This window comes from Enterococcus sp. DIV0574 (assembly GCF_051711125.1).
GTDB classification, from domain to species: Bacteria; Bacillota; Bacilli; order Lactobacillales; family Enterococcaceae; genus Enterococcus_D; species Enterococcus_D gallinarum.
Genome location: NZ_JBIOMA010000001.1, coordinates 1,412,649 through 1,590,000, shown reverse-complemented (window position 1 = coordinate 1,590,000; position 177,352 = coordinate 1,412,649). Strand labels below are relative to the sequence as shown.

Genomic DNA, 177,352 nt, shown 5'->3' with positions numbered 1-177,352 from the left:
TCAGGATCCTCCTAGGTGTGAGCCAGATTTCATCTACGGGGTTTTTACCCTCTTTGACATACTTTTCCAAGTATTTCGACTATCTGTTTCAACTACCATATCGGAGTCCTACAACCCCAACAAGCAAGCTTGTTGGTTTGGGCTTTTCCCGTTTCGCTCGCCGCTACTCAGGGAATCGAATTTTCTTTCTCTTCCTGCAGGTACTTAGATGTTTCAGTTCTCTGCGTCTACCTCACAGCTGCTATGTATTCACAACTGTGTAACATCCTATAAAAGATGCTGGGTTCCCCCATTCGGAAATCTCTGGATCATAGCTTACTTACAGCTCCCCAAAGCATATCGGTGTTAGTCCCGTCCTTCATCGGCTCCTAGTGCCAAGGCATCCACCGTGCGCCCTTATTCACTTAACCTTTGACCTTACGGTCGGTGAGTACTTCTTCTAGCGATAGAAGGTTGCTCAAGAAAATAAGCGTTGAACTTATTAAAAAACTCTTTAACTTGTCAACTCGGTGTGTGTTACTTGTTTTGATTTTCTTCGATATCCAGTTTTCAATGAACAAACTATTTTGAGAGTAAACCTCTCAAAACTGAACAAAGGCAAACGATGTGTAGTCTTCCGTACTATTCCTTAGAAAGGAGGTGATCCAGCCGCACCTTCCGATACGGCTACCTTGTTACGACTTCACCCCAATCATCTATCCCACCTTAGGCGGCTGGCTCCAAAAAGGTTACCTCACCGACTTCGGGTGTTACAAACTCTCGTGGTGTGACGGGCGGTGTGTACAAGGCCCGGGAACGTATTCACCGCGGCGTGCTGATCCGCGATTACTAGCGATTCCGGCTTCATGTAGGCGAGTTGCAGCCTACAATCCGAACTGAGAGAAGCTTTAAGAGATTAGCTTAGCCTCGCGACTTCGCAACTCGTTGTACTTCCCATTGTAGCACGTGTGTAGCCCAGGTCATAAGGGGCATGATGATTTGACGTCATCCCCACCTTCCTCCGGTTTGTCACCGGCAGTCTCGCTAGAGTGCCCAACTAAATGATGGCAACTAACAATAAGGGTTGCGCTCGTTGCGGGACTTAACCCAACATCTCACGACACGAGCTGACGACAACCATGCACCACCTGTCACTTTGCCCCCGAAGGGGAAGCTCTATCTCTAGAGTGGTCAAAGGATGTCAAGACCTGGTAAGGTTCTTCGCGTTGCTTCGAATTAAACCACATGCTCCACCGCTTGTGCGGGCCCCCGTCAATTCCTTTGAGTTTCAACCTTGCGGTCGTACTCCCCAGGCGGAGTGCTTAATGCGTTTGCTGCAGCACTGAAGGGCGGAAACCCTCCAACACTTAGCACTCATCGTTTACGGCGTGGACTACCAGGGTATCTAATCCTGTTCGCTCCCCACGCTTTCGAGCCTCAGCGTCAGTTACAGACCAGAGAGCCGCCTTCGCCACTGGTGTTCCTCCATATATCTACGCATTTCACCGCTACACATGGAATTCCACTCTCCTCTTCTGCACTCAAGTCTCCCAGTTTCCAATGACCCTCCCCGGTTGAGCCGGGGGCTTTCACATCAGACTTAAGAAACCGCCTGCGCTCGCTTTACGCCCAATAAATCCGGACAACGCTTGCCACCTACGTATTACCGCGGCTGCTGGCACGTAGTTAGCCGTGGCTTTCTGGTTAGATACCGTCAAGGGATGAACGTTCTACTCTCATCCTTGTTCTTCTCTAACAACAGAGTTTTACGATCCGAAAACCTTCTTCACTCACGCGGCGTTGCTCGGTCAGACTTTCGTCCATTGCCGAAGATTCCCTACTGCTGCCTCCCGTAGGAGTCTGGGCCGTGTCTCAGTCCCAGTGTGGCCGATCACCCTCTCAGGTCGGCTATGCATCGTGGCCTTGGTGAGCCGTTACCTCACCAACTAGCTAATGCACCGCGGGTCCATCCATCAGTGACGCAAAAGCGCCTTTTAACTTTCTCCCATGCGGAAAATAGTGTTATACGGTATTAGCACCTGTTTCCAAGTGTTATCCCCTTCTGATGGGCAGGTTACCCACGTGTTACTCACCCGTTCGCCACTCTTTTTCTTTCGGTGGAGCAAGCTCCGGTGAAAGAAAAAGCGTTCGACTTGCATGTATTAGGCACGCCGCCAGCGTTCGTCCTGAGCCAGGATCAAACTCTCATAATGATTTGTTTGAACGATCCATAGGATCGTTAAGCTCAAATAAAATTAACTTTGCTAGCTATTGCTTGCATGTATTTTGCTTCATATAATGAAGCGCCCTACACATTGGTTCGTTTGCTTGCTTTGTTCAGTTTTCAAAGGTCTACTGCGCTGCGTTAGCAACTTTTAAATCATATCAGATCAACAAGTGAATGTCAACTCTTTTTTTAAAAGTTTTTTTCGAAAGTGTTTATTCAACAACTTCCTGTGCGTCATCAGCGACTCCATTAGAATAACAAATGAATTGTTATTTGTCAACAACTTTTTTCAATCTTTTTTGTTGCTGCATCAGCATCAAATCGATTTCTTGAATTTGCGACTTCGTTATAATATCATCTGTTTCTGTTTTGGTCAAGCCCTTTTTTCAAAAAGTTTTTTTGAAAGGTTTTGACTGTCGGCGTGTTTTGCCAACGTTCACTACTTTATCATTAAGCGTATGAAAGAGCAAGTGTTTTTCTGAAATACTTTCAATTATTTTTGAAAAAGAAAAACTGCCTAAAATAGGCAGTTTAATCAATGTCCCGAGTCCGAAAACGAATCTGATCGTTTTCATCACGTCTCAAGACTGTTTCTTCTTTCAAATAACTAAAGGATCTCTCCTTGAGCTCAGGATTTTCCAACATTTCTTCATATCCTGTGAATATGTCTTGGATATACTTTTTATAGGCTTTTTTCTTTTTGATACGTTTTTTCATTCGGCACCGTCCTTTACGTGCTCTATCTTAGCAATTGTGGCAGAAGTTGACAACCGAATTTTTACGATTCGCTAGAGTTTTTGGTCGAAATTTTATTTTGGGGCAATATAACTGACACTTTGCGAATAAGCAAGCTCATTGGGAATGATTCGATAAGAAATCGTTTTGCCATCAATAACGTTGCCCTCTGATATTAAAATGCCATCTTTGCCAACCGCTTCCACAAAGGCGACATGTCCATATTGTGTGCTAGAGCCAGCAGTGCCTGGGCTAAAACTGATCAGATAGCCTGCTTTTGGAGTAGCCGCCGTTTTATAGCCTAAACGTTTTGCGGTTGCTCCCCATTCTCCACCATTCCCCATGTATTCATCCACACTGCCGCCCAATTGCTTGACCCGATTGTAAGCATACCAAGTACATTGTCCGACTGGATAAGAACCTGAGGTATTATAATTTACACCGTTATAATCAGGAAACACCAACAGCTGCCGATACTCTTTGGGAATCGCTTCTTTTGATTGCAGGACAACGCCGCTGCCAGCTTTGGCTTCATCATATTTCGTTAATTCATAGACTGCAATCAATGAATTCAGTTTATTGTTGTAGCTCGTATCCGTTGCATAACGCCCCGTTAAATATTCAGTCGCTTGCAGGTAGTTTTTTGCTTCAGAACGCCAAACCTTTTTGTAAAAATCAGCATTCCCACTAATTCCTGTCCGCAGTAAATGAACGTAATCCTTTAACGACTCCTTGTATCCTGTATAGGCACGAAAAGCAGCTTGGATCGTATAAAATTCTCCGGTCCCATTATCCTCAGCTGTCATCATAGAAACGGAACGACTACCGGAAGTTCCTTTGATTCCAAACAAATTATAATACGGGGGAGAAGCAAGGCCACTCTGACCAGATCCGCTTTCCAAAATTGCCTGTGCAATCATAACCGACGCATACACACCATAAGTTAAGCCTAGTTCCCGAGCATCTTCTGCAATTGCCGCAACAAATGCTTCTGTTTGCGGATTCTTGCGAAAATCATAGCTAGCCGCATACTTAGCGATTAGTGATTGTCCATGAGGTGTTACTTTTTGCGAGTCAGAAAAATGAACTACTACATCTGGTTTGTTTACCTGATCTTCTTGGATCAATTGTTTTGTTTCCGCAGTACTATTCTGTTTATCAGTAATAGTATAAATGCGTACGCCATTGTTTTCTGTCGCCGCTTTTTCTTCCTTGACTATTTGTTCTGCTTGGGGTTGATCTGCCATGATCAGTTTATCCTGTCCAAGGTAAATTGCTGCTTTGACTAATTGCTGACCGTCTTTCCAAAACAAAAGATCTCCAGGTACGGCTTTTTCAAGTGATGTTTGCTTCCCTACCCGGCTGAGCTGATCATAAGTTTCGATCCCTTTTATATCAAAAACGCCACGATAAACAGCAATAGGCAACGAAAGATTATTAAATCCAGTACCCTGCGCATCTTTTTCATATGGTTTGCCTAGTTGATTCAGCGCTTCTGAAATCAGCGCTGCGGATCGTTCATTTGCTAACTGATTCAACAACGGCAAGATATAGCCATTCAAATTAGAATCAGTTGGGGTGGTAACCAATTTATCTGATAAATCAACTGTCTGGGAAGAATCTGCTATAGGCTGATTGGATGGCGGCAATTGGCTGACTGAAGAACCTGTGTCGAATGTCTTTGGTTCCGAAGAACTTTGGGTGGAATTTGCTGTCGTATCATTTGGCTTTGATGAATGACTGGTTCCTGATGGCCTTTCGGTAGTAGAAGACATACTAGGCGTTGTAGAATCCTTAGTTGAATCCGTTGTCGACGCACTGCTACTTGAGGAAGATGTCTCACTTTCAGACGTACTTGTACTTTCACTTGTTTCCTCAGTCGTTTCACTAGAAGACGATGGTTCAGTAGAATGACTTTCATCAATGGATTCTTCTGTTTCCATACTTTGACTGCTTGATGCCGTTTCGAAAGAATCGGCTGTTCGGTCTTCAGATGGTTCTGAGGATTCATTTGATTCGGCTGAGATTGATGAGCCTGAATCGACTATTGCTGATTCTGCGTTATTCTCTAAGACAGTCAATGCTTCAACCGCAGGCACCCCTTGTCCAAGGGTGATCAATAGAGCCGCTAGCATTGCCAACGCCTTACGCATACTTTTTCTTTTTTTCATTGGATTCTCCTCCATTGTTTACTCAAATCAACTTTACCATATGCACAATATTAAAATAAAGTGATAACTCTCTATTTTTATACATTTAATTAATTTCGTCTATTCGGAATAAAAATAAACAAAAAGATAGCAAGCCCTGCATAATAAAGCTACGCAAAACTTGCTATCTTTCTTTCCGTCATGATCAATCTTTCAAAAAACATCTTATTTATGAGCTAAACACGCTGCCCAAATTCGACCTGAACCCGCTAAGGGAATTAAGGAATTAGTATGGCTCAGCCATTCCGCTTATGGTCTGGCAATTACAGCAGATATTACTATATTCACCCAATCAATTAGATTAATTTCTGATAGGCCAGTCGTTCACCGTGTGGAATAGGGAAAACAACTTGCCCACGATATTGATAACCACAGGTTTCGATCACTTTCTGCATTCCAATATTTGCTTGATAGGTATCAATCCGTAAATCATGGATCCCTTTTGCTACCGCTTCTTCCTCTAGCGCTTTTAGTAAATGTGCACTCAATTGTTTGCCTCTAAAATGGTCACTGACTACGACACGATGGATTGATGCATAAGGCCCATCCCCTGACCAACTACCTTCGATTATCGCAGTATAAACGGGATCGACCCCTTTGACTAAAGCGGCAGAAGCAGCAATTTGATCGTCATATAACAAGAGATAACTTTCTTGTTTATTGATATCTTCTTTGATTTTTTCACGAGTGGGACCATAGCCATTTTGCCATTGAGGTGAGCCTTGTTTTTTTAAGGATTGTATGCCTATCTCAAAGAGAGCCATCATTTCCGGCAAATCAGAGAGCGTCGCTTTTCTAAACTGGATCATGCCATTCCTCCTTCAGCAGCAATTTGCTAATCGGCTACAATGAGCGAAGTTTACCGCGGAATTCATCGATCGATGTGTAGCCTTTGGCAGTCATAATTTCTGTCAATTCTTTTTTCAGACGGGCAAAAATCGCTGGTCCCTCTTTTTGTAATTCCGTTCCGATTTGTAACATCGTCGCTCCGCATAACAAATGCTCAAATGCATCTTGTCCAGAACGAATGCCGCCAGTTCCGATTACATTGATTTCTGGTTTTAGTCGGGTCGCGAAAGCCCGAACATTGGCGAGTGCTGTTGGTTTGACATACTCGCCACCGATACCGCCAAAGCCTTCTTTAGGCTTGATCACTACTGCTTCTGTTTCTGGGTCTATATATAGACCATTACCAATACTATTGATAGAATTGATGTATGTTAAAGGGAATTTATTCAAAATTTCAGCCATTTGATCAAAGTGCGCCAGGTCAAAATAAGGCGGTAATTTCACGCCTAAAGGCTTCGTGAAGAAACTAAAAACTTGCTCTAAAATTTGTTCTGTCAATGGAAAATCATAAGCAACTTGTGGCTTTCCTGGGACATTCGGGCAAGAAAGATTCAACTCTGTGATACCACGAAAGTTGCTAGCTTCAATCTTTCTTAGAAGTTCAATATTTTCTTTAACACTCATGCCTGCAACAGAAAAGAAGAAAGGTGCTTCAGGAACGATTGCTTCTTGTTTCTCTAAAGCAAAATTCAAATAATAGTCTAAGCCTTTATTTGGTAATCCCATTGAATTGATACTTCCTAAAGCGAGATCCACATATCTCGGTTCGGGATTTCCTTCTCGCGGTGCTAAAGTGGCACTTTTTGTAACAAAAGAACCGGCTTCTGATGCTGCAAGTTCCTCCAAATCCGTAGTGGTCATACAGTGAACGCCGGAAGCATTCATAAAGGGATTGTCGTAGGTGAATTCACCAAATTTAGTCGTTAACATTGTTCGTCTCCTTTCTTCATTGAAAATAGTTTACCTTTCTAGTTTGCAAAATGCAATTGCCGTTTTAGGTTTCGTCATTATTTTTAGCAATTCTCTATTCGCTGAGATCCTTGAAAAAAAGACAATCAGTCTTCATCAAATTACCGCTCGAAATTCTTTTACAATTTAGGTACGTACCCTCTTTTAGAGCCGCTCGATCAATTCTCTTTGCATTTTTCCTAGTGTGACTATTTTCTTTAGTATGCGAAAACGCCATTTTTTATTTTGGACTGTAAAACGCCAAACAACGTCTAACCCATTGAACCCTTGACTTAATTGCTCATTGACTAGATCTTTTCTGGCGTAAGCCATGTGATCAATGACTTTTGTTTGAAAAAAGTTCAAAAATAAAATGATTACTTGGCGATCATTCACAAGTAAAATCGTTTTGCTGCTTATACTTTCTATACTTTGTGATTCGGCAAAACCAATACTCATATCTCCTTCATTATAGGGAGCCGCTAGGCGAGAGAGTTTTTTCTTTGTTAATAGCATAGGCCGGATTCCTTTTCTTTAGTTATCGATCATTATTTTATCATTTTTTACAAAAATGGTCTCTGAAACGACAAGCAGTCGTCGCACGAAAATCGTTCATTTCGCTAAATTCAGTCTCTCTTTTCTTTTACTATAAAGCTTCCTGTTTAACAGGGGTATGGGGTCGCGTTTCCTTATTGAAAATGCAACAGATACTAATAAAAAATTGTTTAACTAAAAAACTCCTTTACTAACTTATCTTAAAAGTTAATAAAAGAGTTCCAAAATTTCTACGGATTATTTAGAGAATGAAATGTACTTATACATCCATACTATTTCAAACGACTTACGAAACTAACAGCCGCTGCATTGGAATCAGCAAATCCCCTAGCGAATCCCCAACGCGATCCGTGCATAACGGCTCATTTTATCGGTCGTCCAAGCGGGATACCAGACTAATTTTACTTCTGGATTTTTGACTTCTGGAATGTCGCTTAATGCTTCATGAATTTGTTCGGTCAAAACGTCGGCTAATGGGCAACCCATAGTGGTCAATGTCATTTTAATAACTGTATCGCCTGTTTCCCCGTCAAATTCGATTTCATATATTAAACCAAGATTGACAATGTCAATCCCTAATTCTGGGTCAATAACTGTTTCTAACGCTGCTAAGACACGTTCTTTGATTGCTTCGCTTTCTGCTTCAGTATAAGGCATAGTCGAAACCTCCTTTGATGATCTGTTCAAATCATAACTTGTTTTAATCCCTTTGTAAATGACACTTTCGCTTTCGTTTTCCTTAGGGACGATTCTTTTTGTTAACTTTCAATTCTGGAAAGACTCCGGTTGTTTTGAATGTACGCTGTTCATCGTCTGTTGCAAAACGTCCTGTGATCGATTGAGTCGGAACAAAGTTGATAAATGCATTCTCATCCGCTTCTAAAACAGCTTGTTCCAAATCATAGATTTCATAACGAGTAACTACCATCATAATCATATTTCCAGGAACACCAGAATACCCTCCTACAGATGGCAACAATGTCATACCGCGAAACACATGTTTTGAAATATTCTTGCCGACAGATTCCGCTTTGGTGGTGATGATCAATGCCGTAACTTTTTGATGGCTTGTATGAAGCATATCCACCACATAACTCATAGCAAAAATGGAAATGATCGTGTACAAGGCGCTCTCCCATGAGAAAATAAACCCTGACAGCATAACAATGATGCCATTAAGCATAAACATATATTTGCCGACAGTCTTACCTGTCGTTTTTGATAAGATCAATGAGAGGATGTCCATTCCTCCCGTTGTGAAACCCATTTTTAACGAATAAGCGACTCCAACACCAAGTAATACGCCGCCAATCAACGAATTCACGAGGATATTGTTTGTGATTTCTCCTTGAGGCAAAATCATCGTTATTAAAGAGACCACTACAACGTTAATAAAACTCATCCAAGTGGAAGCTTTACCTAGTTTGATAAAGCCTAAAATAAAGATTGGCACATTCAAAAGCAAAATAAAGAGACCGGTACTAAGATGCAAGCCGAATTGTTCCCACCCGACTGCTACGATCAACTGGGCAACACCATTCATCCCTGCAGAAAGTACTTTTGCAGGAATCAAAAAGAAATTCAACGCGATCGCTGCGGTCAATCCTGACAACAAAATAACCCCGATTTTTTTCAGTCTTTCCGACTGCTGATGTTTCGTCCATAATTTACTCACAATGCCATTTCTCCTTCACAAAAAATCTCCTTCCAAAGAATAGCAGTTTGTGTCTAAAATTGAAACTATTATTTGCAAAAATTTAGTTTCTCTCCCCTCTTTTTTCTGACTCATGGTAAAATCAAAGAAAAATAGAAAGGATGATCTTTGTGGCAAAAGAAGCAAGTTTCGATGTTGTATCTGAAATCAATACAGAAGAAGTAAAAAATGCCATCCAACTAGCAGAAAAAGAATTAAAAAATCGATTTGACTTTAAAGGTTCGACAGTTGAAATTAAAATGGATGGCAATAAATTAACAATCGTGGGAGACGATGAATTCAAACTTGAACAAATCAAAGATGTGTTAAGCAGCAAACTCATCAAACGAAGTGTTCCGACAAAAAATATCCAATTCTCACAGACTGAACATGCACTTGGCGCCAAAGCCCGTCAGACTGCAGAATTGATCAACGGCATTGATAAAGAACAGGCGAAAAAAATTACGACCGCCATCAAAAATGCAAAATTGAAAGTTAAAACGCAGATTCAAGACAATCAGATTCGTGTCACTGGTAAAAGCCGTGACGATTTACAAGAAGTTATCCAGCTGCTGCGCAAGCTTGAATTACCGATCGATTTACAATTCACAAATTATCGTTGACTTCTCTCTGTACCGATCGCAAACCGCATGTACGGTCTACGATCGGTGCTGAGAGTCTTTTTGTTTTTGCCAGAAATGGTCCATTGCTTTGCTAAGCTGCTCTGGTCGAAAGCAGGTTTGGGCGTGTTGCCAATGCAATGGAAACAGTTGCTGGTAAGCCGTTGTATGAAAACGCTGATCCAGCAACAGGATCACGCCTTGATCCGTAGAATCACGAATGACACGTCCCGCTGCTTGCAGAACTTTGTTCATTCCAGGCAGCCGATAGGCATAGGCAAAACCAGCATGTTTTTTTTCTTCATAATAGTCCCGAATCAGTTCTTGTTCGTGATTGATTTGCGGCAATCCGACACCAACAATCGCCGTTCCGATCAGACGAGTTCCCTTCAAGTCGATGCCTTCCGAAAAAATTCCGCCCAATACGCAAAATCCTATCAACGAAGTTTTTTCTTCAGCGTCCGCCGTGTCGTATTTGAATTCCGCTAAAAAATTTTCTCGTTCCGTTTCATTCATAGCTGTATCCTGTACGAGCATCTTAATAGTCGGATACGCGTGATGAAATGCTTCTGCTACTTCGTCCAAATACTGGTAAGAAGGAAAGAAAACCATATAATTGCCTGACTTTGCGTGAACCATTCGATAAAGGGCATCTACGATCGTTGGCAGACTGGCTGTCCGTTGCCGGTAAGTCGTCTGGATGTAATTTGCGATCAGGATTTTTTGATTTGCAGGATCAAATGGACTTGGCAGTCGATAGCGTAATGCTTTTTCTCCGCCTCCCAGCACTTCCTGGTAATAATCAAGAGGCGTGAAACTGGCTGAAAACAACAAGCTGGCTTTTCCTTTGTCTAACACTTGCTGTAGAAAAGGAGCCGGTTCAATGCAAAATTGACGAAGAGTCAGCTCATATCGAGTGACCTCTACTGTTGTTTCATAATGATCGTCATAGAATTCAGCAATTTTCAAAAAGTGATTCACTTCAAAATAACTTTGCAGCACCGCTTCCTGAGCCGTATGTTCAGGGTTAGCTGGCAGCCATTCTTTCATAAGCTCAGCTAGCTTTGCTAATTGCTTGTTCATCGTTTCATGGGGTTCTTTTTGATGATGGTACTCCCAATGATCCGTCTCAGCGATTTTTTCAATCGCAGAGAATTCTTTCTCCACTTTATTCAATGCTCGACGAAGTTTTTGTTGATCCATTGGCAGTTGTTTTCTAAGATCTTTAAACGTGCTGCGACGAATCTCTGCTGAATACATCTCTTTTGAACGATTGACGAGATTATGGGCTTCATCGATCAAGAAAAAGTAATCTTCTTCTGGTTCCTCAAAAAAGCGTCGGAGATAAACAGTCGGGTCAAACAGATAGTTATAATCACCAATAATGACATCACAAAACACACTGACATCCAGCGAAAGTTCGAAGGGACAGACGGTATGCTTTTTTCCATACGTTTCAATCACTTCTCGTGTGATTTGATTTTCATGATGAAGCAGATCCCATAGCGCTTCATTGATTCGGTTATAATAGCCATTCGCATATGGGCAATGTTCCGGCGTACAATTCCGTTCATCTAAAAAGCAAATCTTATCCTTGGCAGTGAGGGTCACACTTTTTGTTTCACTGCCGTTATCCGCCAACTTGCTTAAAGCATCTTCAGCTACTTGGCGAGTGATCGTTTTTGCCGTCAAATAAAACAAACGATCGCCATCCCCTTCTCCTAATACTTTTAGTGCAGGAAAAAGAGTCGATATGGTTTTTCCAGTACCTGTTGGCGCTTCAGCAAACAATCGCTTGCCGTTTTTTAACGTCTTATAAGCGGCAGCAGCCAATTCCCGTTGCCCTTTTCGATACGTTTCGAAAGGAAATTTTAACAGTTGTAGTGAAGTATTTCTAACACGGCGCCAATTTTCCTGAAAAACCAGCCATTTATGATATTCATTGATCAAGTGGGTATAAAATTCAGTAAGTTCTCCCACTGTAAAATGGCGACGGACGCGGGTGATCAGCTGCTCCGTCGTCTGGTAATAGGTTAGTTGGACTTCAATTTCCGTCAACTTTTCTTCTTGAAGGTAAATATAAGCATAAACCATCCCTTGAGCAAAAAATAAATCGATTTGATCCTCAGGAAGATCTTCAAAGTAGGGTTCTGACGTCTTGATCTCATCGATTACCCAACATTGTTTCTCTTCGTCATAGAATAAGCCGTCTGCACGTCCTTCGATAGTCAACTTATCCTTTTCGATCTCGCTTTCTATTTTGAAGAAGACTTCCTTTTGATAAGCATCGCCGGCTTCTTTTTGCAATCGTCGATGGATACGAGCGCCTTCTTGAGCAGTATGGTTACTGACTTTGCGACTATCGATATCGCCACGGCGCAAAATAAATTCAACGATTTTTCGGACAGCAATTTTTCCTTTATACACGTGATCACCTTCTCGGAGCTATTATATCGGAAGCTTCACTGATTTTAAAGCGAACAAAAAAAGCCTGCAGGATTTGCAGTCTTTTTCACATTTTCTTAAAAAATGCCTACAATGGTTACAGCATATCAAAAACAACCTCTCTTCTTGCCTAATGATGTGTTTTAATTCTTGGCATCATCGCAATCGAAAGTTGTCTCAATCGACTTGTCACTTTCTTGTGGCATCTATTTCTCTTAAACTTCTTATACTGTTCTGATTTTCAGGCATTTCTCATTAGTATCCGTCACTGATCCACTTGAACTTCATAGCGCACATTGTTCTCATCGTAGGCACGATTGGTTGCTTCATCATACTGAAATTTTAATTCCAACCCATGGGCTCGTAAAAATAAATATTTTCCATCGATGGAAAACGAAGCCCCATGTAAGGTCGTCTCGTAGATTTCAAAAGGATCATCTTTTAAGCGAAGATTCGCGGAAGCAAAATTTTTTTCAAAGTCTGCTTGGATCGTTTCATTTCTTTTTTTGAGTGCCGAACCACTCAACGTTTCATCACTGCTACTTTCTGTCATAGGCATGTATTGTTTGACGATGGTCAATTCTTCTCCTTGCAGATCATAGACACCTTGGCTTTGCGGAAATTGACTGCTTTCTTCTTGAATCAGCATCAAGTCGACATTCTCGGCATTTGTGGAGCTGAGCTTGGTCGCAGTAGCTGTCGTAGGTTCGCTCGTTTTGATTGCTTGATTTTCTTGCCCACAGCTTGCGAGTAACAAGCTGCAAAAGAATGAGCATAAAACTAGACATACTTTCTTATTCATGTTACCGCCTCCACTATTTCCATAATTAAGGTTTTTTAAATTAATTACAGTATAACAGTGTATTTTTTTTACGGAGGTTTCTTAGAAAATTTTTCGGGATAGTTTTTTAAAAACGACCCTATTTTTAATCAAACTGCCGTTTTTTGCAGATTTTTTTAATCTCATTTTCTCTTTGGTTTCTTCCACCAGCGCAAGAAGAGCCATTTTACGCTCTCTTGCTTTTTCCTAAATAAAGAGCAAAACTGTGAATCTTTAAAAAGCTTTTTTTGTTTCCTTGAATACTTTAGGCTATACTAAAAGAAGAAACAGAGGAGGTTAAAATATGAAAATCATTGGCTTAGTCACCGGCCCTGTTCAAGAGAATTGTTACTTGGTTTGGCAAGATGGGCATTTATTAATCATTGATCCGGGAGCAGAGGCTGAACGAATCATTGCTGAAATCGAAAAAACAGAAGCAAAGCCTAGTGCAATCTTATTGACCCATACTCATTATGACCATATCGGTGCAGTGGATCACTTAAGAGACTATTACAGTATCCCAGTTTATGTCAGTCCATTAGAACAAGATTGGTTAGGAGATCCTCTAAAAAATCTTTCTGGTCGCCATCCTGACTTAGGCGGTATTACTGCACGTCCTGCAGAGCATGAATTGGCGTTAAAAGATTATCAAATTGACGGCATCTCTTTTCGCGTTGTGGCAACTCCGGGACATTCCATTGGGAGTGTCAGCTTTATTTTTGATGATTTTGTCGTTTCAGGAGATGCCCTTTTTAAAGGCAGTATTGGACGTACGGATCTACCAACTGGTAATTTGGAACAATTATTAACGAGTATCCAATCTGAGTTGTTTATTCTGCCCAACCAATTAACTGTTTATCCAGGGCATGGTGAGCCAACGACGATTGAAAACGAAAAACGGACAAATCCATTTTTTAGATAAATGTAAAAGGAGGAAACGATATGGCAAGAACAGAATTATATGTCGTGCGACACGGTAAGACAATGTTCAATACATTACAGCGCGTTCAGGGATGGTGTGATACTCCATTGACCCGCACAGGTGAACAAGGAATCCATTATCTTGGGCTTGGTCTCCGGGAGATCGATTTTGTGGAAGCAGTATCCAGTGATAGTGGTCGTGCTATCGAAACCATGCGCTTGATCTTGGGCGAGCATTTACGTGGGCCTCAGATTCCTTATCATATTGATAAACGAATCAGAGAATGGTGTTTTGGGTCTTTAGAAGGGGCTTATGATGCAGAAATGTGGGGCGTCATTCCTCGTGTGTTGGATTTCCCTGATTATGATAATATGATTGCTAGCCATGTCAGCTTTGAGGCTGTTGCCAATGCGATTCATCGTGCGGACACAGCGAATTGGGCCGAATCCTTTGATGAATTGACTGAACGGGTCAAAACCGGCTTTGAAGACATCGCGTATCGGGTTGAGAAAAAAGGCGGCGGCAATGCGTTAGTTGTGTCCCATGGTCTAACGATCGCCTTCTTGCTGCATTTGATCAATAACGAAAACAACGTGCGTATGGACATCGATAATGGTTCGGTTACCCGACTGATTTATGAAAATGGTGAATTCACAATTGCGGAAGTGGGCAACACTGAATATATCAAGAAAGGACTTGCCCTTTCACAAGATCTCCTCGCTTGATTTTCTTGCAATAATGAATCAACAAAAGTAAGAGTAGTTTTTTGCTGAAAAGATCCTCGGCTTGACGATTTTTTCAGCAAGAAAAACTGCTCTTTTTTAGGAAGTGTTTGGTATTTTTTCCTAGAACAGGTATACTATGTAATGTATTTCACCATACAAGAAAGGACTGAACAAATGTTTTTTGCGAATTTTATTAAAGCCATCCTTTTCGGGATCATTGAAGGCATTACCGAATGGCTTCCCATCAGTAGTACCGGTCACTTGATCCTTGCTGATGAATTTATTGGGTTGAAAGTAAGCCCGGAATTTATGGCGATGTTCAACGTCGTGATCCAGTTAGGAGCGATTCTGGCGGTTGTTTACCTCTATTTCCATAAATTAAACCCATTTTCACCCACCAAAAATGCATTGGAAAAGAGAGACACTTGGACACTCTGGTCGAAAGTGATCATTGCTGTCTTACCATCTGTCATCATTGGTTTGCCACTGGACGATTGGTTAGACGCTCACTTCTATAATTTCCTCTCTGTTTCGATCGTTCTGATCATCTACGGGATCGGCTTCATCGTCGTTGAGAAAAGAAACAAAAACAAAGAACCAAAATGTACCGATTTGAACAAGTTCACTTATAAAGCAGCACTAATTGTCGGGATGTTTCAAGTATTAGCATTGATTCCCGGAACATCACGCTCTGGCGCTACGATTCTTGGAGGAATCATGATTGGTGCCTCCCGCTTTGTCGCAACAGAATTTTCATTCTTCTTAGGTATCCCTACCATGTTCGGTGCAAGTGCCTTAAAAATATTTAAATTTCTGAAAGATGGAAATGCTTTTGACTTGCAAGGAACAGTTATCTTATTAACTGGAACGATCGTTTCCTTTATCGTTTCCGTGTTAGCCATCCGCTTCTTGATGAATTATATCAAACGAAACGATTTCACTTTCTTTGGTTGGTATCGTATCGTACTTGGTGCGGTTTTGATCGTTTATTGGTTAGTATCTTTATAATAAAAACACTGCGATGTCCTTTTGGACATCGCAGTGTTTTTAGCTAAATTAGGTATTTTTGATGACCATGCCGTCAATAATATCGACAGCACCTTCTGTGTCGTTGATGATTGTTTCAAAGCGGTCATAAATGTCTTTCCATTTAATGATTTCTAAGACATCTTTTTCATCAGTGAAAAGGGCCTTTTTCAATTTAGAGTACAAAAGGTCCGCTTCAGACTCGATACGATTGACATCATTGATCATTTGTCGTAGCGTCTTTGAATTTTTGAACTTAGGAAACTCTTTTAATGCCGTCTGCACACCTTGTGTGGCCTGTTCGATCATGACAGCGAAATCAGCTGTTTCCGGACGTAATGACTTGATCACAAGATTTTCAAATAAATAAGTCAATCCCATGATGCCATCTAAAATATCGTCCAAGCGTTCAGAAATGATCAAAATATCTTCTCGATCGATCGGTGTGATAAAAGAATCATATAATTCATTGGTCAATTCTGCGATCACTTGATCGCCTTCTTTTTCTAATGCGTGAATTTCTGCTGCTGCTTCAGTTAACGCTGCTTCTGAATAATCATTTATCAGAACTGAAAAACGTTTTGCCGCTAAATGACCATTGGTTGCCAGCTGCTCCATCGCTGCAAAATAATCAAAACTTTTTTTTCGTGCCATTCTTCTCTCTCCTTACAAAATCACAAGTAATACTTTTACCATTACATAGGCAATCAAGCCACAGCCTGGGAAAGTCAAGATCCAAGCATAAATCATTTCTTTCACGATGCGCCAGTCAACGCTGGAAAAGCGACGTGATGCGCCAACACCCATGATGGCAGTTGTTTTTGTATGTGTCGTCGAAACGGGAATCCCAAACACGGAAGATAAGAACAAGCAGATTGCCGCTGTTAAGTCAGCCGAAAAACCTTGATATTTATCCAGTTTGACCATGTCCATGCCGACAGATTTAATGATTTTCATCCCACCGACAGAGGTTCCGATTCCCATAGTAAGAGAACATAACGCCATTACCCACAAAGGGATCGTAAAGCCGTTGCCGCTTTTTTCTACAAGGTTATTGTAGTAAAGACCTAGCATAAAGACCCCCATAAACTTTTGACCGTCTTGTGCGCCATGCAAAAAAGCGTTTGCTCCAGCTGCGACCGCTTGCCCGATCGTAAAAACTTTATTTGCTTTACGACGAGAAGTTCCCCGGAAGAGCCAAACGATCAATTTGGTGATGATAAACCCACCAATGAACCCCATCAATGTTGAGACCACCAGCCCTATCAGTACTTTGACCCATTCTTGTCCGTTTACTGCATGTAATCCGCCCAGTGCCATTGCTGCTCCTGTAAGTCCAGCAATCAATGCATGGGATTCACTAGTTGGAATACCGAAGTACCAAGCCGCAACCGTCCAGACGACGATTGAAAAAAGTGCAGCAGCTAAAGCGATTTGTGCAACATGAAAGCCGCCAGCAGTATCAAAGCTGACAATGTTACTGATGGTTTCAGCAACTTGCGCATTGAAATACGTCATCACTAAGACCCCAAGGAAATTCATCACTACCGCCATTCCAATAGCGACATTTGGACGTAGGACCCTCGTAGAGACTGCGGTGGCAATTGCATTTGGAGCATCCGTCCACCCATTGACGAAAATAACGCCTAACGAGAGCACGATGGTTATAACTAAAGCCATATTCACATTTATACACCTCATTTAAAAATTCCGAAGTAATCATAGCATAGAAAGTGAACAAAGTGTAAACTTTTTGTAAGTATTCATTAAAAAATATGTAAAGGATTAAAATAATAATATAGAACAAGAAAAAATAGCTGGCAAAAGCACCTTTTTTTGTGTTAAGTAAAATTTCTTTACAACTTTTATTGCAAATGAAACTTGCATTAGGTATAATGACTAGTGTTGATTTATACGTTTCAAACGTATAAGAACTTATTTTTGGAGGTGAAATACATGCCAAACATTGAATCTGCAATCAAACGTGTTCGCACAAGCGAAGCGGCTAATGCTAAGAATTCATCTCAAGTAAGCACAATGCGCACAGCAATCAAAAAATTTGATCTAGCTGTTGAAGCTGGTGCTGATAACGTAGATGCGTTATATAAAGATGCTGTTAAAGCAATCGATATGGCTGAGACTAAAGGATTGATCCACAAGAACAAAGCTAGTCGTGACAAATCTCGTTTAAGTAAAAAAATTGCGAAATAAGCAAATTAAAGCCGAAGCAATCAAATGATTGCTTCGGCTTTCTTTTACCCTTGTCTTTTACCATGCTTTAAAACGAACAATTGAAACAGAAATTCTTTATCGATTTGACCACTTTTCACCAAATAATCATTCTCAATCAATTCATGATAAAGGGCTGCTAATTGCTTTTCATTGAACTTTCTTGCCTGCTGCATCGCTAACTTGACCCGATAGGGATGGATTTTTAGTGTCTCAGCAATATTTGCCTGTTGATAGCCGACCTTCATCAGAATCGACGCTTGTAAAAGCAAGCGTACTTGTCCAATCAAAATTGCATTGATTTTAATGGTCTCTTCCCCTTGTAACAACAAGTCATCATACAACCGCCAGGCATCCGCTACTTTTCCTTGTAACACATCATTAGTCAATTCAAAAACATTGTGTTCTAAGGTTTTAGGAATCAATTGCTGAACGATTTCTTTTGTGATCTTCGCATCTTTTCCTGCATACAAGCGTAATTTTTGCAGCTCCTGCATCGCTTTTGATAAATGGAGATCAGTCAACCGCAGGAACAGTTCAAAAGCTTCTCTAGTCATTTCAATACCATCGTTTGTCAATGTCTGTTGCAAGTACCGACGAACATCCGCTTCTTTCATTGGTGCCACATCGATGATGATCCCTGCTTTTTTCAACTGCTTCGTGATTTTCTTTCGTTCATCCAGCTTATCATATTCGGCAAAAATCACCAAAACAGCCGTGTCCATTGGATTTTTTAAATACAGCAAAAAATCATCAAGGTCATGTTCTGGAACATTGGCTTTTTTTTCTGCTGTTAGAAAAAAAGGCCGCTCCACAAAGATCAATCGCTGATCACCGAAAAACGGCAACGATTGCGCTTCTTGAATCACCAAATCCAAAGGCTCTCTTTCCATATCAAAAGAAGCAAAATTCAAGTCATCTTTTGAAACTTCAAAACGCGTCAAAAATGCTTGACGTACTTGTTCTTGTAAAAATTTTTCTGTGCCTGTCACTAAATAGATAGGTTGCAGAGATTTCGTCCGAATCTCTTGCAACGCTTTTTGCAGTTCCATAGATTCCCCCGCTTTCTTTTCCATCCTATCATCATTCTAATCGATAGTCTAGCCATGTTTCTAGCTGTTGGACACGATGCCAATTTGACCAGCTGAAGCGGATCATCCCCTGCTGATCTGTTCTCAAGATGCTTCTTCCTTCCATCACTTCCAAAACTTCAGAATGTGGATGTCCATAGCGATTGTCTTTGCCACAAGAGATGATGCCGATTTTGGGTGAAAGGCTCTCGATAAAACGAGCAGAAGTGGAGGTACGACTGCCATGATGCCCTAGCTTTACCACTTCTGCCTGGAGATGAGGGTACAGTTGAATCAACTTTTCTTCCCCTTTTTGATCTAAATCACCGGTAAATAAAAAGCGCCATTTCTCAATTTCAGCCTTCAAAACTAAAGAATCTTCATTTTCACCTTGCCCAGACTCAGGAGCTAAAACAGTGATAGCAAGGTCGCGACCAATGGTTTCACCCACATTTGTCCAGTGAACAGTTCCTTGCGGAAGCTGCTTGATTAACGCGGCAATCTGAGGATGGTGTTCACTTCCAGGAACTAGGTATATTTTTTTGACAGGGATTGCTGTCATTAATGCCAGTGCATCACCTAGATGGTCCGTGTCTCCATGAGTCAAAAAAAGCCCATCGATTTGCCTGACTCCCTCGCCTTTTAAAAATGGAATCAATGAGGCGTGTGCATTTTCTTGATACGCGCGTTGCTGCCACGCCTCTTTAGGAAAAGATAAACTGCCGCCGGTATCAATCACATACACTTCCCGGTTAAAGGCTGTTTGTAAGACAATACTATCACCTTGCCCAACATCGACAAATGTAACGGCAGCAGGAACAAAAAGACGCTGTAAAAGTAGCGGTAAAAACAAACTGACTAAGAAACAAAAAAAGAACTGATGTCGCTGATACAAAAATAAACCAAGAAGACTACAGAAAATAGCAAGTTCTATGGGAATCCTTCCAGTCGTGAGGGCAAATCTTCCAAGAAAAAAGACGATTTCCTCTATTCCATGCAAAAGTGTTTCACTCCAACTATCCAGATAGGGTATTTTTGGTATCAAAAGACTTACGGCAAAAAGAGCAAAACAGCTAGGTAAGATAAAACGTTGAAACAACGGAAGCAAAAGAAGAGTAAAAATCCCACCCAACAAAGGAAATTCATAGAATAAGTGCATCAGCAGCGACGCTGCCAATAACGGCAAAAACTGAGAACGGATCACTGAGGAAACCTGTACGTTTCTTTGCATGAGCAATAAAAAAGTCATCAAAAAACATAGCTGCCCGGACGTTTGCAGAAAAACTTTTGGGTCGATCATAAGTGTTAGAAAAAGCACGATACCGTAACGATCACAGGCTGAAAGGTGACAGGAAAACAGTCGCAAAAGAACGGTCATCCCATAAGCGAGAACAGCTCGAATCACGCTGATAGAACCACCAAATAAAATGGCGGCTATCAGGATAATTGGCAAAAGAGGAAGCAGCATCTCCTCTCTGGTGAGCTTTCCTCGTCTCAGACCTCGTTCTAACCAGTAGAAAAAGAAAGACACATGCAGTCCGGACACAGTAAAAAAGTGCAGCAAGCCACTGCTACTGAATAATTGACGGATCTCTTGAAACTCATGATCTTTATATCCAAATAACAATGCGTTTATATAAGATGCCAGTTTCTCAGGGAAAAACTGCTTCACGTGAGTCACTGCTGCTGCTCGCCACCTGTGGATCGAAGAAATCCCGGCAGTTTGTTTGCTTGCGAGAATCTCAGTAATCGTCAATGTGCCTAAGAAGTTCCTGCTAGCCAAATAAAATGAGTAATCAAAGGCATGTTTGTTTCGGATTGGCTCTGCTATCTTGAAATTTCCATGTACTCTTAGTGATTTCTGCCAATTTTGTCGGCTGAGCCATTGGTCTTTTTCGGAAAGAGAAGAAACTTGATAACGCCCCATCACTTTACCTTCAGGCAGTTTCCCTTCAAATGTCACTAAATCACCATTGACTTTGATCGTATCAGAATAGATAAGAACCTCAGCAGTTAGCGATCCTTCTTCCAACTGAGGATTTTGAAAACTGACCATACGTCCCCCTATCAATACACTGCCAAGACAACAAAGTGCCAATAAAGCAACTTGTTTTTTTATCAGTAGTCCCAGAAGAAGATAACTTGCGATAATAAATAAAAGAACAGATTTCAAATAGAAACCTGTTACCCAGCAACCAATGATCACTCCAACAAAAAGGAAATGGTCACGGCATGTTTGTATGTGTAGCCCCATTCAAGGCACCAAAAGATAATTTTTCAAAATATGCTGGATCAAGTTCAACTTGGTGGACGGTAGCACCAACTTGTTGAATCAAATCTAGAGCATATTGATTATTGCGGTAGTCATTCAGATAATGAATTTTCTTGACGCCTGCCTGCAAAATCGCCTTCGTACAAGGCAAACATGGAAAGTGTGTCACATAAATCTCGGCATTGTCGGTTGAAACACCTAGCTTGGCGCATTGCAGTAATGCGTTCATTTCTGCATGGATCGTGCGGATACAATGTCCGTCAACCACATAGCAGCCTTCATCAATACAATGAACGTCTCCACTAACTGAGCCATTGTAGCCGCCGGCAATAATCCGTCGGTCCTTGACTAGTGTCGCCCCCACCTCTAACCGAGAGCATGTACTTCTAAGAGAAAGTAAAACAGCTTGAGCCATAAAATACTGGTCCCAAGGGATTCGTTTATTTCCTTCTATCGATCGGTTTTGAGAATTAACCCATTGATTCTTTTTATTCAGATCGCTTGTCATCTGCGTACCTCCTTTTTCTATTTTTCCGATTGCGAAATAATAGTACACAATTTTTATAATATACTATACCCCCACTGATTAATCTAGGGACTAATGAATTTTAGTGTCTTTTTCTCCATTCACTTCTGCTTGTTTTTCCTACTGCTACCGTCAGTCAAACAGTTCTCAAAATGACTCCACTACCTGCTGGGTATTGTTGTTGATTAAGGGACTGGGAATAAAACTGCTTGTTATTTTCTTTGATGCTACTAATATTTGATGCTACTAACGAATGGAACGAAAGATCCTCACTTTACTCTTCCCAGGTATAATAGTTTTTTCGCCTTTTCTCTCTTTCTTCTTCCGATTCCTCCCATTCATTGAAACACTTGCCTAACGCAAATTTTTCATAAAACCTTTGTAGCAACACCATCTGTCTATTTCTAGTTTTTCAGGGGTACATAAAATAATACGCCTTTCGAGTGCTCTTGCTTTTTTTTAACAGCAAAATACACGCTTCTTTTTTATTTCCAGCTTTTTTTCTTTTTCACTTTTGTTTTCAGAAAAAACTTGGAAATTTTCTCACCCAAAAAGTTTTATACTTCGTTTTGTAAGAAAAGAGGTGGACACACAATGAACAGAAGCATACATCAGCTTTCTCCTCCGAGATAACAGCGCCAAAATGATATTAGACTTAGAAAGAAGCGATTTGATGAACGAGAAAAAATTATCTTTATTTGGTTTTTTCGCACTAACAGCCTCGATGGTCCTGACTGTGTACGAGTACCCAACTTTTGCCACGTCACAACTTCATTTGGTTTTCTTCTTATTATTAGGAGGTATCCTCTGGTTTTTGCCTGTTGCACTCTGCGCGGCAGAAATGTCGACGGTAAAAGGCTGGCAGAACGGTGGGATATTTAGTTGGGTCAGTGAAACATTAGGCGAACGGTTTGGCTTTGCAGCGATCTTCTTTCAGTGGTTTCAGATTACTGTCGGGTTTGTTACGATGATTTACTTCATCTTAGGGGCACTTTCTTATGTGTTGAATTTTCCCGCCCTCAACAATGATCCATTGATGAAGTACATCGGTTTGCTGATTATTTTTTGGCTCTTAACGTTTTCTCAGTTAGGTGGAACCAAAAGAACAGCAAAAATTGCAAAAGCAGGATTTGTTATCGGGATCGTCATTCCCTCTATCCTCTTATTTGTGCTAGCAGCAGCTTATTTCATCGGTGGAAATCCTATTCAAATACCCCTGAGTGAAAAAGCATTTATCCCTGACTTTTCAAAAGTTTCTACTCTCGTGGTTTTTGTTTCTTTTATTTTGGCTTATATGGGTGTGGAGGCCTCTGCTTCCCACATTAATGAACTAAAAAATCCGCAAAAAAATTATCCACTAGCAATGATTTTGCTAGTCATTCTTGCCATTGCATTAGACGCTATTGGCGGCTTCTCTGTTGCTGCGGTCATTCCGCAAAAAGAATTATCTCTCAGTGCCGGAGTGATTCAAACCTTTGAATCGTTGTTGCTTCACTTCAATCCGCATCTTGGTTGGCTAGTGAAGTTAATCGCACTAATGATTGCCTTTGGTGTCATGGGTGAGGTCAGCTCATGGGTCGTTGGCCCATCAAGAGGTATGTTTGCAGCGGCACAACGAGGATTACTGCCGACTTTTTTGCGAAAGCACAATAAACATGGCGTCCCTGTTCCGCTAATCATGATTCAAGGAATCATCGTTTCAATATGGGGTGCTGTTCTAACGTTTGGCGGCGGTGGAAACAACTTATCTTTCTTGGTAGCTATTTCGCTGACAGTAGTGATTTATTTGATTGGTTATTTGCTGTTTTTCTTGGGCTATTTTGTTCTGCTTTTTAAGAAAAAAGATCTTCCTCGTACCTATAATGTTCCAGGAAAAACAATCGGAAAAACAATAATCGCAGGATTAGGGCTCATCATGTCGCTGCTCGCATTATTCGTTTCGTTCTTCCCACCTTCTTCGATTCCTGCCAGTGAAGACAGAACTTACCAAGTCATCTTGTTGATTAGTTTCATCGTTACTTTATTGTTACCATTCATTCTCTATGAACTTCATGACAAACGTGGCAAAGAAGCTCAAATCGACGAACCGGTTCATATGAAAACAGGAGATGTGAACCCTGCCACTTATCCAAGCGCTCGAGGAGAACACCACATCGTTCAAAACGAGAAGTATACAATCAAACATTAACCGTATTTTTTATCTATTAGGAGGAATTATCATGTTATATGGAAAAGAAAACCGCGAAGAAGCAGACTATTTGGAACCAATTTTTGGAGCTGTTTGTGAAGGAGAAGATTTACCGAAATACAAACTAAATCCGCAATCTGTTGAACCTAGAATGGCCTATCAGCTCGTACAAGATCAGCTACTTGATGAAGGAAATGCCCGTTTGAATTTAGCTACATTCTGTCAAACCTATATGGAACCGGAAGCAGTTAAGCTGATGACACAAACTCTAGAAAAAAATGCCATCGACAAATCCGAGTATCCACGAACAGCAGAAATTGAAAATCGCTGTGTGAATATCATTGCAGATTTGTGGCATGCAAGCAAAGAAGAAAAATTCATGGGCACTTCTACCATTGGTTCTTCAGAAGCCTGTATGTTAGGTGGGATGGCAATGAAATTTGCTTGGCGTAATCGGGCGGAAAAACTCGGTCTCGATCTAAATGCTCATAAACCTAATTTAGTGATTTCAAGCGGTTATCAAGTTTGTTGGGAAAAATTCTGTGTCTACTGGGATATCGAAATGAGAGAAGTCCCTATGGATGAAAACCATTTGTCGATCAATCTTGATAAAGTGATGGACTATGTTGATGAATATACGATCGGCATCGTTGGCATTCTAGGAATCACCTATACAGGACGCTATGACGACATTAAAGGATTGAATGAACTTGTTGAACAATACAACCAAACAACGGACTATAAAGTCTACATTCATGTGGATGCTGCTTCTGGTGGTCTCTATACCCCTTTTACTGAACCGGATCTCGTCTGGGACTTTCAATTACCAAATGTCATATCAATCAACACATCCGGTCATAAATACGGTCTCGTTTATCCGGGTGTGGGCTGGGTACTTTGGCGCGATCAATCTTACTTGCCTCAAGAACTTGTATTTAAAGTCAGCTATTTAGGCGGTGAGTTACCAACCATGGCCATCAACTTCTCCCATAGTGCTGCTCAGTTGATCGGACAATACTATAATTTTGTGCGTTATGGTTTTGATGGTTACAAAGCGATTCATGACAAGACCCATAAAGTTGCTCTTTATTTGGCAAAAGAAATCGAAAAAACCGGTCTATTCGAAATGATCAATGATGGCGCTCAACTTCCGATCGTCTGCTACAAGTTGAAAGACGATCCAAAACGGGAATGGACGTTGTATGACTTAGCAGACCGTTTACTCATGAAAGGTTGGCAAGTTCCAGCTTATCCATTACCAGCCAATTTAGACGACCAAATCATCCAACGATTGGTCATTCGTGCAGACTTTGGTATGAATATGGCTCACGATTATATTCAAGACATGAAAGAAGCTCTGCTGGCACTTGATCAGGCTCATCTGGTTTATCATAAAAAACAAGAAATCAAAACCTACGGCTTTACTCATTAAAAAGGCCAACACGTTCTAGCAAGAAACTTCCCCAAAATCATTAGAACTCTCAACGTTACTTCTATTGCGGAACTGTCCCAAGTAGTGCCATTCGCTTGCACTACTTTAGTTCAAAGAGAGGGATTGCGCACGGCTGTGCGCAATCCCTCTCTTTGTATCAATAATTATCTTTTTCAGTCTTTTCAATTACTCTTTGTTGCAAAGATTTCCTCGACTCGTTGATATAGTGTCTGATTGATAGCTAAGATAACAGAGGAAACAGTGCTGAAAGTCACCGGATAAATTTTAGTATTTTTCGTTTGAAGTGTTTCTTGGTAAAGAGAAGCATCACACAAAATCATTCGTTTGGTACAAAAAAAGACATCATCCACCACATCAGTTAATTGGTGATAGATCATATTGCTTATGGTAAAATGCTCATCTAACATTTCTTCTAACTGTTGGCGATAATACAAGTATTTAAAATCAGAAGGTGCAACAATATACACTTCCAAATGTTCAGTTTTTTCAGCATCAGGAAGCAAACTTAGTAAAATCGTCAATTTACGAACCAGATTGTCATTCCATCGAATCATCTGCTGGTTTTGGTTTGCCCATAACCCAAGGCTCTCCATTATTTGATCAAACATTTCCCTCTCACTTGGATAGAGAAAGAATAGACGATCCGTTTGAAAGATCTGCATGTCCCCCCAAGCGGAACGAAGAAACGGTAGTAACGTTTTTTCGAACAACAAATGATTTTTCTCGGAGATTCCTAGTCGGTTTTGTAATAAATGCGTGAGTTCCAACATCTCCGGACAGCGATGAATGTGATTACGATAAACGACTTCAAAATCTCTTTGCAACAGCTCCAGATTATTGCACTGATACTTGCGTGAATTAAAAAGTGAATAGATATAAAATTCTTCGTCCTCATTGCTACACAAAGAAACTACAAGTTCTTTAAGACCTTGCTGTAATAATTGAAATAGCGGTGTCTGTCGTGCCATCTCCTTGTCCCTTGATGCAAAACAAATAGGAGCTCTTCGGCTTCTTGCTAATCCGATGCGGATCCCTAAATGAATGATTTGACGTTCGTCTTCAGGATAAGAACGCAGAAAAAAACGTTGTTCCACGAATTGGATCAGTTCTTCACAAGCCTGCTCGATAAAAGACTGATTTTTTTCAGGTCGTTTTCCTAAATAGTTCATTACAGCCAATAGAAGATAGCGGAAGTCTTTCTCAGGGATCTCGACCTCCTCTTGCTCTTCATTTAAATAGCCCATTTCCTCAAAAAATCTCCATAAGTCTGTCCGAATGGTATAAACCTTGCTTAATGAAATAAACACCTCTTCCGATATTTTTTGCCAACTTCTCTCTCCAATCAAAAATTGATAGAGAACTTGTAAAAAATAGGATCCTTGATAAATGGTTTGAGTAAGCTCTGATAAGGAAGATCCGGCAGTAAAAACCACTTGATATGTATGCTTCTCGTGAGTGGCGGTAGCAATGCGTTCTTTCAGTAAAAGCAGAATTTTATCAATGTCATTGATAATGGTCGCAGGACAGACATCCAGCTGTTCGGCTAAACGGTCAATAAGCATGCTTTCCTTCTCATACAACTGCTCGCAAAGATAGACTTGACGAATCACACATTTTTCTATATACCTTTCCAGCATAGGCTCGCTCCTTTCCCGAATTTATTACGTCCGTTATTATAAACTATCAGGAAATAGGAAGAAATGAAATTGATAGCATTCTGAGGAAAAGTTTAGGTAAAAAAATTGTTTTCAAAATTATTTTTAATTTTCTCTTGGGAAAAATGAAGAATTTTTCATGTAATCGGTATAGCTTACCTTTAGCAAATCTTTTCCTGCTGAAATAAACAAATGGATTACACAGTGAGAAAAGGTCTACTTTGTATTCACACGATAAATTCCTTAGATCCCCTAGCATTCGATACAACATATAGTTGTATCGATTGACTCTTTTTGAGCAAAAGATTAATTTTTACAACCACCGGCCGCCTGCGACAGAGTGTGTTTTTGTTAGCATAATACGTCGCGATACTGACTTGTTTCACCCGATCGCTCTACTAAATAAAAACGACTTCTCAACTTACCTTATACCCCTTATACCCCTTATACCTTATACCCCCTGTACTCCCTATACCCCCTACAACGAAACAGAAAAGCCACTGAATCGCGAGCTTATTCTCTTATTCTTTCTCTTATTTTTCATCGCACCTTGATCAACCCTTCCAAAGCCTCATAAGTTTTAGTGCCAATACCAGAAACTTCTTTCACTTCTTCCACGGTTTTAAAAAAACCCTTTTCTTCACGGTAAGCGATGATTGCCTCTGCCTTTTTCGCGCCAATGCCTGGAAGCTCTTGTAACTGGCTGCTATCTGCTGTATTTAAATCGATCTGGTTCTGAGCAAGTGTTTCTTCTGTTCTATTGTCAGCGTAATCTACCGGATCATCTAAATGAGGAACGATTACTAATTGTTGATCTGACAATTCTTGGGCAAAATTCATGACTTCTTCATTTCCTTCATCAGTGACCCCGCCCGCTAATTGGATCAGCTCATACAGTCGAGCTCCACTAGGTAAGGTGTAAATACCCGGATTTCGGATTTCTCCTTTGATATCTACAACGATCTGATCCAATGACTCTTTCCTACTCTCTGATTCGAAAATTGGTGAAGACTCTTCTGCTTCGGGCCATTCTGGCTCATTCGGGGTAAAAAACAAACCAAATAGAAAAAGAATGACCAACAGCGCGCTCAAGGATAAATGCCAATATTTTTTCCCAAAATCCAACCACTTGTCCATAATGAATCACCTCAAAAAGAAGTACGCAAAAAAAGTCTTGATTGCTCAAGACTTGATAATTTCTTCGATTTCTTTCATGGAATGAACGACATGGTCTGCATCCAAATCAGTTAGCAATCCTTCAATATCATAGAACATCGTTTGCACCCCTGCCCCTCGTCCAGCCAGCACATCCATCGCACGATCACCGATCATTACAGTCGTTGTTTTGTCCAATTGATATTTTTCCACTAAATAATTCAAAGACGTTGGGTCCGGCTTGCGGGGAAAATTATTCTCCGGTCCCACGATCTCTACGATCAAATGGTCAAGATTTTCTTTCATTAAAAGTTCTTTCGTTGAAACAACGTCACGATGGGTCAAAATATAATTCTTGCCGCCATGGTCTACTACTGCTTGTAAAGCTTCTTTCGTTCCCGGAAATGAAACGGGTAGCCGCTCGTCTAGTGCTTCATATGCTTTAAAACGAGCGCTAAAATCAATGAAATCCAATTGATATTTCTCAGCTACTTGTTTTGATGACGAAGCTTTCAAGATGCGATAAATTTCTCTCGGATCGGGATCAAATCCAGCGTCTTTCAATGTTTTAAGAAACGCCTCTAACATGATTGGGTAACTGTCAAACAATGTGCCGTCAAAGTCCCAAATATACGAATGATACATGTACAACCCTCATTTTCTAAAAATAAGCTGAAATGTTTCCGTGAAAAGAATTTTTTTTCAGCAACTTTACAAAGTTTATCACAAAAGTCCGCCTTTGTCTTTAGATCAAAAGGCAAAGTGGTTGAGACAGAAGTGATTAGTTGCAAGAAATTACGGCTTATTACTGCAAAAGCGACCGCTTACCGTGCGTTCGAAAAAAGAGCTATGACAACCTTTTGTCACAGCCCTTAAAAATTACCAGCTTCCGGAAATTCCGCCCCCACTACTGGACCCACCGCCAAAGCCACCGAAATCACTATCCGAGCTTTTACTCTCTGCGATGACCTGTTCTTGTCGCGTGACATGATTGATGAGTAACAAATAAACCAAAGATTGATCCATAGTGGTTGGATTGTATTCACGACGAGCATTATTCAATAGTTCTGAACGATCTTCCCCCGAAAAATCACCTACTTGTTTTTGTAGATCTGGATGATTTTTATATACTTCATGGAGATCGATAGTAAACAAAGCATCCGTTTTAACAGAATCAATCAAGCTAGCTATTTCCTGAGAACTCGTCTGCACCATTTCAGGATACGTCTTTTCCTTCGTAAGCAGCATAGCCAAATAATCGTTGTTGCGACTACGCCGCTGAATTTCTTCTTCCGCCAACTGCTGAATCTCTTTTTTATACTGTGGAATCAAATAAGCATTTTCTGCAAGAATATCTCCAGTTAAATCATAATCTCGTAATTGTTCCTTGAGTTGCCGCTGCAATTGTGTTTCATAGGTTCGCAATGTGTCATGGCCTTGGGCTAACTCTTGCCCAAAGATCTTCAAATTTTTATGATCTTTCATATATTCTTGCACGAATTGATCGGCCAACTGCGGATTTTTCAATGCTTGTTGAATCATTTGGTTTCTAGCTGGTTGCGGACTGATTCTTTCAAACTCAGCTAATTGCCTCGGAATAACTTCACTAAGCAGGTACATTTTTAACGCCTTCAAACACTCTCCAGCAACAATATAGTGATTGAAGGTCTGATAATTCCTTCTTTTACTTGCCCATCTGTAAAAAGCCTTTTCATCAAACGCTGGATCCGAATGAATATGAGGAGGAATCACATTGGCTGCTTGAAAGCTTTTCTTCGTTTGGCGCTTGCGCCAGCCTATCACTCCGCTAATAGCTGCAATAACCAATGCACTAACTGAACTAATAAGTTGCCAAAACAGCAACCAGAATTTCTTTGACTCTGCGGCTTCTCGGGCCTTTTTTTCTGCCAGTAGCTGTTGCCCATCCGCATAAATTTTGTTCAGACCAACCGTTTCGTCCGCTGTTTTCATTTCCTCATAGACGCGATCAGAAGCATTTAAAACAGCTTGATCATAGTCTTCATCACGCAAAAGATCTTTTGTATCTTCATCGATCAGGTCATCATCTGACAAATCAGAAAAAATATACGTTAAGCCATCCCCATAGCCTAAACGAAATTCCCGGTCCTCGATGGCAAACACGAAGACTAAGCCATTGTTATACGCGGATTGACCAAAACTGTATTCATCAAATAACTGATTGGTTACTGTCTCAATCGATTGGCCGTCTAAGTTTTTAAGCGTGACAACAGCGTATTCTGGACTTCCTGGCAACGTTTGGAACCTCTCTTGGTTTAATTGATTGATTTTTGCGATTGTCTCTGCTGAGAGGACCCCTGCATTATCCTTCACAAAACTTTGACCAAATACTTTTTGGGGAACAAGTAGCACGAACATGACGATCACTACCAGTATGGAGCTGCCCACTACCCTCTTTTTCATTCTTGACACCCCTATCTGTATAAAATTACGTTAATTGTATATTATTTCCAGATGATCAGCATAGGGCTAAAGCCTTAGATCACAAAGAAGAAACTGCGAACTAAGTGCTACACTAAACAAAATGTCCGATTTTTTTACTAGCATCCCCTCCAAAATACCATTAGGTCTTTATGAGCGAATGTTCGAAAAGTAATCACCTTTTCGTCCAATCGAGAGCATTTGATTTGTGTGTTCCTTATATCGCAGTTTCAGAAGATGATCAGTTTTTGAAAGAATGAATCGGCGCAGGAATTCGGCCGCCTCGCTGAATAAAGTCAGCAGATTTAGCTGGATTAACTTTCATAACAGGTGCTGTGCCTAGTAAACCACCAAATTCGATGCGGTCTCCTACTTGTTTTTCTTTAGCCGGAATGATACGTACCGCCGTTGTTTTATGGTTGATGACGCCGATTGCTGCTTCATCAGCAATCATCGCAGCAATCGTTTCTGCAGTAGTATCTCCAGGAATTGCGATCATGTCTAAGCCCACCGAGCAAATTGCTGTCATCGCTTCTAACTTTTCTAGATTCAACAAACCACTTTCAACTGCTTTGATCATGCCTGCATCTTCTGAAACCGGGATGAAAGCACCCGATAAACCACCAACATGATTGCAGGCCATGACGCCGCCTTTTTTGACGGCGTCGTTCAACAACGCCAATGCAGCCGTCGTCCCGTGAGTTCCAACGGATTCCAGACCCATTTCCTCCAAGATGAGCGCCACACTATCCCCTACAGCCGGAGTAGGTGCTAAAGAAAGATCGACGATCCCAAAAGGAACCCCTAAACGCTCGGAAGCTACCCGTCCGACGAGTTGCCCCATACGGGTTATTTTGAAAGCCGTTTTTTTGACTGTTTCTGCAACGACGTCAAAAGATTCTCCTTTGACTTTCTCAAGCGCACGCTTGACCACTCCAGGACCGCTGACGCCTACATTAATCTCGACATCTGCTTCTCCGACACCGTGAAAAGCACCGGCCATAAACGGGTTGTCTTCCACTGCGTTAGCAAAAACAACTAATTTTGCACACCCCATGTCTGAGGCTTCAGCCGTTTGTTTGACTGTTTCCCCCATTAACCGAACAGCATCCATATTGATTCCAGCTTTGGTTGATCCAATATTGACCGAAGAACAGACAAAGTTCGTTGCTGCCAGCGCTTCTGGAATCGATTGGATTAATGCTAAATCACCGCCTTGATACCCTTTTTCAACCAGAGCACTGTAGCCACCGATGAAATTGACCCCTACTGTCTCAGCTGCCCGATCCAATGTTTTAGCTACCTTCACACAGTCTTGTGGCGTCGGTTGACTGGCTGCCACAACAATGGCAATCGGGGTAACAGAGATTCGCTTGTTGATGATTGGAATACCATATTCTGTTTCGATTTGTTCGCCAACTCGCACCAAGTTCTTGGCTTTTGTCGTAATTTTTTGATAGATTTTTTCGCACATCTGATCGATATCGGCATCGATACAGTCTAAAAGAGAGATTCCCATTGTAATGGTACGAATATCAAGATTTTCTTCTTCAACCATGCGAATGGTTTCTAGTATTTGATTGATTTCCATAGAAGCCCTCCTATAATTTATGCATGGTATCAAAAATTTCTTGGTTTTGAATACTGATTTTAACACCTAGTGTTTCGCCTTTGGTATGCAATTGCTCACGAATCGTTTCAAAATCTGCATTTGCCTCCATCGATAATAACATCATCATAGTAAAGTATTCTTCCATGATGGTTTGTGAAACATCGAGGATATTGATGTCTAATTCTGCCAATAGTTGGCTGACACCTGCGATGATCCCTACCTTGTCTTTTCCAATAACGGTCAATACTGCTTTCATAAGAGCCCGCCTTTCATAAAATTTTTCTTATTATAGCATAAGAAAACCGCACTTTCGATGAAACTTCATACGAAAGCGCGGTTTTTAGCAATAATGTTCGTCTTTATCCCAGCCGTTCTTGTAAAACAGCTTGTGAATCAAAGGTATAAATGATTGGCTCTGCATTGGGGACATCGATTTTGTCGACTTCTTCTTCAGGTACATTCTCCAAATACTTCACTAAAGCCCGCAAACTATTGCCATGGCCTGTGATCAAGACATTTTTTCCTGATCGAATGAAGGGAACAACATCATCCGACCAAAAAGGGGTGATCCTTTCAACGACCATTCCTAGGTTTTCTCCTTTAGGAATCAAGCGTGGATCTAAGTCGTCATAACGACGATCAAAATGATTTTCTGAAACATACAGCGGCGGTTCATTATACCCTCGTCGCCACTTTTGGACTTGACCTTTTCCATAACGAGCAACCATTTCATCTTTATTGACACCGACTAACTGTCCGTAGTGTCGTTCATTCAACCGCCATGTCTTATAGGTAGGTACCCACAATTGAGCGCTTGCTTCCAAAACAGTGTTGCAGGTGATGATGGTTCGCTGAAGATAAGAAGTAAATGCTACATCAAAAGAAATACCCAATTCTTTGATTTTTTCTCCCGCTTGCCAAGCTTGTTCCCGACCCTTTGCTGTCAAGGCCACATCCAGCCAGCCCGTCCAATAGTTTTCAAAATTTGCTTCGCTTTCGCCATGCCGTATCAATACTACCTTCACTTGAACGCCTCCTCTTTGATTCATTATCTCAAGAAAAAAGCAAAATGTCTTGGGCAAAGTTCACAGAGGTATCCTTTTTTTATCTGAGTATACAAAAAGTCTAGGCATAAGTTGAGCCAGACCCGATCTTTAAGGAACAACTGTCCTCTCGAGAATCTTTCTGACTGTTTTTACTTATGTCCTAGCCTCATACGTGCATGGGTCTGTTCTTAAAATTTGGAGAAATTAATCAAGAATCGTTACTTGAACGGTCCGACGGCCCCATTGTTCGCATTGTGCATTTGTTGGGAAATGCACGTCGATGATATTTCCCTTGATCGCACCACCGGTATCGCTGGCGATGGCTTCTCCATAACCTTCAACATAAAGTCTTGTGCCTAGAGGGATCACAGATGGGTCCACCGCAACTGCCATCGGATTTTCCAACAAGTTTTGGCCGGTAGCTGTCACAGTTCCGCCGCCTAAAACATCTGCTGGATCAGAACTATATGCTGTTGCTTCCATCGTCATCGTTGTTCCAGAATAGCTGCTTGCTGCAGATTCAGATTGGTTTTCGTTGGCAGATTGGTCTTCTGCTTGTGTGGTTTCTTTTGCAGGTTGTTCACTTGCTTGGTTATCTGATGATACTTTTTTGTCGGTGTCAATAATCAGAGTTGTACCATCGTAGATGATGTTAGGATCTTTCAGTTTGTTGTCTTTTGCAATTTGATCAATATGATCTAAATTACCAAAGTATTTTAAAGAAAGACCAGATAATGTGTCATCAGATTTCACCACGTGTTTGATTTCGTCTGCGTTAGCAGTTGTACTTAATGCAGCAAAACCAGCAATTGTGGCTGTAGTTAATACGAATGTTTTAATTGATTTCATAAATTTTATTTCCCTCGCTCTATGTAAGTTTTCGTCGTAACGACTTGATAAATAATAGCAAGATACGTTAAGTCCTTGGTAACAGTTCGATGACGAAATATTTCACTTTGATAAAAGAAATTAAATAACGTACCAAATAAAAAATAGAAATACTTAAAACCTTGCTAAATAAGGCTTTAATAGTAAACAGAAGATCGATTAACTGTTACAAGTTCCTTTTAAGCTAATCAAAAAAGCCGAATGAATCTTAAATATTTTCATAATTTCCGGAAATTTTCTGAAACAAATTTTCTTATATTACAAATTTGTAAAAAACAATTCAACCTGTAAACTTATAGAAAACACTGTTTTTTCTGAAAACTCAAATATATTTCGTGATTTTTCCAAGAAAGGGATTGACTTCCCACAAAGGTATGATACGATATTTCTAACGTTTGTTGTATTTTTATACATATTTCAAGCTATTATTGTATTTTAAAACAAAAAAGGAGTAATTGAATGAAAAAGATGTGTAAATGGTTCGCTTCAACAATGATACTGATCGTCCTGTTCTTTTGTGTTACCACAAAACTGGTACACGCTGAAACAACAGATCCCGTCTATGAAAAAATAAAACAAAATGGCGCATTGATCGTTGGCTTATCTGCGGACTATGCCCCCTATGAATTTCATACCACGATTGATGGCAAAGACGAAATTGTCGGCTTTGATCTATCAATTGCCAAAAAAATCGCTGATGATCTAGGTGTCGATCTTAAAATTGAAGAATTAGGTTTCGATGCGCTGTTAGGAGCATTAAAAACTGGAAAAATCGATCTTGTCATTTCGGGGATGGCTGCTACCGATGAACGTAAAAAGGAAGTCAACTTTTCTGACACTTATATGGAAGTCCAACAAAAAGTGATTGTTCGAAAAGAAGATCAGAACCGGTTTCAATCAACAGCAAATTTCAACGGTGTAGCTGTCGGTGCTCAAAAACAAACCACACAAGAAGAATTAGCTAAAAATGAGTTGTCCGGCTCACTTGTAACCTCTTTGCAAAAAGTTCCGGATCTGATCACAAATTTAAACTCAAAAAAAGTGGATGCTGTTGTGATGGAAGGTCCTGTGGCGGAAGCCTATGTTCAATCAAATGATAACTTAGCAATTGCCGACGATGTGGTCTTTGAGAAAGGTACGAAAGAAACAGCAATTGCTATTTCAAAAGAGGCGCCGCTGCTCCTGGAAAAAATCAATGCTTCCATCAAGACGATTGTCGATAACGATCTATTGAGTCAATATCAAGATGAAGCCTATGCTCTAATGTTCAATGAAGAAACAGGAGCACCTGAAGAAGGCTTCTTTAGCAAATATCTGCCCTTTTATCTCTCAGGAGCCGGTTATACTATTTTTTTAGCCTTTGTCGGTGTACTCTTTGGCTCGATTGCTGGTAGTCTACTGGCATTTATGAAACTTTCTACGTCAAAAATTTTGCGTTGGATTGCGATTGTTTATATTGAATACGTGAGAGGTACCCCGCTCTTAGTACAGATCTTTATCGTTTATTTTGGGACTGGCGTACTAGGTCTGGATTTATCCAAATTAACGGCAGGTTGTATCGCTCTTGCACTTAATAGTGCCGCCTATGTGGCTGAAATCATTCGTGCGGGGATCAATGCGGTCAACAAAGGTCAGTTGGAGGCAGCCCGTTCATTAGGAATGAATCAAGTTCAAGCGATGCGCTTCATTATTTTTCCGCAAGCCATCAAGAACATTTTACCTGCTCTCGGCAATGAATTTGTGACAGTCATCAAAGAGTCTTCTGTTGTCTCTGTCATTGGTGTCTCCGAATTGATCTTCCAAACAGGGGTCGTCCAAGGTGCCAGTTTCAAACCTTTCCTACCATACGTGATTGTTTCCTTGATTTATTTTGTCTTGACTTTTGCTCTTTCACGATTACTAGGAGTTGCAGAAAGGAGAATGAAAACAAGTGATTAGCGTAAAAAAACTTTTAAAAAATTTTGGTGCGACAGAAGTTCTGAAAGAGATCGATCTTGAAATCTCCACGGGTGAAGTCGTTGTGATCATTGGACCTTCTGGAAGCGGCAAAAGTACTTTTCTGCGTTGTTTGAATCTTTTAGAACAACCTACCAGTGGTCAAATCGAATTTGAAGGAAACGATCTTTTGGCTAAAGAGATTGTGATCGATCAAATTCGTCAAAAAATGGGTATGGTATTCCAAAACTTTAATCTGTTTCCTCATAAAACAGTTTTGGAGAACATCACCATCAGCCCCATAAAAGTAAAAAAACAAGATCAAGAGACCGCTGAGAAAAAAGCCTACGCACTTTTGGAACAAGTTGGATTAGCAGACAAAGCGACTAGCTATCCTGCAAGTTTATCTGGTGGGCAACAACAGCGAGTAGCTATTGCTCGTGCGTTGGCTATGGATCCAGATGTGATGCTTTTTGATGAACCGACTTCTGCACTTGATCCGGAGATGGTTGGTGAAGTATTAGCGGTGATGCAGGCACTTGCCGAGAAAGGCATGACGATGGTCGTTGTGACTCATGAGATGGGCTTTGCCAAGCAAGTAGCGGATCGCGTGATCTTTATGGCTGACGGTGTCATTCAAGAACAAGGAACACCTGAAGCGATCTTTGACCATCCGCAAAATAGCCGCACACAAGATTTTTTAAGAAAAGTACTATAAAAAATGGAGATGAACCTATGAAACAGTCGATGATTGCACAACGATTTCAAACACCCGAAGAAAATCTACTAATGGACATTGCAACGATTGCCAAGAAAACACCAAATTTGATAGATCTGTCCATCGGCGATCCTGATTTGATTACTGATCAGTCGATCATTGCTGCCGCTTTTACGGACGTCAAAAATGGACATACAAAATACACGGCTTCTGATGGCAGTGCCGATTTTATTCAAGCTGTTGTCGATTTTTATCAGAACCATTATGGATTGACTTTCTCCAACGATCAAGTACGGGCCTCAGTTGGTGCGTTACATGGCATGTATCTTGCTTTGTGCGCGATCTTGGATCCTGGAGATGAAGTAATTATCCATGAGCCTTACTTTTCTCCTTATAAGCAGCAAGTTGAAATGGCTGGCGGAAGCCCAGTTTTCATCCCTACCTTTGAAAAAGATGGTTTTCAGATCGCTATTGATGTATTAAAAGCAGCGATTACCGACAAAACAAAAGCCATTATCATTAATTCTCCCAACAATCCCACTGGTGCTGTCTTTTCGCCGACAACTTTTAAAGCAATTGCTGAAGTTGCCGAAGAAAATGATTTGTTGATCTTGTCAGATGAAGTGTACGAAGCCTTTTGTTTTATGGAAGAGTTTGTTCCTATGGCCACTTTTGCGCCTGAACGGACGATTACTTTTAGCAGTTTTTCAAAAGCTTTTGCTATGACTGGCTGGCGGATTGGTTACATGATCGCTCCTTTATCCATCAATCAGACAGCCAAGTTGATTAATGAAAGTATTGCTTATTCTGCTCCTACCCCCTCACAACGAGCGGGAATCTATGCGTTGAATCACTACGACGAACTTGTTCCAGCAGTCGTGGAAACCTTCAAAAAACGGCTAAGTTACATTCAGCAACGAGTCGCTACTATTCCTTTTCTTTCTTTGTCTCCTGTCAAAGGAAGTATGTATGCCTTCATCAACATAGAAAAAACTGGCTTGGATTCTGTTACTTTCGTTGAAAAACTTTTAAAAGATACCAGCGTGCTAATGATTCCCGGTAAAGCTTTTGGTGAGACGACTGGTGATCATTATGTCCGTTTAGCTGCTACGCAATCAATGCCAATGCTAAGAGAAGCCTTTGATCGCATTGAGCAGTTCACTTTTTAATCAACAAAAAATCCCTCTGCAACTAGAGTGATTGAACCATTCGCCAATAGCCATAAAAGCTAACTTTTGGGAGTGATTCACTCTCTTGGAGCAGAGGGATTTTTTTATTCTTTTTTCGCTTCTTGAATCAGTTTTGCTATTGCTTCTTTTTGATATTCTGCAGTGAATTGACTGATTTTTGCTTTTTGTTCCGCCGCATCCATTGTTGGGTCAGCCATCAAAGCGGCTTGCATCTTCTCTTGAACAAAAGTTTGTGCTTCTGTTTTCATCGCTTCTTGTTGGTTTTCAACAAGACTGGCTAGTTTTTTCGCTTGATCAACAGTTAAGAGAGTCCAAGAATCTGGAAGAGAGAACGTATTCTTTTCACGAATAAACTCTTCATCATTCCCAGCTATTCCAAACAAGAAACGATAAAAATCATTTTTATACGTCCAACGGGTCGTTTTCGTTTCTTTTTGTGCCGATTTGGCATCTTCGACGACATGATTCGTCACATGGTCCATTCTTGTTTGTTTTGGTTTCTTTTGCGACTCATCTGTGCGGTACAAATAGATTTTCTCAGTTCCATCACCCAAAGGTTGATACAACAGCATTGGCAACTGATCATTGTCACTGCTTGAAACTAACGGCTGTGTAGTCGTTGTGGTGGTTTTTTCCATCCCAAAATGTGCGGATAGATTGGCCATCATTGCTGTTAAACTTAAGACAAAAACCAAACCAAAGAGAAGTGAAATAACAGTTTGGTCCTTATTTTTGGCAAAAACATTTAATAACGCAAAGGCAATTACACTGATGACGACAATCACTAACATCATTTGCCGTCACCTCCTTTAAGAACAGTCAACTGAGGCTCTTTTTTCTTCAATGCAAAGGCAATCAAAAAGCCTAAAAAGCCAAAAACAACAGCGACATAAAAAGCAGCATGATAACCAGAAAGCGTTGCTTCGATCGCTTTTTCTTTGTAAGCAAGCGGTGTTGCCTTCAACAAGCCATCACTTGGAAGATTTCCTTTGGTTACATTTGATAAGACACTGATCAAAATCGCCGTTCCAATTGAGCTGGCAACTTGACGGAAAGTATTATTAACTGCTGTACCATGACTGATCAAGTTTCCTGGCAAAGCATTCATACCAGAAGTAGTAACTGGCATCATAACCATGGAAATCCCAAACATACGAATCGCATAAAGAATGACGATATGCAAGATCGGTGTGTCTTTTGTTAAAAAGGCAAAAGGCAATGTTGCAGCAGTCAAAATGAACATACCGGTAATAGCTAAACGCTTTGCCCCATACTTATCAAAAATTGCCCCAGTGATCGGCATCATCGCCCCCATTACCAATGCCCCAGGTAAAAGCATCAAACCAGAATGAAAGGCAGATTCTCCCCGAATATTTTGGATATATAAAGGCAAGACCATTTCTGCGCCCACCATGGCCATATTGGTCACACCTGAAAGAATGGCCGCTAATGTGAATGTTTTCGATGAAAAGACGCGTAATTCCAAAAATGGATGCTCGATGTGCAATTGTCGCCAAGCAAAAAAGGCGATAAACAAGACCCCAACTACTAAGAAACTAATGACCTCCACGCTTCCCCAGCCCTTGTCTCCGACACTGGAAAAACCATACAACAATGTTCCGAAACCGATGGTTGAAAGAATGGCAGAAAAAATATCAATTTTCGGATGAGACAGCTCGATAACACTCTTCATCAAGAAGACAGCTAAGATCAATACTAAAATAACGATTGGAATGACCATTCCAAACAAATAGCGCCAAGTATAGTGGTCAATGATCCAGCCGGATAGTGTTGGGCCTAAAGCTGGTGCCAACCCAATAACGATCCCCGACATTCCCATTGCAGAACCGCGTTTTTCTGGCGGAAAGATCGATAACATGATATTTTGCAACAACGGCATGGAGATACCAACACCGGCAGCTTGAATCAAACGACCTAATAGTAAGATCGAAAAATTAGGTGCTGCAAAACAAGCAATTGTACCAATCAAGAAAATCGTCATGGCAGTTAAATACAAATTTTTCGAATTGAATTTATTAATCAGCCAAGCGGTAATTGGAATCATGATCCCATTAACAAGCAAGAATCCGGTCGTCAACCATTGAACATCAGAAGCCGTAATATCGAAGGCATTCATCAAGGTTGGAAAGGCAGTCGTCAGTAATGTTTGATTCAATACTGTACAAAACGTACCGATCAGCAAAACGACAACCAATAAAGAACGATTGTACGGTTTACCGTATATATCTAAAGGACGATTATTTGTCATATTTCACACTCTTTTCACAAAATTTTTCAACAGCACTATACACTTTAAAACTTTCTCACTTATTTGTCAACCTACTTGACACAAAAGTAAAACAAGTTACAATATAAACAAATACCTTTACAAGAATGGAGAAAGCATGTCTCAAACCTTTCGTAAATTATTAGAAAATGACAATTTGCTGGTAGGGATCAGCGAGCTTAGCCGAATGTGTGAAATCTCTCCGCGTCAATTGCGTTACTGGGAACAAAAAGGCCTTATCCAATCCGTTCCTCAAGAAGAAAATGCGCCACGTAAATATCGACTGCCCACGGTGATCAAAGTTGAGTTGATCAAACGTTTCCTTGATGAAGGCTTTACTTTAACAAAAGCGGTAGAAAAAGCAGAGGAAAAAATAAAAACTGCGCACCATATACGTAAAGTTTTTACAGGGGCACTCCAGAATTTGGAAGTAATCAATGACCGATTTACTATTATCAGCCTAGGACCCATCAAGGAATCAAACCAATTGCTGCACATTATCCATGATGATGAATCGAATCAGCTTGACTACGAATTATTACCGGAAAACCAGCCATTGGACATTGATAAATATCGTAATCTCTGAGAAAACAAACAATAGTTAAAAAAGGACTGCTGCACGCCCTTCGTCTTTCGGGAATGCAGCAATCCTTACTCTTGCCATTGCTCGTCATAGTACTTGATTTTGTTATCTAAACGATTCAAGGTCCCTTTTAGTTCCTCAAAACGTTGCCGCAAATTTTCTCATTCTTCGACTAGTAAATGTTTGCGGGCCCCTTTCGTTCTTTGGCTAAAAAAATATCATGTATCAGTGCCACAGCTAGCGATTCGCTATTGCCTCCAATTAGATCTCCTTCCTTTACCGAAAACAGCATCCATTGAACATATGAAGAACAACGCTGATGTGTCTTTTGCAATTTCAGAAGAAGATATGACTCACTTAAAAGGAATCACTATGAATGATTATGGCTCGAACAATGAGATTCCTGTGTTCAAACGGGCCGCTACAAAATAATTGCAACGAAAGATCGCTTTTCCAGAAACATTTCTGTCTCAGTGCAGAATCTGAATTCTGGGAAAGCTTTTTTGATGAGAAAAAGCCCTAAACTTATTTTGTTTCTTGCTTGAAGTGTTCCTTTTGAGATTGAGCGGCGGTTTTCAGTAAAACGAGAAGGATCTTCACAGCCCTCGCAGTCATTGTCCATTTGACTGCTTCCGAGAGAAATCATTTACAAAAGCCATTTTTCCATGCTATAGTCCCTTTGAAGAAGTCAAAGGTAGAAGCCGCTTTGAATAGCTGACTTAATTGAAAAATTGACAAAATCAACTTAGTAGCATTCGTAGCGCTAGCTACCAAATCGAGAAAAGGAGTCTGTATCCATGAACAAAACAGAATTTTTACAAGCAATATCTGGTGGCTTGATCGTTTCTTGTCAAGCTCTGCCAGGGGAACCCTTTTATACCGAAGAAGGTGGCGTGATCCCTCTTTTTGCGGTGGCAGCTCAAGAAGCAGGTGCGGTCGGAATTCGTGCCAACTCTGTACGAGACATCCAGCAAATCAAAGAAAAAGTGTCCTTGCCAATCATCGGTATCATAAAAAGAGACTACCTACCTGAAGAACCGTTCATCACTGCTACGATGCGCGAAGTAGATGAATTAGTTGCAACCGGTGTCGAAGTCATTGCGCTGGATTGTACTTTGCGAAAAAGGCACGATGGTCTAACCATCAATGCATTTATCAAAAAAATCAAAGAAAAGTATCCTGACCAGCTGCTGATGGCAGATATTGCGACTTTTGAAGAAGGCCGCAATGCTTACCAAGCTGGGGTCGATTTTGTTGGCACAACATTAGCGGGTTATACCAAAGACCGTGAGCCAACAGATGGACCCGACCTCGAACTGATCCAACAACTTGTCGCTGAACAGTTGCCCGTCATCGCTGAAGGAAGAATTCATTCTCCTGAACAAGCCAAACAAGTTCAGCGTCTAGGGGTTGCAGGTATCGTTGTAGGCGGTGCGATTACCCGCCCCAAAGAAATCGCGGCTCGCTTTATCGCAGAATTATCCAACTAGTTTCATAAAGAATCGCATACTTCTAGGGCTTTTAGCGAACAAGCCTCTGATGACTGAATAAGGGTACCCTGATTTTAGATGCATCTGACACAGGTGCATCTTTTTTTGCAGGTTTTCTATTCTTTGTACTATTTTTCCTCTGTTGAATTTGATTGCTGATAACCGGGAGTTTCCCTTGTGAGTCGAGTCACATTTTTTGTTGTCTTTTTTAGAATACTTTATACTGAAAGAAAGAGGAGAAAGTGAGTGAAGAAAATGACAAAAATCAATGCAGGTGTCGCCATGGTAAAAGTCTTTGAGGCTTGGGGGATCGATCACATTTATGGCATTCCCGGCGGTTCATTTAATTCCACAATGGATGCACTATACCAAGAACGCGAATCCGTTCGCTATATCCAAGTTCGCCATGAAGAAGCAGGTGCTCTCGCCGCCGCTGCTGATGCCAAACTAACTGGTAAAGTCGGAGCTGTCTTTGGTTCAGCAGGCCCTGGAGCTACCCACCTAATCAATGGATTGTATGATGCTCAAATGGATAATGTGCCCGTAGTAGCATTACTCGGTCAAGTGGCATCAAGTTCAATGAATTACAATGATTTCCAAGAAATGAATGAAAATCCGATGTTTGCGGATGTCAGCATCTACAATCGAACGGTCATGTCCCCTGAAAGTCTACCACACGTGGTAGATGAAGCTATCAAGGCTGCCTATAAATTTCGGGGCGTCGCTGTCGTGACGATTCCCGTTGATTTTGGCTTTAAAGAGATTGAAGCCCAAGAGATCGCCACAGCCAAAAACCATAAAACTGGGGTGATCCTACCTAATGAAGCAGACTTAAAAGCTGCCCTCCCCTATTTTGAACAAGCAAAAAAACCCGTTCTTTATATTGGACAAGGGGTATTCGGCGGATTTCCAGCGATCAAAGAATTTTCCGAGTTCTTTTCAATGCCAGTTGCGGCTTCTGTTTTGGCGAAAGGAATCGTTCCTGATATGTATAAGAATTTTCTTGGCTTTGCCGGAAGAGTTGCCACAAAACCTGCGAACGAAGCACTAGCCGAAGCGGATCTGATTGTCTTCGTGGGGAGCGATTTTCCATTTGGTCGTCGTTTCTTTAATCCGAAAGCCAATTTTGTTCAAGTTGACATTGACTCCTCGAAATTTGGACGTCGGCACAACACAGATGTCTCGGTGTTAGGCGATGGGATCACTGCGTTGAATCAATGGGTCACCCTAGGAACCGAGCGACCAGCAGACCAATGGCTGGCAGCAAATCAAGAAAACATTGTTCGCTGGCATGCTTGGCGCCATCACTTTGACACCAATCAACAAGCTCCTCTTCGTCCAGAACCGATCTTCAAAGAAATTAACCGCATTGCCGAGCCGAATGCGATTTTCGTCAGTGATGTCGGAAATGTGACGATCAACAGTATTCGACATTTAGAAATGACAGGAGAACAGCGTTTTACCACTTCTGGCTGGTTCGCTACGATGGGGAACGGTGTTCCAGGAGGAATTGCCGGCCAATTGAGTTTCCCCGATCGCCAAGTCTTTACATTGAGTGGGGATGGCGGTTTCGCCATGCAAATGCAGGATATTTTGACCCAAGTCAAATACCAATTACCAATCATCAATATCGTCTTCTCTAATGATTCTTTTGGATTTATTGAAGCAGAACAAGAGGATACCGAACAAAAGAAATTTGGAGTCTTTCTAGAAGGCGCAGACTTTGGGAAAGTTGGGGAAGCACTTGGTGCAAAAGGATATACTATTACTCGTTACGAAGACCTAACACCTGCTTTTGATGCAGCAAAAACCAGCAACGGCCCTGTAGTTATTGATATCAAGATCGAAAATGCTCGTCCACTTCCTGTAGAGGAATTGAAATTGGATCCAGAAAAATTTTCGGCAGCTGAAATCGCCGCCTTTAAAGAAAAATACCAAGTCCAAGAAATGCCTACTTTGAGAGAACTGCTTAAAGGTAATTAGCATAAAGCTATGCCCTAAAAAACAAAAAAGACCGAACAATCAATCAGACACTTCCAATGTTTTTCACGGAAGTTGTCAGGCATTGTTTGGTCCTTCTTTTTTGTGTTTTAGATCACAAATCTGATTGGTTTGACTCCCTTTGCAAATCAATCAAGAAACAGTCTGGAAAAACGTTCGCAATTCTTGCTTACTTGCAGCTGAAATCTGCGTTTTAGGAATTCCTTGTATTGCTCCCTCAATCCCATAGAGCATGTGTAGACAAGCCCCGGGATCCCGTTGGGTACGAATACGCATAAAAATGGTTTCTGCTGTTGCAGACTTCATTTTCTCCACCGAATCGATGCCAATCGCATGCAAGTGTTCGGCAAGAACCTTTCCTACATTCGGTATTTTTTGTAATTCTTCCATGATACGCCTCCTCTCAACGATGTTTCTGCAGTTTTATATTTATTGCACAAATCTTGTTTGATTGTTACCCTATATTCCTTCACAAATCTGCATTAATTTGATGGGCAGAAAAAGGAAGCTTCATCAGAAACAATAAGACTTTTTTCATTTTATCCCTCCTCTTCATTTTAGCGAATTGTCCCCTAAAATGTAACCCTACCGTTTACTTCTTTAGCAACATCGCAATTGTTTCACTCTCTTTCGTATAGCTTTCGCCACAAACGTTGCTATAAAGCTGATACTCTTTAAATCCAACCCCAGCCAGTTCGGCAGCCAATGAGTGCTCTGTAAAACAACTAGTCCACACATTGTAAGTTATCTGATCCTCTTGAGTGATCACCATTGTTTGATCTAGCCAGACAAAGTTGGGATATTTACTGGTCTTATTCAATGCAAGATAGGAGTTCTCGCTCCAAAAGCCAGCTCCTTCTGAGTAGTCCCATGATTGCTGCACTACAGTCTGATCATATTTCGTTGCACTAAAGACATCTAGCAAGAATTTTCCGCCAGGCTTCAACCAGCGATAAATGTTTGCTGCCAGCAGATGTCGATCGTTTGCAGATAATGCACCAAAGTCGCAATAGATCATCACGATCAAATCAAAAGTTTCTGTCAATTCCATCTCAAGGTAGTCTTGTTTTAGGTAGGAAATAGGCAACTGTTTTTTTCGTGCAGACTCTTTTGCATAGTCGATCGACCGCTTTGAGAAATCTACCCCTGTTACTTGATAGCCAGATTCAGCAAACAATTCTGAATAGAGCCCTGGTCCACACCCTAGATCAAGAAGGGTTGGATAATCTGCTGGTGGAACTTTTTGACAGATCCAGCTAGCAGATTTTTTGATAAAGGACCGATTTCGACTGGCCCCATCTATACTCGGATCCAAATGATTTTCTAGCATTTTCTGAGAAATATAGTCATCTGTCCAGAATGGGGTATCGGTTTGTTGATAGATTTTTGGCTGTTTAATGAAGTCTTTCATTTTGTTTCGCATTTTTCTGCTCCTTTGATTGATTATTTGTGTAACTGAATAGTTTTCTTTAGTCCTCCTTTTGCGTGATTACTATAAAAGAATAAAAAAAAGCGATGGTTACCCATCGCTTCCTTGAAAAGAGAAGTTAGAGTAAGATAAAATCAATAGCTAGGCAACTTAAATAAACTTACAAAAGCGGTTATTTTTAGCCTGTTCAATTGATTTTATTTACTCTTTTCCAGTCATACCTATAGCACTGATTGTGTACTATCAGCTATGCCGAACTTCATCACCTGTTCATTCAATTATGACTATACTTTACCACATTAAAGCAGTTGCAGCAAACCTTTTCACGATTTTGCGTTCAACGTTACGAGCATATGCGATTAAGAAAATGGCCATACGTTTAAGTGATTTTTTTAAGTTTTTGATCAACGACTTGATAGACCTCATTAGCAACTTGATCAACAAATAATTGATCATGAGAAGTAAATATAACTGTTCCAAGATAATCCCTCATTAGTTTTTCCAGGGCTTCAATCGTAGGAAGATCAATAAAATTAGTTGGTTCATCCAAAATGAGAACATTTGCTGGTTTAACAAAAAGCAGCGCAATTTGAACTCGTGTCGCTTCTCCTCCGCTCAAATTTTTTACGGGCTTTAAAATTTCTGTTTGACAAAAACCAAGGTTATGCAAAATACTTCTGACAAATGATTCAGAATAATCGGTTTGTTTCATTAAATAAACAAGAATTGATTCCGATTCAGTCATTTTATAGGACAATTGTTGGTAACTAGCAAAAACTACCTTAGGAGATAAGACAATTCCTTTACCACCATTTAAAATATGATTCAATAAAGTCGTTTTTCCACAACCATTTGCACCTACAATCGCGATACGCTTTCCTAATCCAAATTGAAAATCACAATCATCAAACAAAACTCTCTTTTCATATTGAATTGAAACGTTGTCTCCTTTTATCGGATAAGGATTATGAATTTCTATGCCTTTTGGTGCTGGAAAAATAATTTGTCTCGGCTCAGTCAATGAATGATGCTCACCTAAATGATCCAAACGGCTTTTCATTGCCTTTGCTGTTTTATGAAGATTCTTTTGAATTGTATCCTTTTGTTTGGATGATGCCAATCGATCAGGACGACTATTTTTCTGCTGCATTTTTTTAGAGACTTTACTAATCTTTTCAGCTTGCTGAAGTTTACTTTCAATCGCCGCTTCCAAGCGCTTCTTTTCTTTCAAGTGACTTTCAAGCGCATGTTTTTGATGCAGTAATTCCATTTCCTTTTGCTGTTTATACGCATCAAAGTTTCCGTGATATTCCCGTACACACCCCTGATCAATTTCCCAAATTTTCGTTGCTAATTGGTTCAAGAAAAACCGATCATGACTGACAAAAAGCAATGTACCATAGTAATGCCTCAACTCCTCAATAAGCAATGAAATACTTTTCTGATCCAGATGGGTGGTAGGTTCATCCAACAAAAGACCCATTTCATAGTTCGATAGTGTTCGAACCAATCGTGACTTTGCGGCTTCCCCACCGCTCCAGCTATCCATTGAATGTTTTGGTAACGAAAAGCGGCTCATGATTTCCCAGTCAACGGATGAAAAATCGTAAGAATCCTCGATCCCTCCAATTTGGGCAAAATAATTAAAGGTCGTGGTTGTCTGAATCGTGCCACTATCAGGCTGGATTTCTCCAGTAATTAATTTTAACAGTGTTGACTTTCCTTCACCATTTCTACCAATGATCCCGATTCGTTCTCCATGATAGGCGGATAACGCCTCAATTGACAAGACTTCTTTAGCGCCATATTGTTTTTTGATCTGTTTGAATTGGACTGTTAATGTTTCCATGAATGATCTCCCTCTCTCATCTAGGAAAAAGGAAAACACAAAAAAGGCATAGCCTGGCGCTATCCCTTCATAAATAATTGGAAAAGTAGACACTCATCCCTTGAAATCGCGATCACCTAGACTTTTGAATAGTATTAAATTAACGATTCAAAAGATCGATCCACAATTTCATTGCCGCTGTCATGACTTTTCCTCCTTCAGTAAATGATTTCCTTAAGTATAGCAGATCCGAAAATACTTGTACAGAAAGGTTCGCATGAGTTCGCTGGAAGTCCCTTACACCAGTGTGTCCTATAATTTCAGCGGAAGATCTATCATCCTGCGAGCTCATGGGATCGTCTGCTAATCAAATCATTCCTTCGTAATCACTTGATACATTTTCGCGATATCCTCGGCTGCCATCGTGACTTTAGATTTTTCGATCAATACATTCTTCCCTGTCATAATATAAGAAGGCAATAAGCGGATCTTTCCATAGTAGATTTCAGTCTGGCGTATTTTATAAGTTGCAACGGAGGGAATCGCATTCTTTTTTTGCTGCTTTTTGGCGATTTGATTGAAGGCTTTTTTGGCGACATCCCCCATTAGCATAATCACTTCAATATTTGGAAATAACGACAACTCTTTTTCTAATAGCGGTAGATTTTCAGTGATAGTTTGTGTTTCAATTGTCGTCGTGTGTTTTGGCGTTTTGATCGCATTGGTCAAATAAATCCCTAAATCCAATAAGTCATGGGCAGAATCTACATAGATCCCAGCTTGTTGAAACAACGGCAACGTCGTAGAAAGATAAGCGCCATCTGTTGCCCCATAAAAATCATCTGTTGGATCTAGGGGAACGACTTCATTGATCAATACTGCTTTAATGGTTTTCGGATCGACTTCAATATCATTCAAAAAAATACTTTTTTCTGCTCCAGCCATCAATGCCTCTTTCACATTCATTTTCTCACTCCGTTCCTATTCTCTTTTCCTTAATCATACAAAAGGAAAGCGGCGAAGTCGAGGAGTACTTTGTGTTGAGAAAATCAGTCGGTACCCCTCTCTAAAAGAGACAAAAAACTGCGTAAGGAGGATTTCCTTACGCAGTTATACTCAATGAGTCGCGCTCATTTATTACTTATTGAAAATCTTTGGTCCTTTACGCATATTCTTGCGATCATTTTTTGGTGTGTCCATTTGTTTCGAACGGCCACCACCTTGTTTCTTTTTGATCAGTTCAAGCATTTTTTCTTTTTGGTTCACTATTTCCACCTCATTTTCCCCAGACCCTCTCTTATCTGATAAAACAAATCACTTTGATAAAAGAATTTAGCATCCTGATTAAATCTACTTGGATTTTGACCGTTTGTCAATCGTTGATTGCACAATCTACTGAAATTCAGAAGGTTTGCACTGATTTATTGGCAGATGTGAGGTCCCCTTCGCGGGAAACGGATGGTAAAGCTGCTTTTGAATAAATGTCTCTTTCTTTAAAGATCTGCTAACTGATCTTGGTCAAGCAGCCACACCGTTCGCTTATTGCGGCGGATCCATTGTTTCTCTTCAAAGCGTTTTAATTTTCTTGAAAGAGTTTCGGGTGTGGTTCCTAAAAACAACGCCAGCTCCTTCATTTTCATAGGCAGCACAACTTGATCTGATTCGGCAACTTTTGCTAGATCTAGTAGATAAGTTGCTAATCGTTCATCAACTTTTTCCATCATCAGAAAGCGTGCTTGCTGCTCGACTTTTAGCATTTTTTGCGCATTTATTTCTAATAATTTCAAACTTAGCTGAGGGTAATCCAGCAACAGCTGCGTAAAATCTCGCTGTTTGAGAACACAAACTTCTGTTTTCTCCAACGCTTCTCCAAACAATAGTTCGTTTCGAACACCAAATAGTTGTTTCTCTCCCTCATAGCCACCGGGTTCAATGACACGCAGGACTTGCTCTTTGCCATTAGCGGAAAGCTGATAGACCTTCAAGCTTCCACGAGCAACGATCACTAACTGATCAGCACTGGTTGGGGTAAATATCAGTTCCCCTTTTTCCTTAATGTGATGTGTGACCAGCATGTGAATCACTCGTTGATCCGTTTCATCTAAATGATTGAACAATGGCACTAATGAAACACACATATGATCCTTTGCCATGGAAATCCTCTCCTATTCGTTACCAGTTTCCCCGCAAAATTGTCCTATCCAAGGAATCAATGGCCTTGCAATCACGCAGAAACTTCTTTAGAAAACTCAAAAACTCAGTCCTGCCGAACTTCTTTTATGGAATGTCTCAAACAGCAACAACAGCTGCGATTGCTCAACAGCCATGCATGTTAACACGCGACGTTTCTTTTTTAATGTACCACTTTTTTTGAGCATCGTACACCCACCAATTAGCACTAGTGTTGACATAAATTTCTGGAAGTTTACTACTTGATGCACCCATTCAAGGATTCCTTCTTCATCAATACTGTTGAGACTAAATCTCCTTGTTGAAGCCTACCCGACTGCTTTGAAATAAGCCATTAATCCCGTGATCGTCTAACGGCTAAATCTATACACGAAAAAATAATTAACGATAGTAATAGAAAAGATCCATTATCCCTTTCCTATTAACTTCCTTCGGCTTCATTCCTTTGTTTCAAGTAATATCAAGCCAACTCTTTTAGTTGAATCCCTTCAACGACATAACCTAGCGTTTCGATCACTTGTTGGATTTCTTGCGGAGTGATGATTTCTGGTTGAAATTCTACTTTTACTTTACTGGCATTGAACAGAACATTCACTTTTGTTACACCAGACTGGCGACTCAACCCTTGTTCGATTTTTTGCATACAAGATGGACAAGTTAAGGTTTGTAATTGAATAATTGATTTCATGACTATTCCTCCTTTATTGATAGTCTTATTTTAATTCTTCTTGTGTCACTAATAATTGATTTGTATCAAGTTTTGACTTATTTGGTTTCGCCAGCAAGCGCATCGCGTTCAAGACAACAAGCAAAATACTTAACTCATGGAAAAACATCCCGCTGGCCATATAGATGAAGCCAAAGACCAAACCTACTAACAAGAATAAAACAGTTCCTAACGCAATCAGAATGTTTTCTTTCATCTTTCTGACGGTTCTTTTCGTTAGTTGATAGGCATAATTTAGTTGCTCGATCCGTGATTGAATCAATACAATATCAGAGGTTTCGACTGCCACATCTGTCCCATTGCCCATCGCAATCCCAATATCAGCAAGTGCAATTGAAGGACTATCATTGATGCCATCTCCCACAAAAGCAACTATCTCCCCTTTTTTCTGTAAATGTCGAATAAAGTCCGCTTTTTCTTCAGGTAAAAGCTCACCATGAATCTCTGTTAACCCTAACGTGTGACCAATCAAATTTGCGGTGTGTTGATGGTCTCCCGTCAGCATGATCAGCCGTTTTATGCCGCTTTTTCTCAGTGCATGAATCGTTTCTGATGCCTTTGAACGAATCGCATCTTTGATACCAAATAATTGAGTCAATTGCTGATCACACGCTACTAAAACGATTGAATGACCCTGTCCTCGTAATTCATCTTCCTGCCGTTGTACCTCCATCGATAGCTCGATCCCTTGTTCAATCATAAATTGTCTGTTACCGATCAACACATCATGGCCATTTGCAACCGCCTGTACACCGCGTCCCTTATGGATCTTCGTCTGCTCCACATGGACTGCTTCCCAACTTTCCCCGACAGTTCTTGCATACTGAAGAATCGCTTGACCTAATGGATGATCGGATTCTGCTTCTACGGCTGCCGTTAAGGCTAAATCGTCTTTATCGGTAAAAATCTTTGCGGCAGTCACACTTGGCTTGCCTTCAGTCAATGTCCCTGTTTTATCAAAAACAATCGTATCGACACGGCTGAAAGTAGCCATGACTTCGCTGCCTTTAATCAGTACTCCATTCTTGGCACCATTCCCGATCCCCGCAACATTGGCGACCGGAACACCGATAATAAGCGCTCCGGGGCATCCTAGCACCAGTAGCGTGATCGCTAGACGAATCTCTTTAGTAATCAAGCCTATGAGAACAGCCAGCACCAAAATCAGAGGTGTATAATAGGTGGCAAAACGGTCAATCAAACGTTCGGCAGCTGATTTGCTATCTTGTGCCTCTTCAACGAGTTCAATGATTTTACCAAATGTCGTCTCTTCTCCAACTTTTTGAGCTTGGATTTTTAATGTACCGTTTTCGAGAATCGTTCCTGCAAAAACCATTGCGCCTACTGCTTTTCTAACAAGTTCAGCTTCTCCCGTCACTGCTGCTTCTTTTAAGTAGCCCGATCCTTCAACAATCATGCCATCCACTGGCACTTGAGCACCTGCTTTCACCAGCAAGCGATCCCCCACTTTGACTTCTTCAATTGCTACTTCTGCCGTCTTTTCAACGGCGTCTTCATTCGCTGAGGGGATATATTTCCAGGCTTTTGCCGGCGACATATTGATGAGAGATTGAATTGCTGATCGCGTATGGGCTAACGTTTTTTGTTCAAGAACATGACCAAACAAAAAAAGAAAGGTCACAATAGCTGATTCATTGTATTCCCCAATAAAAAGGGCGCCCAGCACTGCCACAGTCACTAATAAGTCAATACTAAGGACTTTCACTTTTGCCGCTTGATAAGCTTGGATAGCAATGGGAAGACCACCAATAACAGAAGCAATAAACAAGCAACTCTCATAGAGTACCTGCTGCTGCAATAAATATTTCCCACCAAATGCAGTGACGATCAGACAACCGCTGATTATTGTCAGCAACACTTGGTTTGCTTGTATCTTTTTTTGGATCTTCAATGTCTCCACTCCTTTTTTGTTTGTAGGGATGATTCAGCGCTAGTTTAACGAAAAGGAGCGAAAAACAAATTGATTTGTATCAAGAAAAAAAGAGCTGCAACATAAGTAGCAACTCGAGGATACTGAAAGGCACGATACATCGTGCAAGCCAAAGAGACCTGCTGGATCCTAGTCCTTATTGGGGGGCCTCGGTTGAAAACATATGTTACACCTCTTAAAGGGTGAGTTAGAATGCTTGTAAAATAAAAGTGATCGTATCAGCTTTTTTCAAAAACAGCTCTTGGGCACCTTTATCACTCATTTCATTATTGACTGTATAGACCCAAAATACATTGTTCTGTTGATCTTGACTCATTCCATCGATCGAAGTGATAAAGCCATCTTTTTCTTCAATCGTAAAGTTTTCTTTCATTACTTTCAGTAGTGATTTATTTTCTTGAAAAGCAACTTCTTTTGAGGTGACTTCCTCACCTTTATTCGTGATAACAATCGTAGCTGTTAATTGTTTCTGATCAAAAGAACGTTCTGTGCTTTCTACACTTTGTGCATTTTGGGTATTTTCTGAAGTTGTACGCGTGTTTCCTTGACAGCCACTAGTGACAAATAATCCGCCTAACAACACGATTACGACTAACAATTTTTTCATTTATTTATTCCTTCCCGACATACGTCATTAAAATCTACTCTTTTATCCATCGAAAAACATACTAAATATTTACTGAAACACAGGTATATCCCTTATCTCTTCAATCACTAATGATCTATTTTTACAGACCACATTTCAATTGAATTTTACAATTGGTACATGTACTACAACCGCCAATTTCTTCTATTGTTCCTTCATGACAGATGGGACAAATGTCACCAGAAATCACTGGTTCATTCGTTTGGGTGGTAAATTGATCTTCTGCTGGGTCTACTTGAGTGTTCATTTCATTGTCGATTGCTTCCAAAGTCAATACTTGTGAGTCACGACTGCCATCCACGTATACAGTACCGCCTTTGGCACCACCATCGTAGAGATCCATATAGACTTTCGCCACCTGACTTACAGAATACCCTTTCGGTGCATTGACAGTTTTTGAAATCGAACTATCCACCCAGCGTTGAATCGTACATTGAACACCAACATGTTCTTCTGGGGACAGTTCCATTGCTGAAATGAAGAAGTCTGGCAGCTGATCTTTGTCTTGTTCCGGATGATTCGCAAGATATTCTTCAACGATTGCTGCATTGATCTCAATAAATTTGCCTAATCTGCCACTTCTAAAATAGGAGAAGGAGTAGTAAGGCTCTAATCCTGTTGACACACCGGTCATCGTTCCCGTCGATCCTGTTGGTGCGACAGTCAAAAGATGTGAGTTGCGAATCCCAAATTGCATCACCCCTTCACGAATATGGGCTGGCATTTTTTTCATATACCCTGTGTCAATAAACTTCTCTCGTAATGCTTGTGTCTCTTGATCATCTTTCCCAATCAAAAATGGAAAACTGCCCTTTTCTTTTGCTAAATCAATGGAGGCTTCATAGGCGGTGATAGCAATCGTCTCAAAAATCTGATCGACTAATTGATTGCCTTCTGCTGAACCATAAGTTTTCTCACAATAGATCAGTAGATCGGCTAAGCCCATGATGCCAAGTCCAACACGTCTTTCACCTTTCGCTTGGCGCTCATTTTTATCAAAGAAGTAAGGGGTCGCATCAATGACATTATCTTGAAAACGAACCGCGGTTTTAACCGTTTCTCTTAATTTAGCAAAATCAACTGTCCCCGTTTGATGATCGGCCATGTTTGCCAAATTGACTGCTGCTAGATTACATACAGCATAAGGTGTTAACGGCTGTTCACCACAAGGATTCGTCGCAACCACTTTTTGCCCATAGGCTGTAGCATTGGTCATTTTATTGGCATTATCGATAAAGAAGATACCGGGTTCAGCTGAGTACGTGGCACAAAAAGTGATCAAATTCCACAATTCACGAGCCCTGATCCTTTGATAGGTTTTTACTTTATGACCGGCGGCTTCCCATTCTCGTACATCTCCGACTTCTGCCCACTTTGCATCGTATTCCGCCATTTCTTCTTCGGAATAATTATCGATATCTGGGAAACGCAGCGCATACCAATCGTCTTTCTTTACTGCATCCATGAATTCTTCTGTCAAACAAACAGAAATATTCGCTCCAGTCAAGAAGTCGCTGTTTTTAACCGTATAACTTCCTCCATGCCGTAGCTTTTCTTTTGCTGTCTTGATCATTTCATTTTGCTCGGTATCTGATGATTCTGGAAGCTGAGCAATATGGGTATACATTTTTTCTTCCATTTTTGACAAAGGATCAAAATGAAGTTTTTCATTGATTAACTGTTTGATGGTGTCATTTTTCAATGTTTTGTTTAACTGCAGCAATACTGCAGGATTCTGGATTTTAGAAATAATGAACGCCAAAATGTCTGGATGCCAGTCAGCCATCATGATCATCTGTGCGCCGCGACGACTTCCCCCTTGCTCGACCAGATTCGTCAAATTGGCTAAGTCATTCAACCAAGAGACGGCACCAGAGGATCGCCCGCTGACACCATGGACCACACAAGCTTTTGGCCGTAAAGTTGAACCATTAGTACCAACTCCTCCGCCCCGACTCATAATCTCCATCACTTCTTGTCTGTGTACAGCGATTCCTTTACGAGAGTCGTGAATGAAAGGCATCACAAAGCAATTGAAATAGGTAACTTGAGACTTAGTACCAGCGCCATAAAGGACTCGACCTGCCGGAATCAGATTTTGTTCGGCAATCTGCTGATAAAACTGCTCAAGAAACAACTCCTGCTCTAACTCTTTATCGGAAATCCCTCTAGCGACTCGGCGAGCGATTTGTTCGAAATAAAGTTCCAGTGGTTTTTCGATCTCATTTTTCCGTCGTTTGACAAGACCACTAACTTGTTCAGCAGTATTTTCTATAGCTGAGCGATACTCTTCTTCAACCTCTATGGAGACCATGTCGTCATCAATAGACTTTACCCATCCGATGCCTCGAGCAGGATATTGAGGATCTTCTTTTGTGGTTAAAATAACCAAATCACCCTTATCTAATGTTTGGTGGTTTTGATCCTTGAAAGAATAGCGATCGAGCATGATCAAGCGAGAAATTCCTTCAAATGTGTTCGTCATCTCAGTAGTGATTGCTGAGACTTCTGGGAACATATGAATGTCCTCGTTTAGCTTGCTTATCGTTTGTTTACTGTAATTCATTTTTTGTGCCACCTTCCCATACTCAACATATTGTGTCCGGAATTCATTATCACACTACATAATGTGTTTTTCAATCTTGAAATTTATTTTTTTTCATGTATAATGAGAACAATTATCAATTAGAAAGACGGCGATTTCGATGTTCCAGCCTCATAGCCATATATTTTCCGTTCAAAAAATTTCTCTATTAGCACTCCTTACTGCGTCTTGTATCGTTGGACGCTTATTTTTTGTCTGGATCCCCAACGTTCAGCCCATGAGTGCTATTTTATTTTTATTAGCCCTGGCAGGCAGTTTGTCTGATGCTTTGATCGTTGCTTTATTGAGTTTGCTTGGTACAAATATCTACTTAGGGATGGGGCCTTGGACGATCAGCCAATTTGTAGCACTGGCTGCTATGATTACTTTTTTTCATCTGGGAGGAAAAATATCTCTCATAAAGCAAAGCCGCTTAACCCAAGCACTTCTAGCGTTCATTTGTGGTATTCTATACGGTTTGATCGTTTCTATGATGGAAGTTTGGCTTTATCAGTTTCCTTCTTTTACAGCCTATTATCTTCAAGGCTTCGTATTTGATTTGTTTCATGCTAGCGGAAACTTCCTGTTTTATTTGATCTTATTCCCCGTATTTGAGCGAATGATGCCCGCATTAAATAAATGGAGAAAATAGAAAAGCGTAATCTTTGCTCGAACCATCACCAAATTAGGAGCACTTACCAACTCTTTTGTCAAAGAAACGTGAAGCGGATTCGTCAAAAAAAATCTTTTTACCAAGTTAGCCTAGGCTTCTTAACAAGGTAAAAAGATTTTTATTGTTTGAAGAGAACTTTCTGATTCACTGTTCCTGTTTTATCCTATTTTTCTGTTGTGGGTAGTCAAGGCGATGCAACTGATAGAGTGCGTCTTCTTCCGTTTTGACTAACGAAAAATTCAGTTTTTCTAAAAGTTTTATCGAAGCTAGATTTCCAGGCGCTACCTCTGCTTTTACTGATTGAACACCTTGATCAAACAGCCACTGTATCGTCGCTTGAATCACTTCTGAGCCGTATCCTTTTTGAGACTCATGAGGATGGATCGTGTAACCGATCCAGAAAAAATCTGCTTCATTTTTTAAATAGATATCACCGATCAGCCGTTCATCTAAAGTGTGCACAACTGCTAAATTTTTGCCTTCAGAAAAACTTTTTGTATGCAGCAATTCTTTGATATACGCAGCTTTTTCCATGTTTTTGAAACCTTGGTACTTCATCCACTCTAAATCATTTCTATAGGTCATAACTGTTGGGATATCTTCGATCCTAAAATCACGGATAAAACAACGTGGTGTGCAAAAATACATGATACCCCTCCTCATTGCATCTTGACCCTTATCTCAAGTAGAGAGTCAACTGACGTTTTGCTTATTGAAAATAGACTCGCTAGTTCCTTGATCTTGGGTGAACAAAAATTTTTTCGTAAGAAAGAACCTTGACTTTCTTTTGATTCATTTGAGCAATGGTTTCTTTAGTGGGCCGAAAACCTAACGATCGCCAAAATTTACCCGCTGGTTGATTATTCAATAAAACGGCCAAGGCTAGTTTCGTCATCCCTTCAGAAAGAAGAATTTCTTCTAATTTATGAACGATTGCTTTCCCGTGTCCTTGCCTCTTTTCATTGATCAGCAATAATCCAATATAAGCGGTTTGCTCTTCTGGATAGTCAACTAAGTAGTCAAGGATCGCCACCGGCTTTGTATCCTTTCTAACTAAAAAAAAGCGTTTATTTTCTTTCTTTACTGATTCAGGCTTATCTACCATATCTTGTTTTAATAACTGCAAGGAAGCCACATCATCCGTTAAAGAAAAATACGGCTGATTATTTAAATAGATGGAAACAGCTTCCTGTTCATTTGCGTCAGTCACTCTCTCGAAAGTAAACATTGGTCAACTCCTTTAAAACTTTTTCTTTTGTGATTGTCTCAAGTCATTTTCTTGTCTGTTCTATGCTTGATGTGATGCAGTCTGCTGCGGTTGGCAGCCAGCAACGAAATACATTTCAATGGGATTTTTCCGTAACTTCTTTCTCTCTTTTTAGGATCGCTGTCAAATCTGCGAGATATTTCTCCTGTTGCTTCTTCAAATATCTTTTAGCAAATGGTTTCAAATAAAACTTCTTCAGCGTTACCTCTTCCGTAAAGATCATATCTGTCTGAGCACCTGATTTGGTGAATTTTCCTTGCCAACGCCCTCGCATATTTGTGTTTTCCATCGTAAATGAATACAACGTGAAAGGCTCTTTGTCGATAATCGTAAATGTTGTGGGATACCCGCTTTTTGTGTATTCGATAAACTGCCTTTCTTTGATCACCTCAATTTTACTTAAATCACTTCGCCAGGAATAGTCCTGAAGATTGGTGACAATTTGCCAGATCTTTTGGATATCCTGATCAATACTGGCACGAATCGTTGCCTTGACCATAGAGTTCCTCCGTTATCATTAATTTGTGTTGGTATCTGTCCAAGAAATGCTCATTCGTTCAACGTTCTTTTAAGAAGATTCTCATGGAACGCAGTCGCCGCTCCTTTCCATTCGTCCCTTCAATAAGTGAAGGGCTCAGACTATTTCTGACAGGACAAATGGCTTCACATACGTTTCTACAAAGTCGACCCGATCAAGGACCGTAGGTTTGAAATAGGCGGTTACAGCAATAACCAGTTTGTTTTTCGAATCAACGTAAATGACATTGCCGCTATTGCCAATAGCTGAATAGACATTCTGCTTTGGGTCTAGTATCCACCATAAATACCCATAGTGCATCTGCTGAAATTGGATTAGAGCTGGCTGCGTTGGTGTACTCATTTCTGCGATCCATTCAGCAGAGACAATTTGTTTTCCTTTGTGTCGGCCTTGGTTCAAGCAGAGTTCGCCAATTTTCGCCATATCGCTGGCTGACAAGCACAAACCATAACCAGCTGTACCAACACCCAATGGATCACAAAACCAAACCGGCTCCTTTGGCTCTTTTCCGATAGTGAACTGCTTGTGTTCTGCTGCTGTTTCGGCATGGTAATTGTGATGTCGACTAACGCCGATGGGTTCAAATAAATAGCTGTTTGCAAAATCAACCGTGGTCATTTTTGTTGCTTGGCATAATAAACCAGTCAAAATATGCAGACAAACTGTTCGATAATCAAATTGATTCGTCAACCCTTTTCTTCCACCCAAAAAGTCTAAAGAAGCTTTCGTCCAATCTTGGCTAGTACAGACTTTTGTCCAAGGATCTCCTTTTCCTTTATAAGGTGCCTGCATGGTGAGTAAGTGTTTGATGGTCACGTCATAGATCGTTTTTTCTCCTCGTTTCACGCTATAATCAGGAAAATAATCAAGGACTTTATCTTCAATACTATAAATTTTTCCCTGATCGATGGCGATTCCGATCAACAACGATACTACGCTTTTTGTCGCCGACATCACATGGCAAGTATCATTTCTCTGATAATGATTCCATTCATCTGAATAGACTTCTTCGTGGTTCTTGTAAGCAACAATTTGACAAATATTTGGCTGGGTACTCGTAATCAACTCATGCAATTCTGCTTTTTTCATCATCATTCTCCTTTCAAGAATAAGCATAAATCCATTAAAAATAGATTACAAGGCTCCTTCTTCGGAGAATTAAAATTTTCAGAATAGTTTTGCATTCAATTGATTTCTTCCATGCTTTGAAAAAAGCGACACTCAAAGTCAATTTATGACCAATGAAACCCAGTAATTAGAGAACACTACCTAAACCTTTCACAATGAGTTTAAGAGCGGAATCAGCCAATAATTGACAGGACTTTCTTTGATCACATGTCAACAATTTTTCTTACAGTATTGGCTGTTCGGATGGTCAGTTGATCCTTTACCTTTGGCTTTGCGGTCTTTGCCCACCAATTTGTTTTTTGATGTTCTTTGCGAATAAAGGACCAAAAGACAATGTCTTTATAAGGATACACTCTTTCAAAGTCCGCTTTTGGTTCACCAATCTCAGTCAGTAAAACTTCAAAAGACAATGGCTTCATCATAAATATGACGTTGTCATAAATTTCTTTGTTCTCATCTCCCCACCATTCAGGAGCATTTGCTAATAATTCTTTTAGTTCGGCTTGTAAAACCACATGAATGGGAATGTCTAACTCAAAGCCGAGCTTGATCCTTGTTCTCATTTTATTGGCTAAAATCTGTGGGTCCTCTCTGTTACTGGAAAAGATAACATTGCCGCTGTTTAGATAAGTGACAACATCTGTAAATTCGTCTTTCTTTAATTCTTCTTTTAATTCAGACATACTCAACTTATTTTTCCCGCCGACATTGATTCCCCTTAATAAAGCAACATATCGATCCATTCTTCTGACTCCTTTACCAGGTTCACTTTCGTTTCTGCACCAAGAACACTTTTAAAGAAAAGTTCTTTTCGTCTCTAGTCCACTTCAACACACCTATTTACTTCTAGATAAAAAGCATAGTTTTCGTAACTGCCTTGCTTTTCAACATTCATTCTGAAAGATCTTTGAAATAAAGCCCAGTTCCTTCATCCAATTCAAAGCCGTTTTTTTCCAACACAGCGATTGAAACTTGATTTTCTGGCACTGGATCTGCAATGATTCGACGAGCCTGTTCATGGCTCATGATATGGATGACGAGTGCTTTGATCAGCATATTTCCAAATCCTTTTTTGAGATACGTCTCTTCCCCAATGAAATAATCAATGCCAAATGTTCCAGCCGGCTCATGTTCCCATGGGTACCCTTTAACGGTCTTTTCACACACGTAATATTGGCAGAATCCGATGGGCTTATCATCAAGAAGGACGATAAAATGATGGATATAATCAAATTCTCCTGTTTCATTTCTGATTTCCGTCAACCAATCTTCTGCCGAACCAAGCCATTTCTTGATATACTCTTTTCTTAACCAGCGATCGACTAGTTCGATCTCATTGGTCAATGGACGAAGTGTCAAACAAGTTTCTGTCATTTTCTTGCCTCCTGTTCTGCTGAATTGCCAAAAATGCTATGCTAAGTTGGTTAATATTTCTTGATAACGTTTCGTTGCTAATTGACTGGCCTGTCCCTTTTTACAAAAATTCATCTTTCCTAACTTCGGCACAACACGTTCTACAATGACTTTGCCCTCTACTAATTTTGTTTCAAATTGGTGTAACGCTTCCAAAAAGCGCTCATCTCGTTTCGCATAAGGGTAAAAGGACAAAACATACAGATAATAAAAGAGATTATATCCCCTAAAAGGATATTCCGTCTGCATAAACAGCGTGCCAATGCCATAATGACAAGGACTGATTGGCTTTTTCAGTCTCCAATGCGTCAACAGAAACTCGATCGCAGGATGGATAACCGCTTGATTCTTTGCGAATGGACTATAGCGAAAAGCATCTAATACCGTTAAAGTCGTCATCGGTGTAGAATACTCCGTTTCAGGTCCTCGACCAAAGCTATACTTGTTGCATTTCCAACCCCCATCTTCTTGCTGTGTGGAAATAAAATAGTCGAAGGTCTTAAGAAGCCGTTGATCTTCCGCATAACCGAGAACACAAAGGTTCCTTAGGGCTAACGCCGTATGGCAAGGATACAGCCCACCAGATGGGGAAGTTTTGAAACGACCATCTTCTCTCCAAGTGCTGAAAATCAGCTCCGCTGTTTCTGTTAGGATCGCATCCTGGGGAGACACTCCCAGTTCAAGTAAGTACATCGGACTTTCTAACGTGGTAAACGGAGCCCCTTTCAATAATTTTCGGTCCTCAGTCGTCCAGTAATCGGCGCCATTGTCGTATCGATGTGCGATAATCTCTTCTATGTCTTCCAAATAAAGTTTATCCATAGACTTCTCCTCTGCCTAAATTAGACTGCAAGCAAATATAAACTGGATTTCCTGTAAAAAAACTTAGTAGCACGTCTCTAGCAACTCTCCTTGTTTCTCTGGTCAATCCTGTTCGAATAAAACCCGATAAGCATTCGTTTTGCAGGATTTTTGTCATTTTTTCAACCGAATGTCTTGAACGGTGAGTGAAAAACTATCGCATTGATTTTCCTCAAGTTTACTATTTCCCTGTTTGAAAGTAAAATGGAGAATGAATCAATCATCTACTTCAGAAGTTACCAATTTTGATTAAATTGGTTTGCCTTTGAAAACAAAAAGACGACTCTTTTGCAGAGACGTCTTTAACAATCCATTCAATCCACATGTAAGATGAATCATCCACCTCATTAAGTGTATGACTTTATCGGTTTAACTTTCCTTCTCAACTAACTTTCTTACATAAGTTACCAACGGTTCAATAGCGGTTCTATCACTAAAATCGACCGTCTGTCCATATGTTTCGATCAATGCTTTGTTTTCCGAAGTAAGTTCAGCATCAGGTACTTTTTTTAACGAGTTTATTATCACTTTTAACAGCAGTTTATTTGCCATGCTTAATTGTGTATAATCGATTCCGCCTCGAAAATGAAAAATACCTTCGGGAATGCTTTTTAATTTTTGAAGACTCTTATCTAAATCAGCATAATCCGTACCGACGGGATCGCTCAGACCAACTGTAAATACAACCAGATGATCGAAAAGGTTTCGTTTCAGTAAATCAACACCAGTGATTTTCCCAGCATAAATAGGACCGCCAAAAATGACAAATGAATATTTACGCAATTCTACGTCTTTGACTTTTTTCCCGTCGATAAGTGCTGCGTTCAACTCTTCTGCAATCCATCTGGCATATTTTTCTGTCATCCCATGTTTAGAAAAGTATACAACCGCTAAGTTATCCTTCATCATGATCCATCTCCTTGATTATGCGTTCCAGATTCTCTATCATCTTTAGTGTGACTTGAGAAGCAATTGCCAATTCATTGTCTGTTATTCCTGTAAAAACTTTATCTCGAAAATCTTGACTTTCTTTTTCACTTTGTTTTGCCAACTGTTGTCCTTTTTTTGTCACGAAAACTTCTTTGACCCGCTTATCCTGGGCACTTTGATTAACTGATACAAGTCCTTCTTTTTCCATTGTGTCGAGCATCTTGGCAATATTTTGTCTTGTTGTATTCATCGTACTCGCTAATTCATTGACGCTAGGTACACTCACTTTAGAAAGTTCTCTAAGATTCATTAGTAAAAACCATTGTTTCGTGGTTAATCCAGTGACAGATTTGTCTCCTGCAAATTGGAGCTTGTTCGCTAGGATAAATGTTCCGCCAAATAATAGATGTCTAGGATTTTCTGGGGCCTTCATCAGCATTTCCCTTTCTTAATAGGTAATAGGTTACCTATACTATACGCAACCTATTGCTTATTATCAAGATTAAGTTGTTGCTTTTAGGACATTTCGGTACAAGGAAAGAATGAAATAATCAGCAATGATTTCACCTATTATTTGAAAGAACTGAGTGTTCAAAAAAAGCGGTAATTACTGTAATCGATACAGTTATTTGATAATTTTATTGATCTAGTTTTTCAAAAAAAACCTTGCCTAGAAAATAGGTCAAGGTTGGAAAAATTGGGAGGCATGTTTCAACAATTCATTTTTTATATCTTCAAAAGTTTGATTCAAGTCCAGTGTCACTACACTAATCGGATAGCCATTTAATTCATAGTGATGGTTTGGCTGATGTTCCTCTATCGTTTTAGCATAGAGGAGCATGCCTCCTACTACTTCACCATCTTTTGAAATCCAGTTATTAACGTAAGTGAAAATTTGATAAAGATTAGCAGTCTTTTGCTTTGCATCGCTCCCAATAAATCTGGTCGCCATATTCTCAGAATAAAACTTTGTATCCACAATTAAGGTCTTAGCACCATCACTCAAAACAATGTCAGTTTGCATATTCGGCAAAGCTTCAATGAAACCATCCCCTACTATCCATGGAATTTGTGGGTGTGTCACTTTGTAGCAGGTATCACGTTTATAGAAAGCAAATACAAATTTTTCGTAGAGTGACGATAATCGCTGTTCATCTTTCATTTCTCTTATCCATTGCTCTTCATTCGACTCATCCAAGAGTAACTCTTCATACAAATATCTACAGACATCAATAAGAAACTGATAACGTATATTTTGTCGATTATATTCAACTTTCTTCCAAAGTCTAAGTGATAGCTCAATGTCTGTTACATCGGAAAAATATGGTAATAACCCAAAGAAAAATCTCTTATCTGGCTTTGAAATATCTGGTAATTTATAGAGATATTGAATTGTTGCCTTTAAAATCTGATTTAGAAGCACATCCTCAGAGAACACATCGTATAGAACTACTAATTTTTTATCCACCAGGGCATTTTGCTTGATGGAAGAACCAATATCAATTTTCCCCTTGATGACTGTTGTCCTATCAGTTTCTTGAACGTAATCTTTAATTAGACCACCTCGAATTAAAACAGGAAGACCGATTTTCAAAATCTCAATGTATAAACCTTTCACGTTATCAAACTGCTCAACATTCATTCGTTGATATTCTGATAGTCCAATTGTTTGGTAAGCATAAGACAGCATGTAATAGATATTTCGAATCGGTATCTTAGAGTTTTTTTTCATCATAAGCATTCCTTAACTTATTCGCCCAGCTCTCAGCTTTATCTTCATCATCAAACCAATACTCATAGAGTTGAGGAATAATTTCATATTCTACTACTTCAATAAGTCTTGATTCTGCGTCTATGGAAAATGCATCACCAACAAAATAGCTATGACCGATTTGGAAACCTTTACCAAGCTCAGCTATAATGGTTTTATTTAGAGATATGATTATTTCTATTACTTTGATCATCTTAATCGGTGAACCAATATTATTGATATATTCAGTGAACGTTGAATTTTCAAAAGCTGGTGCTATATCATAAAAAGAAAATCTACGTCTCAATGCATAATCCAGCAATGCTAGACTTCTGTCGGCTGTATTCATCATACCAATAATATAAAGATTGGCCGGTACTGAAAATTTTTCATTTGAATAGAGCAGATTGACTGATTTGCCGCGTTTGTCAGTCTCAATTAACATCATGAGTTCTCCTAGAATCTTACTCATGTTCCCACGGTTTATTTCATCAATGATGAAAAAGTAGTCTCTTTCAGGATCACGAGAAGCTTTACGTGCAAATTTAACAAATGGTCCTTGTTTCAATTCAAAACCATCACTATCCACTTTGGGGCGATATCCTTCAATAAAATCTTCGTAACTATAGCTCTGATGGAATTGAATCATTTGAATCCGCGAATCATCTTTCTCTTCCATCATTAGATATGCCAATCTGTCAGCGATAAAAGTTTTTCCTACTCCGGGAGCACCTTTCAAAATCAAATTTTTCTTATTTTGTAAAACTGATTGAAGCTTTCCAAGAGCATGTTCATCAATGTATACTTCTGAAAGAAAATCTTCTCTGGAATATGATTCATTCTCTCTAGCTGATGGTCTTGATTCCACATATCGAATATAATAGTCAATAGAACTTCCTGATACACCCTTGTATCTGTCGTAGGTTTCATCATTAAGAACCGTTTCCTTGATATTCTTTAACGCTTCGGTATCAGTTTCACCGAAAATAATCACTGTAAACGTAACTTCAATACTTTTGAGAGAAGAAATCTTTTGACTGATAGTTTTATCATTTAATAATTCTCCATTTTGCTGTACCTGTTGCGAAAGCCAAACTTTGAATTCATTAATTAAATGTAACTTTTCATCAATTGGCTCTCCATTGATGTGCTGATCCAAGTAAACAATAAAATCAGGATAATTATTGAGGTTAGTCAGCATTTTTTGTGAAACTTGGTCGCTTAAGTTCCATGACCCCTTATTCGTCCAGTCTATATTGTGACGATGCTTATATTTTGAAACATTGCTATCAAAGTAGTAATCTCCATTAACAACACCTTTTCCAACAATATGGTTACCATTTGTTTTTGCATAAACAATGTCACCAGGCTTAATTTCTCTGTAGAAGTCCCAAATCTCTTTTGCTTCATTTAATGAATTTTTTTTATCTTTCCGATGTTCTGAGATAGCCTTCTGGATGTCAAGTCTATTCTCATATTGATTTAAATCTTCAAGAAAGTCCCAATCAAACCCTATGATTTCCGATTGAAAAAGTTCTTGCCAAAGATTAGCGTCATCGCCTGGAACATAGAGCCAGTAATTCACACTGTCATCAACTTGACCATCTAAGCTCGAAGACTTTTGTTCTCTCTTCGGGTAAATCTTTTCTGGATTTTCAGTATAGTACAAAAACTTTAGATATGATCTCAAGATTGTTCCTAACTGCGCTATACCACCATAATTAGTCGGTTGGCTTCGATTCCCATTGTCATAATCCATTTGTGCATAATGACGTTTAAAGGATTCGTTGATCTTTACAAATTCCTTAGTGTATTTTTTCCTTTTCCCTTTCATCAGTTCTAATAATGAACTGTCCTTATCTCCAGTAATCTTCTGATATACTTCTTTAAACTCATCATATGTCTCGTAGTAAAAAAAATTTTCAAAATAGCTGTTACTTAATTCAAATTTGCTCAACAATAACCCAAGTTTTTCAAGATACGGTGTGTACCAGATCCCAGTTTTCTCACCTAGGTTATCTTTTGCCCAGTCCCTAAAAAGTTGTTTACGTATTTCCATTGAATTGCCCATCTAATCCACCTCACCAGAACAAATAAAAGTATCTTCAATTATATCACGGAAAATTTTTTTGTTGTATATCATCCAAAACTGTTATGAATACTAAAAATTTTGTTCACGCACCCAGCTATACCATTCTCCAACTTATTTCCTAATCTATATCTTTTCACCTTATCAATCTGTTTCTCCAAACTAAAACAAAGAGCCAGAACCAAAATGTCCCAACTCTCAGTATATCATATCTCACTCTATCTATTTTCAAGACGTGTCAACAAGACCACACATTCCACGTGAGTGGTTTGTGGGAATAGATCAACTGGCTGGACTTGTTTTGTCACATAGCCTTCTTCTGCAAATAGCGCTAGATCACGTGCTAGTGTGGCTGGGTTGCAAGAAATATAGACAATGCGCTCTGGCTTAACCGCAGCTGTTGTCTCGATAAAGCTAGCTTCTAGACCTTTTCTTGGCGGATCGACAAAGACAACAGTTGGCTGAATGCCTTCACGTAACCATTGAGGCATAATCTTCTCCGCTTTGCCTACAAAGTAATGAACATTTTCTAAGCCATTTCTCGCAGCATTTGCTTTGGCATCTTCGACCGCTTCAGCAACAACTTCCATTCCGAGAACTTCTTGGACACGATCAGCTAAACTGATTCCGATGGTTCCGATTCCGGCATATGCATCCACGACAATGTCATCCGGCTGTAGATCTGCTAATTCAAACGCTTTTTGATACAGCACTTCTGTTTGGGCCGTATTGACTTGGTAGAAAGATTTGGCAGAGATTTGGAACGTCTTATCGAACAATTGGTCATCAATCGAAGCTTTTCCATAAAGGACTTTCTCTACATCACCCATGATGACATTGGTTTTTTCTTCATTGATATTTTGGATCACCGATACTACTTCAGGAAGCTCTTCATGAATGACTTCAGCAATCTCTTCTCCTTTGAAAAACTTCGCTTTTCGTGTGACTAAAACGACCATCATTTCACCTGAGTGGTGTCCGCGACGGATCACAACGTGTCGTAAAAAGCCTTCGTGAGCTTCTTCGTTGTAGGCTTTGACGTTAAAACGCTGCAAAATGTTCCGCACGGTTACGATCGCTTGATCGATCGCCGGATCTTGGATATAGAAATCTTCGATTGGCACCAAGGTATGACTATTTTTGCGGTAAAAACCAGTAGTCAACTGCCCTTTGATTTTTTGAACGGGAATTTGCGCTTTGTTACGGTAGCCAAAAGGTTGTTCCATTCCGATCGTAGGCAATACCTCAACTTGCGGCATTTTCGCGACTTTTGCTAAAACATTCTCTACTTGTTGTTGTTTGAATGCCAATTGCTTTTCGTACTTCAAATGACTCAAAGGTGCGATACCGGTTCGCAACAAATCTTCATTAGGCAACTCTTGACGATCTGGACTCGTTTGTAACAGTTTCATCACTTTGGCAAAACCGAATTTGTTGCCAACTTTCAACACTTTGACTAACGCACGTTCGCCGGGTAATGTGTTTTCAATAAAAAGTAAATAGCCATCGACTTTGGCGATGCCGTTTCCTTCATGGGAAAGATCTAAAATATCGACCTCAAGTTCCTGATTCTTCTTAACAGGATAATTTTTCATAGGTTTCTCCTTTGTACTTGCTTTTCTCATTTTAAAAAGGAATCACTGAAATTGCAAGCGCTGTTTATTTCGATGATGGCTCTTCGCCAACATTTTGAACAAAAAACATCCGAAGGATAGAATCGGCTGATTGCTTTTAGGCTCTGCGGCGAAGAGCCGCTGCACCACAAGAGCAATTCCTTTTCCATCCTTCGGAAAATCATCTACACGAGAAGTCTTAGACTTCCTTAGGTGTTTTATTTATCAGCTGTTTTTCTTTTTCTGTGATTTTTCCCGTTCGCTCTTGTTCAAGATTTGTTTTCTCAAACGAATGCTTTCTGGGGTTACTTCACAGTATTCATCATCGTTCAAGAATTCCAATGATTCTTCCAAAGAAAGAATGCGAGGTTTCTTGATAACGGATGTTTGGTCTTTGTTTGCTGAACGAACGTTAGTCATTTGTTTTGCTTTCGTGATATTAACGGTTAAGTCTTTGTCACGAGAGTTTTCACCAATGATCATTCCTTCGTATACTTCGGTACCTGGTTCAACAAAAACAGTTCCCCGTTCTTCAATACTCATGATCGAGTAAGTCGTTGCTTTACCTGTATCGATAGAAACCAGTGCGCCTTGATGACGACCACCGATTTGACCTTGGATCATTGGCAAATATTGATCGAAGGTGTGGTGCATGATGCCGTAACCACGAGTCATAGATAAGAATTCTGTCGTATAACCGATCAATCCTCGAGCAGGTGCCAAGAAAATGATGCGCACTTGTCCATTTCCTGTATTGATCATGTCTTGCATTTCTGCTTTACGCATGCCCAATGATTCGATGACTGATCCCATGTATTCTTCCGGTGTATCGATTTGAACACGTTCAAATGGTTCACATTTCACGCCATCAATTTCACGTTCAATGACTTCTGGACGAGAAACTTGCAATTCAAAGCCTTCACGACGCATATTTTCGATCAAGATCGACAAATGAAGTTCTCCACGGCCAGAAACGATCCATGAGTCAGGTCCAATTGGATCAACACGCAATGACACGTCTGTTTGCAATTGAGCCATCAAGCGCTCTTCGATTTTACGTGCTGTAACGAATTTTCCTTCACGACCAGCAAAAGGAGAATTGTTCACGATGAATGTCATTTGCAATGTTGGTTCATCAATATGCAGCACAGGTAATGAATCTTGGTGATCAATTGGTGTCACTGTTTCACCAACGAAGATATCTTCCATTCCGGAAACCGCGATCAAATCACCGGCTTTGGCTTCTTGGATCTCTAAACGTTTCAAACCAAAGAAACCGAAAAGTTTCGTTACACGGAATTTTTTGACTTCTCCATTTAATTTCATCAATGCAACTTGGTCGCCGACTTTGATTGATCCGCGGAAGACACGGCCAATTCCGATACGTCCAACATAATCATTATAATCAAGCAATGATACTTGGAATTGCAAAGGTTCGTCACTGTTGTCGATTGGTGCTGGAATGTGTTCAATGATCGTATCGAACAATGGCGCCATCGTTTTTTGCTGATCAGCTGGATCGTCTGATGCACTAGATGTACCGTTGATTGCAGAAGCGTAAATGACTGGGAAATCTAATTGGTCGTCATCTGCCCCTAATTCAATAAATAATTCCAACACTTCATCGACAACGTGTTCTGGACGAGCAGATGGTTTATCAATTTTGTTTACAACAACGATTGGCACTAAATGTTGTTCCAACGCTTTTTTCAAAACAAAACGTGTTTGCGGCATCGTTCCTTCATACGCATCAACAACTAAGACAACACCGTCGACCATTTTCATGATTCGTTCCACTTCTCCACCGAAGTCCGCGTGTCCTGGGGTATCCATGATGTTGATTTTTGTGCCATTGTATTCAACGGCCGTATTTTTTGCTAAGATCGTGATACCACGTTCTTTCTCGATCGCATTTGAATCCATCGCCCGTTCTTGTAATTGGGTATGGCTATCTAACGTTTGGGATTGTTTCAATAATTCATCAACTAATGTAGTTTTTCCGTGGTCAACGTGGGCAATAATAGCGACGTTGCGGATATCATTTCTAATATTCAATTTATAAACTCCTTTTTTGGTGACATTGCACTCGACAAGCCATTATACCAGAATTTCTTTCTGAAATATAGTGCAAAGTTTTCATTTTTACAGAAAAAAACAGATACCCGTAGATATCTGCTCGTCATTTATTGATTTGCGATCGTCAATAATTCTTGAAATGCTGTTGGTGTGCCACCAATAAACAATTCCCGACCATCTAGAGCAAGTTCCTCTCCGGTGATATTCGCCATCTTCAAACCTAATGTTTCCATTAAGATACCGCCAGGGGCATAGTCCCATGGCGCTAGGTTGGAAATATAGCCTGCGCGCTGACCTAAGACCAGCGCAATCAATTCGATGCCCGCACAACCGGTCATCCGTACACCTAGTGCCCGTTCACTCATTTCGACTTCATGATGACGATTATGCATCAACATGGGCGCATTTAATCCGATCAATCCTTCCTCTAAAGCGATATCTTTCGGCGGATCGATTTTTTTTCCGTTGCAAAAGACCCCAATTTCCGGACCACCCCAAAGAAATTCATTTTTCATGACATTATAAACAAAGCCAAAACGTCCTTGGCCTTCTTCATATACAGCAATCATGATACAGAAATTCTCTTTTTCCAACACGAAATTCATGGTTCCGTCAATAGGATCAATGATAAATACTCGTCCACTAAAATCTGAAAGTCGATCTAAACCATTTTCTTCCCCTAGAATTTTTGCTTCTGGGTCAAAGGCTTGAATCTTCTCAATTAGAAAATCCTGCGTCGCCTTATCCAGTTCAGTCACCAAATCTTTCCGACCTGATTTTGTTTCAACGATCAGAGACTCTTTATTTAGGTTTTCTTTGATTTTTTCCCCTGCTGCAATCATCCAGCTATGGATTTCACTAACGATTTCTTGCATGGTTGCTTTCTACTCCTTCATTTTCAGTTTACCGCTTGTCGTCTTGACCGCTTGAACCGTTCGATACAATGAGTATCCGCTCAAGTCTTCGAAATCTCTGCCTAAACGGCGCTCTTCCCCAATACTTGGCACAACTTTCTTAAACTGCTGATAAGCTTCTAAAAACTCCGCTGCCGGGATCCCTTTCTCGTAGGCTTGTTCTAAGCGATCCCATAGATTCATTACAATAACCATTTCATCTGTTGACCAGTCCAGATCTAAAGGATATTGATAATCACGCATTTTAATCACCCCTATTCGTCCTATTCAGTGTACCATAAAAATACAAATTGGTCAGAGACTCTGTCGCAAAATAAAAGAGGACAGCTCTCAATGAGAGATGCACCCCCTATTTAAAAAAATGAACGAATGTTTTGAAGAAGACCCCATGATGCCTAGGCTATATCGCCTTTTACAGACTTAATCGAGCTTAGTCCTAGCTCTAACTAAAATACGAGATACCTTAACTCATTCCACGTTGGTTCATTTAGATAGTTGTGCTAGAACTTCAGTAAAGTCTTTAACATAATAGCGTAGGTTTTTTCTTCCCTTAATAAGGATCGTATGTCCCTCGTTTTCCAAAGCGCTTTTTTGTTTCTCGATTCCGCCTGGATACTTAGGGTTTAACTCCCCATTCGCTTTTAATGTCCGCCAGAAAGGAATTTTATCTGTTTTTCTTTGTTCACTAGCCCATGCTGCGATGGAAACAAAAATACCCGCGGTGATTGGATCTGTGAAATCGGCGCCATACCTTTCTGCCAGATACTCGCGAATCTTACTAATCGTCATCACTTGGCCTAATGGGATACGCCCCATGATTTGATTGTAATCCACTGGAGGAGCCAAAAGCATTCTCTTTCCCCCATATTTCTCAATACTCTTTTCATCTATGATTTGCTTGATTTTCGGCATTCCTTTCGTCTCATGGAGCATCTTATTGAAATCTTTCTTTTTTTCATCGACCATACTAGTCCCTCCTTTACTTTCAAAGTACCGCCTTCTAAATCAAACTGCAATGAGAAGCTTCAAATTATTTTGAAAAAGCATGCAAAAATAAAAAGTTCTTGATGATCTGAACGGATTTCCACCAATTCACGCTGATATAAAACTTTGTATATTCTGTGCCCCATTGCCATGGAATAGGGAAAGAACCATCTTCTAGCTGGTTCTCTGAGATTTTAGCGGCTTCTTGCTGACAAAGTTCTTTATCAAAAATGGTGAGCATTTGTTCTTTCGAGAAAAAAAGTCCGATGGTTTGCTGGTGTAAGAAGTAAACCATTCTTCTGGGGCTTTCGAGACGGTTTGACGAATTTGTTGGCACAACACTTCTTGAAAATTTATGTTCTCCAAAAGAGGTTGATCATGTGTTTTTTTACAATAGTTTAGCATTTCCAAATAAACGACTAACGTATGCCTATCATCGTTGTCTCATTGAGAAAGCTATCAATGGCGGTTTGAAGGATTCCCTCCGCTTGTTGAGATAAACCAGTATCTTCCACACGGATGATCATACCAGCAAAACTCACGGTGGGATTATTAGCCGGCACACCTACAGGACTCTCCTATCAGATGGCATGGGAGTAAAAAGCAGTCGAAGGTACTTGGTTCCGCCATTTCCCTTCAGAAAAATCTTTCCCACTGGACAAGCACCTCAAGATCCCCTGTATTATAGGATTTTTAGCATCAAGGCAATTGATCTCTCGTAAAATACTGCAGGCAGCTCACGCCGCAATCGGGGTGCTGTTGGGTTTCCAATTGTCTGGCTCTAAGCCGTGACCAAAGCCGCCATCCTCGTTTTGATAGACCTCTAACATCTGTATAACATTCTCCCGGCTACCGTCTTCAAAATGAATCTGCCAGCGTGCAAGTTCCAATGGACGTGCATTTTGATAAATAGATTGTCTAGCTTTTTCAAAAGGTTCCCTATTTTCACGCTCTTATTCAGTCTTGTTCAGATCTGTTCAGACTTGTTAAGGCTTGCTAAGACTTGCTAAGACTTATTGGTTACTTTGATTATGACCTAATTTATTATTCGTTACAACGCTGACACTACTAGAACTATCCCTTCATTGATCTTCTATTTTCTTTAACGACTGCTTTTTTACTCTTGCGGCTACACTTTACAGATAAATGCTAGTCGTCTTTCTTGAAAAGCATTCTTTTGGTGTTTCCTTTTCCTTGATGTTACAGTAAGAATAGCAAGAATAAAGGAGGATTTCATTTGCGCTTAGAAAATAAAAAAATCATCGCGTTAGTCGACAATGATTTCGAGGATTTAGAGCTTTGGTACCCTGTTCACCGTTTGCGAGAAGAAGGCGCTCAAGTGGATTTAGTTGGCGAAGAAGCCCATAAAAGCTATAAAGGAAAATACGGAGTTCCTGCAGAATCCGCGTTTGCTTTTGACGACATCCATGTGGCTGATTATGATGCCATCTTAGTCCCTGGCGGTTGGGCACCGGATAAACTGCGCCGATTCCCACAAGTCATTTCTTTTGTTCAAGCAATGGACAAAGAAGAAAAAGTCATTGGTCAAATATGTCATGCCGGCTGGGTCTTGATTTCCGCGAATATATTGCAAGGAAGAAAAGTGACTAGCACCCCTGGCATAAAAGACGATATGACAAACGCCGGAGCTACTTGGGTGGATACACCAGTTATCACCGACGGTCACATCGTTTCTAGCCGTAGACCACCTGACCTGCCCGATTATATGCGGGAATTCATCGCTGTTTTAGAAAAGAAATAACCCGGCTAGGCTGATTCACTTTAACGAAAAAGAGTGGCGATGATTGTTCGCCACTCTTTTTCGTTATCATTTTTGAACATTGCTCTAGCTATTTTTGTCATTCCTTGTCTGCTATTCGGAAAGATCGGAAATAGCAGAGGCCTTTGGCAGCTTACGGATCCCCCATAGCGTCAATAACGCTCCAATCAAAGCAAAGCACGTGCCGCACAATAACATCTGCCAGACACCGAAGTTCTGTAAAAGGCTGCCGCCTAAGATATTCCCCAGCACACCGCCTAATGTCGTCGCAATAATGATCAGCGTTTGTCCAAATACCCGATCTTCATCTGCCAATACGTGATTGAAGAGATAAGCAGACGCTGGGATAAATAAAGCAAAACTAAAGCCCTGCAATAGGTGTGTCATTTCCATCATAACAATCGTGCTGGTAAGCAACATCATTACTCCTCTGACTGCAAATGCGATACTAGAAAACAAAAGCCAAAACTTGCTGGACTTTCTTTTGACCAAACGTTCGAAGAATATCATTCCTGGCAACTCGCATAATGCAGCAATCATTAATGAAATTCCTACTTCTTTGCTGCCGCCTCCGATCGAAGCAAAAATCTGTGCCAAGAAGCTATTGATCATTGTGTGAAAGCTGAACAGAAAGCTGAATCCTATGAATAACAAAAGTAAAAAAGGATATTTTTTTCCTAACCCACCCGAATGCTTCTCTTCTATCTTCAACGGCAGAACCCTTGTCTTCACTGTGGGCAGCAAAAGTAAGAGGACAAAAAACAGTCCTGCTTCTACTAATGCCATTATTGGGAGAAGCGCAGCCGAATAGCTCGCCAACAACTGCCCTAATAAGAAAGAGGTTGCGGCATATCCTAGTGAACCGCCTGCTCTCGAAAAACCAAAATTAATCCCATAGCCGGTGTTCACATACTCAAATGCAAGAGCATTGATAAATGACTGCATGGAAACTAGCACGATTGCACCAATGATAAAACTGATAATCGTCAGTGCTGGCAGTAATAACCCTACTAGAAGAGCGATAATCAGGCTCAGTGTCATCCCTTTTAGGACAGCAATCAAGGGAATCCTTTTTCTTTTAATGATCACTTGACTGATGAAAGGCTGAAGCGCGGCTGAAAAAATATTGATAAGTGCTAAGATCCCACCGATTTTTGCTGGATCGATCTTAAAATAAATCAGAAATAATGTGGCAAATCCATAAATTGAACAAAACATCATCCAATAAAGAAATTGCAGACTTGTATAATAGAGACGAATCGTTTTCCCACCCAATTGTTTACGCATACAATCCCCGCCTTCATCCGTTTTAGATAGCAACTTAATATAGCATAATTCAGACAGATTTGCTACAGCAATCAAGTAGGCAATCGCCAGTATTTTATGCCATTCACTGATACTTGATCCCATAAAAAAACTCGCTCATCGAAAGGATGAACGAGTCTTCTATCATTAAATATGGATTGGTAAGCCTAATGCCAACTCAGCAGCATCCATGGTGATCTCACCTAAAGATGGATGTGGGTGGATCGTTAACGCGATATCTTCTGCGTTCATACCTGATTCGATTGCAAGAGCCAATTCTGAAACCATGTCACTTGCACCTAAACCAGCGATTTGCGCACCGATGATCACATTGTCTTCTACTGTTGTTACTAAGCGGATAAATCCTTCGGTTTTACCAAGAGACAATGCACGACCATTTCCAGAGAATGGGAATTTGTAAGCTTTCGCTTCAATTCCAGCATCTTTTGCATCTTTGATCGTCATACCGACAGAAGCTAATTCTGGATCAGTAAAGGCAACCGCTGGCATTGCTTTATAATCAACAGCAACTTTTTTACCAGAAATGGCTTCAGCAGCAATTTTTGCTTCATAACTTGCTTTATGAGCAAGTGCTGCACCAGGTACGATATCTCCGATTGCAAAGATGTTTGATACGTTCGTACGGCCTTGTTTGTCAACTGTGATCAATCCACGTTCGCCAACTTCAACACCGGCTTGCTCTAAGCCCATGTCATCTGTATTCGGACGTCGACCAACTGTAACCATCACATAGTCAGCTGTCACTGATTCTTCTTTGCCATCAACAGCGTATTTAACCGTTACACTATCGCCATTATCAACAGCTTCTTTAGCCATTGCATTAGTAACGATCGTTACGCCTTTTTTAGCGAAGTCTTCTTCAACTAATTTAACCATATCTTTTTCATAAGTTGGCAAAATTTGAGGAGAACCTTCAAGAATCGTTACTTCTGCTCCAAGGTTTGCATAAGCAGCACCAAGTTCAGAACCGATGACACCGCCACCGATAACAACGAATTTTTTAGGCACTTCTTTCAATGCCAATCCGCCAGTAGAATCAAGCACACGTCCACCGAATTTGAAACCAGGGATTTCAATTGGGCGAGAACCTGTCGCGATGATTGCATTGTTGAAAGAATAAGTTTGAGCTGAATCAGGATGAATCACACGTAATGTGTGATCATCAACAAAGAAAGCTTCCCCTTCAATTGTTTCAACTTTGTGTTTTTTCAATAGGAAGCCAACACCTGAAGTCAATGTTTTCACAACTTTGTTGTCTTTCCATTCTTGTGTTTTAGCAAAATCAAGTGATACGTTTTCGCTTGTTACACCAAACATTGTCGAATCTAGTGATTCTTGGTAATGATGTCCTGCTGCAATCAATGCTTTTGAAGGGATACAACCAACGTTCAAACAAACACCGCCAATGTATTCTCTTTCAATGATCGCAACTTTTTGTCCCATTTCCGCTGCGCGGATGGCAGCTACATAGCCGCCAGGTCCCGCACCGATTACAACTGTATCTAATTCAACAGCAAAATCTCCAACTACCATTTGTTAATCATCCTTCCATCATTAATAGCTCTGGATCAGCTAATAGACGTTTGATATTATTCATTGCTTGTTGCGCTGTTGCACCATCAACGATTCGGTGGTCAAAGCTCAATGAAAGTTTCATTACGCGGCCGACAACGATTTCGCCCTCAGCATTGACGATTGGTTGTTGCGCGATTGTACCAACACCCAAGATAGCTACTTCAGGGTAGTTGATTACTGGTGTGAACCAGCCACCGCCTACAGAACCAATGTTACTGATAGTGATCGTTCCGTTGCGCATGTCATCTGCAGAAAGTTTGCCGTCATGAGCAAGTTTAGCTTTTTCGTTGATTTCATCAGCGATAGCAAACATTCCTTTGCGGTCTGCATCTTTGACATTTGGTACATATAACCCATGATCCGTATCCGTAGCAATACCGATATTGTAGTAGTTTTTGTACACAATTTCTTGTTTTGCATCATCGATTGAAGCATTCAAGATAGGGAATTTTTTGACTGTAGCAGTCAATGCTTTTACAACATATGGCAAGAAAGTAAGTTTTGTGCCATTGGCAGCAGCAACTTCTTTAAATTTCTTACGATTATCCCAAAGATTTGTTACTTCTACTTCATCATGCAGTGTTACATGAGGTGCTGTATGTTTGCTGTTGACCATTGCTTTCGCAATTGCTTTACGTGTCGGAGTTAATGCTACACGTTCTTCTAAATCACCCAAGTTAGACTTGAAGGCTTTAGCTGGTGCTGCTGGTTTGCTTTCAGCTGCTGGTGCTTGCGCTTCTTCTTTTGCTGGAGCTGCTGCTTCTGCAGTTGCTGAAGCTCCGCCACCAGATAGGAAGTTCTCGATGTCTTCTTTTGTCACGCGGCCACCTTTGCCAGTTGCAGTTACTTGTGTGATGTCGACATCTTTTTCACGAGCAAATTGACGGACAGAAGGCATTGCTAATACACGTTTGTTTGGATCAGCAGCTTCAACGACACTTGCTGAGCCAGAAGTTTCAACTTTTTCTGGCGCTGCAGTTGGCGCTGCAGAACTAGCAGCTGGTGCACTGTTGTGTCCTGGAGCATCGATTTCTACTAATACATCACCAACATTGGCAACTGTTCCTTCTGATACAAGGATATTTTTTACAGTACCTGTGACTGGAGATGGGATTTCTTCAACTGATTTGTCGTTTTGAACTTCCAATAAAGTATCATCTTCATTGATGGTGTCGCCAGCTTTAACGAACCATTTTACGATTTCGCCTTCTGCAATTCCTTCACCGATATCTGGTAATTTGAATTGGAATACGCCTTCGCCTTCTGAAGAACCAGCAGATGCAGCTTCCGTTGTTGGAACAGCAGCTGGTTGTGCAGGAGTTTGGGCTTGCGCTGCCACACCTGCATCTCCTTCATTGTCTTCATGGCCAGGTGCATCGATTTCTACTAATACATCACCAACATTGGCAACTGTTCCTTCTGATACAAGGATATTTTTTACAGTACCTGTGACTGGAGATGGGATTTCTTCAACTGATTTGTCATTTTGAACTTCCAATAAAGTGTCATCTTCATTGATGGTATCGCCGGGTTTAACGAACCATTTTACGATTTCGCCTTCTGCGATCCCTTCACCGATATCCGGTAATTTAAATTGAAATGCCATTTTCTATTCTTCCCTTCTTCAACTATTAAAAGTTCACGATTTCTTTCACTTTGTCTTCGATATCTTTAGCATTTGGCAACCAGATATTTTCTGCTTGACCGAATGGGAAGATTGTATCTGGAGCAGATACACGTCCAATTGGTGCTTCTAATGAAAGAACCGCACGTTCAGAAATTTCAGAAACGACTTGAGCGCCTACGCCTGCTTGTTTTTGAGCTTCTTGAACAACAACCACACGACCTGTTTTTTCAACAGATTTAATGATTGTTTCCACATCAAGAGGAGCAACTGTACGCAAATCGATAATTTCAGCATTGATGTTTTCTTTTGCTAAGTTATCCGCTGCTTTGATTGCTTCACGAACCATTGCACCATAAGTGATGATCGATACGTCTGTTCCTTCACGAGTCACCGCTGCTTTATCCAATGGAACTTCATACGCTTCTTCTGGCACTTCTTCACGGAATGAACGGTAAAGTTTCATATGTTCTAAGAAAACAACAGGATCATTGCTGCGAATAGAAGCAATTAACAATCCTTTTGCATCGTATGGGTTTGATGGAATCACGACACGGATACCTGGTGATTGAGCAATCAATCCTTCCAAGTTATCTGAGTGCAATTCTGGTGTATGCACACCACCACCAAATGGTGAACGAATCGTAATTGGCAAGTTGCGTGTGCCGCCCATACGGTAGCGAGTACGTGCCATTTGTCCAACGATTTCATCAAATGTTTCAAAAACGAATCCGAAGAATTGAATTTCTGGAACTGGACGGAAACCTTCTAGTGCTAAACCAAAAGCTAAACCGCCGATACCAGATTCAGCAAGAGGGGTATCGAAAACACGATCTTCACCGAATTTTTCTTGTAAACCTTCTGTTGCCCGGAAAACCCCGCCGTTTTTACCGACGTCTTCACCAAAGACTAAAATTTCTTTGTCGTTTTCCATTTCAACAGCTAAGGCATCTGTAATTGCTTGAATCATTGTTTTTTGTGCCATGACTATTTCGACTCCTTCGCTTCGTAAGTTGCAATTTGTTCTTTAATGTTTTGAGGTTGTACTTCAAACATATTTTTCAAGAAATCTGAAACTTTTTGTTTAGGTACACGGTCAGCTTCAGCGATTGCAGCTTTGATTTCTTCTTTAGTTTGTTCAATGATTTGTTCTTCTTTTTCTTCAGACCATAGTCCTTTTTCAGTCAAGTACGTACGGAAGCGAACCAATGGGTCTTTTTGTTGCCATTCGCTGTCCATATCTTTTGAACGGTAACGCGTTGGGTCATCCCCTGATAATGTGTGTGGACCATAACGGTAAGTCAATGTTTCAATCAAAACTGGTCCATTGCCGTTTGCTGCCCATTCACGAGCTGCTTTTGAGACAGTGTAAACTGCTAATGGATCCATACCATCCACTTGGATTCCTGGGATACCAGCTGCAGCTGCTTTTTGAGCTAATGTTGGCGCAGCACTTTGAACTTCACGAGGTGTTGAAATCGCAAAACCGTTGTTTTGGATGTAGAATACAGCGTTTGCATGGTAAGCACCAGCAAAGTTGATTGCTTCATAGAAGTCCCCTTGTGAAGAACCGCCATCACCTGTATAAGTGAAGACAACATTTTTCTTGTTGCGCTTTTTCAGACCAAGAGCTACACCAGCAGCTTGCACGTATTGCGCACCGATAATGATTTGTGGTGGTAAAGCTTGCAAGTCTTCTGGATAAAGGTTTCCAGCTACGTGTCCGCGAGACCATAAGAACGCTTCTTTCAATGGAAGGCCGTGTTGGATCAATTGAGGGACATCACGGTAACCAGGTAAAAGCACATCTTCTTTTTCAAATGCAAAATGACTTGCTAATTGACTTGCTTCTTGACCAGCTGTTGGCGCGAAGAAACCTAGACGACCTTGACGGTTTAACGCAGTAGAGCGTTGGTCTAATACACGGGACCATACCATGCGAGTCATCAACTCGACTAATTCGTCGTCACTTAGATCAGGTACTAAATCTGGATTTACGATTTTTCCGTCTTTATCTAATGCTTGATAAGTTGGAAAATCTGCATTGACTTGCTCCAAAATTGCTTGGAAATCAAGTGCTTTTTGTTTTTTTGCCATCTTGACACACTTTCCTCTCTGATATAAAAATTCACTTTCGAATGTAACAGGGATAAAATCTGTATCATCGAAAAATCATTTACTACTATAAATTATCATTTAAACGAGAATAAGACAAGTGAAAAGGTATTTTTTTTTAATAAAACGATTCCCATTAGACCAACTCTTAAGAAACGATTAGTGAAAACAATCACATTTAAGCAATCGCTTTCTTGCTTTGCTCCTTATTAAATTCTTTTTTTCTTTTAAGAATAGTACAGACTTCGCCTTTTAACTAAACAGAAACGTAACACCTCGAGGACTTTCCCTTGTGAATGTTCCGACTTAGTAAAATTAGTTTTTTTTGATAATGAGAAAAAAATAATACAGAATAGAATAAAAAAGAAACAGATAGCATAAAAGTTAAAATCTTTTATGACTATCCGTTTCTTTTCTCAGATCCACTCTTTTGTATAATGGATATAGATTCTCTTAGCTACTTCTACGCTTACCAGGTAGGCAAGAATAATGCCGACAAACCATGGCCAGTAAGAAGATGGTAGCGCTGCAAAATCAAAGACTGTGTGCAGCGGCGACAAGATAATACCGAAACCTACCAAAATCGCAAGAACGCTTGACAGTAAGACTGCTGGCGATGCGATACTTTGGAAAAATGGCAGTTTACGCGTCCGGACCATATGCACGACTAATGTTTGCGTCACAAGACCGATCATGAACCAGCCGGCTTGGAACAGCGCTTGTTCTTGAATGGTATTTGCTTGGAACACATGCCACATCACGAAGAATGTCAAGATATCAAAAATACTGCTGACTGGTCCAATGCTTACGGTGAATTTCAATAAGCCTCTGACTTGCCACTTGACTGGTTTTTCTAGTTCTTCCACATCTACATTATCCCAAGGAATGGTCAACTGTGCCATATCATAGACTAGATTTTGCACCAGCAATTGAATAGAAAGCATTGGCAAGAAAGGCAAGAATGCACTAGCGACAAGAATCGAAAAAACATTCCCAAAGTTTGAACTCAATGTCATCTTGATGTATTTCATCATGTTTGTGAAAACTTTACGGCCTTCAATGACCCCTTTATCTAACACATTCAAGCTTTTTTCTAATAAAATGATCGAACTTGCGTCTTTGGTAATGTCTGCGGCCGTATCTACAGAAATACCGACATCAGCAGCCCGTAGTGCAGGCGCATCATTGATTCCATCCCCCATAAATCCGACAGTATGACCATCGGCTTGCAGCGACTGAATGATGCGTGACTTTTGCATAGGATTCAACTTAGCAAATAGATTGACCGCTTCTGCTTTTTCAGCCAATTCTTCATCAGAGAGACGATCAACGTCTATCCCTAGAAGATAGTCGTTCACTTCGATCCCCACATCTTTACACACCTTTTGCGCCACGATCGCATTGTCACCAGTCAAAACTTTCACGTTGACACCATGACCATGTAATGAAGCAATAGCTGTTTTTGCGGACTCTTTCGCTGGGTCTAAAAAGCCCATGAATCCGATCATGATCATATCTTGTTCATCTTCAACTGTGTAGACGGCTTCTGCGTGAGCATCTCGCTTGATTGCTACTGTTAGGACACGCATGCCCTGTTTGTTCAAGCGGTGATTTACCTCACGAAGTTTTTCTCTTAATTCATCTGTCAATTCCAGAACTTGTCCGTTGACTTCCACGTATTTGCAGACTTTCTCCATTTCCTCAGCAGCACCTTTTGTGACCATGATCTGGTGCCCATCTGCTTTGACAACCACTGTTAAACGCCGGCGGGAAAAGTCAAAGGGGATTTCATCCACTTTGATGACTTCTTGATAAGGCGCTTGGCGCTCTGTATCTTCGAAGTAGTTCAATACCGCAATATCCATCAAATTTTTCCAACCTGTTTGATAGTAGGAATTCAAATAGGTCATATCCAACACTTGTTGGTCTTCTTTACCAAACGGATTCAGATGCTGCACTAATACGACGCGATCTTCAGTGATCGTGCCGGTTTTATCCGTACATAAAACGTCCATACTGCCCAAGTTTTGAATCGAAGGCAATTCTTTGACGATCACTTTTTCTTTAGCTAACGACATGGCACCTTTTGCTAAATTACTTGTGACGATCATTGGCAACATTTCCGGAGTCAAGCCAACAGCTACAGCGATTGCGAAGAAAAGGGCTTCTCCCCAGTCGCCTTTTGTCAATCCATTGATCAAAAAGACGATGGGAAACAAAACCATTACCATTCGCAGCAACAATTTACTGACTTTCGTCAAACCATCCTCAAAAGTAGTCTTTCCTCGTTTTGACGTTGCATTTTTGGCAATATCACCAAAAAAAGTACTTTGACCGGTTTTTAAAATAATTGCTTTACCTTGTCCACTAAGGACATCCGTTCCCATGAAAACCAAATCTTGCATATCTAATGCGGAAATCGTTTCTTTAGAATCTTTGATCCCAGCATCGACAAATTTTTCCACCGGCATAGATTCTCCGGTCAGAGAAGATTGATTGATAAATAAATCTTTTGTCCAAATCAAAATAGCATCTGCCGGAATCATATCCCCGGTTGCCAATGTCACGATGTCTCCTGGTACGACTTCATCCATCGGAATCTCGATCGTTTCGCCGTCTCGAGTGACAGAACATGTATTTTCAATTAATTCTTTTAAGGCCAAACTTGCTTTTTGCGAACGATATTCTTGCACGAATGTGATCGTAACACTTGCTAAGATCATGATTCCCATCACGACCACTGCTTCATAATCACCTGTGAAAAAAGAAATGACCATCAGCAAAGCCAAAACTAATACAAAAGGATCTTTGAAAGCACTTAAAAACATCAGCCAAGCAGGTGTTGGTTTTTGTGCATCTACTTGGTTTGGTCCATATTCTTCCAGACGTTCTGCTGCATCCTCTTTTGATAGTCCATTAAACGAAGTCCGCATTTCCATCAGCAACTCTCTTTCCGAAAGTTGTGCAAGTAATTTTAATTCTTGATCTTTAGATAATTTTTTTAACATCTTCTTTTCCTCCTATAACTAGGAGTTGCATTTGCTACCCCTAGCATTCTTTTTATTGTTCATCTGGGGACTGGGGTATTCCATGTTCATCTTCCTCTCTGTTTATCAAGCAAGAAACTCTGGATCATGCAGAAGTGTTGGTCAAAAATAAAGGCAGTCAGCAATTGTCTTGCAGCACCTCATAAAGGTCTGTATGTATCAGCTAAAATAAAGGCATCAGTGACCATTAACACAAAAAAACGCATGCTCCCAATAAGCATGCGTAAAAAACTCATGATCATTGTAGAGCTTTAGCACTATAGGGCGTAGATAACTTGACGTTATCAGCTGCTTTGGGTTTAACCTTCACGATTAGACCTGTCCTACCAACTAAGCATCTCTCGATACTTTTGCGGCAGCAGCTTGTGTCCATATAGGAGCCTCACCTAACAATTATTTATTTCTATCCTCACTATAGTCTATCTAATTATATAGGTCAACCATTATGTGAAAATACTTTTGTTATTTTTTCAATTCCATTTTCAGTTTTTGGATCATTGGATCGAAGGATCTGCCATTCCGGACAGACGGTAATATTGAGCCAATACTTCTTTGATTCGCTGACTTGCTTTACCATCACCATAAGGATTTTCAGCATGCGCCATTGCGGTATATGCAGCGTGATCCTGCAACAACTGCTTCGTTGCTTGATACACATCCTCTTCCCCTGTACCGACCAATTTCAACGTTCCTGCCGCAATGCCTTCTGGACGTTCAGTTGTGTCCCGCAACACCAATACAGGAACACCGAGAGAAGGGGCTTCTTCCTGGACACCGCCGGAATCAGTTAGAATCAATGTGCTTTGGTTGGCAAAATTGTGAAAATCGATGACATCTAAAGGTTCAATCAATGTAACATTCTCTAAAGCACCCAGAGTTTCTTGAGCAATTTCTCGAACTTTGGGATTTTTATGCATCGGAAAAACGACTGAGACTTCTGGAAACTCGCCTGCGATTCGAGCCAATGCCTGAAAAACATTCTTCATCGGCTGACCTAAATTCTCTCTGCGGTGCATCGTCAACAAAATCTTTCGCTGTTTTCTGTCTGTTAGTGTAGGATGCTGATAGTCTTGAGAAACAGTGTAGCGCATGGCATCAATCGCGGTATTGCCAGTGACAAAGATGGCTTCTGGATCATGATTTTCCGCAAGTAGATTTTCTTTACTTTGAAGCGTTGGAGCAAAGTAAAGATCCGCTAGCACATCGATGAGTTGCCGGTTGGCTTCTTCCGGATAGGGTGATCGTTTATTCCACGTCCGCAAACCAGCTTCAACATGACCGATCGGGATCTGAGCGTAAAAAGCTGCGGTTGCTGCGGCATATGCCGTTGTTGTGTCACCATGAACAAGCACAATTGACGGTTTTTCTTGGTGGAGAATCGGTTCTAATTCCAGCAAGACTTTTGTAGTGATGCCGGTCAACGTCTGTCCCAATGTCATGATATCCAAGTCGTAATCAGGTTCGATCGCAAAAACCTCTAATACTTGATCTAACATCTCGCGATGTTGGGCTGTCACCACGACAATTGATTGAAATCGAGGATCAGCCTCTAATTCTTTTACCAAAGGCGCCATCTTGATGGCTTCCGGTCTTGTCCCAAAAACGGACATTACTTTGATAGTCAAACACTCACCTGCTTCTTTCTGCATGTTTACTTTATTGTTATTGCTCTTACTCACTTAGTCAACTGAATATCCGCTTTTAGCTCAGAATATTTTTTTAGTTTTTTTTCATCATTTCTTCTATTATAACGAAAGATTAAGAAAAACCAAATAGTCGATAGAGATGATTCCACAAAAAGCAGAAGGTCAGCGCTGAAAATAAAAAAACCAAAAGACTTGTTGCCCTCAGCAGCAAGTGATAAGAATGTTTTCCTATCGCTTGCTGCAAGACCAAGAAATCTTTTGGATCGAACTTTTATTCATGCCACTGTCAATTCTACAGCCGAAGCAACTTAAATTGTATCGCCATTGAAAATCGAGTTTTTCACGATCACATAATCAACTTTTCGAATCGATTCGAGGTCTTTGCCACCGGCATAGGAGATCGATGATTGTAGATCTTGCTGCATCTCAACCAAAGTATCTTTCAAAGAACCTTTGTAAGGGATCCAGATTTTTTTCCCTTCGACGTTTTTCTTTTCCCCTTTTTGGAATTCAGAAGCAGAGCCAAAGTATTCTTTTAAAACGACACCATTTTCGACTTTTGTTTCCCCGGGAGATTCTTCATGTCCAGCAAACAATGAACCAATCATAACCATCGTTGCCCCAAAACGAACAGATTTTGCGATATCTCCATGGGTGCGGATTCCCCCATCGGCGATAATCGGCTTGCGAGCTGCTTTTGCACACCAGCGTAATGCAGCTAATTGCCACCCGCCAGTTCCAAAACCAGTTTTGATTTTAGTGATACAAACTTTCCCTGGTCCGATCCCGACTTTCGTTGCATCCGCGCCGGCATTTTCCAATTCTCGGACCGCTTCAGGTGTACCAACGTTCCCTGCGATCACAAAAGCATCTGGTAAATGTTTTTTGATATGTTGGATCATATTGATGACAGCATTGGAATGTCCATGGGCAATATCGATCGTAATATAATCAGGCACCAGTCCTTCAGCAGCCAATGTTTCGACAAAAGTATACTCATAATCTTTGACACCGACACTGATCGAAGAGATCAGGCCTTTTTCCTTCATTTTTTTGATAAAAGGAATGCGGGCTGCTTCGTCAAAGCGATGCATAATATAAAAATAGCCATTTTCAGCTAAAAATTCTGCGATTGATTCATCAATGATCGTTTGCATATTTGCAGGAACGACCGGCATTTTAAATGAATGTTTGCCTAAAGTAACCGTCGTATCACATTCTGAACGGCTATTCACGATACATTTATTAGGGATCAATTGTATATCTTCGTAATCAAAAACTTTCATGTCAAACATAAAAATATCCTCCAAATCTTGATAAGAGTGAAGCAAGCATCAAATGGCTGTCGCCTATTTTTAATGCCCACAACAATTTAAACCAGCTCACTCATAAATACAAGTGTTTTAGAATCTTTTTTTTAAAAAGCAACAGGAATGTTCGTCTTTTACGAACATTCCTGAGATAGTTTCCATTAAATAAAGGGTTTTTTCTTTTTTTAAGGTAAAATATTGCCAGCTGCCAAATATACTTCATACCATTCTTGGCGTGTCAACACAATCGTAGATGCCTTAGCGATCTCTTCGATACGATGCGGCGTCATCGTGCCTGCGATCACCTGCATATTTGCTGGGTGCCGTAGAATCCAAGCAGATGCGATTCCTGTCGCAGTCGTTTGATACTTCTCAGCCAATTCTTCTAGTTTTGCATTCAGTTCTGGGAATTTCTCATTTCCGATGAAGACACCTTCAAAGAATCCATATTGGTATGGCGACCACGCTTGGATCGTCATATCATTCAGCCGAGAATACTCAAGAATGCCGCCATCATGATCGACACTGCCGCTATCCGTCATATTGACATGGATGCCTCGATCGATCATTCCAGTATGCATGATGCCAAATTGCAATTGATTGGCCAGCAATGGTTGAGAGACATATTTTTTCAACAATTCGATTTGACCAGGATTTTGATTGCTGACTCCAAAATACTTAACTTTTCCCGCTTTTTCCAGCTCGTCGAAAGCAGCAGCGACTTCTTCGGGCTCCACTAACGTATCCGGGCGATGCAACAGCAACGCGTCAAGATAATCCATTTTCAAGCGTTTCAAACTGCCTTCAACGGATTTAATAATGTGTTCTTTCGAAAAATCGAACATTTTCCCTGGGACGATACCACATTTCGATTGAATGAAAAGATCTTCCCTTTTATATTCGGTTTGTGCAAGGGCATCTGCAAAAATACTTTCGCATTCGCCACCGCCATAGATATCTGCATGATCAAAGAAAGTAATACCATTCTCGATTGCTGTCGTCAGTACAGCTACAGGATCTTTTGCATTATTGATTCGCATCAATCCCAAAATGACACTTGAAACTTCTAAATCGGTTGAACCAAATTTAATTTTTTTCACGTATTTTTCCTCCCCTGTTTGCTCTTCTATTTTAGCATATCCGTTTGAAAACGCTACCTCTTTTTAAGAAAAAAAGATCGCTGTTCTCTCATCAGCGATCTTTTGTTTAAACGATGGAACCAAAGAGAAGTTGCGGTTACTTTAATGCTTTGGCACCAATATCTTTTCGATAAAACATCTTGTTCAAAGGCATTTTTGCTAGCGCTTGGTAAACTTTCTTTTGCGCTTCCTCCAAAGAAGCACCTTGCCCTTCCGCTAAAAATACTCGCCCGCCTGCTGCCACCAATTCTCCTGCTCTTTCAGCAACCCCTGCATAAAACAGTTGAACATCTTCAGCCGCTTTTCGCGGAATGATCATTCCCTGTTGATAGGTTTCTGGATACCCTTCAGCCGCCACGACCACACCAACAGAAAACTGCTGATCCCAAGTAATCTCCGGCTGTCTTCCATTGAGCAATGCATCAATAATCTGAGCTAACCCACTCGTTAGCCGACTCAAAACGACTTGCGTCTCTGGATCTCCAAAACGAGCATTGAATTCAATCACTTTAGGTCCTTCAACTGTGGCAATCAGCCCCGCATATAAAATACCCGTAAAGGGTGTTCCTTGATCAATCATTCCTGTAGCAGCCGGGATCAAAACCGTCTCGATTGCTTGATCGATCATTGACTGAGGAATTTGCGGAACAGGAGAGTAAGCTCCCATTCCACCAGTATTCGGTCCTTCATCCCCATCAAACGCTCGTTTATGATCTTGCGCAATCACCATGGGATAAACTTGCTCTTCATGAACAAAAGCCAGCAGCGAAAACTCTTCTCCTTCCAGAAAATCTTCGATCACAACTTTGGCACCACTTTGACCAAATTTTTGTTCTTCCAACATTTCTTCTACCGCAGCCAGTGCCTGATCCACTGTTGCTGCGACAACGACCCCTTTTCCAGCAGCTAAACCGTCTGCTTTGATTACGATTGGGGCACCTTTTTCTTGGATATACGCTTTCGCTTTTTCACTATCTACAAAAGACTGGTATTCAGCGGTTGGAATCTGATATTTTGCCATCAATTCTTTGGCAAATTCCTTCGAACCTTCAATCATCGCCGCTGCTTTATTTGGGCCAAAAATGTTCAATCCTGCAGCTTGGAAATCATCAACGATGCCATTAAGCAAAGGAACTTCAGGGCCTACAAAGGTCCAATCGATGGCCATCTCTTTTGCAAACGCGATCAAGCTTTGATGGTCTGTTTCTGGGATAGCAACTACCTGAATACCATCGCTGACCATGCCCGGATTCCCTTTCGCGCAGTAGACTGTTTCTACGATCGGATCTGCGAGTAATTTCTTGGCGATTGCATGTTCCCTACCACCACTACCAATAACTAAAAGCTTCATCTGCTCCTCCTGAATTTAATGTCTTTTAATGTCTAAAATGCCGAACGCCAGTAAAGATCATCGCTACTCCGTATTGATCTGCCATTTCGATAGACGCTTGGTCTTTAATACTGCCTCCAGGTTGAATGATTGCCTTGATTCCCCGTTTTGCAGCATATTCCACGCTATCATCCATTGGGAAGAACGCATCGCTAGCTAAAACTGCATCCGTTAATTTTCCAGCTTCAGCAGCTTGTTCAATGGCGATTTTTACAGAAGCCACGCGATTCATTTGGCCAGCACCAATTCCAACTGTTTGATATTGGTTCGCTAAAACGATGGCATTTGATTTGACATGTTTTACCGCTTTCCAAGCAAAAGCCATTGCTTCCAACTCATTCTTGCTAGGCTGACGTTTCGTTACGACCGTCCAATCCTTAGGAGATTCTGCTAATGTATCTTGTTCTTGAACTAATAAACCACCTAATACAGAGACCATTTCTGTTTCGACAGGATTTGCTACAAAATCTAACGTCATCAAGCGAATGTTTTTCTTCTTCGTCAAAATATCCAGCGCCGCTGGTTCAAAAGCAGGCGCAATCACGATCTCAAGAAATATTTGATGCAGTGCCGCAGCTGTTGCTTCATCAACGGGGCGATTCAATACGATGATTCCTCCAAAAATCGAAACTGGATCTGCTTCGTATGCCCGTTCAAAAGCGTCAAAAATCGTCGTCGCTGTTCCGATACCACAAGGATTCATATGTTTAAGAGCGACTGCAGTGGGTTCCGTAAATTCTTTTGCGATTCGCAAAGCGGCATCCGCATCTTTGATGTTGTTGTAGGACAATTCTTTGCCGTGAAGTTGTTTTGCACTAGCGATCGAATAAGGAACTGGCAATGCATCTTGATAAAAAGCAGCAGTTTGATGGCTATTTTCTCCGTAGCGCAACGTTTGTTTCAATTCATACGTCAGTGTCAACTTCTCCGGTTCAGATTCTTCAACTGCTTTTGTCAAATAATCGGCGATCAAGGCGTCATAAGCTGCTGTATGGCGAAATACTTTAGCCGCTAAGCGTTTGCGCGTGGCAAGCTGCGTCTGACCGGTTTCCGTCAATTCATCTAGAATGAGGGGATAATCTTTAGGATCAACGATCACTGTCACTGCAGCAAAGTTTTTTGCAGCGGAGCGCAGCATGCTTGGTCCACCGATATCGATATTCTCAATGGCTTGCTCTTCTGTCACATCCGCTTGGGCAATCGTTTCCTTAAAAGGATAAAGGTTGACAACAACCAGATCGATCGGCGCAATGTCATGTTTTTCCATTGCTGCTAAATGTTCAGGCAGGTCCCGGCGACCCAGCAAACCACCGTGGATCTTTGGATGCAATGTTTTGACACGTCCGTCCATCATTTCGGGAAATCCTGTGACCGTTTCTATCGCAATCGGTTCAAGACCAGCCGCTTCCAAAGCAGATTTTGTCCCTCCTGTCGAAATGATTTCGTAGCCGTTTTGTACTAAATTTTTGGCAAAAGATACGATCCCTTGTTTATCTGACACACTGATCAACGCTCTTTTTTTCACGATTGATGGTCTCCTTTATGAATGATTTCAGCTATGACCGCTGGATAGACTCGATGCTCTAATTGATGGATCTTTGCTTCTAAGCTTTCTAATGTATCTTCCGATTCGATACGTACCACTTCTTGCGCAATGATCGGCCCCGTATCGATACCACTGTCAACGTAATGAATGGTGATCCCAGTCACCTTCACTCCATAATGAAAGGCATCGGCAATACCGGATTTTCCAGGAAAACTAGGCAGCAATGAGGGATGCAGATTGATGATTCTATTGGGAAAAGCGGCTAGCAACGTAGGTCCAACGATCCGCATATAGCCTGCCAAAACGATCAGCTCAATCGAATGTTCCGCCAACTCGTTCAACAGTGCGGCTTCGAACGCTGCTTTCGAAGGAAATTTCTGCGGGGATAACTGCAATGTCGCTACCCCCGCGTCTTTAGCCCGTTCCAAGACAAATGCGGCGGCATTATCTGAGAACAGCAGCGCTAATGTAGCCCCTTTGAGTTCTTCTTCTCTAATCGCATCGGCAATTGCGGTAAAATTACTGCCGTTTCCTGATGCAAAAACAGCGATCCTCATAGCGGATCTCCTTGTAAAAGAACCGCATGTTCTTGAGCCTCCGTTACTTTACCAATAACGTAAGCTGCTTCATTCTGCTCGTTTAACAAAGCTAGCACTTGTTCTTTCTTCTCTGGTGCAACAGCAAGAACCATCCCAATCCCCATATTGAAGATCTCATACATTTCATGGGCCGGGATTTTTCCATAAGAAGCTAGAGCCTCAAAAATCGGCAGTTGCGGCCACGTTCCCAGTGTGATTTCTGCTGTTGTCTGCGGCGGCAACATCCGGGGAATATTCTCGATAAAGCCGCCACCCGTGATATGCGAGATACCGTCAATTAATTGTTTTTCAAGTAACGGCAGTACAGCGGATACGTAGATTCTCGTTGGTGTTAACAATTCTTCTCCGAGAGTTTTTCCGCCTAATTCCGGCAACTTCTCTGCCATTTGAAAACCTTGCTGTTCAAAAAAGATCTTGCGAACCAATGAATACCCGTTTGAATGGATACCAGAAGCAGGCAGCCCGATCAGAAAATGTCCCGGTTCAATCGATGCTCCCGTGATCAGACGAGATTTTTCAACAATTCCCACCGCAAAACCAGCCAAGTCATAGTCCTCTTCCGAGTACATCCCTGGCATTTCTGCTGTCTCACCGCCTATCAGAGCCGCTCCCGACTGAACGCAGCCCTCTGCAACCCCGGCGATAATTTGTTCGATTTTTTCGGGATCATTCTTGCCCACTGCGACATAATCCAAAAAATAGATCGGTTCTGCTCCTTGAGCGACAATATCATTGACACACATCGCAACACAATCGATTCCAATCGTTTGGTGTTGATTTTGTTGGATCGCTACTAATAATTTCGTTCCTACACCATCAGTACCGGATACCAGCACTGGTTCTTTCAGCGGATAGTTTGACAAGTCAAAACAGCCGCCAAAGCCACCGATGGCACCCATTACACCTAACCGTTCTGTTCTTTTGACATGTTTTTTGATTCGATCAACGACTTCATACCCGGCGTTCACATCAACACCAGCCTTTGCATAAGCATTTGCCACTTTGAGTTCCTCCTGTACCATTTATTCGAGCGACGCTAAATAGCTTTCTTCATAATCATAAAGCGGTGTAGGATAATCACCATTGAAATAGGCCATGCACAATCCAGAATAGGGGGCATCTAAATCTAACCCGATTGCTTCGATCAAGCCAGTCTCACTGAGAAAAGCCAACGAATCGGCACCGATCGTTTGGCGAATTTCTTCGACACTTTGCCGAGCAGCGATCAGTTCTTTCCGCGTCTGAATATCGATTCCGTAAAAACAAGGATATCTTAATGGCGGTGAAGCAATCCGAACGTGAACTTCTTTGGCACCGGCTTCTTTTAACAATTGAACGATTCGTCGGCTAGTAGTGCCGCGAACGATCGAGTCATCCACCATGATCACTTTTTTTCCTTCAACCACACCGCGGACGGCAGAAAGCTTCATCCGAACGCCTTGTTCCCGTAATTCTTGAGTGGGCTGGATAAATGTTCGTGCAATGTATTGATTTTTGACTAATCCTAATTCGTAAGGAATGCCAGATTCTTCTGCAAACCCGCTGGCGGCCGATAAGGATGAGTTCGGTACACCGATTACCATATCTGCTTCGATCGGTGCTTCTTGGGCAAGATTACGTCCCATATTTTTTCGTGCAGTATGGACATTGACGCCGGCAATATTCGAATCTGGTCGTGCAAAATAAATGAATTCCATTGAGCAAATCGCTGGTTGGACTTCTTCCGTATATGTTTCAACACGGTAGCCCGCTTGATCCACAATGACAACTTCCCCAGGACAGATATCTCGAACAAATTCAGCTCCGATCACTTCTAAAGCACAAGTCTCTGAAGCAATCACATAAGCACCATTGACCATTTTTCCTAACGAGAGTGGCCGAAATCCATTTGGATCAAGAGCAGCGATCATCGCATCTTCTGTCAGCAAAAGATAGGCAAATCCACCTTTCACTTGATTCAGCGCTTCTTTGATGCGATCCAGCAAATTCGCTTGACCACTGCGGCGAATCAGATGCATTAAAATTTCGGTATCTGAATTTGAATGAAAAATGGCTCCTTCAGACTCAAGTGATTTCCGCAAACTCTTGGCATTGGTTAAGTTCCCGTTGTGCGCCAACCCAATCTGCTGATCAAAAAACTTAAAAAGAAAAGGTTGGATATTATCGACGCTGCCATTGCCTGCAGTAGCATAGCGAACATGTCCGATTGCTGCTTCACCTGTCAATCGTTGAAGAAGTCGTTCATCGGAAAAAACTTCTGCTAATAAGCCAAGATCCCGATGTCCGGCAAGTTTGCCTTGCTGATTTGCGACGATCCCAGCGCCTTCTTGTCCCCGATGCTGTAAACTGTGCAAGCCAAAATAAGTAACTCGGGCAGCATCTGGGTGACCCCAGACACCAAAAACCCCGCATTCTTCATTCAAGCTTCTTACTTCAATAGACATGGAATTGCTTCCTCCCATTTCTTACGTGCTAAGGCTGTTTCCACTACGATCATTCCATCGCTACCTTGGATTTTTAGTTGTGGTTCTGCTGTAACTTTTCCGATGAGACAAGCGCTATCACCTGCCAAAGCTTCAAAAGCGGTTTGATTTTCTGGAGCAATGGACAGCACAAATCGCGATTGTGTTTCCGAAAAAAGCCAAGATTGCGGCAAATCTAGTTGAACAGATATACCGACATTCTTCTTAAACGCAGATTCAGCTAATGCAACAGCTAATCCGCCTTCTGCACAGTCATGGGCACTTTTTACAAGTCCAGCCTGGATCGCAGATAAGACGATTGCCTGATTCTGTTTTTCTTCTAATAGATCAAATGCCATCAAACGGCCATTGATCGACCCATTTTGTAATTTTTGGAGTTCACTGCCGTTAAAGTCGGCCTTCGTTTCTCCAATCAAATAAATCAAATCCTCCGGTGTCTGGAAATGTTGTGTGGTGATATGTTCGACCTTTTCAATCAGCCCTACCATACCAATCACTGGTGTTGGATAGATTGCCTGCCCGTTGGTTTCATTGTACAGCGAAACATTACCTGAAATAACAGGAGTTTCTAGAATTTCACAAGCTTTGGCAATCCCTTCTGCCGATGTCCATAACTCCCAAAAGCCTTCTGGTTTATCCGGCGAGCCATAGTTGAGACAGTCTGTGATCGCTAGTGGTCGTCCCCCAGAAGCAACAATATTGCGAGCTGCTTCTGCTACAGCAATCTGTCCGCCTCGTTCAGGATCAAGGTACAAGTAGCGAGCATTACAGTCCGTGGTCATAGCTAAAGCTTTGTTGGTCCCTTTGATCCGCAGGACTGCAGCGTCACTTCCTGGGCCAACAACGGTATTGGTTCTCACTTGAGAATCATAGGTTTCAAAAATCGATTTTTTTGAAGCAATCGTGGGTTGCTGCAACAATTGTAAAAAGACTGCTGTTGCATCATCAATGACTGGTTCAAAATCAGGCTGTTGACGAAATGCTTGGATTCTAGCAGGTTCTGCTTTTTCTTTATGATAAGTTGGCGCATCTTCTGCCAAAGCATCAACAGGTAAATTGGCAACTTCTTTACCCTGATGGTACAAGCGATACGCACCATCATCGGTTACTTCACCAATCACTACCGCTTCCAATCCGTATTTTTGAAACAACGCTTCAACTTCTGCTTCATGTCCTTGTTTCATACAGATCAGCATCCGCTCCTGGGATTCTGATAGCATCATTTCATAAGGTGTCATACCAGTTTCTCGTTGCGGTACATCATCTAAATAAAGTTTTAATCCTGAACCAGCTTTTGAAGCCATTTCAGAACTGGAAGAAACGAGACCGGCTGCCCCCATGTCCTGAATACCGATCAAACTGTCTGAATGTTCAAGGATCAGCTCAAGACAAGCTTCTAATAACAATTTTTCCATGAAGGGGTCTCCTACTTGGACAGCCGAGCGCTGCTGTTCTTCTCCCTCCACGAACTCCTCGGAAGCAAATGTTGCACCATGGATCCCATCTCTACCTGTTTTTGCTCCCACATACATGATTATGTTACCAACGCCTTTGGCCTGTCCTTTTTGAATATCTTTGTGGTCGATCAAACCGACACACATCGCATTGACCAATGGATTCCCTTCGTAACAGGCATCGAAGGCAACTTCACCACCGACTGTAGGGATTCCGATACAATTTCCATAGCCGCTGATTCCTGCCACGACTTCTTCTAAAAGGTATTTGGTCCGCTCATTCGTCAATTCGCCAAAACGCAACGAATCTAGGATCGCGATGGGCCGCGCCCCCATACTGAAAATATCACGAATAATCCCACCGACGCCGGTTGCGGCGCCTTCATAAGGCTCCACGGCCGAAGGATGGTTATGACTTTCTGCTTTAAAGACAACTGCTTGGCCATCACCAATATCGACGATTCCCGCTCCTTCGCCTGGTCCTTGTAAAACTTGCGGGCCTTCGGTTGGAAATTTGCGCAAGACCGGCTTGGAATTTTTATAGGAACAATGTTCGCTCCACATTACTGAAAAGAGACCCGTTTCTGTATAATTAGGTAGTCGACCTAACATTTCTTCTGAAATCATTTGGTATTCTTCATCAGTGAGCCCCCATTGTTGATAAAGCTTGGTTTCTTTGATTTCCTGTGGTGTTGGCTCTGCTATGATTGCTTTATTCATGTACTGGCACCTTCCCGAAATTTTTCAATAAAGACGCAAAGAACTTCTTGCCATCCTTTGAGCCAAGCAACTCTTCCATTGCCCGCTCAGGATGGGGCATCATCCCTAAAACATTGCCTGCCTTGTTGCAAATGCCGGCAATACTATGTAAACTCCCGTTAACGTTATCCACATAACGGAAGACAATCTGGTTATTGGCTTCCAGTTCCTGGTAGGTTTGATCGTCGCAATAGTAATTTCCTTCTCCATGAGCGACAGGGATCGTGATCCGTTCATCTTGCTGGTATTCAGAGGTAAAAGGCGTCTGGTTATTGACTTGCAACTGTACCGGCTTGCAAATAAAGTGCAGCGATTCATTTCTGCGTAAAACCCCTGGCAGCAAGCCAGCTTCTGTCAAGATCTGGAAGCCATTGCACGTACCAAAGACCGGTTTTCCTTCTTCTGCAAAACGAATGACTTCTGCCATAATATTCGAGAAACGTGCGATGGCTCCGCAGCGAAGGTAATCCCCGTAGGAGAAACCTCCTGGAAGCAATACACCATCAAAGCCAGCTAACGAGGTCTCGTCATGCCACACATATTCGGCTTCTGCGCCCATCACATCTTTGATGGCATACATTAAATCGACATCACAATTCGAACCAGGAAAAACGATTACTGCAAATTTCATTGTTCCTTGTCCTCCATCTCAATGATTTCATAACGATAAGTCTCCATATTGACATTTGCCAGTAACTTGTCACAAACTTCTTCAATTTCTGCCGCTACTGATTCTTTGTTGCTGTCTGTAACTTTGATCTCAAAATATTTCCCAATACGTATTTCAGAGACATTTTGATACCCCAAACGATGAACCGCTCCTTTGACTGCTTCTCCTTGAGGATCCAAGACCGACTCTTTATAAGTGACATAAACTTTGACTAAATACATGAACTATACTCCTTTTCTAAGCGATTTAATACTTCTTGATAAACAGGGATCAGATCCCCGATTTCACGACGATAGACATCTTTATCCAAATGTTCTTTCGTTGTCAGATCCCATAAGCGACAAGTATCCGGCGAAATCTCATCCGCTAAAAGAATTTTCCCATCACTTTTTCCGACTTCAATTTTAAAGTCGACCAAGTGGATCTTAATTTTCTCAAAAAGTTGGCACAATGCGGTGTTGATTTGTCGAGCAAGCATTTTGATTTGAGCAACTTCCTCAGGGGTGGCGATTCCCAAATAACGAATGTGATCTTCATTGATGAAAGGATCGTCTAAGCGGTCTTCTTTGTAATAAAATTCAATGATCGGAAAAGGCAGCTGCTCCCCTTCAGCAATTCCCAGGCGCTTAGAAAAGCTGCCGGCAGCCGTATTACGGACGACGATTTCCAACGGGATCATTTCAACTTCACAAACTAATTGTTCGTGTTTAGACAATATTTTGATAAAATGACTTGGAATACCCTGCTTTTCTAATTCTTGAAAAATAAGACTGGTAATCTGATTATTCAGTGCTCCTTTTCCTGAAACTGCATCTTTCTTCAATCCATTCAACGCGGTAGCCTGATCGAGATACTCCACACGGAGCTCTTTATCTTTGCTAGTCTTGAAGAGTTTCTTTGCTTTCCCTTCGTAAATCAATTGTTCTTGCACCACCGGACACCTCACAAAAGTTAGTTTTTTCACATAGATTTTTAGTCTCTTCTTGTTGTTTTCTATTCTAACAACGCAAAGAATAAGGGTCAACAAAATAATGTACATTAACAACTAAGTTTTCTTTAAACGTTCGTGTTTAACTCAAAATCATTTTTTGTTCTGCTGATTTCCGACTTGTTCACACGTTATAAAGCGTTTACATTTATTTTTTTTCATGTTATATTGATTTTGTGAATACTGGTATCTCCAAGGAGGAATTGATTCATGTGGTCACTGAAAAATCAAGCGCAACGATTTATCGCTCATTTATCGGACACCGACAGAAAACAGCTACATAATGAACTACTTGCCGTTCAACAAGTGTTGACCGCAAATCAAATGACATCTTTTTATTTATTCAGTCCATTCAAAAAACATGCCCGGCCTCATTATTCCGAACATCGAAAACGGGTACTCCAATATAAAAACGGATTAAACGAAGAATTGATTATCCATCAAATCCATCAGCAGACTTTCTTTAAACACACCTATTGTTTCCGTATTTATTTCAATATGGAAGAAATGCAAACTGCCTTTTTGGATGTCTTGCTAAACTTACTCAATGAGGAAAAGACTTTCACTCCTTTAAAACCTAATTTTATAAATAGTTAAACACACTCTTAAAAAACGCCTAAATTGCGATTTTAAGGGTGTTTTTTTGCTATACTATCTCTTAGAATACAAGAAAGGAATTCTACTCTATGTTATTTACTAATAAAAGCTTTCACGTCTTCCAAGCTTCGAGCTTGGAAGAACGAATGCAGGAAATTCGTAAAGAGATCCAACCGATTTTTCAGCAAATTGGTGAAAAAGTCTGCCCTTTTTTCACAGAAAAGCTAGACACTCCTTTTTATCTGCATATCGCACAGCACCGACGGCGAAGTGTCTATCCTCCAGAAGAAACTTGGGCAGCTTTTGGACCAAACAAGCGAGGTTATAAGATGGATGCCCACTTCCAGATCGGTATTACTCGTGAGTATGCTTTTGTCTGGTTAAGTGTGATTGATCAGCCGAAAAACCAACAGCAAATCGCTCGCTGCTGGTCAGAGAAACCGGCACTGTTTGAAACTCTACCTCAAGATTTTGTCCTCTCTCTGGATCATACGCAATATGGCTATCAGCCGATCCGAGAATGGCCCGCTGCTCTAGAGCGGCTGACTACTGTAAAAAAAAGCGAATTACAGATTGGCAAAGTCTATCTCAAAGATCAGATTTCTACGCTCACTATGGAGCAACTGTTAGCAGATTATCGCTTGCTGCTGCCGCTTTATCGGAATCGCGAAGAGTTACCGATACTTAACCAAGAAGGGAATTAAGAAAAATGGAACGACAAAATCGCCGCTCTCAAAATCAACCACCAAAAAAACGGAAGACTTTACTGATTGTTCTTCCTCTGCTCTTATTGCTTGTAGTAGGTGGCTTTTTCGGCTATCGCTATTATGAAAAACAGCAACGACAAAATCAGGCAGAGAAAGTCGTCCACTCATTCATTGAGAACCTTTCAAAAAACAAATTCGACAAATTACCATCCTTGATTCTTTCTGATAGCGCAGAAAGAAATGGTTATACCAATGATCAAGTAGCAGAAAAATATCAAACAATTTTCAGCGGAATTGATGCTGCCAACATCAAGGGTTCCAAAATCACTTTAAGCGATGATGTCAAAGATGCAGATTATCAGTTTACGTATCAGTTATCTCTCACTACTAGCTTGGGGGAAATCAAAGATCTGAATTATTCCGGAACCATCAAATTTGAAAAAGATCAGCCAAAAATCGATTGGGCTCCAAACCTGATTTTCCCTGACATGGCTGGACAAGATAAAGTAAGTATTTCTGTTGATGAGGCTGTTCGAGGTGAAATAGTGGATCGCAACAAAACACCACTGGCTGCTAATGGCACCTTGTACCAGCTTGGGGTGATTCCCGGACAATTAGGAGATGGAGAGGATAAAGAGTCAAGAATCAAAGCGATCGCTAAGCAGTTTGACCTGACTGAGAAAGCGATCCAGCAAGCATTGGATCAATCTTGGGTGCAAGACGATTACTTTGTTCCTTTGAAAATCGTGGAACCCACAGCTGATCTCCCAACCGGTGCAAGCATTCAAGAAACCGCGGGCAGAACCTATCCATTAGGTGAAGCCGCTGCACAATTGATTGGTTATGTAGGAGACATTACGGCTGAAGATGTTGAAAAAGATGATACATTAGCCAGCAATGGAAAAATTGGCCGCTCTGGTCTCGAGGCAGCTTTTGACAAAGAACTTCGAGGAAAAAACGGTGGTAAGATAGCGATCACCGATGAAAAAGGCACAGAGCGAAAAGCATTGATCGAAACGAAAAAAACTGACGGCAAAACGATTCAACTCACGATCGATGCCAAAGCACAGAAAATCGCTTTTGATTCCCTTAAGGATCAGGCTGGTTCTACCGTGGTCACTGAACCAACCACAGGGGATCTGCTCGTTCTAGCTAGTTCTCCAAGTTTTGATCCCAATAAAATGACCAACGGAATTTCACAAGAGGACTATGATGCTTACCAAAACAACAAAGATCTACCATTTATCAGCCGCTTTGCAACTGGTTATGCTCCAGGTTCAACCTTCAAAACAATCACAGCAGCCATCGGTTTAGACAATGGAACGATCAATCCAGAAACCGTCCTTTCAATCAACGGATTGAAATGGCAAAAAGATAGCTCTTGGGGAGATTACTTCGTGACTCGGGTCAGCGATGTCGCATCCGTTAACTTGCGTAACGCTCTCGTCTATTCGGATAATATCTATATGGCTCAACAAACATTGGCGATGGGTGAAGACAAATTCCGTGCTGGTTTGGAGAAATTTATTTTCGGTGAAGAATTGGACTTGCCGATTGCCATGAACCCTGCACAAATCAGCAATGACAAATCCTTCAATTCTGAGATTTTGCTGGCAGACACTGGCTATGGCCAGGGAGAATTGTTGATCAATCCAATTCAACAAGCAGCGATGTACTCTGTTTTCGCCAATCAAGGATCTCTGGTTTATCCACGATTAGTGATGGGTGCAGAAACAAAGACGAAAAAAGAGTTGATTTCACCAGAGACGATTTCACTGATCAATGAGGATTTGAAAGCTGTCGTTACCGATGAGAATGGGACAGCCCATTCCCTAGCAGCTCTCGGTTTGCCTCTTGCTGCCAAAACTGGAACAGCTGAGATCAAGGAGAAACAAGATGAGAAAGGACAGGAAAATAGCTTCTTATTTGCTTTCGATGCCCAGAATCAAAAGTATTTGATGGTGTCCATGCTAGAAGATCGGCAAGAAAACTCTTCTGCTACAGCATTAGCCCCAGATCTTTTGTCTTATCTTTCCGAAAACTATAACTAAATAATAAAACTACCCCAAAAGGCACGCTGCTTACTGAAGCAGCGTGCCTTTTGTTTTTTTCGGGGTTTATTCCCTATTCACCTAAACCTACGCGCGCAAAAATCGTATCCACTTGCTTTAAATGATGATGATAATCAAATGCATCATCCAAGTCTTTTTCACTTAACGTAGACATAATGGTTTGGTCAGCTTCTAACAATGGTCGAAAATCCCGCTGTTCGTCCCAAGCTTGTGCCGTCTTCGGCTGAACAAGATCATATGCCTGTTCTCGAGTCATGCCATGATCGATCAATTTCAACATAACACGTTGACTATAGATCAAGCCAAAAGTCGCATTCATATTACGTTTCATATTTTCTGGGAAAACAGTCAGATTTTTGACGATCGTTCCAAAACGATTGAGCATATAATCAATCAAAATCGTTGTATCCGGGATAATAATCCGTTCAGCAGAAGAGTGAGAGATATCTCGTTCATGCCAAAGAGAAACATTTTCATACGCCGTCACCATATGGCCGCGGATCACTCGTGCTAATCCCGCCATATTTTCTGAACCAATAGGATTGCGTTTGTGCGGCATTGCGGAAGACCCTTTTTGCCCTTTAGCAAAAAACTCTTCAACTTCTCTTGTTTCTGATTTTTGCAATCCACGGATTTCTGTCGCAAATTTTTCAATGCTTGTTGCAATCAGTGCCATGGAAGCAAAATATTCTGCATGGAGATCTCGCGGCAACACTTGCGTAGAGATTTCTTGAGGACGAATCCCCAACTTGTTACATACATATTCTTCAACAAATGGCGGAATGTTGGCAAATGTTCCTACTGCACCGCTGATTTTCCCAGCTTCAACTCCAGCCGCCGCTCGTTCGAAACGTTCAATATTGCGTTTCATTTCAGAATACCACAAGGCAAGCTTCAACCCAAATGTCGTCGGTTCGGCATGCACCCCATGGGTCCGTCCCATCATGACAGTATATTTGTGTTCTTTTGCTTTTTCACCAATGATAGCTGTGAATGTTTCTAGATCTTTACGGATTAAGTCATTCGCTTGCTTCATCAAGTAACCATAAGCCGTATCTACCACATCAGTAGAAGTCAGCCCATAGTGGACCCACTTACTTTCGTCACCAAGCGATTCAGAGACAGCCCGGGTGAATGCGACCACATCATGGCGCGTCTGTGCTTCGATCTCTAAGATACGGTCGATATCGAAAGTTGCCTTCTCTCTAATTTTTTCCACATCTTCTTTGGGAATCTCACCAAGCTCGGCCCACGCCTCATCAGCTAAGATTTCGACTTCTAGCCATGCTTGGTATCGATTTTGATCTGTCCAAATTTTGCCCATCTCAGGTCTTGTATAACGTTCTAACATGCGTTACTCTCCTTTAATCCCAAATATTCGTTTGATAGATTTCTTCCAATGAAGCAGTAATGTCTTCGGTCAACAACGTAATGTGTCCCATTTTCCGACCGCTCTTTGCTTCTTCTTTGCCATAATAATGGAATTGCCAATCTGGCTTATGAGCAATCAGGTCATATGTTTCAATGAGTTCATCACCTAAGATGTTCACCATGACCGCATCACTCAACAGTTTAACCTCTGCAAGCGGCCAACCGCAGATCCCACGTACATGGGCATCAAACTGGCTCATAGAACAAGCTTCAATCGAGTAATGACCTGAATTATGTGGGCGTGGTGCCAACTCATTCACATATAGTCCGCCGCTTTTCGTTAAGAACAGCTCGATCGCTAAAACACCGCGTAAATCAAGGGCTTGCGCAATCACACGCGCGATCCGTTCTGCTTCCTCCGCTACCTCAACATCGATTCGAGCAGGTGCAATCGTTTGATGCAAGATATTGTTGCGGTGGATATTTTCAACCACTGGGAAAGTGGTGATTTCACGACCATTCCCAGCCACCATGATCGAGAGTTCTTTTTCGTAAGGGATCCATGCTTCTAATTCACAAGTTCCTTCCCGCAAAAGATTCATCGAAGGCGCTAAATCAGCTGTGCTGTATAAAACATATTGCCCTTTGCCATCATAGCCTCCTCGAGTCGTTTTCAATACACAAGGATAGCCGATACTCTCGATGGCATCTTGAATATCGGTAGGACTGATGATTGTCGCATAAGGTGCAATAACAATATTATTGGCTTCTAAAAAAGATTTTTCTAACAAGCGATCTTGGGTGATTGCCAATAGATCAGTTCCCTGAGGAATATTTGCATAGGGCAAAATCGAATTCAAAGCCTCTACGCTGACATTCTCAAATTCATAAGTAATCACATCAGAACGCCGCGCCATTTCTTCCAGTGCAAAGACATCGTCATAAGCAGCAACAATATGCCAGTCAGCTACTTGTGCTGTCGGACAATTGGCTGTTGGATCCAGCACGCCGACACGGAAACCCATTTCTTTGGCACTCATTGCCATCATACGCCCCAATTGTCCGCCGCCAACGATTCCGATCGTCGCATTGGGCATCAAAGGTTTAATCAAGTTGATCACTACTTTCCACTACTTTTTCTTTCAACGTCTTTCTTCGTTGATCCAACTTTTCCGCTATTCCTAAATCATACATGGAAAGCATCTGAGCTGCAAGTAGTCCCGCGTTGATTGCACCAGCTTTTCCAATCGCTGTCGTTGCCACAGGAACGCCTCCCGGCATCTGTACGATGGAAAGCAACGAATCCAATCCATTTAATGTTCGTGATTGGACGGGTACGCCAATCACGGGTAATGTTGTTTTTGCAGCGACCATACCTGGCAGATGAGCGGCACCGCCAGCACCAGCAATGATTACTTTCAGCCCTTTTTCTCTTGCATTTTCGGCAAAGGAAAACATCAAGTCCGGTGTCCGATGAGCCGAAACAACCTTTTTGATATAGGGAATCCCAAGCTCCTCTAAAATCTCACAACTGTGTTTCATCGTCTCCCAATCCGACGTACTGCCCATAATGACTGCTACTTGTTCCATAAGACAACTCCCTTCGATTATTCACTTAAATACTAGCAAGTGACATCCATAAAGTCAAAAGAAAATCGAACTATAGAAAAAATACGAGATATATTGTTCGTCTTTTAACAAAAGATCATTTCTTCTCTCTAAAACAAAAAAAGCATCCTGTTGACCAGAATGCTTTCGTAAATCAAACTTCGTTAAATTCTCCTGATTCGACCGCTTCTTTTTTTGGTAAGCCATTGAATAAAAGATTCAAGATAATCGCAGTCATGCTGCTCATAACAATTCCGTTACCAGTAAACATTTGCAAGGTTTCAGGTAAGCGGCTAAATAAAGTTGGCATAATGTTGAACCCTAAGCCGAATCCCAGTGAAACAGCGATAATCAGCAAATTTTTGTCATTTGAATAGTCGACTTTCGACAACATTCTCATCCCTTGGACAGCCACCATGCCGAACATGACTAACATCCCGCCACCCAATACAGCTTCAGGAATGATTTGCGCCAAAGCACCAACTTTCGGAAACAAACCTAATATAATCAAAAAGACCGCAGAGAAATAAATCGGTTTACGGGTTTTGATACCAGATAACTGTACGAGCCCTACATTTTGTGAGAAGCCCGTATAAGGGAATGTGTTGAAGATTCCGCCCAGAATCACTGCTAACCCTTCAGCCCGATAACCTTTTTTCAATGATTCTGATGAAACAGGTTGTCCTGTAATATCTCCCAGTGCAAAATAGACTCCCGTAGACTCCACCATACTAACGATTGAAATAATGATCATCAATAAAATCGACCAAATATCAAAGGTTGGTAACCCAAAGTAAAACGGCTGCGGCAAATGAAAGACTGGCGCGTGAGAAATCGCGGATAAATCAACTAACCCTAAGACAGCTGCTAGCAAAGTTCCGCCGATCAAACCGATCAAAACAGCAATCGAACGAAGAAATCCTTTGGCAAAAATCTGAATACCAATAATTAATGCAATCGTGACAAAACCTAAGAGTAAATTGTCTGGTGCGCCAAAGGAAGCTGCGGCAGCATCCCCACCACCGATTTTGGTAATGGCAACGGGGATCAACGTCAAACCAATCACTGTAATGACAGTTCCCGTAACCAATGGCGGAAACAAGACTTTGATTTTTGAGAAGACACCGGAGATCAAAACAACAAAAATACCAGAAGCAATAATGGCTCCATAAATGGCACCGATCCCTGACTTAGTTCCGATCAAAATCAATGGTGAAACAGCTTGGATGGCACAGCCCAAGACAACCGGCAATCCGATCCCGAAGAAACGGGTGACGGTCAATTGCAGCAATGTTGCTACCCCGCACATAAAAATATCAATGGAAATCAAATAAGTCATTTGGGCTTCATTAAATCCTAACCCGGTTCCAATCAATAGTGGTACTGCGACAGCACCTGCATACATCGCGAGCAAGTGCTGCAACCCTAAGACAGCAGAGCGTCCATTTTGTTCGTTCATTAAGCGTCACCCTCCAAGAAAGTTGCTTTACCCTCGGATAAGGAAGCGATCCGCGCGAGAGAAACAACAGGAATCGACATTTCTTCAAGCAATGCTCGTCCAGATTGGAAGGATTTTTCAATGACGATTCCGATACCAGCAACCGTTGCACCGGCTTGCTGGCACAATTCGATCAATCCTTTTGCTGCTTGGCCATTTGCTAAAAAGTCATCGATGATCAATACATTGTCTTCCGCAGACAAAAATTTCCGAGAAATCGATACTTGACTCGTGACTTGCTTGGTAAAGGAATAAACCGAGGCTGTCAATAATTCTTCGTCCATTGTCAGACTTTTGGCTTTACGGGCAAAAATCATTGGCACACCTAATGTTTGTGCCGTAAATAAAGCTGGTGCAATCCCTGAAGCTTCGATAGTCACTACTTTAGTAATCTGCTCTGCTTGAAATCGTTTGGCAAATGTCGTGCCGATTTCCTGCATTAATTCCGGATCCACTTGGTGCGTTAAAAAACTATCAACTTTCAGAACGCCATCACCTAAAACATTTCCGTCTTTTTCGATCCGTTCGATCAACTTTTTCATCCTATACCTCTTTCCTTTCCATTTAGGCCTATCAACAAAAAAACACCTTTTTTGCTAAAGCAAAAAAGGTGCATCAATGGCACTTTTTTTACTTATAGTCCGATATTTACGGTATCGGGTAGAGACTGTCGACCTTATTACGACGATATACAAGTTAAATTTTATGAATGATAGGTTCGATTATGCCGAAGATTGATTAAAAAGGCAAGTTTAGAAAACTCTTCCAAAATAAGAATGTTCTCATTTTATTTCTCAACGCTCACTAATCAGGTTTTTCCATTTCCCGATAGTGCTGCATTTTTTTGCTGAATAACTCTCCATTGGAAGGTGGTGTATAGGTGATTGCATTGGCGCCTGCTTCGATCGTTTCTAAAATACTTTCATCTGTAGGGCCTCCAGTAGCGATGATTGGCAATTCAGGATACCGCTCGCGAAAATAACGAACAGTCTCAGCGGTTTTTTTTCCAGCACTGATATTGATCACTTTGACACCTAACTTCAATTTTTCATCAATTTTGGTATATTTACTAGTTACGGTACTGATCACAGGAATATCAATGACCTTACAGACCTGCTCCACAGTTTTCAGTGGTGTCGGACCATTTAGCACCACACCAATGGAACCTTGCGCTTCTGCAAACATGCTCATATAAGAAGAACGAAATCCTTGAGTCAAACCTCCTCCGACCCCCGAAAATACGGGAATATCAGCTGCCTCGATAATCGCTTTGGTAATCGCAGGGTGCGGGGTAAAGGGATAGACGGCAATCACCGCATCTGCATTGGTATTGCGGATGATTGCAATATCTGTAGTAAAAATGATCGAGCGGATCTGTTTGCCAAAAATTTGAATCCCGCTTGCTTGTCTGATAACTTTAGGAACTTTCACGATATCTTTTCGCAGTTCCGTTGTGATCTTTGGCATGTATTTTTCTTCCATGGGCACCCACTTCTTTCCGTCTATTGGTCGTATTGATTTAAATGATAGGTTTCAATTACACGAATGATTTTCTCTGCATAATCCGGATCTGTGGCATAACCAGCTTCTTGCAATGCTTTGGCAGCTGTTTTGTAGTCTGTTGCCGACAAAACATTTACATAGAGCGCTGGATTCCAGTCTACGCCATTGACAAAGAGCATCGTGTGGTCATCCATGGACTCTTCCCACGAATCATAGACTCGAAAATCGCCTTGGATCGTTACCCACTGCTCATTATAAAACTCTTGGGTATCTAATGTCACTTTTTTACTATGTCCAAATGCTTTGATTCCAAAAAGATTATTGTATTCACTAGCTAGTGTACTTTTGCCCCAATCAGACTCCAAGATGGCTTGCCCTAAAATAATGCTCGGTAAAATACCGTACCCCTTTTGCAATTCCTGTGCATGAGGTGCAATGCGATCAATAAATTCTTGCTGAGTCATTTCTTCATTATCCTCTTGTTTCGGCAAGGGATCGGCTAAACTGTTCATTGAAAAAATAAAAGCAAGTCCAATCAAGAGGATACCTAAAAAGACAAACGGCAGTCGAGTCTTCGTTGTTTTGCGTCGTTTACTCATTTTCTTCCTCCTGTTCTTTTACTTGCTCTAGAAATTCTTCCAGAGTCAGTTGATGTTTTTCAATATATGTAGCAGTTTCTACACCAACATAGCGTAAATGCCAAGGTTCATAATCGATCTGAGTAATGGCCTGCTTTCCTTCTGGGTAACGAATGATAAAGCCGTATTCCCGGGCATGCGCTTGCAGCCACTTGCCGCCATCTGTCTCACCAAATCGGTGGTCCAATACGGTTTCTGGATAAGAATCATACCACTGTCGATCAACTACGTCTACGGCTAAACCCGTATGGTGTTCACTGTAACCTGGTTCTGTCATCGTTCGTTTGGTTGTTTCGATTGCCTTCTCTTTGTTTTGTCCTTGACTCATCAGCATCGTGACATTCTGATCAAAAACAGCCTTTTGCGAGGCGATGGAGCGAAAGGCGGAGATCATCACTAAAGGATGACCAGCTTTTTCTGCGGCAGCTTTTAATTTTTCATAGTCAGAAACGATTCGTTTGTCCACGAGATAGCCATTGGTTAATTTTGCTAATCCCCCCGTATCGATTTCAGTTCCTTTATTCAGGGGCCCCACTAAAGCAAGCGCCCAATCATTTAAAGATACTTTAGGAAAATCTTTACTCTTCTGAGAGACTCTTGCTTGTTCTTTTTCACTGCTAGACGCCACTGTCTGACTACTTGCGATTGTTTCGCTGCTCGCTGAATGTTCCTGCTGCAGACTAGCTACCAAACTAATTAATAGAAAGCCAGCAGCAGCTAAGATACCTATATATTTTTTCAAAAAAACCCTACCTTTAATTATATGTCTCTTCTAAATTCTCTTTGACCCATGCCAACAACTCAATTTTCTCATTCTTGATTTGTTGTTGGACAAAAGCAGGCAGACGGAAGTTCAAAATGTCGTCATAGCCCCATTCATCATACGTAATACTGACTCTTAAATCAAGGTATTGGGTACTTTCTTCAGATTGTGTTAATAATTCCACTTTTGCCAAATCATTTGAAAGCCACGTGCGTGCAATCTGTGTCTTCATTTTCTTGAATTCAGCTACCGCACTTGTTCTCTTTTCGGGATAGATCACCGTTTGACGAACAATTTTTTGAATCAGCATCCATTCATAATCAGAGAACAGCAATTTGATTTTCTGATTTTCAGCAGGTGTCAAACTCGCTGTCCCATTTTTCCAGGCCTCCCATTGTTCTCGATCGATTCCAAGCTGCGTTTCATAGAAACGAGCTTCCGTAGAATATTGTTCAATAACTGTACTTAAAATAATTGCAATAGACACGTTATGCATCATACATCCCTCCTGTATCTATTTTACTGAAAGCTGGACATAAATGGAACTTTTAACTTTGGCTTTGCAATATTTTTAAGATTCACTAAGTTTTGTTATACTAAAAACGAAGGAGCTGATAGAAAATGAAAAAATATCGTTGGGGCATAATTGGCCTTGGAGACATCGCCACACAATTTGCCGCTGGATTTGCAAGCGATGCTAGCGATTTGTACGGTGTCTGTGCCCGCCGTTACTCAAAAGTCCAAGCATTTGCGGAACGTTTCTCGATTCCTCAGGCTTATGAATCTGCTGAAGCAATGTTGGCTGATCCATCGATCGATATCGTCTATATTGCGGTACCAAATGATATCCACCATCACTACATCATGGCAGCACTGGCAGCAGGGAAACACGTTCTTTGCGAAAAAGCGATCACTACAAGTGGCGATGAACTTGCTGAAGAACTGGCCTTAGCCAAAGAAAAAGGATTGGTTTTAGAAGAGGCGATGACCATCTACAACATGCCGCTTTATCACCGTCTAAAAGAAATCGTAGCCTCTGGCAAACTAGGAAAATTAAAAATGATTCAAGCACCTTTTGGCAGTTACAAGGATCCTGATCCTCAAAATCGTTTTTTCAATCCTGATTTAGGCGGCGGTGCACTGCTTGACATTGGTACTTATGCCGTCTCTTTTGCCCGCTTTTTCATGAGTGAGTCACCAAAGGTAGAATTCAGCAGCATGAAGCCTTTTGAAACCGGCGTTGATGAACAATCCGTGACGATTTTGCGTAACCCAGCTGATGAAATGGCCAGTGTGACCCTAACTTTCCAAGCTAAAATGCCAAAAACAGGAATCGTTGCTTTTGAAGAAGGCTATATCACAGTCGAAGAATATCCGCGGGCTGATAAAGCAACCATCCACTATCGTGATGGCTCCAATGAGTTTATTGAAACAGGCGATACGACCCAAGCACTAAATTACGAAATCGCCAATATGATTAAAACTATTGAAGGGACTTCTAAAGGATCGATCCATCTAACAAGCGACGTCATTGCCGTCTTAGACCAGATGCAACAATTTTGGAAGCAAACAAAATAAAACAATTGACTGCCCAGCGAATCAAATCGCTGGGCAGTCGTATTCTTTCCTTTTCTTAATGATCCCGTTCAGCAAATTCGGCTTTGATTTCAATAAAACGTTTAAACGACTGCAAAAATTGAAACAATTGCGCGCGATTTTCAAACTCCTCGCGATTTCTAGGCAGCGGTTTTTGTCGATAATCTTGATACAACTCTTCGATCCTTAGCAAAAGGTCTTCGCCGTCGTTAGCTTCATCAAATGTTTCTGCGGTATACAGCAGCAAGGCACGAAATTTCTCTGTATAAACTTCTTCTACCCAAATGGATCGCAAGAGACCAATCATTTCTGTCAACAAACGAACTTGCGCACGCCGCATCGCAAAATACGCTTCATAGTAACTATTCTTTTGGCTCCATTGGTTTTCTTGATGAACCTGTGCTTTTTCTTGTCCTTGTCGAATCTTTGCCAATAATGATTGACATTGCCCTTGCAAGGTCAATCGAGAAGGTTGATTTAAGTGTTCAGACATATCTTTTAAAAGTCTTTTAAACGTCTTTTCTGTTTCTTGCTGCAATTCTTTCAGTTCTTTTTCTCCATCTGGCATATAAAGATTAAATACTAATGCAAAGCCAACTCCGAGAATCATGAGCAAGAATTCATTGACGATCAAGCGCCAAGCAAAGGATTCTTCCAGTAAATAGTGCGTTACTAAGACTGAATTGACCACGATGCCATCTGTCAATGAAAAACGGACAGCCATTGGGATGAACAAAAACAAAAAGAGCACAAACCCTAATGGATTATATCCGAGAAGCGAAAAACTGCAAAATGCCAGAATTGTCGCCAGTGCCAGTGAGATCAAGCGTCCAATGCCCGTATAAAGCGATGTTTTCTTTGTGTTTCCTACGCTCAAAATCGCAATGATCCCTGCGGCTGGCGCATATAATAACCCAATCGCTTGAGCCACTGCCATCGATAAACCCGAAGCAATCGCTGTCTTGACTGTTCTCATTCCAATTTTCATTCTGCACCTCCTTTCAAAGTATACTAAACAAAAAAGGATTTCACTAGAATTTATCGGTTATTTTGGTTATGATTAAAGAAAAGGAGGAAATCGATCATGCAATTTGGCCGCTTTCGTCTAGGGATGCGAACGATAAAAACCGCAATTGCTGTCATGTTGTGTATCTTGCTGTTTCGATTTTTGAATCGCGGACAGCCTTTGATCGCTGCCCTTTCCGCTGTCTTCTCACTACGTCAAGATTTAACAACGACCCTTTCTTTTGGGAAATCACGAGTTTTAGGAAATTCGATTGGTGGGGCTACTGCCATCATCTACTTCTTCATGAAACAATATTTCCACAATGATTTTTTGATCGAGTTATTGGTGCTCCCTGCTTTAGTGGCCTTCATTATCGTTCTTTCGGATGGGATCAATAATAATTCCGGTATTATTTCTGGGATTGCTACGATGTTATTGATCACTCTTAGTGTTCCACAAGGAGAGTCTTTTATTTTTGCATTAGATCGCGTGTTAGACACTTTTATTGGTACGCTGATTGCGATCTTCATCAATTTTGTCTTGAGGCCTCCCGAAAAAGAAAAACGAGCAGAAATCAAAGAAGACTTGGTTGTATTGAAGGAAAGAGAAACGGAATTGAAAACTATGCTGGAAGATGTTCAAGAAGAAATCTCCAAGCAGCAAGAACAAAAATAAACGCCCTCTCACTACTTAGCTTTTTGCGTATCAAGACAGCTTGTGAGGAAGGCGTTTTTGCTGTTTTCTTTTGTTGGGCAAGAAAAATTTGATCTACCTTCCAGCTATTGATGAAAATCGATAAAACAATTAAACGTTTTTACAAAAAAAGCACAGATCACCAATTGGCGATCTGTGTCTTTTTTCTGCTTAAGCTTCGTACCGGCAAACACCATCTAAAAATGTCGCTTGCAGATTCATTTGAGGGTCCAACACGATAAAGTCAGCTGCCCGACCTTTCTTGATCATGCCGCATTTGTCGTCGATTTTACAACTGATTGCTGGCACTAGACTTGCCATCATGATTGCTTCTTGCGGGGTAGCAATCTCCCACTCAACAACATTTTTGATGGCTTCTTTTAATTTCAAAATACTTCCGGCCAAGTTTCCTTCTTTTAGACGAGCTGTTCCATCTTTTACGACAACAGGGAATTCTCCAAGAATATAATCTCCATCCGGCATACCTCCTGCCATCATACAGTCGGTGATCAAAGCAACATGGTCATGCCCGGCTTTTTCCATCAAGATCTCAGCCGCTTGCGGATGAACATGATGTCCATCACAGATCAATTCAGAGAATACTTCTTTTAATGATAGCAATGCTCCTACCATCCCTGGTTCACGGTGATTTAGTCCTCTCATTCCGTTATAGGCATGAACAAAAACACTGGCTCCTGCTTCAACAGCAGCTTCAGCTTCCTGTAAAGTCCCATTACTATGACCTAAGGCAACCACAACACCTTCTTCTGTCACTTGAGACACAAAATCGGTAACGCCTTTACGTTCAGGAGCTAAGGCAATTTTTTTGATAATCCCACCAGAAGCTTCCTGCCATTCGTGGAATGTATCGATGTCTGGATCACCAAAATAGATTGGATTTTGAGCACCTTTGTGTTCTTCAGTAAAGAAAGGTCCTTCAAAATAAATCCCTTGGATTTTCGCACCGGTAACAGAATCTTTCACTTGTCCGACAGTTTCTGCTACATCTCTTAGACGTTCTTTGCTGGAAGTCAATGTCGTCGGCAAGAAAGAAGTTACACCACAAGACAATAAGCCTTCTGACATAGCTTTGATCCCTTCTGCATCGTTGTCCATGACATCGTGGTTCATGAACCCATGGATATGGGTATCTACGAGTCCTGGAGCTATCCATTGCCCAGAATAATCAGTTACTTCCGCATCTTCCGGTACTTCATTGACGATATCGCCAAATTTGCCGTCAATGATCTCCAGATAACCTGCCCCATGAACAGCTGACTTCAAAAAGAATTTGTCCGCATAAATATATGTTTTCATCTTGATCGCTCCTTATTTCTTTTCTTCCTTAAAATTACTCTTATTTGAGTAAGAAGTCAAGAAAGGTCTACACCATTTCTCGATGAATTTCGAATATCGACGACCGCTTGATAAAGAGCAAAACTTTCATCGGCTGCTTGCTGATTGTCAAGAGCGACAAAGACATGGCCTTTCAGTTCAAATAATTCTTCTAAAAAATAGAAACTGTTCTTTTCTCTGGCAAGATCGATACCTTCTTCTAGAATTTGTAAAGCAGTGGTGAATTCTTCTTGTTTCGCTAAAAAAACTGCATAGTTGTAGAATACTTTGGTCAAGGTTGTGGTCATCCGTTCTGCCGGCAGCACTTGCACCCCATGGTAACTTTTTTCTAGATGAAAACGTGCTTCTTCTAATTGCTGCATATCATTATACACTCGCCCCATACAACTTAAGAGTCGAATCTCCATCACAGAGATATTGATTTTATCTTGCTGATAAGAGTAGGATAAGCCTTTTTTAAGGCTTTCAATCGCTGCTTCATAATCTTGGAACAAGAAATATTCGCAACTCCCTAAAAAGTAATAGTACATTTGCATGTCTGCGTCCAAATATAGATAGTCCATGATCGTTTTATCCTGCAGTTTGGTCAATAACTCTTGGTACTCTTTATGAACAAAATGGCTTTCCATTTGAGCGAACACTTGATTCGTTCGATTGATCTCTTCAGCATGGAGCATCATTACTTGATCTAAGGTAACGCCTAATCGTTGACAGATTTGATGCATGACCAATACATTCGGTAATTCTTCATTATTTTCGATCCGGCTCAAAACACTTTGTGAACAGATATCTTCTGCCAACATCTTTTGTGTCATCTTGCGCTTTTTGCGGAACGTGCGAATGATTTGGCCAAAGGATTCTTGTGAATTTGCCATGACTCTCCTCCAACTTTTTCAACATTAAAAAAAATGCGAATTCGCATTTTTAATTTTCTTCATTTTAGCACATAATAGCAAAAAGGAAAGCAATTCCAACAATATCTTGGTATTTTTTAACAATTTAAAACGAGGTGTTTCTATGACGATTAACAGCACCATTACCTTCACTTGGGAAGGCAAGGTCTATGCAGGAAAAGTCGAAAGAGAATATGAAAATTCGGTTCTTGTGCAAGTGACAGACCCTAGCGAAGAAATGCTGGAAAAATTCAATGATCGAATGATCATCAGTAAAAAAAAATGTCAGCAGACTGCTGACTAAGCATATGCAATAAGCGCTATGATTTTAAGATATTCGATCAATCAAAAAAAAGAGCAGTTGGATCTGGTCCGATGCCTTGCTACAAGGTACAGGATAAGGAGCCAACTGTTCGTTTTTTTTACTATTGTTCATTCCTACTTTTGCTTACTTATTTTTGCTGATAAGTGGCTAAAAACTCCCGCATCTTTTCGGTCGTTGCTTTCAAATCATCCATATTCGGTAAATAAACGATTCGGAAATGATCTGGTTCTTGCCAATTAAATCCGCCCCCGTGCACTAATAGCACATGGTGCTCATGCAGAAAATCCAACACAAACTGTTCATCATTCTTAATATTGAAGCGTTTGACATCGATCTTAGGGAAAATATAAAATGCCGCTTTAGGTTTAACAGCTGATAAACCAGGAATGTCATTCAATGCTTGATAAATATACTCTCTTTGCTCATAGATCCTTCCTCCTGGAAGCAGCAGTTCATCCGAACTTTGATAGCCACCTAACGCCGTCTGAATGATCTGCTGAGAAAGAACATTTGAACAAAGCCTCATAGAGGAAAGCATATTCAAGCCCTCAATATAATCTTTAACGTTTCTCTTATCCCCGCTAAGGACCATCCAGCCAACCCGGAATCCGGCTACACGATGTGATTTAGACAATCCACCAAGAGTCACAACAAAGCGATCCGGAGCTAATGTAGCGATTGGGACGTGAACATAATCATCCATCACTAACCGATCATAGATTTCGTCAGAAAAAATAATCAAGTCATGGTCGCGAGCCACATCAACAATTTGCTGCAATACTTCTTTTGGATAGACAGCACCTGTAGGATTATTAGGGTTGATGATCACGATGGCTTTCGTTTTACTTGTGATTTTTGAACGAATATCTTCAATATCTGGGTTCCAGTCAGATTGTTCATCGCAAATGTAGTGTACAGGTTTTCCACCAGCTAAAGAGATCGATGCCGTCCATAAAGGATAATCAGGCATCGGCACCAACACTTCATCGCCATTATTGCATAGCCCTTGCATACACATGGTGATCAGTTCTGATACACCATTTCCGGTATAAATATCATTGATCGTCACATTTGGAAACTTTTGTAATTGATAATATTGCTCGATGGCTTTGCGGGCTGAAAAAATCCCTTTAGAATCAGAGTAGCCTTCAGACTCCCGCACATTCATAATCAAGTCACGGACGATCTCATTTGGCGCTTCAAAACCAAATGGTGCCGGATTACCTGTATTCAATTTCAAGATGCTGATGCCTTCTTCTTGCATCCGTTCTGCTTCTTCTAGGACTGGTCCCCGGACATCATAACTTACGCCTTCTAGTTTTGATGACTTTTCAAATTTTCTCATTCGAATTCTCCTTTGACAGTAGAATCAATGCAAATTACCTTGGTTCTAGTGATATTCTTTTTTAAAAGATTGCATTTATTATAGCAAAAAGTTTAGAAAAAAAACGGTCAAATTGACAGAACTTTACGACTTTTAAATAAATTCTTTTCTAAAAGAAACGAATGAACGCTCTTTTATTGCCTAGCCGTTCATTCGTTTTTGTTCAGTCATTCTCTGGAAAGAATTTTAAATAGCGTTCAGCTAATGCGAGATGGCCAATTGAAAATTCTGTAAAACCAGCTTCAATAAAGCGTTGCGGCAGCTGAGGATCACTGATTTCGATTAAATAGACCTGTTCTTGAAGATCGATTGTCAATGTTGTTAATTCGGGAAATGAAACCAAAAACTCTGGATCTTTTGCTTTTAAATAAATTGGTTCATCTATTAAAGAATTCTTTCCCAGGTATTCATGGATAATCTTGCCATCTTTCAAAAACAAAACGCGATCTGCATAACTATCCAAATTGGTCAAAATATGGGAAGCAATCAGGATCGATTTCTTTTTCTCCCGCAACCCTTTTAAAACGTTAGAAATCAATTCCACATTGGTCGGATCCAACCCATTCATGACTTCGTCCATCAACATATAGGGCGTGTCTGTCACGATCTGCATCGCAAAACACAGTCTTTGACGCATCCCCAACGAATAGGTTCCAACCGGCCGCTTGATATAGTCAGTCATTCTTAATTGATTCACGGTTTGATCAATCAGCGCTTCCTCTGATCGCCACATTCGTTGATAAAGTTTTAAATGTTCTAATCCGCTGAGATCATTATATAGATCGTTCTGATCAGGGAAAAAAGAGATTTTCTGGTGAGCTGCCATTTCTGACTTCTTGGACGTGTAAAGCTGTGTTTGATCGAGAAAGATCTCCCCACTAGTCGGCTGAACAAAATTCATCAATACATTGAGTAGTGTTGATTTTCCAGTACCGTTCGGCGCCACTAAGCCGACGATTTCTCCAGGATGAAAGGCCAACGTTAAATCATCCAAAACATTTCGTTTAAATGTCACAGTTACGTTTTTCATTGCTAACATTTCCAAACCTCCTAAACAAGCTTAAATTGCTTCTGCTGTACACGAACAAAAAGACCGATCTCGATCAGCAGCCACACTACACCAAAAAGCAGCAGTCCTTTCGCAAGGACAAACTCAGAGGACCCAAAATAAAAACGGCTGAATCCTGAAAGGATCTGACCATAATTTTGATACAAATAGGCATCATTTGATTTATCCAAGAATGCACTAAACCAGCGTCTCTGAAAAATAAGTGGACTAATCAAGCCAAAACCAGCAAGAAAGAGATTGGCTAATTCTGAGCGCCAAAGTGTGCTCAGCAAAAGAATGCCTCGGATATAGATCAATTGCAGCACGATTCCTACCCCCATACACTGAAGTAAGAAAACTCCAACAGGGCGTGTATAAAAAACATCGGCAGAAGAAATAGGATAACGGGCATCAAAGGATGAAGACAAGATACTGACGGGTAGGTCCAATGAGCCAAAGCCGAATTGGCAGCCGACACCGATCCAAATCAAAACGAGTGTACTGATCATCATCAGTGTTGACACAATAAACAGTGCCGCTGTCTTCGCCCAAAGAATCTCATCTACCGTCACCGGCAAAGATAAGAATAAGCTTTTGTGTCGACGATCCTTGGTCAGACTATCGATTGCCAAAAAGATCGTCACGCCAAGAAAGAGAAACGGCAAGTAATTCGTAAATGCCCGCTGAACAGATTGGATACCCGTTTTTTGTTCCAACACATACTTGGAAAGCTTTTTGTTTGGTAATTGGCTGGCACTTTCCATCCATTTTGCAGTGGAGGCATAGCCGTATTTCCCATCATAAGCCGCATAATAGTTCTGATAAGTATAATAGTCAGGCGTGAAGAAAATTGTTTCATCATCGGTATATTGGAGACTCAGCTGATACCATTGGCTCGTTGCTTTGGCATACTTTTGCCAATCATTGGCAGCTAGGGAAGTTAATCGTAAGCTATCTGCTTGATTCCATGGCTCGAACATCGCTACTGCCATGGCGGCGGACCAATGATCTGAGGGATTTTCTGCTTGTTCATCCAAAAAGGATTGTCTAGTCAAATACCGCTGTTCAATTTCATTTTTGTCTATTCGCTCAATTGGCCGATAGGTGCGATCACGAAAACTGTATACGCCAGCAACGATTACTAACAAGCACCATAGCCCGATCGTTTTTTTACTTTTGATTAATTGCTGTAGTTCAAAGAGAAAATAATTTTTCATTATATGACTCCTTTCGCTAGCCAGTTTTTCTTATCTGCGATCAACAAGAAGGCGACCGCTCCCACCCCCCATAAGAAAAGAAGGATGAAAGCTGTCCCTAACCCGACTGTCGATTGCGATCTGACTGCAAACTCACCTGTGAGGATCTTTTGCAAATCAAAAACAGCAAAAGGGGAATATTTACTGAATGGTGTACTAGCGATTGTACCGAGACCATAGCAAAGACAAAGGAGAAAAAAAGAAACATAGCGATTTGGAATCAAAACATTGGCCACAAAGCCCAGTAACTCTGTCACAATAATCAAACTTGTCAAAAGCACGAGTACCAATAGAAAGTATTGCCAGAAAGGTACGGCATGCCAAGTATGATGATAATAGACAGCCGTTGGATAGTGCCAATCCCCCCATCGTCCGATCACCGACATGGCCGCAGTGATTCCTAGAAGCAACAGGCTGATCGTTGCCAGATGACCAATCATCTTTACCCCGACTTTACTGATCATCCTTATAGGGAAGACTTGTGGATAGGAATGGATCAGAGAAAAATGGCGCTTTTCTTCCAGCAAATTATCGCTAGCAAAAAATGCCAGGAATAAAAAGCCAAATCCCAATAACACTTGAATAGTCAACGCAACAGCAGTCTGCGCATTGTCAACAGTAAGAAAAGGAGCTTTTTCCTGTTCTTCTAATTGCGCTGCTACCACTTTATTTTGCTGCAATTGCCAGATCGATGGTAAAAAGGCTTTATCTGGTAAAGCGGTTTCCCATAATTGCAGCTGAATTGTTGCAATCTCTTCACTGGTCCGATTGAAACGAGGAAATTCTTCCATGATTAGATTCGAGGCTTGCCGATTAGATAATGTGTTGTTTGCCAGCAGCAGTTGATAGGTTTCTTGCTTGTCCTGAGATTCATTTGGATAATTCTGATAATTGTCTACAAGCCGTAATGCTTGCGCTTTTTGCATAGTGATTTCTGCCTGTACATTCACTGGTTCCATGAATGTAAGATAAAAAGCGAGCCCCACACCAATCAAGAACGCTGCCATCATCGTAAACAAAAAACGGCGCTGCCGAATCGATTTAGCCAGCAGATTTTTAAAGTAGTTCATTTATCAATCTCCTTAAAGCTCCAAAGTTATTTTCTCATTATACCAGATTCTGCCACTTAAATATTTTTTTTCAATAAAAAGCAAGAAAAATGTCCTTTTATAAATCCCTAAAATAGCATTGACAAACGTGAAGATAATCGGTAACATGTTTTTTAGACGTGATGGCTGCAATCAGCTGTCAGTCTACAAAAACAATAAGCAGACGTGGTGGAACGGCAGACACGCACGCTTGAGGGGCGTGTGAGCTTAGCTCGTGTGGGTTCAAATCCCATCGTCTGCATCGTACCGGCAAATTACTTCGGTAATTTGCTTTTTTGTATTTCCAGTTCAATTAGTTGTATGCAATTGTTATTTATAAATCTATGACAAAAACACAATTAGGACGAAATTGCCGTCCTAGTTATGTGATTTTGTCATTTTCGGTTATACTGTTTCTAAGTATTTCTTCTATTTGTCTATACGTTGAGTCAAACACATAGAAGATTGCATGGAAATTCTATCTTGATCAAAGGAGCGAGAACATGTCTGATGAACGATGGCTGCAATTGAGGAGACGCCGAAAAATCGAATTGTATCTTTGCTTGATCGTGGTTATGCCGATGGTCTACGGATTATGGTTCAATCTAATTTTTCTTATCAGATATACGACTTTACTTTTTTGCATTGCAGTACTCACGGCTCTCTATGAGTTGCTCAAACTTCTCTATGATAAAAGAAACCAAAAAAAAGAAACTAGAGTCAGCAAATAATTGCTTTTCATTTAGACCGTCGTTAGTCAGATCTCACTAATTAACAGCACTCGATTGACCAGTAAAAAAGAATGAACTTGTCTATAAAAAGACACAGACAACCGAGCTGTTTTGGTTTAAACATTGTTTGGTAAATACGTGCAGGACACTTTCTTGATCCTTTAGTATTTTTACACCATTCTCATCGATCTCCCCCTTAACATATACGTACGAATAAAATCATAAAAAAGGAGAAATAAGATGAAAAAAATCTGTTTCGTTTTGACTGCAAGTAATGGGCTCAGTTATACCACATTGTCACCAGCGTTCTTTTTTGCAGATTATTCTGAGCTTAAGAATTATTTCGCCAATGATTATGATGTCTCAATCAATTATTTCCGCGATAAAGACCAAGTGGATTATTTGGTTGTACCTGATCCATTTGTCCCGTTTGACAACGAAAATGATCTGCCGATCATCAATGTCCCTGCCAACTATTTTGTTACAAAAGACTATAAACAAATAAAAAAAACACTAGCTGCGTTTTTTATTAACAATCCCTAACTATACCAGAACAATAGCTACGTTTTTGAGCCAATCAATCGATTACAGGAGTTCATATTGAAAAATCAAATAAAGCTACATTATTACCCAAAAGTTTGGGCATCTTTACTCTATTTACTACTGATTTTTTTGGCACTATTTGCCTATTTATCAAAATATCTAGATATAACCTTTTTTACAGCGATTTACCCCGACTTTTATTTACACATTTCCAATTTCTCTATTAGCTTGATCATTGGTCTGCTAGGGTATTTTTGGTTATTGATGGGCGTCAAATTCACCTATACTCTCGGATTGACTATTTTCTTGCTGATTGCCAATTTATTAAGCGAAACGGTATTAGGCGTTATGAATACCCCCGATCCCCTAGACATGTTTTTTGGATTTGTTGGTACCCTGATTGCTGCTGTTCTACTGTGGGTGATCTCTAAATTTGGTCTCAAACTTGCAGCCGAAGAATCTCAGTAACTTTCTGCTTATGAATCTTTGGAAAAATAATTTGGTAACGAGACGCTTACTTGCTCTTTATCAAGCAAAAGGGGTTATTTTGACAACTAATGGCAGAATCAGCCTGTAAAAAGCAGCTTCTGCTCACTGACAGACGCTCGATCCATGCGCATGACGAAAGCTCTTTGCTCCTCAATTCTTTATGAGAAATTTTTTCAGATCTGTTTTCAGATTTCGATCACTAAAGTTAACGACCTAACGACCTACACTAGCAGCTACGCTGCTTTTTTGTTACTCTCTCTATCTTTCATGCGATTGAATAGGCATTTTAAAACTTATACTTATGATATAGTAATAAAAAAGAGACTAGGAGTTGATCGTATTGGATCCTTTTGAATCTGTTGCTGCAAGACTGACCGACTTGAACATTTCCTTTGAAGTGATCGAACACCCGCCTGCAAGTACAACTGCGGAAGCAGACAGCTTTATTGCTGGAATTGATGGGGTTCGAACAAAATCGATGTTTTTAACCAATAAAAAAAAGACCGCCTATTATCTCCTAATAATGGACGATCAAAAACGGCTTGATCTAAATCTGCTCAAAGAAATCACTGGTGAATCACGAGTCAAATTAGCTTCTCCTGATCTTTTGTGGAAAAAAATGCACTTGCCACCTGGCGTTGTCTCCATATTTGGGCTCTTAAACAATCCAGAGCGAGATATTCAGATTTTCTTTGAGCGCGAAATCACTAAAAAACCACGAATGAGTTTCCATCCTAATACAAATACCAAGACGATCTTCCTTGCTACCAAGGATGTATTCAACTTTTTAACGGTCAATGGCTTTTCTTATCAGATCATAGATATCTCCTGATTTTCATGGGGTTGTGCTGGAATCAGTCCGCACAGCCCTGATACTTTTTACTGGCATCTATTTTGTCAAACCCGCCAGTCACCCCTCATCAATGTGCACAAAACTTGCTGCCCGGCAAACTATCATCTAAAAGGTATTTTTTGCTTCACATCCGCAACTGACTTTCAAAAACAAAAAAGGACCCGCTGACGGGTCCCCGCTTATTTTTTTGTCATTGATACTTTCATTAATTGATGTTTCCAGACGGATTGGACGCCATATAATCCAATCGCAAGAATACCAATCAATGCCAAGTAAGCAAATTTCGCCATTGGATCGATGCCATAATTAGTCATAAATGGGTCTTGAACAAATAGTACCAGCAAACTAGTTAAAATCAATGAAACCCATAGCGTATTCATCAGATGCCACCATTTCATGTTCCTGCACTCCTTTTTTGATATGCCAAGTATCTCATAAAGCCGATCTTTCCCCATCCGTCTTTAGACTGAAACTGCTATCAAGGATTCAAAAACATCAAAAGCTATCATTTTTACCTAGTATTCCATTTTGACTTGGATGCCATTTGGATCCAATAAAGCCAAACGCCTACTTGATTCAAGAGTAAGGGATACATTTTCCTTCTCAAGATGCGTGAGCAATGACTCAAAGGCTTCTTTGTCTGGGAGCACAAAGGTATAATAAGCCAATCCTAGATCATTGTCTGCCATAGGAGTCACACCTTTGCCCATCCAAGTATTCGAGCCAATATGGTGATGATAATCTCCTGCCGCAAAAAATTTTGCTTGGTTCCCAAAATTATTTTTTAAGCTCAGTCCTACGACTTGGGTATAAAAAGTTTCTGTCTGGGCTAAATCAGCAACTTTTAAATGAACATGTCCCACAATAGTGCCTGTGGGGAAACTTGATTGTTGGCTGTCTGCTGCTGCGACAACCCCCTCTGCATCCATTTCTTTTGTGATTCCAACAATTTCGCCATCTTCTCGAATATCCCATTCAGATTTTGGTTTATCACGATACACTTCAATCCCATTCCCCTCGGGATCTGTTAAGTACAATGCTTCGCTGTAGCCATGATCACTGGCGCCATCGATCGGTGCATTGCTTTGCAAATAATGGATCAGTGTATTGCCTAAATCTTTGCGAGTCGGCAAAAGGAAAGCGATATGAAACAGTCCTGTTTTCCTTGTGAGAGGCAATGGATTTTCGACTTTGATCAGTTCAAGCAGTATTTTCTCTGTCGTACCTAAGCGAGCTGTCTGCTGATTTTTTTCGATCAATGATAGTCCGATCACTTGAGTATAAAAAGCAATCATTTTTTCTAAGTTGGCTACTTTTAAGACAACTTTCCCAATTTGAGTCTGTTCATGAAGTTGAAATTCTGGAATAATCACCGTCATTGTTTCTGCTCCTTTTCTCATCTCGAATGGATGACTTGTTACTTTAATAATAACACTAACTTAAAGTAAGTAAAGAGATTTGCTTGACTAGCAGAATTCTTCATTTTTTGCCAAAACACGCATCCTTCTCCCGAAGCGATCGGTGGCTGTCTCAATTTTTTGATAGCCCAATTTTTCATACAAACCTGTCAGCTGAGTGACAATATAGATCGTATCAAAACCGATCTGATGCAAGCGCCGTTCTGCAGCAGATACCAATTGCTGACTAAGATGATTGCCGCGATAGCTGGGAGCAACATACACGGTCGCAATAAAAGGAGCGACTTGAAGAGGGACAATATCCTCTTTGACGATCGTACAAAATCCAGCTAATTGATTGTGGGCAACAGCCACAAAAACGCCTTCCCAGTCGTTATAGCTTCTCTGACGCATCTTATTTGCTACAAATGCAGCAGCTTTCCAATCGACGCTGGCAATTTGATCCGCATAAGCCAACCAGTTTGGTTGATCTTTTTGCAAAAATTTAATTTCCATTTCAAAAATCCTTCCTTATTGAAATTAAGCAGCATTCGCATTATTTTACCACTTTCGGCTTGATAATTGTTTTTTCGGAAACCCTTTTGGCGTAGTTGACTTCTCTAATATAATAAGTTCTTATAAAACACAGACGATATAAAACGGCTGGCAAGCCCCCTCTAGGCTGCCAGCCGTTTTTATATCTGATTTACTTTCTGATCCATCAATACGCATTATTGTAGATTCAAAACTGTTGATTGTTGTTGAGTATGGTGGTCCAGAGTGGTTTGTCCTATGAACTAAAATTTTAAAACACCGTACTTTCACCATGTTTTCTCTCACCAAATTCCCAAATATCGATTGCTCCAACTGCATAGCCCTCAGCGATCAATGTTTCTAGAAAACTTTCTGGCTACAAATAGTGACTGCTACTGCGTAATTCTTCTTTGCCAATAGAAAAACTGCCTCCATGAGAGTGGTTGAAAAGAACAAAAGGCACTAGCTTTTTCTCATAAGGATAGGCAAAAATAAGCCGACACTGGTTCTTGTTAATTGAGTTCTAACAAAAACTTTTCGAGACAATCGTTTTCTCATAAAAGAACTTTCTTACAAGAACTATTGGTTCCTTTCTATGAAATGATCCAAACCTTTGCAACGTTTGCCGCTGTTTCACGAAAAATCACCATGAAGCACGAGAGGCTTGCCATTTTCTTGGGAACGGTCAACTTCAATCCCCTGGCTATTCTCGATATGGAAGGCATGTTCAACATCGACTAATTCTAAACGGTCAAAATGAACATTTTTAGCACAGCCAATATAGAATCCTTGACTGGTCATCTCTTCCATTCCAGTCATCATAGCTGGTTTTCCGGGTATGGGCTCTTTTGCCATGGAAATTGCTACTTCATGAAACGAGATATCTGAAATGAATTGTTCAGATAAACCATAAATAAAACCAGCAGCAGCATGAACATTTCGCGCGGAGATATTGGCAAAATGAATTCTCCTAAACTGAGGAGTCTCCTCAGAGATTGGGTAAGGATTTTTATCCCAAACATACTTTTCTTTTCCTTTGGGACCACAAAAATAATACAAATTCAGCGTAAATGGGCAAATCACATTGTCCATAATTAGGTTGTTCACTCGAATATCCTCAATAACCCCGCCGCGTCCTCTACGAGATTTCAAACGAATGCCGCGATCGGTGTCTTGGAATATACAATTTGAGATGGTCACATTGCGAATATCTCCGCTCATTTCGCTTCCTAAAACGACCCCACCATGACCATGGAGCATTTGACAGTTGCTGATCGTGATATTTTCACAGGAAACGCGTTCTTTTGTCTCTTCTGTTCCTGATTTAATGGCAATACAATCATCCCCTACATCGATCAAACAATTGCTGATACGAACATTTTTGCAAGACTCCGGATCAATGCCATCAGTATTTGGCGAGTCTGCAGGATTTTTGATCTTAATATTATCCACAGTGATGTCTTGGCATAAGATTGGATTGACTGTCCAGCTAGGAGAATTAACCAAACTAACATCTCGCAATGTGATTTGCTGACAGGAATCAAAACTGATCAGTTTTGGTCGCGGATATTCTAACTGCTCTGGATGATTGCGAAAGACATCCCACCATTTCTGACCTTGACCATCTATCGTGCCAAAACCTGTGATTGCAATATTTTCGGCACCGTCGGCATAGATACAAGAAGCATAGACTTCCCGTTTCACCCCTTCCCAACGCGAAACCACCACTGGATACTCTTTGGGATCATCCGAGAATCGAAGAACAGCTCCCGGTTGTAGATGGAGTTCAACATTACTTTTTAACATCAGTGAACCTGTTGGATACACCCCCGAGGCAAACATCAGCCTCCCTCCTCCTGCCTGATGAAGCTGATCGATATACCCTTGGATTGTTGCTGTCACTGACTTTCCATTTAAATAATCGTTGATGTCAATACTAATTTCCATTCTTTTCCCCTTCCTTCTTTAAAGGTTCTATTAAAAGGCTAGTTTGCACAGCTGTGCAAATCCTTTAAAGCGATCTGAATTTTTTGATCGAGATTTCCTTTGACTTGCTGAACGAAATTTTGCTGATTTTGGACCAATGTTTTCTGAATATCCTTATATGTGCGATGATAAATGAAACTTCCAAACCCTATTATTAAAACGTTTCCAATTATAGAAAATGGAAGGAAAATGTTATAAAAAAAGGTTGAATGTTTCTGAATAGCCCCTACCCTTTTCATGGGATTCCTCCTGTAATTACTGACAGAATCATTTCTTAAGATATGTCCATTCTAGCATAAAAAATTTCTTGTGAATACAGGTTCAAAGAAAAAAGTTAACGTGTGCATTATTGATATATTGACATTCCTCTCTTTAGGATATATGCTAAAACCAATGAGAAAGTCGAGGGATACATATGGTCACTATCAAAGATATTGCAAAAATCGCAGGCGTCTCCCATACCACGGTTTCAAGAGCGTTAAATGACAGTCCACTAATCAAGCCAGCCACAAAAAAGAAAATTGGTGACATTGCGCGTTCTTTAAATTATACGCCGAATGTCAATGCCAAAAGTCTAGTCAATCAGAAGTCGTATATTATTGGCCTTTACTTTTCTAATTTGTCGGCAGGTACATCGGATCGCTTTTTGGTTGAAGTGATCAAGGGAATCAATACCACCCTACCGCCAGAGTATCGCTTAGCGGTCCACGATATGACGACCCTCACCAGTCCAGTTGAGGACTTGCCAAGGATGGATGGCATCATCGTTATGAGTCAAAGCGATCAAGATGACACTTTCATCGAAGAAATCAGTCACTTAGATTTGCCGGTGGTCGTTCTCAATCGGCAAATGGATAGACCATCATTTTTAAATGTCACAAGCAATGATGCGCAAGGCGTTTATCAAGCCATTGACTACGCGATTCAGTTAGGCTATAAAAAAGTTGCGATCATTGAAGGCAAGCCAACTTTTCGTTCCAGTATAGAGCGTAAGAAAGGTTTCATGCGGGCTCTTACTGAGCACGGGCTAGCGTTTCCAACAGAATACGCTGTCACTGGAGACTATTCTATCGAGAGCGGTCGAAAATGTGCCAAACAATTACTGGAACTTGCAGAGCCGCCAGAAGTGATTTTCTGTTCCAACGATGACATGGCCATTGGCGCAATCAACACTTGTCTTGAATATGGCCTTGCAATCCCTGCCGATATCGCCATTATTGGATTTGACAATGTCCCGTTTTCAAAATATACGAATCCCCCGTTGACAACCATTAGCAAGCCCGTTTTTGAAATGAGTCAGCTTGGGGCACAACTGCTTCTAGATTCAATCAACGGTTCTGTTTCACAAAAACAATACCTTTTAGATACAGAACTAACAATCAGAGATTCCCTCTAGCATTCGCTTCTTGAATGCTTTTGGCTGTTGCCAAAAATGTTAACGTGTGCAAAATGGCAGACGTTCATTATAAATCAATGAATATTGGAGGTTACAATGAAAAAAATAACTGAAATGACTCATCCTACTCGCAAGTCGGAAAAAGTGATTCAATTCGGCGAAGGAAACTTTATGCGAGGCTTTTTTAACTGGCAGCTACAGCAGATGAATAAGCAAGGTCTCTTCAATGGCAGCGCTGTAGTAGTCCAACCAATTCAACAAGGTCTAGGATCTCTATTGGCGGAGCAGAACCATTTGTATACGGTAATTTTAGAAGGATTAGCAGACGGCCGTCCTGTCCAAACCTCTGAGATCATCACGACGATTAGCCGCGTATTGAATCCCTATGAACAATGGCAGGATTATTTAGCTCTAGCTGAAATTGATGACTTGGACATCATTGTTTCCAATACGACTGAAGCAGGAATTGCCTTTGATCCTCAAGATAAACGGACAGATATGCCGCCAAAAAGTTTTCCGGCTAAATTAACTGCGCTGCTCTATCAACGGTACCAAGCGAATAAATCAGGTTACACGATCATTCCCTGTGAGTTGATCGATCGAAATGGAGAAAAATTAAAAGCGTGTATCCAACAATATTGCTCACTGTGGCAACTAGAGGACAGCTTTCATACCTGGTTAGAAAATGAAAACACTTTCTGCTGTAGTTTAGTCGATCGAATCGTTCCTGGCTACCCCCAATCAAAAGCAGAGGAGTTGAATCAATTACACGGGTATGAGGACCGTTTGATGGTCACTGCCGAACCATTCATGTTGTGGGTGATCGAAGACCCATCGCATACCGTATCTCAGAAACTTCCATTGCCAGCTGCGAGTTTGAATGTAATCTTTACTGAAGACCTGACCCCCTATCGTGAACGGAAGGTGCATCTTTTGAATGGCCCTCATACAGCCATGGTCCCTCTGGCCCTTCTAGCTGGTTTGGCAACGGTTGAAGAGGTGATGCTTGATCCTGATTTTACATGCTTCATTGATGAGCTATTCAATGAAGAACTGATTCCTATGCTAGACCTGCCGCAAGAAGAATTGATCCAGTATGCGGAACAGATCAAAGAACGGTTTAAAAATCCTTATGTTCATCATCAACTGCAGTCGATCGCCTTGAATAGCGTCTCAAAATTTAAAGCACGTCTCTTGCCGTTGTTGCTCCGTCATCATCAGCAACAGTTACTGCCGCCAAGAATCCTTGCATCATTAGCCGGACTGATTTACTTGTATTTAACGACCGATTGTCAAGACGATGAAGCTGTGCTAGCTCTCTTTGAAAAGGCACGCGCCCTCGACTCTTCTGAACAAGTCAGTTTTATTCTAGGACAAGAAAAGTTATGGGGAGTGGACTTGAGCGTGTTCAACAAAGAAGTTTCACAAATGGTAGTGCTACTTTCAAACAAGGGTTCTCGATACCTCGTTGACTCATTAAAAAATGAGCCGACTCAAAAAAAGGCGGAATGATTATGACAGAAATAAAAAACAAGACCGATTTTCTCAAATTGCATCCAAAAGACAATGTTGCGGTTGCTTTGCATGCAATCACGAAAGAGACACAGCTTACATTTGAAGGGCGATCCTATAGTTTTACAGAGGAGATTCCTCAAGGTCACAAGATCGCACTTATTGATTTGAATAAAGGCGATCACGTCATCAAGTATGGTTACCCTATTGGTCATCTTTTGTCCGATGTAAAAGCTGGACAGTGGCTACATACCCACAATGTCAAGACCAATCTTTCAGGAACGCTGGCTTATACCTATGAGCCGAACCTACATCCAGTAGTGTATCCAAAAAGTCAATTGACTTTTAAAGGCTACCGGAGAAAAAATGGCAAAGTCGGGATTCGTAATGATTTGTATGTCGTACCCACAGTGGGCTGTATCAATGGAATCGCTGAGATCATCGTCGAAAATTTCAAACAAAGTCATCCCGACTTAGGAACTTTTGACTCGATCACGATTCTCAAACATCCTTACGGGTGTTCGCAATTAGGGCAAGATCACCAAAACACCCGGCAAATTTTGATCGATGCTGTGCAACACCCAAATGCTGGTGGGGTGCTCGTTTTTGGTCTCGGTTGTGAGAATAATACGGTCGCTGAATTTAAAGAAAAGCTAGGCGATTACGACACAGAACGTGTCAAATTCTTAGTCGCTCAAGAAAGCCAAGATGAAATCGAAGCGGGTGAAGCATTATTGCACGAATTGCTGCAAGCTACCAAAGACGACCGGCGGGAAGATGTGCCTTTAAGTGAATTAAAAGTTGGCTTAAAATGCGGCGGCTCAGATGGATTTTCTGGTATCACTGCCAACCCGTTATTAGGAGCATTTTCAGATTTCTTGGTTTCTCAAGGTGGCAGCACTGTGTTGACGGAAGTACCGGAAATGTTTGGTGCCGAGCAAGTATTGATGTCTCGTGCCAAAGACCAAGCAACTTTTGAAAAGATTCTTCATCTGATCAATGACTTTAAAGATTATTTTCTTTCGTATGGCGAACCTGTTTATGAGAATCCTTCTCCAGGCAATAAAGCGGGTGGAATCACCACATTGGAAGATAAGTCTTTAGGCTGCACGCAAAAATCCGGCACCTCTGCGGTCGTCGACGTCTTGAAATACGGAGATAAAATCCGCGAAAGCGGTCTCAGTCTTCTTGAAGGACCTGGTAATGACCTAGTGGCTGCTTCTGCTCTCGTTTCGGCTGATTGTCAGTTGGTCTTATTTACGACAGGACGAGGAACCCCCTTTGGTGCGTTTGTCCCTACGATGAAAGTTGCCACCAACCAAGAATTATTCGAGAAGAAACCCCATTGGATGGATTTCAATGCAGGTCGGTTATTATATGAACCAATGGAAGACGTTCTCGCTGATTTTATTCAAGCGATCATTGCGGTCGCTAGTGGGACCAAAACCCGTAATGAAGCAAATAACGTTCGAGAAATCGCCATCTTCAAGAATGGTGTCACTTTATAAACGAAGAAAAGAGGAAGCCAATGTTTTTAAATGATGATTTTTTACTAACGAATGACTTTGCCAAAGATTTGTATCATCAATACGCCAAGAAAATGCCGATCATTGACTACCACTGCCATTTAGATCCCCAAGAGATTTATGATGATCATCCTTTCCGAAATATCACCGAAGCTTGGTTGGCCGGTGACCACTACAAATGGCGGTTGATGCGGGCATGCGGAGTAGATGAATCGTTGATTACTGGCGAAGCAGCGGATTATGACAAATTTATTGCTTGGTGCCAGACAGTTCCTAAAATTATCGGCAACCCCCTTTACGTCTGGACCCACTTGGAGTTAAAACGTTTCTTTGGTGTCGATCTGATGATTAATGAAGAAAACGCGCCAGAAATCTGGCAAATCGTCAACCAAAAATTGCAATCAAAGACCTTTAGCAGAAGAGAAATCATCGCCAACAGCAATGTGCAACTCATTTGTACCACCGATGATCCGACAGATTCACTAGCATTTCATCGCAAATTGGCTAACGAAGAAAGCCGCTTTCGGGTATTACCAACCTTTCGTCCTGATAAAGCCTTAAATATCCAACAAAGTGGATTTAACGACTATATCGATCAATTAGCAACAGTTGTTGGCCACAGGATCGATAGCTATGAAGACTTGTTAACAGCACTTGACTGCCGAATTACTTTTTTTCACCAAATGAATTGTCGCTTATCCGATCACGCATTGGATCACTTGAATTTCCTAGAAAACAGCGTGTCTCCTCAAGCTATCTTTGAAAAAGCGAGAAATCAGGAAATCATTACAGAAGCAGAAGCAGCAGTCTATCGCTCTGCCCTCTTGCTTCATTTATTTGAACAATATCACAACCATGGCTGGACAATGCAACTGCATCTTCATGCTTATAGAAACTGCAACACGAATATGCTCAATCAATTGGGACCTGACACAGGTTATGACGGCATCAACGATCAGCCGATCACTGGCTCACTTCAAGCATTACTGGATGCTGCGGAGAGGAAAGAGACTCTTCCGCAAACGATTTTGTATTCATTGAATCCAAATGATTATGATGTGCTGGTAGCGCTGATGGGCTGTTATCAAAAAGAAGGCAACAACAAACTTCAACTCGGTTCTGGCTGGTGGTACAACGATACCCGTGCCGGCATGCGTCGGCAATTGACGAAGTTTGCAGATGGTAGCGTGTTAGCAAATTTTGTTGGTATGCTGACTGATTCCCGTAGTTTTCTTTCGTATACCAGACATGAATATTTCCGAAGAGTTTTTTGTGAATGGTTGGGAGAACTCATTCTTCGCGGCGAAGCACCAAGTGATACCAGACAGTTAAAAGAATTTGTTGAAGGTATCTGTTACCAAAATGCAGCGGATTATTTTGATTTTTAGAGGTGGATGATGGTTAAACTAATTATTGCCGGTGATTCAACTGCTGCAACTAAAATGACTGACAAGCGTCCGGAAACTGGCTGGGGAGAAAAATATCAACCTTCCTCTCCCCAGAGGTTACGGTCATTCATTTAGCTATGAATGGACGTTCAACCAAAAGCTTCATTCAAGAAAAACGCCTCTTAGCAGCCGACGAGCAGCTTATACCCGGAGACTATTTCTTGATTCGGTTTGGCCACAACGACCAGAAAACAGATCCTGAACGAGTAACGACGCCAAAAGAACATCACGAAAATTTAGCACAGTTTATTGCTGTTGCACAAAAAAGCAAGCAAATCCAGTTTTACTGACTTCTATCACTCGCTTGAAGTTCCATCAGCATAATAACTTGAATCCCCTAGCCATGGGACCTTATCCAGAAGCTATGAGAGATTTTACTGCTGCCTTTGAGATTCCTTGTCTGGATATATTCACGATGACGCAAAACTATTTTTCCACATTTGCAACTAGGCAAGCTCGCCAGTTTTTTTTGCATCTTTCAAAAAACGAATATCCGAATTATCCCGAAGGTATCAGTGACAATACTCACTTGAATGATCAAGGGGCTTTAATCGTTGCTCGCTTGATTTGTCAAGCAATCAAAGAAGCGAATCTTTCTCTCAGCAGTGAGATATTGCTGTAATTCGGTTAGAATTCTTTGTTTACCAATCAACAACAAGCAACGTGTTTCCACAGGGAGAAAAACACGTTGCTTGTTTATTTCAGCTATGTGAATGTCGCAGCCTTAGTGAATGAAGGGCTTGTTTCTTACTTTGTTTTATTATGAAAAAAGGTTGAACTTTACGGATAGAAAATTTTTTTACTGAGGCGCATCTTCAAACATCCAAACCAGCGAGCCGTGATACTCCCCGACATGATCCGTTGGTCGCAATAACAGCTTCAATCGATTCTCAGCTAATGTGGCGGATCCACTGCCTTCCCAGACCGGCTGTGCTTTGTCCGACAAGAGAATATCCCCTGTTTTATCAACAAAAATCAGCGCATCTCGCAGCTCTTGTTGCTGACTGTTTTTAAGCGGCGTATCGATTTTTACTTTCACTGTCCATTTGCTTTTTTCTAAGCGACTGTTATCTTCCACTTTGATTGGCTGACTTTCAGCAAAAAGAAACTGATTAAAAGCTGGAATAGGGTGTGTTCCAAAATATAAGACTGCCGGCACTTGCAGCCTTGGTCCTGACTCAGGAACAAACACGCGAGTTTCTGCTGCTGATTGATCCCCCTCTTTATTCTCTAGATATAATTTACCTCTTTATTAAGCCATTCTTCTGGTACTTCGAAAACGACCGAGTCTTCCGTTTGTGTATTTCCCACATCATAGTTTCTTAGCACCTGTTTTTTCTCTCCATATTGGGCAACAACTTGGACGCTTTGATGGCTGTCATGGGAAAGGTCATAAGATAACTTGACTTCTTTAGAAAAGCGTGGAATCACGATTCTTTGTTGTCGGTCTTTTAATGTAAAGAGTAGTGGGACACCTTTTTTGTAATGATGGAAAACTTCTTGAGAACCTGGCATGACAATGATGTGGTCTTTTTCTTCTCGGATCGGATAGTACCCAGTAATGGTGGGATAGAACGAAGATAAATCAACAGAATGGGTGATCAGCCCTCTGATTTCCCCCGAATCTAAGAGCGGTTGATTGTTTTCATCAACAAAATTGATCTTCACTTCGTTATAGTAGTAAATGGACGCAGAAAGTTTTCCGATTAACTGTTCACCATCACCAATATCTTCATAAAGAATTGGTTGAAGTTGAAAACAGTCATTCTCGATCAGTGCAGGATCGACCGGTTGTTCTGCACTTCCAGTGAAGGTGTGGTGAATGATAAACTGATAACTATTGTCATAAAAGGCCCGGTTTTTTAGTGTAGAAGCTTTTGCATGAACAAGCAAATTCCCCTCATCATCGATGGTCTGGTCAAACCAATTTGTTCGATCCGTTCCAGAAAAATCTTTGATCTCGACTCCTTTTAATTGAAACTGATTTTGATCTGGATTTTCGATTCTGTAAGATAAAGTTGTTCGAGAATTGTTTGTTTCAGTGTAAGGAACTGTTTGTTGGAAACGAGTGATCACTTCATTGTTTTCAATGTTCTGAGTGGCTAGTGTTTGTGGATAGGCATAAGGAAATTCAACTGCTGGGAAAAAAACGGATAAATACTTTAATTCAGATTTATATGTTTCCCCTCGTCTCGTATCATTGTTTTTGACAGTAAATTGAAACTTTGAGATAGGTTTTGTTGTGATAGCAAGTTTGCAAGCATCGTCTGCCCAATTACCGGCTCCGCCTTTCCCTTTTAAAGTCAATATTCCTTGATCATCTTCGCTGTATGTGATAGTAGAAAAAGAAGCGGCAAAAATATGATCTATAACCTCAGCTGCTTGATGAATTCGAATGTCTTTCCATTTATTTAACCCCATTTCATTAAAAGTCGTTTTTAGTGTAACTGGTTCCAGCTTTTCGTTGAGAAATTCATAAGTGACTTCTGCGATTCCGCTTGGCCATATTTGTAATCTTAAAAAATCGCTGTCTGTAAGCAACATATCTGTACCAGAAGGCTGCAGCATCTTCACTGTTACTCTAATGTTTATCCGTTGACCATGATAATACCCAACATTTCGTATCAAGGCAGAACTTTCTTTTACAGAATCAAGTCCAGTGACAATTCTTTCATTTGTCACTACGCCAGATAGCTTGTCGATAGTGGTAGCATCCCCTTTTCTCATAATAAAAGCATTATCTGCAGGAATCTTCTCGGTTAAAGCGTTGCGATAATAAGAGGAATCTGTGATCGAGCCCTCCGTTTGGGCAGCTGCCTTTTGCGTACTAACAAAGACACTACAAATAAATAGCATTGCTACTAGAAACCATTTTTTCATCTTAATCCTCCTAATTTATTTTGTTCTTTCTATCAATTGATTTAGTGGAAAATCGATAGAACCCCTAATTTATTTACTCATATCCACTGACAATTGAATAGTCTAAAAAATTTATCAAATAAAGAAAAAAATAGAGCAAAGCTGCAAGAAAACTAACTGTTGGTTCTTTAGTAAGCGGCTCCCCCCTTCTTCTTGATCGAACTTGGCTAGAACCACGATCCGCCTTCTCAGAGAAGAGGTTCTTCCATTCATTTTTTTATCGGAAAATTCGACAAAGAAAACCCCTACTCTTTGCAAAATCCATTGAGGATGTGCGAAGAATAGGAGCTTTTTTGATTGCTAAGTTCGCCTGTTTTAGAAATCAGGAACTTAGGAGGATTACTCAGGCTGTTTGCCAATATAAGCCAAAATACCACCGTCCACATAGAGAACATGTCCGTTGACAAAATTAGAAGCGTCAGAAGCCAAGAAGACAGCAGGACCGGCTAAGTCTACGGGCTCTCCCCAACGCGCTGCTGGCGTTTTTGCCACAATGAACTGATCAAAGGGATGACGAGATCCGTCTGGTTGGATCTCTCTTAATGGTGCAGTTTGCGGTGTCGCGATATAACCAGGGCCAATGCCGTTACACTGAATGTTTGCTTCACCAAACTCAGAACAAATGTTTTTGGTTAGCATTTTAAGCCCACCTTTAGCAGCTGCATAACCAGCAACGGTTTCGCGGCCAAGTTCACTCATCATAGAACAAATATTGATAATTTTGCCATGTCCTTTTTTGATCATGGAAGGCAAAACGGCTTTAGAAACGATGAATGGCGCATTCAAATCAACATCAACTACCTGACGGAAATCAGCGGCTGACATCTCCAACATTGGAATCCGTTTGATGATCCCTGCATTGTTGACTAAGATATCAATGACACCTACTTCTTCCTCTATGGTTTTGACCATTTCATTGACTGCTGCTTCATCGGTGACATCACAGACATAGCCATGGGCTTTGATGCCGGCTGCTTGATAATTTTTTAAGCCTTCATCGACTGATTCTTGTGTTAAATTATTAAAGACGATCGTTGCACCAGCTGCTGCCAAAGATTGGGCGATCGTAAAGCCAATCCCATAAACTGCGCCGGTAACTAATGCAATCTTGCCATCTAAACGAAAGTGATCCATTGAAAAATCCATCTTCATCCTTCTTTCTTTTATTATTTCAACTCATCCATGGGAACCATGTCCATATCTGTGTATGTGATGTTCTCCCCGCACATTGCCCAAATAAAGGAATAGTTGCTTGTTCCGACTCCAGAATGGATCGACCAACTTGGGGAAATGACTGCTTGCTCTTCTGCGACTACTAAATGTTTGGTTTCATCTGGTTTACCCATCATATGGAAAACTTTTGTGTCCTCATTGGCGAAATCAAAATAAACATAGGCTTCCATACGGCGTTCATGGGTATGACAAGGCATCGTATTCCAAGCGCTACCTGGTTCTAAGATCGTATACCCCATTTGCAGCTGGCAACTTTCACACACATTCGGATGAATATACTGATAAATCTTCCGTTCATTCAGCGTCAAGCCTTCACCTGTTTCCATTGGTTTGACCTGATCGATACTGATTTTTACATTCGGGTATTTATGATGTGCCGGTACACTGGATACATAGAATTTCGCCGGATCATTTGGATCTTTTGAAGAAAAGACTACATGTTTCGTTTCTTTTCCGATATAGTATCCGTCTTGCTTTTTCATGTCTTCTTTGGTGCCGTCAATTTCAATGGTTCCTGCACCGCCAATATTGATCACACCTAGTTCACGGCGTTCCAAAAAGTATTCTACGCCTAACTCTTTGCTCAATTGAATCTCTAATGGTTGATCCGTAGGCGTTACTCCGCCAAAGATCATGCGATCATCATGGGTATAAGTCAACTGGATCGTTCCGGGTACAAAAATTTTCTCTACCAAAAATTCATTGCGTAATTGTTCGGTACTATAGTGTCGAATATCTTCTGGGCTGTGTGTATAACGGGTTTCCATTTCTTGCATGCTGGTTCCTCCTAGCGAATGATTTTTCCAGATCCGGCTGCTAAAAATTCAGCTACTTCCGCTTCTGTAAATTGATTACAATCTCCATGAATCGTGTGCTTTAATGCAGATGCTGCGGTAGCAAAGTCAATGGTTTCCTGAGAGGAATACCCACTTAGAATGCCATGCAGGACGCCTGCACAAAAAGCATCCCCTCCGCCTACTCGATCAACAATAGGATCTATGCGGTGTTCTTGAGAAGCTGCATATTGGCCGTTATGCCAAAGAGTACCCATCAATGTATTAGCACTGGCGGAAAGCACTTCTCGTTTTGTCGAATAAAACAGTTCAATATTCGGATAACGCTGGTTCATTTGTTGGTAATAATACAGCAACTCATTTCCTTGCCCTGTATAGGCTGGAATCTCCATAAAAACTTGTGCATCCAACTTGCCCGCCGAACAATAATCGACCAAAGGAAGGATTTCCTTTAGAAAGGCGGCGGCTTCATTTGTCGTCCACAGTTTGCCACGATAATTGATATCGAAACTGATTTTGCAACCTGCTTTTTTCGCACGCTTAACAAGTGAAAGGGTCAAATCCCGCCACGTCTCGGATAACGCTGGTGTAATTCCGGATACATGGAAAAGTGCGACATCTTTAAAGATCGCTTCTGACCATTCATTGGTCTTGATTTCCGCAAAACTTGACCCTGCACGGTCATAAATGACTTTTGCTGCACGTTCTCCTACACCAGATTCCATATAGTAAGTACCCAGCCGGGGACCACCGCTTAGAAGCAGACTGCAATCCACTCCGTAATTGCGTAAATGATGGGTAACAGCTTTTCCGAGATCATTTGCCGGGACTTTACTTGCAAAAGAGACGTCGTGCCCATAGTTAGCTAAAGAGATAGCAACATTTGCTTCACCACCGCCATAGTGTGCAGCAAAATGTCCGCTTTGCTCCAAGCGTACACCAGAACTAGTCGATAAGCGCAACATAATCTCGCCTAAGGTAATAATTCTAGTCATCTCAGTTACCTCGAATGTCATTTAACTTGGCCACATATTGTGAAGCAACCGCTGTCACTTTCTCGAAATCACCACTAGCAGCTGGCGCTAACAAATTACCACCGACACCAACAGCGACCACTCCGGCATTGAACCACTCAGACATATTTTCCAAGCTGACTCCGCCAGTAGGCATAAGATTCAATTGGGGCAATGGTGCTTTGAAAGCGGAAATGATACTAGGACCATAGGCACTTCCTGGAAACAGCTTGATGATGTCTGCGCCTGATTTCAAGGCTTCTTTCATTTCAGTGATCGTCATACAGCCAGGCAAATAAGGTACTTGATACAAATTACAAATCTCAGCTGTATCGCGATCAAATGTCGGACTGACGATATACTCTGCGCCAGCCATAATCGCTAAGCGGGCAGTCACTGCGTCAAGTACCGTGCCAGCTCCTATGATCACTTCTTGGTCCTCTTGATAGTCATTGACTAACTCTGCAATCACTTCAGCAGCTTGCGGAACCGTGAAGGTCAATTCAATTCCTTTAATACCGCCTCGGACGATGGCACGACTAGCTTCCAGCGCTTCTTGCCTTGTAGTGCCTCGAACCACTGCAACGATTCCACAGGCTTTTAACTTTGATAATCGCTCTACTTTTTTCATAAACCCCTCCGTTCTTAATTTCCTATTTGGAAATTAAGTTTTATTATAAAGAAATCTTATCTTTATTATACCTGGTCTTTTTTCTTTTGCAAGGGGTTTCCAAAAGTATTTCAAATAGCTGCTTCGATTTTATCTTTTGTGGCACGTATTTCTTGAAGCAATGTTTGTTTATAGCTCTCGGTCAACCGGTATTTTGGCAGACTGACTGAGAAAGCACCGACAATTTCCTCATCTTTCAAAAGAGCCGCGCCGATACAAAAAATCTCTTTCTCCATTTCTTCATCATCAAAAGCGATCTTCAGCTGACGCACTTCTCTTAACTCTTGATTTAATTTAAGAACATTCGTGATGGTGTTCTCAGTATAAGGTTGTAAAGGTGTTTCATCTAAATAAGCTTCATAGCTTGTCTCATCGAATTCTGCCAATACAGCTTTCCCCATCGCTGAGCTATATAAAGGTCTTGAAATTCCCACCTTCGACGACATGCGAATAGTTTGATTTTGAGGTTCCAGTTTATTGACATACAAGATTTCATTCGCTGTCAAAACCCCCAAATGGATGGTCTCATCGGCTTTTTCCTGCAATTCTTCCAAAAATGGCAGACTGATCTCTACCAAGTCAAGTTCTTGAATATTTTTATTGGCATATTTGACGAGTTTAGATCCTAAGCGGTATTCTTTTTGCTTGTCCTTTGCAACATAGCCGATCAGCTGTAATGTTTCGAGAATCTTTAACGCGGTTGAATTGGTTAAGTCTGTAGCAGCTGCGATCTCTTGCAACGATTTGTTGGGTTCTTCCGCAAGATAATCCATGATTTTCGCGGCTTTAATCAAAACAGTCCCATAGGGTTTCGTCATTTGTATTCCACCTTTGTTTTTTCTATATAAGAAATTATAATCTCTTATAATGAAATAAACAACCAAACTTATCCATCTTCTCTTGCGAAGACGGTGTAAGAAGGTTGTTTAAAAAAAGGATAAAGAAAAAAGTTTTACTTTCTGTTTCTCTTCATTGTATGATGATGTTACTACGAAAAGGAGCAATAGCATGGACTTAAATGTATTGACCAAAGGAAAAAAAATTTCCGAAAGCGAGCAGCACATCCTCACTTATTTGGTGTCTCATACGGACAAAATCGAAGGCGTCCCTTTGCGAAAAATCGCGCAAGAGCTTTATACTTCTCCAGCAACACTGGTGCGATTAGCACAAAAATTAGGTTTTTCCGGCTATTTGGAATTACTTTATTTCTTAAAAAATCGGCTGAATCGTCAAATGACCACTGAAGCAGCCATTGACTATCAGATCAACACAGAAGGCATTGCAGCCTCTATTGATGCGATCAAAGAAATTTATGCTCAAAACAATGATAAATTCATTACCATTTATGCCACTGGCTTTTCTGGTATCATAGCAGAATACCTTCATAAAAAAATGTTGGTTAATGGTATTAAAACTTTACTGGTGAGTGCTTCTGATTCCGGCGGTATCATTAGTAATAATATCGACAACATCAGTATGCTGATCACGATTTCTAAATCGGGGGAGACACAGAAAGTGCTAGAAAAAATGCAACTAGCGAATGACCATCAAATCCCCACTGTCCTTTTTTGCGGCAATGGTGAACACCGAGCCCATCAACTAGCAAATTTTTCTTTTGGTGTCACTGATGAACGACCATATGATACGCAGAACATCCAATATACGAGTTTTTACGGAAAGCTTTTACTGCTAATGGAGTACCTCGTAGAGGCATTTACTGCCGAAATCAACTAAAAGAGTCCGGGGCTTCAACATATGGAGTAGCCAAAAAATTCTAGGATCACCCCTGCTATCTGGCTGGCCCGCTTCGCATCTAATCGATAAATGAAGCCATTCAGTTGCTTTCAGGTCGTTCAATCTTGTTGTTCAATCTTGTTGTTCAATCTCGCTGATACTTCAGCCGCAACCTTTTCTGCTAGTCAAAATAATGTTCAGCGAGCGACGCGTAGGCTGCGCTCGTTTTTTGATTCGGCGTAATGGTCTGCAAGTGGTCTCTTGCTGCCAAACGATGACCAAAATAAAGATCATAAAGACCAAAAATTGGTTCGTTTGCCGGTGACAAATAACATGTCACGCCCAAGATATCAGCTGTTAATTGTGCAATGGCTTTCGATTGGAAAACGCCACCGCTGATCGTCACTTCATCGGTAATTGCTGCCATTTCTTTTAAAACACCAATATTCAACAACATCCCCTCAATTGCTCCACGAATCATATCTGTCCGAGTATGTTGAATCGTCAAACCATGATAAGACGCCTTGATATCAGATGTCCAATAAGGAGCCCGTTCCCCATTGATAAACGGAAAAAAGCGCAGACCATGGCTGCCGATTATGGTTTCTTCAATGATTCTTGGGAGGCTTTCATAGAAAGTGTCAGGATCTTGTGCCAATGTTTCTTTGATCCAAGCAAGGACGCACCCCCCATTATTCGACGGAGCACCAATGACATATTGACCTTCTTTAAGGTAATAACAAAAATTTTGCCGCTGATCGAACACCGGTTGATCCGTCACCTTTCGAACAGCAGCACTAGTGCCGATCGTCAGACTATTTTTGATTCCAGTCGATACATACCCTGCATAAGCCGCCAAACAGCCATCACTGGCGCCGCACATGATCTCTACTGTTTCATTCAATCCATAGCGAGCGGCAGCGGACGCAGCAATAGGAAAACGATCGGTCGTGTCACAGATTGGCGCAAACTGTTCAATGGAGAGGTCCAAATAGTGAAGAATCTCTTGACTCCAATTTTTTTCTTCAAGGGAGTAGAGGCCTGTTGCCGATGCAGTACTTCGGTCGATCCAAGGAGCTCCGGTAAATAAAAGCATCACCAATTCTTTCAGCCCATACCATTTTGTCTTGCCATCAAAACCGCCAGCGGATTTGAAGTGAAGCAACTTAGCAAATGGCGACATCGCATGGATCGGTGTCCCAGTCTGCCGATAAAACGATTCTGACAATGAGGATTGACGAAACTCTGCAATCACTTGGCTAGCCTGATTATCTGACCAAATATAGATTTCTTCAAATTTCTCATTTATCACTGGCATTAGACTATGCATCGCTGTACTGAACCCAATCACTGTTATTTGCTCTCGTAAAGAGGAGGGAATCTCCGTGATCCCTTTCAAAAGTACAGCTATAATTTCTGACGCAGACTGTGTGCGACCTTTTTCTGTTTTGGTATAAATAGGAAAAGAACGTTGATAAATGATTTTCCGTTCTTCCAACAAACCGATTTTTATTGCCGTCGTTCCAATATCAATCCCTAAAAACATTCCTCTCGCTCCCTTATCTCTGCTAATTCATTTCTATTTTAGCATACTTAAAAAAGATCCCCGCAAAAAGACCATTGCTCATCTCCCTTTGAATTCTTGATAAACATTTAGAATGTCAGTGATTCCAGCAAAAAAATCCGAATGATTGACAAGAGGGTTGGCAAACATCCAGCTTGCAGCCATCAACTACTGCACCACAGATGCACTCCCTCTCGTTTATCATTCAGATCCTCTATCTCCTCTGTCATCCTCAGACTTTTTAGCGAACACTAATTGTTGTAAGGTTTTTCAAAGTGAAATCTTTTGATCAGAAATGTTTCTCAGCATGTGAAACATTTTAGTGGAGTCCCGGCCAATAATCACCATTTTCTGAGACCAGATCATCTAAGAGATCTTTGGCTACTTTTGCGCTAGGAATGGTTTTGGAAAGGGTTAACGCCTGCCACATTTTTTGGTAACTCTTTTCCACATATGCCTCCACCACTAATTTTTCCACAGTGACTTGTTGGAACATCAAGGCTTGTTGGAAAGATGGTATCTTGCCTTGTGCCAAAGCTTCTGGTCCATCAGAGCCAACAATACAAGGAACTTCCACCATGGCATCATCAGGAAAGTTAGCGATTGCCCCGTTATTCTCAACAATCATGACCATTCGTTCATGCGTATTGAACGCAATTGCTCGTGCCAGATCCACAATAAAGGTTGCATGAGCATCGATTTCAAATGCGATACCCTCTGCCGATCCTTGTTCGATGATTTTTTTCGCATGGTCGAAGACTCGCTTTTCTCTTCCTTCCATGACCTCATTCGAACGCGTATATTCGGGATGCTCTTTCATATGATCATAAACGTAATCTGGGTATAAGTAATATTTTAAATACGTATTTGGCAAATACTCTGGTGTCAGAGCCAAAAGATCTTTGGCTTTTTTGTGGGTTTCTTGCCAACTAGGATCTGTATGTTGAGTGTCCACTTCAACTTGAGTGAGATAGCCATTCTGTGCAACATATTCCCTGATTTGTTGGATGTATTCGTTGCCTTCTTTGTCCTTGATGCTGGTCCACCAGCCAAAATGATTCAAGCCAAAATAACGAACTTCTAAGTCTGCTGGATTTTTATCAATAATTTGCGACATCCGTCGCAAGGTGCCCACTGGCATATCGCAAATATTCAACACTTTTGCGTCAGGTCGCAACACACGACAGGCTTCTGCTACAATCGCTGCCGGATTCGAATAATTTAACATCCAGCAATCTGGCGAATACGTTTCCATATAATCAATGATTTCCAACATTCCGGTGATACTGCGCATACCATAAGCGATACCGCCAGGTCCGCAAGTCTCTTGACCGAACACACCATGGCGTAAAGGAACCTTCTCGTCTTTTTCCCGCATGTCATATTTGCCTACTCGAATATGAGCCATACAAAAGTCAGCACCAGTAAAAGCTGCTTGCGGATCCGTCGTATAAGAAAATTCGATCTGTGGTGCCTGTTCTTTTAATAAGATCGTCAATGCTTCACCTAAAGTTCTTTGTCGCGCTTCATCATTATCATAAAGTGTCAGCTTTCTCAATGGGAAGCGGTTTTGATTATCTAACAGCATCATCACGATCCCTGGTGTGAAGGTACTTCCTCCACCGGCAATCACTACTGAAAAATTCTTCATCATTCAATCTCTCCTTCTCGTCCAAGAAACTTTTCTAATTCTTCTCGTACTTTTGGTACAGTCAATCCATAAACAACATGGACATTCTCACCATTCTTGATAACGCCTTTGGCTTGGGTTTCTTCTTTTAGCAATGTCTCATCCACTAGTTCTGGATTTTTTAGTTTCAAACGCAATCGTGTGTAACAGTTGTCAATCGTTTTAATATTACTGTCTCCACCTAAACCTTTTGTGATCAATGCTGAAATCGAGTCCGTTGGTACAGATGAAGGGATTACTTCTGCCGTCACTCCAACACCAGCTCCTGCTAACCGTTTCTCTTTGTACTCTTTTTTTGAATACAATTTTGTTTCATTCCCTTCATCTTCCCGACCGACTGTTTTCAAATTCATTTTAGTAATCAAAAAGCGGAAAAGAGCATAATAGAGAAAGAAAAATACTACGCCAACGGCGATATAGATGGGCCAGCGAGTCTTTTCAATCCCTAACGGCAAGTTATACAAAAGGAAATCAATAAAGCCATTCGGACCAATCGCTCTTGAGCCAAAAATATTCAATGCAACCATACTCAGTCCACTTAATGCGGAATGGATCACGAACAAAACTGGCGCAACGAACATAAACGAAAATTCGATCGGTTCCGTTACCCCAGCAATAAAGGAAGTCACCACTGCTGGGATCAAAATAGCTTTGACCTTGACTCTATTCTCTGGTTTTGCGGTCTGATACATAGCTAGACAGGCACCAAGCAAGCCAAACATTTTTGAAATTCCTCGTGCATCCCAGATGACACTTTGCGAGAGAACCTTTACTGCCGGATCCGCAATTTCTGCAAAGTAAATGTTACGGGCTCCTTCAAAGACTTGACCACCGACTTCAGCGACTCCTCCAAGTGATGTATAGAGAAATGGCGTATAGATCAGATGATGGAGTCCAGTTGGAATCAATAATCTTTCTAGCGTCCCATACAAGAAGATGCCGAAGTTTCCTGTTTCTTGAATGATTCCACCTAAGCCATCAATACCTGTTTGAATCACTGGCCATACGATCGAAGACAGAATGGCCAACAAAACGACGACTGGAATCAAAATGATAAACACAAAACGAGCACCACCATATACCTGAAAGGCGTTATTGAATGTGGTGTCGATGAAACGATTATGAATCAATGCAACAATAATTCCTAAAATGATTCCTAAAAAAACACCCATGTCTAAAACTTGAATCCCTAAGACCAGTGCTTGTCCTGATCCTTGAAGTGCATCTGCCGCTACTAGCATCCCCCGAAGTTCCAAGAATTTATTCATGGCATATAAGAATACCAGATAGCCTAATAACGCTGTAAAACCGGCTTCTGCCTTTTTCTTTTTGGCAAGACCAAGAGCGATCCCTACACAAAATATGATGCCGAGATTCGTCAAAATCGGTAGGAGCGAAGCAGATAATATACTCCCAAAACCAGTTGTGATCGGATTATCCAAAAATGGGAAACGCTCAATCAAACGAACGTTTGTGAAAACATTACCAATTGCGATCAAGATTCCGGCAATCGGCAATATCAGTACCGGAACAAACATGGCTTTCGAAAACTTCTGCATCGCATCCATCACTTTTTCTTTCATTGATGAGACTCCTTTACTTTTTTATCGGTAGGTTTATTATAGGGAAGTTTGGCGTCCATTGGAACAGGAACCGCTTTCAAATCAACCTGTTGCAAAGATTGGAATGCGTTTCAGCATTCTAACAAACTCCGCACAAGAAAAATAAAAAAGCGAACCTCGAATTGGCTCGCTTGAGATAACGTGATAGACGATTTTTTGATCATAACGGCTTCACAAAAAACAATTCCAACGGCTGTTCAAAACCTGGTACGTCCATAAGCAACCCACCGGCATCTTTGTAGCCACATTTTCGATAGAAATGCTGACCGCTCTCATCAGACTGAGTAGAGGTCATACACATCCCATACCCTTGTTTCCGCATTTCTGCTTCCCAAAGGCGGAGGAAGTGCCTTCCTCTCCCCTTTCTCTGCTGGGATTCGTTGACCACCAGCAGGGTACAAAAGGGAATGGTATCCCAAAACAATTGGTAGCGAAGAATCCCCACAGGTTCTTCCTCATCGGTCAAGATCAACGCCTGTTGATCTTGAAACTTTTTTGCTAATCCTGCTTTTGACAAATGATTATCTAGCTCTAACCAGAATGTCGTATCCCTTTTTTGCGCATAACGAATCTTCAGCATCTTGGTTTCTCCTTGTTTTTTCCTGAATCGTAAAGCAGCACTATTTTTCTGTTGTTTCTCGGTATTCTTTCAACACAGCCAGAAACGCATCACCGTATTTATCTAACTTGTTTTGACCAACACCTTTGATCTGTAGAAATTCGATAGGGGTTTTAGGCTGCTGCTCCGCAAGTTCCCGCAATGTCTTGTCCGAAAAGACGACATACGGCGGCAAGTTTTGTTCTTGTGCGAGCGTCAATCGCAGGGAACGTAATTGGTCAAACAGTTCGTCATCGACGACCAATTGACGTACTTTGGCTTGTTTCCGGTAAACCTTTGCCTTGCCTAAAAGAACCTCTACACCGGCAGCTGACACACTGAGCAGGGGGTATTGTCCTTCCGAAGGGACTAAATAGCCTGATGCGGTTAAGTAGTCAATGAGTTGATTGACTTCTTTTTGTGACCAATCTTTCAACAAACCATAGGTTGGCAATTTTTCAAATCCCCATTGGGTGACTTTCTGATCTGCTGATCCGGTCAACACTTTCCCCACTAACGCTTTGCCAAAACGTTCACCCATTCGTTTCACACAGGACAACACTTTTTGCGTCTCAACGGTGATATCTACCTGTTCTCGTTCATCTAAGCAATTGCTGCAGCGGCCACAATCGGGACCGTCTTCCCCAAAATACCGCAATATGTAACGTTGAAGACACATTTGTGTATGCCCATATTGACTCATTTCTCTCAACTTGAGGTATTCATTTTGACGATACTGAATATCGGACTCAGATTGATCGATAAAAAACTGCTGAATCTGTAAATCCTGCGGAGCGTATAATAAAATGGCTTCGCTAGGTTCACCATCTCGTCCGGCACGTCCGGCTTCTTGATAATAAGATTCTAAATTACCGGGGATTTGGGCGTGGATCACAAAGCGCACATTGCTTTTGTTGATTCCCATACCAAAAGCATTGGTTGCTACCATCACTTGAAGACGATCAAAAAGAAAATCTTCTTGGTTTTGCGTACGTTCTTCTTCAGTTAATCCGCCATGATAGCGTCCAGCATTGATAGATTGTTGTTTCAATAAACGATAGATTCGTTCGACTTCTTTGCGTGTGCTGGCATAAATAATCCCTGATTGCCCTTTGTTCATCTTTAAATAGGTCAGCAAATAAGTATCTTTCTGCTCTTTGATAACTTCAAAAGATAGATTTTCGCGAGCAAAACCCGTTTTCACTTGGTTCTCTGGTGGAATCAGCAACAGTCGTTCAATATCTTGGGCAACTTTTGGCGTTGCTGTAGCTGTCAATGCCACCACCGTTGGCCGCTGATCAAAACTATGGATCGTTTCCGCTAAGCGTAAATAGCTAGGACGAAAATCATGTCCCCATTGTGAAATACAGTGGGCTTCATCAACAGCGAGTAGGGATATAGGAACATAGCGCAGCAATTCGCGAAAATGATCTGATTCCAAACGCTCTGGAGCGACATACAGGAGTTTGATCTCTCCTTTCGATGCTTGCCTTAACCGTTGGTTGATTTCCGGAGCTGATAAGGTACTATTGATATAAGCAGCCGGGATACCCATGTCATTCAATGCATCTACTTGATCTTTCATCAATGAAATCAATGGTGAAATAACTAATGTCAGACCGTCTAACAATAAAGCCGGGAGCTGATAACATACAGATTTTCCTCCGCCAGTCGGCATGATGCCTAAAACATTTTGATGAGAAAGAATGGCATTGATGATTGATTCTTGACCTTCCCGAAAGCTGGTATAACCGAATTTATCTCTTAAAACTTGATTGATTGATTGCATAATATCCTCTTTTCCATGTCCATTATACGAGAAAATCCAGTCATTTGAAATGGGAACAGTTTGGGAATCACTTTCGACAGGAACTTTCAGTCTTTGATTTTTTGAGAAGAATATGGAACAATGATTGAAACAAAAAAGGAGTTTGCAGTTTTATGGAAAAAATCGTAATTATCGGTGGCGGCATCATTGGGATGACCTTAGCAAATTATCTAGATACGACGAAGTACCAAGTGACCGTGGTTGACGACCCTACGGGACAAGCTACTAAAGCGAGTGCCGGGATCATTTCCCCCTGGCTTTCGAAACGGCGAAACAAACGATGGTATCAATTAGCTAAAGATGGGGCTGCTTTTTTCGAAAAATTGGCACAAGATTTCTCACTGACCACAGATATTTATCAACGCTCAGGTACATTGATCATTCGCCCAGAAAATCAGTTGGCAGCATTAGCGGAACTGGCGGAGGAACGGCGTAAAGAGGCACCGGAAATCGGTCAAATCACCTGTCTTTCTCCTGCTGAAACGCAGCAAGCTTTACCTTTGCTCAAACCACTACCGGCTTTGAAAATTTCCGGAGGAGGTCGACTAGATGGCGCTGCTTATCTAGCGTTCCTAGAAGAACGGGCCCGTACCAATGGGGTCGTTTTCGTCCAAGGGAAGGCTAGACTTTATAAAGAAAAAAATTGGGTCGTTTCTAATACATACGCAGAAATCCCAGCGGATCATGTTTGTTTAACCGCCGGACCAGGATTAGGCCAACTGTTAGAACACTTGAACTACCACGTCGATGTTCGTCCCCAAAAAGGACAGCTGCTCTCCTTCGAAACGACAGCGTCAGCAAAAGATTGGCCAGTGGCGATGTTAGAAGGCGAAGGCGATTTGATTCCTTTTGCGAATGGGAAGATCCTTTTAGGAGCGACTCACGAAAATGATGGCGGTTGGGATCTGACTCCCACTGAAGCAGCAAAGCAACAATTGCTGACTGGCATCGGTTCATTTTTGGCAGCTCCCGAGAAATTGTTTGCTGCGCCAATGACAGTTCGCGTAGGAACACGGGCCTATACTTCTGACTTTGCGCCATTTTTTGGACTGCTTCCCAGTGAGCCAGGATTAGTGGTCGCCAGCGGACTGGGGTCTTCTGGATTAACCACAGGTCCCTATATCGGTTATTTACTGGCTGAATATTTTAATCAAGGTCAGAACCCTTCTGAAAAGCAAAAACTTTTTGAGAAATATAGTAAACCTATAGCTGCCTATATTACTCAACGTCACTGATGGTAAAAAAAAGGAGCTGTGACAAAAGTCTTGTCGCAGCTCTTTCTTTCGAACAATTGGACAGAATATGCCGCAGCTGTTTTTGCCAGGTGCATCTCCCCTCTTGTTAAACCTCTTTTTTTCTTGAATTTAAGCGTTTAAAATTACCTTTTCTAATAGGGCACCGGCTTGATGATTTCCTTCAAGACCGATCGTTCCTGAAAATTGTTGGACACGTTCCATGTTCGTGATTAGGACGATGACCATCGTTTCTTTGCCTTGTTGTTCGATATAAGACAAGTCCATCGCTGCTAGTTTCGATTGTGGGGTTACTTGCTCTCCTACTTTTACGAATACTTCAAAGCCTTTGCCATCAAGAGAAACTGTATCGATTCCCATATGGACTAGAACTTCCACACCATTCGATGTGGTGATTCCCACCGCATGTTTGGAAGGGAAAACCGAAGTGACTTCACCACTGACTGGCGAATAGATTTGGCCGTCTTTAGAGTGAATGGCATACCCTTCACCCATCATTTTTGTTGAAAACACTTCGTCGGGTACATCTTCCAATGGAATGTATTCTCCTTGCGTTACAGCATGCAAATCAAGTTCGTTGGTGAAGGTTTCTGTTTCTGCTTGATTAGGGACTAGGAAATAAGTCAGAGCAAAAGAGGAACCGATCGCCAAGACAATGCCTAGGACCGCATAGATAAAGTATTCACCAATATAAGCCGGCAAACTAAAGATACTGGATAAAATATAGCCATAGATCCTTACGCCAAAAAAGCTGATGAACGCTGATGCAATCGAACTACCGATGGTAGCTGCTAAAAATGCTTTTTTATATTTTGATAAAATCCCAAACAATGCTGGCTCAGTGATGCCCAGCAATCCTGACACAGCTGAGGACAAAATGATTGATTTTTCTTCTTTTGATCTTACTTTAAAGTAGATCGCTGCGGTTGCGCCGGTGATCGCCATATTTGCCATGAACATCATTGGCATCAACATATCATACCCTTGATTGGCAAAGTTTTGTAATGCGATTGGCGTCATTGCATGGTGTAATCCGGTAAAGATCGCAATTGGACGAATAGCACCTACAACAATTCCTGCCAATACAGGAGAAATCGTAAACAAGCCAGCTACACCATCTGCAAGCAAATTGCCTAAATGAATACTGATTGGACCAATAACTGTCAGTGTAATCAGTCCAGCCACAAACAAGGAAATCGTCGGTGTAAAGACGGTCCGCAGAACTTGCGGCAATACCTTGTCTACCCAGCGATAAATGTAGCTTAATGCTAAAACAGCAAAAATGATTGGAATAACGGTACCCGCATAATTGAAAACGGGAACTGGTAAAACCCCAAACAGTCGAAAGGCCGAAATATTGCCTTCAGCAACTGCATTCGTCATCGTTGGAAATTGTAATGTTGCAGCAATGGCGATCGCCAAGTATTGATTCGTTTTAAAGATGCGCGCAGCAGAAGCAGCAACAAAAAATGGCAAGAAGGTAAATACGCCGCTGGCGATCATATCAATGACTAAATACGTATCTGTTTGATTGGAAATCACATTTAAGGCAACCAATCCTGCCATCAACCCTTTAATCATTCCTGCCCCAGCGATTGCTGGAACAATTGGTCCGAATACACCGGAGACTGTATCCATAAACAACGAGACAGCGCCTTTTTTCTCTGAAGACTCTTGACTCTTTTCATCCAAACCAAGTTCTTTGGCTAATGGAGCATAATAATCCGCTACATCTGTACCGATCACCACTTGGAGCTGATTGCTTTGATATTTCGTTCCCACCACTTTAGGTATTTTTTCTAAAGCAGTATAGTCAACTTTCTTTTCATCCTTCAAATCAAAACGAAGCCGCGTCATACAATGCCAAGCATTATTGATATTCTCGGATCCACCAACATCTTTTATGATCTGTTTTACGATGTCTTCTTTCATCATCATTTTTTCCTCCTGTTGTTTGCTAACGGACTTGAATCTTGAGGCGCCTTTTCAAGTGGGTCCGTTTTCACACACATAGTAGCATGGCTGCACCCGCTTGTAAAACCAGTCCTTTTATTAAAAAAACCGACCAAAAAGGCTATGTATCAACAAATAAATAAGAATCTATCTAAAATTGGACTGGTTTTATGAGCCATAGCCATCTTTTTTTGGACCAAATTGACAGCGGTTGCTCTGCGTGTTTCAATGGCTATATCAACTAGATACAAAAATTGGAGTGAATAAAATGACACCAACGATCATCACCGACGTCAAATCCTTTGCGATCAAACCTGATCGCCATAACCTTGTTGTCGTTAAAGTAGAAACCAATAAAGGAATTTCCGGACTAGGCTGTAGTACGTTTCAATTTCGTCCTTTAGCAGTCAAAACAGTCGTTGACGAATATTTACGTCCCCTTCTGATGGGTAGAGACGCGAATGAAATCGAAGACATCTGGCAAGTCATGAATGTCAATTCCTATTGGCGCAACGGTCCAATCACAAACAATGCCATCTCTGGTGTTGATATGGCATTATGGGATATCAAGGGACAGTTAGCTGATATGCCTCTGTATCAACTGCTGGGGGGAAAAGCAAGAACCGCGATCCCTGCTTATACTCATGCGGTAGCAGATAATTTAGACGATCTCTATCACGAAATCGATCGCTTTTTGGCAGCCGGTTATCGCTATATTCGTTGCCAGCTCGGGTTCTATGGCGGGAATCCAAGCCAGCTGCAAACACCCGAAGAACCAATCTCCGGCTCTTACTTTGATCAGACAGATTATATGGAAACGACTTTGAAGATGTTCGCAGCGATCAAAGAAAAATATGGCAACCAATTTCAAATGCTGCATGATGTTCATGAACGCCTCCATCCGAATCAAGCCATTCAGTTTGCCAAAGCAGCAGAACCTTATCAGCTCTTTTTCTTGGAAGATATTCTGCCGCCTGACCAAAATCACTGGCTGACACAATTACGCAGTCAGTCAGCAACCCCCATTGCAACAGGTGAATTGTTCAATAATCCAATGGAATGGCAAGAACTAGTCAAAAATCGGCAGATCGATTTCATGCGGGCCCATGTATCACAGATTGGCGGCATTACGCCAGCATTGAAGCTGGCTCATTTTTGCGATGCGATGGGGGTTCGAATTGCCTGGCATACGCCTTCTGATATCAGTCCAGTCGGCTTGGCAGTCAATACGCATTTGAATATCCATCTGCACAATGCCGCGATCCAAGAAACGATCGAGTTGCCGGCAAATACCCAATCCGTGTTTGTTGGCAGTCCCCAACCCAAAGGCGGCTTCTTCTATCCAATGGAAAAAAGCGGGATCGGTATTACATTTGATGAAGAAGCTGCGGCTGATTTTCCGGTCGTTTACCGCCCCCATGAGTGGACACAAAGCAGAACGCCGGATGGTACACTAATCACACCTTAAATAATAATCCTAAAAAACTCAGCAGCCTGACTCAAATTGTTGAATCAGAGCTCTGAGTTTTTTTGATTTATCGTCTAGGAAATTTGTGGCTCTTCCTCTGCCGATCAATCGATGCGTGAACGATGGATTTCTCGATCGAAAGGTCGAATATAGGTGACTGCATAGTCGATGGCGACGATGTTGCTGAATTCATAGACCCGCCCATCTTCCAAAATTGCCCGATTCGTGATTTGCATCGCTGGGGTCCCCCGTTTGCACAGCAAGATTGCCGACTGGGCCATTGAAGTCGCAATCGGGGTATAACTGCTGATGTAGTGGGAAATCCGATATCCGCAACTCTCAACATAGCGCTGAATTGAATGTTCTACTACCTCTTGAGTGACATTAGGAAATAATCCTACCGGTAGCTTCGACGTTTCTAGCTGTTCAATCTTATAATTGACGATTCGCACCCGTTCAAAGGTCCAAACTTCTTCATTGTCTGCTAACTGAAAGATTTTTTGTTCATCTGGGGTAGCGGGTGCTTTACTCAAAGAAATCATTTTGGAGTGGATCCGATCGTAAGGAGTCCGTGTCAAGGAATTAAAGATCATGGGATTTTTGACCCACTTCTCATGGATAAAGATTCCCGATCCTTGGACCACACGAACGATGCCGATTTCTTCTAAATTTTTGATTGCTTGTTGAATCGTAAAGCGGGAAACGCCATAATTTCTGGCAAGTTCTCTTTGATTCGGTAATTTTCCTTCAATAAATTCTTCCTGATAAATTTTACTAAGCAAATCTTGAACGATAAATTCTCGTTTTTTCATAAAAACTCCCCTCACTTGCTCTCAGCTGTCGCCAGAACAGATAGCCCATCTTCTAGAGCGATTGAAAGATGCACCTCACAGCAGATAGAGCATCGTCGCTTGTCCAGTATCATTACGAACTATTGTACTCGAATGTACTCGAAAATCAATCTGCTGAATCATTGGCTCTAGAGTTAAAAAGTTAGAATTTGTATCAAACCAGGCGTGTCGCCACAGAAATGAGTATTTCTATGTCAGCTAGCTTGATGTAGTTCATGAATGGTCAACACCTTAATCAAACAAGGACCAATCAAAAAAGATGTCACGAACTGTTAAACAGATTCGTCACACCATCGTATGAATCGATTATTGCACTTATTCCGAGAAAAAAATTAGTCGGACGGATCAGATTCCCAGTAATCCCGGAGTTCTTCATTGATTGTTTCAACATTCACTGATTCTCTTTGTTCCTCTGGTTGCTCTTCGTTTGGCACATCACCAACCGCTTTTAGACAATCAGGCGTGACTGTTTCACCTGCTTCAGCAGCCGTCAGTATTTTCTCGATTTTTATTTTGTGGGTCCAGTCAGCACCCATGTCATAAATGTAGGTCAGTGTTTGGCAGGTTTGGAAATCATGGTCGATCACTAATGCATTTGTAGGTTCCGTGTTCGGCACATCGATTGAATTATTGCCGGCAAGAAAAAGGTAGAGCTGTGAATCCTGCCATTGAAAAGCAATTTGGATCATATTATGGAGTTGTTCATAACTAATGCCTGCAGGAATGAGCATCCTTCGCCAAATCGGCGGCTTGAAACCTTCCAAATCAATACGGATTTGATATGCAGCGATTCTTTCTTCGCTAGCTTCAGGAACTTTTTTTATTGGAAAAGGGACGATTTTTGGCGATCGTTGATTTTCATAGGGATGTTCGATCGGAACCAAATCATGATCTTCCGGTTCGACATCATGAAGCATCTCTAGCATTGCCGCTTTCTTCTCTGAAGACCAGAAATGCGGTTTTGACATGCGAGAGTAAAACACAGGCTGTTTTTCTGCAAGAACAAAGATAATCTCTTGGTATTGTTCTTTTGTGATGTGCTGTTCTTTATACATGCAATAATAAAAATCTTCAATAGCTAATTTAGCAAAGGGGAGGAAATTCAAATCATAAGGAATCTCTTGAGGCATCATTTCCGTATAGACCCATTCGACAAACTCTTTGTCTGTCAGCATTCTTTTATTCGTCTTTTGTTCTGCACAAAAAATCAAATAAAAAACCGGATCTAAGTAATGATCTAAATCATCATTACTGACAACACTCGGACCGCCGAACAACGCGACATGATCCATCATGTGATCGATTACTTTTGCTAATTTTTTCAATGTTTTTTCCAAAAAAATACCGCTCCTTTCTATCAGTTTAACTTTGACGAAAAGAGCAGTAATTGTCAATCTTTTTTTTAATGAGCAAGCATTTCCTGTGCAATTTCTAATCCAGACAGATCAGTCGGATAGAACGTTGGCCAATGATCCATTTCCGACAATAATGCTTCTTGACTTTCATTGCCAAAATAAAGGTGAAAATGATGGGAATCAGTTGGTGCAATCGAGTGATCGCTAAATTGGATATATTTGTAGGCTGCATCGTTATCTTTTGATTCAAACAAATAACGGACGCCGCGATTCCCTGCTTGGTAATTCAAGATCTTTTTGCCTACATATTGATAGGTTGCTTTCTTGGTTGTGCCATCTTCAAAGGTAAATGCCATCGTATCTCCTGTGATCGTAATTTCTGCAACATCTGTTTGATAGCCAGTTGTATAATAGTCTTTGTATTCCTCGGCCGTCATGCTTTTATTCTGTTTTGCTTTGTAGTCAAAAACTTGATCCAGCGTGCCGTCTTTCAAATAAGGATAGACCGATTGCCACTGTCCCTTCCAGTCCGTGAGTGAGCGGTCTTGAACATCTGCGTCGTCGAAATACCCATTATAAACGGTTTTTTCTTTCTCTGCTTCTTTCACTTCTTTCTCATTGGCTTGTGAAGTAGTCAGCATCAATGCGTCTCGGTTTTGTTCCATGATGGAAATGTAATCTTCCCCACGATCCATTTGTTCCTGTGTCAATCCTTCCAGCGGATTCAAAACGGATAAATCGACACCAGCTTCTGTTGCCAGTGTTTTGGCAATACTGTCTTTGGCATTTTCTTCAAAGTAAATCGTCTTGATCCCGGTATCTTCTACAAAATGCTTCAACTCAGCAATACGTGCCGCTGAAGGCTCTTCATTGGGAGACAGTCCGGCAATCGGAACTTGTGTCAGTCCGTATTCCAAAGCGAGGTAGCCAAAAGCAGCATGCTGGGTGACAAAATGCGTTTGCTTGGCATTCTTAAATGCTGACTGATAAGAATCATCCAATGACTGCAATTTTTCTAAATAGGCCGCAGCATTCCTTTCAAAAGCAGCTTTCTTTTCTGGATAAGCCCTGCTTAGCTGATCACGAATGCTTGCTACTTGTTTGATTGCAAGGCTTGGTGCTAGCCACACATGAGGATCTAATTCATGAGAGTGCCCTTCTTCATGATCGTGCTCGTGATCGTGGTCATGCTCTTCATCACCCGGCAGCAACACCATCCCCTCCGTAGCTTTCACAACGGTGACATCTCCTTCTTTCAATGTAGATTCAATGGCAGGAACCCACATTTCCATGTTCTCATTATTGTAAACAAAGACATCCGCTTCTTGGATTTTTGCCATATCTTTAGCCGATGGTTCATAGTCATGTGAGTCTGTCCCTGCCGGCATCAACAATTCGACATTGCCTTCATTTCCCACCACATTGCGAGTAAAATCATACATAGGATAAAAACTAGCGAGGACTTGAATCGTTGGATCACTTGATTGTTCTGTCTGTTCATTCGCTGATTCCTTTGTCACACTGCAAGCAGCCAACCCTAGAGCCAAAAGCGAAATACCTGTTATTTTAAAAAATTTCTTCATCTCTTTACCAGCACCCCTTTTTGATTTAGCAAAACGATCATTTCTCCTAAAAAAAACACCAGAGAGTCTGTTACGATTTACTTTACACAAATCGTAACGCTTACGTTTTACTTTCGATTAATTACTTTACACAAGGGAAAACAATCTGTCAACACCTAAAAAGATGTTTTTTTATATGTCTATTCTTTCATATCTGCAGTGATTCATTTGTCTTTTTGCTCGCGCTGTCTGACTTGTTCTTTCAAATCGTCTGTGCTACACTCAGAAAGTAATTGAATCGAATTATCCACTAGGGGCGCTTTATGCTGAGATAGACAGTTTGTCTGGTCCCTTTGAACCTGATTTGGTTAATACCAACGTAGGGAAGTGGTTGCGCAGCTTATTTCGCGTTCCCATTTTTCTGTCTACCCGTGGATAGAAAAGGAGGAACGCTTTTTTTGTAGACAGAAAATCATTCGAAAGGAAGAATACTATGGAAAATTGTTCAATGAATCAAATCGATATCACGGGATGCCGCATCAGTCTTTATCCAATGAAAGATGATTTTGCCTCTCACATTCTTCGAAGCATCAAAGAGACCGATACCACAGCCGTTTGGCAGCAGACAGATCTTTTCAGTACACTCTACCGTGGTGAAGCTGCCAGTGTGATTGATGCGGCAGCAGCTCTTTTTGTCAATGCCTATGACCCAAAAACACATTTGGTCGGTGAGTTCACTTTTTCGAAAGGCTGTCCAGGAGATCTGGCTGGTGATGCCTTTCTCAGCGGCAAGCATGAACGGCCAAACCATCAGCAAATTACTGCAAAAGGTACGTTCATCGTTCAGTGCAAATATTCTTTTTATGTCTTTGGACGTGAAGATTATATGGAAGAAATTGCGCATATCGTCTCGTTGGCGGATGCCATGGGCTTACAACCGCAATCGGCCCATTACGTGACGCTGCTATCTGGCACAGCCGCTCAATTATTCGCCTATTTTGAACAAGCACTGGCCTATGCACACGAAAAGCTGCCTCATTATGTTCTTGAAGGAACCGTTTCAGTCAATAGTCCCTCGTTGAAGGAGGCCTCTTTGCATGAGTAAGTGGCAATTAAAGGATGTGATCATGGTAGGCATCGTTTCTCTCGTATTCGGTGTCGTTTATTTAGGGGCCGTTCACTTGGGGGTTTTACTCAGCACCTTGTTAACTCCATTTGGCCTCGCCATTCTAGCGAATGAATTTCTCTTTGGGATTTGGTTTATGGCGTCTGCATTTGCCGGTTACGTACTAAGAAAACCAGGTGCAGCCACGATTACTGAAATGATCGCCGCTTTGTTGGAGGTTTTCATGGGTAACTTTTATGGTCCAATTATCTTTGTCAGCGGCTTTCTTCAAGGAATCGGCACAGAGGCTGGCTTTGCCGCTTTTCGCTATCGAAAATTCGGCTGGTCTTCTTTGATCCTGGGAGCTTTGGGAGCGACTGTCACCAGTTTTATTTGGGGCATGATCCGTTCCAGCTTTCTTGATTTAAAGTGGCAATTACTGCTGACTATTTTCGTGATCCGTCTGCTTTCCGCGCTCCTTTTTTCAGCTGTCCTTGTTAAAGTGGTTTGTGATCACTTAGCAAAAATGGGGGTTTTGAATAGCTATCCGATTGCTCAACATACTCGCTTCAAACAAAGCCGTGTGAAAGAATGAGTTTAGCACTAGACTCCTGTGTCTTTACGATTGATGAGCAAAAACTTACCGCTACCTTTGAATTAGCTCCTGGGGAAATCAAAGGGATCTATGGTCCTTCTGGTTCAGGAAAAAGTACGTTTTTTCGCTTATTAGCCGGTTTGTCGGATCAAGGGTTCGAATCTGGACACTATGTGATCGATGAGAAAGATTTTACTGATTTATCCCCTGTACAACGGATTGCATCCGTTAGTTTGATGTTTCAAAATCCCGATACGCAGTTTTGTATGCGAACTCCCCGAGAAGAGCTGTTATTTTGTTTGGAAAACAGAGCCATTCCATTAAACGAAATGACTCGTCGTATTGAGACAGCACTCGATTTTTGCGAGATTCGTCATTTAGAAGATCGAGTGCTGACAACCCTCTCAGGTGGGGAGAAACAACTAGTAGCGTTAGCATGCTGTCTTGTTTTAGAAAGCCGCTATCTTCTATTAGATGAACCTTTCGCTAATCTCGATTCGCTGACCGCCCAATCATTGATTGAAAAATTAACAGAAATTCAACAAAAAAAGAAAATCGGAATTCTTTTAATCGACCATCAAGTAGCACCGGTCGCTGACTGGGTGCAGGAATGGCTCCTATTAACAGATGCTTTTCAGTCGGTTCCTTCTCAGTTGCTTTTAGAGCAAGAAGAGCAACTAAGACAAACTATGATTAAACCGTCCCCCATTCCTATTGAGCCGCAGCCCCTCTTGCGGTTTGAAAATTTTCGTTTGCCAATTGGCAGACATTCTCTGCTGATCAAAGACGAAGTCTTTTCGACCGGAGAACGAATAGGCATCACAGGAAAAAGCGGGATAGGAAAATCAACCTTTTTTAAAGCTCTGTTGCAGCAAGTTCCCTATGATGGAACGATCTATTACCAAGAGCAATGCTTGACCTCTCGCAGTCATCCTTTCGATCGGATGAGCTGGGTCATGCAAAACCCGCAGGATCAGTTTCTAGCTTCCTCCGTGGCACAAGAATTAGCCAATGGTCAAGAAAGAGAGGATCTCTCTGAAAAGCTGAACCAATTGGGACTATGGGAGAAACAGGAAGATTCTCCTTTCCTATTAAGCCAAGGACAACAACGGCGATTAGCTGTTGCCTGTTTGATCGATCGTGAGATCCCGATTTTGCTTGTTGATGAGCCAACCTATGGACAAGATTTGCGGCAGTCTTGGCAATTGATGTCGTTATTGGCAGACAAAGCGGCCAGCGGTACACTGGTCTTCATCATTAGCCATGATTTGCGTCTTCTGTCAGATTTTTGTGACCGAACATTCGATTTCAATTATTTTGTAAAGGAGTCTTCCAATGAAGTACCGAAACCCAACAGTCAAGCTGCTGACTTTATCCGCGCTGGCTTTGCTCGTCTCTTTTCAAGATAATTTATTGCTAAATAGCAGTTTGACTTTATTTTTCTTGTTGCTGCTCTTGGTTTATCTGCCTCTGAAAAAATTGCTCAAGTTACTTTTTCTCTTGTCTTTAAGTGCAGTCGGGATCTTTTTTACCGGGCTATTATTTTTCCAAGAAGGTCAAAACGGCAGCACGACAGCGGCATATGCCTATGGCATTCGTCTCGCCAGTCGCGTTTATTGTTTTGGGACATTAGGAAGTGTCTTTGCCGCTACGACCTCACTAACAGAGCTGATCTATTCTTTGCAACAGCAACTTCGCTTGCCTCCTGTTTTTGCTTATGGCTTAATGGCAGCCTTTCATATGGCACCTATGATTCCTAAAGAGTACCGCAACATCCAGTTTAGTCTGAAATCTCGAGGAATCACTTATTCCAAACTATCCTTAAAACCACTGATTCCACTGATGGTCAAATCGATCCGCTGGTCAGAACTTCTAGCTGCAGCCATGGAATCTCGCGGATTTGTCGGTGATGCACCTCGAACCTATGCAGTGAATTATTCAGTCACCCTTAAGGATTGGTTGTTTGGACTTGGACTTCTTGGCGCTGGATTGATCCTTACTTTGCTTCCAGTATGAAGCTAAAAAAAGGGATAGAATAAACAACAAATCTGATTCTAAACAAAAAGATACCGCAAACAGGACAGCACTTGCTGAACTTGTTTGCGGTATTTGTTATTGATTAGTGGAACTTACATTACCATTCGTTTCCCTTGTTTGATCTGAGAAATCATCACCAAAAAAGTGGTTGCTGTAATATAAATGGTGAAAACCAAATAAAGCTTTTTTACAATAGAAACAGTTTCGCTCGTGACTAGATGACCGATTCGAGGCAAATGGAACAAAGGTTGGCCAAGTAATTGACTTTTTCTGATTTTGGTCGTTTCCATGTGGTCTTGATTGTCTCCGATCGTATACATCACTTGCTCATTTTGATCAATTGCAGCAATTCGCCGCGTGTATATTTGTTCCCCTTGATTCACAAAATAAGTGATTGCATCGCCGACAATCAAATTTTCTGCATCCACACTTTTAACAAATAATAAACTTCCAGAGGAATATGTTGGTTCCATTGCGTCACTCTTCACAATAGCGATGCGTAACCCTAACATTTTTGGAATAACAATCATGAGTAAAGAAAGAAGCATAATAATTAATGTTGTAAAAGAAAGAAGGATACTTGTTTTAGAAATTTTTTTCATCACAGTTCTCCTTTATTTTTGATATTTTTGTATATTACGTTTATATTATAACGATTAATGATTTTTTTCAAATAATATGAGTCCGCTTTTTTAAATGATTTTTTTATTAGTTATTTTATTATTTCTGGTATAACACCCATTATCATTTGACTTAATCAATTGTTTTGTTTTATTCTAGACGTGAATAAAAAACAGGAGAATTCATATATGTTTAAAAAAAATAACAAACTAAACTTGAAGAATGCAATTCCCTTCTTAACGATTTCTGCTTTTTCTCTGGGAATTATCTTGTTCTATATTTCTGCTCTGATTAATCCAGTGATCAGTCTTCCTTCTATTGAAAAACAGGAAGATTGGCTGTATTATTCTGCAGCAGAACCAGAAACAACTTTCGACAGTAACTATGTGAATTTTTTGCCTAATATTCCTACCAATGAAAATTTGGTAATGGAACGTAAAATCATCAATGAGCACTACTACCCGACATTGCTGTTGGTGGGCGATCATCAGAAAATGACGGTTTATTTAAATGATAAACTTTTATATACCAATAAAAAAGAAGTAGCAGATGGTCTTGTGAATCCTGGGAAAACCCTCTCTTTTGTCACCTTGCCAGAAAATTACCAAGGCCAAACACTACGTATCTATGTATCTAGTCCTTTCAAAAATTATTCAGGATATCCCGCTGAGGTCTTTCTTGGTTCTTCAAACGCTTTAGTCAGTTATGTCTTTCGTCATTCGATTCCCAATATTTTCATGCTTCTTCTGACAGGTTTTATCAGCTTGCTTAATTTGATTTATGTAGGGATTAAATTAGTTAAGAAACGAAAATTACTCGTTTCGAAATTATTATTCAGTGCTTTTGCACTGTCAGCTGGACTAGAAGCCGGTTTTGGCGATATTCTTGGAGGGTTGCTCTTTAACCCCACCATAAATTCAGTGATGTTGAATGTCTTATCGATCATTACCCCAATGTTCTTGATCGGCTTTTATTTATCGAAAATGGAAGTTCTTCAACAGAAGTACAAGATTTGGGTGATCTTCCATGGCATTTGTGGTGCAGCAGCCATTTTATCTGTCTTTTCCCATCAACTCCACTTGCCGGAGATTATGGATTATATCCATTTACTGAATATTTTTAGCACTTTTGTGACATCCTTTGCTGCCATCTATGAAGCGGTTAAAAAGAATCAATTTTTTGTTCTTTGTTCTCCCTGGATCGTTTTATCCGCGATTGGTCACTGCTTTATCTACATTCAAGATGTCCTAAACAGCGATCAATCAAAAATCAATTGGAATACGATTTTCTTCGTACTCTTGATTATTGTCTGCTGGTGCTATGATTTGCTGCGTTTGTTTTTCTATAATGAGGGGAAAACAAAAAAACAGGATATCGCAGGACTCAAGATTCGCTTGTATGAAGAACAACAACCGATAATTCAACAACAAATCAATCAATGGCAACAAGCTTTTCTCGGTTTTCGCAAACAGTTGAATACTGCAAAAGTCATGCTGGAAGACAACAGTTTGCTGGGAGCTTTTGATCAAATCAACCTAATCGAGCAGACGCTAGAAGAATCCTGTCCAATCAAAAGTGAAGATCATTCTCTAACAACCCTGCTATTGACAAGTTATCAGCAATTGACTCAGCAAAAAAGCATTGAATTCTCTTATGATGTGGATATTCCCGCAATCAAAGAACTAGCTGAAGAAGATTTTCTACAATTATTTGCTCATTTAATGGACTATGCAATTCGGGAAACGTATCTACTCAAAGATCGCGCCCTGCGGAAGATTCATCTAAGTGCTATCAAACAGCAGAATCAGTTGTTCGTCAGCTGTCAGTTTCCAACTTTGGCTACTTCGGAAAAAGAAGCCATACCGAATATTGAAACCTTTGAAGAAGAAAACTATTTTGATCTTCAGATTATTGAAAAACTGACCCAGCAAAATTTTGGGTCTTGCTCGGTCTTACATGAGGAACAAGCCACTCGTTTTTCTCTGACATTTTCTTCAGATGGGTTGCCAGATTTCCTAGAGCTAGTCAGTAATGAATAACAAAATGACAAAAAAAGCTTGCTTTTTTCCGAGTTTCGATTTAGCATGAATGTAAGATTTGGATCAGTATTCTTATGATGGTTAAAGAGAGTTGGAGCAAGCTGGAAATCCAATACCCGCTAATAAGAAGAACCTGCCAATGGTAGTGACCGCAAAACGGTCGGTGTGAAGACCTTATCCTTCATGAGTTGGACTAGCAATAGTCAACAAAGGTGGTACCGCGAAATCCAAGCATTTCGTCCTTTTTATAGGACGGAATGCTTTTTTATTTTTTAAGGAGGAAAAACAATGACACAAAAAAATGATTTTACAGAATGGTACATTCAGACCATTCAAAAAGCCGAATTGATGGCTTATTCGCCAGTTAAAGGATCAATCATCTTCCGTCCTGATGGCTTTGAGCTATGGGAACATATTCAAGAAGAATTTAATCGCTTTTTAAAAGCAGAAGGCATTCGCAATGCGTATTTCCCAATGCTGATCCCCCAAAGTTTTTTCATGAAAGAAGCGGATCACATTGAAGGATTTGCTCCTGAATTGCCTTGGGTGACAGAAGTCGGTAATGAAAAATTAGAAGAACCATTAGCATTGCGTCCTACTTCTGAAACTATGATCGGTTCAGCCTTTTCTGATTGGATCAATTCTTACCGTGATCTACCATATGAAATCAATCAATGGGCCAATGTTTTTCGTTGGGAAAAGAAAACACTGCCTTTTCTCCGCACTTCTGAATTCTTATGGCAAGAAGGACATACCGCCCATGAAGATGAAGCAGATGCAAGAAAGCGGACGTTAGGAATTTTGGATGAATATGCACGTCTTTGCGAAGAATTTTTAGCCATTCCCGTGTACAAAGGACAAAAAACACCTTCTGAACGTTTTGCTGGCGCGGTGGATACCTACTCCATCGAAGCCATGATGAAAGATGGAAAAGCTGTCCAAGCCGGTACGAGCCATTATATGGGGACGAAATTTGCAGAAGCTTTCGATATTACTTATTTATCGAAAGAAAACAAACATACCTATGCACATACAACTTCTTGGGGTGTTTCTACACGTTTGTTAGGCGCATTGATCATGACTCACGGTGATGAAAACGGATTGGTTTTCCCACCAACGATCGCCCCTACGCAAATCGTCTTGATGCCAGTCGGACCTTGGAAGAAAAATCCTGCCATTTTAGAAAAATTGGAAGAGTTGTTTGCATCTTTCAAAGCCAAAGGTATTCGTGTTCGCTTAGACGATTCTGACAATTCGCCAGGTTACAAATTTAACGAGTGGGAATTAAAGGGCGCTTGCTTACGAATCGAATGTGGTCCAAGAGATTTAGAAAATGGGCATGTAATGGTCAAAGTCCGTGATCTTGCCGAAAAACAAACCGTAGCATTTGATGACCTTGCTGATTTCGTGGATCAGCAATTGGCTGCGATGACACCACGTTTGCTTGAAGCAGCTCGTAACAGAAACAAAGAGAACGAGTATTACGATATCGAAACACTGGAAGAGTTAAAAACACATATCGAAGCCTGCAAAAAAGAAGATAAAGTCACTGGTTTTGTCTTAATTGGTTGGGACGGGACAGAAGAAACTGAAGCCAAGATCAAAGAAGAAACTGGCTTTACTACCAGAAATATCCCATTTGAAGCTCCTATGGAAAAAACAGTTGACATCGTCAGCGGGAAACCTGCTAAACACACCGTTTGGATTGCCCGAGCTTACTAAGCAAAGAGCAAAAAGAAAAAAGCGCAGCCCGTAAAAAAAACGGCATGTTCACTAAGAGAAAAAGCAGCCACAGATTCTACGATCTGTGGCTGCTTTTTCTTAGTGCATTTCAGCTATTCTATGGATTTTCGTTATATCCACATCTTTTTTTGATTTGCTGGAAAATCAATAAACTAATTCCAACAAATCCTCAGGGGTAATATTGCCAAAATATTTTTTGACATCAATTTGATCAATCACATCTTTCAATGCAGATTTATCATAGCGGGTGCCGATAAAAGCTTGTTCAACGTCAGCAATATCTCCTAATCCAAAGAAATCTCCATAAATCTTTGCTTCTGTAATCTTGCCTTCTTGAACGTTAAAGCGAACTTCGATCGATCCAATTGGAAATCGTTTGCGGCGTTCAATATCAAACGCAGGAGATTTCCCGTAATTCCAATCCCAGTTTCGATAATACTTGTCGGAAATTTCATTGATTTTGACCCAATCTTCCTCAGTCAATGTATAGGTCTTGACTTGGTCGACTGAATCCACACCAAAAATCTTCAAAAGAATCTCTTCACGAAACGCTTCGGTCGTCATATCTTGTTTGTCTTTTGGTAAGAAAGGTTTGATATTCGTCACGCGAGAACGAATCGATTTGATCCCTTTTGATTCGATTTTATCTTTGCGCACTTTCAACGCATTGACCACTTCATTAATGTCACTGTCAAACATGATGGTCCCATGAGCAAACATTCGACCATTGGTGGCGTACATTGCATTCCCAGAGAACTTCATATCATCAATGACTAGGTCGTTGCGGCCTTTTAATTGTGCCCCTTCGACGCCCATTTCATGAAGCGCCTGAACAATTGGTTTCGTCAATTTTTCGAAATCACGGAATGAATTACCGTCATCCGGCATGATAAAGCTAAAATTCAAGTTTCCAAAATCATGATAGACAGCCCCACCGCCACTAAAACGGCGAACCACATGGATTCCATGAGCATCGACATAGTCTTTATTGATTTCTTCGATCGTATTTTGATTTCGTCCAATAATAATCGACGGCTCATTGATATAAAACAGCAGGATCGGTTCATCCACCTTCATTTCCTGCAGCAAAAAGATCTCAATGGCTAGGTTGATTCTTGGGTCGTTGTTTTCATTTGGTACAAAAAGCATCTGCTACTCCTCCTCGGGTTTAAATCTCAAAGATTTTTTGAACTGCTGCCAATTCAACCGGTATCCCGTTGGCCGCCGCTGCTGCCTCTTCTTTCAGTTGCTCCAGATCACCATGCTGTGGCAGATGAGTCAAAACCAGTTTTTTGACCTTCGCTGCGGCAGCAATTTCTCCAGACTCTTGAGAAGTAAAATGAGCTTTGTGGCGTTCATTCCCTGCAAAGAGGTAGGTATCTGCTAAAAATAAGTCGGCATCTTTGGCAAAATCGACAAAACTTTCTAAGTAGCCGGAATCGCCTGTGAATACAAATATTTTACCTGTACTATTCTCCACAAAGCGCATGGCATAACAAGTTACAGGATGAATCGTCTTCATAAATGTAACAGAAAACGGTCCCAATTCCAACTGTTTTGTTTGTAAATAATCATGCCCTTCTGTAACTCCCGCCATGGTCAACTCATTGAAATGAATACTGTCTTCTCCATGCCCATAAATGGGCAATACGTTCCGCTCTGCTTGCTTAGGAAATAGCTGCCAATAATACTGTAAGACACCCAGATCTGCGATATGATCGTGATGGTAATGACTCAAAATCACAGCATCCAATGCTAACGGATCCAAGATTTTTTCCAATTGAATCAGTGTCGTGCTGCCAGCATCCAGCAACAAATGATATCCCTCAGACTCTAATAAATAGCCAGTAGTTCCCTCACCCTTATAGGGATATGCGCCTAAACATCCTAAAACTGTTAGTTTCATACTTCCGCCTCCTTATCCCTATGCTATCACAAAAGCATTGGATTACTCAAAAATAAACAGCAAAAACGGCTGCGACATCTGGAGCTCATTAGCAAAAGAAATCGATGATTTTCTCTCTCATTGCTGCATTGAGTCACCCAACGTCACAACCGTGGATCATATCTTTACAAGATGTGTTCTTTAGCTAAGAACGCGATCATTTTCTTTTTCGATCAACGCTTGATAAAAGGCGGCATTCGCAGTGTTTGCGTAGGCCAGCGCCCAAAATAGACCGATAACAAAAGCAAACAAACCTAAAACCATCCATCCTAATAAAGAAATCTGCAGCAAAATATACTGACCGATATGATTCTTCATTAAATGCCAAGCTCCTTTTATCGCTTGTAGCGTCGTCATTTCTGGATGGTCGTATCGTACATAGATCGCAAACTGAAATAATCCGCTTATGATCTGGGAGACAAATAAGAAAAGGACCACAGAAATAAGAAAACTGATGATGAAAGAAATCGACGAACGGAAGAGACTCCAGTCAACAGTGATCCGACTGTTGACATTCAAGACTAAATCAAGGTACTGATTCATTCCGCCAACAACTAAATGGGGTAAAAACGTCACAAAACTAATCAGATAATTTACGAGAGCATTCACCAAATTCAGCAATAGAAAAGGTACGTAATAACGCTTGTCATAAACAAGAAAAATATCCGACACATGGATCTCCCGCTGACGAATCAAGAACAGTGCCATGATATTTAAACTTATCGTCAATGCGAAAAAAACAAAGTATTCCAAAATATAATCAATGATTGTTTCTCGTGTCTGTTGAAAGGTATGGTTTGTCAATGACAGCACCAAACTGCTAACCATGCTTTGAATGGCTATCGTAGCAATAAAGGCTAAAATATACCGCCCCCACATGCCCTTTAATGCACGTGATGCCATGGAGCGGATCTCACTATTTTTTCTCATCCTCTACTCCTTCTAATAGCTTCGTAATTCTTTCACGGTTTTGTCATCTAAGCGACGAACAACTTCTGTTACTAATTTTACTGTATTTAAGTAGTCATCTTCATGAATGACAGAAGTATGGGAATGCAAGTAGCGCACTGGAACTGTAATCGCGATCGATGGTACACCATCACGGGTCAGATGCATTTGACCGGCATCTGTTCCCCCACCGGTGATCACTGTATATTGGAAAGGAATCTCTAATTCTTCCGCAACATTGATCACAAAATTCAAGAGTTTCTTATGAGGGATCATCGATGCATCAAAAATCAAAACTTGCGGCCCCTTGCCCAAGACAGAATCTGCTTCTTTTGGAGTCATTCCTGGCGTATCACCAGCTGTCCCCGTATCAAGAGCAATCGCGATGTCTGGATTCACTAGGTGCGTACTTGTTCGTGCGCCACGCAATCCTACTTCTTCCATGACATCACTGCCAGCAAACAAGCAATTTGGATGCCCTTCAGCAGCCAACGTTTCCAACACACGCAAAGAAACTGCTGTTCCAATACGATTATCCCACGCTTTAGCTAGCAAAAACTTACTGTCATTCATCCGTTTGTATTGGATATATGGCGTAATCATATCTCCAGGACGTACGCCCCAATCTTTTGCTTCTTCCTCACTAGAAGCACCGATATCAATGAACATGTCTTTGATATCATAAGGCTTGTTGCGAACTTCCGGCGTCAACACATGAGGTGGTTTAGAACCGATTACACCATGAACCAATTTGCCAGCTTGCGTTTTGATTTCTACTTCTTGTGCCAGCATCACTTGGCCCCACCAGCCGCCTAATGTTTGAAACTCGATGAAACCTTTATCGGTGATCTTTGTCACCATAAAGCCAACTTCATCCATATGTCCGGAAATAAAAACTTTAGGTCCGCCGCCATCCCCTACATGTTTGGCAATCACGCTTCCTAACCCATCGTAAAAAATATCTTCGGCAAAGTCTTTCGCATATGCTTTGAAGACTTCCCGTACTTCTTCTTCATTCCCCGGAACACCACGGGCAGTTGTCAGATCAATCAGTAATTGCTCTTCTTTTTTATCCATCCTATCTACTCCTCTACTCATTTATCCCTTAAATTATACCATTCCTCGTGTCTTGTACCAGCTCAAAATTGAAAAAAATCTGACAGCTTACTCTTCAATGATCCGTAAGCATAACTTAACTGTAATCAAATAAGCAATAAAGAATACGACGGCTGCAACACCTGCAAACAGATGTGCCACCCAATACCCTGGACTCACGATGATTTGCGTCAGCGTGTTGATTGCGAATGCGGCATGTAAAATCGCGAGTAATGTACCTGGCATGAAAACCCAAAAATTCTGCCAGTAGACGATCGAACGAATTTCTTTTTTGCTATAACCGAATGTACGCAATAAACGATAATTTCTTTTTTCCCGCTCCGTATTAGAAAATTGCCGTACAATCAAACTGCTAGACGTAGTGATCAAAACGATCACCCCGACAAATAAAGAAACGAACAAAATAATACCGCCTTGCCGTCTAATGGCCCGCATATTCGGATAGCGATTGGCGAAGTTCAAGCGATAACCAGTAATAAACTCCTTCGATGATTGTTGCTTCTCTGAGATCTCCGTTTGCAGCTGATACTTGACTTGGCCTTTGTCCTGTGTTCGCTTGTAATAAAACGGATAGGTCCATTCGACTGAAAGTCGATCATCTAACGTCCGAGTTAATTGCTCTTGATTCTCCGTTTGAACATTGAAATAAGTCAATCGATAGTCAAATCCCGACATGTCCTGAAAATCCTTGTCATTGACGACTAATACATTGGGTAAGGTGTAACGCAACGCAATATCACCAAAATAATCTTGATACGTGTTGTCTAAGAGGAGTTTTTTACCATTTTCCAGCGCAATATTTTTTTGGTAAGTTCTCAAGTTGTATGCAATATCATAATCATCATCAAACAAAACAGCAGTATTTTCTCCTAAAGAAACCGCAGGTGCATCCGGCACCAATCGACGAAATGCTCGGTAATCGGATAAAGAAAGCGCATTGACCAATACGGTTTCTTGTCCTGTATTTATCGGATTGGCCAAGTATTTCGCGTTGATGTTTAACGGCACGATACGAAAAGTGAGCGTCTGCTCCGCGACGACCTGACTCTGATTTTCCAGAATCACTTGCTTTAACTCTTCCGCATTTTCTGCTGCGACTTGAAAATCGACGGGATAATCACGATTGGTCGCCTGATAATTCAAGGAAATCACCCCCATCGTGCCACCAATCAAAGAAATCGCGATCGCAGTAATGATCGTCAGTAATGAAAAACTTTTCCATGTCCGCTGCAAATAAGCCCGGATATTGTTGAATGCAATCAAGCGTGTGCCTTTGCTGATTTTTTTGCGGGGGAGCGTTAAGACATGCAACAACATTGGCAATGTGCAGTCAAAGAACAAATACGTCGCTGTGATACAGCAAAATAAAATCAGCAATGGAATCCATAAAACAGCAGTATAATCTTCTGTATAATTAATATAGCGCTCCAGTGTCGTTCGTAGCGTCAGAGCTAAGTAATAGCCGATCCCTAACAGAAGCAAACCGATGATCCCCATTGCCATCCGAAATGGGCGACACTTCATTTTGCTCACTGGCAGTGTATAGTTGTTCTTCATTAGATCGATCAAAGGATTCTGCCAGACAAACAAAACCACTTGACCACTCAAAACTACCATGGCAAGCAAAAATACCCACACGGTAGTCAAAATCGAACGAGGCGAATTAAAAAAATGACTAGTGATGGATAGTCCCATCACTCGAATCAAGATCATTGAGAAAAATTTCGAAAATATAATCCCCATGAAAATGCCCACAACAAGGGAAAAAAGATTTAGGAGGAACGTTTCTCTCAGCAGCAGCCAGCTTAACCTTGCTCTGCGCAAACCCAGGAGCTGATAAACACTGATCTCTTTTTGCCGTTGATTCAAGAAGAAATGATTGGCACTTAGCATAAAAAAAAGCACCACAACAGCAACGATCGTACTACCAAAACCTAATACGCCATCGATGCGAATGTCTTGCTGCACTCGTTGAGTCAGCAAACGGTCATTCATCATAGCACTAAATGAATAAAAAATCATGACTGCCGTCATCATGCACACAAAGTAAACGACATAATTGCGAAACTGCTGCAAAAAACTGCGCCAGCCAATTTTATAGAGCATGGCGATCCCCGCCTCCAATCGTCGCTTGCATATCGATGATTTTTTCGAAAAATTCTTTGCGGGACCCTTTTTTGACTACCTCTGCAAAAAAGACACCATCTCTAATAAACAAAATCCGATTGCAATAACTTGCAGTGAAAGGATCGTGAGTCACCATGAGAATCGTCATATCTTCTTGCAGATTGATTTCAGCTAAATAACGCAACAGCTCTGTCGCCGCTTTTGAGTCCAAGGATCCCGTGGGTTCATCTGCAAACAACACGGAAGGACGGCTGATGATTGCTCTGGCGGCGGCCACCCGTTGCTTTTGACCGACCGATAGTTCTTCTGGGTAGCGGTCTAACAAATGAGCGATTCCCAATAAGTTCGCCAGATGTGCCAATCGCCGGTCAACTTCATTGACCGAAAGACGGTCGATCGCCAGTGGCAAGATAATGTTGTCTTTGGCAGTCAACGTGTCTAGTAAATTAAAATCTTGAAAAATAAAGCCGATTTCTTTTCGGCGAAAATCGCTTAGCTCATTTTCTGACAAGCGGGTGATTTCTTGTCCTCCGATTGCAACAGAACCTAGACTCGGACGTAAGATGGAGGAAAGGATATTCATCAGTGTCGTCTTTCCAGCACCACTTGGTCCCATGATCCCCACAAATTCCCCTTGATCAACGGAAAAAGAAAGATTGTCTAGGACTTTGGTTTGATTGAAGCGGGTTCCATAGGTTTTTGTCAGGTGCTTCACATCGATCATTTTTTTCATGCAAATTCTCCTTGATCTATTTCTACTTTTCTTCATATTTTCTTTATGGTAGCATATTTTCTTCTCTATCGCCCCTGCTTCGTTTTTACACATAAAAATTTTTTACAATTTTTATTCATTTTGTGAAACGTGAAACATGCAAGTCCTTGTTATCATCAAGTTTTTATTGAAAACCGCTTTTGAATATACACTACATATTGTGCATACTGAATTATTTAGCGAATAAAAGCCACTATATATAGTTGCCGAAAACCATATTTTGTTTTATGATATTGGAGAAGATAAGGAGTGATAGTAATGATGGACTTAAAGAGAAATACTGAACAAAGCGGGGGTAGCCATCCTCAATTAACCCAATTGAAGATCGTGAAACGTGATGGTCGCTTAGTAGATTTCGATGACCAAAAAATTTACGATGCATTAGTAAAAGCCCAAAGAAAAGTTAAAGGAGAACTATCTCCCCTCGATCATGAACGGATTTTAGAAATCGTAGAAGGAATCGATCATGAGATCGCCGAACGGTTTACCAAAAACGTTAAAATTTATGAAATCCAAAATATCGTTGAGCATATTTTATTAGCAAAAAATGAATATGCATTGGCCGAAGAGTATATCAACTATCGGACACGTCGCGATTTTGAACGCAGCAAAGCGACGGATATCAACTTTACGATCAATAAATTAATGAATAAAGATCAAACAGTGGTCAACGAAAATGCCAATAAAGACAGCAATGTCTTCAATACTCAAAGAGACTTGACTGCAGGGATCGTAGGGAAATCCATCGGCTTGAAAATGCTGCCCCCTCATGTGGCGAACGCCCATCAAAAAGGTGATATCCATTATCATGATTTAGATTATCATCCTTATACTCCGATGACTAACTGCTGTCTAATCGATTTCAAAGGCATGCTGAACAATGGTTTCAAAATCGGAAACGCAGAAGTCGAATCACCAAAATCGATTCAAACGGCGACAGCTCAGATCTCTCAAATCATTGCCAATGCGGCATCTAGTCAATATGGCGGTTGTTCTGCAGACCGGACGGATGAATTACTTGCACCTTTTGCTGAATTGAACTATCAAAAACACTTGCAAGATGCGCGTGAATGGATCGACGGCGAGGATCGCCAAGAAGCTTACGCGAAGAACAAGACAAGAAAAGACATTTACGATGCGATGCAAAGTTTGGAATATGAGATCAATACTTTGTTTACTTCAAATGGACAGACACCTTTCACTTCCTTAGGCTTTGGTCTGGGAACAAACTGGTTTGAGCGAGAAATCCAACGTGCAATCTTACAGATCCGGATCAACGGACTTGGCAGCGAAAAACGGACAGCAATCTTTCCGAAGTTGATTTTCAGTATCAAACGCGGCGTAAATCTGGAACCCACAGATCCAAACTACGACATCAAAGAATTGGCTCTGGAATGCGCAACGAAACGGATGTATCCAGATGTCTTGAATTATGACAAGTTGATTGAATTGACGGGTAGTTTCAAAGTACCGATGGGCTGCCGTTCTTTCTTGCAAGGCTGGAAAGATGAACATGGCGAAGAAGTCAATGTAGGACGGATGAACCTTGGGGTCGTAACATTGAATATTCCCCGCATTGCCCTAGAAGCTAACGGAGATCGCGACAAATTCTGGTCTCTTCTGGAGCAGCGTCTGCAAATCGTCAAAGATGCGCTTGTTTACCGAGTAGAACGTTGCAAAGAAGCGAGTCCGGCAAATGCACCAATCCTATACATGTATGGCGCATTCGGCAAACGCCTCGATCGCAAAGACAGTGTCAACGAGTTGTTCAAAAATAAACGTGCTACTGTTTCCTTAGGGTATATTGGATTGTATGAAGCAGCTGCTGCTTTCTTTGGTGGTGAATGGGAAAATGATCCTGAAGCAAAAGAATTCACGTTAGCCATCGTGAAAGAGTTAAAAGCCCATGCAGATGCTTGGGGCGATGAATACGGCTATCATTTTAGCGTCTATTCTACACCAAGCGAAAGCTTGACCGATCGCTTTTGTCGTTTAGATACAGAAAAATTCGGCATCGTTGAAGACATCACAGATAAAGAATATTACACAAATAGCTTCCACTATGATGTCCGCAAAAATCCAACGCCATTTGAAAAGTTGGATTTTGAAAAAGACTATCCAAAGTATTGTTCGGGCGGCTTTATTCATTATTGTGAATACCCAGTTCTGCAACAAAATCCCAAAGCTCTTGAAGCAGTTTGGAATTATGCGTATGATCGTGTCGCTTATCTAGGAACCAACACTCCGATCGATCATTGTTATGAATGCGGATATGAAGGTGATTTCAATCCAACTGAACGCGGCTTCGAATGTCCACAATGTGGCAATCACGATCCAAAGAGTTGTGACGTCGTCAAACGAACATGCGGTTACCTAGGAAATCCTCAAGCTCGACCAATGGTTCACGGTCGTCACAAAGAAATTTCCGCTCGTGTCAAACATATGAAAAATAATGACTGAAACAAGTGTCCCCTACGCGACTAAAGCGTAAGCAAATTCTGCTTCTTTCTAACTGACAACTGTTGGTCAGGAGTCCGCAGAAAACGAGTGCTGGAATTGCTCGCGCATTTGTGCTTTCTAATGGTTTTTGCTACAGTCGCGAAGGACATTTTTATCGAATAATCGAATAGTTAGAAAGAAGTTTTGCACATGAGAAATCCTCGCCCCAAAGAATGGCAAGCAAAAGAGTATAGTCAAAATCATATTGCAGATTATAAAGCCTTCAACTTTGTTGACGGCGAAGGTATCCGCAATAGCCTGTATGTCAGTGGTTGTTTATTTGCTTGCGAAGGCTGTTTCAATAAAGCAGTCCAAAATTTCCGCTATGGCACCCCATTCACAGCAGAACTCGAAGAACAGATCATTGAAGATTTGCGGCACGATTATGTTCAGGGACTAACACTATTGGGCGGCGAACCTTTTTTGAATACTGAAGTATGTCTGCAAGTGGTAAACAGAGTCCGTTCCGAGTTCGGTCATGGCAAAGATATTTGGAGCTGGTCTGGTTACACCTTCGAGGAACTACTGTTGGAAACAGAAGATAAGCTTGAGTTGCTGTCTCGCATCGATATCCTAGTTGATGGCCGTTTCGAATTGAGCAAACGCAACTTGAATCTGCAATTTCGCGGTAGCAGCAATCAACGAATCATTGATGTTCCTAAATCCCTAGCACTAGGCGAAGCGGTGATTTGGGACAAATGCAAAGACGCAGAAAAAAGCTATGAACAAATCAAAAAGAGTATTTGACGACTTGAATAAACTTCAGATTTCAAACTGATACAAAAGATAAAAGGGACTGTGACATAAGTCATCATCCAACAAGTTTAACCGAATAATAGTCTATTGCTAGGATAGATTCCTCTGACTTTTGCGACGAGGAGTCCCTGCACCGCAGGAGCAATAATCATTAATGTTCGGATAGTGTTACTTGTAGGAGACTTATGGCACAGTCCCTTTTATTTTGATCATAAAACACACCATCATTACAAATGTTTGCTTGCTTCTTTGATACTTAACGGAGCTAACTGATCTTTGTGCGTTAACAGAAAAGCCTGCACCCACTCAGGGTTTGTTTTAGCATAATCGCGCAAACTCCAGCCAATCGCTTTATTGATAAAGAATTCATCGCTACCTAAATTATTTAAAAGGATCGTCTCTAAAAGCTCGCGATCGGTTTTTTCTTTTCTAAGCAGTTGGTGGTCAATGGCGATGCGCCGGAGCCATAAATTTTCTGCTTTGCTCCAAGCAAGCATCTTTTGGCTCAATTCCGGGTAGGTCATAGTCAGCCCACCAACAACTTTATTCAAGCCATCAACAGTATCCCACCAAGACTTTTGAAGGACTAATTCACTTATTTTCTCCAGTTCGTCTGGTTGGAGGACCGACTGCATCGTTACCAGATAGTCGATAGCTACATATTGCATTTCACGATAAGGTAGTTGCCAACAGGTTTCAACAAATGCCCAATCGATGGCGGCCTTTTTCATTGCAGCAAAATAAGGTCTTTGTATTTGTTTGCGTACAGGTGACGGAATCCCTAAAAAGTCAAATTGGTTCCGCATGTACGCCCGCATTTGAACTCCTCGTGCTGGATTTTCTTGCGCCATGAATTCCTCTAGTAACGCTTTCCATTGACTGTTTGTCGTCATTATGCGCCTCCATATATTTTATTCTGTTTCCCACAAAGGCAATACGATATTTTCATAAGCTAATGGATCAAGATTCGTAACTGTGATCCCCAATAAGCGGATCCCTTTTTCGATTCCTAGAATCTCCTCCCAAATCAAACTAGCTTGTGAAAAAATAGCTTCTTTCTTGTGCATATACTCTGGCAACGTGACCCGTTTTGTGATGGTGGAGTAATCGGCATAACGCACTTTCAACACCACAGTCTTTCCGTGTTTTTGCGTACGTTTCAATGATCTTTCTACTTCTTCTGCCAGGTTTCTTAGCTGACTGATGACTTGATCTTCTGTGGTTAACGCATTGCCATACGTATGTTCTTTTCCGACTGATTTGCGTTCTCTCGTCACACTGACCGGAGAATCATGGATTCCTCGAACTTTCCGGTATAATGAGTAGCCCATTTTTCCAAATTCTTGGATCAATGCCATTTCGCTCCACTCATAAAGGTCAGATCCTTTATAAATCCCTAATTCGTGCATTCTCGGCACTGTCTTCTTACCGATACCATGAAATTTGTCAATCGGTAATTTTTTTAAAAAGACCACGGCATCTTCCGGCATCACTACCGTCAACCCCCGGGGTTTGTGAAAATCCGAAGATAATTTGGCTAAAAACTTATTGTAGCTGACGCCTGCTGAACAAGTAAGCTGGGTCGTCTGCCAAATGTCTTGCTGGATCATGCGAGCAATTTTGATCGCTGAAGGACAGTTGATCTTGTTGACGGTCACATCTAGATAAGCCTCATCGATAGAAACCGGTTCAATCACATCGGTATAGCGCCCAAAGATCTCTCGGACTTGCTGAGAAATTTCGCGGTATTTCTGATGGTTGCCAGGTATAAAAACGGCATGAGGACACAATTCAAAGGCTTTTTGCGCACTCATTGCAGAATGGATCCCATACTGACGTGCTTTATAATTGGCAGTCGTGACGACACCTCTACCCCCAGTATCACTTGGGTGGCGGGCAATCACTAAGGGATGTTTAGCCAATTCAGGATTGTCTCTTTCTTCTACTGATGCAAAAAAGGCATCCATATCGATATGGATGATTTTCCGAGAAGTATCGTTTTTTAACGGAAAACGCAACTCAGCCATCTTCACCACTCCATTCTCCTCTATTATAAACGAACAGAAGTTCCCTATCAAGAGGCTCATTCCAAGCATCGGCGATTGTTGCAAACAAAAAGAATCCCTGTAAAAAAGACAGAAATTCTTTTTGCTTCCCGTTATGATTTAAGACTTCAAATTTGGTTCGCTTCGTTAAAAACGTCTAGACTTACAGCGCTGATGGGCCTCGTTCATTGGTTCGGATTCGTACTGCTTCTTCGATTGGGTAAATAAAAATTTTACCATCACCTACTTCACCTGTATGGCAGATAGACAAAATCAGTTCAATGATTGCTTCAACCTCTTCATCTGCTACAACAAAACTCGCCTTTACTTTAGGCAAAAGTGTCGTAATCACTGCTTGTCCCCGAACAAATTCTTTGACCCCTTTTTGATTACCACAGCCCAATACTTGACTCACCGTCATTCCAGCCATATCTATTTGATCAAGAGCTGCCTTTAATTCTTCTAATTTTTCTTGTCGAATGATCGCTTCTACTTTTTTCATCTGCATTCCTCCATCTATGAATCCGGCCCCATGAACGTTGGATAAGCTGTTTCATCATGTTCACTGCGATCCATTCCAATAGCTTCTTCTTGTTCTGTGACCCGGATCGGTAGCACGCGTTTGATCACATGGATCAATAGAAAGGATATGCCCCCCGCAAAAAGAATCGTAAATACGATACTAATGATCTGCGCAATGAACAATTCTGTTCCACCATAGAGCAACCCAGTTTGATGATTGACAGCAGGATCAGCGAAAATCCCCGTCATGATTCCACCAAAGATTCCGCCAATCCCATGACAACCAAAAGCATCCAAAGCATCATCCAGACCTAAGCGATGCTTGATGACCGAAATAAAGTAATAACAAAACGGACTCACTAATGCCCCGATCACAAAGGATGACCAAAGGGAAACAAAACCTGCGCCAGGAGTAATTGCTACCAGACCCACGACAGCTCCGGTACAAGCTCCGACAATGGTTGGCTTCCCTAATAGAACTTTTTCAATCAACATCCAGGAGAGCATCGCAGCTGCGGCTGCCGTATTGGTCGTTAACAACGCTTGAATGGCGATCCCGTCAGCAGCTAATGCTGATCCAGCATTGAAGCCAAACCAGCCAAACCATAGCAACCCTGCACCTAATACGACAAATGGAATATTATGGGGACGATACTCCGTTTGATGAAACTCGCGTCTCTTACCCACGACTAATGCTAGCACGAGACCGCTGATTCCTGAACTAATATGGACAACGTTGCCTCCTGCAAAATCAATCGAACCGATAGCATCTAAGAAGCCGCCACCCCAAACCATATGGGCCATCGGAAAGTAAACCAAAAACAGCCAGCAGCCAATAAATAAGAAAATAGCTGAAAAACGCATTCGTCCTACGACTGATCCGGTAATGATCGCTGTTGTGATTAGTGCAAACATCATTTGAAAAGCCGCAAACAATCCTTCAGGAATCCCTTCTCCGTCCGTCATGGAAACTTGCTGGAAAAATAACTTATCGATGTTGCCGA

Annotated in this window: 158 protein-coding genes, 1 tRNA gene, 2 rRNA genes, 3 riboswitches and 1 other annotated feature (2 of these 165 only partly in view); of the genes, 43 read left to right on the top strand and 118 right to left on the bottom strand. The window is 41.1% G+C overall.

The annotated features are described in order from the left end of the window. From IGJ45_RS07745 to IGJ45_RS07705, 9 genes are all read right to left on the bottom strand, one after another. Positions 1–410: ribosomal RNA gene (locus tag IGJ45_RS07745) — 23S ribosomal RNA — on the bottom strand (it extends 2,505 nt beyond the left edge of the window). A 222-nt stretch (positions 411–632) separates the two neighbouring features. Next, positions 633–2,192 (bottom strand): 16S ribosomal RNA (locus IGJ45_RS07740). The 16S and 23S rRNA genes sit together here, the layout of an rRNA operon. Before the next feature lie 545 nt (positions 2,193–2,737). Beyond that, complete coding sequence (locus IGJ45_RS07735; protein ID WP_003127300.1) at positions 2,738–2,923, bottom strand: hypothetical protein; 186 nt, start codon at positions 2,921–2,923, stop codon at positions 2,738–2,740. A gap of 92 nt (positions 2,924–3,015) precedes the next feature. Next, on the bottom strand, positions 3,016–5,112 hold the full coding sequence (locus IGJ45_RS07730) for a glucosaminidase domain-containing protein (RefSeq protein WP_279282302.1): 2,097 nt from the start codon (positions 5,110–5,112) through the stop codon (positions 3,016–3,018). A 335-nt stretch (positions 5,113–5,447) separates the two neighbouring features. Next, complete coding sequence (locus IGJ45_RS07725) at positions 5,448–5,960, bottom strand: GNAT family N-acetyltransferase (RefSeq protein WP_409531309.1); 513 nt, start codon at positions 5,958–5,960, stop codon at positions 5,448–5,450. Between the two features lie 34 nt (positions 5,961–5,994). After that, entirely contained in the window at positions 5,995–6,930 is a 936-nt protein-coding gene (locus IGJ45_RS07720; RefSeq protein WP_409531308.1) for a dihydroorotate oxidase, read from the bottom strand. 183 nt (positions 6,931–7,113) lie between these two features. Further along, a complete protein-coding gene (locus IGJ45_RS07715; RefSeq protein WP_060815115.1) occupies positions 7,114–7,464 on the bottom strand; it encodes a hypothetical protein in 351 nt (116 codons plus the stop codon). A 366-nt stretch (positions 7,465–7,830) separates the two neighbouring features. Next, positions 7,831–8,160, bottom strand: a complete 330-nt coding sequence (locus tag IGJ45_RS07710) for a metal-sulfur cluster assembly factor (protein ID WP_005472593.1) — start codon at positions 8,158–8,160, stop codon at positions 7,831–7,833. 82 nt (positions 8,161–8,242) lie between these two features. Next, on the bottom strand, positions 8,243–9,178 hold the full coding sequence (locus tag IGJ45_RS07705) for a YitT family protein (protein ID WP_003127293.1): 936 nt from the start codon (positions 9,176–9,178) through the stop codon (positions 8,243–8,245). Between the two features lie 149 nt (positions 9,179–9,327). On the opposite strand from IGJ45_RS07705, the gene IGJ45_RS07700 reads away from it, so the two are divergent. Next, positions 9,328–9,819: a YajQ family cyclic di-GMP-binding protein gene (locus IGJ45_RS07700; protein ID WP_003127292.1), complete on the top strand. Its 492-nt coding sequence runs from the start codon at positions 9,328–9,330 to the stop codon at positions 9,817–9,819. 36 nt (positions 9,820–9,855) lie between these two features. Here IGJ45_RS07700 and IGJ45_RS07695 read toward each other — a convergent pair whose 3' ends face one another. Next, a complete protein-coding gene (locus IGJ45_RS07695) occupies positions 9,856–12,243 on the bottom strand; it encodes an ATP-dependent DNA helicase (protein WP_409531995.1) in 2,388 nt (795 codons plus the stop codon). 283 nt (positions 12,244–12,526) lie between these two features. Further along, positions 12,527–13,063, bottom strand: coding sequence for a hypothetical protein (locus IGJ45_RS07690; RefSeq protein ID WP_081132159.1), 537 nt, complete (start codon positions 13,061–13,063; stop codon positions 12,527–12,529). A 322-nt stretch (positions 13,064–13,385) separates the two neighbouring features. Here IGJ45_RS07690 and IGJ45_RS07685 point away from each other — a divergent pair, with 322 nt between their 5' ends. The 3 genes from IGJ45_RS07685 to IGJ45_RS07675 all read left to right on the top strand — a co-directional run bounded on the left by IGJ45_RS07685 (position 13,386) and on the right by IGJ45_RS07675 (position 15,736). Further along, on the top strand, positions 13,386–14,003 hold the full coding sequence (locus IGJ45_RS07685; protein WP_003127289.1) for an MBL fold metallo-hydrolase: 618 nt from the start codon (positions 13,386–13,388) through the stop codon (positions 14,001–14,003). Between the two features lie 20 nt (positions 14,004–14,023). Continuing rightward, positions 14,024–14,728, top strand: coding sequence for a histidine phosphatase family protein (locus IGJ45_RS07680; protein ID WP_005472589.1), 705 nt, complete (start codon positions 14,024–14,026; stop codon positions 14,726–14,728). A 174-nt stretch (positions 14,729–14,902) separates the two neighbouring features. Continuing rightward, on the top strand, positions 14,903–15,736 hold the full coding sequence (locus tag IGJ45_RS07675) for an undecaprenyl-diphosphate phosphatase (RefSeq protein WP_005472587.1): 834 nt from the start codon (positions 14,903–14,905) through the stop codon (positions 15,734–15,736). Positions 15,737–15,784: 48 nt separating this feature from the next. On the opposite strand, the gene IGJ45_RS07670 is transcribed toward IGJ45_RS07675, so the two are convergent. Both IGJ45_RS07670 and IGJ45_RS07665 read right to left on the bottom strand, forming a co-directional pair. Continuing rightward, positions 15,785–16,408 (bottom strand): DUF47 domain-containing protein, encoded by a 624-nt coding sequence (locus IGJ45_RS07670; protein ID WP_003127286.1) that lies wholly within the window; start codon positions 16,406–16,408, stop codon positions 15,785–15,787. 12 nt (positions 16,409–16,420) lie between these two features. Then, on the bottom strand, positions 16,421–17,455 hold the full coding sequence (locus IGJ45_RS07665) for an inorganic phosphate transporter (protein ID WP_003127284.1): 1,035 nt from the start codon (positions 17,453–17,455) through the stop codon (positions 16,421–16,423). 255 nt (positions 17,456–17,710) lie between these two features. On the opposite strand from IGJ45_RS07665, the gene rpsT reads away from it, so the two are divergent. Further along, positions 17,711–17,965, top strand: coding sequence for a 30S ribosomal protein S20 (gene rpsT, locus IGJ45_RS07660; protein ID WP_003127283.1), 255 nt, complete (start codon positions 17,711–17,713; stop codon positions 17,963–17,965). A gap of 44 nt (positions 17,966–18,009) precedes the next feature. Here rpsT and holA read toward each other — a convergent pair whose 3' ends face one another. The 3 genes from holA to IGJ45_RS07645 are packed head-to-tail and all read right to left on the bottom strand — an operon-like array spanning position 18,010 to position 21,833. Next, positions 18,010–19,035: a DNA polymerase III subunit delta gene (gene holA / locus IGJ45_RS07655; RefSeq protein ID WP_003127282.1), complete on the bottom strand. Its 1,026-nt coding sequence runs from the start codon at positions 19,033–19,035 to the stop codon at positions 18,010–18,012. Between the two features lie 31 nt (positions 19,036–19,066). Further along, the gene (locus IGJ45_RS07650; RefSeq protein WP_409531997.1) at positions 19,067–21,307 is read right to left on the bottom strand and encodes a DNA internalization-related competence protein ComEC/Rec2; all 2,241 of its coding nucleotides are present in this window, start codon (positions 21,305–21,307) and stop codon (positions 19,067–19,069) included. Then, a complete protein-coding gene (locus tag IGJ45_RS07645; RefSeq protein WP_005472581.1) occupies positions 21,279–21,833 on the bottom strand; it encodes a ComE operon protein 2 in 555 nt (184 codons plus the stop codon). The genes IGJ45_RS07650 and IGJ45_RS07645 overlap by 29 nt, the downstream gene beginning before the upstream one ends. Positions 21,834–22,524: 691 nt before the next feature. Here IGJ45_RS07645 and gadC point away from each other — a divergent pair. Continuing rightward, positions 22,525–24,039: a glutamate:gamma-aminobutyrate antiporter gene (gene gadC, locus IGJ45_RS07640; RefSeq protein ID WP_005472579.1), complete on the top strand. Its 1,515-nt coding sequence runs from the start codon at positions 22,525–22,527 to the stop codon at positions 24,037–24,039. 31 nt (positions 24,040–24,070) lie between these two features. Then, positions 24,071–25,471 carry a glutamate decarboxylase gene (locus IGJ45_RS07635; protein ID WP_081132155.1) on the top strand — a complete coding sequence of 467 codons (1,401 nt, stop codon included), beginning with the start codon at positions 24,071–24,073 and terminating at the stop codon, positions 25,469–25,471. A gap of 182 nt (positions 25,472–25,653) precedes the next feature. Here the strand turns inward: IGJ45_RS07635 and IGJ45_RS07630 are convergent, their stop codons facing one another. The 8 genes from IGJ45_RS07630 to IGJ45_RS07595 all read right to left on the bottom strand — a co-directional run bounded on the left by IGJ45_RS07630 (position 25,654) and on the right by IGJ45_RS07595 (position 34,269). Further along, positions 25,654–27,129: a DNA-binding protein gene (locus tag IGJ45_RS07630; protein ID WP_438768665.1), complete on the bottom strand. Its 1,476-nt coding sequence runs from the start codon at positions 27,127–27,129 to the stop codon at positions 25,654–25,656. Positions 27,130–27,687: 558 nt separating this feature from the next. Next, the gene (locus IGJ45_RS07625; RefSeq protein WP_409531303.1) at positions 27,688–28,284 is read right to left on the bottom strand and encodes a helix-hairpin-helix domain-containing protein; all 597 of its coding nucleotides are present in this window, start codon (positions 28,282–28,284) and stop codon (positions 27,688–27,690) included. Positions 28,285–28,329: 45 nt separating this feature from the next. Beyond that, positions 28,330–28,947: an HAD-IA family hydrolase gene (locus IGJ45_RS07620; RefSeq protein ID WP_409531302.1), complete on the bottom strand. Its 618-nt coding sequence runs from the start codon at positions 28,945–28,947 to the stop codon at positions 28,330–28,332. 234 nt (positions 28,948–29,181) lie between these two features. Further along, the gene (locus IGJ45_RS07615) at positions 29,182–30,744 is read right to left on the bottom strand and encodes a TPM domain-containing protein (RefSeq protein ID WP_409531300.1); all 1,563 of its coding nucleotides are present in this window, start codon (positions 30,742–30,744) and stop codon (positions 29,182–29,184) included. Between the two features lie 259 nt (positions 30,745–31,003). Then, positions 31,004–32,353: a PFL family protein gene (locus IGJ45_RS07610; RefSeq protein ID WP_003127270.1), complete on the bottom strand. Its 1,350-nt coding sequence runs from the start codon at positions 32,351–32,353 to the stop codon at positions 31,004–31,006. 10 nt (positions 32,354–32,363) lie between these two features. Then, complete coding sequence (locus IGJ45_RS07605) at positions 32,364–32,630, bottom strand: ACT domain-containing protein (RefSeq protein ID WP_003127269.1); 267 nt, start codon at positions 32,628–32,630, stop codon at positions 32,364–32,366. 103 nt (positions 32,631–32,733) lie between these two features. Then, a complete protein-coding gene (locus tag IGJ45_RS07600; protein WP_409531999.1) occupies positions 32,734–33,399 on the bottom strand; it encodes a 2,3-bisphosphoglycerate-dependent phosphoglycerate mutase in 666 nt (221 codons plus the stop codon). A 225-nt stretch (positions 33,400–33,624) separates the two neighbouring features. Next, the gene (locus tag IGJ45_RS07595) at positions 33,625–34,269 is read right to left on the bottom strand and encodes a 3D domain-containing protein (RefSeq protein ID WP_021150913.1); all 645 of its coding nucleotides are present in this window, start codon (positions 34,267–34,269) and stop codon (positions 33,625–33,627) included. A gap of 498 nt (positions 34,270–34,767) precedes the next feature. On the opposite strand from IGJ45_RS07595, the gene IGJ45_RS07590 reads away from it, so the two are divergent. From IGJ45_RS07590 to IGJ45_RS07580, 3 genes are read left to right on the top strand one after another with little or no spacing between them, the layout of a single operon-like run. Beyond that, a complete protein-coding gene (locus IGJ45_RS07590) occupies positions 34,768–36,246 on the top strand; it encodes an ABC transporter substrate-binding protein/permease (protein WP_409532000.1) in 1,479 nt (492 codons plus the stop codon). Then, positions 36,239–36,961: an amino acid ABC transporter ATP-binding protein gene (locus tag IGJ45_RS07585; protein ID WP_060815125.1), complete on the top strand. Its 723-nt coding sequence runs from the start codon at positions 36,239–36,241 to the stop codon at positions 36,959–36,961. Before IGJ45_RS07590 ends, IGJ45_RS07585 begins: the two co-directional genes overlap by 8 nt. 17 nt (positions 36,962–36,978) lie before the next feature. Beyond that, the gene (locus IGJ45_RS07580; RefSeq protein WP_409531298.1) at positions 36,979–38,130 is read left to right on the top strand and encodes a pyridoxal phosphate-dependent aminotransferase; all 1,152 of its coding nucleotides are present in this window, start codon (positions 36,979–36,981) and stop codon (positions 38,128–38,130) included. Positions 38,131–38,234: 104 nt separating this feature from the next. Here the strand turns inward: IGJ45_RS07580 and IGJ45_RS07575 are convergent, their stop codons facing one another. Together IGJ45_RS07575 and IGJ45_RS07570 are read right to left on the bottom strand one after the other, a co-directional pair. After that, the gene (locus IGJ45_RS07575) at positions 38,235–38,945 is read right to left on the bottom strand and encodes a DUF4811 domain-containing protein (protein ID WP_409531297.1); all 711 of its coding nucleotides are present in this window, start codon (positions 38,943–38,945) and stop codon (positions 38,235–38,237) included. Continuing rightward, positions 38,942–40,420 carry an MDR family MFS transporter gene (locus IGJ45_RS07570; protein ID WP_060815128.1) on the bottom strand — a complete coding sequence of 493 codons (1,479 nt, stop codon included), beginning with the start codon at positions 40,418–40,420 and terminating at the stop codon, positions 38,942–38,944. The genes IGJ45_RS07575 and IGJ45_RS07570 overlap by 4 nt, the downstream gene beginning before the upstream one ends. A 136-nt stretch (positions 40,421–40,556) precedes the next feature. Between IGJ45_RS07570 and IGJ45_RS07565 the strand changes: the two genes are divergently transcribed. The 4 genes from IGJ45_RS07565 to spxB all read left to right on the top strand — a co-directional run bounded on the left by IGJ45_RS07565 (position 40,557) and on the right by spxB (position 44,494). Further along, positions 40,557–41,024 (top strand): MerR family transcriptional regulator, encoded by a 468-nt coding sequence (locus tag IGJ45_RS07565; protein WP_409531296.1) that lies wholly within the window; start codon positions 40,557–40,559, stop codon positions 41,022–41,024. Between the two features lie 225 nt (positions 41,025–41,249). After that, entirely contained in the window at positions 41,250–41,453 is a 204-nt protein-coding gene (locus IGJ45_RS07560; protein ID WP_409532002.1) for a hypothetical protein, read from the top strand. A 365-nt stretch (positions 41,454–41,818) separates the two neighbouring features. Beyond that, positions 41,819–42,511, top strand: a complete 693-nt coding sequence (locus tag IGJ45_RS07555; protein WP_029486887.1) for an N-acetylmannosamine-6-phosphate 2-epimerase — start codon at positions 41,819–41,821, stop codon at positions 42,509–42,511. Positions 42,512–42,766: 255 nt separating this feature from the next. After that, on the top strand, positions 42,767–44,494 hold the full coding sequence (spxB, locus tag IGJ45_RS07550) for a pyruvate oxidase (RefSeq protein WP_409531314.1): 1,728 nt from the start codon (positions 42,767–42,769) through the stop codon (positions 44,492–44,494). Positions 44,495–44,644: 150 nt separating this feature from the next. Here spxB and IGJ45_RS07545 read toward each other — a convergent pair whose 3' ends face one another. The 10 genes from IGJ45_RS07545 to IGJ45_RS07500 all read right to left on the bottom strand — a co-directional run bounded on the left by IGJ45_RS07545 (position 44,645) and on the right by IGJ45_RS07500 (position 55,849). Next, complete coding sequence (locus IGJ45_RS07545) at positions 44,645–44,902, bottom strand: TfoX/Sxy family DNA transformation protein (RefSeq protein ID WP_409531295.1); 258 nt, start codon at positions 44,900–44,902, stop codon at positions 44,645–44,647. 202 nt (positions 44,903–45,104) lie between these two features. Beyond that, positions 45,105–45,935: a class I SAM-dependent methyltransferase gene (locus IGJ45_RS07540; RefSeq protein WP_409531294.1), complete on the bottom strand. Its 831-nt coding sequence runs from the start codon at positions 45,933–45,935 to the stop codon at positions 45,105–45,107. Positions 45,936–46,320: 385 nt separating this feature from the next. Next, a complete protein-coding gene (gene abc-f / locus IGJ45_RS07535) occupies positions 46,321–47,790 on the bottom strand; it encodes a ribosomal protection-like ABC-F family protein (protein ID WP_409531293.1) in 1,470 nt (489 codons plus the stop codon). Positions 47,791–48,141: 351 nt separating this feature from the next. Continuing rightward, positions 48,142–48,735, bottom strand: coding sequence for a uracil-DNA glycosylase family protein (locus IGJ45_RS07530; RefSeq protein WP_103300073.1), 594 nt, complete (start codon positions 48,733–48,735; stop codon positions 48,142–48,144). Between the two features lie 171 nt (positions 48,736–48,906). Continuing rightward, a complete protein-coding gene (locus IGJ45_RS07525) occupies positions 48,907–49,035 on the bottom strand; it encodes a hypothetical protein (protein WP_257152403.1) in 129 nt (42 codons plus the stop codon). A 227-nt stretch (positions 49,036–49,262) separates the two neighbouring features. Continuing rightward, a complete protein-coding gene (locus IGJ45_RS07520; RefSeq protein ID WP_103300072.1) occupies positions 49,263–49,922 on the bottom strand; it encodes a Crp/Fnr family transcriptional regulator in 660 nt (219 codons plus the stop codon). A gap of 497 nt (positions 49,923–50,419) precedes the next feature. Next, positions 50,420–50,647, bottom strand: a complete 228-nt coding sequence (locus IGJ45_RS07515) for a heavy-metal-associated domain-containing protein (RefSeq protein WP_060814852.1) — start codon at positions 50,645–50,647, stop codon at positions 50,420–50,422. Between the two features lie 25 nt (positions 50,648–50,672). Beyond that, positions 50,673–52,598 (bottom strand): heavy metal translocating P-type ATPase, encoded by a 1,926-nt coding sequence (locus tag IGJ45_RS07510; protein ID WP_409531292.1) that lies wholly within the window; start codon positions 52,596–52,598, stop codon positions 50,673–50,675. Positions 52,599–52,824: 226 nt separating this feature from the next. Then, positions 52,825–53,244 (bottom strand): DUF4430 domain-containing protein, encoded by a 420-nt coding sequence (locus tag IGJ45_RS07505; RefSeq protein ID WP_409531291.1) that lies wholly within the window; start codon positions 53,242–53,244, stop codon positions 52,825–52,827. A 121-nt stretch (positions 53,245–53,365) separates the two neighbouring features. Further along, positions 53,366–55,849, bottom strand: coding sequence for a vitamin B12-dependent ribonucleotide reductase (locus IGJ45_RS07500; RefSeq protein ID WP_409532004.1), 2,484 nt, complete (start codon positions 55,847–55,849; stop codon positions 53,366–53,368). Positions 55,850–55,988: 139 nt separating this feature from the next. On the opposite strand from IGJ45_RS07500, the gene IGJ45_RS07495 reads away from it, so the two are divergent. Continuing rightward, on the top strand, positions 55,989–56,519 hold the full coding sequence (locus IGJ45_RS07495; RefSeq protein ID WP_138371808.1) for a hypothetical protein: 531 nt from the start codon (positions 55,989–55,991) through the stop codon (positions 56,517–56,519). A 165-nt stretch (positions 56,520–56,684) separates the two neighbouring features. On the opposite strand, the gene IGJ45_RS07490 is transcribed toward IGJ45_RS07495, so the two are convergent. The 17 genes from IGJ45_RS07490 to IGJ45_RS07410 all read right to left on the bottom strand — a co-directional run bounded on the left by IGJ45_RS07490 (position 56,685) and on the right by IGJ45_RS07410 (position 72,398). After that, positions 56,685–57,188 (bottom strand): GNAT family N-acetyltransferase, encoded by a 504-nt coding sequence (locus tag IGJ45_RS07490; RefSeq protein ID WP_228073945.1) that lies wholly within the window; start codon positions 57,186–57,188, stop codon positions 56,685–56,687. 79 nt (positions 57,189–57,267) lie between these two features. Continuing rightward, positions 57,268–57,768 carry a GNAT family N-acetyltransferase gene (locus IGJ45_RS07485; RefSeq protein WP_003127245.1) on the bottom strand — a complete coding sequence of 167 codons (501 nt, stop codon included), beginning with the start codon at positions 57,766–57,768 and terminating at the stop codon, positions 57,268–57,270. Positions 57,769–57,883: 115 nt separating this feature from the next. Beyond that, positions 57,884–58,306: an SRPBCC family protein gene (locus IGJ45_RS07480; protein WP_438768664.1), complete on the bottom strand. Its 423-nt coding sequence runs from the start codon at positions 58,304–58,306 to the stop codon at positions 57,884–57,886. A gap of 135 nt (positions 58,307–58,441) precedes the next feature. Then, positions 58,442–59,434 (bottom strand): serine hydrolase domain-containing protein, encoded by a 993-nt coding sequence (locus IGJ45_RS07475; RefSeq protein WP_409531289.1) that lies wholly within the window; start codon positions 59,432–59,434, stop codon positions 58,442–58,444. 242 nt (positions 59,435–59,676) lie between these two features. After that, a complete protein-coding gene (locus IGJ45_RS07470; protein ID WP_113849781.1) occupies positions 59,677–60,216 on the bottom strand; it encodes a DUF1697 domain-containing protein in 540 nt (179 codons plus the stop codon). A 148-nt stretch (positions 60,217–60,364) separates the two neighbouring features. Further along, positions 60,365–60,847, bottom strand: coding sequence for a GNAT family N-acetyltransferase (locus IGJ45_RS07465; RefSeq protein ID WP_113849782.1), 483 nt, complete (start codon positions 60,845–60,847; stop codon positions 60,365–60,367). A 36-nt stretch (positions 60,848–60,883) separates the two neighbouring features. Beyond that, the gene (locus IGJ45_RS07460; RefSeq protein WP_219645500.1) at positions 60,884–61,708 is read right to left on the bottom strand and encodes a prenyltransferase; all 825 of its coding nucleotides are present in this window, start codon (positions 61,706–61,708) and stop codon (positions 60,884–60,886) included. Between the two features lie 408 nt (positions 61,709–62,116). Then, on the bottom strand, positions 62,117–62,656 hold the full coding sequence (locus IGJ45_RS07455) for a flavodoxin domain-containing protein (RefSeq protein WP_409531287.1): 540 nt from the start codon (positions 62,654–62,656) through the stop codon (positions 62,117–62,119). Then, positions 62,643–63,110, bottom strand: coding sequence for a MarR family winged helix-turn-helix transcriptional regulator (locus IGJ45_RS07450; RefSeq protein WP_225585947.1), 468 nt, complete (start codon positions 63,108–63,110; stop codon positions 62,643–62,645). Before IGJ45_RS07450 ends, IGJ45_RS07455 begins: the two co-directional genes overlap by 14 nt. A gap of 249 nt (positions 63,111–63,359) precedes the next feature. Next, positions 63,360–64,409: a 5-methylcytosine restriction system specificity protein McrC gene (locus tag IGJ45_RS07445; protein ID WP_409531286.1), complete on the bottom strand. Its 1,050-nt coding sequence runs from the start codon at positions 64,407–64,409 to the stop codon at positions 63,360–63,362. After that, positions 64,393–66,498, bottom strand: coding sequence for an AAA family ATPase (locus IGJ45_RS07440; protein WP_409531285.1), 2,106 nt, complete (start codon positions 66,496–66,498; stop codon positions 64,393–64,395). Before IGJ45_RS07440 ends, IGJ45_RS07445 begins: the two co-directional genes overlap by 17 nt. Before the next feature lie 236 nt (positions 66,499–66,734). Further along, positions 66,735–68,111 (bottom strand): 23S rRNA (uracil(1939)-C(5))-methyltransferase RlmD, encoded by a 1,377-nt coding sequence (gene rlmD, locus IGJ45_RS07435; protein ID WP_409531283.1) that lies wholly within the window; start codon positions 68,109–68,111, stop codon positions 66,735–66,737. Positions 68,112–68,354: 243 nt separating this feature from the next. Continuing rightward, entirely contained in the window at positions 68,355–70,184 is a 1,830-nt protein-coding gene (gene typA, locus IGJ45_RS07430; protein ID WP_003127228.1) for a translational GTPase TypA, read from the bottom strand. A gap of 128 nt (positions 70,185–70,312) precedes the next feature. Beyond that, positions 70,313–71,080: an inositol monophosphatase family protein gene (locus IGJ45_RS07425; RefSeq protein WP_003127227.1), complete on the bottom strand. Its 768-nt coding sequence runs from the start codon at positions 71,078–71,080 to the stop codon at positions 70,313–70,315. A 9-nt stretch (positions 71,081–71,089) separates the two neighbouring features. Then, positions 71,090–71,362: a UPF0223 family protein gene (locus IGJ45_RS07420; protein ID WP_409531282.1), complete on the bottom strand. Its 273-nt coding sequence runs from the start codon at positions 71,360–71,362 to the stop codon at positions 71,090–71,092. 240 nt (positions 71,363–71,602) lie between these two features. Continuing rightward, positions 71,603–72,085, bottom strand: a complete 483-nt coding sequence (locus IGJ45_RS07415; protein WP_003127225.1) for an MGMT family protein — start codon at positions 72,083–72,085, stop codon at positions 71,603–71,605. Positions 72,086–72,149: 64 nt separating this feature from the next. Continuing rightward, positions 72,150–72,398, bottom strand: a complete 249-nt coding sequence (locus IGJ45_RS07410) for a hypothetical protein (protein WP_409531281.1) — start codon at positions 72,396–72,398, stop codon at positions 72,150–72,152. Between the two features lie 942 nt (positions 72,399–73,340). On the opposite strand from IGJ45_RS07410, the gene IGJ45_RS07405 reads away from it, so the two are divergent. Then, positions 73,341–73,865 (top strand): type 1 glutamine amidotransferase domain-containing protein, encoded by a 525-nt coding sequence (locus tag IGJ45_RS07405; protein ID WP_003127221.1) that lies wholly within the window; start codon positions 73,341–73,343, stop codon positions 73,863–73,865. A 111-nt stretch (positions 73,866–73,976) separates the two neighbouring features. Here IGJ45_RS07405 and IGJ45_RS07400 read toward each other — a convergent pair whose 3' ends face one another. The 18 genes from IGJ45_RS07400 to purC form a co-directional block, all read right to left on the bottom strand. Next, positions 73,977–75,170, bottom strand: coding sequence for an MFS transporter (locus tag IGJ45_RS07400; RefSeq protein WP_113850310.1), 1,194 nt, complete (start codon positions 75,168–75,170; stop codon positions 73,977–73,979). A gap of 165 nt (positions 75,171–75,335) precedes the next feature. Then, positions 75,336–76,742 (bottom strand): dihydrolipoyl dehydrogenase, encoded by a 1,407-nt coding sequence (lpdA, locus tag IGJ45_RS07395; RefSeq protein WP_003127217.1) that lies wholly within the window; start codon positions 76,740–76,742, stop codon positions 75,336–75,338. A gap of 7 nt (positions 76,743–76,749) precedes the next feature. Then, the gene (locus tag IGJ45_RS07390; protein WP_005472521.1) at positions 76,750–78,390 is read right to left on the bottom strand and encodes a dihydrolipoyllysine-residue acetyltransferase; all 1,641 of its coding nucleotides are present in this window, start codon (positions 78,388–78,390) and stop codon (positions 76,750–76,752) included. A gap of 25 nt (positions 78,391–78,415) precedes the next feature. After that, complete coding sequence (locus tag IGJ45_RS07385) at positions 78,416–79,393, bottom strand: alpha-ketoacid dehydrogenase subunit beta (protein WP_003127215.1); 978 nt, start codon at positions 79,391–79,393, stop codon at positions 78,416–78,418. A gap of 2 nt (positions 79,394–79,395) precedes the next feature. After that, positions 79,396–80,505, bottom strand: coding sequence for a pyruvate dehydrogenase (acetyl-transferring) E1 component subunit alpha (pdhA, locus tag IGJ45_RS07380; protein ID WP_003127214.1), 1,110 nt, complete (start codon positions 80,503–80,505; stop codon positions 79,396–79,398). Between the two features lie 434 nt (positions 80,506–80,939). Then, positions 80,940–83,531 carry a magnesium-translocating P-type ATPase gene (mgtA, locus tag IGJ45_RS07375; protein ID WP_103300061.1) on the bottom strand — a complete coding sequence of 864 codons (2,592 nt, stop codon included), beginning with the start codon at positions 83,529–83,531 and terminating at the stop codon, positions 80,940–80,942. 269 nt (positions 83,532–83,800) lie between these two features. Then, a riboswitch (M-box (ykoK) riboswitch) is annotated at positions 83,801–83,971 on the bottom strand. 93 nt (positions 83,972–84,064) lie between these two features. Beyond that, positions 84,065–85,195 carry a non-hydrolyzing UDP-N-acetylglucosamine 2-epimerase gene (gene wecB / locus IGJ45_RS07370; RefSeq protein ID WP_081131368.1) on the bottom strand — a complete coding sequence of 377 codons (1,131 nt, stop codon included), beginning with the start codon at positions 85,193–85,195 and terminating at the stop codon, positions 84,065–84,067. 329 nt (positions 85,196–85,524) lie between these two features. Then, a complete protein-coding gene (gene guaC / locus IGJ45_RS07365; RefSeq protein WP_003127210.1) occupies positions 85,525–86,502 on the bottom strand; it encodes a GMP reductase in 978 nt (325 codons plus the stop codon). A 209-nt stretch (positions 86,503–86,711) separates the two neighbouring features. Continuing rightward, complete coding sequence (locus IGJ45_RS07360) at positions 86,712–87,626, bottom strand: aldo/keto reductase (RefSeq protein WP_003127209.1); 915 nt, start codon at positions 87,624–87,626, stop codon at positions 86,712–86,714. A gap of 136 nt (positions 87,627–87,762) precedes the next feature. Then, complete coding sequence (gene purD / locus IGJ45_RS07355) at positions 87,763–89,016, bottom strand: phosphoribosylamine--glycine ligase (RefSeq protein ID WP_409531280.1); 1,254 nt, start codon at positions 89,014–89,016, stop codon at positions 87,763–87,765. Positions 89,017–89,041: 25 nt separating this feature from the next. Beyond that, positions 89,042–90,580: a bifunctional phosphoribosylaminoimidazolecarboxamide formyltransferase/IMP cyclohydrolase gene (gene purH / locus IGJ45_RS07350; protein WP_409531279.1), complete on the bottom strand. Its 1,539-nt coding sequence runs from the start codon at positions 90,578–90,580 to the stop codon at positions 89,042–89,044. Then, complete coding sequence (gene purN / locus IGJ45_RS07345) at positions 90,577–91,158, bottom strand: phosphoribosylglycinamide formyltransferase (RefSeq protein ID WP_409531278.1); 582 nt, start codon at positions 91,156–91,158, stop codon at positions 90,577–90,579. Before purN ends, purH begins: the two co-directional genes overlap by 4 nt. Continuing rightward, entirely contained in the window at positions 91,155–92,201 is a 1,047-nt protein-coding gene (gene purM / locus IGJ45_RS07340; protein ID WP_005472505.1) for a phosphoribosylformylglycinamidine cyclo-ligase, read from the bottom strand. The genes purN and purM overlap by 4 nt, the downstream gene beginning before the upstream one ends. 21 nt (positions 92,202–92,222) lie before the next feature. Beyond that, the gene (gene purF, locus IGJ45_RS07335; protein ID WP_311828501.1) at positions 92,223–93,644 is read right to left on the bottom strand and encodes an amidophosphoribosyltransferase; all 1,422 of its coding nucleotides are present in this window, start codon (positions 93,642–93,644) and stop codon (positions 92,223–92,225) included. Continuing rightward, on the bottom strand, positions 93,629–95,857 hold the full coding sequence (gene purL / locus IGJ45_RS07330) for a phosphoribosylformylglycinamidine synthase subunit PurL (protein ID WP_409531277.1): 2,229 nt from the start codon (positions 95,855–95,857) through the stop codon (positions 93,629–93,631). The genes purF and purL overlap by 16 nt, the downstream gene beginning before the upstream one ends. Beyond that, a complete protein-coding gene (gene purQ / locus IGJ45_RS07325) occupies positions 95,850–96,527 on the bottom strand; it encodes a phosphoribosylformylglycinamidine synthase subunit PurQ (RefSeq protein ID WP_409531275.1) in 678 nt (225 codons plus the stop codon). The genes purL and purQ overlap by 8 nt, the downstream gene beginning before the upstream one ends. Continuing rightward, positions 96,524–96,787: a phosphoribosylformylglycinamidine synthase subunit PurS gene (purS, locus tag IGJ45_RS07320; protein WP_003127200.1), complete on the bottom strand. Its 264-nt coding sequence runs from the start codon at positions 96,785–96,787 to the stop codon at positions 96,524–96,526. The genes purQ and purS overlap by 4 nt, the downstream gene beginning before the upstream one ends. Then, positions 96,778–97,500: a phosphoribosylaminoimidazolesuccinocarboxamide synthase gene (gene purC / locus IGJ45_RS07315; protein WP_311828503.1), complete on the bottom strand. Its 723-nt coding sequence runs from the start codon at positions 97,498–97,500 to the stop codon at positions 96,778–96,780. The genes purS and purC overlap by 10 nt, the downstream gene beginning before the upstream one ends. Positions 97,501–97,764: 264 nt before the next feature. On the opposite strand from purC, the gene IGJ45_RS07310 reads away from it, so the two are divergent. The 3 genes from IGJ45_RS07310 to pbp4 all read left to right on the top strand — a co-directional run bounded on the left by IGJ45_RS07310 (position 97,765) and on the right by pbp4 (position 100,909). Then, complete coding sequence (locus IGJ45_RS07310; protein WP_003127198.1) at positions 97,765–98,151, top strand: hypothetical protein; 387 nt, start codon at positions 97,765–97,767, stop codon at positions 98,149–98,151. Between the two features lie 89 nt (positions 98,152–98,240). Further along, positions 98,241–98,855 carry a DUF1054 family protein gene (locus tag IGJ45_RS07305; protein ID WP_003127197.1) on the top strand — a complete coding sequence of 205 codons (615 nt, stop codon included), beginning with the start codon at positions 98,241–98,243 and terminating at the stop codon, positions 98,853–98,855. Positions 98,856–98,860: 5 nt separating this feature from the next. Further along, positions 98,861–100,909 (top strand): penicillin-binding protein PBP4(5), encoded by a 2,049-nt coding sequence (pbp4, locus tag IGJ45_RS07300; protein WP_279282326.1) that lies wholly within the window; start codon positions 98,861–98,863, stop codon positions 100,907–100,909. Positions 100,910–100,982: 73 nt separating this feature from the next. Here pbp4 and purB read toward each other — a convergent pair whose 3' ends face one another. From purB to IGJ45_RS07255, 9 genes are all read right to left on the bottom strand, one after another. Further along, positions 100,983–102,281 (bottom strand): adenylosuccinate lyase, encoded by a 1,299-nt coding sequence (gene purB / locus IGJ45_RS07295; protein WP_041119285.1) that lies wholly within the window; start codon positions 102,279–102,281, stop codon positions 100,983–100,985. A gap of 13 nt (positions 102,282–102,294) precedes the next feature. Then, positions 102,295–103,413, bottom strand: a complete 1,119-nt coding sequence (gene purK, locus IGJ45_RS07290) for a 5-(carboxyamino)imidazole ribonucleotide synthase (protein WP_409531274.1) — start codon at positions 103,411–103,413, stop codon at positions 102,295–102,297. Then, complete coding sequence (purE, locus tag IGJ45_RS07285) at positions 103,406–103,891, bottom strand: 5-(carboxyamino)imidazole ribonucleotide mutase (protein WP_003127192.1); 486 nt, start codon at positions 103,889–103,891, stop codon at positions 103,406–103,408. Before purE ends, purK begins: the two co-directional genes overlap by 8 nt. A 172-nt stretch (positions 103,892–104,063) precedes the next feature. Beyond that, positions 104,064–105,368 (bottom strand): nucleobase:cation symporter-2 family protein, encoded by a 1,305-nt coding sequence (locus IGJ45_RS07280; RefSeq protein ID WP_060814165.1) that lies wholly within the window; start codon positions 105,366–105,368, stop codon positions 104,064–104,066. Continuing rightward, complete coding sequence (locus tag IGJ45_RS07275) at positions 105,368–105,949, bottom strand: xanthine phosphoribosyltransferase (RefSeq protein ID WP_003127190.1); 582 nt, start codon at positions 105,947–105,949, stop codon at positions 105,368–105,370. The genes IGJ45_RS07280 and IGJ45_RS07275 overlap by 1 nt, the downstream gene beginning before the upstream one ends. A 75-nt stretch (positions 105,950–106,024) precedes the next feature. Further along, a riboswitch (purine riboswitch) is annotated at positions 106,025–106,122 on the bottom strand. A gap of 89 nt (positions 106,123–106,211) precedes the next feature. After that, positions 106,212–106,889, bottom strand: coding sequence for a hydrolase (locus IGJ45_RS07270; RefSeq protein ID WP_029486902.1), 678 nt, complete (start codon positions 106,887–106,889; stop codon positions 106,212–106,214). Between the two features lie 20 nt (positions 106,890–106,909). Further along, entirely contained in the window at positions 106,910–107,509 is a 600-nt protein-coding gene (locus tag IGJ45_RS07265; RefSeq protein ID WP_103300055.1) for a glycoside hydrolase family 73 protein, read from the bottom strand. Beyond that, positions 107,502–108,290: a M15 family metallopeptidase gene (locus IGJ45_RS07260; RefSeq protein WP_409531273.1), complete on the bottom strand. Its 789-nt coding sequence runs from the start codon at positions 108,288–108,290 to the stop codon at positions 107,502–107,504. The genes IGJ45_RS07265 and IGJ45_RS07260 overlap by 8 nt, the downstream gene beginning before the upstream one ends. Before the next feature lie 13 nt (positions 108,291–108,303). After that, positions 108,304–108,807 carry a hypothetical protein gene (locus tag IGJ45_RS07255; protein WP_034704725.1) on the bottom strand — a complete coding sequence of 168 codons (504 nt, stop codon included), beginning with the start codon at positions 108,805–108,807 and terminating at the stop codon, positions 108,304–108,306. 125 nt (positions 108,808–108,932) lie between these two features. Here IGJ45_RS07255 and IGJ45_RS07250 point away from each other — a divergent pair, with 125 nt between their 5' ends. Further along, on the top strand, positions 108,933–109,889 hold the full coding sequence (locus IGJ45_RS07250; protein ID WP_117474473.1) for a Gfo/Idh/MocA family protein: 957 nt from the start codon (positions 108,933–108,935) through the stop codon (positions 109,887–109,889). Positions 109,890–109,944: 55 nt separating this feature from the next. Here IGJ45_RS07250 and IGJ45_RS07245 read toward each other — a convergent pair whose 3' ends face one another. Further along, positions 109,945–110,895, bottom strand: a complete 951-nt coding sequence (locus IGJ45_RS07245; RefSeq protein ID WP_005472481.1) for an aromatic acid exporter family protein — start codon at positions 110,893–110,895, stop codon at positions 109,945–109,947. Between the two features lie 96 nt (positions 110,896–110,991). Between IGJ45_RS07245 and IGJ45_RS07240 the strand changes: the two genes are divergently transcribed. Beyond that, on the top strand, positions 110,992–111,588 hold the full coding sequence (locus IGJ45_RS07240; RefSeq protein WP_409531272.1) for an FUSC family protein: 597 nt from the start codon (positions 110,992–110,994) through the stop codon (positions 111,586–111,588). Positions 111,589–111,777: 189 nt separating this feature from the next. On the opposite strand, the gene nagA is transcribed toward IGJ45_RS07240, so the two are convergent. Both nagA and IGJ45_RS07230 read right to left on the bottom strand, forming a co-directional pair. Beyond that, positions 111,778–112,923: an N-acetylglucosamine-6-phosphate deacetylase gene (gene nagA, locus IGJ45_RS07235; protein ID WP_103300052.1), complete on the bottom strand. Its 1,146-nt coding sequence runs from the start codon at positions 112,921–112,923 to the stop codon at positions 111,778–111,780. 56 nt (positions 112,924–112,979) lie between these two features. Then, positions 112,980–113,837, bottom strand: a complete 858-nt coding sequence (locus IGJ45_RS07230; RefSeq protein WP_003127180.1) for a helix-turn-helix domain-containing protein — start codon at positions 113,835–113,837, stop codon at positions 112,980–112,982. Between the two features lie 142 nt (positions 113,838–113,979). On the opposite strand from IGJ45_RS07230, the gene IGJ45_RS07225 reads away from it, so the two are divergent. Beyond that, on the top strand, positions 113,980–114,159 hold the full coding sequence (locus tag IGJ45_RS07225) for a DUF2187 domain-containing protein (RefSeq protein ID WP_003127178.1): 180 nt from the start codon (positions 113,980–113,982) through the stop codon (positions 114,157–114,159). Between the two features lie 148 nt (positions 114,160–114,307). On the opposite strand, the gene IGJ45_RS07220 is transcribed toward IGJ45_RS07225, so the two are convergent. The 4 genes from IGJ45_RS07220 to IGJ45_RS07205 all read right to left on the bottom strand — a co-directional run bounded on the left by IGJ45_RS07220 (position 114,308) and on the right by IGJ45_RS07205 (position 118,938). After that, entirely contained in the window at positions 114,308–115,525 is a 1,218-nt protein-coding gene (locus tag IGJ45_RS07220; protein ID WP_003127177.1) for a pyridoxal phosphate-dependent aminotransferase, read from the bottom strand. Between the two features lie 202 nt (positions 115,526–115,727). Beyond that, positions 115,728–116,603, bottom strand: coding sequence for an ABC transporter ATP-binding protein (locus IGJ45_RS07215; RefSeq protein ID WP_060814169.1), 876 nt, complete (start codon positions 116,601–116,603; stop codon positions 115,728–115,730). Positions 116,604–116,614: 11 nt separating this feature from the next. Continuing rightward, positions 116,615–117,829 (bottom strand): ABC transporter permease, encoded by a 1,215-nt coding sequence (locus tag IGJ45_RS07210; protein ID WP_103300051.1) that lies wholly within the window; start codon positions 117,827–117,829, stop codon positions 116,615–116,617. Further along, positions 117,829–118,938 carry a hypothetical protein gene (locus IGJ45_RS07205; RefSeq protein WP_060814171.1) on the bottom strand — a complete coding sequence of 370 codons (1,110 nt, stop codon included), beginning with the start codon at positions 118,936–118,938 and terminating at the stop codon, positions 117,829–117,831. The genes IGJ45_RS07210 and IGJ45_RS07205 overlap by 1 nt, the downstream gene beginning before the upstream one ends. Positions 118,939–119,136: 198 nt before the next feature. On the opposite strand from IGJ45_RS07205, the gene IGJ45_RS07200 reads away from it, so the two are divergent. From IGJ45_RS07200 to IGJ45_RS07185, 4 genes are all read left to right on the top strand, one after another. Next, a tRNA-Leu gene (locus IGJ45_RS07200) sits at positions 119,137–119,218 on the top strand. Positions 119,219–119,927: 709 nt separating this feature from the next. After that, positions 119,928–120,230 (top strand): hypothetical protein, encoded by a 303-nt coding sequence (locus tag IGJ45_RS07195; RefSeq protein ID WP_103300049.1) that lies wholly within the window; start codon positions 119,928–119,930, stop codon positions 120,228–120,230. Between the two features lie 57 nt (positions 120,231–120,287). Then, positions 120,288–120,698, top strand: a complete 411-nt coding sequence (locus IGJ45_RS07190) for a hypothetical protein (protein WP_003127172.1) — start codon at positions 120,288–120,290, stop codon at positions 120,696–120,698. Positions 120,699–121,059: 361 nt separating this feature from the next. Beyond that, complete coding sequence (locus IGJ45_RS07185; RefSeq protein WP_060814174.1) at positions 121,060–121,551, top strand: prolyl-tRNA synthetase associated domain-containing protein; 492 nt, start codon at positions 121,060–121,062, stop codon at positions 121,549–121,551. A 200-nt stretch (positions 121,552–121,751) separates the two neighbouring features. Here the strand turns inward: IGJ45_RS07185 and IGJ45_RS07180 are convergent, their stop codons facing one another. The 4 genes from IGJ45_RS07180 to IGJ45_RS07165 form a co-directional block, all read right to left on the bottom strand. Next, positions 121,752–121,970, bottom strand: a complete 219-nt coding sequence (locus tag IGJ45_RS07180; RefSeq protein WP_005472469.1) for a hypothetical protein — start codon at positions 121,968–121,970, stop codon at positions 121,752–121,754. Positions 121,971–122,087: 117 nt separating this feature from the next. Then, positions 122,088–122,951, bottom strand: coding sequence for a VOC family protein (locus IGJ45_RS07175; RefSeq protein WP_219645243.1), 864 nt, complete (start codon positions 122,949–122,951; stop codon positions 122,088–122,090). 87 nt (positions 122,952–123,038) lie between these two features. Next, positions 123,039–123,485 carry a GNAT family N-acetyltransferase gene (locus IGJ45_RS07170; protein WP_409531270.1) on the bottom strand — a complete coding sequence of 149 codons (447 nt, stop codon included), beginning with the start codon at positions 123,483–123,485 and terminating at the stop codon, positions 123,039–123,041. A 651-nt stretch (positions 123,486–124,136) separates the two neighbouring features. After that, complete coding sequence (locus IGJ45_RS07165) at positions 124,137–125,450, bottom strand: glycoside hydrolase family 28 protein (RefSeq protein WP_308052479.1); 1,314 nt, start codon at positions 125,448–125,450, stop codon at positions 124,137–124,139. A gap of 454 nt (positions 125,451–125,904) precedes the next feature. Here IGJ45_RS07165 and IGJ45_RS07160 point away from each other — a divergent pair, with 454 nt between their 5' ends. The 6 genes from IGJ45_RS07160 to IGJ45_RS07135 all read left to right on the top strand — a co-directional run bounded on the left by IGJ45_RS07160 (position 125,905) and on the right by IGJ45_RS07135 (position 131,993). Beyond that, positions 125,905–126,885, top strand: a complete 981-nt coding sequence (locus tag IGJ45_RS07160) for a LacI family DNA-binding transcriptional regulator (protein WP_409531269.1) — start codon at positions 125,905–125,907, stop codon at positions 126,883–126,885. 96 nt (positions 126,886–126,981) lie between these two features. Further along, a complete protein-coding gene (locus IGJ45_RS07155) occupies positions 126,982–128,397 on the top strand; it encodes a tagaturonate reductase (RefSeq protein ID WP_409531268.1) in 1,416 nt (471 codons plus the stop codon). 2 nt (positions 128,398–128,399) lie between these two features. After that, positions 128,400–129,905, top strand: coding sequence for a UxaA family hydrolase (locus IGJ45_RS07150; protein ID WP_438768663.1), 1,506 nt, complete (start codon positions 128,400–128,402; stop codon positions 129,903–129,905). Positions 129,906–129,925: 20 nt separating this feature from the next. Beyond that, positions 129,926–131,311 (top strand): glucuronate isomerase, encoded by a 1,386-nt coding sequence (uxaC, locus tag IGJ45_RS07145; protein ID WP_409531266.1) that lies wholly within the window; start codon positions 129,926–129,928, stop codon positions 131,309–131,311. Between the two features lie 137 nt (positions 131,312–131,448). Then, positions 131,449–131,661, top strand: coding sequence for a hypothetical protein (locus IGJ45_RS07140; protein WP_409531265.1), 213 nt, complete (start codon positions 131,449–131,451; stop codon positions 131,659–131,661). 74 nt (positions 131,662–131,735) lie between these two features. Continuing rightward, positions 131,736–131,993, top strand: a complete 258-nt coding sequence (locus IGJ45_RS07135) for a hypothetical protein (protein WP_236550232.1) — start codon at positions 131,736–131,738, stop codon at positions 131,991–131,993. A 177-nt stretch (positions 131,994–132,170) separates the two neighbouring features. On the opposite strand, the gene IGJ45_RS07130 is transcribed toward IGJ45_RS07135, so the two are convergent. The 7 genes from IGJ45_RS07130 to IGJ45_RS07100 form a co-directional block, all read right to left on the bottom strand. Beyond that, on the bottom strand, positions 132,171–132,563 hold the full coding sequence (locus tag IGJ45_RS07130) for a hypothetical protein (protein ID WP_409531264.1): 393 nt from the start codon (positions 132,561–132,563) through the stop codon (positions 132,171–132,173). A 38-nt stretch (positions 132,564–132,601) separates the two neighbouring features. After that, the gene (locus IGJ45_RS07125) at positions 132,602–134,251 is read right to left on the bottom strand and encodes a hypothetical protein (protein WP_409531263.1); all 1,650 of its coding nucleotides are present in this window, start codon (positions 134,249–134,251) and stop codon (positions 132,602–132,604) included. 378 nt (positions 134,252–134,629) lie between these two features. Continuing rightward, positions 134,630–135,436: a gluconate 5-dehydrogenase gene (locus IGJ45_RS07120; protein WP_034704712.1), complete on the bottom strand. Its 807-nt coding sequence runs from the start codon at positions 135,434–135,436 to the stop codon at positions 134,630–134,632. A gap of 20 nt (positions 135,437–135,456) precedes the next feature. Then, positions 135,457–136,299 (bottom strand): 5-dehydro-4-deoxy-D-glucuronate isomerase, encoded by an 843-nt coding sequence (gene kduI, locus IGJ45_RS07115; RefSeq protein ID WP_409531262.1) that lies wholly within the window; start codon positions 136,297–136,299, stop codon positions 135,457–135,459. Between the two features lie 11 nt (positions 136,300–136,310). Next, positions 136,311–137,312 (bottom strand): sugar kinase, encoded by a 1,002-nt coding sequence (locus tag IGJ45_RS07110; protein ID WP_103300039.1) that lies wholly within the window; start codon positions 137,310–137,312, stop codon positions 136,311–136,313. Between the two features lies 1 nt (position 137,313). After that, complete coding sequence (locus IGJ45_RS07105; RefSeq protein ID WP_113849850.1) at positions 137,314–137,961, bottom strand: bifunctional 4-hydroxy-2-oxoglutarate aldolase/2-dehydro-3-deoxy-phosphogluconate aldolase; 648 nt, start codon at positions 137,959–137,961, stop codon at positions 137,314–137,316. Between the two features lie 110 nt (positions 137,962–138,071). After that, positions 138,072–138,824: an IclR family transcriptional regulator gene (locus IGJ45_RS07100; RefSeq protein ID WP_029486913.1), complete on the bottom strand. Its 753-nt coding sequence runs from the start codon at positions 138,822–138,824 to the stop codon at positions 138,072–138,074. A gap of 184 nt (positions 138,825–139,008) precedes the next feature. On the opposite strand from IGJ45_RS07100, the gene IGJ45_RS07095 reads away from it, so the two are divergent. After that, complete coding sequence (locus IGJ45_RS07095; protein ID WP_086269236.1) at positions 139,009–139,734, top strand: MurR/RpiR family transcriptional regulator; 726 nt, start codon at positions 139,009–139,011, stop codon at positions 139,732–139,734. A gap of 181 nt (positions 139,735–139,915) precedes the next feature. Here the strand turns inward: IGJ45_RS07095 and IGJ45_RS07090 are convergent, their stop codons facing one another. From IGJ45_RS07090 to recQ, 5 genes are all read right to left on the bottom strand, one after another. Continuing rightward, on the bottom strand, positions 139,916–141,280 hold the full coding sequence (locus tag IGJ45_RS07090) for a gluconokinase (protein WP_409531261.1): 1,365 nt from the start codon (positions 141,278–141,280) through the stop codon (positions 139,916–139,918). Positions 141,281–141,617: 337 nt separating this feature from the next. Next, positions 141,618–142,949: a 6-phospho-alpha-glucosidase gene (locus tag IGJ45_RS07085; protein WP_003127146.1), complete on the bottom strand. Its 1,332-nt coding sequence runs from the start codon at positions 142,947–142,949 to the stop codon at positions 141,618–141,620. Then, entirely contained in the window at positions 142,949–144,571 is a 1,623-nt protein-coding gene (locus IGJ45_RS07080; protein ID WP_103300036.1) for a PTS transporter subunit EIIC, read from the bottom strand. Before IGJ45_RS07080 ends, IGJ45_RS07085 begins: the two co-directional genes overlap by 1 nt. A gap of 199 nt (positions 144,572–144,770) precedes the next feature. Beyond that, positions 144,771–145,190: a GNAT family N-acetyltransferase gene (locus IGJ45_RS07075; RefSeq protein ID WP_195957676.1), complete on the bottom strand. Its 420-nt coding sequence runs from the start codon at positions 145,188–145,190 to the stop codon at positions 144,771–144,773. 40 nt (positions 145,191–145,230) lie between these two features. Next, the gene (gene recQ / locus IGJ45_RS07070; RefSeq protein ID WP_003127130.1) at positions 145,231–146,997 is read right to left on the bottom strand and encodes a DNA helicase RecQ; all 1,767 of its coding nucleotides are present in this window, start codon (positions 146,995–146,997) and stop codon (positions 145,231–145,233) included. A 152-nt stretch (positions 146,998–147,149) separates the two neighbouring features. Between recQ and IGJ45_RS07065 the strand changes: the two genes are divergently transcribed. Then, positions 147,150–148,271 (top strand): NAD(P)/FAD-dependent oxidoreductase, encoded by a 1,122-nt coding sequence (locus tag IGJ45_RS07065; protein ID WP_409531259.1) that lies wholly within the window; start codon positions 147,150–147,152, stop codon positions 148,269–148,271. 129 nt (positions 148,272–148,400) lie between these two features. On the opposite strand, the gene IGJ45_RS07060 is transcribed toward IGJ45_RS07065, so the two are convergent. Further along, positions 148,401–150,224: a glucose PTS transporter subunit IIA gene (locus IGJ45_RS07060; RefSeq protein WP_409531312.1), complete on the bottom strand. Its 1,824-nt coding sequence runs from the start codon at positions 150,222–150,224 to the stop codon at positions 148,401–148,403. A gap of 286 nt (positions 150,225–150,510) precedes the next feature. Between IGJ45_RS07060 and IGJ45_RS07055 the strand changes: the two genes are divergently transcribed. After that, positions 150,511–151,710 (top strand): enolase C-terminal domain-like protein, encoded by a 1,200-nt coding sequence (locus IGJ45_RS07055; protein WP_103300033.1) that lies wholly within the window; start codon positions 150,511–150,513, stop codon positions 151,708–151,710. A gap of 104 nt (positions 151,711–151,814) precedes the next feature. On the opposite strand, the gene IGJ45_RS07050 is transcribed toward IGJ45_RS07055, so the two are convergent. The 3 genes from IGJ45_RS07050 to IGJ45_RS07040 all read right to left on the bottom strand — a co-directional run bounded on the left by IGJ45_RS07050 (position 151,815) and on the right by IGJ45_RS07040 (position 155,499). Beyond that, positions 151,815–152,522 (bottom strand): GntR family transcriptional regulator, encoded by a 708-nt coding sequence (locus IGJ45_RS07050; protein ID WP_005472428.1) that lies wholly within the window; start codon positions 152,520–152,522, stop codon positions 151,815–151,817. 371 nt (positions 152,523–152,893) lie between these two features. Continuing rightward, on the bottom strand, positions 152,894–153,898 hold the full coding sequence (locus IGJ45_RS07045; protein WP_005472426.1) for a plasmid pRiA4b ORF-3 family protein: 1,005 nt from the start codon (positions 153,896–153,898) through the stop codon (positions 152,894–152,896). 65 nt (positions 153,899–153,963) lie between these two features. Next, a complete protein-coding gene (locus IGJ45_RS07040; protein WP_409531258.1) occupies positions 153,964–155,499 on the bottom strand; it encodes a zinc ABC transporter substrate-binding protein AdcA in 1,536 nt (511 codons plus the stop codon). A 281-nt stretch (positions 155,500–155,780) separates the two neighbouring features. Next, a riboswitch (TPP riboswitch) is annotated at positions 155,781–155,881 on the top strand. Between the two features lie 90 nt (positions 155,882–155,971). Between IGJ45_RS07040 and IGJ45_RS07035 the strand changes: the two genes are divergently transcribed. From IGJ45_RS07035 to IGJ45_RS07020, 4 genes are read left to right on the top strand one after another with little or no spacing between them, the layout of a single operon-like run. After that, a complete protein-coding gene (locus tag IGJ45_RS07035; RefSeq protein ID WP_003127122.1) occupies positions 155,972–156,583 on the top strand; it encodes a YkoF family thiamine/hydroxymethylpyrimidine-binding protein in 612 nt (203 codons plus the stop codon). Then, positions 156,576–157,178 carry an ECF transporter S component gene (locus IGJ45_RS07030; protein WP_103300031.1) on the top strand — a complete coding sequence of 201 codons (603 nt, stop codon included), beginning with the start codon at positions 156,576–156,578 and terminating at the stop codon, positions 157,176–157,178. Before IGJ45_RS07035 ends, IGJ45_RS07030 begins: the two co-directional genes overlap by 8 nt. Next, positions 157,175–158,587, top strand: a complete 1,413-nt coding sequence (locus IGJ45_RS07025; RefSeq protein WP_242387422.1) for an ATP-binding cassette domain-containing protein — start codon at positions 157,175–157,177, stop codon at positions 158,585–158,587. Before IGJ45_RS07030 ends, IGJ45_RS07025 begins: the two co-directional genes overlap by 4 nt. Beyond that, on the top strand, positions 158,514–159,194 hold the full coding sequence (locus tag IGJ45_RS07020; protein ID WP_040013728.1) for an energy-coupling factor transporter transmembrane component T: 681 nt from the start codon (positions 158,514–158,516) through the stop codon (positions 159,192–159,194). The genes IGJ45_RS07025 and IGJ45_RS07020 overlap by 74 nt, the downstream gene beginning before the upstream one ends. Before the next feature lie 113 nt (positions 159,195–159,307). Here the strand turns inward: IGJ45_RS07020 and IGJ45_RS07015 are convergent, their stop codons facing one another. Next, positions 159,308–159,817 carry a signal peptidase I gene (locus tag IGJ45_RS07015; RefSeq protein WP_103300029.1) on the bottom strand — a complete coding sequence of 170 codons (510 nt, stop codon included), beginning with the start codon at positions 159,815–159,817 and terminating at the stop codon, positions 159,308–159,310. A gap of 207 nt (positions 159,818–160,024) precedes the next feature. On the opposite strand from IGJ45_RS07015, the gene IGJ45_RS07010 reads away from it, so the two are divergent. Both IGJ45_RS07010 and proS read left to right on the top strand, forming a co-directional pair. Continuing rightward, positions 160,025–161,875, top strand: a complete 1,851-nt coding sequence (locus IGJ45_RS07010) for a hypothetical protein (RefSeq protein ID WP_409531257.1) — start codon at positions 160,025–160,027, stop codon at positions 161,873–161,875. Between the two features lie 44 nt (positions 161,876–161,919). After that, positions 161,920–162,122: a binding site (T-box leader), on the top strand. A gap of 41 nt (positions 162,123–162,163) precedes the next feature. Continuing rightward, a complete protein-coding gene (gene proS, locus IGJ45_RS07005; RefSeq protein ID WP_409531256.1) occupies positions 162,164–163,597 on the top strand; it encodes a proline--tRNA ligase in 1,434 nt (477 codons plus the stop codon). Between the two features lie 165 nt (positions 163,598–163,762). Here the strand turns inward: proS and IGJ45_RS07000 are convergent, their stop codons facing one another. The 6 genes from IGJ45_RS07000 to IGJ45_RS06975 form a co-directional block, all read right to left on the bottom strand. Beyond that, positions 163,763–164,767: a lipoate--protein ligase gene (locus IGJ45_RS07000; protein ID WP_003127112.1), complete on the bottom strand. Its 1,005-nt coding sequence runs from the start codon at positions 164,765–164,767 to the stop codon at positions 163,763–163,765. 19 nt (positions 164,768–164,786) lie between these two features. Further along, a complete protein-coding gene (locus IGJ45_RS06995) occupies positions 164,787–165,524 on the bottom strand; it encodes an MBL fold metallo-hydrolase (protein ID WP_003127111.1) in 738 nt (245 codons plus the stop codon). Between the two features lie 180 nt (positions 165,525–165,704). Then, on the bottom strand, positions 165,705–166,493 hold the full coding sequence (locus tag IGJ45_RS06990) for a DUF975 family protein (protein WP_003127110.1): 789 nt from the start codon (positions 166,491–166,493) through the stop codon (positions 165,705–165,707). A gap of 12 nt (positions 166,494–166,505) precedes the next feature. Beyond that, the gene (locus IGJ45_RS06985; RefSeq protein ID WP_003127109.1) at positions 166,506–167,588 is read right to left on the bottom strand and encodes a M42 family metallopeptidase; all 1,083 of its coding nucleotides are present in this window, start codon (positions 167,586–167,588) and stop codon (positions 166,506–166,508) included. 87 nt (positions 167,589–167,675) lie between these two features. Further along, the gene (locus tag IGJ45_RS06980; RefSeq protein WP_423121545.1) at positions 167,676–169,733 is read right to left on the bottom strand and encodes an FtsX-like permease family protein; all 2,058 of its coding nucleotides are present in this window, start codon (positions 169,731–169,733) and stop codon (positions 167,676–167,678) included. Then, positions 169,723–170,487, bottom strand: coding sequence for an ABC transporter ATP-binding protein (locus IGJ45_RS06975; protein WP_003127107.1), 765 nt, complete (start codon positions 170,485–170,487; stop codon positions 169,723–169,725). The genes IGJ45_RS06980 and IGJ45_RS06975 overlap by 11 nt, the downstream gene beginning before the upstream one ends. Before the next feature lie 297 nt (positions 170,488–170,784). Between IGJ45_RS06975 and nrdD the strand changes: the two genes are divergently transcribed. Both nrdD and nrdG read left to right on the top strand, forming a co-directional pair. Beyond that, positions 170,785–172,986 (top strand): anaerobic ribonucleoside-triphosphate reductase, encoded by a 2,202-nt coding sequence (nrdD, locus tag IGJ45_RS06970; protein ID WP_438768662.1) that lies wholly within the window; start codon positions 170,785–170,787, stop codon positions 172,984–172,986. Positions 172,987–173,175: 189 nt separating this feature from the next. Then, the gene (gene nrdG / locus IGJ45_RS06965) at positions 173,176–173,772 is read left to right on the top strand and encodes an anaerobic ribonucleoside-triphosphate reductase activating protein (protein ID WP_003127104.1); all 597 of its coding nucleotides are present in this window, start codon (positions 173,176–173,178) and stop codon (positions 173,770–173,772) included. A 236-nt stretch (positions 173,773–174,008) separates the two neighbouring features. On the opposite strand, the gene IGJ45_RS06960 is transcribed toward nrdG, so the two are convergent. The 4 genes from IGJ45_RS06960 to IGJ45_RS06945 form a co-directional block, all read right to left on the bottom strand. Next, entirely contained in the window at positions 174,009–174,674 is a 666-nt protein-coding gene (locus tag IGJ45_RS06960; protein ID WP_371823154.1) for a DNA alkylation repair protein, read from the bottom strand. Between the two features lie 18 nt (positions 174,675–174,692). Then, complete coding sequence (dinB, locus tag IGJ45_RS06955; protein WP_005472399.1) at positions 174,693–175,808, bottom strand: DNA polymerase IV; 1,116 nt, start codon at positions 175,806–175,808, stop codon at positions 174,693–174,695. Positions 175,809–175,989: 181 nt separating this feature from the next. Beyond that, positions 175,990–176,328 (bottom strand): P-II family nitrogen regulator, encoded by a 339-nt coding sequence (locus tag IGJ45_RS06950; RefSeq protein ID WP_103300023.1) that lies wholly within the window; start codon positions 176,326–176,328, stop codon positions 175,990–175,992. A 14-nt stretch (positions 176,329–176,342) separates the two neighbouring features. Next, positions 176,343–177,352 carry the 3' portion of an ammonium transporter gene (locus IGJ45_RS06945; RefSeq protein WP_409531252.1) on the bottom strand. Its footprint extends 208 nt past the window's final position, so 1,010 of the gene's 1,218 nt are visible here — the last part of the coding sequence; its start codon lies off the right edge, out of view; the stop codon is at positions 176,343–176,345.

Excerpts from the sequence above, each read along its gene's own strand:
- IGJ45_RS07650 (WP_409531997.1), bottom strand. The coding sequence starts at position 21,307 with ATGGGGCTACACATACAAACATGCCGTGACCATTTCCTTTTTGTTGGA.
- IGJ45_RS06975 (WP_003127107.1), bottom strand. The coding sequence starts at position 170,487 with ATGAAAAAAATGATCGATGTGAAGCACCTGACAAAAACCTATGGAACC.
- IGJ45_RS07605 (WP_003127269.1), bottom strand. The coding sequence starts at position 32,630 with ATGAAAGCAGTATTGACCGTTATTGGAAAAGACAAGGTAGGGATCATC.
- IGJ45_RS07530 (WP_103300073.1), bottom strand. The coding sequence starts at position 48,735 with ATGAATGTGAAAGAGGCATTGATGGCTGGAGCAGAAAAAAGTATTTTT.
- IGJ45_RS07240 (WP_409531272.1), top strand. The coding sequence starts at position 110,992 with ATGCAATTTGGCCGCTTTCGTCTAGGGATGCGAACGATAAAAACCGCA.
- IGJ45_RS07415 (WP_003127225.1), bottom strand. The coding sequence starts at position 72,085 with ATGGTCGATGAAAAAAAGAAAGATTTCAATAAGATGCTCCATGAGACG.
- IGJ45_RS07685 (WP_003127289.1), top strand. The coding sequence starts at position 13,386 with ATGAAAATCATTGGCTTAGTCACCGGCCCTGTTCAAGAGAATTGTTAC.
- IGJ45_RS07715 (WP_060815115.1), bottom strand. The coding sequence starts at position 7,464 with ATGCTATTAACAAAGAAAAAACTCTCTCGCCTAGCGGCTCCCTATAAT.
- IGJ45_RS07625 (WP_409531303.1), bottom strand. The coding sequence starts at position 28,284 with ATGGACAAGTGGTTGGATTTTGGGAAAAAATATTGGCATTTATCCTTG.
- IGJ45_RS07410 (WP_409531281.1), bottom strand. The coding sequence starts at position 72,398 with ATGGTTTACTTCTTACACCAGCAAACCATCGGACTTTTTTTCTCGAAA.
- IGJ45_RS07385 (WP_003127215.1), bottom strand. The coding sequence starts at position 79,393 with ATGGCACAAAAAACAATGATTCAAGCAATTACAGATGCCTTAGCTGTT.
- rpsT (WP_003127283.1), top strand. The coding sequence starts at position 17,711 with ATGCCAAACATTGAATCTGCAATCAAACGTGTTCGCACAAGCGAAGCG.
- IGJ45_RS07515 (WP_060814852.1), bottom strand. The coding sequence starts at position 50,647 with ATGAAATCAATTATTCAATTACAAACCTTAACTTGTCCATCTTGTATG.
- abc-f (WP_409531293.1), bottom strand. The coding sequence starts at position 47,790 with ATGGAAACATTAACAGTCCAATTCAAACAGATCAAAAAACAATATGGC.
- rlmD (WP_409531283.1), bottom strand. The coding sequence starts at position 68,111 with ATGAAAAATTATCCTGTTAAGAAGAATCAGGAACTTGAGGTCGATATT.
- IGJ45_RS07215 (WP_060814169.1), bottom strand. The coding sequence starts at position 116,603 with ATGTTAGCAATGAAAAACGTAACTGTGACATTTAAACGAAATGTTTTG.
- purF (WP_311828501.1), bottom strand. The coding sequence starts at position 93,644 with ATGTCTATTGAAGTAAGAAGCTTGAATGAAGAATGCGGGGTTTTTGGT.
- IGJ45_RS07495 (WP_138371808.1), top strand. The coding sequence starts at position 55,989 with ATGTTCCAGCCTCATAGCCATATATTTTCCGTTCAAAAAATTTCTCTA.
- IGJ45_RS07035 (WP_003127122.1), top strand. The coding sequence starts at position 155,972 with ATGGAAAATTGTTCAATGAATCAAATCGATATCACGGGATGCCGCATC.
- IGJ45_RS07015 (WP_103300029.1), bottom strand. The coding sequence starts at position 159,817 with ATGAAAAAAATTTCTAAAACAAGTATCCTTCTTTCTTTTACAACATTA.
- IGJ45_RS07440 (WP_409531285.1), bottom strand. The coding sequence starts at position 66,498 with ATGGGCAATTCAATGGAAATACGTAAACAACTTTTTAGGGACTGGGCA.
- purS (WP_003127200.1), bottom strand. The coding sequence starts at position 96,787 with ATGTATTTAGTCAAAGTTTATGTCACTTATAAAGAGTCGGTCTTGGAT.
- IGJ45_RS07110 (WP_103300039.1), bottom strand. The coding sequence starts at position 137,312 with ATGACTAGAATTATTACCTTAGGCGAGATTATGTTGCGCTTATCGACT.
- IGJ45_RS07195 (WP_103300049.1), top strand. The coding sequence starts at position 119,928 with ATGAAAAAAATCTGTTTCGTTTTGACTGCAAGTAATGGGCTCAGTTAT.
- IGJ45_RS07490 (WP_228073945.1), bottom strand. The coding sequence starts at position 57,188 with ATGTATTTTTGCACACCACGTTGTTTTATCCGTGATTTTAGGATCGAA.
- mgtA (WP_103300061.1), bottom strand. The coding sequence starts at position 83,531 with ATGTTAAAAAAATTATCTAAAGATCAAGAATTAAAATTACTTGCACAA.
- IGJ45_RS07450 (WP_225585947.1), bottom strand. The coding sequence starts at position 63,110 with ATGAAGGCCCCAGAAAATCCTAGACATCTATTATTTGGCGGAACATTT.
- IGJ45_RS07630 (WP_438768665.1), bottom strand. The coding sequence starts at position 27,129 with ATGCTGGAAAGGTATATAGAAAAATGTGTGATTCGTCAAGTCTATCTT.
- IGJ45_RS07520 (WP_103300072.1), bottom strand. The coding sequence starts at position 49,922 with ATGGCAAAGGATCATATGTGTGTTTCATTAGTGCCATTGTTCAATCAT.
- IGJ45_RS07475 (WP_409531289.1), bottom strand. The coding sequence starts at position 59,434 with ATGAAAAAAGCAGAATTGCATGAGTTGATTACGAGTACCCAGCCAAAT.
- IGJ45_RS07500 (WP_409532004.1), bottom strand. The coding sequence starts at position 55,849 with ATGAATTACAGTAAACAAACGATAAGCAAGCTAAACGAGGACATTCAT.
- IGJ45_RS07635 (WP_081132155.1), top strand. The coding sequence starts at position 24,071 with ATGTTATATGGAAAAGAAAACCGCGAAGAAGCAGACTATTTGGAACCA.
- IGJ45_RS07000 (WP_003127112.1), bottom strand. The coding sequence starts at position 164,767 with ATGCTTTTTGTACCAAATGAAAACAACGACCCAAGAATCAACCTAGCC.
- IGJ45_RS07545 (WP_409531295.1), bottom strand. The coding sequence starts at position 44,902 with ATGGAAGAATTACAAAAAATACCGAATGTAGGAAAGGTTCTTGCCGAA.
- IGJ45_RS07210 (WP_103300051.1), bottom strand. The coding sequence starts at position 117,829 with ATGAAAAATTATTTTCTCTTTGAACTACAGCAATTAATCAAAAGTAAA.
- IGJ45_RS07155 (WP_409531268.1), top strand. The coding sequence starts at position 126,982 with ATGAAAAAAATAACTGAAATGACTCATCCTACTCGCAAGTCGGAAAAA.
- IGJ45_RS07255 (WP_034704725.1), bottom strand. The coding sequence starts at position 108,807 with ATGCATAACGTGTCTATTGCAATTATTTTAAGTACAGTTATTGAACAA.
- IGJ45_RS07615 (WP_409531300.1), bottom strand. The coding sequence starts at position 30,744 with ATGAAAAAGAGGGTAGTGGGCAGCTCCATACTGGTAGTGATCGTCATG.
- IGJ45_RS07730 (WP_279282302.1), bottom strand. The coding sequence starts at position 5,112 with ATGAAAAAAAGAAAAAGTATGCGTAAGGCGTTGGCAATGCTAGCGGCT.
- IGJ45_RS07620 (WP_409531302.1), bottom strand. The coding sequence starts at position 28,947 with ATGTATCATTCGTATATTTGGGACTTTGACGGCACATTGTTTGACAGT.
- IGJ45_RS07125 (WP_409531263.1), bottom strand. The coding sequence starts at position 134,251 with ATGAAAAAATGGTTTCTAGTAGCAATGCTATTTATTTGTAGTGTCTTT.
- IGJ45_RS07575 (WP_409531297.1), bottom strand. The coding sequence starts at position 38,945 with ATGATGTTAGTGATTGTCGTCATCAGTGTAATTGCCTTTGCGTTATTA.
- proS (WP_409531256.1), top strand. The coding sequence starts at position 162,164 with ATGACACAAAAAAATGATTTTACAGAATGGTACATTCAGACCATTCAA.
- IGJ45_RS07305 (WP_003127197.1), top strand. The coding sequence starts at position 98,241 with ATGTTATTTACTAATAAAAGCTTTCACGTCTTCCAAGCTTCGAGCTTG.
- IGJ45_RS07665 (WP_003127284.1), bottom strand. The coding sequence starts at position 17,455 with ATGAGGTGTATAAATGTGAATATGGCTTTAGTTATAACCATCGTGCTC.
- IGJ45_RS07230 (WP_003127180.1), bottom strand. The coding sequence starts at position 113,837 with ATGGCAAATTCACAAGAATCCTTTGGCCAAATCATTCGCACGTTCCGC.
- IGJ45_RS07020 (WP_040013728.1), top strand. The coding sequence starts at position 158,514 with ATGAAGTACCGAAACCCAACAGTCAAGCTGCTGACTTTATCCGCGCTG.
- IGJ45_RS07010 (WP_409531257.1), top strand. The coding sequence starts at position 160,025 with ATGTTTAAAAAAAATAACAAACTAAACTTGAAGAATGCAATTCCCTTC.
- purE (WP_003127192.1), bottom strand. The coding sequence starts at position 103,891 with ATGGAACAAGTAGCAGTCATTATGGGCAGTACGTCGGATTGGGAGACG.
- IGJ45_RS07075 (WP_195957676.1), bottom strand. The coding sequence starts at position 145,190 with ATGCTGAAGATTCGTTATGCGCAAAAAAGGGATACGACATTCTGGTTA.
- IGJ45_RS07030 (WP_103300031.1), top strand. The coding sequence starts at position 156,576 with ATGAGTAAGTGGCAATTAAAGGATGTGATCATGGTAGGCATCGTTTCT.
- IGJ45_RS07135 (WP_236550232.1), top strand. The coding sequence starts at position 131,736 with ATGAGAGATTTTACTGCTGCCTTTGAGATTCCTTGTCTGGATATATTC.
- IGJ45_RS07085 (WP_003127146.1), bottom strand. The coding sequence starts at position 142,949 with ATGAAGAATTTTTCAGTAGTGATTGCCGGTGGAGGAAGTACCTTCACA.
- IGJ45_RS07460 (WP_219645500.1), bottom strand. The coding sequence starts at position 61,708 with ATGGATAAACTTTATTTGGAAGACATAGAAGAGATTATCGCACATCGA.
- IGJ45_RS07160 (WP_409531269.1), top strand. The coding sequence starts at position 125,905 with ATGGTCACTATCAAAGATATTGCAAAAATCGCAGGCGTCTCCCATACC.
- IGJ45_RS07080 (WP_103300036.1), bottom strand. The coding sequence starts at position 144,571 with ATGAAAGAAAAAGTGATGGATGCGATGCAGAAGTTTTCGAAAGCCATG.
- IGJ45_RS07595 (WP_021150913.1), bottom strand. The coding sequence starts at position 34,269 with ATGAAATCAATTAAAACATTCGTATTAACTACAGCCACAATTGCTGGT.
- IGJ45_RS07680 (WP_005472589.1), top strand. The coding sequence starts at position 14,024 with ATGGCAAGAACAGAATTATATGTCGTGCGACACGGTAAGACAATGTTC.
- IGJ45_RS07390 (WP_005472521.1), bottom strand. The coding sequence starts at position 78,390 with ATGGCATTTCAATTTAAATTACCGGATATCGGTGAAGGGATCGCAGAA.
- IGJ45_RS06995 (WP_003127111.1), bottom strand. The coding sequence starts at position 165,524 with ATGAAACTAACAGTTTTAGGATGTTTAGGCGCATATCCCTATAAGGGT.
- purB (WP_041119285.1), bottom strand. The coding sequence starts at position 102,281 with ATGTTAGAACGTTATACAAGACCTGAGATGGGCAAAATTTGGACAGAT.
- IGJ45_RS07050 (WP_005472428.1), bottom strand. The coding sequence starts at position 152,522 with ATGAAAAAACGAGAATTTATCGTTCAAGATTTGCTTAGTAAAATTTAT.
- IGJ45_RS07590 (WP_409532000.1), top strand. The coding sequence starts at position 34,768 with ATGAAAAAGATGTGTAAATGGTTCGCTTCAACAATGATACTGATCGTC.
- IGJ45_RS07040 (WP_409531258.1), bottom strand. The coding sequence starts at position 155,499 with ATGAAGAAATTTTTTAAAATAACAGGTATTTCGCTTTTGGCTCTAGGG.
- purQ (WP_409531275.1), bottom strand. The coding sequence starts at position 96,527 with ATGAAATTTGCAGTAATCGTTTTTCCTGGTTCGAATTGTGATGTCGAT.
- spxB (WP_409531314.1), top strand. The coding sequence starts at position 42,767 with ATGACAAAAATCAATGCAGGTGTCGCCATGGTAAAAGTCTTTGAGGCT.
- holA (WP_003127282.1), bottom strand. The coding sequence starts at position 19,035 with ATGGAACTGCAAAAAGCGTTGCAAGAGATTCGGACGAAATCTCTGCAA.
- IGJ45_RS07565 (WP_409531296.1), top strand. The coding sequence starts at position 40,557 with ATGTCTCAAACCTTTCGTAAATTATTAGAAAATGACAATTTGCTGGTA.
- IGJ45_RS06990 (WP_003127110.1), bottom strand. The coding sequence starts at position 166,493 with ATGAGAAAAAATAGTGAGATCCGCTCCATGGCATCACGTGCATTAAAG.
- nrdG (WP_003127104.1), top strand. The coding sequence starts at position 173,176 with ATGAGAAATCCTCGCCCCAAAGAATGGCAAGCAAAAGAGTATAGTCAA.
- uxaC (WP_409531266.1), top strand. The coding sequence starts at position 129,926 with ATGTTTTTAAATGATGATTTTTTACTAACGAATGACTTTGCCAAAGAT.
- IGJ45_RS07420 (WP_409531282.1), bottom strand. The coding sequence starts at position 71,362 with ATGCGTGATTATCAATATCCTTTAGATCTGGACTGGTCAACAGATGAA.
- IGJ45_RS07710 (WP_005472593.1), bottom strand. The coding sequence starts at position 8,160 with ATGCCTTATACTGAAGCAGAAAGCGAAGCAATCAAAGAACGTGTCTTA.
- IGJ45_RS07425 (WP_003127227.1), bottom strand. The coding sequence starts at position 71,080 with ATGCAAGAAATCGTTAGTGAAATCCATAGCTGGATGATTGCAGCAGGG.
- nrdD (WP_438768662.1), top strand. The coding sequence starts at position 170,785 with ATGATGGACTTAAAGAGAAATACTGAACAAAGCGGGGGTAGCCATCCT.
- IGJ45_RS07225 (WP_003127178.1), top strand. The coding sequence starts at position 113,980 with ATGACGATTAACAGCACCATTACCTTCACTTGGGAAGGCAAGGTCTAT.
- purL (WP_409531277.1), bottom strand. The coding sequence starts at position 95,857 with ATGAATAAAGCAATCATAGCAGAGCCAACACCACAGGAAATCAAAGAA.
- IGJ45_RS06950 (WP_103300023.1), bottom strand. The coding sequence starts at position 176,328 with ATGAAAAAAGTAGAAGCGATCATTCGACAAGAAAAATTAGAAGAATTA.
- IGJ45_RS07690 (WP_081132159.1), bottom strand. The coding sequence starts at position 13,063 with ATGAATAAGAAAGTATGTCTAGTTTTATGCTCATTCTTTTGCAGCTTG.
- IGJ45_RS07065 (WP_409531259.1), top strand. The coding sequence starts at position 147,150 with ATGGAAAAAATCGTAATTATCGGTGGCGGCATCATTGGGATGACCTTA.
- IGJ45_RS07445 (WP_409531286.1), bottom strand. The coding sequence starts at position 64,409 with ATGAAAAAAAACTCTAAGATACCGATTCGAAATATCTATTACATGCTG.
- dinB (WP_005472399.1), bottom strand. The coding sequence starts at position 175,808 with ATGGCTGAGTTGCGTTTTCCGTTAAAAAACGATACTTCTCGGAAAATC.
- IGJ45_RS07120 (WP_034704712.1), bottom strand. The coding sequence starts at position 135,436 with ATGGATTTTTCAATGGATCACTTTCGTTTAGATGGCAAGATTGCATTA.
- IGJ45_RS07465 (WP_113849782.1), bottom strand. The coding sequence starts at position 60,847 with ATGACAGAAACTTGTTTGACACTTCGTCCATTGACCAATGAGATCGAA.
- IGJ45_RS07280 (WP_060814165.1), bottom strand. The coding sequence starts at position 105,368 with ATGAACGAACAAAATGGACGCTCTGCTGTCTTAGGGTTGCAGCACTTG.
- lpdA (WP_003127217.1), bottom strand. The coding sequence starts at position 76,742 with ATGGTAGTTGGAGATTTTGCTGTTGAATTAGATACAGTTGTAATCGGT.
- IGJ45_RS07555 (WP_029486887.1), top strand. The coding sequence starts at position 41,819 with ATGAACAAAACAGAATTTTTACAAGCAATATCTGGTGGCTTGATCGTT.
- IGJ45_RS07400 (WP_113850310.1), bottom strand. The coding sequence starts at position 75,170 with ATGCGTAAACAATTGGGTGGGAAAACGATTCGTCTCTATTATACAAGT.
- IGJ45_RS07505 (WP_409531291.1), bottom strand. The coding sequence starts at position 53,244 with ATGAAAAAATTGTTAGTCGTAATCGTGTTGTTAGGCGGATTATTTGTC.
- IGJ45_RS07670 (WP_003127286.1), bottom strand. The coding sequence starts at position 16,408 with ATGGCACGAAAAAAAAGTTTTGATTATTTTGCAGCGATGGAGCAGCTG.
- IGJ45_RS07140 (WP_409531265.1), top strand. The coding sequence starts at position 131,449 with ATGAATGGACGTTCAACCAAAAGCTTCATTCAAGAAAAACGCCTCTTA.
- IGJ45_RS07180 (WP_005472469.1), bottom strand. The coding sequence starts at position 121,970 with ATGAAATGGTGGCATCTGATGAATACGCTATGGGTTTCATTGATTTTA.
- IGJ45_RS07165 (WP_308052479.1), bottom strand. The coding sequence starts at position 125,450 with ATGGAAATTAGTATTGACATCAACGATTATTTAAATGGAAAGTCAGTG.
- IGJ45_RS06960 (WP_371823154.1), bottom strand. The coding sequence starts at position 174,674 with ATGACGACAAACAGTCAATGGAAAGCGTTACTAGAGGAATTCATGGCG.
- IGJ45_RS07205 (WP_060814171.1), bottom strand. The coding sequence starts at position 118,938 with ATGAACTACTTTAAAAATCTGCTGGCTAAATCGATTCGGCAGCGCCGT.
- IGJ45_RS06980 (WP_423121545.1), bottom strand. The coding sequence starts at position 169,733 with ATGCTCTATAAAATTGGCTGGCGCAGTTTTTTGCAGCAGTTTCGCAAT.
- IGJ45_RS07025 (WP_242387422.1), top strand. The coding sequence starts at position 157,175 with ATGAGTTTAGCACTAGACTCCTGTGTCTTTACGATTGATGAGCAAAAA.
- IGJ45_RS07580 (WP_409531298.1), top strand. The coding sequence starts at position 36,979 with ATGAAACAGTCGATGATTGCACAACGATTTCAAACACCCGAAGAAAAT.
- IGJ45_RS07250 (WP_117474473.1), top strand. The coding sequence starts at position 108,933 with ATGAAAAAATATCGTTGGGGCATAATTGGCCTTGGAGACATCGCCACA.
- guaC (WP_003127210.1), bottom strand. The coding sequence starts at position 86,502 with ATGAAAGTTTTTGATTACGAAGATATACAATTGATCCCTAATAAATGT.
- IGJ45_RS07270 (WP_029486902.1), bottom strand. The coding sequence starts at position 106,889 with ATGGAAGAAAAATACATGCCAAAGATCACAACGGAACTGCGAAAAGAT.
- IGJ45_RS07060 (WP_409531312.1), bottom strand. The coding sequence starts at position 150,224 with ATGATGAAAGAAGACATCGTAAAACAGATCATAAAAGATGTTGGTGGA.
- IGJ45_RS07480 (WP_438768664.1), bottom strand. The coding sequence starts at position 58,306 with ATGGTCAAGGCAACGATTCGTGCCAGTATTGATCAGGATATCCAAAAG.
- IGJ45_RS07095 (WP_086269236.1), top strand. The coding sequence starts at position 139,009 with ATGGACTTAAATGTATTGACCAAAGGAAAAAAAATTTCCGAAAGCGAG.
- IGJ45_RS07675 (WP_005472587.1), top strand. The coding sequence starts at position 14,903 with ATGTTTTTTGCGAATTTTATTAAAGCCATCCTTTTCGGGATCATTGAA.
- gadC (WP_005472579.1), top strand. The coding sequence starts at position 22,525 with ATGAACGAGAAAAAATTATCTTTATTTGGTTTTTTCGCACTAACAGCC.
- IGJ45_RS07540 (WP_409531294.1), bottom strand. The coding sequence starts at position 45,935 with ATGCGAAACAAAATGAAAGACTTCATTAAACAGCCAAAAATCTATCAA.
- IGJ45_RS07470 (WP_113849781.1), bottom strand. The coding sequence starts at position 60,216 with ATGGATCGATATGTTGCTTTATTAAGGGGAATCAATGTCGGCGGGAAA.
- IGJ45_RS07245 (WP_005472481.1), bottom strand. The coding sequence starts at position 110,895 with ATGAAAATTGGAATGAGAACAGTCAAGACAGCGATTGCTTCGGGTTTA.
- IGJ45_RS07735 (WP_003127300.1), bottom strand. The coding sequence starts at position 2,923 with ATGAAAAAACGTATCAAAAAGAAAAAAGCCTATAAAAAGTATATCCAA.
- kduI (WP_409531262.1), bottom strand. The coding sequence starts at position 136,299 with ATGCAAGAAATGGAAACCCGTTATACACACAGCCCAGAAGATATTCGA.
- IGJ45_RS07170 (WP_409531270.1), bottom strand. The coding sequence starts at position 123,485 with ATGGAAATTAAATTTTTGCAAAAAGATCAACCAAACTGGTTGGCTTAT.
- IGJ45_RS07090 (WP_409531261.1), bottom strand. The coding sequence starts at position 141,280 with ATGTTTTTAGGGATTGATATTGGAACGACGGCAATAAAAATCGGTTTG.
- IGJ45_RS07455 (WP_409531287.1), bottom strand. The coding sequence starts at position 62,656 with ATGATGAAGGATAACTTAGCGGTTGTATACTTTTCTAAACATGGGATG.
- IGJ45_RS07275 (WP_003127190.1), bottom strand. The coding sequence starts at position 105,949 with ATGAAAAAGTTGATCGAACGGATCGAAAAAGACGGAAATGTTTTAGGT.
- IGJ45_RS07055 (WP_103300033.1), top strand. The coding sequence starts at position 150,511 with ATGACACCAACGATCATCACCGACGTCAAATCCTTTGCGATCAAACCT.
- IGJ45_RS07645 (WP_005472581.1), bottom strand. The coding sequence starts at position 21,833 with ATGACAAGCGATCTGAATAAAAAGAATCAATGGGTTAATTCTCAAAAC.
- IGJ45_RS07570 (WP_060815128.1), bottom strand. The coding sequence starts at position 40,420 with ATGACAAATAATCGTCCTTTAGATATATACGGTAAACCGTACAATCGT.
- pbp4 (WP_279282326.1), top strand. The coding sequence starts at position 98,861 with ATGGAACGACAAAATCGCCGCTCTCAAAATCAACCACCAAAAAAACGG.
- IGJ45_RS06985 (WP_003127109.1), bottom strand. The coding sequence starts at position 167,588 with ATGGATAAAAAAGAAGAGCAATTACTGATTGATCTGACAACTGCCCGT.
- IGJ45_RS07485 (WP_003127245.1), bottom strand. The coding sequence starts at position 57,768 with ATGTTTACTTTCGAGAGAGTGACTGACGCAAATGAACAGGAAGCTGTT.
- IGJ45_RS07725 (WP_409531309.1), bottom strand. The coding sequence starts at position 5,960 with ATGATCCAGTTTAGAAAAGCGACGCTCTCTGATTTGCCGGAAATGATG.
- nagA (WP_103300052.1), bottom strand. The coding sequence starts at position 112,923 with ATGAAAACATATATTTATGCGGACAAATTCTTTTTGAAGTCAGCTGTT.
- IGJ45_RS07105 (WP_113849850.1), bottom strand. The coding sequence starts at position 137,961 with ATGAAAAAAGTAGAGCGATTATCAAAGTTAAAAGCCTGTGGAATCGTT.
- IGJ45_RS07175 (WP_219645243.1), bottom strand. The coding sequence starts at position 122,951 with ATGACGGTGATTATTCCAGAATTTCAACTTCATGAACAGACTCAAATT.
- purD (WP_409531280.1), bottom strand. The coding sequence starts at position 89,016 with ATGAAGCTTTTAGTTATTGGTAGTGGTGGTAGGGAACATGCAATCGCC.
- IGJ45_RS07220 (WP_003127177.1), bottom strand. The coding sequence starts at position 115,525 with ATGAGAAAATTTGAAAAGTCATCAAAACTAGAAGGCGTAAGTTATGAT.
- IGJ45_RS07150 (WP_438768663.1), top strand. The coding sequence starts at position 128,400 with ATGACAGAAATAAAAAACAAGACCGATTTTCTCAAATTGCATCCAAAA.
- IGJ45_RS07265 (WP_103300055.1), bottom strand. The coding sequence starts at position 107,509 with ATGAGTAAACGACGCAAAACAACGAAGACTCGACTGCCGTTTGTCTTT.
- recQ (WP_003127130.1), bottom strand. The coding sequence starts at position 146,997 with ATGCAATCAATCAATCAAGTTTTAAGAGATAAATTCGGTTATACCAGC.
- IGJ45_RS07610 (WP_003127270.1), bottom strand. The coding sequence starts at position 32,353 with ATGGAAATCAATCAAATACTAGAAACCATTCGCATGGTTGAAGAAGAA.
- pdhA (WP_003127214.1), bottom strand. The coding sequence starts at position 80,505 with ATGGCAAAAAAACAAAAAGCACTTGATTTCCAAGCAATTTTGGAGCAA.
- purN (WP_409531278.1), bottom strand. The coding sequence starts at position 91,158 with ATGAGGATCGCTGTTTTTGCATCAGGAAACGGCAGTAATTTTACCGCA.
- IGJ45_RS07720 (WP_409531308.1), bottom strand. The coding sequence starts at position 6,930 with ATGTTAACGACTAAATTTGGTGAATTCACCTACGACAATCCCTTTATG.
- IGJ45_RS07310 (WP_003127198.1), top strand. The coding sequence starts at position 97,765 with ATGTGGTCACTGAAAAATCAAGCGCAACGATTTATCGCTCATTTATCG.